Raw genomic sequence first — 230686 nt, 5'->3', positions numbered from 1 at the left:
GGATGGGGGCATGAGAAGACCGTCAGCGCGCCGAGCGGTGAGGTGGCCCTGGTGCAATACAGGGCCGAACCGCGCCCGCACCTGGACCTCTTCCTTCACTGCCAAGTGCCCATCCTCCCCGTCCCGGCGGGTCCCACGGCGGTACGCCATGACCACTGACACGCTCGGCTCCCCACCGTGCGCACCGCAGTGCGACGTTCCCTCCCTGCCCCATGTCCTGGTCGGCGCGCTGATGCGCCTCTACCGCACGCGCGCCGGACTGAGCGGTCAGCAGGCCGCGGACATCATCGGTGCATCGTCCAGCAGGATCGGCGCGCTGGAGCAGGCCAGAGCTCCGATATCGGCCACGACCGCGGCCGCCCTGCTGGGCGCCTCCGGAGCACCCGACCGCGAGGTGCAGGAGGCACGTGGCCTCCTGACGCATCCGGGCCATCAGCACCGCCTGGACGGTTTCGCTCCGTCGGAGGCATGGGTGGAGGCGCTGCAGGCCAGCGCCCGGTACGCCCTCGTGTACAGCGCCGGTCCGCTCCCGGCGTCTCTTCTTCCTCTGTCGGACCGACCGGCCCTCGCCGCTCCAGGCCGACGTCCGGCGTCCTCACACCGGTGCCGGACGGTCCTACTGCTGCACGAGAGCGTGCTGGAGCGGACGCCCGACGGACTGTCCCGCCTCATCCCTTTGGCCGAGGACGGGGCGATCACCATGCATCTCGTGCCGGAGCCTCTCGCCGAACCTGTCTCGCTGCTCGCTGAGTTCATGTGCACCGCATGGGGCTGGGACGGAAGCAACGCTCAGCGGCTCCGCCGCCAGGTCTATGTCGCCCACGATCTCATCCAGGCGCAGGGCGGCGTACGCAACGGCCCCGCGGCGACAGGCCAGCGCCAACTGATGGAGGAGGCCGTCCGCAGGGCGCTGCCGTCCCCGTGGAGCCTGCGCCAGCTGCGGCAAGCCGCCCACGAACAACAGCAGTCATCCACCGCGGCCTCAGGGAGCCGCGCTGCCCGGCCGGCGGCTCCAGCTCAAGCCTCGATACGGGACCGCCGGGCAAGGAGGTCGGCGTGAACCTCCCCGTGCGCACTGTGTCGGCGGCCCGCCCTCACACCACTACCTGATCCCTACGCCCTGTCCTCATCCCACCTCAGCCGGAAGACACATCGTGATCACCGTGTACGTCCTGAACGAGACTCCCCGCAACGAGGAACTGGCCGAGCAAATCCAACGGATCCTCACGGAGGCGATGCCCGCGGTGGAGAAGGTCACAGGACTGCCCCTGCCGGACAACGGGACGGTCGACCTCGTGGACCCTGAAGGGCTCGGCAGGGCATGGTGCGCCTTCCTGCGCCGCCAGCTCGCACGCGACACCGCAGGGCTCGACCTCTCCGATCGGCAGCAGAGATGGATTGCCGCTATGCCGGAGGGAGCCCGTATGGCAATGCGCAGATTCTGGAAGAGCGAGATATCCACCCTCATCGCGAACAGCGCCGGCCGCCCGTCGACTCTACTCATCCCCGAGGCCTTGGACCTCCAAGGCCTGACCGCACCGGACCAGCTGTGTGAACTGCTGGTCTACGCCCTTGCCCAGCAGGCACAGGTCGCGGCGTGCGATGGGAACCTCGTTCCACCCCCGGCCTGGCCGCAGGTCCGCGCCAGCAGGAACGTCGTTAGCCTCCTCAGCACAGGCCACGCGCAGTGGACGAGCGACCAGGCGACCCCGCTCATACTCGGCAAGCCCGTCACCCGCGACCAGCGACGGAGCCCTCTGAAGGCGGCGCTCCGCGTCCTCGATCTCGGATCGTCCCGGCAGGAGGCCCGCGCCAAAGCCCTTGTTGGACAAGCCATGTCGGCCGTCGGGCCGGACACCTTCAACCGCGTGTGGAGCGTGGCTGGCCTGGTCCCCACTCTCGACGAACTCCGGGATCCCGCGCGCTGGATCAAGCGCCTGCCCGCCTGACCCGACCTCCCGTACTGAACGGCACTTTCGTGACTCCCCTGTTCCGCACCCTCGTACGTCCATCCGCTTCCGCCAGCCCGGCGCAGGCCTGGGAGATCCCCACCCTGCCCGGCGGGGAACCGGGCCGTGAGGCGTACGCCCTGCTGGGCTCGGCCTGGCGCAGCTCTGCAGCCCGGCTCGTCGACACCGGGCGCGGCTTCGACGTCGTACGGGCACCCCGTCCGTACGCCTCCGCGGCCCTGGACCAGCTGCGCGAGCACGGCGCCCGCCGCGGTGCCGTGGCCGCCGAAGGCGACTGCTGGACCTTCTTCGTCCCGCCGGGCTCCAATGACCGCCCCTGGCCGTCGTACGCCGACTACGTCAGCGGTCCTGCTGTGTGGGTGCCGCCTCGAAGCGCACGCAGTGATGATCTCCACTTGCGGTGGATCACCCGCGAGCCGGCCGGACACCTGCTGGCCGATCCACACTGGCTGTCGGCCCTGCTGACCGATCCTCAGTCGGTGTCGGCGCTGCTCGCCGAGGAGTGGTGACCTTGGACGCCGTTAATGAACTCCGCGACGAAGAGATCCACTTCCTCAGCCCGAAGCGAGCCGGTCAGGCCCACCGCGTATACCGGGGCCTGCGAGAGGCGATCACCACTGGCACCATCCCGCCCGGAACGCTCCTCGACTCCTCCAGGGACCTGGAGAGCGGCTACAAGGCGGACCGCCACGTCGTGGCCGCCGCCCTGCGCGGTCTCGCGCGGGAAGGCCTGGTCCACCTTCACCACGTGGGCGCACGTGTCGTCGACGTTCCAATACAGGCGGCCCCCAAGCAGACACCCGAATTCGTTGAACGCGCGATGCGCCAGCGCCTCGCGGCCGGCGTCTACAAGCCCGGGACATTCCTCCCCCGCACCTCGACGATCGCGAAAGAGTTCGGACTTGCCACACCCGCGTGCCGCAGCGCCATCCAGCCGCTGGTCCACGTGGGATACCTCGTCGGCTCAGTGAATCCGAGGGGCACTCTGGTCACACACGACGTCGCCGAAGTCCAGCCCGAGGAACTGCTCACACCGGCCTCCAGCAGAACGCGTTCGATCCCGCACACCCAGCGGTACGCCGCGTTCGGGGAGAGCAAGACCCTCAGCGACTGGACCGGGGACCGCCGCTGCGCAGTCGCCTACGGCGTGCTGCGCAGAAGGCTCGTCGAGAGCGGATGGGATTTCCAGAGAGCTCTCACAACGCCACTGCTCCTGTGACGCACAGACCGGACGCCTCCTCACCAATCCCCGCAGCGCCCCTTTCGAACTCAAGCCCGCAGGCGTCTGCCCGCCCCATGCACTCACGTCAACAGGCAGGACGCCGATGATCCGACCCTCTGGAGGACCCCCTTTGTACAGCGAGATCAACACCTCAGTCCCCAGCTCAGCACGCATCTGGAACTACTGGATGGGAGGCAAGGACAACTACGAAGTCGACCGGGTGGCCGGCGACGAATACAGCAAAGTCGCCCCGCAGGTCGTGACCATGGCCCGCGAGTCCCGCCGGTACCTGATCCGCGCGGTGAGCCGCGTCGCCGGCGAACTCGGCATCCGTCAGTTCCTGGACATCGGCACCGGCTTGCCGACCTACGACAACACCCATGAGGTGGCCCAGCGGAGCGCCCCCGACGCCAAGGTCGTGTACGTCGACAACGACCCGCTCGTCCTCGTCCACGCCAGGGCCCTGCTCTACAGCAAAAACCCCCAGGGCGTCACCGAATACGTCGACGCCGACCTGCACGACCCGGAGAACATCCTCGAAGCGGCCGCCCGGACCCTCGACTTCACCCAGCCCGTCGCGCTGATGCTCATGGGCATCCTCGGCCACATCCGCGACTACGACGAGTCGACGTCGATCGTCCGCCGATTGCAGGACGCCCTGTGCCCCGGCAGCTACTTCATGCACTACGACGGCATCGACACCAGCACTCAGCTCCAGGAAGCCCAGCAGGGATACGACAACACCGGCGCCCTTTCGTACGTACTGCGCAGCCCTGAGCAGATCACCGCCTACTACGAAGGACTCGACGTGCTGGAACCCGGCATCGTCTCCTGCCCGCTGTGGCGGCCCGAGCCCGGCATCCCCGCGCTGCCGACAGACGTGTACGGCGGCGTTGCCCGTAAGCCGTGATGTGCGCCCTCCAGCGGGCCAACACGACTGGCTGCAACAGAAGCTGCCCGGCCTGACCATTTCCGCCGGAATCGCGAACCTGATGACGCGACGTTCCACCGCCCTTGACTACAGGAGTCGATATGCCCGACCGTCCCACGCCGCCGCCTCATCCTGAGACCCCGCTGCCGAAGATCAAGCGCCGCACGCAGCTCACCGGCGAAGAGGCGGTCACGTTCAGCAAGCAGGTCGTTGACGCGTACGCCCGCATGTCCATCCGCGCCATCTGTGAGGAGACCGGGCGGTCTTACGGTGCCATCTACAGAGTGCTCCAGGGCGCCGGTGTCACCTTCCGACCCCGCGGGTACCAGCACCCGCCCGCCCCGGGAAGTCTCCATGGTGAGGAATGAGATCGCCGGGGCCGCGCAGCTGAACGGCGTCGTCGTCCAGGCTGGACAGGTCCACGGCGGCATCCATCACCATGCCGTGGCGCAAGTTCTGCCACTGCCGCGGCAACTGCCCCGTGTTTCACCGAACTTCACCGACCGCGTGGACCCTGCGGGCACGCTGAGCGCGGCGCGCCGCGGCGGCACCACCCTGGCGGTGATCAGCGGGCCCGCGGGGGTGGGCAAGACGGCTCTTGCCACATGCTGGCTTGCCGCCGACGCGGCTGAGGACGAGGCGCAACTGCACGCCGACCTTGGCGGATCCGCCGGGCCGTTGGCGCCGGAGGTCGTGCTGCAGCAGTGGCTGCGCGCGCTCGGACTCGAGAGAACGCCGTCCAGTCTGCGGGAGCTGACCGGGCTGTGGCGCTCGGTCACAGCCCGCCGTGCGGTCGCGGTCCTGCTCGACGACGCAGCAGACGCCGACCAGGTCCGGCCACTGCTGCCCGCCGGCGTCACGAGCACGACCGTCGTGACGATCCGCCGCCTCCTGTGGGACCTGGCCGCCGACGGGGCCGTGCTTCTTCCCCTCGGACCACTCACCCCGCAGGCGGCAATCGAGTTGCTGGCCCGCTTCGCAGGCGAGGGACGGATGTCGGCGGACCCCGAGGCCGCTGCCCTCCTTGCCGAAAGGTGTGCGTACCTGCCCCTGCCGCTGGTCTTGGCCGGCGCCCGCTTGAAGTCCCGGCCCGCGCTCAGCCTTTCGGCGGTCGCCGACTCCCTGATTCACCCCGATCGTGAGGACCCCGCACGGATGGCCATCACCACTGGACTGACCCAGAGTTACGACAGCTTGGAGGCGAACGCCCAGTACCTCTACCGGTCGCTGGGCCTGTTACCGGCTGACCTCGTCGACCCCGATATGGTGGCCGCGGTCTGCCGCCTGGAGTGGGGCGAAGCCGACTGGCTGCTGGAGGTTCTCGCCGACGAACAGTTGCTGGAGCCGTGCGAGTCCGCTGCGGGCCAGCCGGCTCGCTACCGCGTGGGCTCGGCCGTACAGGAACACATGCGTGCCCGCGCCGCCCAGCACGACAGCGCAGACGACCGGGATAGCGTGGTGCGGCGACTGTGCGAATGGATGCTCTCGATCGCCACCCAGGCGCAGCAGCGGCTCACCCCCGCCCAGGGCACCCTCCGCCGCACGCTGTCCCCTCCTGCCGACGCCCCGGCCGTCTTCGACGACGATCCGGGGGCGATGGCCTGGCTGGAGGCGCATGAGCACGACCTCATGGGCGTACTGCAGGCAGCGGTGGCGGCCGGCTTGGACGAGGTTGCCTGGCAACTCGTCGACGCTTTCTGGCCGTGGTTCCTGCGCCAGCATCCCTACGCGTTGTGGGTGAAGGCGCACGAGCTCGGACTCCCCGCGGCCCGCCGCGCCGGCAACGCGGCCGCCGTGCGGCAGATGCTGCTCTCGGGCGCGATCGGCCTGAGCTCGGCCGGACGCCTGACGGACGCTGTCGGCTGGTACACCCAGGCCCTGGACGCCGCCCGGGTGGACGGTGACGTACGAGACGAGGGCCAAGCGCTGCTCGGCCTGGGATCGTGCCACCACAACTCCGGCCGCCCGCAGCAGGCTCGTCCGCTCCTGAACCAGGCCATCACGCAATGGGAGACGTGCGGCTACCCCCGGGGGATCGCGCTGGCGACGATCGTCCTCGGCGAGATCACCCTCGCGGAGGATCCCGGCCAGGCGGTGGATCTGTTCGCCCGGGCGCGGACCATGCTGCTGGCGGCCGAGGACCCCTACGACGCCACCCGCGCGCTCGTCCTGCAGGGCCACGCCCACGTACTCGCCGGCAACGCCGACGGTGGTGTCCGCGAGCTGGAGAGCGCCCTGGCGGCCCTCACCGCCGCCGGGAGCACGCTGTGGCGGGCCCGGGCCTTGGAGTATCTCGGCCAGGCGCACTCCGGCCGGGGCGAGATTGCTGCCGCACGCGAGTGCTACCAGCAGGCCGCGGACCTGTACGGGTCGATCCGGCCGGCGGACGCCGAACGGGTACGGGCCTTGGCGGGTGACCTGTGACTGCGGCCCGCCCTACGGCCGGTGACGGAGCTGCAGCCTCGATGAGGTCTTCCCCTCCGCTCGGCGCGAGTACCTACAACACGATTACGAACGGCACCTTCTACGGACCAACCGTGCAGGCCGGGACCATCCATGGCGGCGTCCACGTCCACGAGGCAGTCCTGGACCCGCTGATTCCGCGCCAGCTGTTCCCGGTGCCTGCCGCCTTCACCGACCGGGAAGACGACCTCGACGTCCTGACCAGTCAGATCGGGGAGGTTCCTGACTACGCCGTCCGTATCGTGGTGATCAACGGGCCCGGTGGCGTCGGGAAGACCAGCCTCGGCAACCGTCTGCTCCACGTGCTGGCTGCCGAGTACACCGGCGGTCAGCTCTACGCCGACCTGCTCGGCTACGCCGCCGAGGGCCCGGCAAGCACCAGCGAGATTCTCTCCCGGTTTCTGCGCTCCCTGCACCCTGGTGCGCAGCCCACCTCTGCCGAAGAACTGGCCGCCTGGTGGCGGTCGGCAACTGCCCGGCCGGGGCAGCGTGTGAGCATCCTGCTCGACAACGCCCGCAGAGCCGCCCAGGTTCAGTCTCTGCTCCCTGGCGGGAGCGGCCACCTCATCGTCGTGACCAGCCGCAGCACTCTGGCTGAACTGGCTCCCGACGGCGCCCTGCTGCATCGGCTGGGCCCCTTCGACCATGACGCCGCGCAGCAGTACCTCACCCGGTGCCTCGGTGACCAGCGCGTAGCCCGTGAGCCTGATGCCGCGGCGCAGATCACCCGCCTCGCTGCCGGCTCCCCTATGGCGATCGCGCTGACCGTGACCCACCTCGCCGCCAACCCGGACCAGCCCCTCGCCGAGCTCGCTTCCGGTGCCGCATCCAGTGCTCCAGCAGATTCTCCGCATCCCTCGCTTACTCACCAGGAGGCGGCCGTGACCCACGCCCTCGATCGTTCGTATTGGTCGCTTCCGCGTAGCACCCCTGCGCCGGCCGTCTACCGCCGCATGGGGTCGTTGTTCGCCCTCGACTTCGATGTGCCGCTGACGGCCGCCGTCTGCAACCTGTCGCGTTCGGAAGCCGAAGCCGCCCTCGATCAGCTGCATGAGCTGAAGCTCATCGAGCTTCGGGGCGAGGTCTCTTCCCGCGGACAGGTCTACCGGTTCCACGACATCACCCGGGACCATGCCCGCGCGCGGGCCACCATGGAGGCCACCTTCGGGGAACCGGAGGAGGTCCTGCAACGGGCCTTGGACTTCTACCTGGCGACCGCGAGCATGGCCGAGCGGATCCTGACACCCACCCATCGGCCCCTGCGCCGGGACTACGTCTACCCGCCCGCCGAACCGATCGAGTTCCCGGATGATGCAACCGCCCTGGCCTGGCTGTACGCCCAACGGGACAACATGCTGCACGCACTGCGTGCCGCGGCCGCCGGCCTGGACAGACCCACCTGGCAGCTGACCCACGCCATCTGGCCCCTGCTCCGCTCGTCCCACGACTACGAGCTGTGGTCCGAGAGCCACGAACTCGGCCTTCAGGCCGCGCGCCGCTGCCAGGACCGTGAGGCCGAAGTCGAAATGCTCAACACCTGGGGCGTCGGACTGCGCGGCGCCGGGAAATTCGAGGAAGCCGCCCAGACATTCACAGCCGTCCTGCAGATCGCCCGCGAGGAGCAGGACCATCGTGCCGAGTCCCAGGCACTCCACGAACTCGGGGCAGTGAACCTGCACGGCGGAGATCCGGCCGAGGCGGAAGCCTTCCTCCTTCAGGCTCGCCAGCAACGCACCAAGCTGGCCCGCACCAGCGAGTCCGAGCCCGACCGGCTCACCTACACGCGGGCCGTAGCGATCACCAACATCTGCCTCGGCCAGGCCCAACTCGAACTCGGCCGTGCCACCAAGGCGATCGAGACACTGACCGCCGCCCGTTCGACCCTGCTCGAGGTCGAGGACTGGTTCGATGCCGCGCGGGCGCTGGCGTGGCTCGCCCGGGCCTACGCCGCCGGAGGTGATCCCGGGAAGGGTGAGGAGTACGGCCGCCTCGCCGTCGCCGAGTGCGACGCATCCGGTTCGGCACGCTGGAGGGCCCATAGCCGGGAACTCCTGGGCCACACCCTCCGAGACAGCCGCCGACCCGACCTGGCCAGAAGCCTCTACGGAGAGGCGATCACGATCTGCTCCGCAGTGAGCCGCCGTGATGAGAGCCGCGTCCGTCAGGCCCTGCAGGACATCTCATGATCTCCTACTCATGGCGACGGCCAGCACCTCGTGGACCGTTGCCCCCGACGGGTGAGCAGCGCCTGTGTACCAACCTGCAGGGCGTACCCGTGGGGGCGAAGCACGACGACGAGGTACGTGTCGTGCTCGCGAACGTCAAGAACGACGGCGGGCCCGAGACGAAACGGGGGGTGCTGCCCGACCGGTGGCGTCTGGCCTTCGAGCTGGAACCGGACATTGTCGCGGTGACCGCGTTCACGTACTCCCAGACCAGGCCCGGTGCGACCTGGGCCGAAAGGAGGGCCGCCAACCGGCGGTTCAAAGCCGGTGCGAGCTGCCTTGCGGCTCTGGGGACATCAGGGAGGACGACATGACTCACCCGGAGGAGCCACGGGAGTCACGGGCCCGGACCGTCGTGCCGCTCCTATACCACCTGCTGGACGCTCCAGAGCTCAACTGCGCTTCGCCGAACAAGTTCCGGGTCCTCTGGCCGATCATGGCCGAAGACGCCGCGAAAAAGTTACAAGAGCCGCGACTCGCCAGGGTCCGGCCCTCCCCGGCTACCTACAAACGGTGGCTGGCCGGCACCCACATCCCCCGCGGAGCCCTGCGCACCATCCTCGAGGCCTATTTCGGCAAGAGGGTCGAGGCCCTCTTCCAGCTCGTCCCCGTACGCGACATCGTCCGCCCCCGCCCGCTGGACCGAAGGACGCGCACCGCGGTACGAACCCTGGACTACACCTGGCCCACGTCCCGGCACGTCCCCGGCGAACCGGACGCTGGAATCTTCGGCAGCTGGGAGCTCGCCGGCGGACGGCACTTCGACGGCACCTCGATCGGCGTGCAGATCTATGAGGCTGAGCCCCGCGGCGACGTCCTGGAGATCAGCTCCGCAGACCTCCCCCACCTGGAGACCTACGTCCGCTCCTCGCGCAGGGGCGTGATTCTGGCCTCCCCCGGTGCCGCCGGCGGGTCCGGGCTGTACGTGATGGACGCCGCGCTCGCCCGCCAGAACCTCTTTGTGGGCCAGGACCCGCGTGTACCGCTCGCCTACCAGCTGGACGACCTGGTCTACGCCATCATCTGGGCGCTGTACGTCATGGACGACGGTCTGCTGGCGGATGACAATCCGCTCTCCGACCGTGCCGAGCAACTTCGGCACTACGTCAGGATCAGTAACTCGGCACCGCCGCGATCCGAGATGCCCGACCTCTCCCCCATCGGCGCCGCGTGGCTGGGCTCCAGTCTCTGCGCCCAATACATCGTCCGGCACCTCGGTGGCCTTCCCGAGGTGCCGGCGTTCTGGACCCGCGAAGCCACCGGGGAGGAATGCGCACCATGGTTGCTATTCAGGCATAAACACGACTACTTGCAGAACGTGGCCGATCGCTTCGCGGGACCAGGAAGCGCGCTCGGTCGCGCGTTTTGCGTCCCAGAGCCCGTCGTTCGATCAAGCGAGATTTATGAGCGAATTCTTCTGTTCCTCACGATTGCCATGATGGAGATGTACGGGGTCAAAGTGTGGCTGTGCACGGAGCAGGAGTACCAAGAGGTCGAGGGGTTCGTCCTGGCACGCGACAAGGCCATCCTGGCGAACTGGGTACGCGAAGCATCCGTCTGGCGTGTCGCCACTACCAGTGTGCGACGGGAGGTGGCTCCCTACCAAGAGGTGATCGGCCACGCGCGGGCCCACAGTCTGGTCGACGGGCCGACGCCGACGGCACGGCTGCAGGCCCTGGCCGACTACCTCGACCTGGACTGGACGTGGTTGACCGGCCGGTGCCAGGGCCTCGCAGAGGAGGGGCTCACCAGCATGCTGCGTCCCCGCAGCCGCCTTCTCACGCTCAAGGCACTCGACCAGACCCTGCGCTTCATCGGCAGGCTGGGCACCCCATATGACGGCCGATAGGCTCAACTCGCCCTGCTCCACCCGCGATCCGAGGAATGTGCGTTGACGAAGCCAGGCTCCCCTCCTCCCACGGTGCTCGTGATCAGCCTCGGCGGCACCATCACGATGACCCCCACCACCGCGGAGGGCGCGGCGCAACCCACGCTGAGCGCGGAGGACCTCCTCGCGGCCGTGCCGCAACTGGCCGACACCGGCATCGTCGTCAAGACTCAGTCGTTCACGACCAAGCCGGGCGCCTCCCTGACGTTCGACGAGATCGAGGAGCTCGCCGGCCAGCTGCGGGCCATGGACGGTCAGAGCACCTTCGACGGCTTCGTCGTGGCCCAGGGGACCGACACTTTGGAGGAGACGGCCTACCTGCTGAGCCTGCTGTACGCGGGCGAGACGCCTCTGATCATCACGGGCGCGATGCGCGCCCCCTACCTGGCCGGAGCGGACGGACCGGCCAACCTGCTCGCCTCTGTCACCGTCGCGGCGAGCCCCCAGGCCCGCGGCCTGGGCGTCCTGGTCGTCTTCAACGACCAGATCTTCGACGCCTCGAAGGTCCGCAAGACCCACAGCACCAGCACGAACGCGTTCACCGCACCCGACACCGGCCCCCTGGGCACCGTGGCCGAAGGCCGCCTGCGGCTCCTTGCGATCCCCGCACACAAGCCCCTCCCGCTCGCCGCTGAGATGACCCGCCCGGCCCGCGTCGGCGTATACCCCGCGTCCCTCGGCGACGACGGCACGCTGCTCGCGCCGCTTCTCGAACAGGTCGACGGCATGGTCATCGCCGCCTTCGGAGTCGGTCACGTGCCCGCGACCTGGGTCCCCATCCTCCAGGAGGCCGCTCAGCGGATCCCGATCGTCCTCGCCTCCCGCACCGGAGGCGGCACCACCCTCACGCACGCGTACGGATTCCCCGGCTCGGAAAAAGACCTGCTGGACCGGGGCCTGATCGGGGCCGGGCACCTCGACCCGTACAAAGCCCGCCATCTGCTGACAGTCCTGCTGCGCAGCGGCGCCCACCGCGACGCGATCCTCGCCACCTTCGCACCCGCCGGGACGACCGCGGAAGGACGTGGCTGATGCGGCACACCGAACTGACGATGGGGCGCACCTTCGCGCTGGCTTTCGATGACGGCGACGACTTCGTCGCGGAACTGACCGGCTTCTGCGCAGAGATGGGAATTCGGCAGGCCATCATCCCGATGTTCCTCGGAGGGTTCCGGGAGGTGAGCCTGGTGGGAACGAACGGCCCGCTGGAGGACCCGGAAGCTCCCGTGTGGGACGAGACGGTCCTGCACACGGTGGAAGCCGTCGGCTCCGCCACGCTCGCCTGGAGCCCGGACAACGACGCCCTCGCCCCGCACATCCATGTCGCAGTCGGACGCAAGGACCAAGCCGCCGCGGGAAGCGTGTCTCATCTGCTGCGGGCGGAGGTGCAGTTCATCCAGGAGATGTTCCTCCAGGAGGTCCTCTCCCCCGGGATGCTGCGGCCGCTGTGCGGACCACACGCTGTCCCGACCCTGACCTTCGCCCCGCACCAGGAAGCCCAGCCCCTGTGACCCCGCCCGGCTCCGCCCCGAGCTCGGCGCGACGACATCCGCGCCGGTTGCGTGGCTCCCGAAGAGGCGGGCCGGTGCCGTTTCGTCGTCATCTCGCCCTTGGGCAGTGAGGAGATCCGTGGCGCCTCGGCTGATGGTCGACGAGCGGGCATTCCCGTCGGCACCCCCGTCTGACCTTGACGACCCTGAAGTGATCGTCGGACACGACTGGGAGGCCTTCGCCGCCGTCTCCCGGATGACCGACCACTGGGCCCGGCAGGGATGGCCCGACGGCGGCCGCGTGTACTACTGGATGCTCACCTTTCCTGATTGCGCCGCTCTGGTCAGCCGGGCACAACAGTGCCAGCATGCACTGGCACATCTGGGCATGGACCCGATCCCGGCCGTCGGCCTGCACGTGACGATGGCACGGATCGGGGATACAGCCCACGTCCCGGCCGCCAGGATCCACCACTTGGTGGCTTTGGCCGAACGCCTGGCCCTCAAGTCCTTTTCCGTACTCGCCCATCCTCTCGCAGGGTCACGGGGGGCGGTCCGCTTCACTCTCACGCCCTGGACGCCTCTGGTGCGTCTCCATGCGGAACTCAGTGCCCTTACCCGCCAGGCCGGCGTGCCCGGAGGCATGCCCACGGCAGCCTTCCGGCCTCATCTGGGAATCCAGTACAGCAACCGCGATCAGCTCGCCGCTCCTGTGATCGAGGGGGTTGCGCAGCTGCGCTGCCTTCCGCCCGTGCCTCTCGACATCACCTCTGTGGACCTTGTCGAGCTCTACCGCACGGACCTTCCCCGGCGCTCCTACCAGTGGGAAGTCCTGAACCGCTTTTTCCTCGGCCGGCCGTACAAGTGATCTTCAGCCCCGGTGGAATGAGCGGTCCCGATGGGTGCGTTGGAGCAGCGGCAGCTGCGGCTTCCGTGAGCATCATGGCGCTCCCCACTCGGGACGCACACGACGTTCCCCAACCCGCCAACGCCGGTCACTCGCCAGCGAACTTCTCCCCCGATGTGATCAGTATGAGCCCTCCAGCGTGCCAGTTTGCTTCAAGATCTGCAGCAGCCGGGCGCCACCACAGTCGGTGAGCAGCACACCGGCCTCTCCAGCAACTCCTGCACAGCGTGATGTTCCACTTGATGCTCTTGACGCTTCCAAGCGCAGCGACCCCGCGGGTTTTGGGCATGGACGACTTCGCGCCGCGAACTGGACTACATGGTCGCCGAGTTGCAGCGCCGAGGCCTGCCAGTCCGAACCACCTGGAACGGGCTCCACGCCGCCACCGACAGCGTCCGCCTCGCCCGGCCCACGCACCCCACCCTCGTCACCGCCGTCCAGCGCTACCACCGCGGATGCACCGTCCCCCCCGAGCGACGCGTGTTCTGCGACTGCGAGCACAGACGCGCCGAGGCGCCCGCATCATCCGCGCCGCCCGACCAGCCGCCTGACCTCCAGCACCCACCAGGAACGAGACCATGAAGACCTGCGACAACACCTCGGTCGGCATCGTCATCACCGATCACCAGGGCCGCTACCTGATGTTCGACCGCGCCACCTTCCCGCCCGGCACGGCACCCGCCGCCGGCCACATCGACGACCACGGGACCGCCGAGGACGCGGGCCGCGCCGAGGTCGAGGAAGAACTCGGCCTCACCGTCACCGGCCTCACCCACGTCACCGGATGCTGGCGGGACAACCCCTGCCGCCGCCTCCCCGGCGCACGCGGCACCGGCCACGACTGGACCATCTACCAGGCCACCGTCACCGGCGACCTCACTCCGAGCGCCCGCGAGACGAAGAACGTCCGCTGGATCACTCCCGACGCCCTACAGGAGTTGGCAGACCGGACGGTCGCCTACGCCCAGGGACGCATCACAGACGCCGAGTTCGAGGCTGCGCCCGGCATCGAGCCGGTGTGGATGCAGTGGCTCGCCAACATCGCCGCAATCCACATCAGCCCCGACGACCTGCTTCGGGTGGACCAGCTCAGCAGATGATCGCCGCCCCGTCCTCGTGACCCATCGCGGCCGCCGCCCCCGCTCTCTGGGCGCGGCGGCCCGGACGAGGTACGAAGCCGCCCAAGGTCAGCGGATCGCGGCCCGGCAGAGCAGCCGGTGTCCGCGCCCTCGGCCGGCCCTGAGTGCCCTGCTGCTACAGCAGGCCGGACAATCGAGTTCGCTGTCCGGGCCTGCGGCTTGCGTGAGTTACGCCGGCCGTCCCTCGTCTTCAGAGGGAATCCCCGTCTTCAGGCGGGGAGGGAATCCGATCCTGAGCCGGGCGGCGCGGAGCGCCGCAGCTGTCGGACGCCGGAGGCGTTGTCAGTGCCGGATCGTATGCTCGGCACGGCTGGTCGAGGTGGCGGAGGAGGGTTGAATGATCAGGGCGTACAAGTTCCTGATGCGGCCCACCGCGGGCCAGCAGGGCATGCTTGTGTCGATGCTGCGGGATCACTGCACCCTCTACAACGCCGCGCTGCAGGAGCGTCGGGATGCCTGGCGACACGCTTCGAGCACGACGGTCCGGTACGGGCAGCAGTCCGGGCAGCTCAAGGACATCCGGGCTTTCGACCCGGACCACGCACGCTGGTCATTCTCCAGCCAGCAGGCGACGCTACGTCGGCTGGACAAGGCGTTCGCTGCGTTCTTCCGCAGGATCAAGGCCGGGGAGATGCCGGGTTATCCGCGGTTTCGGTCGAACAGGCGGTTCGACACCGTGGACTTCCCCAAGGACGGCGACGGCTGCCGCTGGGACTCCACCCCGCACGACCCCCTCACCCGCGTCCGCATCCAGGGCGTAGGAGACGTCAAGGTGCACCAGCACCGTCCGGTGGTCGGCAGACGATCTCGGTGAAGCGCGAAGGGCGGCGCTGGTACGTCATCCTGACCGCCGACCAGACCCAGCCGGAACCCCTTCGCGCCACAGCATCGGTGGTCGGCCTCGATATGGGCATAGCCAACTTCCTCGCCGATTCCAACGGCGGATTCGTGCCCAACCCCCGTCACGGCCGGAAGGCCGCGGCAAAGCTTGAAGCCGCCCAGCAGGCGCTCTCCCGGTGTAAGCGCGGCTCGAAGCGGCGGCGCAAGGTCGTGGAAACGGTGGCCCGCCTGCACCGCAAGGTGCGACGTCAGCGCCTGGACCACGCGCACAAGACCGCCCTGGACATCGTGCGCCAGCACGACTTCATCGCGCACGAAGACCTTAAGATCCGCAATATGAGTCGGGCGCCTGTACCGAAGCCTGACCCCGATCAGCCAGGTGTCTACTTGCCCAACGGGGCGGCCAGCAAGGCCGGTTTGAACCGCTCGCTGGCTGATGCTGGATGGGGGGGTGTTCCTCGCGGTCCTCACCAGCAAGGCTGAAAGCACCGGCCGGACGGTGATCGCGGTGGACCCCCGCAACACCTCCCGGCGGTGCCCCGCATGCGGGCACACCGTCAAGGAGAACCGGCCTACCCAGGAAAAGTTCCACTGCGTCTCGTGCGGCCACACCGCGCACGCCGACACGGTGGGAGCCCTGAACGTTCTACGGGCCGGGCTGGTCCGTCGCGAAGCCGCACCGGCATAGCGAGAAGCCACCCTGTTCACGGGGCGGAGGAGTCACGAGGGTCATGAACTCAGCGAAGAGCGTCACGCAGGGCCTCCTCCAAGACAGGTAGCTGGTCCAGCAGCATCAGATCCGCCTCGTGCCGCGCCCTGCCGTAGGACTCAAGTGCGGCGTCGACGATGTGCGGACGCTTCACTGGTGCGGAGAACGGAAACGTCGAGCAGAGCACGGCTGCACAGCTCACACGGAGCGAGGACACGAGGTCGTTCACGGACGCCTTGGGATTGGCGTCCCGGTAGGCCAGGGTGAGATCGGTGTATCCGGTGAGCCAGCCCTCCACACCGTTGGCCAGCACGCTGCTGGGGTCACAGCCCAGACGCGCGATTTCCCAGGCGAGGTACCAGGGTGTGGGCGGTCGGAAGTCCACGAACGCGGCGACATCGTCGTCCTTCAACAAGACGTTGGGGCCAGACAGGTCGCCGTGCAGGACCTGGACCGTCAGCGGTGGAAGCGAAGCAAGGATGCGCTCGACGCCACCCAAGAGAGCTTGCCGCTCACGCGTCGCCTGCAGCGACCATGCCTCGAACTCCCCAAGCCTGGGCTTGCTCTGGAACGCGAGAATCAGACCCTCATAGCGGTCTCGTGCGGTAGCCACGTCACACACCGCGGCACCAGGTTCCAGGGTGGGTGCGGCGGCGGGGTGAGTGGCGAGTCGGCTGTGGAGGCGGCCCATCGCTGTGCCGACGGCTGCCCACCGTGCACCCCTCAGGCCGCCTTCGGCGGTCGCGGTGTGCGGCACGTACGACCACAGGGACATCGGTAGGCGGTCGTGGGTCTCGATGAGTTCGTGCTCGCGCGTGCGGGTTGCCCGCGCGGTCGCGACACCTCCGTCGGCGGCGTACTCGGACAGTTCGACCGACGCCCGCTCCAGATCCAAGTGTTCTCGAGTGCGGTAGACCTTGGCGAAGTGCCGCTGGCCCGTTTGATCCGCGATCGCGTAATTGTCCGTCGCGGTGCCCTCCGGGATTCGCGCTATCTCTGCCGGGTGCAGCCCGTACGCGAGCACCAGCGTGTCGGCGACCGCCATGATCTGCTCCCCCTCCGCGGTGCGGCCGGGTGTGGAAGGCGCGGCGACAGGCTTGGGGGCGGGCTGGTGAGATGCGGTGGACATGGTCTCCTCGTCGAAGCGCACAGCGAGAGTGGTCAGATGATGAGCGGGCTGTAGGTGGTCGGGTCGATCAGGACGCGGGCATAGGCCGTGGCCGCCAGGTGCTCAGCGGGCCGCGCCGGGTGCAGCGGGGCCGCAAGATTGCCGACGGACAGCGCTCCGTCAATGCGGTCGTCTGATTGAGCCTCCCTCGTTCGGGTTGTGGCAGTACCCGAGCCCGGCCCGGCACCGCCACCAGCTGCCGGCAGGGGACCGGCCGACCAAACCGACACCGCGGCGCCCTGCCGCGTGAATCGACTGATCGAGGCGGTGAAGGCGGTAACCGACACCGGCGTTTCGTGGCGACGGTGACCGGTTCGGTATCGCACAGGCGCGGCGCAGGGCCGACCGGCGGGTGCCGCGGCACCAGGTAGGGATGCTCGTCGCATAAAGTGCGGGCGCACAGGTGTCCACGTCATTCACCAAAAGATGACCTTGGACACCTTCGTCTCGGCAGGCACCCCTCGGGCCGCACCACCAGGAGGAACCAGTGACATCCCCGCAAGTGATCACCCCCGCGGAGAAGCTCGCCGAGGCGAAGAAGCAGCTGAGTTTCCCACGTATTGTTGCGATTTGCGGCTCCACTCGTTTCATGGCCGAGATGGCCGAGGCCGATCTGCGGGAGACCAAAGCCGGAAGGATTGTCGTCAAGCCGGGTTGCGACCTGAAGTCGCCGCACGCACTGTGGTCCGATCCTGTCGAGGCTGAGGCCCTGAAGGTTCGACTCGACGAACTGCACCGGTCGAAGATCCTGCTCGCTGATGAGGTGCTCGTAGTCGGCGACTACATCGGAGACAGCACCCGAGCAGAAATCGCCTACGCCCGGTCGCTGGGCAAGCCCGTCCGTTTCACGCACCCCGAAGTCGACCCCGACGCCTGAGGGCCCACCCCCACACCCTCCGCAGGCACCCTTGGAATAGATCATCCAGCGGGTGGCGTGGTGGTGAAAGCGAGCTCAAGCAGCGGCGGAACGCATCGCGGCCGTGATGGCGGCAGCGAGAGACCGCCGGTGGTTCATCACATAGAAGTGGTCGCCCTCGAACCTTTCGAGGCCGCGGAAGTGCGTGGTGAACGCTCGCCAGGAGAGCAGACGGTCCTCGCCGATCAACCTGTCGCGGCGGCCCCCGAATACCAAGAGCGGAACGGGCAGCGGTTCGGGGTCGCGGGGAGGAGCCCAGGTGTCCAGGAGTTTGAAGTCGTTACGGAACACCGGGGCGAACTTGCGCCAGACGGCGTCGTCGTCGAGGAGCTGCGGTGTGCTGCCGCCGACGCTCCGCAGCCAGCCGCGCAGTTCCTCGTCGGACATCAGGTGAGGGCGGCCGTCAGCGCCGGCCTCACCGCGCGGGGCGCCGTAGGCGGACACACCCAGCCAGTCCGGGACCGGGTCCCCCTCGTGGTGAAGTCGGCGGGTGAGCTGGTAAGCGATGAGTGAGCCCATGCTGTGGCCGAAGAACCCGAAGGGCCGGTCGAGCAAGGGAGCGATAGCGGTGTGGAAGTAGTCGACCAGCCTGTCGCAGTCGTCGATCAGCGGCAATGTCTGCAGCTGGCCTCGGCCGGGCGCCTCCAGGAGGCAGAGTTCCCAGTCCTGGGGGAAGTGCTCCGCCCAGCCCCGGTAGAGCAGGTGTGAGCCGCCGGCGTGGTGGAACAGGAACAGGCGCGCCGCTGGGTTGCTCAGCGGCCTCGGGCGGATGACCGGGCAGGCCGACGTCTCGCCGACGAGCGTCGAGGTGACGACGGCGTGCAGCTCGGCGAGGGTCTTGGCACCGCTGATGACCAGGGTGTTCTCCGGGACGCCGTACGCATTCTCAAGGCGGGTTGAGATCTCGAGCATCAGCAGCGAGTCGATCTCGAGTTCGTCGGTGAAGTGCGCCTCGTCGGTGACCTCCTCGGGTTCGATCTCCAGTGCTCCGGCTACCAGAGCGCGGAGATCCTCGATGTTCACGGACGCAGTGGTCATTGGGTTTCCCCCGGCTCCTACGTGGATGGACGAGTGGTCGGTCAAGGGGTCAGCAGCAGAACGGCTGCCGCGTCGTGGCGAGGGCCTCCAGCTGTGGCGAGCACGTTCCCGGTGGCGTCGCTCTCCAGATGGGCGGCCGCGGCGGCGCACTGTAAGACGCCCAGTGCCCCAGACAGCGGGCCCAGCTGGGATTCCAGGTCGATCCGGCGCGTGGCTGCGAGCAGCTGGCCCGCCCCGGCGCCCGCCTCGTCCACGAGCCACAGTCCGACGGATTTCTCCTCAGTCACGCCGGCGGAGGTCAGCGCCGCGGCGAGGTCCCGGGCCCGGGCGTACCCGGCGATCGTGGCGCGCGGCCGTGTGCCACGGGAAGCGGCTGCGTTCGCTGGTTCGAGGACGATCGCGACCGCCGTGTCGGTGGACTGCTCGCCGAGCAGCTTCGTCGCCACGTCATTGGCTGGTTCGACGCCGACGACGACGGCTGCTTCGGCGCGCCCGGCCACGATGAGGTTTCGGGCCCAGGCGAGGGCGTCCAGACCGCTGGTGACGCCGTTGCAGACGGTGAGGTTGGGGCCGCGCAGCCCGTAGCGGATGGCCACCCAGCCGGCGATGACATTGCTTGATGTCTGTGGCAGGCCCAAGGGGCTGAGGCCCCTGACGCCTTCTCTGGCGATGGTGTCGGTGGCGTCGCAGACGCTGTCCACGTTGCCCAGGTTGGTGCTGACCACGACAGCGGTCGAGTCAGCCGCTCCCCTGAAGGTCGCGTTGGCGTCGGTCAGGCCCGCGTCGTGGAGGGCGGACTCGGCAGCTCGCAGGGCGAGCCGGGACGCGCGGTCCTTGTGGCGCATCTCGCGTCCGCGGAGTCCGGTTGCCGGGTCGAAGCCGCCCTCGCCGGGCAACGGTCCGAGGAGGTCGCCGTACTTCGCGACACCTGGGAGCGTCAGTCCGATGCCCGTGACGACGACCTCCAGGGCGCTCGGGGTACTCATCCGTGCGGTACTCGTCGCACTCATCGGGCTGCCTCCACAATCGCGACGGCGTTGATCCCTCCGAAGCCGAACGCGTCGATCTGCGCGATGGTCAGTTCGCCGGCTGCGGGGGCGCCCTGCACCAGGCCCAGTCCTGCGGCCTCGGAGATCGGGTCGGTGAGGCCCAGGACGGGGGGTACCATCCCTTCCTTCATGGCGAGCACCGCCATCACGAGGCTGAGGAGTCCCGAACCACCCAGGGTGTGGCCGGTCATCGCCTTTATGGCGGTCATCCGCGGACCGGTTCCGGCGCCGTGGAAGATGTGGCGCAGGACGCTCGACTCCGTCGCGTCGTTGCGGGGGGTTCCGCTGCCGTGCAGCATCACCAGGTCGATGTCCTCCGCCCGTACCCCTGCTCGGCTGTAGGCGTCCTGGACCGCGCGTGTGATGCCGTCGGGGTCGGGCGCGGTGGCGTGGTGAGCGTCGCAGTTCATGGACACACCGCGCACCCGGGCGTGCACGGGCCCGTTCCCGGTGTCGACGCGCTGGACGACGACGGCTGCCGCGCCCTCACCCATCAGCATGCCCTTGTGCGTGGCGTCGAAGGGGCGGAGCGCGTCGGGGATGTCGTTCTGCACCCGGTCGAGCGTGCCGAAGCTGCTCTCGGTTGCGGCATCGGTGCCCGCGACGACGACCGTGTCAGCCATTCCGAGCTCGATCATGTCGGTGGCCAAGCCGAGCGCGTACAGCGTGGCTGAGCAGGCGTTGGCGAAGGTGTACGTGGTGGACGCGCCGAAGGTCTCCTTCAGGGCGGTGCCGAAGTGCAGGTCTTCGAGGGCGACTTCCGCGTGGTCACGCCACCACAGCTCGAGGCTGCGCTGCTCGCGCATGGTGGTCCCGACCAGCACGGGTATCTGTGACAGGTCCTCGCCCAGGCCCGCGTCGGCGACTGCCTGACGAACAACGGTGGTGAGCCAGCGGGTGGCGCGGCGCGGGATGTCGCCACCGCCCTCGGGCCGGTCGTCGATCTCGTAGGCGTAGGCCGCCCTGTACTTGTCGGGGTCGAAGGCCTTCAGAGGCGTGCGGCTCTCCTGGCCCGCGCACAGCGCGGCGAATATCGCCCAGGGGCTGGCACCGATGTTGGCGACGGCGGCCATGCCCGTAATGTCCCAGGTCATGGTTGTTCAGCCGCCTTCCTGAGCTTGAAGGCGGCCAGCTTGCCGGTTGAAGTGGTCGGGAGCTCGTCGAGGAACTCCAGACGGGCGGGCCGCTTGTAGGCGGCGAGACCGCTACGGATCGCGGCGATCACCGCGCGCCGCACCACGGCCGTGTCGAATCCCGGCCGGGCCACGAGATAGGCCACGGCCTGCTCCAGGCCATCGGCATCGCGGCTGCCGACCACCACGCAGTCCTGGACCCCTTCAGCGCCGCGGATGACGCTCTCGATCTCACTCGGCACGACCTTGTAACCGCCCAGGTTGAGCAGGTCGTCGGCGCGGCAGAGATGGGTGAATGTGCCGTCCGGCGCACGGCGCACGACGTCGCCGGTGTAGGCACCGCCGTCGGCGAAGGTGACTGCTTCGGCCTCCGGCCGGCCGATGTAGCCGAGGGCGACGGTCGGGCCGGCGATGTGGAGCCGGCCTTCCTCCCCGTCGGCGACGGGCGTGCCGTCCGCAGCGCGGACGGTCGCAGTGATCCCGGGCACCGGGACCCCGAAGGCGCCCGGACGCTCTTTCCCCGGCGGCGTGCCGACGACTATGTAGAGCACCTCGGTGGCGCCGAGACCGTTGAGCAGCTCGGCCTGGAAGGCGGTGCGGATCCGCTCGCTGAGCGATGCCGGCAGATTCTCGCCGGCCGCCACGCACAGCCGCACGGAGTCGGAGGCGAGCGTCGTCTCGGAGGCGTTCAGCAGCGCGGCGTACAGCCGTGGGACGGAGAACAGCACGGTGGGTTGGTGGCGTTGCATCGCGGCGGCGAGTGAGTGGACGTCGACCGTGCCGCGGATGAGCGCAACGCGGGAGCCGGCCGCCAGGGGGCACAGGACGGAACTGCCGAAGCCGTAGCCGAAGGACATCCGGGCGGTGGACAGCACGGTGTCCTCGGGGGTCAGCGCCAGTACGGTGCCGATGCCGTCGGTCATCGCCGCGATCGCTCCCGCTGAGTGCCGGACTCCCTTGGGCATGCCGGTACTTCCGGAGGTGTACTGCACGAGCGCCTCACGCCCCGCACTCCACGCGGCCGGGGGCCCAGCCTCCTGCGGGCGGCGTGCGGGGCCGGGCTCGGACGTGGCCAGAGCGGCGCGGACGTCAGCGCCGGCGCACTGGGTTGTCGTCTCGAACAGCTCCTCCAGGGCGCGTTGCCGCTTGGGAGCTGCGTCGAGGTGCACCATCGCGGCGGCGCAGTTCTCGGCGATGTAGCGGACTTCGTCGTCCGTGAGCATCGGGCTGATCACCACGGGGACGCAGCCGTGCCACCACAGGCCGAGGACGGCGACGACGGTCGCCACGGAATCGTCGGCGACCAGGAGGCCGCGGGCGCCCTCTGGCACGCCTGCCGCCCTGAGGGCGCCCGCGTACCCACGTGCTGCCTCCAGGAGGGCGGCGTAGGTGATCTCCCCAGCCTGGGGGTCGAGGTAGCTGGTCCTTTCACCCCGGCCGGCGGAGACATGACCCGCCACCAGGCGGTCGATCAGGTTGACCCCGCGGAGGCTTGTCGCCCGCTCGCTGAGCACGGACACCGCGGCGTCCAGGCTGGTGAGGGCTGCCGCTTCCTCAGCGGACAGGGCTCCGAACTCGCGCTCGATCGCGGCCACGATCGCAGCCTTTTCCAAGGAGCTGATTCCGAGTTCCTCGTAGAACAGGGCACCAGACTCGATGTCGTCCTTTTCCACTTCAAGGACAGACGCCACGATCTCTCGCAGCCTGTCGCGCACTGTATCGATGAGTTCTGCATCACGCACCGGCGAGGGTCCTTTCCGTATCTTCGTAGCCGAGAAGTGAGATCTTGGTGGACAGAAAGCGAGGATGAGCCGGAGACCTGCTCCCGGCCCTGTGCCGTTCACCGGAACGCCGCTTGATTCCGGTCGGGGATTCAAGAACGGGTGGGATGCCGCAGCCCTCAGCGGGAGTGCTCAGGCTTCCAGGCCGACCTCACAGGGGAACAAGACAGAAACGCCCAGGGGCTCCTCCGTGAAGATGACCCTCTTGGAAAGCGCGGACATGAAGCCGAGCTCGAAGATTGTGCCTTTTCCGACGAGACCGCCGGGGTTGCATACGACAACAACGTCGGCCTGCCTGAACGCATCCATGTGCACGTACTTGTGCCGCCACGTGTCGCGTTCGTTCTTCAGGAGATCCTGGTAGTCGAAGAGGATGAAGTCGGTGCCCGCGGTCTCCGGCTTGATCCTTGTGCTCCGAGGGCTCAGCACTACGGTGCCACTCTCGCGCAGACGGGCAATGGTGTCCTCGATATACCCCAGAGATTGCTGGAAGCTGCCGCAGACAACAGCATTCCGGAACTCCCGCCGGATCAGGCCTTCCAACATGCCGGTCGATCCACTCGCGGACATGCCCTTTTCCAGGTAGAATTGCTCCATCTCAGGCCCGACTACGTTGAAATAGAGGCCGGTGTCGACATAGACGCTGTTGACCAGTGCGGCCGCATCCGGCTGCGGGAGCTGCTGAAAGACCCCGGTGGCGTACAGGCGCGTTGTCTTGTTGTCAACGACCTCGTTGAACTCCGTGAGCCCAGCGCAGAACTCGCCGACTCTTTTCGCCAGCACCTCGTGGCCGCGGCTGTCTTCGAACGCGAGCCGCTCCCTTTTAAGCAGTTTCAACTCGCCGCTCCGGGAGCGGTAAACGCTCACGCATTCCGAGTCGAAGTGGACCAGGACCCTGCCTTCTGCCGCCAATGTACTGCTCTCCTTCTTCTCGTTCCAGCGCGTTGGGAGCCTACGGCCTTCGTCGAATCAGCCGAGAGGTTGGCAAGCGTTCCGGAGGACGCAACGACTAATCGCCTTGTCCGCGGAAGGCTCTGAGGTACTTGTCGGCGAATTCTTCCTCTCTCTCCCGGTTGTATTGAGTGATGAAACGCGGGTGCTCCAACGGCACGATCTTTCGGAAGAAGCGCTGGCCCTCGTTTACCTTCGAGAGGAACTTGAAGTTCTCGCCACTGCCAATGCAGTAGCACACCGAGGTGTCAGTTCCGAATGCCAGCTGGCGTTCCAGGGTGTCCACGAGGAAAGAGTGCAGGAGCTCCAGCAGCTTCTTGTTCTCGTAATAGTTGCAGTTGACCTCTTTCCCCTTGGGGCTCGTTCTCACCAGACCAAGAGGACACACAAAACTCATGACGAAGTCGGCATAGAACTGTTCGCGGCCCCCGTAGCGCCTGATGACGTCGTGCAGAAACCCGGCGGAAGGCCGGCTCACCGCATAGCCGTCGACATCGACTCCCGTTTCGCTTTCGAGGAGCTTGGCATCTTCGAACGGGACCCCGGTCACGGCCGTGCCGCGGCGGGCGGGCGAGCTCCCCAGTACCAGACGACGCGGCTTATCGTCGTCGTAGTACTTGTGGTAGAACGCAGTCGTCACCTCCCGGACACGCTCCTTCTGGGGGCCGCTGAACGGATTGATGACCGTGAATCCGGGAGGCAGCTCAAGCGTCGTTTCCGCAAGTTCCTCGTTGAACTGCAGGATCCGATGGGCAACAGTCGTTCGCCCGTTCATTGCAGAAGTCCTTCCTTCACACTGGTCACTCCGAACAGTCCGGTCGCACCCGTCCGTCTGCGATTCAGCCTTCCCGCGGAACTGATGGGACGTCGCGGACGTGGCCGGCTAGAGGGGGCGGTGGAAGCATTAGGCGGTGACAGCGGACAGGTAAATCTCGGTACTTGTCGGAAACATTCGGACATCTTTAAATCCGGCACAATCGAGCTCCGCGCCAATCAGATTGGCTGTGTCCATCCCGCGATAGATGTCGACGAAGTCAGTGCCGGGGATGATCAGTCCTGGCACGACGCAGCCCCGCTGAGTATACAGAAATCCGTTGGCTACGGAGACGACAATCACCGCGCCGGGCCTCAGTACTCTGTGCGCCTCCGAGGCCGCCGCGGACGTATCGAAGAACGACGAGTTGTACGTTCTCAAGGAGACATACAGATCGAAACCGTTGTCCGGTAAGGCAGACAGGTCTTCGGCGCTGGAGACGACCGTTCTCGACGAGGGAATGCGTTCGCTTATATTCGCAAGGCCACGTTCCGCGATGTCAACGAAGGTGATCTGCGGGCAATCCGAAAACAAAGCTGCTGCTTCGTAGCCGGCTCCGACGCCGACGTTGAGGATGTTGACGGCAGACAGAGACCTTGTGGACGACCTCCTGTAAACCGACTTGAAGTCGTCGGTCCACCTCAAGTTGGCGGCACGAGCGTCGTACGCGTAGTCATAGGTGCCGTACTTCGCGTCAAAGGCTTCGGACAGTGCGTCGTTTACGGCGCGATGAGCCTCTTTGTACTCGATCCCATGCCTCTGGCAGATCAGAGAAGCGAGCGCGACCCTCCCCCTGTTCGCAGTGACATCACTCCGGGAAAGCGCGAACCCCCTCGACCTTAGCCCGGTGGAGACGGCCTCACTAATGCGATGTGTGGAGTAGTGGGGGTTGCACTCGATATTTTGCTCGCTCACTGCGTAGAAGTCTCGGTTCTGCTCGAGGATCTCGCGCTGCAAATCGTCGGGGAAGCGGTGTACATGACCTCGTGCAGTGACGGGATCGTCATCGAGGTAACTCGTCAGCGCGGGGTCTGGCAGACCGATGTAAACCCTGTCGATGCGCACTTCCTTCAAGAGCTCGGCGAGCTCAAACGACCGGTCCACTGACAGGGTGTTGATCGTCAGATATGCGCTGTGTGCGCTGGCTGTTCCGAGTTCTTGCATCCTGCTCCGCAGAGTGCGGTACCAGGATGCGCCGCCTACTTCGCCCTCGAAGGCGGAGCAAATTAACTCGTTGTGTTCAGAAACGAGCGCAACGCCGACCCGCCGACCTGATTGCGGCGCCCTTTGTGCGATGCCAATGGCGTAGTTCATCCAATAGGTACTGTTCGGGCTCATGTGGGCCTCCATTTCTCACCTTGCGCGGCACGCACGGGGGGTGTCGTCGCTCTTCGGGGACGTGGGCAGGCCGGCGCGGTCCGGGGATTCATGGCACGGACGCCGCATCCCTTGAGCGGAGCTGGCCGAGCTCTACCAGCTCGGCTCGCAGGGCCGCGTACGCGGCGTCGACGAATTCGTAGTCCGGTTCGCTCAGTTCGTTCTTGAAGCCCTGGTAGTTCCCGGCCACCTGTTGTGAACTGGTGAATCCGGTCAGAACGATCGAGTCCGGGCAGCGCTTGAGGCAGTAGTGGAGGGCGACCCGGGCGAGGTCTTGCGGGGTGGGTCCGAACCTGTCTCGCAGGGGCTGTAGGCCTCGCTGGACGGCGTCCAGGACCGGCGCGGTGATGCGGGAGCGGACGTCGCCAGGGCCGAAGGCCGCGTCCGGAAGGTATTTGCCGGTGAGCAGTCCCAGGCCCAGAGGCTTGTAGATCATGGTGGCGACGCCGTGGCGACGGGCGAAGCTGAAGATGTCCTCGTCCTCTTCGCTGGCCGCGGCCTCGGGTTCGGGTGGCTGGCTGAGGGGGTTGAAGGGGGTGGTGATGACCTTGGGGTCGAACTGTTGGACAAGGAAAGAGAACCGAGCCGCGCTTACCTGGTTGCGGTCGCCGGAGGTTGCGGTACCTGCCACCAGCCGGTTTGGCGCCCTCATCCCGAGCGCCTTGACCCTGCCGAGGTCACGCAGGGCCTCCAGTGTCTCCCGTGCCTCTGGGAGGTACTGGTCGCGAGGGCCGAAGTCGGTGTGGTGCAGTGTCAGGACGTCCAGCGAATCCACGCCGAGGTTCTCAAGGCTCTGCTCCACTTGTCCGTGCAGGTTCAGGGAGCTGTAGGCGTTGACGCTGGTGCCCCTGAAGGCGCCGACCGTGCTGGTGATGCTGACGCTTTCGCGGGGCACCTGGGCAAGCATGCGGCCCAACAGCCTCTGGGAGTGCCCGAGACCGTAGACGTCCGAGGTGTCGTAGACAGTTGCTCCCTCTTCGCGGGCGCGCAGGAGGGCATCGACCGCGCAGTCGTCGTCCACGGAGGCCCATCCTGCGGGGTGGCCCAGGTTGGTTGCCGGCCCCCCGATGGGCCGGCATCCAACACCGAGAGGGTGCTCGTCCCATCCGGCGACCAGGCGTCGCCGGGGCAAGTGTGAAGCGGTCACGACGGGGCTCGCTCTCATCGCGAAGGACAGGGCGCCGGCTCGGATCGCCGTGGTGCAGCACAGCGACGAGGCAGTGGCCCGGGGAATCTGGAGAGAAGTGGGGCGGAGCACGGCTCTCGTCAGCCCCACTCTCACCGTCACATTTGTCCGAACGGGAAGTCCAGCTGCGCACCGGCTCATATCGGGGGTCATCTCCAAGTAGAGACGACCCGCCTTCAAGCAATTAGCCCGAATATGCCCGGATTTAGGCTGCCTGCCGCGTGGTGGAAGGCGGAACTGAATGACCCTCGATATGAGCCCCCGTGCCTCTGGCCCGACCGATGACGGCAGGGCAGGCTGGTGATTCGACGAGCCGGGGCGTCGCCCCTGTCCCCCATTCCCCCCTAGCCACCGGGGCTTCGGACGTCAGGCACCCCGTGGTGACCGTGGTCTCCGAAGCTCCGGTTTCACTCCCCGAGGAACCTGCACCCGTGACTGCGACTGCGATCGTCGAGGCTGCTCTGTCCCCGTGCTGTGGCATGCACCGCGATGCCGGTTGTCACATGGCGGGTGTCCCGTACGACCGCTGATGATGTGCACCGGCACCACGTAGCCGACGTTGAGGCGGCACAACAAGATGGAGGGCTTCCGCGCGGAGATGGACTACGGCAACTATCCGACGGGCTGCTTCGTGCGTTCCGGCTCGTTGCTCTCCGGACGTGATGCCCAGCGTCCCTTCCTGGGACAGCGGACCCCGCCGACCGTCCTGACCCTGCGCGTGCCCGAGGACGCCGGCGGCGATCCACGTCGCTGTCGCCCACCAGTCGTTCAATTAGCCGCCGACCGGGGAGGACGAGGCTTTCGGCCTCACCTCGCTCGTGCACAAGGTCAAGGCCGACCAAGCGGCCGACGACCTTGGCGAGGCCGTGCAGCAGATCAAGGGCGTGGGCCCCTATACCGCCGCCGTGATCGCCTCGCACGCCTCCCGGGATCCGGCCGCCTTCGGCATCGACGTATGGAACCGCAAGATCCTCGCCCGCCGGCTCCTCGACGCCCACGACGCAGCACCGGAAGCCGTCACCCGACGCCTGAACCAGCTCTTCCCCGGCCGCGCCGGAACCGCAGGCCTGTACTTCGTCGAGCACGAGTATCTCAACGTCCCCGTCGCTCCACTCCTCGACCCGGACGGCATCGACGCCTGGAACGAGGCCTTGGAGCGCCCCGCGCCCTGACTCCTCCGCCCCGGTCAAAGGCAGCACGCGCCCGGCGCCACTGCCTCCCCAGCTATGCCCTCACGACCCCAGGACAAGTCCACGAACGAGTGACACCAAGCGTTCGAGGTCTCCCCGCGCCCGTCGAGCCGCACTGGAGCGCCGACCACCCCTCAATAGAACCTTTGTTCACGATCTGCCCCGGGCCTGCCCGTTACGGGTCCATCCGGGGGCCGTTGTTAGAGCACCAGTACCCCTCATGCGCCCATCTGGAGGACCCCGTGAATCCTGTGCCCGCCCTCGTGAATCCTCCCGCCGTATTCGAACATCTCCAGCCTGCCGTCCCGCACCAGGCGCGGCCCCGACGCCGGGTTGACGCCCTTCGTAGCGCAGCACGACCGGATACGAGGTGGGGGGCATGAGCGACGGCAGTGATGCAGACGGCATCCGCCAGGCCGCGGTGCCCGCCCCGCGCGGTGGAGAACTTCCGCTGCCGCCCGCCGCCGTGCCGGCAGGACCACACGACGGCGACATCACGGACGGCCTGGCGGAGGCGTACTGGTCCGTATACGACGGTGCGGCGTCCCAGGCCACGGTGGGACAGATCCTCGCGCGTCTGCCGCGGATCGTGCGCCAGATCGGCCGACTGGCCTGGCACGCCGACCGGACCGCGACCGTCGCGGTAGCGGTCCTGCAGCTGGCGTCGGCCGCGATGACGGCATTCGGGCTCATGGCCTCGGTGGCGGTGCTGCGAGAACTGTTCGCTGAAGGGCCCACTCCTGACAGGGTTCGCGCGGCCATCCCCCAACTCCTGGTCGTGGTCGGCTTCCTTGCCGCCCGGGCGCTCCTGGAGGCGGGCGTCGCCGTCGCGCAAGCCAGAGTGACCCCGAAGATCCGCACCGCACTGGAGTGCGAGTTCCTCGCCCTGACCGCCCATGTACGGCTGGAAGTCGTCGACGACGCGGACTGGCACGACGAGGCCTACCGGGCCAACGACCGCGGGCTGTTCTACGCGAGGCAGATCGTCGGCCAGGTCGTCTCTCTGGCCGCGGCCCTGCTCGGGCTCCTGGGCACCGCCAGCGTGCTGGGCGTCCTTCACCCCGCCTTGCTGCCGCTGCTTTTGCTTTCCGTGCTGCCGGTCGGCGCGGCCGCCGTACGCACCGCCCGAGCCCGCTTCCACTCCTTCAAGCGGTGGAACACCCTGCAGCGCAGGGTGCGGGTCTTCTCCTGGCTGCTGCTGGAAAGGGACGCCGCCGCCGAGCTCCGCTCGGACACCGCCCAGGGCGCGCTGCTGGAGGAGCACCGCCGGCTGACGACACGGATCGCCGAGGAGGACACCCGCCTGGGCGTGAGCTCGGCCGGACTGACCCTCGCGGGCCGGACCATCGGCGGGATCGGCACCGGCATCACCTACACAGCGCTCGGCGCCATGCTGATCGCGGGCTGGCTGCCCCTGGCCGCCGGCGCGGGCGCGGTCCTCGCCATCCAGGCCGCCCAGTCCTCGCTGACCCGGCTCGTCGACGTCTCCCACCTGGTCTACGAGCACGCCATGTGGGTGGACGACCTGCTGGCCTTCCAGGAACGCTGCCGCGACCTCCAGCCGCGCCGCAGCGGGCTGCCCGCCCCCGAGACGGTGAAGACCATCACGCTGGAGGATGTGTCCTTCACCTATCCGGGCAAGGACACCCCGGCGCTCAACGGCATCTCCATGACGCTGCGTGCCGGTCAGACGGTGGCATTCGTCGGCGTCAACGGCTCCGGTAAGTCCACCTGCGCCCGGCTCCTCGCAGGGCTGTACGAGCCGCAGGACGGGGGCACGGTCTGCTGGGATGGGGTGAACGTGCTGGACATGGACGCCGGGTCGTTGCAGGCCCGGGTGGGCTGCGTGCTCCAGGATCCGGTCCGTTTCCCGTTCAGCGCGCTGGCCAACCTGACGGTCTCCCGGGGCACTCTCACCGAGGCCGATCCGCAGCGTGCGCTGGACGCCGCGCGGGCCTCGGGCGCTGAGCAGGTCATCGCCGGCCTGCCGGGCCGGTGGGAGGCGTTGCTGTCCAAGCGGTTCCGTGGCGGTCAGGAACTGTCCGCCGGCCAATGGGCCAAGGTCGCCGTCGCCCGCGGCCTGTACAAGAGCGCCCCCGTCCTGCTGCTGGACGAACCGACCGCCAGCATGGACCCCCGCGCCGAGCACGCCGTGTACGAGGCAGTACTGCGGGACACACCACGCCCCGATCAGATCACCGTACTGATCTCCCACCGCCTGGCGAGCGTCGTCAGCTGCGACCGCATCTTCGTCTTCGACGGCGGCCGCATCACCGAGACCGGCACCCACCAGGAGCTGATGGACATCGGCGGCGAGTACGCCGCCATGTTCACCCTCCAGGCCGCCGGGTACCGCGCCGAGGCAGGGGAGGCGGCGTGATGCCCGACCACGCGCAGCCCCGTCCCGCGCCGTCCGGCGCCTGGCCGGAGAACTTCACCGGCCACCGTCGGGGTACGAACTGCCCGATGTGCGCGAACGACTTCGCCGCCGACGACATCGGCTGGGGTCTCCTTGTCCGGCGCGGGGAGGTCAGCAACGCCTACCTGTGGCGCAGCGGTCAGGTCCGCGGGTACGCCGTCGTGATCTACACAGGGCGTCATGTAGCCGAGCCCACCGAGCTGGTCGAGGGTGAGGCGGCCGCGTTCTGGCGCGACGTCCTCGCCCTGGGCCGGGCTGTGGAAGCGCTCTACGAACCGCTGAAGATGAACTACCTGCTGCTGGGGAACCAGATCCCGCACGCCCACTGGCACTGCGTTCCGCGACGCGAAGCCGGAACGGACCCGGCTCCGGGTGGGCCGCTGCCCTTCGAGGTGCTCGATCTCGGGCGCCAGGACGAGGAGCAGGTGCAAGCGGATGCCCGAGCACTGCGTCAGCTGCTGGCTGACGCGGACGGCCAGTCGGGGGGGCGGCGATGAGCGGCGCCGAGTCGGACGTGATGGTCGTGGCGGGGATCCTGCCGCTGTTCTACCGGATCACCCCCACTGCGGTCGACGAAGGTCCTGCGGGGACCGCGACCCGCAACTACGTGGCCCAGGACAGCGACGGAGGCCGGTGGTTCGCGAAGGCCTACCCGGTGGGCACCGATCTGGACGCGGAGCGCCAGGCACTGGCGCTCGGCCAGTTCGCGAGGCTCGGCGGCATCCCGGTGCCGGCGGTGCGGCAGACCCTGGACGGTGAACTCATCGCGGCCGCCGGCGGGATGGCGGTGTCGGTCACGGCGTACGTCGAGAATGCACAGACAGCGGAGGGCGGCCTGTCCGGCGACCGATGGGCCGCGGTGGGCGAGACCGTCGGCCGCCTGCACCGGACCCTGACCCGACACCCGGCCGGACCGCCGCGCCGCGTACCCGCCCGGGAGGTCTGCGATGTAAAAGGGGCCCGGCAGCGCCTTGACCGGCTACTTGCCCTGTTCGCCAAGAGGCCGCCCGCCTCGGGGTTTCCTGCCTGGGCACGGGAGACCGCCGCCCGGCGGCTCGACGCGCTGCCTGCCGTGGCCGCCATGGTCAAAGGGCTGCCGACGTCCTTGACGGTGCAGACCGTCCACGGCGACCTGGCCTCGCCCAACCTGCTCCTGCGCGGACAGCAGGTGGCGGCATTGATCGACTTCCGGCCGCCCGGTCACCGCAGCCCCGCCTGGGAGCTCGGGCGGATCGTCCTGGACCCGCGCACCGTTCTGGCAGAGCCGAAATGGCCCACCGGCCTGGCCGAAGCGATCGCCGCCTACCGGTCAGCCAACCCGACGCTGCCGCCCGAAGAACTCCTCGCCGTGCCCCGCCTCGCCGCCGGGTACATGGCCTGCTCGGTGTATCCCCTGTCCGAGGCCGTCGACGCCCCGGCCGCCGTCACCCCCGAACTCGAGGCGTACGGCCGAAACCGGCATGCAGCCATAGCCGAGCTGTGCGAGCGCCTGACGGAAGCCGAGGAGGTGCTCCATGGCCTCCTCCACTGACCCCTTCTCCGGCGCCCGGCCGTCGCTGTGGCGGCACCGCAACTTCCGCCGCTACCTGACCGGGCAGGCAGCCAGCGTGACCGGCAGCTCGATCAGCACCATGGTGATCCCCGTGCTGGCGGTGCTCGAACTGGACGCCACTACCGCCGAGGTCGCCTGGCTGACGTTCCTGGGTCAACTGCCGCCCGCACTGCTGGCCTTGCACGCCGGGGCCCTCGCCGACCGCCACTCCAAGCGGAAGCAGATGATCACCGGCGACCTGGTCAGCGCCGCCGCACTGGCCAGCGTGCCGGTGGCGGCCGCACTGGACCGGCTGTCCCTGCCCCAATTGATGGTGGTCGCGGCGGTGCAGGGCGCGGCGGGCGTGCTGCACGATGCCGCCGCGATCAGTCTCCTGCCCAGCCTGGTCGACCGGTCACTGCTCCAGCGGAGCAACAGCCGCATCGGCGGGCTCTTCGCCATCGCCGCCACCGCGGGCAGCAACCTCGGCGCCGCCCTGACCGCGCTCCTCGGCCCGGCCCGGGCGCTTCTCGGGGACGTCCTGTCCTACCTCGTCAGCGCCTGGTGCACCGCCCGCATCCAGGCCCCCGAAAGCCCCCGGCCAGCAGCGCAAGGCCGTCGGCTGCACACCGAGATCGGTGAGGGCCTGCGCTACGTCCACGGCGACCACCGGCTGCGCACCCTGACCCTAGTCAACGCCACGACGTCGTTCGCCCTGGCGCTCCTCAATACCTTGTGGGCGCTGTACCTGCTCCGGTCTCTCACGATGAGCGCGACCGCCTTCGGCGTGGTCCTGGGACTCGGAGCGCTGGGCGCGGCGGCCGGTGCGCTGGCCGCCCCGTCACTCGCGGCGCGGTACGGGCCCGGGCCGATGATGCTCGCCGCGCTCGCGATCACCCCGCTCACCCAGCTCCCGCTGCTCCTCGCCTCCCCGGGCCTCGCCTGGCAGTTCGCCATCGGCGGTGCCCTGTTCCTGCAACTGGCCTGTGCCGCGGCCGCGGGGACGACCCAGCGCACCATTCGCCAGGTCGTCACCGCCGACGGCATGCAGGCCCGGATGCAGGCCGTGAGTACGTGGCTCACCTCTGGTGCACGGCCGGTGGCCGCGCTCCTCGCCGGCGGGCTCGGCACCTGGATCGGCGTGCGCCCCACCCTGATCGTCGGCACCTGCCTTCTCGTCGTCCCCCTGGTGGTCCTCTACCGGTCTCCGCTACGCAGCCTGCTGGAAATGCCTGGCTCACCCACCGCGGCTCCTCCTCCAGCAGAGCCCCTCACACCCCCGACGCCGCCGGGGCCGAGCGTCCCCAATCCCGCAGTCGCCGTGGATGTGCGGCACGACCACTCTCCGGAAGGCGGCCCGTGAGCGCGAACCCTGATACGGCTCCTGGCCAGGAGCCGTCGTCGGCGGGCCCGCCGCCGGGCGCGCCCCTCCCGCCCAGCACCTACTTCCTGCCCTCCAACGTCCGAGGTGATCACGTGCCGCCCTCCCGCTCTCATATCCGCGCGACCATCGAGGCCTATCTCAGCCGGCATGCCGAGGAACGGGAGGCCCTGGAAGGGCTGCTGGCTGTCCTGGACGGCGCCGAGGAGCCGTCCAGCCGCGCCACGCTGCCCGGTCACGTCACCTGCAGCGCGGTGGTCATCGACCGCGACCGTCGGGTGCTCCACATCGGCCATCGGGTGACAGGGCTGCTCCTCGCTCCAGGCGGCCACGTTGAGGCGGGTGACCGTACGCTCCTGGCCGCCGCCGTGCGGGAAGTGTGCGAAGAGGCCGGGCTCCGCCCCGGCGACCTCTGCCTGACCCCGCAGTTCCTCGGCGAGCCGATCGATGTGGACGTCCACGACATCGACCCCAATCCGGCCAAGGGCGAGCCCGCTCACCAGCACTTCGACGTCCGCTTCGCGTTCTACCTCACAGCCGAGCAACCGCCCGCGCTCGCTCTCCAGGAAGAGGAAGTCGCCGGGGCCCGGTGGCTCCCGTACGCCGACGTGCGGTCCCCCACGCTGCGGGCCAAGCTCCTGGCCGCCGAGGCGGACGGCCTCGATGGGCGCCCGGAGCCCGTCAACGCGAGCGCCCTGATCCACGACGGGGCTGGCCGGTACCTCCTTCATCTTCGGGATGACCGGGAGGGCATCTGGGAGCCCTGGGTGCTGGCCCTCCTCGGTGGCGGCCGCACGAGGGACGATTCCTGCCTTGAGGCGACGCTGCGGCGCGAGCTCGCCGAGGAGGTGCCGGGTCTGGAGCCCACGGAACTGGTGCCGTTCGCCGTGGAGGAGGCAACGAGCGTCGACGGCCTTGCGGTGCCCATCCAGGTCTACGTCGGGCGCTGGAGTGGGGATGCTGCAGCGGTGGAGCTCCGCGAGGGTGTCCTGCTGACGTGGTGCACCGTGGACATGCTCGACCGGCTCCGCCTGAGCCCCGGGCTCGGGGAGCTGATCCTCCGCCACGCGGCCGAGCACCCCGCGGCCGAGGGACCGCCGGATGGTGCCCGTCCGCTACCCGGCGAGGCCCCGGCGGGGACCGAGCTGCACATCGTCGGTGTCCACCTCCTCCTCCGGGACGAACACGGTCGGATCCTCCTCGGTCTGCGCCACCCGGACTCCTCCTTCGCTCCGGACACCTGGCACTTCCTGGCCGGCCACTGCGAGCGGGAAGCCGCGATCGACTGCCTGGTCCGGGAAGCCAAAGAGGAAGCAGGCCTCACCATCGCGCCCCAGGACGTCGACCTCGTCCACATGGTGCACCACGTCGACTCCCCCAACGTCCGGCCCAGGATCGCGCTCGTCTTCCAGGCCCGCTCCTGGACCGGCAACCCAGAGGTCCTGGAGCCCGACCGGTGCGTGGAGTGGCGGTGGTGGAAGCCACAGGACCTTCCGGCCGAGGTCGTGCCGTACACCCGCCGGGCGATCGACGGAATCCTTCGGGGGCGTCCGTACTCCGAGCAGGGCTGGGACGAGCGATGAGCACTCTGAACACCTGTCCCGCCGCCGGCGACCAGGCGCTGGAGCGGACCACTGGCCCGGTCGGCGGAGCCACGCCGACGGACGAGGAAGCGGATCCGGCAGCCGCGCGGGCGGCGATGGTTGCCCGGCTCGAGGAGGAAGGGTCTCTGGGGCCGGGCCCGGTCCGCGACGCCCTCCTCACGCTGCCCCGCGAAGTGCTGATGCCGCAGGCGTACGTACGGCGCAGCGGCCCGGGCGAGGAGCCGCCTCGGTGGGATCTGCTGGACTGGTCGGCGCCGCTGGACCGCCCCGAGCTACTGGGGCTGCTGTACGGCGGGGCCAGTGTGCTCGTCCAGCACGACGGGGAGCCGCTGCTGGACCGGGCGCGCGGGGCGCGGTCGGGGGCGTCGATCACGTCGATGTCGACGGTGATGGGCCTGACCGCCTCGCTGCTGGAGGAGCTGGATCTGCGCCCGGGGCTGCGGGTGCTGGACGTCGGGACGGGCGCGGGGGTGACCGCCGCGGTGGCCTGCCAGGTCTGCGGCGACCAGGAGGTGGTCACCCTCGACCGGGACCGGCACCTCACCGACGCGGCCGCCGCCCGGCTGGCCGACCTCGACCTCCGGCCGCAGGTGGTGTGCGGCTCAGGCGAACAGGGCTTGCGGGGCCGGGAGTTCGACCGGATCTTCTTGTCATACACGGTGGAGCGCGTGCCGACGGCCCTGGTCGAGCAACTCGCTCCTGAGGGCAAACTGCTGGCGCACGTGACCAGCGCGTCCCCGTCGTGGCCCGGCCTCGCCGCCGTCGGGCGCACCGCCGACGGGCGGATCACAGCGGAGCTGCGGGCCGTGGAGTTCGCGCACCGTGCCGGGCACGGCATGGCGCGGATCGGGCTCACGGAGGAGTTCCGGCAGCGCATGGCCACCGAGCCAGGCAGCTGGACCCAGCGGAGCATGCTGGCGCCGCCCGCGGACAGCGACCGCGGTTTCTGGCTGGCGGCCGATCATCTCCTCGGCGGTGGTCTGGTGCGGGACTTCGGCGCTGAGCACCTGGCGATCGGCGCACCCGGCTGCGGATCCTGGATGCGCGCGGAGCCGGTAGGTAACCGGCGCTGGAGCGTCACCGCCACGGGGCCGCGGGACATCTGGAAAGAGATCCAGGACCTCGCCGACCGGTGGCGGGCCGCACGCTCCCCCGACCGCTACCGCCTCTTCTTCGACGCGGACGGCGGGCAGCGCGCCGCGTCCGAGTGCGGACGCCTGTCCTGGCACCTGCCCGTCGCCCGCCCGCTCGATGAGGGAGCCACCTCGTGACCTACCCCGACGGGCCTCTTCCGGGCCTTTCGCCGGAGCAGGAGACCATGTTCGAGGGCGCGGCGTTGACGTACGCCCGCCACCGCCCAGGCCTGCCGGACGCGGCGGTGCGCCTGCTCGCCGACACGCTGCGGGGCCGGCCGTCCCCGGTGCTGCTCGACCTGGGCACCGGAACCGGGCAGGTGCCCTTCGCGCTCCTGTCTGCCGGCGCTGACCTGACGCACATCGAAGCGGTCGACGTCAGCCCGCAGATGCTGCATCAGGCCAGGCAAGCCCTCACCCCCGTGCTCGGCCACTGCACCCTCACCCTGGTCCACGCGGCGGCCGACGCCTACGAGCCGCTCGCGACACTGCCGGGCGAACCGGATTCCGGCCCGGACCTGATCACCTGCTGCCGGTCTTACCACTGGATGGACGGTCCGGCGGTCCTGGAGATGGCCGACCGGGTCGCCACACCGGGTGCCGCAGTGGCGATCATGGGCGACGGGAGCCTGTGGACCCACGAGGCCAACTGGACCCGTGCGCTGCGCGAGTTGATCCAGCTCTACCTGGGCCAGGAGCGCCGGGCGGGCGCCCGCAGTTCCTACGCCGAGCCCCGCCGCTCGTACGAGGAGGATCTCGCCGCCTCAGCGTTCAACGACGTCACCGAACACCTTTTCCCCGTGACCCGCACCTGGGCGCCGCAGGAGGTACTCGGCTACCTGCGCACCACGTCCTTCGCCGCTCCTGAGCTCTTCGCCGAACGCCACCAGGCGTTCGAGGACGAGGCCCTCGCCCTTCTCCACACCCACGCGGTGGACAGGTCTCTGGTCGAGGAAGCGACATTCAGGGTTCTGCTCGCCCGGCGTCCTGGTGGTACGCGGTGAGCGGCGGGCAGCGGCACACCGAGCCGGTGGACGTCCACCTGATACTGCGCCGGGAGACCGCCGACGGGCCACAGGTGCTGCTGTCGCGGCGGGCCGGGCAGGTGTACGCCGCTGGCCTATGGCACCTGCCCTCCGTTCACTAGGCAAGCCACGTGTCGAGTTTGAGCTTGTCGAGTTTCGCACAGGGAGCGTATCCCTTCCGTACGCCTGGCAGCAGGAGGTCGGTGTTCCGTCATGGGCACCTCTGAGGATGTGCCCATGCTGGGCGACGTGTTGCTCGGCATGTAGTCAGCACGTGATCGGCTGCAGAAGGCCAGGCTGGCGGCGGATAGGAGCAATCCCATCGGTGGCTTGGCGCAGTCCCTCACTGCTGCGGCTCTCTGGCCGAGCAGGTCGGTGGCTGGGGCTTACAACCGGGCGAGAGCCGTGCGTACGGGATTGGACGAATCCGGTGAGTTCGGTCCGGCCATCGGCGGATGGGGCGACCCGGCACGGTCACTCGGTGTTGACCTTGCAGTTCACCTTGGTCTTCTGTCTGGGATCGGTTAGGGAAGGATCTTGATTGAGCTGTGCCAGTTCAGCTGGAGTGGCTGCTGGATGGCGATGTGGAGGAATCCCATTGCCTCCAGCTCCTGAGCTCTGCGCAGCGGGCCTACGTCCAACGGGCGCATCGCGCTGGAGCGGACTAGCTCCGCGATCTTGTCTTTGGCGGCGGAGTCGTCGCCGGCGATCAGGACATCGAGCGGGAAGCTGTGGCCCTCGCCTGTCGCCAGCAGGCCGGCGAAGGTGGTGTTGAACGCTTTGACGACCTTCACGTCGGTGCCGACGATCTGCTGGATCTCCTCGGCCGCCGAGCTGTCAGGGGGTGTCACCCGCGCGTCCATGGTGGAGAAGTCGATGGGGTTGCAGATGTCCACGAGAACCTGCCCGGCCAGTGCGGCCGCAGCGGATCTCGCGACCTGCAGTGCCGCGTCGTAGGGCAGCGCGAGCACGGTGACATCGGCTGCCTCCACCGAAGCGGCCCAGTCGCTCTGTCCGTCCGGGAACTGCTGCTTGAGTTCCTCGGTCAGCGCCCGAGCAGGCTCGACGTCGGGGTGGACCAGGCACACGCCATGGCCACCTGCAAGAGCACGGGTGGCGATGGCGCGGCCCATGTTTCCGGGGCCCACAATGTTGATCTCCACTGCTGCTGCCTTCCGGGTCGGCGGAGCGTACGACGCCGTCAGGTCCGGCGGCTTGCCAATGGGCAGCTGGCCTCCGAGCGAAGGGCCGCGTCAGGGTTCAGGACGCTGAGAGGCGCAGATGCATCCCTATCCCGAGGTCCGACGGCTGTGCCTGAAGGCCGGTCACTGTCACCTGGATGGCGGACACGAACGGGGCTGCTGACTGTTCGGACGACTGTGGAACATCCCCGGGCCGTTTGGTCGGCACATCGACTCGCGCCTCGCCGCCGATCGCACCTGCCCGCTTCGCCGGCGGATTCGGCCTAGTGTTTTCTGATGCGGCCATGACATGGCGAAGACGTCGAGTAACCGTCCGTGTGGCCTTCGGGTGGGGAGTGTGGTGAGGATTTAGGGGTAGTTGGGGTGGGCAAGGACGGCGCTTCGGACGTGAGCGGCCTGTATGAAGCTGGCTGAGCAAGACCAGGGTCAGCAGCTGCGTCCAGACTGTCCGATTGCGGTCTCCGCCGCGTTCGAGGGCAGCGAGGAGATCGCCCAGGCCCGTCTCCTGGCCCGGTCTTTCCTGCTGGAATTGCAGGACGAGCACGAGGTGCTGGTGTCCTGCCGGGCGGCGGGCATGATCGAGCTGGCGGTGAGTGAGCTGGTGACCAACGCCCGCAAGTATGCTCCAGGGCCCTCCTTGCTGACGTTCGAGCTCAGCAGGGACGCCGTTGAGATCACCGTGTGGGACACCGAGCCGAAGATGCCCGTGCTCCGGCCGCCGGACCCGACGCGCGTGGGCCAGCACGGGCTGGAGATCGTCCTGGCGGTGTGCCAGAGCTTCGAGGTCCATCGCGAGCCGGTCGTCAAGCGGATCAAGGTGAAGGTTGCTTTGGCCGATGACCCCCTCGGGGACGCAGCCGGCAGTGCGGGGTGATCAGGCTGCCAGGTCCAAGGCGGCAGTCTGCACGTCCGGTCGATCAGCCTCACGGCCGGAGCGAGGATGCTGGTGCGCTCGAAGTCCTCGCGGGCCTGCCGGCCCCGTTCGGCCTGGACATGGTCGATCACAGTCCCTCGCCGGATGCTGACCGCACGCACGCCCTTTGGGGTCTGTCCGACGCACAGCGATGCCGCGCCGCAGTTCCGTCCGCGTCCGAGAGGTCTTGGCGCCGGTCAGAGGCTGTTGTCGGGGCTGCGGACGACCGCCACTGGGCAGTGTGCATGATGCAGCATGGCCTGGCTCACCGATCCGAGCAGCAGTGCGGCAAAACCGCCGCGTCCGCGTGCACCGACCACCAGCAACTGGGCCTTGCGGCTCGCCTCGATCAGCGCCTCCCGCGTCCCACCGTGGACAACCTCGTGCTTCACGCTCACGCCCGGGTACGTCTCCTGGTAGCCGGCGAGCGCCTCGGACAGGAGACGCCCCTCTTGTGCGGCCAGCGCTTCCGGCTCGTTCGCGTACGGCACCGCCTCATCCTGCGGCGCTGGAATCGGTGCGTTCCAGGTGGTCCAGGCGTGCAGAGCAACGATGTCAACCCCGCGTAGCGCCGCCTCGGCCAACGCGAAAGCAATCGCTCCGGCACCAGCCGAGGACCCGTCGACCCCCACCACGATCGGCCCTGTAACCTCGCCCTGTTCGCGGACGACGAGAACCGGGCACCGGCCATGAGCCGCCAGATGTACCGCCGTCGATCCCACCATCAGCCCGACGAAGCTTCCCATACCGCGCGACCCGACAACCACGAGGTCCGCGGCACGCGATTGCGCCTGTAGGACCGTCAGCGGTTCCCCTGGCACCACAGCGCGGGAGATATCCACCTCCGGTGCCACCGACCGGGCGCGCTCCTCCGCCTCGGTCAGCAGGCGTTCCGCCATGTTGCGCAAGCCACCCTCAGGAGGGCCCAGCGGCGACGGGCCCAGTTGCACGTGCATGGCGGGCCAGATGAACGCATGCACCAGCCGCAAGCCTGCGCCGCGCCACCCTGCCTCCCGCGCCGCTGCCTCTACTGCGGCCAAGCCCGAGGCCGAACCGTCCACGCACACCACAACCAGACCGCTCATCACACCTCCCGCTTCCCTACCTTCCAGGTACACTCCGACGACTTCCTGCTGCCAAACGATCAAGAGGCCATCGCATGGGCTGGTCCGCCACCCGGGAGGGGAGGCTGCCCACCGATCACCGGTAGTTGCAGCTCAGCACCGGGCCGTCTGAACCGTTTTGGATGGCACGTTGCGATCGGGGGCGGCCGGCTTCAGGCGGAAGGAGTCCTCGGTTTCCACGGCCAGCGGCTCGGCGTAGGAGCGTGGTCCCGCAACGCTGCGCCCACACTGCGTCAGCGCTCGGTCGCGGAAACAATGGGTGCATGGCTCCTTCGACGAGCGCGGGACTGCCGCCCTCCTGGCACGCTCTGTCTGCCGGTGAAGTGGCCGCCGGGCTCGATGTGGATCCTTCCTCGGGGCTGTCGTCGGCTGAGGCGGCCCGGCGGCTTGCGGAGTATGGGCCGAAGCGGCTCGAGCAGGCTCCGGCAGAGCCCGGATGGCGGGCGTTCCTCCGGCAGTTTCAGGACTTGCTGATCGTCATCCTGCTGGTTGCAGCGGCGGTCAGCCTGGTGGTGTCCCGGGAGTGGGAGACGCCGGTGGCGATTGTCGTCGTGGTATTGCTCAACGCGATGATCGGGTTTGTTCAGGAGTCTCGCGCCGAGGCGGCGCTGGATGCCCTGCGGCAGATGACCGTGACGACCGCCACCGTCCGTCGTGACGGCCGACTGGCACGGCTGAATGCCGAGGAACTCGTGCCCGGAGACGTGGTGGTCCTGGCGCCCGGGGACCGGGTGCCCGCCGACGGCCGGTTGTTCTCGTCGAGCTCGCTGGAGGTGCAGGAATCCGTCCTGACGGGTGAGGCCCTGGCGGTGGCGAAGTCGGCGGATGCCACCGTCGAGGCCGAGGTGCCGCTGACAGACCGGGTGACCGCGGTGTACATGAACACGGCGGTCACCCGCGGTCGCGGGGAGGTGCTGGTCACCGACACCGGTATGGCTGGCGAGACCGGCCGCATCGCCGACATGCTCCAAAAGGCCCAGCCGGGGCCGACACCGCTGCAGCGGCAGATCGACGCCCTCAGCCGCACCCTGGCCTGGGTCTCCGGGGTGGTCATCGTCGCAGTCTTCGTCCTGGGGCTGGTGCGCGGGCAGGATTTCGGTGACCTGTTCGTCAGTGCCGTGTCCTTGGCGGTCGCGGCCATCCCTGAAGGACTGCCTGCCGTCGTGGCCTTCACGCTGGCCATGGGGACGGGACGGATGGCCAAACGAGGCGCGATCGTCAAAAGACTGGCATCGGTGGAGACCCTGGGCAGTACCTCGCAGATCTGCACCGACAAGACCGGCACGCTGACCTTGAATCAGATGACGGCGCGGGAGCTGCTGCTGGCCGGCCGCCGGTTCACGGTCTCGGGGCAGGGCTACTCCTTCGACGGCCGTATCCGCACCACCGACGGCTCGCCGGCGGACGGAGGCGTGGCGGGAGCGGGCCAAGAGCATCGGCGTGGACGTGCCGTCCTCGGCGTCGTGTGTGAGGGCGCTGTAGCGAAGCCGGTGGAGTGTCCAGCCGTCCAGGTCCTCGATGTCTTCGGGTGAGGCGAGCGGGTTGGCCAGCAGCCGGGTGTTCTCCTCGAAGATCTCCTCAGCCCTGCGGTAGGAGAGCCGGGCGCGGCCGGTCTCCGGGCACACGTCGAGCGTCGGCGTCCCTGCCGGGGCCTTGCGGTCAGTGAGGAACAGGGGGCCGCGGGTGCGCCGGGCGATGAGGCGGGGCAGGAGATGGGCGGTGCCGGACTGCCAGTGAATCCACTCCGTCGCCCCGTCTTTGGCGGTGATCTTCCCGCGCTTGTCCTGCAGGTACAGATCTTCCACGTTCAGGCACAGCACCTCGTCGGCCCGCGCGACGGACTCGTAGAGCATCTTCCAGAACGTCTTCTCCCGCAGAGCGACGTCCAGGCGCCACAGGGCGGCGATCTGTGCTGTCTCGTCCGTTATGCGTTTGGCGAGGTCGTCGATCGAGGCGATGTGGATCATGGCTTCGAAACTGGCGGTGAGGGTCTCGTAGTCGCGGGCGAGACGGCGGTGCATCGTGATCCAACCAATACTTCGCTCTACTACCCAGTGTCTCTTTACGACGTCAAATGCGCGCTTATCCTGGTTTCTGCTGACTACTTCGACGTCGATTCCGAGGCGGGCGCCGCGTTCGATGACGACAATTTTGAAGCCGGTGTCGACCCAACTCTTGGAGATGGTTGGGTACTTCTCCTTCGCCTGGTCGAGGAGGCGTATTCCCAGGGCGTTTTCCGAGAGGCTGGCGGCGGTGACGGTCACGGCGAGGATGAGGCCGATGGTGTCGGTGAGGATGCCGCGTTTCCTGCCGACGATCTTCTTGGCGGCGTCGGTTCCCTGGCTGGTCAGGGGTACGTTGGTGGAGGTCTTCACGCTCTGGGTGTCGATCACGGTGGCGGTCGGTTCGGGCTTGCGGCCGTCCTTGATGCGGGCCAGGCCGGTCAGGTCGTAGTTGAGCTGGGCGAGGATTCCCTCGTCGCGCCAACTGCGGACACATTCCGCCCCGGTTGATGCACGAGGGCCACGTCACCGCACCACCGCTGGACTCCGGCGTCCCCCTCGGCCTCGCCGAACTGCCGCCGAACCCACGACCGTGGACTGGTTCGCGTTCCCGGCCGGCTCCACGCTGCTGCTGACCACCGACGGCCTCACCGAGACCCGCGCCCACGACGGCATCTTCTGCCCGCTCGACGAGCGGCTGACGAAGCACCTCGGCCTCTCCCCCGAACTTCCCCGGGCCCTGTACGAAGACGCCCGCGCGTTCGCCGACGCCGACCGCCGGCACGACGACATCGCTGTCCTGACCGTCCGTCGCTCCCCGCGCCACTGAGCTCGGCCGCCGCCAACGCGGTCTACGGTTCCGGTTCGGTGCTCCCGGCCAGGCCGGATAGCATCAGATCTCCGACGTGGCTCCCAGCAGAGGCGACAATCATGGATCCGGCCGCGGTCTCTCCGCCCCCAGCGAGCGTCAACCTGCGCCAGTTGCTGATGGCCCTGGGCGACTCGCTGGTGGAGGTGCAGGCCGCTCCCGCCGGACTGGACGTCGAGATCCAGGGCGTGGCCCTGCTCGATCCCGAGGACCCGCCGACGGCGCAGCCTGGCGAGCTGGTCCTCGTCATCGGGGCCCGTGGCCGGGCCGCCTTTCCCGCGCTGCGGGCCGCCGGGCGCGACGCAGCCGCCGCCGTCGTCGTCAAACTGGACGGTGCCGGTCAGGCCGCCGCCCTCAGCGAAACCGCCGCCGAGGCCGGGGTCGCCCTGCTCTCCCTGCGCAGCGACGCACGCTGGGAGCAGGTCAACGCGCTGGCCCGCGCCGCCCTCGGCGATGCCCCGCTGGGGGACCACGGTGCAGGAGCCGAGGAGGGCGACCTGTTCTCAGTCGCCCAGACGACCGCCGTCCTGACCGGCGGCATCGTCAGCATCGAGGACGCAGCCAACCGCGTGCTGGCCTACTCCCGCTCCACCGACTCCGACGAGATCGACGACCTGCGTCGGCGCTCCATCCTCAGCTGGCAGGGACCGGAGGCCTATCTGGCGAAGCTGCGCGAGTGGGGCGTGTTCCAGCATCTGCACTCCAGCGACAAGGTGATCGGAATCGACAGCCACCCTGAGCTGGGCATCCGGCGCCGGCTGGCGGTGGCCATCCGGTCCGGTGAGCGGCAGCTGGGGACGATCTGGGTGCAGGAGGGCTCGACACCGCTGTCCGAGCACTCGGACCGGGCGCTGCTGGGCGCCGCCCGGGTCGCCGCGCACCACCTGGTGCGCCGCCGCCGGGAACTCTCCGACGACCTGACCCTCACCCGGACCCTGCTCGCCGGACTGCTGGAGGGCAGCACCGGGCCGCAGCCGCTGGCCACCCACCAGGGTCTCGACGCGGCCCGCCCGGCGGCCGTCCTGGGCTTCTCGTACGGGACCGCCGAGGCGGTCACCGCCCCGGAGCTGACCCACACCGAGGTCACCAACCTCATCTCGGTACAGATCGCCGCCCGGCACCGCAGCGCACTGGTCACCCAGCTCGACCCGCGCATCTATGTGCTGCTGCCCCAGCTGCCCCGCAGCATCGACACGGACACGCTGCGCAGCTGGGCCCAGGAGATCACCGACGCCTCGCACCGCCACCTGGGCCTGCCGCTGCGCGGCTCGATCGGCTGCCTGGTGTCCGGACTCGGCCAGGTCCCCGAGTCGCGCCGCGAGGCCGACCGCATCCTCGACGCCATGATGGGCGCCGGGGTCTCCGCCGAGGTCGCGGCGCTGCCGGACATCCAGGCCGAAGTACTGATCAGCGAAATGCTGACGCTGCTCTCCGCCCACCCCGAGATACGGGACTCACGGCTGACCGCGCTGGTCGCGCACGACAGCCGGAACCAGGGCCGACTGGCCGAGTCCCTGCTGGCCTACCTCAACTGCTTCGGTGACGTCCTGGCGGCCGCCACCCAACTCCATGTGCACCGCAACACCCTGCGCTACCGCATTCGCCGGGCCGAGGAACTGACAGGTCTCGATCTGAGCCGCCCCGACCAGCGACTGCTGGCCATGCTCCAGCTGCGGCTGCCGCCCGGCGCCTGAGCCCGACGCATTGGTCGGCCGTACAGCTATCGAGGACGAGTTTGTCCCCGAGAACAAACACGACGCCCCACAGCCCCCCATACGCTGGCGCAAATCTATTTCCGCAAGTGAAACGGCTCACTTCCCACAAGGAAACGGAGCGCAGCGCCGGACGTGCGATGACGACCACGTCATCGGCGCAGCTTCCGGAAATCCGCTCCAGGCCGTGGACGCGTTCGGAAATCGCCAGGACCATGACCGCTGCTCCCCCCCCCCACTCCCCCATGGCCCTCCCAACCACTCAATGGATGTCGACATGACTACACGTCCCCCTGGTTCGGTGGCTCCTGCCACCGCTCCTCCCACCAGTGGTCAGACTCCGGAGCAGGCAGTTCTGCGGCCGGGACTCAAGAACCGCCACCTCTCGATGATCGCCATCGGCGGAGTGATCGGCGCCGGTCTCTTCGTGGGCTCCGCCTCCGGCATCGCCACCGCCGGGCCCGGCATCCTGCTGTCGTACGCGCTGGTCGGCGCGCTGGTCGTGTTCGTGATGCGGATGCTCGGCGAGATGGCCGCGGCGAACCCGACCTCCGGTTCCTTCTCGGCCTACGCGGACCGGGCGCTCGGCCGCTGGGCCGGGTTCTCGATCGGCTGGCTGTACTGGTTCTTCTGGGTCGTCGTACTCGCCGTGGAGGCGACCGCCGGCGCCAAGATTCTCGAAGGGTGGATTCCCGCCGTACCGCAGTGGGGATGGGCGCTGCTCGTGATGGTCGTGCTCACCATCGCGAACCTGGCCTCGGTCGGCTCCTTCGGCGAGTTCGAGTTCTGGTTCGCTGGCATCAAGGTCGTCGCCATCACGGCCTTCATCGTTCTCGGCGGCCTGGCGATCTTCGGTGTGCTGCCTGGCTCGGACCACGCCGCGACGGGTTTCGGCAACCTCACCGGACACGGTGGCTTCCTGCCGAACGGTCCCGGTGCGATCCTCACCGGCATCCTGCTGGTCGTCTTCTCCTTCATGGGCAGCGAGATCGTCACCCTCGCCGCCGGTGAGTCCGCCAACGCGCGACAGGCGGTCGCCAAGGCCACCAGGAGCGTCATCTGGCGGGTCGGCCTCTTCTACGTCGGCTCGATCCTCGTCGTAGTCTCGCTGCTGCCTTGGAACGACCCCTCGATCGCCAAGAAGGGCTCGTACGTGGCGGCCCTCGACACGATCGGCATCCCGCACGCCGGCGAGATCATGAACTTCATCGTGCTGACCGCCGTGCTGTCCTGTCTCAACTCCGGCCTCTACACGGCCTCGCGGATGGCGTTCTCCCTCGGGCAGCGCGGCGACGCCCCGCGCTCCTTCGTGCGGACGAACTCCCGCGGAGTCCCGCAGCCCGCGATCCTGGCCTCGGTGGCCTTCGGTTTCCTCGCGGTCGGCTTCAACTACCTGTGGCCGGACACGGTCTTCCAGTTCCTGCTGAACTCCTCCGGCGCGGTCGCGCTCTTCGTCTGGCTGGTCATCTGCTTCTCGCAACTGCGGATGCGGGGGATCATCCTGCGCGAGAACCCGGAGAAGCTCGTCGTCCGGATGTGGCTCTTCCCCTACCTCACGTGGGCCACGATCGCGATGATCTCCTTCGTCCTCGTCTACATGCTCACCGACGACAGCAAGGGCGGCGGACGGATCCAGGTACTGCTCTCGGTACTCGTCGCCGCGCTGGTGATCGCGGTCTCCCTGGTCCGCGAACGCATCCGCCGCAGCAACACCCAGGACGCCCTCGCGTCCCGGTAACAGCGGCGAACTGTCGCACTGTCACTGTCTTCGGGGCTCCCCGCCGCGGCGGCAGGGAGCCCCGACGCGTCAACCGACCGCAGCCGGACGGGCTTTCACCAGGCCGCTCTGGTACGCGATGACGACGAGCTGGGCGCGGTCGCGGGCGTCGAGTTTGGTCATGGCCCGTTGGATGTGGCTTCGTACGGTCAGCGGGCTCAGGACGAGTTGCCCGGCGATTTCGGCGTTGGACCTGCCGTGCGCGGCCAGGCCATGACCTCGCGCTCGCGGTCGGTCATGGGCCTTGACCGCGTCGGGCAGGGCGAAGAAGTCGTCGGTGTCCGGGGTGGCCAGGAAACGGGTGATGAGGGTCCGGGTGGCGGCCGGGGAGAGGCGAGAGTCGCCGGCCGCGACCGTGCGGATGCTCGACAGCAGGACCTCGGGGGGCACCCCACACGAAAAGGGCCCCGCAGGCTCTCGCCCGACGGGTCGTTCTTCGAGGTCAGCGCTTACGGCCTGACCTGCGATTGACGGCGGCTGCTGCGTCCGGCGGTCCGAGGGGTAGCGTCGTGGCTGATCATTGTTACGGAGGAGGGGGTTTCGAGGTATGAGCGGGATACCGCTCCTGAGGTTCCCCCGAGATGCGGAGTGTGTTGACAGAGGGTCAGACAGGACGGCCCTCGTTCCGATGGTGAAGAAGACCCAGCACAATCACCAGGCCGCACGGCTCCCCGGCGACATCCAACTCTGGCTCGCCGACAGCGGGTACGCTTCCGCCGCGTCCTTCGAGGCCCTTGCCGACCTCCCGCTACTGGTCTCGGTCACCAGCGATGCCGACCAGGCAGGCTTTCCCGCGAAACGCCAGCAGGCCCCTGCCGGCCAGCAGGACATGGCGGCCCGCCTCGCCACCCCGACAGGACAGGCCCAGTATCGTCAACGCAGTGCCCTGGTCGAGCCGGGATTCGCCCAGATCTTCCAGCGCTTCGGACGACACCTCAACTACCGCAGCCGCCAGGCGGTGGACGCCGAGATCAAGCTCCTCGGCACGGTGCACAACCTCAACAAGCTCATCAATCACTCGCCCAAGAATCACTCTTGACTTTCACCGGGCAGGAGCCGTGCGACAGCCTCGCGGTCTTGGGGCGGATGTGCCTAAAGTCCCGGCGGACGCGGGCGGGAGTGAGTCTGTCTGATGGGACGGGCCTTTCCCATGGACGACGCAGGTCGGCTGCCAGCGGGCGGGCGAGCCGTAGTTGGGTGTAGGCGGCGAGGATCAGCCAGGTCCAGCGGTCCGCCGCTTCTGGGGTGCGGATCTTCGGGCAGGTCCAGCCGAGGGTCTGCTTGAACAGGCGGAAGGTGTGCTCGATATCGAAGCGCCGCAGGTATGCCTGCCAGAGGCGTTCGGTGTCTGCGGGGGTTGTGCCGGTGCCTGACCACCACAGCCAGACCGCTTCGGTGTTGCTCCACTGGGCAGGTGGTCGATGTCCAGGCGGATCACTGTTCCTTCGATGATGGGGAGGGTGGCGTCGGCTGCGGCCCAGGAGGAGCGGTGGGTCAGCTTGGGGTGGAGCCGGTTCCAGGAGCGTGCGGTGGCGGTGCCGTAGAGGCCGGTGTCGGTGATGGTTTCGGTGTCCGGAGTGCCCCAGGTGTCGGGCTGGCCGAAGACGAACTCGCCTCCGTGCCGGGGCGGTCGGCCCATGGTGTGTGGCTGGCGGGGCGGGACGGTCCTGCGCAGGACTCGGTCCGATCGCATCCGGGCCAGGACCTGCACGGGCAGGTCGCCCAGGAGGAATGCCAGGCGAGGCGCGTCGTATCCGGCGTCCGCAAGCACGACGATGTCCGGGTCGCCCGCCTGCCACTGCCCCGCCGTGATCAATCGCTCCAGCAGATCACGCAGCTGCCGGGCGGTGACGGTGGCGGAGTCGTCCCCGGGTTCCAGGCGGAGTGCGTCCAGGGGCGCGGTCCAGGAGCTGCGGCCCGGCTCGAGCGCGCAGATGATCGAGTAGGGCCAGCCGGGGACGGGGATGTGCTGGTCCTTGCCTCGGCCGTAGGTGTGGCACAGGATCCGCTATGGTGAGGTGTGGGCGTCGGGCCGCAGCCAGCAGGTGATGTCGATGGCCAGGACGAGTCGGCCTTCGGCGGCCCGTGGCAGTGGCACCGTGGCCAGGGCCCGCCGCAGCCGGTCGGTATCGACTCGGCCACGGGCGACAGCGGCGTAGAGCCCGCCATGACCGCGGCGGTGCTCGCCCACCAGGGACAGCTCGGCCAGCGACCTCACCGGGCCGTCACCGCACAACACTGCATCAGCCAGCTCGAACAGCGCGTCCGAACGGGCGGCGAGACAGGAGTAGAACTCGCCCCGGATTCCTAATGGTTTTTGTCAAGCCGCCAAAGCGATTGGCGGCTCCGGCTGGTAGCACCGCCCGTCGCGCAGAAGGGCCCAGAGACACCTCACGGAGCTAAGTCGTCAAGCAGCTTCGAGAAGTTGTGTGGGGAAGGCGAGGTTCTCGTCGAACAGGATGTGCTTCTGGAGGCAGTGGTAGAGCTGGCCGATCATCTTGTTGAAGAGGTTTCTCTGAGCGGCGGCGTGCCAGTCCCCGGCCTCGCGGCGGCGGTCGTAGTGGGCCTTTGCGCCCGGTGAGTGGGTCAGTGAGGCGAAGGCCCACAGGTAGCCGGCGTGGTTGAGCCGGTCGTTCTTCACCCAGCGTCTGGTGATGCTGGATTTCTTGCCGGACGCTCTGGTGATGGGGGACGCACCGGCGTAGGCCTTCATACCGCGGGCAGTGGCGAAGCGGGCGTGGTCGTCTCCGATCTCAGCGAGGATCCGGGCGCCGAGCTGGGTGCCGAGCCCGGGGAGGCTCAGGATGATCTCGGCGTCCGGATGCTGAGGGAAAACCTCTTCAACCGCCTCGGCGAGCTGGTCGGCGGCCGTGCAGGCGGCTTCGAGTTGCCGCAGCAGAGCGAGCATCTGCTTGCCGAGCGCGTCCTCGACCAGTGGCGGCTGGTGCGCGTATTCGGCCCGCAGGACCTCGCGGATGCGCTCGGCATCGGCATCGATCCGGCGCTGGCGGCCGGCGCGCTTGAGCGCCGAGCGCAGTTGCGCAAGCGACAGCCGGGCCGCCCGCGAGGGCGTGGGGTCGAGCTCCAGCAGGACGCGGGTCTCGGGGCGGCAGAGACCGTTCTGCCAATGCAGGTAGGCGTCGAGAGCGGCGGGGAAGTACTCGCGCAGGAGCGAGCGGAGCTGGTTGGCGAGCTGCTGCCGGTTCCAAACGGCGTCCTGCTGGGCGCGGGCGAGGACGGCGATGGCGCGGGCGAGATCGCTGTCCTGGGGCAACGGCCGGTGGGCGTGCATATCGGTGCGGAGGATGTTCGCCAGGACGAGGGCGTCGCCAGGGTCGGATTTCTTCCGTGTGACCGCGTGGCGGTCGCGGTAGCGTGCGGCGGCCATCGGGTTGATGGCGTAGACCTGGCGCTTCCCGGTGCGCAGGACCGCGACGAGCAGACCGCGGGAGGTCTCGATGGCGACCGGGATCGGGGTGTCCTCGGTGTCGCCGTGATCGGCGAGCAGATCCAGCAGGATCTTGTAGCCGGTCGCGTCATCTGTGATGTGGCGCTTGGCCAGGAGCGTGCCGTCGTCGTCGACCAGGGCGACGTCGTGCGTCTTCTCGGCCCAGTCGATGCCGCAGTAGATCAACTTTCCCTCCTCGAAGTGCGGGTGTGTGCGCTGGTCACGAGCGCATGCGGGGCCACGCAGCGACCTAATTCCAGGCCTCGATCAAGGAACGGGCCGACACCTCACAAGCCGTTCGTGGCACCAGCTCACCGCACGGGCCCCGGTCTGTTCCCAGAGCTCGGACGGCTCGGGGAATGCAAGAGATCACCGTGCGGCGGGCTCGCACCACCAGCTCCAACGAGTGATCAAGCGAACGGTGTTGACGCCGCTGGTGGCCGCGAAGGCGCCGAACGCCGCCGATCTTGGCGGAGACATCATGGCCGGGCTGAAAGAAGGCGTGCGTCCGGAGCCCACACAACCGCCAGCAGCGTCAGTGCTGGGTGGGTGGCGGCCACGAGAGCACCGAATGGCGCCGCTCTCTGGGAAGGCATCTTGGCCGTGACGTTGAGAGGTATCCACCGGCACTCACGAGGCCACCACTCGCCAGCTGGGTTGCGCAGCCGTGCTCATCGCAGACCTGCGGCCCGGAGCAGTGCAGGCGTCACAACCCGTTCGAACCACCTCACCGACCGGCGAGGGCCGGTGAGCTCGTTACACGGGAATTAGGACGTTGACACGGCGGCGGGCGAGGGCGAGCACCGCTTGGGTGTGACGCTTGCCTTCGGCGCGCTTGCGATCGTAAAAGCGCCGTGAATCCTCGCAGTAGCGGATGCTGAACAACGCCGAGGTGTAGAAGACCCGCTGGAGGCGGCGGTTGTATCGCTGGGGACGCCGCAGATTCCCACTGATCTTGCCCGAGTCGCGGGGGACGGGCGCGACACCACCGAAGCCGGCAAGGCAGTCAGGGGTGCCGAAGACAGCCATATCGCCACCGGTGGCAGCTAGGAACTCTGCGTCGAGGATGACACCCAGCCCGGGCATGCTGGTGATCACTTCGAAGGTGTGATGGTCGAGAAACCGCGCCTCGATGAGCTTGTCCACTTCGTCGATCTGCTGGTTGAGGACCATCACCTCCTTCGCCAGCGTGTGCACCAGCTGAGCGGTCAGTTCCTCCCCGGCAAGACTTGTGTGCTGGCGCTCGGCGGCCTGGACAGCGGTCCCGGCGAGCCGGTCAGCGCGGATGACCTTGCGGTTGCGTAGCCACGCTTCCAGCCGCTTGGCGCCGATTCGGCGCAGGGCTGCCGGAGTCTGATAGCCCGTCAGCAAGGTCAGCGGGCCTGTGTTAGCAAGGTCCAGGGCCCGCTCCAGGCCGGGGAAGATGCTGGTGATCTGGGCACGGAGCCGATTGACGGTGCGGGTGCGGTCAGCGACCAGGTCCGTGCGGCGGTTGGTGAGGATCCTGAGGTCGGTGACGGTCTCGTCGCTGACACGTAAGGGGTGCAGATCACGGCGGATGCGGACCTGGTCGGCGATGACGGCGGCGTCCTTGGCGTCGGTCTTTCCCTCGCCGCGGTAGCCCTCGGAGGCACGGTGAATGGCCCGGCCGGAGATGTAACACACCGGCTGACCGTGGTTGATCAGGATCGCGATGGCCAAAGCGGCTCCGCCGTCGGCCAGGTCGATACCCCAGATCACCTCGTCGCCCAGGGCCAGGACATCGTTGAGGAGTTCGAGCAGTTCGGGTTCGTCGTTGGTGACGCGTCGCGACAGCAGCCGACGGCCGCCCTCGTCGATTGCGACGCAGTGGTGGTGAGTCTTGCCGGCATCGATGCCGGCCCAGATTGCGGCCATGTGGTGCCTCCGTGCGGTGTGCTGCTGGTGCCTCCCGACGGACGACCTCGCTGTCGATTCCCTACGGAGCGATCATTCGCAATTCCTAATTGGCAGCCGAGTCGTCGTGGGGCGTCCGGCGGCCAGTCCGGGCAAGCCACAAGCGGCAGAAGCGTGAAAGCCACACCCGACGCCCCTGGGCGGGTCAACCATACGAAGAGCTCACCGCGTCCCGCAGAACAACGTAGGGAAGCGTGACAGTTCCGCCAACGCCTCCTGCCGGGCATTGCGATGCAGCAGACTCATTCTCACGGCCTTCGTGCTGAACGTGTGTCTTCCTTTGTCGGAGCCATGTTCAGACGAAGGCCGCTTCCGCGTACGGCAGTTACCGGACCGAGTGATCAAGTCCGACGCACCATTCGACGCCGGACGTTAAAGATCAAGCTAGCCGGACCCGGGTCATCTGACAGTGCCAACCCGTCCCGTACGTTGTCGGGGCTGCTCTCACCGTTGCGCGCGTTTCCGCACTTCGGCTGCCCCAGCTTCACCGGTCAGCTGCGACTGACCGGCGGTGAGGTCCTTTCACCCTCACTCGATTTCAGTGAGGTCGACCCGGAGCGCGGTACTGGTCTCACGACCAGCCCGTTTCTCCGGGTCGCCTCCCGAACCCGGCGTGCACCGCTAAGCGCACCGGGCTCTCCACAAGTCCCGTGGGTTTGTGTTCACTTCATGCTGTGCTCGGCCAAGGCGTCGGGATACGTGTTCCCCGGTAGTAGTAGCGCTTGGCGCTCACCCGTGCCGGGTCGAACAGCTCCGTCCCGCCCTCGGCGGGCCATATGCCGTAGCGTCGGCGTAGTGCCTTCCAGGGAACACGCCGGTGCTTGCGCTCCTGCCATCTGACGATCTCCTTCCAGAGGTAGGCCCTCAGATAGCTGAAAGTCGCGTTCGAGCATCCGTACTTGACGTACGCGGTCCATCCCCGCAGCATCCGGTTGAGCTGACGCAGCAGGTCTTGGAGCGGCAGGTTCGTGCTCCGCCGGCAGACCGTCTTCACCTTGGCCATGATGGTCACCAGGGCCTTCTTGGCCGGATAGACGTAGACGTATCGTTTGCCGGTGCCTCGCTTCCGGTGACGCTGGATGCGCCATCCGAGGAAGGCAAGACCCTCGTCGATATGGGTGATCAGGGTCTTCTCCGGCGACAGGCGCAGGCCCATCGTGGACAGGACCCCGGCGAGTTCTTCCCGCAGGGCTTCGGCGTGCGCTTTGGTGCCCGAGACGAGCAGGCACCAGTCGTCCGCATACCGCACGAGGCGGTAGTTGGGCAGACCTTGACGGCGCCGCTTGGCCCTCCCATAAGGGCTGGCTCCTGGCCCGCCCGGCCCCTGGGCGATGTACTCGTCCAGAACCGAGAGAGCCACATTGCTCAGCAACGGGGAAAGAATCGACCCCTGCGGAGTTCCGGCGTCGGTATCCACCAGCGTGCCGTCCTCATCGAGGACGCCTGCCTTCAGAAACGCCTTCACCAGGGTCAGGACACGTTTATCTCCGATGCGTCCCCGCACCCGGTCCATAAGCGCGGAGTGCGAGATCTCGTCGAAGCAGGCTTTGATATCACCCTCAACCACCCACTCATACGAGCGGGATGCGAAATGGTGCACCTCAGCCACCGCATCATGAGCCCGGCGATTCGGACGGAACCCGTAGGAACACGGGCGGAAATCCGCCTCGAAAATCGGCTCCAACACCAGCTTCAAGGACGCCTGAGCCACCCGGTCGCGGATGGTCGCGATCCCTAGATAGCGGACCTTGCCGCCAGCCTTGGGAATCGCGCGCCGCCGCGCCGGGAGGGGCCGGAAGGTGCGAGCCTTGAGGTCCTCTCGCAGTTCCGCAAGGAACCCCTCCAGCCCACGCACGGACTCGATGTAGTAGGCGGTCTCGCCGTCCACTCCCGCCGTGCGCGCGCCCTTGTTGTTCCGCACCCGATCCCAGGCGACCAGCAGGAAGCCCGGGTCGGTGACGAGGTTGTACAGATCATCGAACCTGCGATGAGGATCATCACTGGCCCAACGGTGCAGCTTGGTCTGGATCTCCAGTACCCGGCGTTCCGCCTTGGACAAGACGTACTCCAGCTCGTCGGTATTCACCAACGGCCTCCCGGCATTCCAGCATCCGTACTGCCGACTTGCTGGCCCCCTTCGCCATGCACGGGCCTCTCGCCCGCTCGGACTACTACGGGGCCTCCGCCCCATCCCGCACCTTCGACAGACGACGCATCTATCCCAAGAACCCAGATGGCTACCGGGCCAAGGGAGCGATGCGGGATGGTTCCCGTGTTCACGGTGAATCGATCGATCAGTCCGGCATCCAGCTTTGCCCCGGCAGCATCGCCACGGTTACGCCGCAGGCTTTCACCGTGGCCTCCCCACCGACACGCCAAGTCGGCTACGGAGTCAGCCCGCCCAACGAGCGGACTGTGCACTGCAACCCGGCCCATATCCACCAGATTTGAGCCGGTGCCACGCTTACGGAGCTTTACCACTGATTCCTCTCGTATGCCCTCTGATCTCGCTCGCCGGACCCGGCCCGTCTGGCAGTTCCAGGCCGTCCCGGCTTTGTCAGCGCTGCTTCCCGCCCTTCCCGGCGTCTCCCGGGTCGGACTGCGCTCAGCTCCCACCAGCCTGCTGCGACAGGCTGGCGAGGAGGTCTTGCACCTCCTTCGATTCACCGCGCCTCACGGCGCACTGGCGCCTCGTGGCGCACCGCGGGATGTCGCACATACGGTCGGGGCCGCCGTGCGTGTCACAGGGGCTACGACCCCTGTGTGGTCCGGCGACCTCGGGATGTCACCGGCCCCTCGAGCTCCGGAGCGTCGCCGTACCCACAGTGGATCTGCCCATTCCCATGATCATCCGGACCTCCAATCCGCCCGGTCCCGGAGCCAGTTGCTCGCCAAGTTGGTGAGCGCGTGCACCGGCGCGTCGCCAGGCGGCCAGGGACTGTGCCTGCGAAGCGAAAGCAGAGCGATGTCTTTCGAAACTCGTTAAAGGGCCACTTCTATTTCGAGCATTGACCGCGCGACTTCCGCCGACGTATGTTTCGGGCCAAGCCATCCACTGGAAACACGGAGGTTACGTGTTGGCCCTTTCGTCGCATGAACGCGAAATGGAAATCCTCCGTCTACTCGACAGCGAATCCCGGGTAGCGGTGGCGGATCTCAGCGTGCGATTCGGAACGTCGCCCGTCACGACCCGCAAGGACCTGGAGTCGCTGGAACGGCGTCGACTGCTGCGCCGGGTCCGCGGGGGCGCGATCGGATACGAGGGATCCGACGAGGGCGCCTTTGAGCTGCGGCTTCGGCATCGCGCTGAGACCAAGCGGGCAATAGCCCGTGCGGCTGCCGGTCTGGTGCACGACGGCGACGCGATCGCGCTGGACTGCAGCACCACGTGCTACTTCCTGGCGGAGATTCTGCGCGAACGGCAAGGACTGGTGGTGGTCACCAACGGTCTGCGCGCGGCCGAAGTGCTGAGCGATTCCGCGACGGTGATTCTCACCGGTGGGACGTTGCGGCGCTCGTCCTGGTCCCTCATCGGGGATTTCACCGATTCCCTGTCCCGGGGCGGTCCACTGCTGCACGGGTTCTTCGGAGTACGGTCGGTGTCCCCCGTGCACGGGCTGCTGGAGCTGAGCGCGGAGGAGGCAGCAGCCAAGCGAAAGCTCGCCGCGGCCTGCCGTGATGTCTACGCGCTCTTCGACTCTTCGAAGATCAGCACGTTCGCGCTGCATGCCTTCGCACGGGCGGACCGCGTCACCGGCCTGTTCACCGACAGCCAGGTGAACGACGAGACGGTCGCCGCGTGGGACGGAACCGGTGTCACGACGCACCGGATCGCGCCGTCCGCCGAGGAGCAGCCATGAGCGCTGTCAAGCATGTCGCCGCAGTGGATCTGGGTGCGGAGAGCGGCCGCGTGATCCTCGGGCACTTCGACGGGAACCGGCTGGAGAGCGAGGAGGTGCACCGTTTCGCCAACGGCGCACGGCAGACCGACGGCGCACTGCGGTGGGACGTCGCGCGGATCTGGTCCGGGATCCGGACCGGCCTGAACATGGCGGCGGCCCGCGTCGACCGGTTGGCCTCGGTGGGTGTGGACGCCTGGGGCCTGGACTATGCGCTGCTGGACCAGCAGGGTGCCCTCGTCGACGATCCCGTCAGCCACCGGGATCTGCGCGTCGAGGGAGCACTCGATCAGGCGGTGCGTACCGTCGGGGCGGAGCGGCTCTACGATGCCACGGGCACCCAGCTGATGGACGTCAACACCGTCTACCAGTTGCTGGCCGAACGACGCACTCCGCGGGGCCGGGTCCGGCAGGACGGCGCCGCGACGCTGCTGATGATCCCTGACCTCTTCCACTACCTGCTCTCCGGTACCGCGGTCGTGGAACACACCGTGGCGACCACCAGCGGCGCGTACGACATCCGGAGCAGGCGCTGGGCGACGGGCCTGCTGGACGAGCTGGGGATTCCGACAGCGTCCTTGCCGGAGATCGTCGACCCGGGTACGGACCTCGGCCCGCTTCTGCCAGGGCTGATCGGCTCACCCGCGCTGGCCGGGACCCGGGTGATCACTCCGGCCGGCCACGACACCGCCAGTGCCGTGGTCGGTGCCGGGCTGGTCGACGCGTCAGCGGCATATATCTCCTCCGGTACCTGGTCGCTGGTGGGGGTCGAGACCCGCCAACCAGTCCTTGGCGCGGCGGCGCGCACGGCGAATCTGAGCAACGAGGGCGGGGTGGAGGGAACGGTCCGTCTCCTGCGCAACGTGATGGGCATGTGGATCCTCCAGGAGTGCCGTCGCCAGTGGGCCAGGGAGGGGAACGAGCTGGCGTACGGTGACTTGGTCACCCTCGCCTCGCAGGCCCCGCCGGAGCGGTCCGTCATCGACCCGGACGACCCCGTCTTCGCCGGTCCCGGTGACATGCCGGAGCGGATCCGCTCGTACTGCCGTGAGCACGGCGAGCCCGTCCCGGACAGTGTCGGTGAGGTCACCCGGTGTGTGCTGGAGAGTCTGGCCCTGCGCTACGGGAAGGTTCTGGGCGATCTCGCCGCCGCGACCGGCCGCCCGGCGCCGCTGGTGCAGGTGATCGGCGGCGGGTCCAGGAACCAGCTGCTCAATGAGATGACCGCACGGGCCGCCGGAATTCCCGTGCACGCGGGCCCGGTGGAGGCGGCCTCTGACGGGAACATCCTGGTCCAACTCGCGGCACTCGGTGAGTTGAACGGCCTGGACCAGATGCGCGAGGTGTCCCGGCGTAGCAACCGAACCGTCGTTCACCTGCCCTGACACCAGGGCCAGTGATCACTGGCACCGGCCCTGCCCACCCCCTGACCGGTCGTCTCCGCTTCTCGTGCCCCGGCAGGCGCGCTCGCGGCGTCGGCGGAGAACCCGGGCGGCTGCCCTACGAGGGCTTCCGGCCGCCCTGCGATCACGGACACCGACCGCCGCTTCCTGATGTGCGGATTCCGCCGGAAGCGGCACCAGCTTCCCTCCCGGGGCACTGGCCCAGACCTGTAAGGCGTGCGGCCCTGTTCGGCCGGCGCCGTCGAGAACAGGGGTTCCGATCCCCTGGCGGCCGGCCGACCGTATCGGTCCATCCCACAGAGACGGCCTCGCCCCTGGCGAGGCCTGAACGGAGCAGCAATGAGATATTCCCGGCGCTGGATGAGCACGGTCATCGCCACCGCCTCGGCGGGGGCGCTGGTTCTCACCGGTTGCAGCAAGAAGGACGAGAACACCTCGGGGGCCTCCACGGCTTCCTCGGGCGCGGTGAAGGTCGCGTTCGTCCCCAAGGTGCAGGGCATCCCGTACTTCGAGGCGATGAACACGGGCGGCAAGGCGGCGGCCAAGAAGCTGGGGATCCAGTGGATCTACCAGGGCGCCACCACCGGCGACGCGGCGGCCCAGGCGGACATCGTCAAGTCGCTGATCCAGCAGAAGGTCGATGTGATCGCGGTCGCGCCCAATGACCCCGATTCGCTGGCGCCTGTACTCAAGCTGGCGAAGCAGGCAGGTATCAAGGTGATGACGACCGACACCGACGCCCCCAACTCGGCCCGCCAGGTCTTCGTCAACCAGGCCACCGCGGAGGGTATCGGCCGGGCGCTCACCGACCAGATCGCCAAGGCGACGGGTGGTGAGGGCGAGTACGCGATCGTCTCCTGCGGTCAGACCGCGGCCAATCTGAACTCGTGGATCGCGGAGCAGAAGTCGTACACCGCCAGCAAGTATCCCAAGTTGAAGATCGCCGACATCGTCTACGCGGGTGAGGACCAGGCGCAGGCGGTCACCATGGCGAAGAGCCTGATGAGCGCCCATCCGAATCTCAAGGGTCTGGTCGGTGAGTGCACCACTTCGGCACCGGGCGTGGCGCAGGCGGTGAAGGAGGCCGGGAAGATCGGCAAGGTCTTCACGGTCGGCGTGGGGACGCCGACCAGCATGAAGCCTTTCCTGAACGACGGCTCGTCCAGCGCGTCCGTGCTGTGGGATGTCCAGAACCTCGGCTATCTCACGGCCTGGGCGGGGGCCCAGCTCGCGGCGGACAAGTCCTTCCAGGTATCGAACAAGGTCAACGCCTCGATGCCGGCCGTGACCTACACCGCCGACCAGAAGATGCTGCTCCTCGGTGAGCCCCTGATCATCACCAAGGCGAACGCTGGCGAGTTCGACTACTGACCGCCAGGTCGGGCGGACCGTCGTACGGCCAGCCCGACCGACCGAGGGAGAGTACACGTGACGACCACCACACCCGTCGCCCCGGCGGGCGAGGGCCTGCGCCTGAGTGGTATCCGCAAGGCGTATGGAGGGGTTCAGGCGCTGCGTGGCGTCGAGTTCACCGTCGACAGCGGCGAGATCCACGCCTTGGTCGGCGAGAACGGCGCCGGCAAGTCCACCCTGATCAAGATCATCTCTGGTGCGGAGAGCCCGGATACGGGCACGGTGCTGCTCGGTTCCACCGTGCTCGTCCACGGCAGCACCGGTGACGCCCTGGACGCCGGGATCGCCACCGTCTACCAGGATCCCCGGCTCTTCGGTGAACTCACCGTTACCGAGAACGTCTTCATCGGGCGTGAGCTGCGCCGTCGGGGCAGGGTCGACTGGGCACGGCAACGACAGCGGGTCGCCGAGGTGTTCACGCGGCTCGGTGTCGATCCGCAACTGGCCGATGTACGCGTCGCCGACCTCGCGGTGGCCGAGCAGCAACTCGTTTCCATAGCCAAGGCGTTCGCCCGCGACGCCCGCATCCTCATCCTGGACGAGCCGTCGGCCATTCTGACCGATCGTGAGATCAACCGGCTCTTCACCGCGCTGCGCGGACTGCGTGAGCACGGCGTCGGCGTGATCTATATCAGCCATCGGCTCGACGAGATCGCCCGTATCGCCGATCGGGTGACCGTGCTGCGCGACGGTCAGGTGGTGGCCACCCGTTCCACACAGGACACCACGGTGCGCCAGATCGCTGAACTAATGGTCGGCAGGCCGTTGTCCGAGACGGCTGTCACCCGTCCGCGGCCCGGGGACGGGCATGTCCTGGAGGTCCGTGGGCTGAGCCGGTCCGGACGTTTCGAGAACGTGGACCTCGACGTACGGCCGAGGGAGATCGTGGCCCTGTACGGCCTTGTGGGTTCCGGCACCGACGCCGTGGCACACGCGCTGTCCGGCCTCGACCCGGCGGCCCGCGGCAGTGTCCGAATCGACGGTGAGCCGGTCGCCACCGGCATCCCGGAAGCTGCCGCGCGGGCGGGGCTGGCCCTGCTGCCGGCCAACCGGCAGGTGCAGGGCGTCTTCGCCGACAAGAGCATCGCCTTCAACATCTCGGTCGGGCATCTGCGCAGGCTCAGCCGTGCTTTCTGGTTCGACCGCGGAGCGGAGGCATCCCTGGCCGCCGACTTCATGAAACGCCTGGCCGTCAAGGCGCCCACGGCGAAGACCCCGATCGGCCGGCTGTCCGGCGGCAATCAGCAGAAAGTCGTCCTGGCTCGCCAGTTGGCCGGAGAACCACGCGTCCTGGTACTGGAGGAGCCGACCCAGGGCGTGGACATCGGCGCCAAGGCGGAGATTCACCAACTGGTGTTCGATCTCGCCGACGCAGGCAACGCGGTCCTCCTGGTCTCCACCGACCTGCCCGAGGTGCTCCAGCTGGCCGACCGGCTCCTGGTGCTCCGGGGCGGAGGGGTGGTCGGCGAATTCGGCCGCGGCGCGAGTCAGGCGGATGTCCTGGCAACGGCCGCGGGTGAGAAATCCCAGGAACGGGCCGCAGCGGGGACCACCCGGCAGTCCACTGACAACCAACAGGAAGGAGAGGAGGTGGAACGGTCATGACGACAGCGATCGCTCCCCGCGCACCGAGACGTCCGGTTGCCCGCCCCGTCGAGGGCCAGGAGATCGTCCTCGCCGTGGTGCTCGGCACGCTCTGGGCGTTTCTCGCGCTCACCACCGACACGTTTCTGACCGCGGGCAATCTGCAGAGCGTTCTGTTCGCGGTGGCACCCGTCGCTGTCATCGGCGTCGGTATGACAGCGGTGATGGTCACCGCGGGAATCGATGTATCGGTGGGCAGCGGCGTCGCCGTCGTCGCCGTGATCGCCGCCCGACTGGTGCGTGACCAGGGGGTGCCGGGGTATGCGGCGATGCTCGTCGCCGTTCTCGCCGGAGTGCTGCTGGGCGCCGTCAACGGATCACTGGTGGCCTACGGGCGCGTGCATCCGATCGTGGTCACCTTCGGCACCCTCTATGTCTTCCGCTTCGTCGCGCTGCAACTGTTCGGATCAGCCAACGTGGACAACGTCCCGGGCACCTTCGGACTCCTCGGTGGCGGCAGGGAAGGCCTGTTTCTCGGCGTCCCCGTGGCCTGGTGGCTGACGGTGGTCATCGGCGCCGTCGTCTGGTTCCACATGCGCCACCGGGTCACCGGGCGACACTGGTACGCGGTCGGCGGGGACGCGTCCGCCGCGCGGCTCGCGGGCATCAAGGTCACCCGGCGCCAGATCGGCGCCTACGTCCTTACTGGTGCGCTGGTGGGTGTGGCCGCCTGCCTCATGGTCGGCAGCGGCGGCACCGTCCAGCGCAACATCGGAAGCGGTCTGGAACTCCAGGTCATCGCCGCAGTGGTGATCGGCGGCACCAGTGTCCTGGGCGGGCGCGGCTCGGTGCTCGGCACCCTGCTCGGGGCCATCCTGGTGGGCACCGTGTCCAGCGCGGTCACGCTCCTCGGCTGGCCGTCACAACTGGCGAACCTGTTCGTCGGCGTGTTCATCATCATCGCGGTGGGTGCGGACCTGCTGCGCGAGCGCCGGAGGAGTGCACTGTGAGCCGGCGGACCGAGCAATTCCAGGAGACCCGGAGTACGACCGAGGGAACGCCGGAGCCCCGGCAACAGCCCCCCTCGGACACTCGAACGGGGCCGGCACAGGCCGGCCCGGTCGCGCGGGCCGTGCACTTTCTGCTGACCGAGCGGGTGGCGTTGCTGGGGGTTCTGCTCATCGTTCTCCTCATTTGGATGAAGACGCTGGACTTCGGCGGCTATCTGATCGCCCCGTACGACAGCACCTATCTGGGAGCCAACCTCGACTCGATGGTGCCGGTCTGCCTGCTGGCCCTGGCTGAGCTGGTGGTCATGGTCGCCGGCCGGGGCGGCATCGACCTGTCTGTCGGCGGCATCGTCAGCCTGGCCGGCATGGCCTTCGGCTACCTCTATGGAATCTGGCACTGGCCGCTGCTGCCCGCACTGGCTGTCACCGTACTGCTGGGCGGGCTGCTCGGAGCGCTCAACGGTTTCCTCATCGCCTACCTGAGGTTTCCCGCGCTCATCGCGACCCTCGCCGCCGGCTATGCCTTCGGTTCCATCGCGCTGAGCCTGCACAACAGCGACCCCATCTCCACGGAACGCATCCAGAACCTTTCCAGCATTACCCATTCCAGCACCGTGCCGGGGCTGGAATCGGTGATTCCGCCCTTCCCCGCCCAGGTCCTCACCTTTATGCTGCCCACCGCTGTCGTGCTGTGGCTGCTGATCAACCTGACCACATTCGGCCGGCGCCTCTACGGCGTGGGCACCAACGAGACAGCGGCGCACTTCGCGGGAGTCTCGGTCCGCCGACTGCGGTTTCGGGCGTATGCCACCTCCGGGCTCCTCTCCGGACTGGTGGCTGTCCTCACCGTGGCCCAGTTCGCCTCGGCACGACCCGACGCGGGCTCCGCGGGAAACGGCATGGCCCTGCCCGCGATCACCATCGCCGTGCTCGGCGGCGTCGCCGTATCCGGCGGAATCGGCCGCGTCGGCGGGGTGGTCCTCGCAGCTCTGCTGGTCACCTGGCTCAACACCGGAATCCTGCTGATGTTCAACACCTCCGAGGGCGGCGAGTACCAGATGCTCGCCCTCGGCGCGGTCCTTCTGCTGTCCGCTCTACTCAACAGCCTAACCATGCGCAGTTACGGGAGCCTGAGATGAATGTCCTGAGCGACCCCGCTCTTGTCCCCGAGAGCCTCGTCGCCCTGACCCGGCGGCTCGGCGATCCGATCGCCGACCTCGCGATCCTCGCCGAGGGCAACACCTCGACGGTGCTCCCCGACGGCCGGTTCGTGGTGAAGGCCAGCGGATCCCGGATGGACCGCGCCTCCACCGACGATTTTGTCGTCGTGGAACCCGAACCGTTGCTGAAACTGATGGAGCGCCCGCGCGCGAGCCAGGACGAACTCTCCGCTCTGCTGTCGGCCTCGCCGGCCGGCCGGCCGGGCCCTGCCCGTTCGGCGTCGATCGAGACCCTGGTGCACCTCGCGGCCATCGCCGCCGGCGGGGCGGCCTGGGTGGGCCACACCCATCCGACCGCCGTGGTCGGCATGCTGTCCACCGAGGAGGCGGAGGAGTTGTTCTCCGCTCCGCTCTTCCCCGATGAGGCCGTCGTCCTGGGCCGCCCGGCCTGGGTCCCCTACCTGCCGCCCGGTCTGCACCTGGGCAGGGCGGCTCTGGCCTCCATCCGCCGGCACATCGATACCCACGGGGCCCCGCCCCGCCTGGTACTCCTGGGCAATCACGGCATTGTCGCCCTTGGCCGCACCGCCGAGGAGGTTGAGGCGATCACCGCCATGTGCGTCAAGGCCGCCCGGGTGCGGCGGATCGCCCTGGGGTCCGGCTCGTTGGCCACTCTTGCGGTGGAATCCGCCTACGCCCTTGCCGCCCGACCCGACGAGGACCTACGTCGTCGGCTGCTGAGAGGAGCCGGCCAGTGAGCCTGCCCACACGCATCGAGGCCGTCTTCTTCGACATCGGCGGCCCCGTCTACGATGACGCGAACTTCGCCACGGCCGTGCTCACCGCATTGGATGAGATCCGCGCGGAACGCGGCGAGGGACCGGCGGACCGGGACCGCTTCACCACCCTCTACGACGAGACGCGGGCCCGTCAGGGCGGTTCGCTGCGAGGCGCGCTCAGCGAGGAGTTCCTCGACGGGCGGCACGAACGGGCCCTGCTGCACGAACGCACCCGCCGGCACTGGATACAACACCCGGGAACGCTGTACGCCGATGTCCTCCCGTGCCTGCGCGCACTGCACGGCCGGGTGCGTACCGGAGTCATCGCCAACCAGGAGGCCGGTGTCGTCGACGCCCTCACCCGCGACGGTGTCACCCATCTGATCGACGTATGGGGGGTCTCGGCACTGGTCGGCAAGGAGAAGCCGGATCCGGAACTCTTCCACTGGGCGCTGGACAAGGCCGGGGTCGCGGCCGGGCAGGCCGTGCACGTCGGCAACCGGCTCGACACCGATGTCCGCCCCGCCCGGTCCGTCGGCCTGGGCACCGTCTGGGTGCTGCGCGGGGAGGCGCCACCGCACCCGACGCCGGAACAGCTCGCCGAACCCGACCTGGCCGTGGACGACCTGACCGGACTGGCACAGGTGCTCCTGTCCGGCGGAGCCTCATGACGGCGGTGACCATCGGCGTCGACATCGCCACAGCGGATGTACGGGCCGTCGCCGTCACCGGCGAAGGCCGCGTACTCGCCGTTGCGAGCGCGCCGCTGCCACCACCTACCCACCCCCGCACCGGATGGAGCGAACAGGATGCCGTGTACGCCGCGGTGTCCTTCGACGTCCTTGCCGAGCTCACCGCTCAGCTGGGCCCCCGCCCGGTCGCCGGTGTCTGCGTCACCTCCACCTCGGGCACCGTCGTCCCGTGCGACGAGCACGGCAACCGGGCCGGACCCGCCGTGATGTACGATGACCAGCGCACCCGGACCGGGCCGGAGGCCGCCCCCGCCCTGCCGGACGCGCTGGCCCGAGTCGCCTGGCTCCAGCGGTACACCCCGGCCCCGCGCTATCTGCATGTCGCCGACACCGTGACCGCCGCGCTCGCCGGACGGCTGCTCCCGACCGACACCAGCCACGCCCTCAAGACCGGCGCGGACCCGGTTACCCTGACCTGGCCACAGGCGCTGCTCGACTCCGCCGAAGTCTCCTCGTCCCAACTGCCACCGCTGGAAAGGCCCGGGCGGATCGTCGGGACGGTCGACAAGAGGGCCGCGGAGCGCACCGGGCTGCCGAGCGGCACTCCACTGGTACTGGGGATGACGGATGGCTGCACCGGACAGATCGCCGCCGGAGCGGTCCGTCCGGGCCAGGGCGTGGGTGTACTTGGCACGACTTTGGTGATCAAGGCCGTCTCCCGGCGGCAGATCATGGACCCGTACGGCGCCTTCTACAGCCATCGCGCGCCGGACGGGCTGTGGTGGCCCGGCGGTGCCAGCAACGTCGGAGCCGGCGCGCTCCAGACGCGCTACCCAGCGCGTGACCTGCCTGCTCTCGACGAGGCGGCCTGGCTGCACGGCCCGGCCCGGCACCTGCGCTACCCCCTGACCCGCACCGGTGAGCGCTTCCCCTTCCGGGTCCCCGACGCCACCGGCTTCACCCTCGGCACTTCAGAAGGGGAGACCGACATCTTCCGCTCGTTCCTGGAGGGGACGGCGTTCACCGAAAGGCTGGGGCTGGAGGTGCTCGCGGCAGCCGGGGCGGCCATCTCCGGACCGTTGCGTGCCGTTGGCGGCGGCAGCCGCAGCACAGCGTGGCTCCGTATCCGGGCCACGGTCCTCGACCGTCCGCTGGAAGTCCCCGCCGAGCCGTCGAGCGGATTCGGGGCGGCGGTGCTCGCCGCCGCGGGAACCCTGTACGACGACATCGGGGAGGCCGTTGGCCACATGGTCCGCACGGCCGTGACCGCTGAACCCGATCCCGCCCAACTTTCCGTACTTCAGGAGGGATACCGGCAGTTCACCGGGGAACTGCAACGACGCGGCTGGCTCGCCTCGCCCCTACCCTCGATCGTGCGACCACGCCGCAGGTAATGACAGCGGCGGGCGATCGCTTGGCGTCGTCGGCGCCAGTGCGACCAGCTCATCGCATGGTGTCTGCCTCTACGTCCGCGCGGGTGTGGGGGCCGGGGCCGACAAGCTGCCAGGAGTCGCCGAACCTCTGCCACTTGTGAGCTCGATGGCCTCGGCTGCCTCACCGGTTCCGCCCGTTACCGTTTTCATGGCCTCGCGCCTTCGCCGACGACCCGGCACGCCCACCGCTTCGGCTGGGACACCGCCGTCGCGGCGACGGCGGACGTGTACACGGCGGCCCTGTGGGACCGCCCCCCGGCCAGGTGACCGGCAGCGCTTCCGCAGGCCGGTCAGGCCGACGGGCCCGGCGTAGCTGATGCGGGGAAGCCGCTCATATTGAGACTTAAAACTTTCCATCACGAACCCGGTTGGAGGAGCCGTGAAGTCGGTGCGTGCGGCGGTGCAAGCGGCGGATCCGGTCACCAAGGCCGGTCTGGCGGCGTGCTTGGGTAGGGGTCCGCAGGTCACCATAACGGCCGTGGAGGAGGCCGAGGCCGTGGTGGTCGCGGTCAGCTCGGTCGACGCCTCGGCGCTGGATCTGCTGCGGGCTCTGCCCGCACGGGCGCAGGCCCGTTTCGTGCTAGTTGCGGACGGCGGCTGGTACGTCGACCCGGCCGCTATGGCAGAGCATCGGGTGCGGGCGGTGCTGTGGCGAGCCGAGACGGATGGCACAGCGCTGGTACAGACGGTGCGCGCCGTGGCGGTCGGGCAGGTGTATCTGCCCCCAGTAATCCAGGGCCGACTGCTGGATCAGCTCGAATACGTCCAGCGCGAGGTCCTCAGCCCTAAGGGTCTGACCGCCTCCGGGCTCAGTTGCCGGGAGATCGACGTCCTGCGTCTGGTCTCGGAGGGAATGACCCTGTCCGAGATCGCCGTCGAGCTGAGCTACTCCCAGCGCACCATCAAGAACATCGTGTCCGGCGTCATGATCCGCCTCGGCTTGCGTAACCGGGTGCAGGCGGTGTCGTACGCCATCCGTGCCGGGCTCATATGATTGGCGGCCTCGGCTGCGCCACCGCCGCAGGGCTTGCGCAAGTTCCCGGGATCGCCCAACTGGCGTGAGGGTGTCGCTGGTTGGGGTGGATGACAGAGCGGACACGGGATCCGTGATCATTCAGTTGTCTAAGAAGCTGTTGCTCTATCGATCTTGGTGGGCGTGAGTTCGAGGTCGTCGACTCGGTCGGGTGATCTCGTGGCCGACAGGGCATGAAAGCGGGGCCTCCCGCACAGCTCGTGGGTGTCGAATCCAACCGAGCAACAGGAGGCCCCTGGTGCTGCAGTCTTCCGTGCCGGCGTCGATGTCGTCCAACTCGGCGTCTCTGTCGTGTGATTGTCTCGCTCACCGGTTCGGGAACGCTGGGGACCGGCCGTACAGGCGACCGAAGTATCCGTCGGACATGAGCGACGCGGAGTGGGCCGTCGTACGTGACGCGATGCCGGTTCCCGGCTGGCTCGAGGGCCGCGGCGGGCAACCGGAGAGCTATTGCCACCGGCAGATGGTCGACGCGGTGCGCTACCTGGTCGCGGGCGGCATCACCTGGCGGGCGATGCCCGCGGACTTCCCCGCGTGGGACCGCGTCTACGCCTTCTTCCGGCGCTGGCGGGACAAGGGGCTGACCGCAGAGTTCCACGACCGGCTGCGCGACCGGGTCCGCCAGGCCGCGGGCCGGGATCCGGAGCCGACGGCGGGCGTCATCGACGCGCAGTCGGTGAAGGCAGCCGCATCGGTACCGGCCGTGACCAGGGGATTCGACGGCGGGAAGAAGGTCAACGCCCGCAAGCGGCACATCGTGGTGGACACCCTCGGACTGCTGCTGGCCGTGATGGTGACCGCGGCCTCGGTCACCGACCGGGACGCGGGACGGACACTCCTGGCCCGGCTGCGTGAACGGCACTGGCGCGTCACGCGGGTGTGGGCCGACGGCGGCTACACCGGGCGCCTGGTCGACCTCGCCCGCGACGCCTGGCGGATCGCACTGACCGTGGTCAGACGCAGCGACTACACCAGCGGTTTCACCGTGCTGCCGAAGAGATGGCTGGTGGAGCGCACGTTCGCCTGGCTCATGCACTCACGCTGGCTGGCCCGCGACTACGAGACGCGCACCGACACCTCGGAGGCAGTGATCAAGTGGGCGATGAGCACAGTCATGAGCCGCCGCCTCGCCCGACGGGCACGTTGAACAGCCCCGGACGTTCCTCCGCCAGCCAGCCCCGTGCGGCCAGCCGCTTGGCTTTCGACCGCACCCCTTCCACTTTCGCCGGGACCGGCTCCAGTCCGAGCGCGGCCGCGAGCTGGCGACAGTCCATCGCCTCCCCGCGCGTTCCATTCCCGCCGGCCAAAACGTCCATGATCCGCCGGTAGTCCGACGCGAGAACCGCCGGGGCGAGCCCTTCCTCCCAGCGCGGCACCACTGAGCCGGGCACCGCCTGCCTGACCTGAACCGGCCGTTCGCCAGCCACCACGACCGGCGCCACGTCCTCGCCTCCGCGCGGCTCCGCCAGAACCTCACCCACCGTCTCACGGGCGATCACGAACCGCTCCCACACCGCCTCCGCTTCCCGCAGCTCGGCCTGGAGAGCCTCCACCCGCTGCCGAGCGACGCGTTCACGCTCCTCCAGCAACCCCATCACCGACGGCATCCCGGCACCTCCACTGAAGAGACGACACGACACTCCGTCCCTCCCGCCGAAACACCACCCCTACACCTGACCAGCGGGAACACACCCGTCACTCTCGGAAAGACAACGGCTTCTAAGCCAAATGATCAAGAGGGTTCCGTGTCCGCTGTCTCATCTTCCCCGATCCCTGCCGCGTTGGCCAAGTTGGGTCCGCTCCATCCGGATGACATGTCTGACCTGCGGTTCTGTGCTGTGGGGCTCGTAAAGTCATCGCCGCAGGTTAGGACGGTAGAGCGGTCCCGGCTGGGGCCATGTCCGCCGTGATCCTCTCGATGCTGTACAAGGTAGCCCTCAAGCTGCTGTCCGTCCCCGCGGTGCTGCTTCGCCGCGACACCTCGAAGGACGACGAGCTGCTACGGCGTCAGATCGCCAGCCCGGTCCGCTACGAGCCCGCCGACCGGTTCTGGCTGGCCGCACTGTCCAGCCTGATACCCCGGCGCCGCTGGCGCGAGGTCTTCGCGGTCACTCCCGGTACCCTGCTGGCCTGGCACCGCAGGTTCATCGCCGCACAGTGGGACTACAGCGCCCGACGCGGCCGCACCGGACGCCCGCCCACCAGGGCAGCGCTCAAAAAGCTGATCCTGCAGCTCGCTCGAGAGAACGCGGGGTGGGGACACAGGCGGATCCAGGGCGAACTGGCCCGACTCGGGCACGCCATCGTAGCCTCCACGGTATGGGAGATCCTCCACGCAGCGGGCATCGATCCAGCCCCGCGCTGTACCGGGCCAACCTGGCGGGAGTTCCTCACCAACCAGGCCCAGGGCATCATCGCCGTCGACTTCTTCCACCTCGACACTGTCCTCGGACGACGCCGACTCTACGCGCTGGCGTTCCTCGAACACGGCGCCCGACGCCTGTACATCGCCGGCGTCACCTCAAACCCAACCCGTGAGTGGACGGTGCAGCAAGCGCGGAACCTTGCCGCAGGCCTCGGCGCGCGCATGGAGTCCCTGCACTTCCTGCTGCGTGACCGCGACGGCAAGTACGGCCAGTCCTTCGACGCCGCCTTCGAGGCCGAGGAGATGGAGATCCTCATGAGTGCGCCGCGAACACCTCGGATGAACGCCCACTGCGAGCGGGTGATCGGCAGCATCCGGCGCGAGTAAGCATTCAGAAGGTCGGTCGTGCGTCCGTCTCCTGACGATGTGACAGGTGCGGGGTGGGTGCGGCAGGATCCGTGGTCATGTCGTCCGCTCTGGAGTCTGCGTCGCGCGAGGATCTCCTCACGTTGATCGGACTGCTCCAGCGGCAGGTGGCGGCCGCAGAGGCGCGGGCCGAAGCGGCAGAGGCGCGGGCGGCCGAACTCGCGGTGGCCAACGAGTGGTTGACCGCTCGGGTGGCGGAGCTGGAGCGGCGTCTTGGCCGGAACTCGGGCAACTCCTCGATGCCGCCCTCCTCGGACGTCTTCGGGCGGCCGGAGAAGAAGCCGCAGCCCAAGAGCGGACGCAAGCGAGGCCGTCAGCCCGGCACCGACGGGTCGGGTCTGGCCATGACCGACAAGCCCGATGCCACCGAAGACCATGTCCCGGCGGCCTGTACCGGCTGCGGAAGCACACCGGATCAGGGCGACAGCGTCGGCTTCGAGCGGCGCCAGGTCCGGGACATCCCCCTGTCCACGGTAAAGATCACCGAGCACCGGGCGCACCGCTGCCGGTGCACCTGCGGCACGGTCACCGCCCAGCCGATGCCCGGGCAGATCGCCGGGTCCCCGTCCTCCTACGGACCGAACCTGCGCGCGCTCGCCGTCTATCTGCTGGTGTTCCAGCACATTCCCGTCGAGCGGACCGCGCAGCTGATCAAGGATGTGACCGGGGCGGAGGTCTCCACCGGCTGGGTGGCCTCCCTGCCGGGCGAGGCCGCCGGCCTGGTCGGCGATTCCCTGAACTTGATCCGGGCCCTGCTCATCCTGGGCCACGTCCTGCACGCGGACGAGACCACCACCCGCATCGGCTCCGTGCGGCGCTGGCTGCACGTGGCCTGCACCGACCTCCTCACCCTGCTCCATCTCGCTCCGCGCTCGCGCGCGGGAGCCGACACGGGCGGCGTGCTGTCGCACTACCGGGGCGTCCTGGTCCACGACTCGCTTTCGCTGTATTCGGGCTACCCGCACTGCACCCATCAGCTGTGCGGCGCCCATCTGATCCGTGAACTGACCTCCGCCGAAGAGGACTTCCCCCACCAGAAGTGGCACCAGCAGATCCGGTGGGCCCTGGCCGGACTGAACACCCAGGCCCTGCGTGTACGCGCCGGTGAGATCGGCGAGATCACCCCCGAGGCCCTGCTGCTGCACCTGGATGCCTTCCACCAGGGCATCACCGTCGGACTCTCCGAGCACCCCAGAGCGCCGGGCCGCAAACAGTCCCCGGCCCGCAACCTGCTCGAACGCCTGCGGGACCAGGCCCACTCGATCCTGCGGTTCGCGGACGACCCCTTGCATGTGCCCTTCACCAACAACTACGGGGAGAGGGCGCTTCGGCCGGTCAAGACCCAGCTGAACGCGAGACCTGCAGCATCCGACACAGCCGCTTGACGCCGAAGGCGCCACGGTGATCGTCGACGAACTGGAAGCGGCTGCTCACCAGCTGGTCTCGGCCGCAAAATACTTCGCGGCCCTGCGCAGGATCTCCCGTTCGAGCTCGAGTTCCTTCACCCGCGCCCGCAGCTGCCGGTTCTCCTTCTCCATCGCGATGGCCTCGACCGCTCCGGGCCGTTCGGCCGCCTCGGCGTCCCGCACTCAAATCCGCAGTGTCTCGTGGTTGATGCCCACGTCCTTGGCCACCGAGGCGTACGTCCCACCCGGACTGGCGTGGTACAGCGCGACGGCATCGGCCCGAAACTCAGGCGAGTACTTCGACGTCCCCAACCGGAACTCCTGTCCTATGGATCCTCACGATCCAATGATCAGGGTGTCCACGATCAAGGGGCAACGCCCGTCAAGGCCCAGCCACCTGTGAGCTCGGTCTTCTGTACGCAGACGCCGGTTGTTGGCGGTCATGCCCCGGGGGGACATCTAGTCTGCCCATCCGGCCCATCAGTGGACTGATTGCTCACAAGATCGTCTTGGGCGCCGTATGGTTTTGTTCGTCGGTCGCCCCCAGGCTCATCCCCCCCGTCCGGGAGGCGGCCGGTCGGCCTCCCCGGGATCTCACCCCCGACCCTGGGAGGCCGACTTCCCCGGAGGCCAGGCGTCTCTCGCCAACTGCCCAGTCAGAGGTTGCGGCACGAATCTGTTGGTGCGGAAGCCGGAGGGGCCACCGAACCGCGCTGACCGAGGTGAGTGACATGGAGAGGGGAATCGAGTGGCTGTCCGCTGCTGCCGACGACCCTGAGACGTGCCGCGCGACGTGGGCCGACAATCCGCGCCGACTCTACCTGCTGCCGACAGGGCGCCTCTTCGACGTGGTGATGATCAGTTGGCGTATCGGCCTGGAGACCTTCGATCAACTGGCGCGTCGAGCGGCGCCGATCGGTCCCGTCATGATGGATCACGAATCGCAACGAGTGGGCTTCTTCCTCGACACATGCGGGGGCAAACAATTCGCAGCAGCCCTTTCCCGGGAAACCGACACACCGCCGCCCTACGAGTACCTCGGCGAGAACTCCCTCGTTGTCGTGCCAGGTCCTGTTCCTATGTCCGGAGACCGGTACCAGTGGCTCCGGGCGCCCATGCTCCTGCTGGAGGCGCATCCGGTGTGCGTGGCAGCGCTCGCAGCGGTCTTCGTTGCCGCCGCCGACCTGATCGCTCGTGCTGATAGTTACGGCGAGCAGTACAGCGCTCCAGCGATAGTGCGGAGCAGGTTATGAAGGCGCAGCGCTCGATGCACGGTGGACAGTAGGAGCGCGAAGATGCTGCCCCGGTGGTCGTTGTGGGGCAGCGGCGGATGCCACGCGGCCTGAGGCGCCACGGCAGCTCTGCCGGGGCTTACAGATTGCAGCGACGCGGCGGAGGACTTCCCGCACCTACGAGTTGTGTGAACGCCTTCGGGTACGGACCCATCGAACTCGCCGCATTTCGACGGAGATTGCCGAGCCCTTCCTGGCAGCCGCGGCCAGACCGGGGCACCGGCCTCGCCGAGTCGATCGGGCCACGGCTCGGAGTGCTCGGTGGCAAGGTCGTGATGGCCGCGCCAATGTGAGGCTACCCGCATTGAGCTCACCAACCCCCTCCATGGAGGTCACAGGGCCGCGTACGGCCTTGACGCAGGATCCCCGGTGCGACGAGTGGCGTGACGAGAGCCGCGACCAGGAGCGCGGCCCGAGGTCGCATTGGTCAGGAACACATGTCCACATAAGCAAGGGAGCAAGCAGTGAATCGACCGCCGTTCTCCGCAGACAGTGCCCTGTCAGCACGGCAGCAACTGGGCATGTCGCACCAGCAGGTGGCCCAGCAGATGGCCGTGCTCCGATCTCCCGTTTCTACCGAATGGATAATAGCCTGGGAGAGCGGTGCCTACCGTCCCACCGAAACGGAACTTTTCGTGCTGGCGGATGTGCTGTGGTGCCGGGCCACCGAACTGATGGGCATCGAGGAGCCTCGTACTCTGGCAGAGTATCGGCTCGCCCGACAGATCAGCGTGCAGAGGCTGGCCCAATCCATCGGAATGGATTCCTCTGAATACGTTCAAGCTGAGAGGCAGAACCAGTGGCCGGGGAACCGGCACCAAACGCTGGGCCTTCTGCGTGTGTTGAACATCTCCTTCCGCCAGTTGACGGAGGCCACGAGTCCTCCTTCGCGGCGCGGAAGCTGAGATGGAATCGCATCGGGCCGGGGAGGTCAGCCGCACCGCAGGGCGGTGTCAAAGTCTGACTGGTCGCGTGTCAGTACTGGTCAGCGGAATCCGAGGGGGGGGATCCAGGCTCAGTTCGCTGGGTGCGTCACCTCCGGCTGGCCGATGGCCGTGGCCTTCGACGAACACGTACAGGCCGTCCCCGCGTGACAGCGGGGCCAGGGCCTGGTTCAGGGCGGCCAGCAGCAGTCCCGGTACGGAGGCGCCCTCGCGCTGGGCGGCGTCGAGGAGCAAGGTGGTGGCGTGGCTGGACAGTTGGACGGTGTGGTGGTCGAGCTTGCCGTACGGGACCCGCTCGCTGCCGCCGTCACACAGGCGCGGCGTGGGGGCGCTCGCCAGTTCCTTCCAGTAGGCGGCCTCGTCCGCCTGGGGCGGGCGGGCCACGAGGTCGCCGGTGATGCCCGGCGCGACGGGTAGCACTCCGGGGCCGCGGCTGTAGGCGGCGCTGAGGTCTCGAGCCAGGACCTCCCAGGAGACCGCGTCCGCGATCAGATGGTGGGCTACCAGCTGCAGCCAGCGGCGCCCGCGCGCGGGGTCGGTGAACAGCACGGCCCGCCACAGCGGCCCGTGAACGAGGTCGAAGCCATGGTGGGAGCGGTTGAGTATCTCGGTGTCGGGGCTGGTGGCGCCCGGTTGCACGAGGTGTTCCTCCAGTTCGACCGGTCCGTCGACTCCTGCAGGACGGCGCTCCAAGTGCCGTCGGGGCGGCGGGTGAACCGGGTCCGGAAGGCGTCGTGGCGGGCCGCCACCGCGTCCAGCACGTTCTGCAGATCTGCCGGCCGCTTCGGCGCGTCGTCAGGGAGGGGAAAGAGGCGGGCCTGGTTGAAGTGGGTCGGTTCGGCGATCCCGCGGCAGCGACCAGTCGGGTGCGTGAACTCTCGCGCGGCGGGCGGCTCAAGAACGACCGGATCGACGCTGCAGCAGCGGCCACCGCGGCCTACCTGCACGGCGACGGACGCGACGTCGAGCCCGAGGACCATGCGACGGCCCTGGCCCTGTTGGATGAGCGACGCGTGAATCTTGCTCAGGCCCGCGTCCGTACCGTCAACCAGCTGCACGCACTGCTGCGAGACCTGTTGCCTGGCGGCGCTCCGGCCCAGCTGTCCGCGGACCCGGCCACCTCCTTGCTGCGGACCGTCCGTCCCGCCGGAGACGTCGAACAGGTCCGCAAGGACATCGCCCGGGACCTGATCGCCGAGATCCGCCTGCTGGACAAGAAGCTCCTGGACAACTCCACGCAGATGCAGGGCCTCGTCGAGGCGGCGGACAGCACGTTGATGGACACACCTGGCATCGGGCCGGTCATGGCCGCTCGGCTGATCGCCCGCACCGGACACGCGACCCGTTTCCCCACCTCGGCGGCGTTCGCGAACTACGCAGGCGCGGCACCGGTGGAAATCGCCAGCGCGGACAAGTCCCGCCACCGGCTCTCCCGCTCCGGCGACCGGCAGCTCAATTCAGTGCTCCACACCATCGCAGTCGTGCAGATACGCATGCCCAATTCACCCGGACACGCCTATTACCAGCGGAAACTCGCTGAGGGGAAGAGCTTGAAAGAGGAGAAGCGGTGCCTGAAACGACGCCTGGCCGATCACGTGTGGCGCATCATGATCGCCGACGAACGCAGAGCCAAGTCCCTTCTCATCCAAGAGGCTTGACAAGACCCAGACCGGGTTTGATGGAGACATCGGCCTGCTGTGGTCCCCGTCCTCCGGTGAACCTCTTACGGCCCAAACGGCGTCCAAGCCGCAGCGACCGCAGGCGCGCCGGTGGCGCCAAGGGCCAGGGCGCGAGCGGGGCAAAGACGGCCGACGACCGCGTCACCGCCCAGGACCGGCCTGCTCGCGAACTGAGCGACGGCCACCAGAGCGACGCCGCAGCGCGCCAGCGCCGCCGCGGTCACCGGCACACGGGCGCGTTCCCCGCCGTCTGCGATCTTCACCGCGACGGCCCGCCCGTCGCCGAGGGCGGCGACCTGCACGCCTTCGGAGCCGTCCTTGGTCAGCAACCCCGGCACGGCACGCATCAGTGACGCGACATCGCGGCCGGATCCGGAGGCCATCTCGGGGTGCCCGCACATCGCGTCAGCCACGCGCGCCTCAGCAGTGCCCGGCGCGGCCGTAGCGATTCGGGCGGCGGCGCGGGCCAGGCCGTGCAAGGAAATCGAGAACAGCGGTGCACCGCAGCCGTCGGCCGTCACCTGGGCGATGCGCTGGCCGGTCAGTTCCTCCACCCTCTCGGCCACAGCCCGCTGCAGCGGATGCGCGGCGTCGAGATAGTCCTCCAGCGGCCAGCCACGCAGTCGCGCTGTCAGCAACATAGCTGCGTGCATGCCAGAGCAGTGCTGCGCTATCCGGGAAGGCAGGCGCGCCTGCCGGATCCAACTCTCCCGTACGACCGGGTCGTACGGCATGTCCGTCCTGTTGCGCAGCGCGTCCTCGTCCAGACCGGCCAGGTCCAGGATGCGCCGAGTCGCGGCCAGGTGCCGCTCCTCGCCCGAGTGGCTGCCGGCGGCCAGCGCAAGCAGCTCTCCCTCCAGCGGCAGGCCGGCACGCACCAGGGCCACCGCCTGCAGGGGCTTGAGTGCCGATCGCGGACAGAAGGCCGCCTCGATGTCACCGATCTGCAGCTCTACGCGCCCGTCGGCCGCCAGCACGACGACGGAGCCGTAATGAATGCCCTCGATCATGTCACCGCGGACTAGGTGAGCCACCGGTGCGTGAAGGGGCTCTCGAACCACTGGGGCCTCGGCAGGCGAACCACCCTGCCTCGCCGCAGGGCTTGATCAAGTTCCGTAGCTGTCCGAATCGTTGGTGATGCCCAGGATGGGGAGTGCTCGTTGGGGCTCGTCGCGGATCGCCCGGGTGGTCTTGGCGATGTTGTCGGCTCCGAGGGTTTTCAGCACGCCGATGGCGAGGTTGCGAAGGGTCGCCATGGCCCGTGGTGCGGTCCCGGTGTGGACGGTGGAGGTGTCCTCGGCGAAGGTGACATCCCTGATGTGGTGCGAGGAGTTCTCCACTCCCCAGTGCCCGCGAATCGCGGCGGCCAGGTCGGCGGGCCCGGCTTGATGGGCGTCGAGGCTGGTGACGGCGTAGACACTCTCACGGGTCTCACGCCGGCCGGTCTGCTGGCGGCGGCGATGGACGCGGATGGCGAGGCGGGCGTGGGGAAAGGCGATTCCGCCGAGTCCGTCGGCGATCCCGCAGGTCTTGATCGAGCGCGACTCGTGGCGTCCATGTCCGGTCCCGGAGGCGGTGTGCTGGAGTGCGATGGACTGCCAGGGCAGGGCGGCGAGTTGGGTGTAGGCGGTGGGCTGGTTGGTCTTGATCACGGCGATGTAGTGGGCCTTCTTGGTCTCGACCAGCCAGGAGATGTTTGCCTTGACCGAGTGCAGGGCGTCGAAGGTGACGACGGTGCCGGTCAGGTCCAGGGGTGCCAGCAGCGGACGGAAGTGTGTGGTTTCGTTCGTCTTCGCGCCAACCTCCACCTGGGCGAGGGCCACGACGGTGCCGTGAGTGACCGCGGAGAGCAGGTGCCGGCGCGTCGCGGTGAGACGGGCTGATCCCTTGAGTGCTTTGCCGTCGACAGCGATCGCGCGGGGCCGCCCGGACGCGGAGGGCGACGGCGCCTGGGCGGGTTCGGTGGCGGCGCGGTGCCGGTCGGCCAGGTAGGCGCCCACCGCCCGGTCCAGGGCGTCACCGTCAACAGCCCCCAGCACACGGCCGATCGTGGCCGGTGACGGAGCGCGCCGCCATCTCAGCAGGTGGCGGCGGATCCCGATCACTGTCAGGAGCGCGTTTGAAGCACGCTGGCCCCACTCGGCGAGTTCATCGATGCTCCTCGCTCCCGAGACGACCGCGCAGGCACACACCAGCAGGACCGCTGTCAGCGAGTACCACCGGCCCCGCCGGGAGCGCGGGTCGGGCACCGAGTCGAAGTAGGGGCGCAGGTCGGCGATCCGGCCGGTGTCCAGCGGACCCAGTTTCACCAGCACGGCAGGAATGGGAGAGGATGCAGCAGCAGGCACGGGCCACCTCGTGATCATCTGGCTTAGACACCACAATGATCACGAAGCCCGTGCCTGCTCTGCTATGCGCCCCAACCGGTCACAACCCGACCAGCCGCACGACCCCGGAACTTGCAACCGCCCTGCGTGAGAGCGGCACGCCGGGTGCGGGAAGCGGCTCCGGGGAAACGGCTCGATCGAAAGACGAGACCGCGCCCCGGGCCGACTTCACCACCGGATGTTCTGTCACATCACCGCGAACTGGCGGGGGCGGCCGCTGACCAGCTACCAGGTCGTCCTCGAGACCATCGCCGCCACAACCACCAAGACCGGCCTGACCATCACGGCCGAACTGGACACAGGCAGCTACGACCTCGGCATCAGCGTGACACCCGCCGAGTTTCACGCTCTTGCGATCACACCCAATGCCTTCCACGGTGACTGGAACTACACACTGTCTCCCGTTCCACCGCGAGCGCCAGACGCGCCGGCAACGACATGCCGGGCCGACCCGGCCCTGACCGCGATGCTCACCGATCCGGCCCTGACCGGCATGTCACGAATCGCCTTCGAGTATTTGGTGGCGGTCTCGGAGCCTTTCTGGGACGCCTTGGCCGAGGCGGCATTCCAGCGACGCTTCCACCGCCCGCGCAGCTACCGTCACCCACAGACCAGCAGCGTGGACCACACCCACCGGCTCCTGGCAGCCATCCTGCGCCGCCGCAGAGTGGTGACCATGACGTTCCTGGGCGCAACTACTGGGCGTCAACCGCACCAACCTGTCCATCCAGTACCAGGACGCAAAACGGCTCCTGGACCTGCACAGAATCCTCGTCACGCCGATACCCGGATCGCCCGCCCGCACGTTGGAACAGCTACACGCCCGAACAACCCCCGCGGAAACCCGTCGCTGACAGTTATTGAAATACGGGCCCCCGGCCGCACCGAAAACTGCCAGATCGGCGTGTTCGCCGCCTACGCCACCACACGCGGACGCGCCCTGGTGGACCGGGAGTTGTATCTGCCCAAGTCCTGGACCGACGACCGCGACCGCTGCCGCGCCGCCCACATCCCCGACGAGCGGGCCTTCGCCACGAAACCCGACCTGGCCAAGGCCATGGTGCTGCGGGCGATAGCCTCGCCGCTGCCGATCGCCTGGGTGACCGCAGATGCGGCCTACGGCCAGGAGTGGCGGCTGCGCCGCATGCTGGAGGAGACCGGTCTGGGATATGTGCTCGCGGTCCCCAGGTCCCAGCAGGTGCCGCACTTCGGACGCATCGATCACCTCTTCTCCCAGGCCCCCGACGAAGCGTGGGAGCAACGTTCGTGCGGTGACGGCGCAAAGGGCCCGCGCGTCTACCACTGGGCCGCCCTGGAGATCACATCCATCGAGGACTTCGACGGCGAGATGCCGATCCACCAGCGGTGGGCACTGGCACGCCGCAGCATCAGCAAGCCCGAAGAGATCGCCTACTACCTCGCCCACGCACCGCTCGGCACCACGGTCGAGCACCTCGTACGCGTCGCCGGGATGCGCTGGGCCATCGAGGAAGCCTTCCAGGCCGCGAAGAACGAGTGCGGCCTCGACCAGTACGAAGTCCGCCGCTACACCGGCTGGATGCGCCACATCACCCTGGCCATGCTGGCGCACGCCTTCCTGGCCGTCATGGCCGCCGACGCCGCGGCAAAAGGGGCAGCAGAAACGGTTCCTGCCTCGCGCCCCTCACCGTGGCAGAAGTTCGGCGGCTCCTGGCAACTGTCCACTCACCCCTCGCCGTTCACCAACACCTCACCAGTGCACGCGCCCTGAGTGGGCGGTTCGTGAGTTGATGTCCGTTCCGGACTTGGTTACTGCTTCTTGCTGAAGGTGCCGGGCTCGGCCTCAGTGAGGATTCCTAGTGTGACCAGGCGTTTCATCTTGGCTCGGGTGCGTTCGATGTGTTTCGGCAAGAGCTCGAGGTCAAGGGTCTGGCAGATGTCGCGGGCCCTCAGTGGGCCGGTGGTGTCGTTGAAGACGGCGAGGATGCGCGGGTAGTCCGGGTGCTCGGGCAGCTCCAGGCTCTCTGACCGGTCGGGGCTCTGGACCGGGATTCGGTCGGCGAGGCCGGTGATGGTCGTGCGGGTGATGGCGAGGTGTTCCAGACGCAGTTCGGCCTCTCGGAGCTGGGTCTGAAGGGTGTCGATCTGGGTGCGGAGATCGCCGGCCAGGGCCCGGGCTGCATCTTCCTGAAGGTCGAGCGCCTGAAGGAGGGGGCTGAGGTTCACGCGCCGGCCACCTGCGGATCGCGCCAGGTGAGCGTGCTCGCGTCGGTGAGCCGACGGGCCATGACGTGGGTCATGGCCCAGTAGACGCGTGAGGTGGAGGAGGCCGGGCGGTGTTCGTAGTCGCGGACCAGGCGCCGGTGCAGTATCAGGGTCCCGAACGTCTGCTCCACCCGCCACCGTTTCGGCTGCGGAACGAATCCCCGCTCCTCAGGGTTGCGCCGGACGATCTCGACGTCGATGCCGAGGGCGGCCCCGTGCGTGACGACCTGGTTCTTGAAGCCCTGGTCGACCAGGGCCTTGCTGACCGAACCGCCGGCCGCGACGGCGACCTGGTCGAGCAGAGCGATGCCAGCGGCGTTGTCGTGGACACTCGCGGCCACCACGGTGACGGCGATGACCAGGCCAAGGACGTCCACGGCCAGTCCCCGCTTGCGGCCAGGCATCCGTTTCGCGGCGTCTTTGCCCGTCGTGACCGCGGGGACCCCGGTGGCCGCCCGGACACTCTGGGTGTCCAGGATCACCAGGGTCGGGTCCTCTAATCGCCGGTTCCTCTCCCTCACCTGACAGCGCAGGAGTTCATGGATCTGCTGGTCGGTGCCGTCGTCCCGCCAGGCGGCGAAGTAGTAGTACGTCGCGCTCTTCGGCGGCAGGTCGTTCGGCAACAGGGCCCACTGACAGCCGGTCCGGGACTGGTAGAGGATCGAGTTCACGATCTCCCGCAGCGGATAGCGGCCCTGGTGGCCGCTCACGGAACGGTGCCGGTTCTTCCAGGCCGTGAGTACCGGCTCGATCAACGCCCACTGCTCGTCGGACAAGTCGCTCTGATACGGCTTGCGTTCACTCATCCCACCGATCCCAGCAGGCCACCGGCACCGGACCGGAACGTTCCGGCTTCGCTCACACCATCAGGCGACACCAGAACCACTCATAGACTCACGAACCGCCCACTGAGACGGTCACACTGGCGCAGACGACGCCAAGCCGTCGCCCAACGCTGTCACTATCAGCGGCGGCTGCACACGATCGAGGGGCGGCCCGGAAAAGAGAACACGGGTCGTCAACCGGCCCATTACACTCACCCAAACCGCCCCTGAGCAGGGAAAACGTCAAAGTGCTGCTGGAGTACTAAGCGCGTCGCCACCATGCCCCCGAGCAAGGGCGGCAGATGTTGCCACGCGGTGAAGACCGCCCTGTCATCGGCTGGCGCAATCACACGCTGCTTAGAATGGCAACCCTGCCACCGTCGACCGGCAACACCACACCCTGCACGAAACTGGCGGCGTCACTGGCCAGATATGCCACGGCGTCAGCGATCTCCTGTGACGACGCGACCCGGCCTGCAGGGGCGGCTGCCGCCAGCTGATCGAGTGCCGGGCCCAGCGGCGCCGTTCCCTCGGTACGAGTAGGTCCGGGGGCGACGGCGTTGACCCGCACGCCGTAGGGCCCGAACTCAGCGGTCCATGCCTTCGTCAGCAGCTCCAGCGCCGCCTTGCTCGCACCGTAAAGCGCCATGCCGGCCATACCGATCTCCGCGACCATTGTCGACACGTTGACGATGGCCCCTCCACCGTGTTCGGCCATCTTCGGCGCCAGCTCGGCTACCAGGAAGTACGGCACCTTCAGGTTGAGACCGAGCACTGCATCGAAATCGCTTTCCTCGGTATTTGCGGTCGGCCCGAGCGGGAAAACGCCAGCGTTGTTGACGAGCACATCCACGTGGCCACGACCCAATTCACAGGCACAGGTGGCCAATGCACGCGCACTGCTCGCATCGCACAGTTCGCCCGCCACAAAGTCGGCCTTGCCGCCAGCAGCGGCGATCTTGGCGACGACGTCGCTCCCCCGCTCCGCATCACGTCCGGACAGCACAACGTAAGCACCGCCAGCGGCGAGGGTCATTGCGGTGGCACGCCCGATACCACTGGTGGCTCCAGTGACGAGCGCAGTGCGTCCTGACAGGTCGATGCTCATCGTTCCTCCAGACCAGTCGGTAGCCGCGTGCAACTACTCGTCACTCGCCGAGCTCCGGCAGTACACGGTTGGCGAAGAGTTCCAGGCTCGACCAACCTATGTCTGGGTCGAGGCCGCCGATCAACGGGTGCAGCGGCAGTCCTTGCTCCGGGAGTAGCGACATCGCGAGTTCGACACACTCGGCTGGCGTGACCACGAGGTACATACCAGTCTTGCGAACGTCGGCTATCGTGTCGAGAGTTTGATGTGCATATAGACTGGCTCCTGGTGTCGAGGCCGAGTACTTTCGGTATTCGTTCATGTCATGTAGCACACTCGGGCCGATCCGTGTCCACTCTCGTTCTGGATCTTCGGCGACGAATATCGCCTGAATCGTTGGTGGCGGAATGAATCCTGCTCGTCGACCGGCCTGATCGCACAGTGTCAGGTAGATCTGTTGCAGCCGTGGGGCGCTGACAGCCGGCCAGTAGCCATCCCCCAGAACCGCCGCGCGTCGGGCCGACGCCAAGGAACTGCCGCCGAGAATCATTTTCGGCGGACGCTGCACGGGCAGTGGAGTGATCTGCCCCGTTCGGCCCTGATATGTGACGGTGTCGCCGGTCAGGAGGCGCCGAATTACCGCGATCTTGTCCTCAAAAATAGAGCCTCGCTTGTCAAATTCGACGCCGAACATGGCGAATTCGCGACGCAGGTAACCTGCGACCAAAAGTACTTCCGTGCGCCCGCCCGATATCAGGTCGAGGACAGCAAGATCCTCCGCTACCGCGAACGGATCTCGAAGGGTCGGCACCAAGCATGGCAGGATTGTCGCTCGGGAGGTGCACGCCGCCGTCGCCGCACTCATCGTGAGCGGGGATGGCAGATAGCCATCGGAAGTGCCATGATGCTCGGGAATGAACACGGTGGGACGGCCGTGCCGGTCCGCCCAGGCGATTTGCTCCAGCGCGGCCGCGTACTGTGCGGCGCGAGATCGTCCTCCTAGGTCGGGCATTCGCATGTCGTATCGGATCGACCATCTGACGATTTGAACCACCTCCGAACTCCTCAGCCCACCCAGCTGCCTCGAACGCTGCACGGTTCACCACAACGCTCTGAGACCCTGAGCTGACTCCCAACAACAAAAGACCTGACCATCCCTCAGCCTGGACAGTATTCCGGGTGGTCCGGTCACGGAATCCCTGGTCAGGACCCCGGAGGGTATGCCCCTGGCGGTCACCGGCCTCCTCGGCGGGATCGCCTGCGGCAGCGCGGTGCGCGGGTGGATGGCGGAGCAGCGTCGGCAACGGCGGGATTCGGGGCTTCTTGCTTGTATCGGTACAAGGGATCCCGCGACTGGACCGCGGCGATGCACGCGCGCGGCCTCAAGGCGTCGGCAGGGGCAGCTATAGGCAGAGGAAGGGAAAGCGTCATAGATCCAAACCTTTGTCGGAGGGGCGTGTCGGGCCCGCGTACCTGCAGGCATCCAAGCGCCACGCAGGTTCGATCAGTAGGCAAGCATGTCGGTTGGTTTCGGTGCAGCAAATGGGGGAGAATACCCAAACCGCTACGCATTCACCTCCGGCTCCGCGTCCCGCGGGCCGTACGTGAAGAACACCACGGCCACTGCGCACGGGTGTTGAGCGACGCTGAAGGTGTGCGCCAAGGCGACGCTGTGGTTGTCGATGGGACGGGATGAAACGACCCCGGCGGCCGTCAGGCCGCCGGGGTCGTCGTGAACACGGTGTCGGCTTCATGCACGCGGTGTCGCTTGGCGTCTCGGCGATCGGGGGCGGCTGGAGAAACCTGTTGGGGAGGGCATCTCTCCTGGCTCTGGTGGTCGGGGATCATGTTGGTCATGAGCGAGCGTGAGGGTAGGGGGGTGGACCGCACTCCGCACCTCCACCTCGTGCACACCATGTCGTCGCGCACGAAGCAAGATCAGACTGCCCACCAAGATCAACACTCATGCCCACCGCGAGTGTCGCCAACCACCACCTTCGTGCTCATACAGAGAGTCGTCCAACACACGGGGCGGGGCAGCGGGGGGCGCTGTCACGTTGTTGGGTGTGTGGGTGTCTGACGGTGCGTCGGGGTGTGGTGGGCCGGGTTCCGGCCGGGTGCTCAGGGCGTGGTGGGCTGGACGGCGGCGCCAGTGACCTGGTCCCAGATCGCGAAGCGGACGGTCATCTCGGCTCGATAGTCGACGGCGGTCATCAGATGGCGGCGGGGCCGGAAGTGGGGTGAGATGCCGCTGAACGCGGACAGGAACCGCTGGGCTGCGCCGACGGAGCGGAAGCCCTTCATCGCGCGTTCGCGTTGCCTCGTTGGCTGGTGGCTGTTCTCGGCCCGGTTGTTCAGGCCCTTGTGAGAGCGGTGCTCCACGGAGGGCATGACCTCGCGGTGGGCCGCGCCGTAGGAGCGGAGCTTGTCGGTGACGATCACCCGCGGCACAGCACCGGTCTTCTTCAGGAGCCTGCGGAAGAAGCGCCTGGCCGCGGCCTTGTCCCGGCGGTTCTGCACGAGGATGTCCAGCACCGTCCCGTCCTGGTCGACGGCCCGCCACAGGTACCACTGTTCGCCGTTGATCCTGACGAAGACCTCGCCCAGGTGCCACTTGTCCCCGGGCCCAGGTTGCCGGTGGCGCAGCGCGTTGGCATAGGCCTGCCCGAACTTCAGACACCACCGCCGCACCGTCTCGTAGGAGACGACCACTCCGCGCTCGAGCATGAGCTCCTCGACCTCGCGGAAACTGAGGGGGAAGCGGTGGTACAGCCACACCGCGTGGGAGATGATCTCGACCGGGTACCGGTGCCCCCTGTACGACGGCGGTGCGCTCTCCACGGACGGCCCCTCCAGCATGATCAACCCGAAGATCATCCCACGCCATCAACCAACGTGACAGTGCCACCAGGACAGCTACGGAACTTGATCAAGCCCTGCGCCCGGCGTCCAGGGCCTTTGCGGCCTCGCAGGACTTCGGCGGGCCTGCGCAGGTGGTGCTGGCCGCAGCGGGCAAACGCTCCCGCCGCCCTGTTCGCAGCCGGATACGGAGAAGTAGGTGCCGTTGTAGGTAGTTTCCGGGTCCCCTTCTCGACGCCCGAAGGATCTGATATTTGCACCACTGGTTTTCGGTGGAGATCGAAGGTTCAACCATGTTTGTACACCAGCCGCCGTGTCCGTCGCGGGACGCGCCCAACCACGCCATGGCCCGCGTTGTGGCCCTGCACCTCGAGCAGGGACTGTCATGACTCCCACCGCACCCCCCGGCCGTCCCGCCGCACCCGCCCCGCTGAACCGCCTGCTGCGGCTGCGGACCAAAGCAGCCGCGCTGGCCGCTCTGCGCCTGGCCAGCCGCCGGAGCGGACCCGCCCGCGAGACGGTCTCCTGGCCACTCGAGCGCGCCACGCGGGCTGGCGCCCGGGCCAGGGAGCTGACCCGCGACCAGCTCGCCGTATGGCACCTGCACGAGCACACCGACACCGCCGAACTCCTGGTCAGCGAGCTGGTCACGAACGCACTCACGCACACCCAAGGCCCGATCCGCCTGAGCATCTCCCGCACTGCCGGGCACCGCACGCTGCGCTGCGCCGTCGCCGACGCCTGCCCCACCCGGCCGCGGCAACGCCGCGCCAGACGCACACGGGCCGCGGCAGGTACGTGACCCGGCGCCGGACCGTTCAGGTCCAGACCGGCCGCGTCCAGGACCAGAGCGGGCCCGTCGAGGAGGACGGGTCGACTGAGGCCGCATAGCCTCCGTCCACTGTGGAAGTGCCCGCCGTGAATGCGTGGCACCCGGAATGCGTGTCACGCGGTCCTACGGACCGAGTGACGCGCGGGTGCCACGCCGGACGCACCAGCTGATCGCGGTCATATCCCGATACAAGCCCTGGGAAAGGAAACCCATATGGCCTTGAACGACCTGGAACAGGTTCTCACCCTGGCCACCGAATGGTGCGCGGCACGACAATGCGCCAACGGCGGGTGGGTCAGTATCCCCGATCCGCGTGTCACCGAAACGGCTTTGGGTTGCCTGGCCTTGAAACGAACAGCTGACGTAGCGTCCCGACAGGCCAGACGCTGGCTGCGCGGTGCTGTCGTGCAACGCCATCACCCGGCTGCCGAAGCATTCGAGACCGCCCTGCGGTCCCTCGCCCTTGACGAACACTGTGTGCTGGACCTCAGGTCGCCCGAATTCGCCGGCACGGTCGTTTCCGCGAGGGCAAGGCTGATCCAGGTGCTGGCGTTGTGGAAAGGCCGTTCAGTCCTCGGCGGCCTCGATCCCGTCGAGCTGCGGGAGACGATCCGGCGCGGGTGCGACGCCAGTGGTGATACCCGGCTCAAGCCGTGGAGCAAGGCGGAACTGTTCGCAGCCATGACGTTGGTCGAGGCGTACGCCGCCAACTGGGGCACCGCAGGTGAGGCGGCCGGTGAACTCCAGAAGCACCAAAGCCCCGACGGGTCGTTCTACGGCAACCCGATCAGTACGGCTCTGGCCTTCCTGGCGCTGGACGCCGTCGCACCGAGGACGAGTCAGTGGTCCGACGCTCGTAGGTGGCTGATCGGCAATCAGCGCTCGGACGGCACCTGGCGGTTCTGTTCCAGCGACGTCTGGGACACCACCCTGATGATGCGGGCTTTCAACGGCGTGCCCCTGTTCGACCGGGAGTGCCGACCAAGAGCGATCGAGTTCCTCTGCCGCACCCAGAACGATGACGGTGGCTGGCCGTTCTCCGCCCATCTCGAGTCCGACAACGACAGTTCGAGCGCGGCCCTGATCGCGCTCGCCGGGCGTCACCTGCATACGGACCGCGTCAGACGCGCGATTTCGTACTTCGCCGACCGCCAAACCGCTGACGGTCTCTGGCGAACCTGGCAGTTCAGCGAGGATCCCGCGGTGCCGGATGTCGTCGCCCACGTCATCTCCGCGTTGAGCCGCCACGCCGGCGAGCACTCCATCCCCCTCGACCGTGCCCGCGCATGGCTTGCCGAGACACGTGGGCCGACCGGCCGCCGGGCCGCCGGGTGGTATCGAGGCTTTCCTTATGCGACATCGGAACTGGTCGAGGCGCTCGAGCACCAGCCTGCGGCGGTAAGCGCCGCGAACGAGCTCGCCTCGACCCAGAACCCGGACGGTGGCTGGTCTCCCGAACCCGGTGAAGAAAGCTGCGCGAGTGCGACCGGACTCGCGTTGACGGCGCTGTACCGCGCGGAGGTCAGCGACTGCGACCGGTGGCTGGCCGGCACGGATTACCTGGTGCGGACACAACGCGCGGACGGCACCTGGCCGGGACAGCCGGAGATGTACGGCCCGCGGCCCTTGTTGACACATTTCCAAACCCAGACCCACGCCTTCGTGACGATGGGTGTGCGTGCCGCACAGGCCCATCATCGCGCGTTGCTGGGACGTACAGCATGAGGATTCCGTTGCTCGGGCACAGTGTGGACCTGGCCCGTGACCCGCTGGGCTTCACGCGATCGCTGCGCGACCGGGGGGAGGTCACGACGATCTTCATTGGTCCCCGGCCGGTGCTGGTGGTCACCAGCGTGGACCTGATCCGCGCCGTGCTGGTGACCGAAGCACGGAAATTCGACAAGGGCGCGATGTTCGACGAGCTGCGGACCCACCTGGGGAACGGCCTGGTGACCTCGGCCGGGAGTTTCCATCGCAGGCAGCGGCGCTTGGCGCAGCCCGCGTTCCACTGGGATCGCATCAGCGGCTACGCCGACGTCATGACCGCCAGAACGGTGGATTCGCTGGCTTCTTGGTCGCCGGGAAAACCGGTCGAACTTACCGCGCACCTCAACCGCCTGACGCTCGACGTACTGCTGGATGTCTTGTTCGGCTCGGACCGGAACGCGATGCTCGACAAGTCGATCACCGCTTGGCTCTCGATACGCCAGAAGGCGACAAAACGCGCTCTGTCTCCCGTGGCGGCATGGGTCGACCGACTGCGGCTGCGGCGCGAGAGCGGCAGACCCGCGGCGGGACAGGACGAGAAAGCGGTGCTGTGCGCGACACTCGCCGAGCTGATCGAACGACGGCGAGCGGGTGGTGACGACGATGATCTCCTGTCCATGCTGCTGTCAGCGAACAACGATGACGGCAGTGAACGGATGAGCAACGCCGAGGTATGCGACGAACTGCTGACGATGTTCGTCGCCGGTACCGGCACGATGAGCGCCACGCTGGCCTGGACCTGGCACGAGCTCTCGCGGCATCCCGAGATCGAAAAGCACCTGCACCGCGAAGTCGACACCGTGCTCATGGGCCGGGCGGCCACGATCTCGGACCTGCCGGAACTGTCCTACACCAGACGCGTCGCCCAGGAGGTCCTGCGCCTGCACCCGGTGTGGTTGTTGATGCGGCGTGCGCTGGAGCCTGTGGCCATCGGTGAGATCCGGCTCGATCCCGGCGACGATGTCTATTTCAGCCCGCACGCGTTGCACCGGGACCCGGCACTATACCCGGCTCCGGAGCGGTTCGACCCGGACCGCTGGCTGCCGGAGCGGAGCGGTGACCTGCCGCGGTTCGCCTACATCCCGTTCGGCGCGGGCAATCGTCTGTGCATCGGCGAAGGGTGGGCCTGGACCGAGTTGGTCATCGTCATCGCGACCATCGCGGCGCGATGGCGGCTGGTGCCCGAACCCGGCTTCCGCCCCAAAACCCGGGTGGGCACGGTGGAACGACCACATCGGCTGCCGATGATTCCCGAAGCACGGGGGCTCCCACGTGACTGAGGAGGCAACGATGAACGGCAAAGTCGCCGTGATCACCGGGGGTGCCTCGGGCATCGGAGCGGCCTGTGCCCGTCGACTGGCCTCGGCCGGCTGCCTGGTCGTGATCGCCGACCTCGACGAGCGCGCGGGGAACCACATCGCGGATGAACTCGGGCCCGCGGGCCGGGCGTGGCCGGTGGACGTCGGCGACCCGGATCAGGTGCACAACCTCGTTCACGGGGTGGTGGGCGAGTTCGGCCGGCTCGACATCGCCGTCACCTGCGCTGGCATTTCGGGCCCGCTCATCCCGCTGGGTGAGTACCCGCTGGCCGACTACGAAGCGGTCGTGCGCACAAATCTCGGCGGCACGTTCTACTTGTTGCGGGCCGCGTTGCCTGTGATGAGCGCGGTTGGCCGGGGCGTGGTGGTTACCGTGGGATCGGTCGCCGGGCACACGTCGATGCGGAACCACTCGGCGTACGTGGCGGCCAAACACGGCGTCATCGGCCTCACGAAGGCGGCGGCCCGCGAGTACGCCGCCGCTGGGGTCCGGGTGGTGTCGGTCTCGCCGGGCATCGTCGAGAGCCCCATGACCGACGCCCTGCCGCCGGGGAAACTCGAAAGCGCGTTGACTTCGGTACCGGCACATCGGCGCGGACGGCCGGAGGAGGTCGCCGACCTGGTGGCGTTCCTCGTGTCCGACCGAGCGGGATACATCACCGGAAGCGATCATCCGGTCGACGGCGGGTACCTCACGAGATGAGCGAGCTCACCAGGCTCCGGTGCAACACCAGATGGTGTTGGCAGAACTCCGTTACTGTCCAAGAAGGAGAAGGTAAATAGTGAACAGCTTCGAAGCCAAAACGCAGTTCGCCGCGCTTCGCAACAAGGGAAACCGTCCGCGTCGAGGAGATCCTGGGAGACTGGAAGGGATCCGACTTCGGTATGGAGCACTACGCGGTCGCCATGCTCGCCGAACTACGCTGGTACGGCAAGAAGTTCACTTCGGCCGACGATGTCGAGCCGGTGATCTGCTACGACGAGAACGGGGAACTCTTCGCCAACAACGAAGCGGTCAAGGGCGCGGCAAGCCTGTGGATGGTGGAGTTCGGGGCGAGGTGACAGCCGCCATGGTGTACGACGGCCTGCCACTCGTCGACCATTTCAAGAAAGTCGGCGACGGCACGTTGCTCGCGATCATGAACGGCAAGGTCTCCCTCGACAACGGCAGGCACTACTACTTCATCCTGGATCGGGTCTGACATCGTGGAAATCCAAGCAGTTGCGCTGGGCGAGATCGACAAGCCCTGTCGATTGGAGTCGGTGCGGCCGTCCGCGCCGGGCCCCGGTGAAGTGCTGATGCGCATCGAGACGGCGGGCAGTGCGCAGTGGACACCACCGGCGGACCGAAACCGAATGCAGAGGTGTCATGACTGAACTGCTCCCGCTCTTCCCCTTTCCTACTCCGGCCGAGCAGGCCACCGATCCCGACGGTGTCCGCCTGCTCGGCCAGGCGCCGATGGCACGCGCCCGACTCGCCGACGGCGCGGTGGTGTGGCTGGCTCTCAGCTACCGAGCCGTACGGCAGGTCATGTCCGACGCGGCCTTCAGCCGGGCTGCCGCGCTGAGGCCTGGTGCGCCCAAACCGATGGCCTTGTTCCGCGACCCCAAGTCGGTCATCAACATGGATCCGCCGGAACTCACCGCTATCCGGCGCCGCATGGCCCGGGGTTTCAGCACCCAGGCGGTGAATCGGCTTGAACCGGCCATCAACGAGACGGTGGCGAAGCTGCTGGACACCATGGCCGAGCACGGCCCGCCGGCAGATGTAATGCGATGGCTCGCCGAGCCGCTCCCGATCCTGGTAATCTGCGATCTGCTAGGTTTGCCGTACGTGGCTCGCGATCAAATCCAGACCTGGACGCGCCGGATTCTGTCCTTGACTTTGCCGTCCAGTGAGTCGTTCTCCGCGCTCCACGAACTCGACGCCTATCTCACGGACATTGTGCGGGACAAGCGGGCCGATCCCGGCGATGACCTCATCTCCTGCCTGGTGACCGACGATGGGCAGGACCCGGCACTGGACGAATCGACGCTGGTCAAGAACATTCGCATCATCCTGATCGCCGGTCACGACACCACCATCAACCAGCTCGGCAACTCCCTGGTGGAGTTGTTCAGGCATCCCGAACAACTCGCACTGCTCAAACAATGCCCGGACCTGATTCCCAACGCGGTCGAAGAGCTGCTGCGCTATTCGAAACTGGCGCGGCTAAGCCCCCCTTTCGTCGCGCTCCACGACACGTATGTCGACGGTTCGCTGGTACGAGAAGGGGAAGCGGTGGTGGCACTCCCCCATATCGCGAATCGCGATGAACAACTCTTCAGGCAGGCTGATCGGCTCGACGTCACCCGCCACAACGCGGCGCAGCATCTGGGTTTCGCGCACGGCCCGCACTTCTGCCCCGGCTCCGGACTGGCCAAGCTCGAACAGCGCATCGCCCTCCGGGCACTATTGAGCCGCTTTCCCGGCCTCGGCCTCGCCGTAGATCCAGGAGAGCTCGTCTGGCGGGACGGCATGTCCATGCGTTCTGTCGAGTCACTTCCGGTGACATGGTAGTGAACGGGTCACCTCACCTGGTTCCCCAGCGCACCAGAACAATCACCATGGCCGGCGTGCGGACAACCCTTACCTGGTTCGATCCGCACCGCCTGGCGGACGTGGGGCGGGTCGACGTCGCCGGGGTGGTGCCGTTCGCCCCGGATGGCAGGATCGTAGCCGCTCGACTGGTTCGCGGAGTGGAGTTCCCCGCCGGACACGTCGAGGACTACGACTCCGGCCCGGAGCAAACCGCCCGCCGCGAAGCCTGGGAGGAGACCGGCATACGCCTTGGTTCCCTCGCCGTCGTTCAGTTGTTGCGTGCGGACCATGACCACCGCACGCGGCGCACCATCTGGGCTGTGTTCTATACGGGGTTGGTCCAAGAGATGCCGACGTTCACCCCTCGGCACGAGTCGTTCGACCGAGTGCTCGTCCATGGTTGGGAATATGTGGCACGGTACGGCTCGGGGCCTGCTTCAGAACGCTTCCGGCTCCTCGCGAATGCTCGAGTCGCACTGCCTGACGGTGCTGAGGCCGATCGTGTCCGAGGCCTCGTTCGACTGTCACGCCCGGCTCTGACCACCGGATAACAGATCAATGCCCCATCAGCGCGATCCATGTCGAGAAGGGCTTCAACGATGTCCACCTCAACCACCGTCGAACCTCGCACAGCGAAGCAGTTGCTCGCCTGGGCTCACGCCTCCGTAGAGCCGGAACTGCGACGAACAGTCGACTCCCTGGCCGCGACGATCCGGCATCTGGTGGGGCAGCACCAGGGCTGGTGGGACGCGACCGGTACCCCGACCCCGGCCGCAGGGCGAGGCAAGTTTCTGCGTCCAGCCGTTGTGCTGTTGTCCTGCCAGGCCGCCGGCGGTGACCCTGAGCTGGCGATTCCGGCGGCCGTCGCCGTCGAACTGCTCCACAGTGGCAGCCTGCTCCACGACGACGTCATCGATCGGGACGACACCCGCCACGGCAGGCCTACATTGTGGACGACCTTGGGCCCGTCGGCCGCCATCCTGACCGGAACATCGATGTTCTACCTGGCCCTGCAGACCCTCCGATCGGCTGGAGAACCGCTGGCGACGCGGGGAGTGGATCTCCTTCTGGGAGCCCTTCAGACAGGGCTCGACGGCGGATACACCGAGACAGTCCTCGACAGTGCGAGCAACACCACGGTAGAACACGTGATCGAGGTCAGCGCGGCGAAGACCGGAGCCCTGCTCTCTGTATCCTGCGCCCTGGGCGCGATGGCGGCCGGCGCGGATCCTCGGCGGGTAGAGCGCTATTACGCGTTCGGACGACGCCTGGGAATCGTGTTCCAGAACACCGACGATCTGCTCGGCATCTGGGGCGACCCCGCCGTCACCGGCAAGCCGGCGGGATCCGACCTGCGCAATCGCCGCAGGACGCTGCCAGTGACGGCCGCACTTACCTCGGATCATCCCGCCGGACGTGAGCTCGCCGTCCTGTACCAGAAGGAGCTCGACGAGGCTGCCGCAGACAAAGCGACCGTGCTCGTAGAAGCCGCAGGAGGTCGTGCCCTCACCGAAGAGGAGACAAGGCGCCAGGTACAGGCGGCGCTCGGCGACCTCGATGCCGCCGAGGCCGCAACAAAACCGTGCGGGGACTTGGCTACTCTGCTGGACTTCGCTGTTCTTCGCGACCATTGATTGTGGACGCCGGCCGTCAGGGCTTGACCCGTGACTTTCCCGACCAGGTCAGCCCCCCCCCGTTATGTTCTTCGCGGTTCCGCAATGAAGATCTGCCATCCTGATTTCCGCTGGTCAGCAGGGCTGGTGTGAGGTCTCCGCGGGGTTCTCGTGCTGGTCGGGTGAGAGATCGTTAGCACGTGATCGTCCGTCACGGGCGGCCTCTGGGATTCCCGGGGCCGGGGTAGCGGGCCGCTGCATAGCCTCCTGGTGGGAGGTGTGTATGACGGATGTGCTGACATGGACGGTCCAGCAACGGCTTGAGCTGGAAGGACGGGCTGAGCTGCTCCGCAAGGAACTGTCCGGGATCGAGTCGCAGTTGGCCCGGCTGGAAGCAGCCGAGGTGGTGTTCGGGCAGTGGGCCGAGGCGACCGATGGTGGACGCCGGTCGTCGGGCATCGTGGAGCCGGAGCCGGAGCCGGAGCCGGAGCCGGAGCCGGAGCCGGAGCCGGAGCCGGAGCCGGAGCGTGTCGTGGCGGGGCCGGGTGCGGGCGGGATGCGTCTGGTGCCGGACCGGTCCGAGGGGATGGGGGTGGAGTCCCTGACCTCGGAGTACCGGAGGATCATGGAGATCGTGACCGGGGCGGACGGTCCGGTGATGGCCAAGGACGTCGCTGGGATGCTGGGCCGGGAGCTCACGCCGGGCAAGATCGAGCCGGTCCGGGGCCAGCTGCGCAAACTTGCTGACCGGGGCTGGATCTCGCGGACCGGAGCCGGCCGCTATCTGCCGCGCTGAGCGGCAGGGACGACGGCGGACCAGCCGATTCCCGCCGTAACGCGAGGGCCCCCGGCGGGTGTTGGTGAATCTGTGACGAAAAACCAGCCCGCCGAGGGCGCTCAGCATGCTGTCTACCAGGTTCGGCTTCCGGTGTCGAAGCGGACCCTCGATCTCGTCGGCGGCCTGATACGCCAGGAACGCAATCGGCTGAACACCCGCTGGCGCAAGGTCAGTTCCGGGACCCAGGCGGTCATCGTGCTCGCCGTGCTCCGTCACGACCAGCGTCTTGCCGACATGGCCGGCGGCAACGCGGTCTCCGCCTCCACAGTGCGCCGCTGGGTGATGGAAGTGATCCGGCTGCTGTCCGCCCGTGCACCGCGCCTGGACCGCGCGCTGAAGAAGATCGCCCGTGCCGGCGGGGTCGTGGTCCTGCTGGACGGCACCCTCATCCGCACTCGGCGCCGCGCCGGGAAGGACAACCGGAAGAACTACAGCGGCAAACACAAGTCCCATGGCCTGCTGTTTCTCGCGCTGACCGACGAGCAAGGCAACGTGATCTGGATCTCGGCGGCGAAGCCGGGCCGGTCCAGCGCGATCACCACCGCCCGCCACAATAAGATCACCGGACACCTGCGCGAGGCCGGTCTCGGAGCCCTGGCCGATCTCGGATTCGTCGGCCTGGACGACGACCCCGACGACCACCCGGTGATCGTCACCGGCCGCAAGGCCACCCGCAACCACCAGCTCACCGACGCGGAGAGAGAAGCGAACCGCCTGCTCAACCGCGAACGCGCCGCCGTCGAGCACGGCTTCGCGAACCTGAAATCGTGGCGCTGCCTCACCAAGGTCCGCATGAACACCCGTCACGCGACCACCCTTCTGCGAGCCCTCCTCGTCCTGGCGAACACCGAGGTCCAGCGGTGACGGACGATCTCGCCCCGATGATCACCCCGCCCACCAGCACGAGCACCCCGACCGTGACTCACACAAGAGCCCTGACCAGGCAATTCAGGATGAAATGATCTCAGTGGGGCACTGTCACGTTGGCTGACCGGTGGGATGATCTTCTGGTTGATCAGCCTGGGAAGGGTCGTCCGTGGGGAGCGCGTCGTTGTCGTACAAGGGGCACCGGTACCCGGTCGAGGTCATCTCCCACTGTGTGTGGCTGTACCACCGCTTCCCGCTCAGCTTCCGCGAGGTCGAGGAGCTCATGCTCGAGCGCGGCGTGACCGTCTCCTACGAGACGATCCGCCGCTGGTGCGCCAAGTTCGGGCAGGCCTACGCAGGCGCGCTGCGCCGCCGGCAGCCCCGGCCCGGTGACAAGTGGCACCTGGACGAGGTCTTCATCAAGATCAACGGGCGGTTGCAGTACCTGTGGCGGGCCGTCGACCAAAACGGCAACGTCCTGGACATCCTGGTGCAGAACCGGCGGGACAAGGCCGCGGCCAGGCGTTTCTTCCGCAGGCTGATGAAGAGGACGGGTGCGGTGCCGCGGGTGGTCGTCACCGACAAGCTCCGCTCCTACGGCGCTGCCCACCGCGAGGTCATGCCCTGCGTCGAGCACCGCCAGTCGAAGTACCTGAACAACCGGGCCGAGAACAGCCACCAGCCGACCCGGCAGCGTGGACGGGCGATGAAGGGCTTCCGCTCCGTGGGCGGGGCCCAGCGGTTCCTGTCCGCGTTCAGCGGTATCTCGCCCCACTTCGGCCCCGCCGCCATCTGATGCCCGCCCACGACTGCCGAGCCGAGATGACCGTCCGCTTCGCCATCTGGGAGCACATCACCGGCGTCGCCGGCCTTGCCACCGCGGCCTGAGCACAGGCCCGGCTCCCAAGCCCACCCTGCCCCGACGCGCCGGCAGGCAGTCACAGCCAACAACGTGACAACGCCCCTAACTGGGCTTTCGTTGCTTCGAGGGTGGGGCCGAGCAGCGGTGATCCGTGCCGGTCGGCGCCTGCGGAGACGATCCCCGGAGGGACCCGGGCCGCGTCTGAGGCCACCGATCGCTTCAGTCCCCGTTTTCCCCGGTCGACCGGGGAAAACCCCGCGGGACCCGGACGGGAGTCAGCCGCCCGGATGGGCCGATCGTCAGGCGCTTGCGACACTCGTCCTGATCGACCTGGCCGCCGCACCTTCTGCGACGTCGGGCGTTGTCGCGGCCGGTGGGAATGGACGGCGTACCGTTGGGGTCAGCGGATGAGTCACGAGGCCATAATGCGAATGTACAGCCGCGGTCGGCTGGGGCGCGAGTCTGGCCACCACACGCTGAAGGCGGTGAAGATCTCCGTAGGAGATGAGCACCAATGGCGCGACGCAGAGCCAGAAACCGGGTGCCGGGGTCGTCCGAGAACGTCCTCGACGAGGCGCTCAGCGCACAGGTCACCATCGACGAACACGGCATCGTGACAGCGTGGAACGCTGGGGCCGAGAAGTTGCTCGGGTACTCGCCCACGCAGATGGTGGGACGCCCAGCGGCCGGCCTGCTGGCCGAGGAGATCGATGAGGAGGAGCTGCGGTCCCTCGCGCAGCTGCCCCGGTGGAACGGGAGGATCGCTCTCCGGCACCCCGACCGCCACCGCTTGGAGGTCAGGGTCCTGGCGCACAAACGGGCGCCCGACGGCGGGCGGCCCGGAGAGTGGTACATGGTCTCCGCGCTGACGGGGCTGCGGCCTGAGCCCGAGGACGACGCTCTCGTGAGCCAGCACCACGAGCAGGCCGCGGCGGGTTGCGCCATGGGGGTGTTCGACACCGGGCTGCGCCTGCTCCGGTCCAACGAGGCCATGCGGCGTTCCCTTGCCCTCAGCGAGGACGACATGCGCGGGCTGCGGCCTTCGGAGGGCATGGACCATCCGGAGGTGCACAAGCTGGAGCGGGTCATGCTGCGGGCGCTGGAGACCGGTGAGCCACAGGTCGCGGTGCTCTACGTGCCGGCCCCTGGCGAGAGCCGCGTGCACGCCTGGGCGAACTTCGTCACCCCACTGAAGCAAGCGGACGGCCGTGTTCAGGGCATAGGTATGGCCTACCACGACATAACTGAGCACTACTGGGCCCGTAAGCGGCTCATGCTGCTCGCGGAGGCCAGTACGCGGATCGGCAGCACACTGGACGTGACGCGGACGGCTCAGGAACTGGCGGACCTGGCCATCCCCGAATTCGCCGACTTCGTCAGCGTCGATCTGCTCCTTTCCCTCGACGACGCACAGGAGCCGCCCCCGGGCACGCCGGACGGCCCGGTCTCACTGCGGCGCGCCGCCCACCGGTCGGTGAACCCGGGAACCCCCGAGGCGGTCGTCGCCCCGGGCGAGGTGGACAGCTATCCGGAGGGTTCCCCGCCGATCGAGAGTCTCAGGTCGGGACGTGCTCTGCTGTACCACGCGACCGACCCCGCGATCACCGAATGGACGGCCCACGATCGGAGCCGGGCCGCCGCGGTCCGCGACTTCGGCATGCACTCGGCGATGACCGTACCCCTGACCGCCCGCGGCGCCACCCTGGGCGTCGTGGTCTTCACCCGCCACCGGCATCCGGAGGTGTTCCGTGAGGACGACCTGGTGCTGGCCGAGGAACTGGCCGCCAGGGCGGCGGTCTGCATCGACAACGCCCGGCGCTACACGCGCGAACGCGCCACCGCGGTCACCCTGCAGCACAGCCTGCTGCCCCAGGCACTGCCGGCGCAGGCCGCAGTGGAGGTCGAGTCCCGCTACCTGCCGGCCGGTGCCCGAGCCGGGGTCGGCGGGGACTGGTTCGACGTCATCCCGCTGTCCGGCGCCAGGGTCGCGCTCGTCGTCGGCGATGTCGTCGGCCACGGCATCCACGCCTCCGCCACCATGGGGCGGCTGCGCACCGCTGTGCTCACCCTCGCCGACATCGACCTGCCCCCCGACGAACTGCTCACCCACCTCGACGACCTCGTCGCCCGCCTGTCCGCCCAACAGGACGACGCCCCGCCGCCGGGCCCCGGAGCCGAGAGCACCGGAGACGTCGGCGCGACCTGCCTGTACGCCGTGTACGACCCGACGTCCCGGCACTGCACGATCGCCTTGGCCGGGCACCCGGCACCCGCCTTGGTCACCCCCGACGGCACCGCGAAACTGCTCGATCTCCCCGTCGGCCCCCCGCTGGGACTGGGCGGGCTCCCCTTCGAGGCGACCGACATCGAACTGCCCGAGGGCAGCCTCCTCGCCCTCTACACCGACGGGCTGCTCGAATCCCGCGAACGGGACATCGACGCCAGCCTGTCCCTGTTGTGCCAAACCCTCGCCCAAACGCCCGCCCGGCTGGACGACCTGTGCGACGCCGTACTGGCCGCCCTGCTGCTCGCCCGTCCCTCCGACGACATCGCCCTGCTCCTCGCCCGCACCAAAGTGCTGGACACCAACAGGGTCGCCACCTGGGAAATACCCGCCGACCCGGCCGCCGTCGCCCAGGCCCGAAAGGACGCCAGTGCCCAACTGTCGGCCTGGGGACTGGAGGACGCCGACTTCGTCACCGAACTGGTCGTCAGCGAACTCGTCACCAACGCCATCCGATACGCAGAACCCCCCGTACAACTGCGTCTGATCCACGACCGAAACCTCATTTGCGAAGTCTCCGACGCCAGTGGTACCGCCCCCCACATGCGCCGCGCCCACACCTACGACGAAGGCGGCCGTGGCCTGCTCCTGGTCGCCCAGCTCACAGCCGCCTGGGGCACCCGCCAGACCACCGAGGGCAAAACCATCTGGGCGGAACAGACCCTCCCGGTCAGCCCTTTGGCCGACTTCACCGTGCTTGATACCGAATGACGGTGCAGGGTGCCACCGTATGGCCCCTGCCGAAGGCAGCCTCACCGAGTGCGCTGCCAGGCCGACCCTGTGCTCCGGGAGTGTCTAATCATCGGATCTGCTGATCAAGGAGAGACGCCAAGTGAGAGAGACGACGATCGAGCACGAGTCCGTCGAGGAGCCGGCCGGTGGTGCGATGCCGTCGGCCGCGTCGGACGAACAGCTCGTCGCGATGCTGGTCGACCGGGCCCGCAGCGAGGGCCTGCAGCTGACCGGCGAAGGTGGGTTGTTGCAGCAGCTGACGAAGCGCGCCTGAAGATCGCCACCTGGATCACAGCGTTCTACAACTCCCGGCGCAGGCACAGCGCGGCGGACGGGCTACCGCCGGAAGAGTTCGAACGGATCATCATCGAAGCACGCGAGCGGCACAGTCAGGAAGATCGGGCCGCATAACCAAAGCCTCTACGTTTCCAGGGGATTGACAACCCCAACTTCCCCTGCAATCACGGGCTCCACGCTACGAGGGGATGGTCAGATGTCCTTCGTGGACCAGTCGGGATCCCCCACCCGGACACCCTAGCGATCATGCCAGTCGGCCAGCGAACCGGCCGCACCCTGCTGAATAGCTACGGATCTGGAGCGCCTCCTTGGCGTTGCAGGCGTGCAGTATCTCGAAGCCATGTCGTGATAGGAGTGCGGAGAGGGGACGAGCCACGTGAATGTCATCCTCGACAAGAAGCAGTCTCATGTGGGGCCTTTCGGTTCTCCAAATAATCCACATGGATCCTCGAGGGCCGTCAAGGGGGGGTGCGGATCACCGGACGCATTCCGTCCGATGAATAGCTCAATTTTTCCTCAAATTGGCGACGCTGAGTGCGTGGTGTACTACTGTTCTCCATACCGAGGAAGACGAAGCGGCCAGCCGACGGGAACGCCAACAGGCATGTCGGCCGCTTGCACGGACCGATCAAGCGAGGTGTCGCCTTCGATCGGCGGCCGATCTTCGAACGCAGGTCATGGCCTTTTGGCGAGCGGATCCACGGCACGCAAGACCAGACCTCGAGGATCCCACACCCGCAGCGACCGGGCTAAAGAGTTCCTTCGCCTGGTCAATATGCCATCAGTCGCTGATTTCTTTCTTTTTATAGAATCCAAAGGTGCTGTTGCCCGTGAAATCCCGGAAGCTAGATCCGCTCGCTGCATCCGAAGATGCAATTCGCCATTCGGTCGAACAAATACCTTGGGTGCGCAGGTCCTCGGCGAGGCCAGGGCTTGATCAAGTTCCGTAGCTGTCCGAATCGTTGGTGATGCCCAGGATGGGGAGTGCTCGTTGGGGCTCGTCGCGGATCGCCCGGGTGGTCTTGGCGATGTTGTCGGCTCCGAGGGTTTTCAGCACGCCGATGGCGAGGTTGCGAAGGGTCGCCATGGCCCGTGGTGCGGTCCCGGTGTGGACGGTGGAGGTGTCCTCGGCGAAGGTGACATCCCTGATGTGGTGCGAGGAGTTCTCCACTCCCCAGTGCCCGCGAATCGCGGCGGCCAGGTCGGCGGGCCCGGCTTGATGGGCGTCGAGGCTGGTGACGGCGTAGACACTCTCACGGGTCTCACGCCGGCCGGTCTGCTGGCGGCGGCGATGGACGCGGATGGCGAGGCGGGCGTGGGGAAAGGCGATTCCGCCGAGTCCGTCGGCGATCCCGCAGGTCTTGATCGAGCGCGACTCGTGGCGTCCATGTCCGGTCCCGGAGGCGGTGTGCTGGAGTGCGATGGACTGCCAGGGCAGGGCGGCGAGTTGGGTGTAGGCGGTGGGCTGGTTGGTCTTGATCACGGCGATGTAGTGGGCCTTCTTGGTCTCGACCAGCCAGGAGATGTTTGCCTTGACCGAGTGCAGGGCGTCGAAGGTGACGACGGTGCCGGTCAGGTCCAGGGGTGCCAGCAGCGGACGGAAGTGTGTGGTTTCGTTCGTCTTCGCGCCAACCTCCACCTGGGCGAGGGCCACGACGGTGCCGTGAGTGACCGCGGAGAGCAGGTGCCGGCGCGTCGCGGTGAGACGGGCTGATCCCTTGAGTGCTTTGCCGTCGACAGCGATCGCGCGGGGCCGCCCGGACGCGGAGGGCGACGGCGCCTGGGCGGGTTCGGTGGCGGCGCGGTGCCGGTCGGCCAGGTAGGCGCCCACCGCCCGGTCCAGGGCGTCACCGTCAACAGCCCCCAGCACACGGCCGATCGTGGCCGGTGACGGAGCGCGCCGCCATCTCAGCAGGTGGCGGCGGATCCCGATCACTGTCAGGAGCGCGTTTGAAGCACGCTGGCCCCACTCGGCGAGTTCATCGATGCTCCTCGCTCCCGAGACGACCGCGCAGGCACACACCAGCAGGACCGCTGTCAGCGAGTACCACCGGCCCCGCCGGGAGCGCGGGTCGGGCACCGAGTCGAAGTAGGGGCGCAGGTCGGCGATCCGGCCGGTGTCCAGCGGACCCAGTTTCACCAGCACGGCAGGAATGGGAGAGGATGCAGCAGCAGGCACGGGCCACCTCGTGATCATCTGGCTTAGACACCACAATGATCACGAAGCCCGTGCCTGCTCTGCTATGCGCCCCAACCGGTCACAACCCGACCAGCCGCACGACCCCGGAACTTGCAACCGCCCTGGGCATTCCAGCGTCCTTACTGCTGACTTGCTGGCCCCCTTCGCCATGCACGGACCTCTCGTCCGCTCGGACTACTACGGGGCCTCCGCCCCATCCCGCGCCTTCGACAGACGACGCATCTATCCCAAGAACCCGGATGGATTCCGATCCCGGGGAGCGATGCGGGATGGTTCCCGTGTTCACGGTGAATCGATCGATCAGTCCGGCGCCCAGCTTTGCCCCGGCAGCATCGCCACGGTTACGCCGCAGGCTTTCGCCGTGGCCTCCCCACCGACACGCCAAGTCGGCTACGGAGTCAGCCCGCCCAACGAGCAGACTGTGCGCTACAACCCGGCCCATATCCACCAGATTTGAGCCGGTGCCACGCTTACGGAGCTTTACCACTGGTTCCTCTCGTACGCCCTCTGATCTCGCTCGCCGGACCCGGCCCGTCTGGTAGTTCCGGGCAGTCCCGGCTTTGTCAGCGCTGCTTCCCGCCCTCCCCGGCGTCTCCCGGGTCGGACTGCGCTCAGCTCCCACCAGGCTGCTGCGACAGCCTGGCGAGGAGGTCTTGCACCTCCTTCGATTCACCGCGCCTCACGGCGCACTGGCGCCTCGTGGCGCACCTCTATCTTGTTCCACTTCGACGTCCCCGGCGGTAGGTGACAGACCGTGATCTCCAGGCCGCTCTCTCGTGCGAAGGTGGCAAGGTTGCTTTTCCAGGTCCAGCGGCGGGGGTCGTTGGAGCCTCCGGAGTCGGCGGTGATCAGGAGCCGACTGGCATTCGGATGGTCCGCCCGTCCGCAGTGCTGCCACCAGCGGCGGATGGACTCCACCGCGAACTGGGCGGTGTCGTGGTCGGTGCCGACGTTGACCCATCCGCTGTTGTTGGCAATGTCGTAGATCCCGTAGGGGATCGCCATGGGCTGGTCGTTGGTGGTGAACGTGTGGCAGTCCACCTTGATCGCGTCTTTGCCCGGGCGCCAGGTGCGACCGGGCCGGTCCCGGTTGCCGAGCCATTCCTTGGCCTTGGTGTCGACGCTGATCACCGGCTGGGCGTCGTTGAGGAACGCGGCGGCGGTGGCATTCAAGTGGGAGAACTGGGCATCGCGGTCCGGATGACTGATGCCCTCCGTCGTCTTCGCGGTTCCCTGCAGGCTGTAGCCCAGAGTGTGCAGCAGGTGTCCGACGGTTGAAGCGCTGACCGGGTGGCCCTGTGTGGTGAGGGTCGAGGCCAGGGCCCGTAACGACAGCGTGGTCCACCGCAACGGGGAGACGGGGTCGCCTCGGGTGTGCGGCTCGATCAGCGACTCCAGCGCGGGCAGCAGACCAGGGTCGGTGTCTGTCAGCCGCTTGCGGCCCGCACCTGGAGCCCGGACCCGCAGGGTCGGTGAGGAGCAACCGGCCAACTCGGCCATGCCTCGCGCGATGGTTGCAGTGCTGGTGCCGGAGGCGGCGGCGACCCGGACGATCCCGCCGCGGCCGAGGGCCGTCGCCTCACTGGCCAGGTACAACCAACGGCGGCGCTCATCGAAGTGCGGCAGGATCTGATTGAACTTGGCCCGCAGAGCACGAGCGGCAACGCGGCCTGACAGACACGGGGTCATACCTCAGACTCCCACCAACACCCCTCTGCCGAACACTTATTGAAATACGGGCCCCGGGCAAGGTCACCAACTGCCAGGTCGGGGTGTCGCTGCATCTGGCCCGGGATCATGCCTCGGCCGCGGTGAACTGGCGGCTGTTTATGCCCGCGTCCTGGGATCCCGCCTCCCCGGAGGCGGATGCGGACAAGGTCGCCCGCCGCACGCGCTGCGGCATTCCCGCAGAAGTGGGGCATGTGGAGAAGTGGCAGCTGGCCCTGGACATGATCGACGAGAGCAGGTCGTGGGGCGTCGACGTTCCCCTGGTCGTCGCGGACGCCGGATACGGCGATGCCGCCGCCTTCCGCCACGGCCTGGAAGAACGCAACCTGCCCTACGCGGTGGGCATTTCCTCCCGCCACACCGCTCAACCGGCCGGCGCCCGGCCCGTCCAGCCCGCCTACGCGGGCAGCGGCCGGCCACCGAGAATGCAGTATCCCGAGCCTGCGCAGACCGTGAAAGACCTGGTCATCGCGGCAGGGCGGGCGGCTGCGAGGACGGTGTCCTGGCGGGAAGGCTCCCGGCCGGGCAAGTTGGTCAGCGGCTTCAAACGCATGCACTCGCGGTTCGTGGCCCTGCGCATCCGCCCGGCCGGACGCGCAGTCCGTCAGACCAACGATGGTCCTGAACTGCCCGAACGCTGGCTGCTGGCCGAGTGGCCCGCCACCGAACCCGAACCGGTGCAGTTCTGGCTGGCGAACCTGCCCTCCGGCATGCCCCTGGCCACTTTGGTGCGGCTGGCCAAGCTGCGCTGGCGCATCGAACACGACTACCGCGAGATGAAACAGGCCCTGGGACTGGCCCACTTCGAAGGCCGCACCTGGGGCGGCTGGCACCACCACGTCACCCTCGTCTCCGCCGCCCACGCCTTCTGCACCCTGCAACGACTGGCACGAGACCCAAAAGACGCCGCGCAGGTCTGAGCCTCTACCAGGTCGTCCGCGAACTGCAGACACTCCTCGCCATCTGGACCGGCGCCTGCCCCACCTGCCACCGCAACATACCCACACCACTACGAACCTGACCAAGCCCTACTAGGTTGTCTGCGGTAACGGGAACCTGAGAGGCATACGGGCCGGTGACAGTGACCTGGTCGCCGTCAGCGGATGGCTCAACCTCGACCGTGTCATAGATCCCGACGGCCATGAATACTGTGTCGAGTTCGTGGTACCTATCGGAACGCCGACCAAGCACCGAGAGCCTCAAGTTGATCTTTGCCGGAGTGCGGACGATAACGGTCATGACCAACCCTTGAATGTCTTCGCGGTTTCCAGCGCCCGGGCCCGTGCCCAGGTCTCCGCTTCCAGGACGTCCGGCACCGTGAGGGAGGTTCCCTTGGCGGGGGCTCCGTCTTCCGTGACGACTACCGTGACGGTATCCATGATTCCGTTGAACGGCAGCCTTCCGGCGAGGAACGCCTCCACGCACTCCTCGTTCGCCGCGTTGAAGACGGCGGGCGCGGTGCCGCCGAGTTCGCCGACGTGACGGGCCAGGCCCACGGACGGGAACGCCTCGGTGTCGAGCGGGAAGAACTCCCAGCTGGACGCCTTGCTCCAGTCGAAGGCGGGGGCCGCGTCCGGGACCCGCTCGGGCCAGCCGATGCCGACGGCGATCGGGCCGCGCATGTCGGGCGGGGTGGCCTGGGCGAGGGTGGAGCCGTCCGTGAACTCGACCATCGAGTGGACGTACGACTGGGGTGGACGACGACCTCGATGCGATCGAAGGGGATGTCGTAGAGGAGGTGCGCCTCGATGACCTCCAGGCCCTTGTTCACGAGGGTCGCGCTGTTGACCGTGATCACCGGGCCCATGGCCCAGGTGGGGTGGGCGAGCGCGTCCTCGCGGGTGACGTGGGCGACCTCTTCGCGCGTCCGGCCGCGGAAGGGGCCGCCGGAGGCGGTGACGACCAGCTTGCGGACGTCGGCGCGGGTGCCGGCGGCGAGTGCCTGGAAGAGGGCGGCGTGCTCGGAGTCAACCGGGATGATCTGGCCGGGCTTGGCCAGCGCCTTGACCAGGGGGCCGCCGACGATCAGCGACTCCTTGTTGGCGAGGGCGAGGGTGCGGCCGGCTTCGAGGGCGGCGAGGGTCGGCGCGAGGCCGATGGAGCCGGTGATGCCGTTGAGGATGGTGTGGCACGGCGACGCGGCCAGCCGCGTGGCGGCGTCCGGGCCGGCCAGGATCTCGGGCAGGTCAGCCTCGGAGCCGTAGAGCCCCGTCAGCGCCTCGCGCAGTTCGGGCACGACGTCCTCGCGGGCGACGGCGACCGTGGCGACCTTCAGCCGGTGCGCCTGCTCGGCGAGCAGCCCGACCCGGCCGCGGGAGGCGGCGAGGGCCGTGACCCGGAAGCGGTCGGGGTTGCGCAGGACCAGGTCGATGGCCTGGGTGCCGATGGACCCGGTGGAGCCGAGGACGACGATGTCCCGGCGGCCTTCGACCGGTGCGAAGAAGATGTCGGGTCGGCGAGAGGAGAGGGGCGGTCGCTCATGGGCTAGACCTGGTGATTCTGTGACCAAGGGGTGGTCGCGCTCGATTCGGCCACGGGCGGTGGGGATCCGTGAGGGGAACCAAGTCCGTCGAAAAACTCGGCGTTCGTCCTCTCGTAGCTCCCCGCAGTCCATGCATTCATCAAGATGGATGTAGAGCCACCGTCTTTCCTAGATGCAGCCGACGGGACATTCGTCGATGCATGCCTTGTCTTTGATGTCGGCGCAGGGCATCGCGATGATGTAGGCCATTATTTGCTTCTCACGGGGTTTCGCTGATGGTCCAGGTGTCGTTGCCCGCGAGCAGCTGCCCGAGGTCACCCTTGCCGTGCTGCTCGATCGCCGTGTCCAGCTGATCGGCCATCAGCGTGTCGTACACCGGTCGCCGTACCGACCGGAACACCCCGATGGGCGTCTGGTGCAGTGTGTCCGGGTCGGCCAGCCGGGAGAGGGCGAACGCGGTCGTCGGGGAGGCGCTGTGCGCGTCGTGCACCAGGATCCGCGCCTCGTTCTCGGGGGTGACCGTGACGACCTTCAGATCGCCGGTGGCCGGCTCCCGTACCACTCCCTTGTCCTGGCCGGCGCCGAAGCGGATCGGCTGCCCGTGCTCCAGGCGGATGACGGCTTCCTTGGCCTGGTCCTTGTCCTTGAGGACCTCGAAGGCGCCGTCGTTGAAGATGTTGCAGTTCTGGTAGATCTCGACGAGCGCCGCGCCGTTGTGCTCGGAGGCCTGGCGGAGCACCTCGGTGAGGTGCTTGCGGTCGGAGTCGACCGTACGGGCCACGAACGAGGCCTCCGCGCCGAGCGCCAGCGACACCGGGTTGAAGGGGGCGTCGAGGGAGCCCATCGGGGTCGACTTGGTGATCTTGCCGACCTCGGAGGTGGGGCTGTACTGGCCCTTGGTGAGGCCGTAGATCCGGTTGTTGAAGAGCAGGATCTTCAGGTTGACGTTGCGGCGCAGGGCGTGGATGAGGTGGTTGCCGCCGATGGACAGCGCGTCGCCGTCGCCCGTGACCACCCAGACCGACAGGTCGCGCCGCGAGGTGGCGAGACCGGTGGCGATGGCCGGGGCGCGGCCGTGGATGGAGTGCATCCCGTAGGTGTTCATGTAGTACGGGAAGCGGGAGGAACAGCCGATGCCGGAGACGAAGACGATGTTCTCCTTCGCCAGTCCGAGCTCGGGCATGAAGCCCTGCACGGCGGCGAGGACCGCGTAGTCACCGCAGCCCGGGCACCAGCGGACCTCCTGGTCGGACTTGAAGTCCTTCATGGACTGCGCGGCCTCGGCCTTCGGCACCAGGTGCAGCAGGTTCTCAGGCATCGATGGCCTCCTTGAGGGCGGCGGCGAGCTGCTCGGCCTTGAACGGCATGCCGTTGACCTGGGTGTGGCTGCGGGCGTCGACGAGGTACTTCGCCCGGACGAGGGTGGCGAGCTGGCCGAGGTTCATCTCGGGGATCACGACCTTCTCGTACCGCTTCAGCACCTCTCCGAGGTTCTTCGGGAAGGGGTTGATGTGGCGCAGATGGGCCTGGGCGATGTGGCCGTTCTCCCTGCGGATACGGCGGACGGCCGCCGTGATCGGCCCGTAGGTGGAGCCCCAGCCGAGGACGAGGGTCCTCGCGCCGTCCGGGTCGTCGACCTCGACGTCCGGGACCTCGATGCCGTCGATCTTGGCCTGGCGGGTGCGGACCATGAACTCGTGGTTCGCCGGGTCGTACGAGATGTTGCCGGTGCCGTCCTGCTTCTCGATGCCGCCGATGCGGTGCTCCAGGCGGGGGGTGCCGGGCACGGCCCAGGGGCGGGCGAGGGTCTGCGGGTCGCGCTTGTACGGCCAGAAGACCTCGGTGCCGTCGGCGAGCTCGTGGTTCGGCCCGGTCGCGAAGGGCGTCTTCAGGTCGGGAAGCTCGTCGACCTCGGGGATGCGCCAGGGTTCGGAGCCGTTGGCCAGGTAGCCGTCGGAGAGCAGGAAGACCGGCGTGCGGTACGTGAGCGCGATGCGGGCGGCGTCGAGCGCCGCGTCAAAGCAGTCGGCGGGCGTCCTCGGGGCCACGACCGGCACCGGCGCCTCGCCGTTGCGGCCGTACATGGCCTGGAGGAGGTCGGCCTGCTCGGTCTTGGTGGGCAGACCGGTCGACGGACCGCCGCGCTGGATGTCGACGATCAGCAGCGGCAGCTCGAGCGAGACGGCGAGGCCGATGGTCTCGGACTTCAGCGCCACACCGGGGCCGCTCGTCGTCGTCACGGCGAGCGAGCCGCCGAAGGCCGCGCCGAGCGCGGCACCGATGCCGGCGATCTCGTCCTCCGCCTGGAACGTCCGCACGCCGAAGTTCTTGTGTCTGCTGAGCTCGTGCAGGATGTCCGAGGCCGGAGTGATCGGGTACGAGCCGAGGTAGGGCGGCAGGTCCGCCTGGCGGCCGGCGGCGATCAGGCCGTACGACAGTGCCAGGTTCCCCGAGATGTTCCGGTACGTGCCGGTGGGGAACGCCTTCGTGGCCGGGGCGACCTCGTAGGAGACGGCGAAGTCCTCCGTCGTCTCCCCGAAGTTCCAGCCGGCCCGGAACGCGGCCACGTTCGCCTCGGCGATCTGCGGCTTCTTGGCGAACTTCTGGCGCAGGAAGGTCTCGGTGCCCTCGGTCGGGCGGTGGTACATCCAGGAGAGCAGTCCGAGCGCGAACATGTTCTTGCTCCGCTCGGCCTCCTTCCTCGACAGGCCGAACTCCTTCAGGGCCTCGATCGTCAGCGTCGTGAGCGGTACCGGGTGGACCCGGTAGCCGTCGAGCGAGCCGTCCTCCAGGGGCGAGGTCGCGTAGCCGACCTTGGCCATGGCGCGCTTGGCGAACTCGTCGGTGTTGACGATGATCTCGCCGCCGCGCGGCACGTCGCCGATGTTGGCCTTGAGGGCGGCGGGGTTCATCGCGACCAGCACGTTCGGGGCGTCGCCCGGGGTCAGGATGTCGTGGTCGGCGAAGTGCAGCTGGAACGAGGAGACGCCCGGCAGCGTGCCGGCGGGTGCCCGGATCTCGGCCGGGAAGTTCGGCAGCGTCGAGAGGTCGTTCCCGAAGGAGGCCGTCTCGGAGGTGAACCGGTCACCCGTCAGCTGCATTCCGTCACCGGAGTCACCCGCGAACCGGATGATCACCCGGTCCAGGCGATGAACAGGCTTGGCAGACGGCGATTCGCCGGGACGGTGCCTTGGAACGGGAATTTCTATGGGGGGGCTGCCCGTACGCGGCAATGAGGAAGTCGGTGAATGAGGAGGGGTATGCATGGCTCTCCTGGCCTCAGCGGCCAACGGCCGGGGCGGGACTGCAAGGGACGGCTGTGGCGCTGCATATCGGAATCTGTGGGCAGAGCGTCGGAGTGAGCCCGGTGGTGGCGGCAGCTGCTTGGCGGGCGATGCCGTCGGCGGTGAGACCGACCTCGACCAGGATCTCCTCCCGCTTGGCATGCCCGAGGAACTCCTGCGGGATTCCGAGGGTCTGCAGAGGCACGTCAACTCCAGCGTCTCGCAGAGCTTGGGCGATGGCGGTGCCGATGCCACCGACTCGGCAGTTGTCTTCAACGGTGATGACGGCGCGGTGCCGGGCAGCCAGGCTGGGCAGGACCGGGTCGACCGGCTTGACCCAGCGCGGGTCGACGACAGTGGAGGTGATGCCCTGAGCGTCGAGCAGGTCGGCTCCCTCCAAACAGTTCAGCGCCATCGTCCCTGCTGAGACGATCAGCACGTCCGCTGAGTCATCTGCGCGGCCGCGTAGCACGTCCATTCCTCCCACCCGCCCGACGGCTGGGACTGCGGGACCCACGGCACCCTTGGCGTAGCGGACGACGGTTGGAGCATCGGTGACTTCAAGGGCTTCACTCAGCTGAAGGCGCAGTTGGTCCGCGTCCCGTGGCGCAGCTATCCGCAGCCTGGGCACGACTTGAAGGATTGACATGTCCCACATTCCGTTGTGGGAGGCGCCGTCGGTGCCGGTAATTCCGGCCCGGTCAAGTACGAAGGTCACACCACACTGGTGCAGGGCGACGTCCATCAGGACTTGGTCGAAAGCACGGTTAAGGAAGGTCGCGTAAAGGGCGACAACGGGATGCAAGCCGCCGGTGGCGAGGCCGGCAGCGCAGACGACGGCGTGCTGTTCAGCGATGCCGACGTCAAAGATGCGGTCAGGGTAGGCCTTGGCGAAAGGTGCGAGACCGACCGGATGCAGCATGGCGGCAGTGACCGCTACGATGTCCTTTCGCTTGCGGCCGTGGGCGACCATCTCTTCGCCGAAAACGGTCGTCCACTCCATTCCGGGGGCACTCACCGGCAGGCCGGTTTCGGGGTGGATGACACCGACGGCGTGAAAGCGATCCTCATCATTTTGCAGGGCGGCCTCGTAGCCACGCCCTTTTTCGGTGATGCAGTGCACGATCACTGGACCACCGACGCAGCGTGCTTCTCTAAACGCCGACTCCAGCGCCGCCAGGTCGTGACCATCAACGGGACCGATGTACCTAACGCCGAGAGCATCGAACATGCCCATTGGAGCGCCGATGGGGTCGATGCCTTCCGTGGCATTGCGTGGGGAAGGGGACTCGGCAGGAATCCGCTTGGAGCCGTTCGAGGTACGCAGAGTGGCCAGATGCCTGGCGAAGCCGCCGACGGTAGGGGAGTAGGAGCGCCCGTTGTCGTTGAGGACGATGACAACGGGCAGGTCTCTTTCGTCGGCGATGTTGTTGAGTGCTTCCCAGGCCATGCCACCGGTGAGCGCGCCGTCGCCAATGACGGCGACAACCGGACGGCTTTTTCCTTGCACCCTGTTGGCCCTGGCCAGACCGTCGGCGTAGCCGAGAACGGTGGAGGCGTGTGAGTTTTCGATCACATCGTGTTCCGACTCTGCACGGGACGGATAGCCGGAGAGGCCGCCCTTCATCTTCAGGCGCGAGAAGTCATGGCGACCGGTAAGTAGCTTGTGAACGTAAGCTTGGTGCCCGGTGTCGAACAGGATGCGCTCACGCGGGGAGTCGAAAGTCCGGTGCAGGGCGATGGTGAGCTCAACGATCCCAAGGTTTGGACCGAGATGGCCGCCCGTCTTTGAAACTTCTTCGACCAGGAAGGAGCGAATCTCTTCAGCCAGTTCCGTGAGTTGTTCTGCGGTCAAGGAGGCGAGGTCGCGCGGGTGACGGATCTGGCCGAGCAGGGGGCGCCGTGAGGTGCTGGTACGGGCCAGCGGAGTGCAGTCAAGCGCCGGCAAGGAGGCACCCTCACCGGTACGCGTGTTGGGTATGGTCACGTTCTGTCACCTCTCGCGCTCAACGGCGAATTCGGCAAGGGTTACGAAGTGTTCGCGCACCTCGTCGGGCATGGAGACCTCACCGAGACTGTCCAGGGCCTTCTCGTGCTGGCGGCGAGCCTCGTGCTGAGTCCAGGTGCGACCGCCGGCGGCCTCTATGAGTTCGGCGCGCTGAGCGAGTTCCTGCTCGGCCTCATTCCCGGTGTGGGCACTGGCGAGGAGTTCGGCGAGCTGGCGGGAGGCTGTGCCGCCCTCAGTGAGGGCGGCACATACGGGCAACGACTTCTTGTTTCTGCGAAGATCACTCCATCGGGGCTTGCCGGTCGACTTCGGATCGCCCCAAATACCCATCAGGTCGTCAATTGCTTGGAACGCGAGCCCCAGGTGATGGCCGTACCGCTCCAACGAATCTGCCGTGGCATCGTCGGCGCTGGCCAGTACGGCACCGATGGCCGTGGCACAGCCCAGCAGCGCACCGGTCTTGGCGCCCTCCATGTCCAGGCAGTCTTGGACACTGATCTGGGCACGGCGTTCGAAGGCGAGGTCGCGGGCCTGGCCGTCGATCAGCCTGCGGCTGGCCGTGGTGAGCCGACGCACCGCACGTGCCTGGTCGCAGAGCTGGGTATCGTGAATTGATCCATTCAGGAGGACATCGGAGGCGAGTGCCAGGAGGGCGTCACCGGTCAGGATGGCCAGAGTGGGACTGAATACCGTCCATGCAGTGGCACGGTGGCGCCGAAGTTCGTCGCCGTCCATGAAGTCGTCGTGCAGCAGCGAAAAGTTGTGCACCAGCTCGACAGCCACGCCGCCGAGAACCCCGGCTTCGCGTTTGCCGCCTATGGCTTGGGCGGATAGCAACGCCAGCGCGGGCCGCAGCATCTTGCCACCACCTGTGGTTGGCCTGCCACGCCGGTCGGACCATCCGAAGTGGTAGGCCGCCACCATGTCCAACGGGGAGGCCAGGCGGCTCACGGCCTTCCGCAGTTCAGGCACGCACAGGTCGCGCGAGTGCTCCATAAGCGCGGGCGCGGACGTCCGGAAGCGGGAAGATGCGCTGGCAGGGTTCTGTGTCATGGCCGTCCTACAAATACTGTTGGTGAAGAGAAGACTGGTTCGCCTGGTGCAGAGCGATCCGGCTCAGTGCCGCTGTCCTTCTCCATCTGTTCGGCGATCTTCATGGCCTCTTCGATGAGGGTCTCGACGATCTTCGACTCGGGCACGGTCTTGATGACCTCGCCCTTGACGAAGATCTGGCCCTTGCCGTTGCCCGAGGCGACGCCGAGGTCGGCCTCGCGGGCCTCGCCGGGGCCGTTGACGACGCAGCCCATGACGGCGACGCGCAGCGGGACGGTCATGCCGTCGAGACCGGCGGTGACCTCCTCGGCGAGCTTGTAGACGTCGACCTGGGCCCGGCCGCAGGACGGGCAGGAGACGATCTCCAGGCGCCGCTGGCGCAGGTTCAGCGACTCCAGGATCTGGATGCCGACCTTGATCTCCTCGGCCGGCGGCGCGGAGAGCGAGACGCGGATGGTGTCGCCGATGCCCTGGGAGAGCAGCGCGCCGAAGGCGACGGCGGACTTGATGGTGCCCTGGAAGGCGGGGCCCGCCTCGGTGACGCCGAGGTGCAGCGGGTAGTCGCACTGGGCGGCGAGCTGGCGGTAGGCCTCGACCATGACGACCGGGTCGTTGTGCTTGACCGAGATCTTGATGTCGCGGAAGTCGTGCTCCTCGAAGAGGGACGCCTCCCAGAGGGCGGACTCGACGAGCGCCTCGGGGGTGGCCCTGCCGTACTTCTTCAGGAGGCGGGCGTCGAGCGAGCCGGCGTTGACGCCGATCCGGATCGGGGTGCCCGCGTCCTTCGCGGCCTTGGCGATCTCCTTGACCTTGTCGTCGAACTGCTTGATGTTGCCCGGGTTGACGCGGACCGCGGCGCAGCCGGCGTCGATCGCGGCGAAGACGTACTTGGGCTGGAAGTGGATGTCGGCGATCACGGGGATCGAGGACTTCCGGGCGATGGTGGCCAGCGCGTCGGCGTCGTCCTGGGTGGGGCAGGCCACCCGGACGATCTGGCAGCCGGAGGCGGTCAGCTCGGCGATCTGCTGGAGGGTGGCGCCGATGTCGGAGGTGCGGGTCGTCGTCATGGACTGCACCGAGACGGGTGCGTCGCCGCCCACCGCGACCGATCCGACCTGGATCTGACGGCTCTTGCGCCGCTCAGCGAGCTTCGTCGGAACGGACGGCATACCGAGAGAAATCGCGGTCATGTCTTCACCCCTCCACCATCTGAATCAGGCGCATCGCTGGGATCACCGAAGACCGGATCAAGGTGAGCGGAGGCCGCTGGATTCCTCAGATCACGCCGCAGCTCCTTAGGCAGGGAGAACTTCACAGTCTCGGCAGCGACGGTCACAGACTCGACGTCGGTGTAGCCACGTGCTCCGAGGTATTCCAGCACCTCATTGATCAACAGTTCAGGTACGGACGCCCCACTAGTGAGCCCTACCGTCGTAACATTCACAAGCCAGGACGCATCGATCTCATCCACCGAGTCGATCAAGTAAGCTGCCTCGGCGCCACTTTCGCGGGCCACTTCTACGAGGCGCACAGAGTTCGAGGAATTGGGGGAGCCCACAACGAGAAGAAGCTCGCAATTGGGTGCAATTTCCCTCACTGCAGACTGACGATTCTGGGTGGCGTAGCAAATATCATCACTCGGTGGCGATTCAAGCAGTGGAAACCTACTCCTGATGGCGTCGACGGTCTCTTCTACTTCGTCAACAGACAGGGTTGTCTGCGACAGCCAGACAAGTCGCGAAGGGTCCCGCACCTGGATATTTTCGGCTTGGCTTGAGTCCTCCACGACCTGGATGTGATGGGGAGCTTCCCCGACAGTTCCGATCACTTCTTCATGATCGCGGTGGCCGATCAGTACAATGTCGTATCCGTCGTCGGCAAAACGGACAGCTTCCTTGTGAACCTTAGTCACCAACGGGCAGGTCGCGTCGATAGTGGAAAGTCGCTTGCCATCAGCTTCTTGCCGGACAGCAGGTGATACCCCATGAGCCGAGAAGATGACGATCTCACCGTCCGGGACTTCGTCTGTTTCCTCCACGAAAATCGCGCCTTTGCGTTGCAAGGACCGAACGACATGAGCATTGTGAACTATCTCGTGGCGTACATACACGGGAGGCCCATATTGCTCAAGGGCGCGCTCGACTGTGGCTACAGCACGGTCTACGCCCGCACACCACCCACGGGGGCTGGCAAGAAGCACTTTCCCGTTTATGGGGGCGCTAAGCGCACTTGAGTCTTGGCCATTCGCTTCAATCGGCATGGACCAACCTTTCATCGGCGAGGACACGGCGGACGGTCACTTAACGACCAAAAGATATTGACTACGCAACTTCAAAGAAAGGGGACGCAAGGCAGACTCAGGGGCGTTTGTCGATGCGCAGGAAGAGGCGTTCTGGTGTGAGATTTGCAGCCAGCCGCCGAGGCTTTATCGCCGTTCCGGGCGAAACAAGGGAAACCTCCCAGCGTCGCACAATTGCGATCAGTACGTGCAGGATCTCGTACACAGCGAATCGGTCACCGATACACTTTCGTCCGCCACCGGAGAAAGGAGTGAATCCAGGCCGCGAGGACAGCGGAAGTTGCCCTGACCAGCGCTCGGGAGAAAAAATCTCGGGACTCTCAAATGTTCGAGGGTCATGCTGAAGCTGATAGGAGCTGAAGAAAAAATCAGTTCCTGCTTGGAAGGAATTGCTCCCCAGCATAATCGTACTCACCGACGTTCTACTGGACATCCAGATCGCCGGGTACATGCGAAGCGTCTCGCTGACAAAGTTCAAAGTAGCAGGAAGCTCCTTGCGATATGCAGATATAGAGAGCCTATCGCTCGGTAGCGCATCCACTTCGCTTCGGATCTGATCAACAAGATTGGGGTTCGCAGCAAGCCTGTAGAGCGCCCAGGAAAGAGTGCTAGCCGACGTCTCTGTTCCAGCCACAAGAAGAGTTATGATCTGATCCCTGAGTTCCGCCCGCCGGTGTTCGCGGGCTCTCCTGTTGCGGGGAGCGGACGCGGTCGTGCCGGGGCGCGCAGGTCGAACCAGACGGTCTTGCCGGCCGCGGTGCGCTGGGTTCCCCAGCGGGCGGAGAGCTGGTCGAGCAGGTGCAGTCCGCGTCCGTGTTCCTCGTCGGTGTGGGCGCGGCGTTGCCGCGGCCGGGTGGGGCAGGCGTCGGCGACGGCGCAGCGCAGCGTGCGGTGCCCGGCAGTGCGGGAGATGCTCAGGCGGATCGGGCCTTGGGTGTGCGTGAGTGCGTTCGTGACCAGCTCGCTGACCAGGAGTTCGGCGGTGTCGGTGTGCTCGTGCAGGTGCCATACGGCGAGCTGGTCGCGGGTCAGCTCCCTGGCCCGGGCGCCAGCCCGCGTGGCGCGCTCGAGTGGCCAGGAGACCGTCTCGCGGGCGGGTCCGCTCCGGCGGCTGGCCAGGCGCAGAGCGGCCAGCGCGGCTGCTTTGGTCCGCAGCCGCAGCAGGCGGTTCAGCGGGGCGGGTGCGGCGGGACGGCCGGGGGGTGCGGTGGGAGTCATGACAGTCCCTGCTCGAGGTGCAGGGCCACAACGCGGGCCATGGCGTGGTTGGGCGCGTCCCGCGACGGACACGGCGGCTGGTGTACAAACATGGTTGAACCTTCGATCTCCACCGAAAACCAGTGGTGCAAATATCAGATCCTTCGGGCGTCGAGAAGGGGACCCGGAAACTACCTACAACGGCACCTACTTCTCCGTATCCGGCTGCGAACAGGGCGGCGGGAGCGTTTGCCCGCTGCGGCCAGCACCACCTGCGCAGGCCCGCCGAAGTCCTGCGAGGCCGCAAAGGCCCTGGACGCCGGGCGGCGCCGGGCCGATGACGTCGCCGATCTTGATGCCTGGCCTGGTGCCGGGCCCGTGGGATAGGCTTCGGTCATGACCAGCGGCTCTCGGACTGTGGGGATGCTGCCGAATGAACTGACGAGCTTCGTCGGTCGGCGGCGTGAGGCGTCCCAGGCCAAGGACCTGCTGTCGTGTGGCCGGCTGGTCACGCTGACGGGTCCGGGCGGGATCGGCAAGACGCGGCTGGCGCTCAGGGTCGCCGCGCAGGTACGCCGCGCCTTCTCGGGCGGGGTGTGGCTGGTGGAGTTGGCCCAGCTCACGGACGGCACGCTGCTGGGCCAGACGGTCGTGGACGCGCTGGGGCTGCGCGAGCACTCGCCCCGTCCGCCGCTGGAGATCCTGCGCGACCACCTGGCGGGCCGGCAGGTGCTGCTGGTCCTGGACAACTGCGAGCACCTAATCGATCCGTGCAGCGCGCTGGTCGGCGCGCTGCTGGAAGCCAGCCCAGGTTTGAAGGTCGTGGCCACGAGCCGTCAGGGGCTGGGGGTACGGGGCGAAACCACCCTGCCCGTGCCACCCCTGTCACTGCCCGGCCCCAAGGACCCGCCGCAGGGGTGCGAGGCGGTGAGCCTGTTCACCCAGCGCGCGGAGTCAGTGCGTCCGGATTTCGTGCTGACCGCGGACAAGATCCAGGTGATCGGCGAGATCTGCCACCGGCTGGACGGGATTCCCCTGGCCATCGAATTGGCGGCGGCGCGAGCAAGGGCGATGTCGGCCCAGGAGATCCTGCATCGGCTCGATGACCGGCTCGGGCTGCTGACCAGCGGATACCGAACCGCCGCACGCCGGCAGCAGACTCTGCGCGCCACGATCGACTGGAGCTTTGACCTGTGCTCCGAGCAGGAGCGGCAAATGTGGACGCGCCTGTCTGTCTTCCGCGACGGCTTCGACCTGGAGGCGGCCGAGGAGGTGTGCTCCGGCGATGGTATCGGGGGCCCGGAGATCCTCGACTTGGTGACCGGGCTGGTGGACAAGTCGATCTTGCCTTGCGAGGAACGGGGCACGAGTACGCGCTACCGGCTGTTTGAGACGCTGCGCCTGTACGGGAGGGAGAAGCTGGCCGACGGGGGCCAGGAGCACCTCTGGCGGGGCCGGCACCTCGACTGGTTCCGGCGCTTGGTGTGGGAAGGTGAGAACGACTGGTCCGACGCCCGCCAACAGCCGTGGGTGGCGCGGCTGGAGGCCGACCATGCGAATGTCCGCGCCGCCCTGGAATACAGCCTGAACGACTCCGGTCACAGCAGGACGGCGCTGGCGATGGCCGGCGCACTGTGCCTGTACTGGAACTTCGCCGGCGCCCTCACCGAAGGCAGGAGCTGGCTCGGCCGGGCTCTCGCGCAGGACACCCAGGACAGCCCCGAGCGGGCCAAAGCGCTGTGGGTCGCCGGCTGGTTCACCAACCAGCAGGAGGACACCGCTCAGGCCGTTGCCCTGCTGGCGGAAGGAAGAGCCCTTGCCGAGCGGCTCGGCGATCAGTCCGCCCTGGCCCGGACTCTCATGTGGACCGCCGTGTGCACCATGAGCCAAGGCGACCTGCCCGGCGGCATCGCCGTGGCCACCGAGGCACTGCAGCGCCATCGAGCACTCGGCGACCGCGTCGGCACCGCACTTTCGCTAGTAGTGCTCGCCCGGGCAGCCTCTCTGTTCGGCGACCCGCGATCCGTCGAACTCGGGGAAGAGGCGATCGCTCTGTGGGAGGACGTCGGCAACACCTGGGGGAGGGCCTACCCCCTGTGGATCGTCGGCCTCGAGATGCTCCGCCAGGGAAACCTACCCCGCGCCACTGCGCTGCTGCAGGAATGCCTCCGCCTCGGGCGCGCCTTCAACGATCGGCTCAGCTGCGGCTTCAGCCTCGAGGCGCTGGCCTGGATCGCGGGCGAGGAAGGCCGGCACGAGCGGGCGGCCCGGCTGCTCGGTGCGGCGCGACTCCACTGGAATGTCCTGGAGACCTCTCCGCTTTTCTTGGCGCCCCGGGAGCTCGCCGCCCGCGACCGGTGCGTGGAGCGGGCTCGCCAGGCACTGGGGCAGGCCGCGTTCCAGGCGGCCGTCACAATCGGCGAGGACTTCTCCTGGGAGGATGCCTACGTCTATGCCCTGGGCGAGAAAGCGCCGACCCGAGCCCCGGCCAGGATCAGGACCGGGCCTGCGGCGGGCGGGGCGCTCACACCGACGCGCCGGGAGCGCGAGGTAGCGGCCCTGATCGCGCAGGGCCTGAGCAACAAGGAGATCGCCGCCAAACTGGTGATCTCCCGACGGACCGCCGAAGGCCACGTCGAGCACATCCTCACCAAGCTCGGCTTCACCTCCCGCGCCCAGATCGCCACCTGGGCCACCCAGCAACCCGAATGACCCGCCCGTACGGCAGTCCTGCCCGGTGAGCATCCCCGACAATGCGGCGTCCGGGAGGCCGTTACATGATCGTTGGTCCTGCTGAAGAACACCTCCGAGGGCACTGTCACGTTGGTTGATGGCGTGGGATGATCTTCGGGTTGATCATGCTGGAGGGGCCGTCCGTGGAGAGCGCACCGCCGTCGTACAGGGGGCACCGGTACCCGGTCGAGATCATCTCCCATGCGGTGTGGCTGTACCACCGCTTCCCCCTCAGGTTCAACAACGGAGGGAACCGTCCGTGGCGGTGGCGGAGCCAGGGCCGCCGATCATATGTGCCCGGCACGGATGGCATACGACACCGCCTGCACCCGGTTACGCAAGCCGAAGCGGATCATGACGGCGGACACGATGTTCTTGATGGTGCGCTCGGAGTAGCTCAGCTTGACGGCGATCTCGGACAGGGTCATTCCTTCCGAGAGCAGACGCAGGACGTCGATCTCCCGGCAGCTGAGCCCGGAGGCGGTCAACCCCTTGGGACTGAGGACCTCACGATGGACGTATTCGATCTGATCCAGCAGCCGACCCTGGATGAGCGGGGGCAGACACGCCTGCCCGACCGCCACGGCGCGCACCGCGTGCACCAGCGACGCGCATTCCGCCTCGGCTCGCCACAGCACCGCCCGCACCCGATGCTCTGCCACAACGGCCGGGTCGACGTACCAGCCGCCGTCGGCAACCAGCACGAAACGGGCCTCCGCCGGTGCGGGCAGACCACGTAGCAGGCCCAGCTCCGAGGCGCCGACCGAGCTGACCGCGACCACCACGGCCTCGGCCTCCTCCATGGCCGTCACGGTGACCTGCGGACCTCTCCCCAAGCACGCCGCCAGACCGGCCTTGGTGAGCGGATCCACCGCTTGCACCGCCGCACGCACCGACTTCACGGTTCCTCCAACGAGTATCGCAATGCAAGATCTCAATTTGAGCGGCTCACCCTCATCAGTTCGCGGGCAGCCGGCGGTAAGCGTTCTTCTCAGGCATCGGCCACTCCTCAGCCCACCCAGCTGCCGCGGCGATGCACGCGCGCGGCCTCAAGGCGTCGGCAGGGGCAGCTATAGGCAGAGGAAGGGAAAGCGTCATAGATCCAAACCTTTGTCGGAGGGGCGTGTCGGGCCCGCGTACCTGCAGGCATCCAAGCGCCACGCAGGTTCGATCAGTAGGCAAGCATGTCGGTTGGTTTCGGTGCAGCAAATGGGGGAGAATACCCAAACCGCTACGCATTCACCTCCGGCTCCGCGTCCCGCGGGCCGTACGTGAAGAACACCACGGCCACTGCGCACGGGTGTTGAGCGACGCTGAAGGTGTGCGCCAAGGCGACGCTGTGGTTGTCGATGGGACGGGATGAAACGACCCCGGCGGCCGTCAGGCCGCCGGGGTCGTCGTGAACACGGTGTCGGCTTCATGCACGCGGTGTCGCTTGGCGTCTCGGCGATCGGGGGCGGCTGGAGAAACCTGTTGGGGAGGGCATCTCTCCTGGCTCTGGTGGTCGGGGATCATGTTGGTCATGAGCGAGCGTGAGGGTAGGGGGGTGGACCGCACTCCGCACCTCCACCTCGTGCACACCATGTCGTCGCGCACGAAGCAAGATCAGACTGCCCACCAAGATCAACACTCATGCCCACCGCGAGTGTCGCCAACCACCACCTTCGTGCTCATACAGAGAGTCGTCCAACACACGGGGCGGGGCAGCGGGGGGCGCTGTCACGTTGTTGGGTGTGTGGGTGTCTGACGGTGCGTCGGGGTGTGGTGGGCCGGGTTCCGGCCGGGTGCTCAGGGCGTGGTGGGCTGGACGGCGGCGCCAGTGACCTGGTCCCAGATCGCGAAGCGGACGGTCATCTCGGCTCGATAGTCGACGGCGGTCATCAGATGGCGGCGGGGCCGGAAGTGGGGTGAGATGCCGCTGAACGCGGACAGGAACCGCTGGGCTGCGCCGACGGAGCGGAAGCCCTTCATCGCGCGTTCGCGTTGCCTCGTTGGCTGGTGGCTGTTCTCGGCCCGGTTGTTCAGGCCCTTGTGAGAGCGGTGCTCCACGGAGGGCATGACCTCGCGGTGGGCCGCGCCGTAGGAGCGGAGCTTGTCGGTGACGATCACCCGCGGCACAGCACCGGTCTTCTTCAGGAGCCTGCGGAAGAAGCGCCTGGCCGCGGCCTTGTCCCGGCGGTTCTGCACGAGGATGTCCAGCACCGTCCCGTCCTGGTCGACGGCCCGCCACAGGTACCACTGTTCGCCGTTGATCCTGACGAAGACCTCGCCCAGGTGCCACTTGTCCCCGGGCCCAGGTTGCCGGTGGCGCAGCGCGTTGGCATAGGCCTGCCCGAACTTCAGACACCACCGCCGCACCGTCTCGTAGGAGACGACCACTCCGCGCTCGAGCATGAGCTCCTCGACCTCGCGGAAACTGAGGGGGAAGCGGTGGTACAGCCACACCGCGTGGGAGATGATCTCGACCGGGTACCGGTGCCCCCTGTACGACGGCGGTGCGCTCTCCACGGACGGCCCCTCCAGCATGATCAACCCGAAGATCATCCCACGCCATCAACCAACGTGACAGTGCCACCTGATGCCCCGGTACCAGGCGACTGTTGATGCGCGCAGCCTCGCCGTGTTGTCCGGCCTGCACTTCGCGCCGACATCACGCACGCCTACGTCAATCCCAGCCCTGCCGTGCATCTACTACGTCGCCGCACTCAACATGCGACCCGCGCCGCCGGCCGGCCAAGCACACATGAAACCGCCGGGCCCAACTCGAGCGTGGCTACGGCATCGGGGCGACGAGCCGATAGCCCACGCCGCGCACGGTCTCGATGAGGGCGGGGATTCCCAGCTTGGTGCGCAGGGAGGCTACATGAACCTCCAGGGTGCGACCCGTGCCCTGCCAACTGCTCTGCCACACCTCGCTGATGATCTGATCCCGGCGGAAGGCAACACCCGGCCTCTGCGTGAGCAGTACGAGCAGCTCGAACTCCTTGAGGGTCAGCTCCACGGCTGACCCGCCGACGGTCACCCGGCGGGCGGGCAAGTCGATGTGCACGGGCCCGAACCGTAGATCGCTCCTGCCACGCCCCGCTCCCACAAGGGGCACGGTGCGTCGGCTCACGGCATGGATACGGGCGAGCAGTTCCCCGACGCTGTACGGCTTCACCACGTAGTCGTCGGCTCCGAGGTTGAGACCGCGTATTCGGGACGGTACGTCGGAGCGCGCCGTCACGATGATCAACGGAGTACCGGTCCGCTTGCGGATCTTGCCGCACACCTCGTAGCCGTCCTGGTCGGGCAGTCCGAGGTCGAGCAGGATGACACTGAAGGGAAGTGCGTCGTCCGCCAGCAGGCTCTGGAGCGCCTCCCTGCCGTTGCAGGCATGCACTATTTCGAAGCCGTGCCGCGACAGTAGCGCCAAGAGGGCACCAGCCACGTGAATGTCGTCCTCGACGAGAAGCAGTCTCATGCCGACTCCTTTCGGTCCACTAAAGAATCCACACGGATCCCCTGGGGCCGCGTCAAGGGGAAAGAAGGTCACGGACGTATTCCGTTTGACGATTAGCTCAAGTTCCCCTCAGATGTAGTGACGCGAAGCACGTGGCGTACTACTGTCCTCCACACCGAGGACGAAAAAGAGCAGTAGGCCGACGGGAGCACCAACCAGCACGTTGCCGCCTGCGCGCGATCGATTGAGTGGGACATCACAGTCGACAGCCGGCCGTCCTTCGACACTCACACCACGGTCTTTCGGTGAGTGACCTGAGGGCGCAGCGTCCCCCCTTCTTTCCGCAGAACCCAAGGGGTGTTTTTCCCATGAAATCCCGGAAACCAGAGCCGCTCACACTCACCACATCCGAAGATGTAATTCGCCATCCGGCGGAACAGATGCTTCGGGTGTTCACGTCATCAGCGAAGCGGGATGGCTCTCCTGCCGAGGCACCAGTAGTTCGAGAGCCCCTTCATGCGCCGGTGGCCCACCTGTTCCGCGGTGATGTGATCGAGAGCAGCCATTACGGCTCAGTCGTCGTGCTGGCGGCCGACGGGCGGGTGGAGCTGCAAATCGGCGACATCGAGGCGGCCTTCTGTCCCCGTTCGGCGCTCAACCCCGTCCAGGCGACGGCCCTGGTGCGGGCCGGCCTGCCACTGGAGGGAGAGCTGCTTGCGCTGGCTGCGGCCACCCACTCCGGCGAGGAGCAGCATCTCGCCGGCACCCGGCGCATCCTGGATCTGGCCGGGCTGGGTGAGGACGCGCTGCGCAACCTCCCGGACCTGCCCTACGACCCGGTCGTACGGGAGAGTTGGATCCGGCAAGGGCGCCTGCCCTCCCGGATCGCGCAGCACTGCTCCGGCAAGCACGCAGCCATGTTGCTGACAGCGCGACTGCGTGGCTGGCCGCTGGAGGACTATCTCGACGCCGCGCATCCGCTGCAGCGGGCTGTGGCCGAGAGGGTGGAGGAACTGACCGGCCAGCGCATCGCCCAGGTGACGGCCGACGGCTGCGGTGCACCGCTGTTCTCGATTTCCTTGCACGGCCTGGCCCGCGCCGCCGCCCGAATCGCTACGGCCGCGCCGGGCACTGCTGAGGCGCGCGTGGCCGACGCGATGCGCGAGCACCCCGAGATGGCCTCCGGTTCGGGCCGCGATGTCGCGTCACTGATGCGTGCCGTGCCGGGGCTGCTGACCAAGGACGGCTTCGAAGGCGTGCAGGTCGCCGCCCTTGACGACGGACGGGCCATAGCGGTGAAGATCGCGGACGGCGCCGGATAGCGGTGAAGCGCGTGAAGATCGCGGACGGCGCCGGCCGCGCGCGCGTGCCGGTGACCACGGCGGCGCTGACGCGCTGCGGCGTCGTTCCGGCAGCCGTCGCCGAGTTCGCCAGCATGCCCGTCCTGGGAGGTGACGCGGTCGTCGGCCATCTGCGGCCCGCTCGTGCCCTGGCCGCTGACGGCCGCCCGCGCACGTAGTCCCGCATCCGGCGGCGGGGTTCGACACGGCCGAAGTGGTGCCCGATGGTGGTGAAGAGGTGGTCCCAGGTCTCGGCTGCCTGTTCGGACCTCCGCCCACTCCGCGTCCGTCATGTCCGACGGATACCGGCGCACCCGGTCCGGATGATCAGCCGCGTTGCCGTACACGTGCGCGAGGCAATCGCACGACACAGCGGGCGAGTTGAAGCGGGCGGGCTCGGGCGCGTACCACTGCGGCAACAGGGTCTCCTGGATCTCGGTTGGCTTCGCAACCCCGAGCTACCAAGAGGCCCTAATCCGTTGCTAAGAACGCTCCCAAGGGGCAGTTGTTCTTGGGGATGTTCGAGTGCCGGGCTGTGACATCTAGGGCGTGTCTCTTCGATCAGTTAGCTCGTTGTTCTGGTCATGATGAGTCGGGGGGATCTGACGGACGGTGAGTGGGCCGTGCTGGAGCCTCTGCTGCCGGTCAGCAACAACCGGTGGGGCCGGTGGCGGGATCACCGGCAGGTGATCAACGGGATCATTCACCGGCTGAGCACGGGCGTACAGTGGCGCGAGCTGCCCGAACGCTTCGGCCCGTGGAAGACCGTCCACAAGCGGCACGCGCTGTGGTCGGCCGACGGAACCTGGGAGATGCTCCTGCGGCACGTCCAAGCCGCCGCCGACGCCGAGGGCGACATCGACTGGAACATCAACGTCGATTCCACGGTCGCCCGTGCTCATCAGCACGCAGCGGGCGCGCCCAAGGATCCACCGCCGTTGCTGCCGGGCTCTTCAAAAGGGGCTCCGCGAAGATCGGTTCAGCATCTGTCGGCGGTGGTGAGCCTGCGCGACCTGCTGGAGGCGGCGGTGCGGCAGGCGAAGCACTCGGCCGTTCCCGCGGCGGGCTGACCTGCAAAATCCACATTGCCGCGGAAGGGCCGCTGCCGCCCACTGGCTTTGCTCGTCACGCCAGGCCAGCGGGCGGACTGCACCCAGTTCGAGCCGGTCATGGACAAGATCCGCGTTCCCCGCATGGGACTCGGCCGGCCTCGTCGCACGCCGGACAGCGTGAGTGCCGACAAGGCATACAGCAACCGTAAGATCCGCGCCTACCTCCGCAAGCGAGGCATCCGGCATGTGATCCCGGAGAAGAAGGACCACAAGGCCGCACGTCTGCGCCGGGGTTCACGCGGCGGACGGCCCCCGGGCTTCGACAAGGCCCGGTACAAGGAGCGCAACACGGTGGAGCGGGCCATCGGGAAGTTGAAGCAGTTCAGAGCCGTCGCCACCCGTTACGACTGTGAGGATGGTGGGGTGCCGCCTTGGGTGGTGGTCTGGCCCGCGATACGACTGGCCCTGGTGCCTTGCGTTTGATCTGCCGGCTGCTGCCTGAGGCGGTGCGTGCTGTCACCGAAACGGTGGGCGTGTCCCGATAGGGGCCTTCGCGACAGGCACCGTCACAGTCCTGACCGCCACACCGTTCCGGCGTCAGCCACCGGCGTTTCCCGAGGCGATCAGGAGACAGGCGACCATGCCCAGCATGACTCAACAGAGCCATCCACGTCACGACACAACTGATCAGCACGAACAGGTCCTGCTCGGAGTCGACACGCACAAAGATGTCCACGTGGCTGCGGTCATCACTAGCACCGGTTTTCTGCTGGACACGCGAAGCTTCCCCACGACCCGGGAGGGCTATCGCCAACTGCTGTCCTGGGCACGTGCTTTCGGGCTGTTACGGCAGGCCGGAGTAGAGTGCACCGGCTCCTACGGAGCCGCCCTCACCCGCTATCTGCACCAAGAAGGCATCACGGTCACCGAGGTCAACCAGCCCGACAAGGCCGCCCGACGCCGACACGGCAAGTCCGACTCCATCGATGCGGCAGCCGCCGCCCGGGCAGTCCTCTCCGGCCGAGCCACAGCCACCGCCAAGACGACCGACGGCCCGGTGGAGACAATCCGGCTGTTCAAGATGGCCAAGACCTCCGCGGTCAAGTCCCGGTCCATGGCCATCAACCAGCTCAAGGCCGTGCTCGTGGCGGCAGAGCCGGCCTTGCGTGAGTCACTGGCCGGGCTGAGCAACCCCAAACTCATCCGCCGGTGTTCGCAGCTGCGGCCCGCGCCCGGCACGGGGCCGCAGGCGGCATCCCGCCACACGCTCCGGCTCCTGGCCAAGCGAATCCTGCATCTCACCGAGGAGATCAACGACCTCACGGCACGGATCAGCACAGCGATCGATGCCTGCGCACCCAAGCTCCTGGAGCTCTACGGTGTCGGTCCGGACACGGCAGCAGCCTTGCTGACCGCGGCCGGCGACAACCCCGACCGCCTGGCGAGCGAGGCCTCATTCGCCGCCCTCTGCGGTGCCAGCCCCGTGGAAGCATCGTCTGGAAAGACCCAGCGCCGCCGACTCAACCGCGGCGGCGACCGCCAGGCCAATTCAGCGCTCTACACCATCGTCATCGCCCGTTTGCGATGGGACACCCGCACCCGTTCTTACGTGGAACGACGAGTCAGCGAGGGCAAGACACGACGCGAAGCCATCCGATGCCTCAAACGCTACGTGGCCCGCGAGATCTACCAAGCCCTGCTCACAGCCAGAAAGCAAGCCCCGGCACCAGTCCCCGCCGGTTGACATCCATAGGGGCATCAAGCGCGACTATGTCTACCTCGCCACGGCCACCGCGGCAGCCCTCATCATCTGGCTTCGCACGTGATCGCCCGGACAAGTCCTAGTGTCCTGCGCCAGTAGTTGATCGTTAGTAGTGGTATGACTTCTGCTGCTGGTGCGTCAGCTCCCCGTCGAGGCCCGAAGCTGGAACCGTTGCTGCTGTCTGCTGAGGAACGGGCGGAGTTGGAGCGGTGGACGCGTCGGGCGACATCGGCCCAGGCCCTGGCCTTGCGGGCGCGGATTGTGCTGGCGTGTGCGGGGTCTGAAGTGCCGCCGATCGTCGCGGTTGCCCGGGAGCTTCGGGTGACTGCGGACACCGTGCGCAAGTGGCGGCGTCGCTTCCTCGCCGAGCGGCTGGACGGTCTGGCCGATGAGCCAAGGCCGGGCCGGCCTCCCACCATCAGCGTGGATCAGGTGGAGGCGGTAGTGGTCACCACGCTGGAACAGGTGCCGAAGAACGCCACCCACTGGTCTCGGAAATCGATGGCCGAGCACAGTGGTCTGTCGAAATCGACCGTGGGCCGGATCTGGCGGCAGTTCCAGCTCAAGCCGCATCTCGCGGACACCTTCAAACTCTCCACCGACCCGCTGTTCGTGGAGAAGGTCTACGACGTCGTCGGCCTGTACTTCAACCCGCCGGAGGGCGCGGTGGTGCTCTCGGTGAACGAGAAGTCGCAGATCCAGGCTCTGGACCGGTCCCAGCCGGTGCTGCCGATAATGCCGGGCATGCCCGAGCGGCGCACCCACGACTACGTCCGCAACGGCCTGACCACCTTGTTCGCCGCGTTCGACGTCGCCACCGGCGAAGTCATCACCGCCCTGCACCGCCGGCACCGGGCCGCGGAGTTCAAGAAGTTCCTGATCCGGATCGACAAGGAGGTGCCCGCTCACTTGCAGGTGCACCTGATCGTGGACAACTACGGCACCCACAAGACACCCGCGATCAAGATGTGGCTGGCCAAACACCCCAGGTTCGAGCTCCACTTCACCCCGACCGGCAGCTCGTGGATCAACCAGGTCGAGCGGTGGTTCGGCTACCTGGCCCACCAGATGATCCGCCGCGGCGCACACAAGAACATCCAGGCCCTGGAAGCCGACATCCGAGCCTGGGTCAAAGAGTGGAACAAAAACCCCAAGCCGTTCATCTGGACCAAGACAGCCGAGGAGATCCTCGACTCCCTCGCCCGCTTCTGTCGACGGATCTCTGGCGCAGGACACTAGTAGTGCTTCGTTAGGTTGTGGGCTGTCTGCGGCTGCTCCGAGGGCGGGGCAGGAGGCGTCCGCAGGTGGTGCAGGTACCGGTCCAGCACCTCAGCAGGTCCTGAAGAACGTCGAGGACCTGGTAGAGAGTTAGGCCGGTGTGCGGACTTTTGGGTCGAGCCGCCGGAGGGTGAGGAATGCCTGAGCGGCGGTGACGAGGGTGACGTGGTGGTGCCAGCCGCGCCAGGTGCGGCCCTCGAAGTGGTCCAGTCCCAGGCCGTGCTTGAGCTCGCGGTAATCGTGCTCGATCCGCCAGCGCATCTTCGCCCACCGCACCAGGTCAGCGACCGGAGTGGTGGCGGGCAGGTTCGATATCCAGTAGTTCGTCGGAGTGTCCTGGCCGTCCGGCCATTCGACCAGGAGGGTCTGGACGGGCAGGACGCCGTCCCAACGGTTGCGGCCGCCGCCCGCCTCCTGAGCTGCGGCCAGGGACTGCTTGCCGGCGGGCCGCACTGTCAGCACCGCGAACCGCGAAGTCATCGCGCCTTTGCTGCCCTGCCTCCAGGTCACCTTGGTGAACCGCTCCGCACCCGCCTGCGCTGCGAGGACGCAGACGGCTCGCGGTGGGGTGCGGTAGCGGGGAAGGGTGGGCGGTCCGAGCCCGCCATAAGCAGGTTGGTGCGGCTCAACATCCTCCGGGTGGGCAACTTCCTTCCCGTTCAAGGCCAGGACATAGGACAGCCCTCGTTCCTGGAGACCGAGCCGGAATGGGGTGCTGACGCCGTAGCCGGCGTCGGCGACCAGGACCTGCGCCTTCAACTGCCACTCGGCGAGTGTGTCCAGCAGGCCGAGCGCCAGACGCCACTTCTCCTGCTGCACCACGTCGTCGGGGACCCCCGCCCTGCGGCAACGGTCCGGCTCGTCCGTCCACTCACGCGGCAGATACAACTGCCACTGCAGTGGGCACGAGGCGGTGTCGGTGGCGGCATGGACACTGACCGCGACCTGGCAGTTCGCCCGTTTCCCGACCGCTCCGCAGTACTGGCGGGCCACCCCCACCGACGCCTTGCCGCACTTGGGAAACGACACGTCGTCGATCACCCACACCTCAGGAGTGATCACCTCGGACAGCCGCTCGGCGATCCGCTGCCTGACCGGCAGCGGATCCCACGGCGACTGGTTCACGAACTGCTGCAGGGCCTGCATGTTCCCGTCCGGCAGCCGCTCGGACATCGGCTGGACCGACTTGCGCCGGCCATCCAGCATCAGGCCCCGCAGATAACACTCGCCCCACCGCCGCTGATCCCGCCGCGGCACCGAGGCGAACACATCGGCAACGAACCCCGATAACTCACCCCGGAGTCGTTCCACTTCCCCCAGCCTCATGCCAAGAAGATGCCCAACACCAGGCGAGATCACCCGACGTAACGCAGCACTACTAGTGAGGTGGAGGCACACCGCAGGGCGGTTGATGCCTGGGATTAGGTCGCTCGCGTGGCCCGCATGCGCTCGTGACCAGCGCAAACACCTGCACATCAGGGAGGGAAACCTTGATCTACTGCGGAATCGACTGGGCAGAACGCACCCACGACGTCGCCCTGGTCAACGACACCGGCACGCTGGTGGCGAAGCGACACATCACTGACGACGCGGCTGGCTACAAGCTGCTGCTGGAACTGCTCGACGAGCACGGAGACACCAAGGAGAACCCGATCCCGGTGGCAATCGAGACCTCCCGCGGCCTGCTGGTCGCGGTGCTGCGGACCGGGAAGCGGAAGGTATACGCGATCAACCCGATGGCGGCTGCCCGCTACCGCGACCGGCACAGCGTCTCGCGCAAGAAGTCCGACCCCGGCGACGCCCTCGTCCTGGCGAACATCCTCCGCACCGACATGCACGCCCACCGGCCCCTGCCAGGCGACAGCGACCTCGGCCGCGCGATCGCCGTCCTGGCCCACGCTCAGCAGGACGCTTGTGGAACCGGCAGCAGATCGCCAACCAGCTCCGTTCCCTGCTGTTCGAGTACTACCCGGCTGCCCTGGACGCCTTCGCCACCTGGACCAATGGCCTGTGCCGCCCTGAGGCCCGCGAACTCCTCACGGCAGCTGTAGTTCTGGCATCTGTACTGATCAGCGCCTTGCAGAGCCGGGTGCGGACATGAGTACGGCCACCGCGATCACGAACGTTTGTGACGACGTATCAGGACGCGGTGGCCGTGGAAGCCACGATAGTCGAGCAGGCGTGGAGTGAGACGTTCGGAACGGCCATGAGGGCGGTCGCGGGCTGCTTCGCGCGGTGTGAAGCGCGGGCGACTGCGGCGGAGTTGGTCGCGGGGCTGCTGCTGGAGGTGGACACGCGCAACTGTTGGACGCTCGGGCCGGCGCTGGGGCATCCGGGCCCTCACCGGCTGCAGCATCTGCTGTCAGGTTCCCGGTTCGACCACGAACGCGCCCGGGCGGAGATCGCCCGCCTGGTTGCCGATGAACTCGCCGGGCAGGACGTGGTGCTGGTGGTGGACGAGACGGGCGACGCGAAGTCCTCCACTGACTGCGTGGGGGCTGGACGGCAGTACTCGGGTGCGATCGGCGGTGTCGGTCTGTGTCAGGTGGCGGTGCACCTGGCGGCGGTCACGGCGACAGTGAAGGTGATCATCGACCGGGTCCTGTATCTCCCGGCGGACTGGGCCGCGGACGAGGAACGCCGCGAGGTGACCGGGATGCCGGAGGAGATCGCCTTCGCGACGAAACCGCAGCAGGCGCTGGCCATGGTCACCGACGCGCTCGCCACGGGGATCGAGGCCCGCTGGTTCGCAGGCGACGAGGTGTACTGCGGGCGCAAACTACGCCGGGGTATCCGGTCGTTGGGGATCGGTTACACGGTTGGCATCGCCGCTTCCTACCAGATCACCGACGGAGCAGGCCGCCGGCGGGAGGCCCGCAAACTGATGAACAAGGTGGGGCCCGCACAGTGGATGCGCCGGCAGACCGGACACGGCACCAAGGGCACCCGTGAGTACGACTGGGCCTGGCTCGACGTCCGCCCCGACGATGCTCCCGACGAGAACGGAGCGGGGACGAGCGTTCTGGTCGCGCGCCGGCACCGCTACACCGGCGAGGTGTCCTACTTCCGCTGCTGGGCTCCCGGCAACGTTTCGCTCGGCACGCTCGTGGAAGTGATCTCCCGCAGGTGGGGGATCGAGGAGACCTTCCAACTCGCCAAGGGCTTCACCGGACTCGACCAGGGTCAAGTGACCTGCTGGAACTCCTGGATGCGCTGGTCACTGTTCTCCCTGATCGCCGCCGCTGTCCTCGCCCTTACGGCTGCCGCCGTCCACGAGGCCACCGAGGAGCGGCCTGAGCTCGTCCCACTGACCTGTCCCGAACTCATCCGTCTCCTGCGCGCCCTCACACTGCCCGCACCAGTCCGTGACCGCGATCACGTCCTGCACTGGACCGCCTGGCGCCGCCGCCACCAAGCCGTTGCGACAGCCTGCCATCAGCAACGACACCGCCGTCACGACCAGCCGTGATCAAGAACTACAGCTGCCGTGACTGACCAGCAGGTCGACCCAAGCCTTGACGCTCGACGGGATGGTGTAGTTATACATCGGCACGCCGAGCACGATCGTGCCGGCGTCGAGCTCATCGTCCGTCTGACCGTGGTCGCGGCTGGGGTCCAGAAGGTACTCGCGCACGGGATGGGTGAGGTGGGGATGGGCTGGGCAGCCAAGTCGCGGTGGACGTAGCCGGCATCAGGGTGGTTTTGCCGCCACTGGGCCGCGAAGTACGAGGTCAGCTGGCGCGACGTGGAACCCTCATCACGGATGCTCGCATCGATGTGAAGACATCAAAGACCCCTGAGGTTTGCCAGGCAGTTCGTAAAGACCGCAGATGGTCCGCGAACATTAGGGGGAATTCCTTTCACCGCCTCTCTGGTGTTCCCCGTGCGTACGGCAGAAGGCATCTCGCCGGGCCCAGAGGTGTCCCGGCTACCGACGTATATGCCGTTTCCCGGTGCGGCAACGGGGCATTCTGCGTCCACTGCCGCATGATCTCCCAGTGCGGGTGTTGTGGATCCTACCGTTGATGATCTCGCGGTCCTTGACGCGGGATGCCTCGCCACAGCCGGCGGTATCAGTGAGGCTGGTAATCCCCGCTCCGAATGAGGGAGTTTATCTCGACGAACACGCCGCCGTTATCCACGGCCACCGCCAGGTGATCCTAGTGGTTGAACTGGAACCAGTTGAGGTTGGCGAGGTCGGCTCCACCGCCTCCGCTGGCCACGACATACAGCTTGTGCACGCCGGTGGCCGACCCAGTGACACTCGCCGTACGGCTCGTCCAGGACTGCCAGCCGCCGGTGTTACTGAGGGACACGGTGGCCAGTAGAGGGCCCGTTGGGCTGTCGAGGTGGTACTGGAGTGACCCGCTAACCGAGGAGTTGGAGGCGATCCTGGTGACCACACTGGTGGGCGAGGTGGTACCGAAGTCCACGTCGTAGTAACCGATGTAATCGTTCGCAGCGATCCAGCCGACGTCCTGGCCGCACCCGGAGTCGGTGCAGTGCTCAAGCCCGGTGCCGCTCTGGTCGTCGTAGTAGGCCGCGCCGATGACGTCGTACGGGTTCTGGGTCGACGGGAAACTGTCACCCGCGCCATAGGGGAACAACGGTGTCTTGCCGTCCCCGGTGTTGATGGGCTGCTGGCTTGCGCTCTGCATCCAGGTCACCGGCAGCTTGCCCGTGGGGTTGTAGTCGCCGAAGAGCACGTCCGCGACCCCGGCGCCCTCGGTTCCCGGGAGCCACGCCGCGACGAGGGCGTCCCAGCTGGGCAGTTCGCTCGCGATGTCCAGCGGCCGCCCCGAGACCGTGACCACGATCACCGGTACCCCCGCGGCCTTCAGGGTGGCAAGGGTGGACAGGTCCTCGGCGTCCAGACTCATCGAGCCCGGCCGATCGCCCTTGAACTCCGCGTACGGGGTCTCTCCCACAACGGCGACAGCGGCTTTGTAGCTGCCGTCGATACCGGTTCCGTAGCGGTTATAGGTGACCGTGGTGGACGAGGACACCGTACTCCGGATGCCCTGCAGGATCGTCGTGCCCGGGGTTGTGTTGCCGCTCTGGCCCTGCCAGTCGATGGTCCAGCCGCCGCTCTGGTTGCCGATGTCATCGGCGTTCTTGCCGGCGACGAAGATCTTGCTCGCGGTCTTGGGCAGCGGCAGTATGCCCCACTTGTTCTTGAGCAGGACCTGGGACTTCTTCACCGCCTCGCGAGCGATCAGCCGGTGAGCGGCGCTGCCCACGGTGCCGGTGTACGAGCGGTCGGTGTAGGGCCGCTCGAACAGGCCGAGCTCGAACTTTTTGGTGAGGATACGGCGGTTGGCGTCGTCGATGCGGGACATCGGCACGTGGCCGAGCTGGACCTCGCTCTTGAGCATGGAGATGAACGATTTCCACGCGTCGGGCACCATGATCATGTCGAGGCCGGCGTTGATGGAGGTGCTGACCTCCGCCGCTGTGAAGCCGACCTGCCCGTCGATCTGGTCAATGGCGTTCCAGTCCGAGACGACCACGCCCGAAAAGCCCAGTTCACCCTTGAGTACATCGGTGATCAGGTAGCGGTTGGCGTGCATCTTCAGGCCGTTCCAGCTGCTGTACGAGACCATGACCGAGCCGACGTGCCTGGCGACCGCCTCTCGGAACGGGGGGAGGTGTATGGCCCGCAGATCCGCCTCGCTCAGCTCGGTATTGCCCTCGTCCACGCCGCCGGTGGTCCCGCCGTCGCCGATGTAGTGCTTGGCGGTGGCCATGACCGAGCCGGAGTCGGAGAGCTTGGAGCCCTGCAGGCCGGTGATCTCCGTGGCCATCGAGCTGGCGATGTCGGGGGTCTCGCCGTACGACTCGTACGTCCTTCCCCAGCGGTCGTTGCGCACGACGCACAGACAGGGGGCGAAGTCCCAGTCGATCCCGGTACCGGAGACCTCTTCAGCGGTCGCCCGGCCGATGCGCTGCACCAGGCCGGGATCGCGGGCGGCGCCGAGGCCAATGTTGTGCGGGAAGATCGTCGCTCCGTACACGTTGTTGTGTCCGTGCACCGCGTCTATGCCATACATCAGGGGAATGTTGAGCGGGGTGGCCAGTGCCGCGCCCTGGAACGAGTCGTACATATCGGCCCAGGCTGTCGCTGTGTTGGGCGCTGGCGCCGAGCCTCCACCGGACAAGAGCGAGCCAAGGCGGTAGTCGGTGATGTCCGAGTTGGTGACTGATTTGCGCTCGGCCTGGGTCATTTGACCGATCTTCTCGTCGAGCGACATCCGGCTGAGCAGGTCCTCGACTCGGACAGACACCGGCTGGCTCGGGTCCTTGTACGGCAGCGCCGCAGCCGCAGCCGGGCCGTTGGTCAGAACAGGGATCAGAAGCAGCAACGACGCGGCCACCAACCTGCCGCGCCACTGAGCGACACGGGGCAATTGCATTCGCATCTCCTAGGGTGAACTGCTTGGAAAAAGTGGCTGAGAGAACGGGGATCGATCGGTGAGTCTGGCGGCCCCGGCTGGGACCGCTGGATCGATCACCGTCTATGCGAGGAACCGTGGGAGGCGTTGGACAAGGTGGCGGGTGTGAAGCTCATTGCGGGGATACGGGCGGTTCGGCGCAGCCGGGGCTCCGAGAAGGAACCGATCCTGCAGATCGTGGGCGAGCTCAGCGAACCCGAGCAGCGAGGGCTGCTGCGGAGTATTCGCCACCGCGTGCGTCGGGGAAGAAGCCCACTTGTTTCGATCCGTGGTCCATCATGACGGGACCGATCGGCGCCTCTCGGCGCACCAGTTGATCGAAGGCCTCCAGGCCCATGCGACAAGTGATCATTACGAAGAGGCGCCTTGTCGGCAGCAGGTAGGGCCGGCGCGGATCGCCCGCGTCGCACGGCACATCTCGGGGTCATCGGCAGCAGCGGTCAGCCACTCGACGCCCCTTCTGGTCATCCGCTCCATGTCACCCACCTCGGTCGGCGCGGTTCGGTGGCCCCTCCGGCCTCCGCACGAACAGACTCGCGCCGCAACCCCTGACCGAACAGACGCCGAGAGACGCCTAGGGACGACGGCAAAAGTGCTGTTACGTCATGCTCGGTCCACAGGCGGGGCCACTCGGCACCCGCCGCCGCTCGGCATGTTGATCGCGGGACCTTCCCCTTGGCTTCTCCGGGGAAGTCGGCCTCCCCGGGTCATAAGGTGGGACCCGGGGCGGCCCGAACGGCCGCCCCGGGACCGGGGGGGGGGAGGGTTACCTGGGGCGGCCGAACGACCACACCGTACGACGCCCACCAGGGCCTTGTGAGCAATCCGTCCACTGGAGGGGTCGAATGGGAAGCGGATCGGCCCTTCCGGACACGAACAGCCGTCCCTGGGAGCCCAGATCAAGCCCCTGCTTGAGGACCGTCCTCACTCCAAGGTCCTGACCTAATGAGCTCGGTTGGAGCCGGAGAAGCCTCGTCCTGCCCCAGGTCGATGAACCCTGAACTCGAAGTGGCTCGATGGTTCTGACTCCGGTCGAGGGCGAGAGGGACGAGAGCAAGAGGTGGGCGCCCCCTGGTTCTCACTGGCGCAGTAGGCGGTGACGCGGGAGGCCGGGTAGTGGCACAACAGGATGCCCAGCCCCCAGGTCGTGCACGCCGCAGCTGTTGGAGATCACGTGCAGATCGTCCCTGCCTGCGGCGTGCAGGGCCTGCATCAGGGACATCGGGGTGCCGCACAGGACGAAGCCGCATGCGGCAAGTGTTCATCCAGGACAAAGCGGCGACGACCCAGGAGAGGCTCGGGCGGGCGAGGTGTTCGGCTATCCAATGGCTGGTCCCGACCAAGGTGTTCAGGTCGACTCCGATGTGGATGCCGAGTCCGTTCAGAATCCGCACCAGGTCTTCCGTGGCGAGGTTGCCGGTGGCGCTGCGGGCGTACGGGCGCCGATGCCTCCAGCGGAGCTGCCGAATTCGGTGATGCCCGCAGTCAGTGTTGCCTGGACGTTGGCGAGGGCTGTCCATAGGTATCGCGGAAGTGCAGGGCGATCTGCTCGAAGGCGATGCCCATACCTCGTTCCATGTCCAGGAGTTCGAGAACATGACCGGGCGTGCCGGTGCCGATGGTGTCGCCCAGGGACAGGGACGTGCAGCCCGCCTCAGGGAGGCTGTAGGCGACTGAGACGCCCCTGGGAGGGCTCCCCATCGCCCTCCCAGGGATCACCGAAGCACATCGTACGTAGCCGCGTTCCGGCAGTTCCGCGTTTCGGGCCCGCGGTACGACGGGCTTGAACATCGCTGGTATCCTGCGCCACTAATTCGTCGTCAGTTCTTGGGGCCCCAGCACTGCTGACTCGCCACGCCGAGGCAGGCAATGGAGCAGGCCAGCAGCGTGCACTACGAGCTGACCACGGTGGTTCGGCGCGGAGGCGGAGCAGACGCTGTAGCGCGGACCCTGGGCACGGCGCTGGAGTGGCCAGTCGTCATCATCAACGAAAACTGCACCGCGGTGGAAGGACAGCCGGTCCGGGTCGAGGCCGGCTTCGCGAGCGGTGTGGTGCATGACGTCCCAGAGCGGGTGGTGGACGAGGACGAAGCCGTAGATTTCCTGCTCAACACCGTCGGGGTGTTGCGAGCGGAGGACGGGGCGGGGTCCGCCCTGATGGGCCTTGATCTCGTCCAGGGTGTCGATCTCCCACGGCTGGTGGTAGAGGCTCGCCAGCTCGGTGGCGAGCCTCTCGCCCGGGTCGCAGATGGTAGTGACGAGCCGGTAGACCGTGTCGTCTTCCTCGCGGCCGAGGGTGTACTCGATGAGGCGGCCCCGGGCCGGGGCACGGCGGTCGCGGTCGCCGGTGGCCGCGATCTCGGACAGTGGGAGCCGTCATCGAAGGCCTCGAGGACCGGGAGCACGTTGTCCTTGCGGACGCGCCACAACAGGTCCGCGCCCGTGCCGGAGGCGGCCTGCCACGGCTCGAAGCCGGCGATGCCGCGATCAGCCACCAGCCAAGCCGCCAGCAGCATCCCAGCCTCGAGCCGGTCCAGCAGGTGGGAAATCACCTGCTGTTCGTGAACCGAGTTCCGCCGGGCGAACTCAACGAGTTCGGTGCGACGCCGCGCACTCATTATTGCTTCTGTCGTTTGGGGGTCACGGAACGGATCGGCCGGGGTCAGCCGGCGCTCCACTTCTGGTTGTCCCGGCCATTGCAGTCCCACAACTGCAAGCGGGTGCCGTTGCCGGTCTGCTGGTTCTTCACGTCGACGCACTTGTTCGCCTGCGGGTTGACCAGGTCATGCGCGGAGTTCAGCCGGAACTGCTGGGCGGGATTATGACTGCAGGTGGCCAGCTGGATCACCGCACCGTTGCCGGTGCCGCCCCAGGCGACGTCCATGCACAGCCCCAGCGCGCGCACCGTCCCGTCACTCATGAAGCGCCAGGTCTGCTGCGCGAATCCGTTGCAGTCCCAGATCTGCAGCGGCGTGCCATCGCCCCCGGCATCCCTGACATCGATGCAACGGCCCGAGGCATGGCTCCAGATGGACACATCCGCGACCTCCGAGGAGCTACCGGACGATGTCGTTCTGGTGGTGGCGGACGAGGTCTTGTTCGACGTCGGCCGGGCGGTCGGCCGCGTCCCGGAAGCCGACGACGTCGGCCGGGCGGTCGACGTCTTCCCGGATGCCGACGAGTGCGCTCCTGGGTCCCCGGCGCCGTGTGATGCGGCGGATTGCCTGGCCGGATGAGTCGTCCCGGGTTTGCCGCCATCGGTCGGCGACGCCGATCCGATGGCACCATAGACGCTTCCGTCCCCCGGGGAGCCCAGCACCGTACCGGGCGTCGCACCGGCCGGAGACGCATGAGCGTCCTCACCGTCACCACCCACCAGGAACGGTACGGTCATCAACAGTGTCCCCACGATGGCCGCCCCGGCCAGCAGGCTCTTGTGCGGCCTCCCCGACGGGGCAGCCGACGCAGCCTCGGCCGTACCCTCAGGCGCCTCTTCCGCCTCCTCCTCATCAGCAGCCGTGACGCTCTCCGCGTCCGCCTCCCCCGGTTCAGAGGTGGTGGCGGTGGCTCCTGCCACGTCCGCCTCCCGCGCCCCTGTGGCGAGCGGGGATGCGGGCTCCGGCTCGGGAACCGGCGATGCCGCGCCCCCGGCGGCCGACGGAGCCTGAGCCGTTCCGCCGACAGCAGTGGCCGCTTCCACCTCCGGTGAACCCACGGCCTGTCCCGTGCGGGGCACCATCGTGCCCGCTTCCGGTGTCACGGCCTCGGGAGGTGCCTGCCGAGGGCCCTGAGCCTCTGATGAACTCATTGTGTCCTTTCCAACGGTCAATAGGGTGGGCTGAAGTGGTGTCACGAGCGCCCGACGGTGGGCCCAGGACGGCTCTGGGGGTGTGACACAGGGCCGGGCCGCCGCCTGTGGGGCGGCGAAGGTTCACAGCGGGCGGTTCACGTGTGGCTCGCCTGCCCGGCACGCGGCGCCTACGGGACGTGACTACTCGGGCAGCAACCCGCCCTCCTCCTCTCCGGTCAGCCGGGCCAAACTCTCCCGCACCTTTACCGGGAAGAGCTCCGGATGCCTGTCCAGCACGTCCAGCACACTCGCACGGTCCTCGCGACGGAGCGTATCGCGCAGAGGCAGTTCGGTGTCGGGTGCCAGAACCCACGTAGCCGCGGCCGACGGTGAGTACGGCAGGCCTTGCACGTGCTCGCGCCCCACACGAGTGTCCAGCACGGCGGGGGAGTCGAGCAGCTGTTCGAGTTTCTCGTGTCGGTCCGGCCCGGCCGAGGCGCCCTCTGCCGGGGATCGCCGGGGAACGTCCCCCGGAGCCCGGGACGGCAAGAATACATCCGCGATGTCACGCCAATGGGCCGCCCCGTCGCCGGGGTCTGTAGCTGTGTCGCCGCCGTCCAACTCGTCCCCGGTGACGCCGGAATCGACCACAGTCGTCGGATCTGTCTCGGCCGGTTCCCCGGCCTGGGTGCCTTCCGCAACAGCAGGCGGGGCATGGTCGGCCGGCCCCGGCGCGTTGGCGGCAGATGCCGGGGTCGCCTGGTCGAGCGTGCTCTCCTCCTCCGGCCGAACCTCGATGACCTGAGTGTCTGTTCGCAACGGGGGCAGGGTTTCGGCGTCTGTGGGCGACGTGCCCGGGCCGTCGTCGTCGGCCACCGGCTCGGCCAGCAGGTATTCCCTACCCCTGCGGTACAGGACCAGTTCCGGCCTCAAAGATCCCTCGCCGGGAGCGCGGTTGCTGCTGGAGGTGCCGTCCTCACCCACCACGGTCACGTTCACGCCGTAGGAGGCCACCTGCGCGACGGCCGTCCGCTCGGTCGCCTCATTCCAGCCGCGGTCGGTGAACAACTGATCGCCGAGGGCCTTTTCCTGCTGCTCGGTGAGCTCCAAATCCTGCGCGAGCCCACCATCCGCCCGCCGACGACGCACGGACTCGATCGTCTCCTCGGAGAGCCCGGCACGGGCGAGTTCCTCGTCCGTGAACGGTGTCCCGCGGTCCAGCCAGACTCCTTCGGCAAGCGCACGCGTGAGGAGGGCTCGCTCGGTGACGCCCTGCGGCCTCAGCCCTGTGAAGACCGCCGACCAGAAGCCGTTGCCGGCCTCTTGCGGCTCACGGATGGTGTGGGCGGTGCCGTCCGGGCCGATCAGTCTCGTCTTGTCGCCGACGCGGGTGGTGCCCCAGCCGCCCGTACCGGCTGCCCACGGCGCCACGGCATACGCGGGCCGTTGCGCCCGGTTCTGAGGCGTGCCGGACACGGCGGCGTCCGCCTCCCGGCCGGCCTCCGGGGTCCGGGGCGGTGCCTCGGGCAGAGCAGGCTGCCGCCGGGCATCGCCCGAAGGCAGGGCCGGCCGGTAGTGCCGGTCACTCAGATACAGCACAACGTGCGGCAATTGCTCCTGGCCGGGGTCCCCGGCCTCGGAGAGCGGGGGCCGGAAGTCCTGGAACCGCCCGTCCGCGCCGACCACGGTGACCCATGCGCCGAAGTGCCGGGCGGCCAGCGCGGGCAACAGGTCGGCGGCGCCGTGATCCCAATGCGTCTTATCGGCGGCGTCACCCCCCCGCAGCAACTGCTCGCGCGCGAGACCGGCACGCTGCCTTTCGGGAAGCTTCACGTGCAGCGGTATGTGACCGGACTCCGCGAACTCGCGGCGCTCGGACCTGCTCAAGCCCATCGTGGCGGGCTTCAGCCCGCTGAGCCTGACGGTGTTCTCGGAGGTCACCCCGCCGGCCTGCAGCTCCTCAACCCCGAACTCGTCCCCGGTGTCGGGCGAGGTGAAGTCCAGCAGGCCGGCGTTCTCCGGATCGCTCAGCTCGTCGGCGAGCAGTCGGCGCAGACCCCCGACCATCTCCTGCCGGTCCGTCACGTCCACCCGCTGCGCAAGCAGGCCGGGGTCGACATGATGCAGCCCTTCGGCAAGGGCATGGAAGAAGCCGTCCCCGTCCTCGGGAACCTCGTACAGCGTGTACGACTGGTCGCCCTCCGGCGAGACGAGCAGCCCGGGATCGCCGGCCACGCCGTCCCGCACCTCGTAAACGAGGTGCCCGGCCTTCACCTCGCCGTCCGCCACGGTGAACTCCACGGCAAGCGGTTCGGGCAGGCCCGCGCGCAACTCCGGCTCACCGGGCCGGTGCGCCTCGGCGGGCAGCCGGTGCCAGCGAGTGAGCCGGTCGGCCGCCGCCCGCACCCGATGGAACTCGCCGGCCGCGGCCTCGGCCCGGTCGAGCAGAGGCTGCAGGACCGTGCTCTTCAGCTCCGGAGCCTCCTCCGGGAGTTCGGCCACCTCACGGCGCTTCTTCCAGTAGGCGTCGTCCGCGGCAACCCAGGCATTGCCCGCCTTGCTGACATCAGCCCACGCGTCCGCGACCCGGGGCGGGAAGTTCCCGTCGTCGACAAGGCCCCACTCCCGGGCCACGTCCTCGCTCACGAGCGCGATGAGCACGGTGTCCGCGTGAGCACCCTGTGGAAGGGGCCTGACGCGGCCGAACGCCATCCATCGCTCCACCTCGGCGACACCGAGCCAGCCGGTCGGGATGGCGAACAGGAAGGTGCGACCGCTTCGCTCGGTGCCTGTCGCGCCACTCCGCGCGGCCGAGACGGCATGCTCGTCGGCCTCGCCGGAGGCGGGTCCTGTCCCGGAGACGGCCGGGACGGCCGAGACGGCCTGGCCGGCGGAGACAACCGGCTGCAGCGTGGTCGTGACGCCCTGGCTCGCGGCGTACGAGAGCGCGGCGCCGGTGCTGGTGGCGTCCCCTTCGTCGGCGAACATGCTGCTGTCGGGGAACACCGTCAGCAGGGTGGCCCGGGAGAAGTCCGGCTTGGAGTGGATCCGGTAGTGACCGTGGGCCCAGTTCGTGGACGTGTCGTCGTTCAGTCCCACCACGCGGTAGCCGTCCGCGGCCGCGCTCTCCGCGTAGAAGGCGGCCAGCGCCGCGTCGCTGATCCCCTCGTCCAGGGCGAGTGCCGACACCGTGCCGGGCCGGGTGAGCGCCGTGCGACGCGCATCGCCCAGCGCCGCGTCCAGAGCGAGTCCGGTCAGCTCGTGCGCGACGCCGTTCACACGGCTGACAGGCATGCCGTACGCCATGGCGAGGGCCAGGTCGCCGGCCTCCCTGAGGTTCTCCAGACCGATGACGCGGCGTACCTGGAAGCCCTGGGCCGGGGGCTCGAAGGGCGCCTGGGTGCCGTCGGGCCGCGCGGTGGAACGCCAGCGGTCGACGGCCTCCTGGGTGACGTCCCCCGGCGCTCGCAGCCTGACCGACCGCGCCGGGGTGTCCGGCGTGGGCGTGCCGAGCGGGTCACCCCCTGCGGCGGGGCGGGCGTCGGGGACCGTCAGACTCAGCGGTACCTGCTCCCGCAGGGAGCCGACCGAGCCCTCCGTCGTGGCGGTCTCGCCGTTTCCGAGGTCGAGCGTGAGCCGCAGCTTGTAGCCGGTGAGAAATTCGGCGTGCGGCTCGGTTGTGGAGAAGGACTGCTCCTTCTGGCGCGTGCGGGACCGGCTGGAGGACATGCGATCCGCATGGCCGACCCCTCCGCTCAGGCCGGCCCGTACAGCCGTGACGTCACCCGGGCTCGGCGTCGCGACGGAGGAGAGGGTTCCCGTACTCTGCGTGATGCCCCAGTTGACCCCACGGGAGGTTGCCGCTGATGTTGCCTCCGTCTCGCTCATGGTGGCGACCCGGACGTCCCACACGGTGAGTCCGTGGTCGAGGCGGTCGAACATCGGCTTGCCGGCGATGAGTTCCAGCCGCAGAGAGCCGTACCGGCTGCCGATACGGATGCCATGCCAGCTTCGGTTGCCCACACGGGTACGGGTGACGGCGCCGGTGGACGTCATCTGCTCGCGCAGGGCCCCCAGCGCTCGCGGAGAGATCATGTCACGCAGCCGTTCACGCCCCGTCTCGTCGACGCCCCAGTCCCGCAACTGCCGGTCGAAGGCGGCCAGCACCTTGCCGGCGTCCAGCGTGTTGGCGGCATACGAGCCGAACGGACGGTCATGCAGCCAGTTCGGCTGCGTCCACGGCCTGTCGGTGTAACGCGGAACCTCGCCCAGCCCGTCCTGGACGAGGCCGAGCTCATGCACGGCCTTCTCCGGCAGGTGGCCCAGCCAGTCCCCGGTGAACGTCAGCCTCTTGCCGGCCCAGCTGTTCCGGTAGAGCGGGCTCAGCAGCGGGCCGAGGGCGCCGACCGGACGCAGTGCGCCGGCGAGTTCGTGCTGGGTGTTGCCTGTGATCAGGACGTGGTGGCCGGCGGCGCTGCGGCCGACCTCGAGGGTCACCTTGCGCGACACGGCAGTGGTCGAGGCGCGGGAGCCGCCCCGGCTGTAAGAGAGGCCGTAGAAGGTGCTGAGCACGGTTCCGTCCGGCCCCGTCAGCGTGTGCGCGGCGGTGACCCCCAGGGCCCAGGAACGGGACCGGGTCGTGCTCACCGACGCCGACGTCTGCAGATCCATGGCGTGCGATTCATCGGTCGCGATCGTGTCAGGCTTGGACACGACGAGTGGACCGACGAGCCGCATCCGGTGCACCACCGTGGCCTCTATGTCCCGCAACCCGCCCTGGGCTCTCAACAGAAGCCGGGAGCCCGCGGGGACGGACGCCTGGTCGAAGCCGGCGGCGAGGTAGTGCGGCTGGAAGTGCCGCACCAGGGCGTCGTGCGGCAGGGCCCCGGTCCTGGTGAAGCGCCAGGATTCGCCGGACAGCTCCGCCATCAGATCCTCGGCGGCGCGGACCAGTTCCGGGTGCGCGCCGACGCTGAACGTCTGGTAGGGGTGGTCGCCGAACCTGCCCTGCCAGAGGTCCTCGTCGCCGGACACCTCCTGTCCGTGGCTCTCGGGCACCGTCAGCGCATCGTCCGGGGCGTAGGGCTCGCCGGTCACCAGGGCGCGTGCTCGGGCCGGTTCCAGTGGTTCCACGTCGGACACGGGGCGGCCCGAGAGGTCCGCCTGCGGATCGGTGGCGGGGGTGTGCTCGTCCGGCACGGACAGCAGGACCCGGCCGCGCAGGGACTCGGAGGCGATGCCCCCCTCTTCGTGGAGGAAGGACGGACCGCCGAGCACGCCCAGCGAGGAGGCCCGCACGGCGCGGCGGTAGCGCGAGAACCCGTCGATCCGCGCGGTGAGTTCCAGTGCGTAGCTGTACAGGTGGGACGGTTTGGAACTCATGGCCATCGGTTCGTGCGAGACGGTCGAGCCGTGGTCCCCTCCGCGCTCCACTGCGCGCTCGTACCAGGGGACGGCCGAGACGGTGACCGCATGCCGGGACGACTCCGCCAGGTTGACCCGTACGCTCGTGTCGGTCCCCACGCCTCCGGCGCGTGTCACCCCGTACGAGCCGTCGAGGCGTGTCGTGCCGGGCGCGCTGACCCTCACGGTGAAGTCGTTCTGGGTGCCCTCGTAGCGGCGTCCGGTCAGCTGACCGCTGATGTGCAGCGACAGATGGGGGCGCAGCAGAGCGCTCGGCCTGGTCATCAGGTCGAGCCTGATCCCGGTCGTGGTGAGCGCCTCCAGGCTGCCGGCCATGCCGTGGTGGGACAGCACATTCATGACCGCCAGGGTGTTCTGCAACGCCAGGTTGTAGTGCTGCGCGTCCCGCCAGCGGCCGGAGCTCCCCGGGGCGCCGAAGTCCTCCAGCGGGGCGAGCAGGTCCGGATAGAGGGAGGCGGCATCGCGGATCACCGTGTCCGTGACGACCTCGAGCCAGCCGCGCCAGCCGTCCCGCACCAGGTCGCCGTTGTCGTAGGTGAAGGCCTCGGGCCTGCTCATGCCCAGCACCGCAGGGCGGTCGACCGTAAGGTACGGCGGCGCGAAGGGTTCGTTGCCGTTCCTCGTGCGCAGGGTCGTGCCGTCGGGCCAGCCCGCGAGGCGGCGCGCCTCCGTGTGCAGCATCCGGTCGAGACTCCAGGTCTCGAAGCGGATGGGCTCGGGGGAACCCGCCCAGCGCACCGTCACCGTCTTGGAGACCCGGTACAACGCCGTCGGCACGTCCTTGTATTTGCCTCCGATCTTACGTGTCCCCGAGGCTCCGAAGACGGTGCCCTGTGTGGCGGCACGGCTCAGGCTGCCGCCGATACCGGTCACGAGCGGGCCCCAGGCCGGGCTGTCCAGGCCGAAGTACCCCCCGACGCGCGCACTGAGTCCTCTGCTGGACGTCCTGGACACGGCACGTTCGTTCGTGACGGTCTGCTGGATGTAGTGCTTCAGCTCGACAGCACTGCTCTCGCTGAGCAACCGGGCCTCGCCGGGCACGACCCTCTCCACGACGATCGCTCCCAGCGGCGACCCGTCGTCCGCCGACAACAGCCCCGTGGTGACAGCGCCTCGGGCGAGCCGGTCCGCCACACGGTGGAAGGTGTCCGCGCTGAAGAACCCGGTGATCTGGTCATACGCCGGACTGCCCGGAGCGGCCCCCACCTCGGCCAGAAGCCTGTCCCGCAGGTCCTTGACGGGCCCGTACCCCTCGGTGTGCACCAGCCGGTAGTCGGACTGCGGCCCCAGCTCGATCCTGCTCGGCGCCGACCGGCGGCCCGGACCCGGTTCGCCGGATGCCGTCTCACTGTCCGGGAGCCGCACCGCCAGCCCGTGCCGCACCGCGAAGCCGAACATGTCCTCGTCCGGGGCGCTGCTGCTCTGCCCGCCGACGGCACTTTCGAGCGGCGTCGGACGTACGACAGAGACCTCGTACCACACGTCGTCCAGGTGGAGGTGTGCCCCTTCCGTGGAGCGTCGCTCGTTCTTGACGGCGGTCTGGTCCCGCATGACGTACCGCTGCGAGCGGGTGACTCCCGCCGTCCCGCCTACGCGCGCCGACACGCCCGCCGCCGGTGGTCCGACGTTCACGCCGAGCGACAGTTGCGTCCCGCTGGACACCGCCTTGGTGGCGCCTGTGGTGACGCTGCTCGCCGCGTTCGCCTGCAGCACGGGCGGATCGTCCTGAACGTCGGTGAACCGCTCCGAGGTCCCGTAGGGCCGGGTAGTCACCCTGAGTACCTGGTCCCGGTCGTGGCCGAAGGCGGGGGATTCGTACCCGTCGCCGTGGAAGACCTGCGGGGTGGTGCCGAGCGCGCCCCGCAGGTGCTCCAGCGCCGTGGGCAGGCCAGGGGCGCTGCCCTGGTCCTCGCCCAGCCGCTCACCGATCTCCCGTACGACCATGTCGGCCCCTCGCAGGGTCACCTGGCTGAAGCCGTAACTGCGTCCCTGGGTCTCGCCGGCGGCGTATCCGGTGGTCAGGTAGTCCGGCATCCGGCTTCCATCGGAGTACACCACGGGCCCCTCGGCCGGCGACGGCGACGTCATGGAAAGGTCGATGCGCGGCGGCCGGTTCGCGTTGAGCTCCGACTCGATCGGGCCGATCACACTTCGCTGCTCGCCGCCCTGGCCGCGCGGGGTGCTACTGGTCTCGGCCGTCTGGCCCCGGGCCCCCTCGGCAGCCCCTTCCTGTTCACCGGGTTCCGACCCGTCTGCAAGTCGGTGAGGGCGCAGTTCCCTCTCCCCGGAGTCCTGGGCACGCTCAGCGGAGGTGGCGTCCGGGGCGTCCTCGTCGGCCCCTGAATCCGACCCCGTCGGCCAGTCCGCGCTCACGACGGGCAGCACGTCCGGGTTGGCCGGTTCTCCGGCCTCCTCGTTACCCTCCATGGAGTCCAGGGAGTCCAGGGAGTCCATGGAGTCCAGGGAGTCAAGGGAGTCCCTGGCGGGGTTCCCCGCGAGCGCCATGTCAGGTGACGCACCGTGGTCGGACCCTGCCGCCGGCCGCACACCGGGCGGTGTCGGACCGGCGGCCCCTTCCTCTGTCTGGTGTTCCGCTGGCTGTGCCGAGTCGGTCGAACCGTCCAGCGGGCCGGGTTCGTCCTCGAACCGCGCGCCGGGGTCCGCCGGGTCGGGTTCGCGCAGCGTGGTGGGCCGGCTGAAGGGGTCTGCCAGGTCGAGAAGTTCGAGGGCCCGCTGCAGGGCCACCCCATCGGTACCGGCGGGCGGCCGCCATGCGTCGGCCGTCAGCGCCGCGCTGTCCAGCAGATCCCCAGCAAGGCTGTGCAGCGCCCGCGCCCTGGGCATCACGGCCATGATGTTGTCCATCAGCGCGCCCAGGTCACCGGCGGTGAATGAGTGGTGCGCTTCCTCGGCACTCGCGGCACGGGCCAACGACAGACGGACCAGTGCTGCGTCCGCCCGCGGTCCGCGCGCGGAGCGGCCGTATTCTTCGGACACCATTGTCTCCAAGTCGCTCCAGTCCTCGTTCACCTCGTTGTCGTCGGTGCCGGGCGGGACGACCAGGTGGATGCGTTTGACGAAGTCGAGACCCCGCTGCCCGTTCTTGAACAGCACGTGCCGGACAGCGAAAGCCGGAACCTGTCCCTCACGGGTGGCCGACGGCGAGCCGGCCGCCTCGCCGACCGGCTCGACGGCGGGCCAGGTGTTGTACGGCTGCATCTGCGTGGGCCGGTATACGACATGATGGCCGTCCCGGACCAGGCCCTCCACACGGATCCACTCGACATAGCCGACCCAGTGGTAGGTGCCGCGGTCGTCCTCCTTCCGGACCGTATTCGCGGCGATGCCCCCGTCGTGCGCCGACTCAAGGGCCGCATCGCCGATCCAGTGGTAGGTGCCGCGGTCGTCCACCTTCCGGACCCTGTTCGCGGCGATAGCCTCAACGTGCGCCGACTCAACGGCGTCCAGCAGGTAGTCCGGAGTCCACTCCTTGGGAAACATGACGTGGTGGTCCCCGTCTTGGTGCAGATGCCACCTGAGCGGATCGACCGTCTCGTCGTCTCTGGGGCGCAGCGCGGGGTCAAGAAACCAGACGCCGGCCTCGTACGTACCGTTGTCATGCTCCCGGACAGTGGAGATCGACAGGCCGTAGAAAAACAAAGACTGCTGTTCCGCCCGATCCACCTTGGGCTCGTGGTATGCGCCGCTGCGGGTGCGGCGGTCGCCGTACCGGACCACGTCCTCGACCCGGCGGCCGAAGACCGGGCGGGTGTCCGACCCGACTGCCGGTGGCGGGGGTGCCGCGTGGGCGGGGCCGGGCTTGTCGGGCTGATCGTCGGAGGGACGGAAGAAGCGCACGCGCGGCGGGCCGATGGTGAATTCCCCTGTGATACGTACTCCGTCGTACTCGCCGGTCCAGACATAGACGCCAGGCCTGCCCTCGACGGGGAGGACACGGTCTTCCCGCAGGGCATGCAGGTAGGCCTGTTCAGCGGCGTAGACGGCGTGGTCCTCATCCCAGTGGGCGGGGAACATCATCTGACCGCGCTGCGGCTGCCTCTGCGGAACGTGCAGGTCGCCCGCGACGGTCCGCGAGCGGTCCGCGAGTTCCGGCCGCACCCGGAGCCCCGGGTACTCGGCGCGATAGGTCCCGTTGGGGTTGGCCGTCCCCTCCAGCGCGACCGGCCGCGGACGCCACGACATGCCCTTGGGCGGCAGATGACCGCCGCCCCCGGCGCGAGGCTCGCCATACAACACGGCCACCCGGGTATCGAAGGAGAAGTGGACGCGAGTCGGCAGCCCGTCCGCCCGGGGCCGCAGTCCGTCGGCGGTGGAGAACACCACCTGACCTTCGGACCGCAGACGGGCCGTCCTCAGGGCAGCCTCGATGGCCGAACCGATCTGCTTCAGATGACGGGGGGCAATCCGCATCCTGGTCAAGCCCGCGCCCTCGACCACGTGGTCATTGTCCGCGCCATCGTGGTCATCGTCCACGAGCGGACGTCCCCTGCCGTCCACGTTGTAACCGGCCATCAGGGACTCGTCCGGATACACCGTGCGGTCGCCGTACTTCGTGTTCTCGCGGTACTCGTCCTCCAGGCCCAGCAGGTGCCCCACCTCGTGGGCCAGTACGTCGGACTCAGTGCGGAGCGCCCAGTTGCGGTGGTTCTCCCGCTCGAACTCGGCGTGCACCGTGACGGTGTGATGAGCGTCCTCGGCGCTGACGAACTCCAGGTCGACGCGGAACAGGTCCCCGTTGGGAAGGCGGTAGCCGCCGTTGTACCGCTGCTCGACACCCTCCTGAGCCCGCCGAGCCACCTCGCCCAACTGGTCCTCGGTGACGGGCGCGCCGTCTGCTCGGTCGAGGAATATGCGGACTACCGCGCGGGTCCCGAAGTCCCCCGCCGGCAACCGGTACCGCCGCGCCTCGAAACGCCTGAGATCGAGCCTGCCCCCAATGCTCCCGACCCACCCTTGCGTGCGGTCCGGCTCCACAACGGCGCGAGCGATCTCGACCGCGTCACCGAGCCACCCCGGGGCCCCGTCCCGCCGTCGCATGTGATCCCGCAGCTCGACGCGAGCGTTCTCGAGCGCGTCGACATCATCGTCGCCCAGCTCACTCCACTCGGACTCACCCGAATCATCCGAAGTCCACGACGCCCCATCAGAATCCGACCCGTCGATCTCGACCGCGTCACCGAGCCCCCCCGGGGCCCCGTCCCACCGTCGCATGTGATCCCGCACCTCGGCGCGAGCGTTCTCGAGCGCGTCGACATCATCGTCGCCCAGCTCACTCCACTCGGACTCACCCGAATCATCCGAAGTCCACGACGCCCCATCAGAATCCGACCCGTCGATCTCGACCGCGTCACCGAGCCCCCCCGGGGCCCCGTCCCACCGTCGCATGTGATCCCGCACCTCGGCGCGAGCGTTCTCGAGCGCGTCGACATCATCGTCGCCCAGCTCACTCCACTCGGACTCACCCGAATCATCCGAAGTCCACGACGCCCCATCAGAATCCGACCCGTCGATCTCGACCGCGTCACCGAGCCCCCCCGGGGCCCCGTCCCACCGTCGCATGTGATCCCGCACCTCGGCGCGAGCGTTCTCGAGCGCGTCGACATCATCGTCGCCCAGCTCACTCCACTCGGACTCACCCGAATCCGACCCGTCGAACTCCGCCCACGGCGCGTCGAACTCGGACCTGCCCTGCGCCGGGACGGCCTCCGCCGTCGAGCCCGCGCGCTCCTCCGCGTCGGGGTCCGCCGGTTCCAGCGACTCGGTGGCCGGGGTGGTGCGACCGGCTGCGGGCAAGGCGTCCTCGGCAGCCGGCATCCGGCCGGTATCGGCTCCTTCGGCTCCGGTGCGCCCCAGGGAAATGTTGCCGACAGCCGCTTGCTCACCAGCATCGCTCAGGTCACTCGAAACGGACGCACGTCCGTCGACACCGGCCATCTCGTTCCGACCCCAGGACGAGTCAATCGACAACGAGGGCCGGAACGACTCATCCGACTCCGCCTCGAACAACGACTCCCGCGACTCGGTTCTCGACCGCCCCCCGGGGACGGTCCAGCCGGACGACGACTCCGACTCATCCCGGTCGCCCTCGGAACCCGCCTCGGACACGCCGGACGCATCGGACCGCTGCGGGAACTGCAGCGCAGTACCGGCTCTTCCGAAGAAATCGTCGCTCAGCTCACTCGAAATGGACTCACGCGGATCATTCCAAGGCCTCGCCGACACACCCGAATCCGACCGGTCGAACTCGCTCTCTTCGGCCCGTCCGTCGACGTTCCCCACAGGGGCGCCCGACGAGGAGTTCGACGCCTGGCCATAGACCAGGCCCCGCAGAGAGTAGACCAGGCGCCGCAGAGAGTCCTGAACCCTCCCCAAGAAAAGACCGAACCAAGAAAGGCCCCTCCCACCCATCGAACGGGCCATCTCCCAGATGGCACGGACGGAGCCCATGAAACGCTCGACCAAGGAAGGCGCCGGCTCTTCCACAACTGCAACCGGCTCCCCACCGGCCATCTCGTTCATCTCGTTCCGACCCCAGGACGAGTCAATCGACAACGAGGGCCGGAACGACTCATCGGAACCTGGGCGGCTAAACCCATCCTCATCGGCCAGTTCCCCGCGGTAGTCCTGGCCGGCCCGCTCCTCGATCACTTCGGCGCCCGCGTCTGCCGTACCCACCGTGGACGACTGTGTCGACGGCCGCTCACCAACCTCAGGGGCGGACCCGGCGCCCTCCTCGGACGCCGCGTGATCCTGCTCCTCGGACTGTCCCGAAGAGCGCTCGGTCACCTCACCGGGCCGAGCAGACCCATCGCTGGTGGCACCGGCGGACGAGGCGACGGGGGAAACCACTTCGGCCGACGCCGACCGGGATGCGTCAGCCGCGGCGCCGGCGCCGTAGAACGCCGTATCCGGCCCCTCAATATCACCGGATTCAGACCCATCACTCAACCGCAACGAGAAGTCCGAACCGCGAAGGTCGCTCCGATCCGACTCCGCCTCGAACAACGACTCCCACGACGACCGCCCCCCGGGGACGGTCCAGCCGGACGACAACCCCCACTCATCCGAGTCGCCCTCGGAACCTTCCTCGGACAGGCCGGACGCGTCGGCCCCCCGCTCACCCGCCAGTTCCCCGCTGTGGCCCTGGCCGGACCGCACCATCTGCCCGTCCGCTGGGGACACCGTCGGCTCAGTGGCCGCAGGGGACTGCGGCCCGCCCTGCGCCGGTACGGCCTCCGCCGTCGAGCCCATGCGTTCCGGCCCGGACCGGGCATCGCCGACGGCCACCGGGTCATCGACCGCAGGCACCGCATTCGGCCCGTCCGACTCCCCAGCCGGCGTGTCGTCACCCTCCGGCTCGGCCTGGTCGGCGTGATCCTGCGCAGGCCGACCGCGGTAGTCCGCCTGGGACGCTCCATCGGCCCCGGGCTGGTCCGCGATCCGCCGATCGGTATCCGGCTGCCCCAACCCCAGCAGCACCTGCTCAGCGACCACGCCGAGGCCACCGGTCCCCGCTGCTCGGGGGGTGGTGCGGTTCTGGGGCGCCGTAGCCGACTCGCCGTCCGCGGGCGCCTGTGCCGCGTGGTCCACCGGGGGAGCGTCAGATCCGGTTGCTGCCTCCTCGCCCAGGGGAACCGACGCGACGGGCACGTCCCCACCCTCGGTACCGTCCCACCCGGACCCGGCCGGCGGAGCCACCGACGCGACCGCCTCGGAAGACACAGAAGCGGGTCGGTCGTCCTGCCGCTCCGCCGCGGCATCGGCCGGCCGGCCGGCAGCGCCCGGATTGTCCCGCGACTGGAGCTGCCCCGGATACCAGTCGACCGTGCGGGTCACCCGATTCCAATACCCGGTACGGTCCTTGAGACTGTCATAGACACTACGGAAGGCCTGCGGATCAATGGAGCCGGTGAAAGTGATCTCTGATTCGTCGTAAGTGTTCCTCCACGTCGCGGGGAGATGTGAGCCCGCCTTCTGCTTCGCGATGGTGTAATCGAGGTGTAGGCCCCTGGGCTCGAAGTTCAGCCTGGGGTGGATTTCCCAGCGGTATCGCTTGTTGCGGAACCACAGATCGAAATTGTCGGTGGTTCCGATGAACTGGGTACGTGCCGAAGTGGTCATTGCCCAGAACCACAGCTCGGTGCGGCTGTCGGGATCCGGGGCGCGAACGCCGTTCGTGAAGACCTCTTCCGGGTCAGCGTCACCGAACCGCCACACCCGCTCTCGTTCGACAAGCACCAGGAAGGGGCGATCCTCCTCGTGCACCATCTCGTGCACTGTGCGGTGTCCCGCCGCGGGCGCCACGTCGAACACCCGCTGGTTGTGGCCGGGCTGCCCGTCCGCACCGGCGGACATCTCGTCCTCCGGTGCGCTGCTTGCAGTACTGACCAAAGGCATCGGCCCGACCGTTCCCGATGACGCCTCGTCGTCCGCGGGTGCCTGTGACGCGTCGGATGCCGTGGGTGCGTCAGCTCCATCCGCTTCTTCGGACTCCTCACCGGCTCTCTCGCGAGCGAGGTCCGCAGCGGCGTCCCCGGTCCCTGGACCGGCGGCCGGCGCCTCGGCTTCGGAGTCGCCCAGGCGAACCGACTCACCCGGCACGTGTCCGCCCTCGGTACCGTCCCACCCGGACCGGGCCTCCGGGGCCGCCGACGCGACCGCCTCGGAAGACACAGAAGCGGGTCGGTCGTCCTGCCGCTCCGCCGCGGCATCGGCCGGCCGGCCGGCAGCGCCCGGATTGTCCCGCGACTGGAGCTGCCCCGGATACCAGTCGACCGTGCGGGTCACCCGATTCCAATACCCGGTACGGTCCTTGAGACTGTCATAGACACTACGGAAGGCCTGCGGATCAATGGAGCCGGTGAAAGTGATCTCTGATACGTCGTGAGCGCTCCTCCACGTCGCGCGGAGATGATGATGTGAGCTCGCCTTCTGTATCAGGATGACCTTATTGAGGTTTACGCCCCTGGGCTCGGAGTTCAGCCAGGAGTGGATCTCCCAGCGGTATCGCTTATCGCGGAACCGGCTGAAATCGCGGGTGGTTGCGATGAACTGGGTACGTGCCGGATTGTTGCTTGCCCAGTACCACAGCTCGGTGCGGCTGTCGGGATCCGGGGCGCGAACGCCGTTCGTGAAGACCTCTTCCGGGTCAGCGTCACCGAACAGCCACACCCGCTCTCCTGCGACAAGCGCCCGTTCCAGGAAGGGGCGATCCGTCTCGTGCACCATCTCGTCCACCGGGGGGTAGCCCACCGGGGGCTCCTTTGCGGGCCGTGGCTGCTGGACGGCCGCAGTCTCGCCCTCCTGGGGCGCCACGGCCGGGGGGAACCGCCTCGGCAGGGAACGGCCGACGCCCGGCGACCGGCGCTCGTCGGCCGCCGGCTCGATCCGGGTGGAGACGTTGTCCTGCCCCGTGGCGTCGGACTCGGACCCGGCGCCCTCCTCGGATCCGGTGTCCTGGGCAGGCGACGCACCACGCACGGAAGCGGCGCGTCCCGCTTCCTCCGGCTCCGCCACATGCTGGCGTTCAATGTTGTAGTCCACCGCGGGTGCCAGATCCCCGGCGTCTTCCTCGGATTCCTGGTCCTCCACCGTGGAGCCGGTTTCCATGGGATCCCGCACCAGGTGCGCGCCCTCGGCAGGGTGCACCATCTGCTCGTCCACGGGGGGCGGCGCGTCAGCAGCATCCTGCCCGGGGGCCGTCGCGCCGTCCCCGGCTTCGGAGGCGGGCGCCGTCTGCGCGACCCAGTCCAGCCCATGCGCGAACTCATCGATCTGGACCAGCTCATCCGGCGATCGCCGCCGCTTGCCGAGAACCCCGGCGGCGCCACCGGCAGTGCCGGACACCGACCTCGGCCCCCCGGCTCCCCCGGCTCCCTCGGCTCCCTCGGCCGCGGGCTCCCGGTCCACCGCCCCGTCCTCCGTCCCCGAAGGCGACAAGCCCGACCAGCCCCACCCGTTCGCCCACTCCTCCTCGGCCGTGCCGGACCGCTCGCTGGGCGACACCGCCCGGGAATCCGGGCTGGAAGGCAGCCCGAACTCCGCTGCCGAGAGGTTCACCTCGTGCTCGCCGAACTCCTGCTCGCCGGACCGCTCGCCGTCCGCATCATCCCGCCGCTGTTTCTTGGCCGGAGGCTGTCCGTCCGTTTCCTCCTCGCCCGCCGAAGCCTCGTCGAACAGCCCGTCCAGTCCCACGGACCGGGCGAAGTCCGCTGCCCCGAGCAACCCGTCCCAGTCTCCGTCCCCGGCCTCGCCCTGCGCCTGTCCCGCGAGTTCCGCGCTGTGGTCCATGGCCGGGTCCACATCGGCGGCGCGTGACTCGTCGCCGAACAAACCCGCCTTACGAACATACTCACCGGGCGCCACACCGCCGAGGTAGGGAGTGAGGACAACGGCGATCTGCCGGAGATGGTCGGACGTCAGGACGACGAGCCCCTCCTCACCCTCGGCGACCCGATCGGGATCGTCCATCACACTGGACTCACCCTCACCGAGCACCTGCTCGGCCCGCCCACCCGGAGTGAGCAGCACCCGCGCGTCGGCCACGTCGTCCCGCACACCGAAGCCATGGAGGAGTTCGTGAACGTAGACGACGGGACCCACACCGGTGTACCAGTTCCTCTGCCGCATCTGGCCCTGGTCCGGCGAGCCGCCATGGAGCTGCACCACGGTGTCCGCCTGCTCGGGGGAGTCGACCCACTCCACCCCCAGCCGCAGCAGCGGATCGGGCCGTCGCGGGCCGGTGACCTCGTCGTGCTGCAGGACGGGAAGCCGGGGTTCACGGCCGTTGACCACTTCCTCCAACCCCCGCGACACCTCACCTTGCAACGCCGTGACCTGCTCCGCGCCCACGCCCTCCAGCGCCACCACATGCACCCGCCGCGTCAGCCGGATCGTGTCCTGCCCCAGCGTCTCCCCACGATGCCAGGCCCACGCATACCCGACCCCGATCCGCTCCCCCGAAGCGTCAGGCCGCCGCACCTCCCATGGTGCGTCGAACTCGACGAGCTCACCGTCGAAAACCCGCTCCACCTTACGCATCCCAGGACCGACCGGGGCGAACTCGAACGCCTGCGACCCCACACCACCGGCACCGAACGGACTCCACCGCTCACTCCTCACCTCCCCCGCGGCAAACGGCACACCCGCCGCGTGATCCTGCTCCTCGGACTGCCCCCAAGAACGCTCGGTCACCTCACCGGGCCGAGCAGACCCATCACCCAACGGCAACGAGAAGTCCGAACCGTGAAGGTCGCTTTGATCATCCGGCTCCGCGGGCAGATCCGCCGGGTGCAGCACGGCCCCGCCCACGGACTCCACACCGGCGCCACTCACCCCCGCGTCCTGGCCGCGGACACCCTCGTCCCGCCCAGACCCGGGCTCTGCCTGGCCACCGCCGAACGCCGGCCCCCTCAAGCCATCGACGGCACCGGCGGCCAAAGCGGCCCCATCCACGCCGGACCGCTCAGCCTGCGACACCGCCAGCTCCACGCCGGAGTCTTCGACCCAGTCCGGCCCATGCGCGAACTCATCGATCTGGTCCAGCTCATCCGGCGATCGCCGCCGCTTGCCGAGAACCCCGGCGGCGCCACCGGCAGTGCCGGACACCGACCTCGGCCCCCCGGCTCCCCCGGCTCCCCCGGCTCCCTCGGCTCCCTCGGCTCCCTCGGCTCCCGCCGGGGCTTCCCCGCGCGCCTCGACCAACAACTTCCCGAACTCCTCGTCGATCCTGGCGGCATGCTCGTCATCCCACAGGCGAGTGCCTCGCAGCCAGCGGGACACCGTCGACTTGAAAACCTTGAGCTTCTCGGCCGCCCGCTCTTGCCCCAGCGCACGCGTCAGGGCTTTCAGCTGGTTCAGGGTCTTCTGGTACTTCTCGAGCTTGTCGGAGCCGATCACTTCGTCGGCCACAGCGCGGATCCGGCTGATCTGTTCCGGGTTCGGGGTCCCGCCCTTTACCCCGCCCCTTATCCAGCCACGCACCAACGCCTCATCGACGCGCTCCCATCCGGCGCTGAGACTCGCGGCCACGGCCCCGTACCCTGGGCGAGCGCCCAGCTCGCGCTGCATGAGCTTCAGGAGGATCTTGTAAGACAGGCTCTCGCTGGCCCGGCCCGCGGCAGCGTCATCCAGTCCGGACCGCACCATGCCACCCGGTCCGGACCGCACCGTGCCACCCGGACCCACCGGCGCACGGTTCTCCGGCCGCGCCCGCCACTCCGCGAGGAGCGCCTCGGGGTCGAACCCAGCAGGCCGCCCCTTCGCCTCCTCCACCAGCGCGTACAGCCCGTTGATCCGGCGGGCGTACTCGGATCCGACAACAGACCCCCTCCTCCAGATCAACATCGTCGACTGGCTGGCCCCGAGTGCCCGGGCCACGGCTTTGTCGGACTTCAGCTGCAGATCCTCCCGGAGGGAGGCCAGGCGCTCCCGCAGGCGCTCCTGCTCCGCGGGCAGCTCCGCCGGGTGCGGCACGGGCCCGCCCCCGGACTCCACACCGGCGTCGACAAACCGGGTGCCGTCGGCGGCCGCCACGGGCCTCGCCGGGCCATCCCCGTCCAACGCGCCGTCCGATTCGCTGAGAGACGGCCCGGCGAACCGATTCTCCGGCAACTGCTGCTCAGCCGGCGCTCCGTCGCGGGGCGGCGAAGCCGCGGGCTCCCGGTCCACCGCCCCGGCCCCGTCCACGGCGGACCGCTCAGCCGGCGACCCCGCCCGCTCCACGCCGGAGTCCCACCCGGACTCCACCTCGGCCAAGTCCAGCCCACGCGCGAACTCGCCGATCGGGTCCGGCTCATCCGGCTCCGCGGGCAGCTCCGCCGGGTGCGGCACGGCCCCGCCCACGGACTCCACACCGGCGCCACTCACCCCCGCGTCCTGGCCGCGGACACCCTCGTCCCGCCCAGACCCGGGCTCTGCCTGGCCACCGCCGAACGCCGGCCCCCTCAAGCCATCGACGGCACCGGCGGCCAAAGCGGCCCCATCCACACCGGACCGCTCAGCCGGCGACACCGCCCGCTCCGCGCCGAAGTCCCACCCGGACTCCACCTCGGCCAACTCCAGCCCACGCACGAACTCATCGATCTGGTCCAGCTCATCCGGCGATCGCCGCCGCTTGCCGAGAACCCCGGCGGCGCCACCGGCAGTGCCGGACACCGACCTCGGCCCCCCGGCTCCCCCGGCTCCCCCGGCTCCCGCCGGGGCTTCCCCGCGCGCCTCGACCGGCAACCGCCCGAACTCCGCGTCGATCCTGGCGGCAAGCTCCCCATCCACCAGGTGAGTGCCTCGCAGCAAGCGGGACACCGTATGCGGGAGGACCTCGAGCAGCGTGGCCGCCCGCGCGTGCGTCCCATGCGCACGCGTCAGGGCTTCCAGCTGGGTCCGGGTCTTCTGGTACTTCTCGAGCTTGTCGGAGCCGACCACTTCGACGGCCACAACGCGGATCCGGCTGATCTGTTCCGCGTTCGGGGCCCCGCCCTTTACCCCGCCCCTTATCCAGCCACGCACCAACGCCGCATCGACGCGCTCCCATCCGGCGCTGAGCTTTCGGGCCACGGCCCCGTACCCGCCGCCCAGCTCGCGCTGTATGAGCTTCAGGAGGATCTTGGGGGCAGCGTCATCCGGTCCGGACCGCGCCGTGCCACCCGCGCCCACCGGCACACGGTTCTCCGGCCGCGCCTGCCACGCCGCGAGAAGCGCCTTGGGGTCGAACCCAGGCCGCCCCTTCGCCTCCTCCACCAGCGCGTACAGCTCGTTGATCCGGCGGGCGTACTCGGATCCGACAACAGACCCCGGCCTCTTCCAGGTCGACGCCGTCGAATAGCTGGCGCCGAGTGCCTCGCCCACGGCATAGTCGGGCTCCAGCCCCAGATCCTCCTTCAGGGACTTCAGGCGCTCCCGCAGGCGCTTCTGCTCCGCCGGCCCGCTAACCGCGCGGGGCTCGGCGTCGCGGTGCTCGGCGACCGCGGCAGGGATCAGCATGTGCGGGACGTCGAGGTCAGGCCTCGCCGGCTCCGCCTCGCTGGCAGGCTCCGGCAGCAGCTCCGCCAGGTTCGGCACGGCCCCGTCCCCGGACTCCACACCGGCGTCGACAAACCGGGTGCCGTCGGCGGCGGGATCGGCCGCCACGGGCCTCGCCAGGCCATCCCCGTCCAACGCGCCGTCCGATTCGCTGAGAAACGGCCCGGCGAACCGATTCTCCGGCAACTGCTGCTCAGCCGACGCTCCGTCGCGGGACGGCAAAGCCGCGGGCTCCCGCTCCACCGCCCCGGCCCCGTCCACGCCGGACCGCTCAGCCTGCGACCCCGCCAGCTCCACGCCGGAGTCTTCGACCCCGTCCAGCCCACGCGCGAACTCGCCGATCTGGTCCGGCAGCAGATCCGCCAGGTTCGGCACGGCCCCGTCCACGGACTCCACACCGGCGCCACTCACCCCCGCGTCCTGGCCGCGGACACCCTCGTCCCGCCCAGACCCGGGCTCTGCCTGGCCACCGCCGAACGCCGGCCCCCTCAAGCCATCGACGGCACCGGCGGCCAAAGCGGCCCCATCCACGGCGGACCACTCAGCCGGCGACCCCGCCCGCTCCGCGCCGAAGTCCCACCCGGACTCCTCCTCGGCCGTGCCGGACCGCTCGCTGGGCGACACCGCCCGGGAATCCGGGCTGGAAGGCAGCCCGAACTCCGCTGCCCAGGGGTCCACCTCGTGCTCGCCGAACTCCTGCTCGCCGGACCGCTCGCTGGGCGACACCGCCCGGGAATCCGGGCTGGAAGGCAGCCCGAACTCCGCTGCCGAGAGGTTCACCTCGTGCTCGCCGAACTCCTGCTCGCCGGACCGCTCGCCGTCCGCATCGTCCCGCCGCTGTTTCTTGGCCGGAGGCTGTCCGTCCGTTTCCTCCTCGCCCGCCGAAGCCTCGTCGAGCATCCCGTCCAGTCCCACGGACTGGGCGAAGTCCGCTGCCTCGTGCCACCCGTCCCCGGCTCCGTCCCCGGCCTCGTCCTGCGCCTGTCCCGCGGGTTCCGCGCGGTGGTCCATGGCCGGGTCCACATCGGCGGCGCGTGACTCGTCGCCGAACAAACCCGCCTTACGAAGATACTCACCGGGCGCCACACGGCCGAGGTAGGGAGTGAGGACAGCGGCGATCTGCCGGAGATGGTCGGACGTCAGGACGATCCGCTTACCCGCGGCCTTACGGGGATCGGCCATCGCACTGTACTCATCCGGGCCGAGCTCCTGCTCGGCCCGGGTGACCGGAGTGAGCAGCACCCGATCGTCGGACTCGTCGTCCAGCGGACCGTAGCCATGGAAGAGTTCGTGGACGGCGCCGGCAGGACCCGCACCGATGTACCAGTTCCGCTGCCGCATCTGGCCCTGGTCCGGCGAGCCGCCATGGAGCTGCACCACGGTGTCCGCCTGCTCGGGGGAGTCGACCCACTCCACCCTCAGCCGCAGCAGCGGATCGGGCCGTCGCGGGCCGGTGACCTCGTCGTGCTGCAGGACGGGAAGCCGGGGTTCACGGCCGTTGACCACTTCCTCCAACCCCCGCGACACCCCATCTTGGTACGCCGTGACCTGCTCCGCGCCCACGCCCTCCAGCGCCACCAGATGCACCCGCCGCGTCAGCCGGATCGTGTCCTGCCCCAGCGTCTCCCCACGATGCCAGGCCCACGCATACCCGACCTGGTCCCGCTCCCCCGAAGCGGCAGGCTGCCGCACCCCAGGCCGCCCCCCCTCACCCCCGGTGAAGGTGAACTCGAACGCCTCCGGACCCCCACGACCAGAACCGAACGGACTCCACCGCTCACTCCTCACCTCCCCCGCGGCAAACGGCACACCCGCCGCGTGATCCTGCTCCGCGGACTGCCCCCAAGAGCGCTCGGTCACCTCACCGGACCGAGCAGACCCATCACCCAACGGCAACGAGAAGTCCGAACCGTGAAGGCCGCTTTGATCCGGCTCCCCCTCGGACGACGACGCCCACGACCCGGTTCCCGACAGCCCCCCGGCGACGGACAGGCCGGACGACAACTCCGACTCATCCCAGTCGCCCTCGGAACCCTCCCCGGACACGCCGGACACGCCGGACGCATCGGACCGCTGCGGGAACTGCTGCACGGAGTCCGCCTCACCGGACTCCAGGCCGACGGTATCCCTTACCCCACCGCCCTGCTCGCCACTGGTGGTGCCCGTGGTCGCGCTGTCGGACACGGTGGAGATCCGGCCGGGGGAGACAGACGACTGATTCCCGGTCCGGCCAGAAGCGGAGGCCGGGGCGGCCGACTGGCCGGAAGCGGGGCCGGGCTGGTCCACAGTTCGGGCAGGAGCGGAAGCCGGGGTGACCGCCTGCGACGTAGACGCAGGGGAAGGAGTGACGCCCTGGAGCGAAACCGCCGCCAGGGACTCGTTCACCGTCCGCACCGGCTCCGCCGGCCGCTGAGCCGCTGCCCGCTCACCCGTCTCCGCGGCCGACCCCGGAGCCGTTCCGGAACGTGGTGCGACAGCGGGACCGGGCTGCGCCTCGACCGGGACCCGGCTCGAGGAAGCTGACGACTGGTTCGCCGTGGCCCCGGGTTCCGAGACCGAGCCGACTGCCTGCACCGGAACCGCCACGGACTGGTCCGCCACCGCCTCGGCAGAAACCGCCACGGACTGGTCCGCCACCGCCTCGGCAGAAACCGCCACGGACTGGTCCGCCACCGCCTCGGCAGAAACCGCCACGGACTGGTCCGCCACCGCCTCGGCAGAAACCGCCACGGACTGGTCCGCCACCGCCTCGGCAGAAACCGCCACGGACTGGTCCGCCGTGTCAGCGAGGGCAGGGTTCGGGTCGGCCGACCTGGCCGTGACCGCCGTGGCCCCGTCCACCGTCCGCACCGGCTCCGCCGGCCGCCCGACCGCGGCCACCTGGTCCATCTCCGCAGGCTCCTCATGACCCGCCATCGGATCATCAGAGGTGGTCCGCACGGGCCGCCACGTGGCGTCGGAAGCGGCCGTGCCGGCCGATCCCGAGGCAGCTGTACCAGAACGCGGTGCGACAGCCGGGGCGGACTCGACGGCCGTGGAGGGAAGAACACCGGCGGTCGGGACCACGCCACCGTCCTCGCCCCCGACCCCACCCGCACCACCCGCAGCAACACCGCCACTCACGTCCACGGCTCCCACCACAGGCGCGGCAACACCGCCGACGGTGACCTCACTGCGATCGGCAGCGGGACGGACCTGCCCGCTGCCGGCGTCCGGCACACCGCTCGCCATACTCACCACAGACCCCGGCACAGGTGCCACCGCCATGGGCCCGTCAGAGACAGAATCCACACCGCTCACGTCCGACGAGACGTCACCGGCACCCGGAACCGCCGCTCCCGGGGCGGTACCCTGCGCAACAGCCCTCTGCGCATCGGGCCGACTCACCGCAGGAGCCGGGAAAGCATCGCCGGCGATCTGGTGCTCCAGGGCTTCGCCCTGCGGGACTCCCGCTTCAGAACGCCCCCCGTCCGAGGCGCTCACGGCGGCGGTCCGCGTGAGCGAGACCGGTTCGGTCCCGCCGTCGCTGCCGCCGGCATCGTCGGCACCACTCATGGTGCCACCAGGCGTGCCGCGGCTGTCTTGTTCCTCCGCGACGTCCGGGCCCGGCACGGTGTTCATCACACCCTCTGTGACGGGCGGGGTCTTGACCACGAAATTGCTGTTGATCCACGTACCCGACGCCACCGCACCCGAGTGCAGCCCATGCGAGCTCACACCGCTGAGGGACGCGCCGGTGAACGTCGACCAGGAAGTGGACCACCCACCATAGAAAAGCCCATTTCCCACGAACTCCGCCAACGCCTCCGAACCGCCCTCGGCAAGAGAACTGCTCGCCACTCCCGGATGCGCATGCGCATGCGCATGCCCCTCCAACCCCACACCATCCCCACCACCAGGCAACCGTTTGACACCGGCCGCCTCCGTCCTGGCAACGGTCTTCGCAACAACATCACCGGCGAAATCCTTCACCGGCGCCCCGCGCTTGAAAGCCTTCTTCGCCGCGTCAGTGGCGCCCTGCAACAAACCAGCCAGAGGGTGGTGGACAGCCCCCATGATCCCGCCGATCAGCCCGTCCTGCGCGATCTGCTTCCAGTCGAAACCCTTCGGACTCAACGCGCCAGACGTGAAAGCGATCATGCCCAGACGCACCGCGAACGTCTCGAAAGCCTCCTCGAACGCCTCACTCACCGCCGGCAGCGCATGCCGCTGAAGCGCAGCCATAATCACCAAGATCGCAGCACGACTACGGGCCCTGGCCACAGCCGCCCGACCCAAAGCCGCCCCACCACTGAACATGGACAACGCAAAGGCAACAGCCAGCTCGATCAGAAGCCGGATCACCTCAGCAATGATCTGCCACTTGGACTCCAGGATCTGATACGAAGCCCTCACCCGGTCATCGGCAATTCCGTCCAGATCCGCCGAGAACTTCCTCAGGTAACCAGTCCCCCCGCCGTCCACGAACGTACCCATCGCACGGACATAATCCTGCCCGACCTGAGCCGGCAACGACCTCGCAGCACCCGCAACAGACTGCTCGATGAGATCGGACAACTCATCCAGATTCCTCGCCAACCGCCGGTACGACACATGACTGGCACCAGCCAGATCCTCATTCGCCTGCAACAAACGCTCACCAATGAGAACGAAAAGCATGTTGTTCACCAACGGAGAGGCCTGGATCGCCATAAAAAAGTCACCTCTCCGTACTGAATAGTACCGACGACACCATCGTCCTGCGCCTGATGAATCACACGAAGAGGGGCTCACTTGGGTAGTTCCCTCGCGATGCCGAGTGGTCGTCCGAGACCATGACCACGATCACCGACACACCCCAACCCTCCGGGGTGGCGAGGGTGGACACTTCCTCGCCGGCGAGGAAGTCGAGCCGCACGGATCGGCCTTGTACACCGCTTAGGCGATCTTTTCCGCCACGGCGACAGCGGCATCATAACTGGCGTCGACGCCGCTCCGATAGTGGCGATCGGCCAAGCCCGGTGGAAAGTGACAGACCATTACTGATGGCCCGTCACGGACGACGAACACGAGGAACGTAAGGAGGCGCAACGGGCGATGCAGGCAAGAAAGCGCCGGTGTTCACCACGCGTCGGCTCATCGCCGCATGTCCGGTCGAAAAGCACATTGGGGCGAGCAGGATGTTGCCCACCATCGCGGCCATACTGCCGCGATGACGAGAAAAGGCGACTCGCCACGTGTGCGCTCGGCTTCCCGCGCTGGAGGGCCATGCCGCGCTCGGTAGCGTGACTCATCCCACCTCCTCCTGCGGTGCGTCAAACAGGTCTAAAAGCCAAGGCTGGCAACAATGTGCGCTCCGTCATGGGCATCCGGATAGCGGACGCCCGCGGTCATGCCCGAAAGGGACCAACAGCTTTCCCTTCCGGCCCTTGCTACCGCACGGCGCACCAAGACCCAGCGGGCGCCCCATGATTGTGCGGGTACGCCGCCCCGGGTCCGCTTCCCGTCTCGGGGAGGCACAGAGGAAGGCCCGCGATCAGCATGCCGAGAGGCCCGTGGGCTTCAGTCACACAACACCGTGACGGGAAGCTGGAGTTGCCCGAGCTCCTTCCAGAACCAGGGGCAGGACGTCGGTCTTCCGGCAGCTGAGTACAGAAGCGGTCGGATCCCTGGGGACCAGGACTTCCGGTTGACGGAAGCATCGTCCTCGTAGTCCACCCCATTGCGCCCTATCGCCCAGGCAATACCGAATGACCGGCATCAGGCGCCGGAGCAGATCGGTGGCCTGCGACAGTCCCGGTCGGCCCGGCTCACGGATCGGCTCACCGATGTGCTCGTCCACAATCTCCAGCAGCTTCTGCGGACGATGCACCCGATGCGCCCTCGCGTCCGTTTCGCCCTCGACCGGAGCGACCAGGACGCCGGCGTCGACCGACGCGTACCCCGTGAGCGGACATCCGCGTGGGAAAACGCCTTGGCGATCAGGGACCGCTGGTCCTCACAGAAAGCCTCGCCACCGAAGAGGAAGAGGTGAACGGACGGCGGCGATTCCCCGCGGGCGACCAAGTGTGCCGCGAGGCGGCTGAGGGGGGCGGAGTGGAGGTCGCGTCAGTGAACCGTTTCCATCCTGTCCTGCAGGGGTGAAGGTGCAGGTCAGCGGTGTGGGGTGACGAGACGAGGCTCCTGGTCGTTGCGGTGGTGTTCTCTACGCACCACTCATCGGGGCCTGTCCCTGAGGGGTATGGAGCTGCTGTCGCTGGAGTGTGTTCAAGGGCGTTCTGGTGAGCGGGAGTGGGTGTGGGTGGCTTTTGTCGGGTAGCGCGTCTCGGCTGTGGGGCTGGTTCTTGGTGGGGAACTGACGTTCTCGCCTCGAATGCGTGACCTTGGCGGGTGATGCTCGTTTCCCATGGCGACGGGTTCTTCGGGCGGGGTCGGGAGGGGTGGCGGGGTGGGGGAGCTGAGGAGTATCGCGCCGCCGTTCGTCGCGTCCGGTCCGTCCGGTGTCGCCGTCCGGACCCGCCTCAAGGACCTGACGCCGGGCGATGAGAAGGTGTTGCGTCTGGTGGGAGCGCATCTGGGGTCGCTGGCCTCGAAGGATGTCAAGGCCTGCTGTCGGGATGGTCTGGAGCATTGCGGTGAGGCGTGGGCGGTGCGTAAGCGGGAGTTGACGCCGTTGTCGTCGTCGCGGTGGGCGGGGTCGATCACCAAAGCTACGCATGACCAGTGGGCGCTGGCCCGCCGTGGCCAGCTGGCGCACATCCAGAACCTGGAAGCCGGTATTCGCACCGTCGAGGGCCGGTTGTCCCTGCCGGCCAGGCAGAAGGGGAGCAAGAAGGCGCCGGGGGGTTACCGGTCCCAGCGGGAGTGGCATGCGAAGTCGAGGCGGCTGCGAGTGCTGGAGGACCGGCTGACGGCAGCGCGGGCCGACCGAGAGGCCGGACTCGTCCACGTCGTGCGCGGCGGCAAGCGGCTGGCCCGTGCCCGGCACCATCTGGAGGCGGCCCAGCTCACGGAGTCCGCGTGGCGTGGGCGGTGGGAGGCGGAGCGCTGGTTCTGTCAGGCGGACGGGGAGTCAGGCAAGCGCTACGGCAACGAGACGATCCGCATCAGCCCCGACGGCGAGGTGAGCATCAAACTCCCCGCACCGCTCACGCATCTGGCGAACGCCCCGCACAGCCGCTACACCCTCGCGTCCAGGGTCACGTTCGCGCACCGGGGCGGCGAGTGGGCGGACCGTGTCGCGGCCAACAGGGCGATCGCCTACCGCATCCACTACGACACCGGCCGGGACCGCTGGTATGTGACGGCCTCCTGGCAGATCCCGCCCTCCCCCGCGCTCCCCATCGAGGCCGCGCTCGCCCACGGCGTGATCGGCGTCGACATGAACGCCGACCACCTCGCCGCCTGGCACCTCGACACCCACGGCAACCCCACCGGCAGCCCGCGCCGCTTCTCCTACGACCTGAGCGGCACCGCCGAGCATCGGGACGCCCAGGTCCGCCACGCCCTCACCCGCCTCCTGTGGGCCCAAACGTGCGGCGTCAAGGCGATCGCGGTCGAGGACCTGGACTTCGCCGCCGAGAAGACCCGGGAGAAACACGGGCGCAAAAAGCGCTTCCGGCAGCTGATCTCCGGCATGCCCACCGGCAAACTCCGCGCCCGGCTGTCCTCGATGGCCGACGCCACGGGTATCGCGGTCATCGCCGTCGACCCGGCCTACACCAGCCGATGGGGCGCCCAGCACTGGCAGAAACCCCTGACCAGCACGACTCGCACAACCACTCGCCATGATGCTGCTGCCGTGGCGATCGGAAGGCGCGCCCAGGGACACCCGATCCGGCGACGGACGACACCGCCCCCACACGACCGGAGTGATCGTGCGGGGCATCGGACCGTCCAGGCCGGACCAGGCATCCCTGGGCGTGAGGGAACCCGCCCCCGCATCCCCGGACCACGGACACGATCCGTCGGCGCCGGACGCGGAGTGAACGCGGGCAACCAGAACGCCCAACACCGTCCGGGGCGTTCGGCCGAGCATGAGACCTGGCAACAGGACTCACTCCCGCTCAGTCTTTAGGAACGGTGGACACCTCTGAGCCCGGCGCCGGTGGGGGCCGGGGAGGAGGGATCTCTTATGTGAAGGTCTACTCGCCCGAGTTCAAGGCGGACGCCGTCGCGCTGTACCTGTCGGATCCGGGCCACACCTTCGAGGGCATCGGCATGGACCTGGGCATCAGCCGGGAGACGCTGCGCAACTGGGTGCGGGCCGAGCGGGCCCGCCGTGGTGAGAGCGGCACGACGAGCACGAACACGGAGGGTGTCCCGGTGAGCGAGGCCACGAAGCAGGAGCTGGAGGCCGGGATGGCGGCCCTGCGCGCGGAGCTGAAGACCGTGCGCAAGGAGAACCAGAAACTGGCCACCGAACGGGGAGCTGCTTGTAGCCGAGCGCGATGCCCTCGGCGGACAGGTCCGGGTCGGAGCATCGCAGCAGGTACTTGCCGTCGAGGTTCTCCTCGGTCCTGATCCTCGCGGTGTCGATGCGGAGCTTGCCGGACGGGGTGGCGCGGAGGTAGCGGTTGAGGCCGGGCTTGTCGGCGATCTTGTCGCGGAGTTCGCCACGTTTGAAGTCGCTGAGCTTGTCGGTGTCTTCGATCAGGGTCGTGAGCTGGGAGACGAGCTGTTCGCGTATGTGCTGGTCACGGGTGGCGGCTTCGGGGTTGTGGCAGATCACGAACCGGCGCGGATCAGGCTGGGTTCAACCCACTGACCTGCACCTTCAACCCGGTAGGGACTCCAGAACCCCCGAATTACGCGGAACGCAGGTCAAACGCGAGACGCTCCGCGGCGCCCGCCGCTTCGACGGGGCCCGAGCCTGCCGCCTGGCCGTCTTCCGCTGGACCACCCGCTACAACACCCGTCGACGACACTCCGCGAACGGACAGCAGGCCCCGATCGCCTACGAACAGCAGTCAGCTACCCTGACAATCGCCGCATAACGACACGAACAGGTGTCCACCCCTCGGGGACAAGGCCCATCGTCCGAAAAGCCTCGCTTGGTCCCGTATCGCGCCACGATCGATGTCCCTTATGAGCTGGTTGAGCATGTGTCCTGGCTCATCTATGCCCGAAGGTGTGAACGTCGCTCGCTATGGCGCAAGTTGGGTTGCTTCAAGCAGGCCCTGCTGGCGCTGGTACACCTGCGCAAGAACGAGACGCTGCCCCAGGTCGCGGCGGGGTTCGCTGTCTCCACCGCGACCGCGTAGCGGTACGTGCACGAAACTCTTGAGGTCCTGGCCCCCTGGGCGCCCGGCTTGCACGAGGCCCGGCTTGGGCGAAGGGGACTTCGTCATCGTCGACGGCACGCTCATCCCCATCGACCGCATCGCCGCGGACGAGCCGTACTACTCCCAGAAACACAAGCAGCACGGCATGAACATCCAGGTCATCGCACGTCCGGACGGCACACCCTGTGGTTCTCCCGCGCAATGCCGGGCCGCACACACGACCTGACCGCAGCCCACGCGCACGGCATCGTCCAAGCCTGCCTCACGAGACAGATTCTCATGCTGGCAGACCGCGTCTACCAAGGCGCCGGCGCCACCGTCCGCACCCCGCACTACCACCACCGCGAACAACCCGCCCACTACCAACAGTTCAACCGCGACCACGCCCGTCTCCGCGCCCCCGGCGAACGCGCTTTCGCCCAACTGAAGACCTGGCGGTTGCTACAGCGAGCACGCTGTTCCATCCGCCGCATCGGCACAGCAGTTCAAGCCGTCCACACCCTGATGACCTGCACATATTCAGGATGAAAACGGTTCAGCCAGAGGAATTCCTGCCAAACTCGACGAGTTCGGGCGTCCAGTTGTGCGCTTGTTGGCGGCGCCCAACGTGCAGGGGTCGGCTCGCTGCGCAGTCGGCCGGGCCGGCCGCTGGACGTCACGGCCGCAGGGGTACAGGCAATGCGTTGCCCGGCCATGGAGGACCGGTCAGCCGGTGCTCCACTTCTGGATGTCCTGGCCATTGCAGTCCCACAACTGCAAGCGGGTGCCGTTACCGGTCTTCCGGTCCTTCACGTCGACGCACTTGTTCGCCTGCGGGTTGACCAGGTCATGCGCGGAGTTCAGCCGGAACTGCTGGGCGGGATTATGACTGCAGGTGGCCAGCTGGACCACCGCACCGTCGCTGGTACTGCCCCAGGCGACGTCCATGCACAGCCCCAGCGCGCGCACCGTCCCGTCACTCATGAAGCGCCAGCTCTGCTGCGCGAATCCGTTGCAGTCCCAGATCTGCAGCGGCGTACCATCGCCCCCGGCATCCCTGACATCGATGCAACGGCCCGAGGCATAGCTCCAGATGGACACGCCCGCGGCCGCCGAGGAACTACCGGACGACGTCGCTCCGGTGACGGCGGACAAGGCCCTGCCCGGCGTCGGCCGGGGGGCGACATCGTCCCGGAAGCCGACGGTGTCGGCCGGGGGGGGCGACATCGTCCCGGAAGCCGACGAGTGCGCTCCCGGGCCCCCGGCACCGTGTGATGCCGCGGAATGCCCGACCGGATGAGTCGTCCTGGGACTGCCACCATCGGTCGGCGACGCCGATCCGATGGCACCATAGACGCTTCCGTCCCCCGGGGAGCCCAGCACCGTGCCAGGCGTCGCACCGACCGGACCCGCATGAACATCCTCACCGTCACCACCCACCAGGAACGGCACGGTCATCAACAGTGTCCCCACGATGGCCGCCCCGGCCAGCAGGCTCTTGTGCGGCCTCCCCGACGGGGCAGCCGACGCAGCCTCGGCCGTACCCTCAGGCGCCTCTTCCGCCTCCTCCTCATCAGCAGCCGTGACGCTCTCCGCGTCCGCCTCCCCCGGTTCAGAGGTGGTGGCGGTGGCTCCTGCCACGTCCGCCTCCCACACCCCTATGGAGAGCGGGGATGCGGGCTCCGGCTCGGGAACCGGCGATGCCGCGCCCCCGGCGGCCGACGGAGCCTGAGCCGTTCCGCCGACAGCAGTGGCCGCTTCCACCTCCGGTGAACCCACGGCCTGACCTGTACGGGGCACCACCGTGCCCACTTCCGGCGCCACCGCCTGGGGAAGTGCCTGCCGAGAGCCCTGAGCCTCCGATGAACTCATGATGTCCTTTCCAACGGTCAAAAGATGATGCGCTGAAGTGGTGTCACAGCCGCCCGGCAGCGGACACGGACGCGCCACGATTGGCCGCGCCCCCAGCACCGCGACACACACGGGAGACGACTACCCGGGCAGCAGACCGCCCCCCTCCTGGCCGGACAGCCGGGCCCACTCCTCCCGCACCTCCACCGGGAAGAGCTCCGAACCCCTGCGCAGCAGCTCCGCAAGATCCTCGCGACGGAGCGTATCGCGCAGAGGAAGCCGCTCGTCGGGCGCCAGAAGCCAAGTAGCCGCGGCCGCCGCTGAATACGGCAGCCGTCCCACCTGCTCGCGCCCCACACGAGTGTCAAGCACCGCCGCAGAGTCGAGCAGTTCGTCGAGTGTCCGGGACGGCACCGTACCATCCGCGATGTCACGCCGATGCCCCGTCCCCTCCCTCGGACCTGACACTGCCTCACCACCGCCCGACTCGCCCCCGGCGCCGCCGGAATCGACCCCATGCGCCGCATCCGCCCCGGCCAACTCCCCAGCCGGAGTACCTTCCGCAACAGCAGACGGCACATAACCGACCCACCCCGGCCCATTGGCGACAGATACCGGCGCCGACTGCTCGAACGTGCTCTCCCCCTCCGGCCCGACCGGTGACACCGCGGCCGTCTCGGACGCGGACCCAATGCCCTCCAGGTACGCGCGCTCGGCAGGGCGCACATGGACAGAGCCCACAAAACGCTCGACCAAGGAAGGCGCCGGCTCATCCACGGCTACAGCCGGCTCCGAACCGGCCGTCTCGTCCACCGGGGGGTAGCCCACCGGGGGCTCCTCTGCGGGCCGTGGCTGCTGGACGGCCGCAGTCTCGCCCTCCTGGGGCGCCACGGCCGGGGAGAACCGCCTCGACGGGGAACGGCCGACGCCCGGCGACCGGCGCTCGTCGGCCGCCGACTCGATCCGGGAGGAGACGTTGTCCTGCCCCGTGGCGTCGGACTCGGACCCGGCGCCCTCCTCGGATCCGGTGTCCCGCGCAGGCGACGCACCACGCTCGGGGGCGGCGCGTCCCGCTTCCTCCGGCTCCACCGCAGGCCGGCGTTCAATGTCGTAGTCCACCGCGGGTGCCAGATCCACGGCGTCTTCCTCGGATTCCCGGTCCTCCACCATGGAGCCGGTTTCCATGGGATCCCGCACCAGGTGCGCGTCCTCGGCAGGGTCCACCACCTGCTCGTCCACGGGGGGCGGCGGCGGCTCAGCGGCCGCGGGGGCTTGTGGCCCGCCCCGCGCAGGCACTGCCTCCGCCGTCGAGCCCGCGCGCTCCGCCCCGGATCGGGCATCGCCGACGGCCACCCGGTAATCGACAGCAGGCGCCGTATCCGGGTCGGCCCACTCCACGGTCGGTGTGTCGTCGCCCTCCGGCGCGACCTGGGTGGCGTGATCCTGCGCAGGCCGACCGCGGTAGTCGGTCTGGGTCGCTGCTTCGGGCCCGGACTCCTCCCCGCCATGGAACGTCCACCACGCGTCGTAGGCCTCCTGGTCCCGGTCCGCGGACTCAGCGGATGCGGACTCCGAGCTTGCCGAGAGCAGGTGCTGGTGGACATGGTCGACCTCGGCAGGTTCCGCGTCGCTGGACGGTTCCGGCGATCCGCTGGATCCTTCCGGGGACCCCCGCAACACACCCATGGAGAACTCGTGCTGCTCGGCGACCACGCCGAGGCCGCCGGTCCCCGCTGCTCGGGGGGTGGTGCGGTTCTGGGGCGCCGTAGCCGACTCGCCGTCCGCGGGCGCCCCATCCGTGGTCGCCTGTGGCGACTGCTCGTTGAGGCCGGGGGTCGGTCGCTGTGCGGCGTCGACGTCACCCTGCGCGGTCCGGGCGTCGGTCTCCTCCCCATCGGCCGACCCGGTCACCAACCGCCCACCAGACCGCTCCTGCTCCGGCTCACCTGGCCTAGGAGTGCGGCTCGGGCCCGGCCCACGCAGGAAGTTCCGGGCAGACTCCACAAAGCGATCGAGCCAGTACCGGGCCGCTGAGGACCACGAACCGAACGTCTCAACGATCCTCGCCCAGGTAGCCCCGGCAACCTCCATAAAGCGTTCCCACAAGGAAGGGGTATTCCACGTGCCGGAATCCGTCGGGTCGGGTTCGCGGAGCGTGGTGGGCCGGCTGAACGGGTCTGCCAGGTCGAGGGCGTGGTCGATGGCCGCCCGCCCCTTCGCCGGGTCGGTGCCGCCGGGCGGCAGCCAGTCGTCGGCGGTCGGCGCCGCCCCGTCCGGCAGCTGGGCAAAGTGCTGGGCAAAGCCCTTGAGCTCGTCGGCGTCCGGCCGCACGCCCAGGCGCTGCGGCAGGCCGTCCCGGATCTCTTCGATGCTCTCCGGTCCGACCTTGACCAGGCGGTGCGCCGTCTGGGGATTCTCGACGCGGACCAACGAGACGCGGACCGGCGGTGCCCCGTCCGCACGCGCGATGCCGCCGTAGGCGCTGGCCACCTCCGCCTGCATGCGTGTCCAGAAGGCATCCAGGTCGGGGTCGGTACCGGGCTCGGTGGCCAGGTGGATCCGGGCCGTGAGGTCAAGGCCCCACTGTCCGTTGGGGAACAGCACGCGCTGGACATCGAAACCGAAGTCCCCCCCTTCGCGGAAGTTCTGCCCCTCGCGGGCGAACGTTACCGGCACGACAGGCGTCTCGCCGATCCACTTCGCCTGGGGCCATCGGAGGTGGGGCTGCACCTGCGTGGGCCGGTACACGACGTGCTGGCCGTCCCGGACCAGGCCCTCGATGCGGATCCCCCTGGCCTCGCCGACCCAGTGATAGGTGCGGTCGTCGACCCGGCGATAGGTGCGGTCGTCCAACGTACCCGCGGCGTGCGCCTCGTCCACGAGGTCCAGCACCTCGGCGGATTTGTACTTGACGGGGAACATGGTGTGCTCGGACCCGTCTCGGTGCAGACGCCAGCGGGTCCAGCCTTCTGCCCGCTCGTCCCGGAAGGGCACCGCCGGGTCGAGGAAGTAGACGGGGGCCTGGTAGGTGCCGTTGTCGTGCATCTTGCCGCGCCCGATCCGCAGGCCGTGGTTCCTCTGCTGGCCCTCCTTGGGCGCGTGGTAGGCGCCGTCCCGGGTGCGGCGGACACCGTACCTGGCCACGTCCTCGACCCGCCGGTCGAAGCCCGGGACCAACACCAGCGCGCTGACCGAACCGTCCGGCTCAGTGGTGACGGCCCGTCTGGTCGACGGATTGATCTCCGTGCTGCTCCCGTCGTCCGGGAACCTCACGGTGAATGTCCCATCCGCGTTCCGGATCGTGCTACTGCCGTCGGGATTGGTCACCATCTGACCCGGGTTGAGCTTCGCGCTGCGCGTCCTCCCGCCCGGGAACCTCCTCGTCACCGTCCCGTCGGACCCGACGGTCTGACTGATCCCGTCGGGGAACGTCATGGCCAGCAACCTGCCAGGGTTCACGGTCACCGTGCCGCCACTGGGCGTGCGGAGCGAGGGCGCCCGGCGGGCCGGTGGGCCCAACAACACCGCGCTGCGCTGACGGTTCGGCTGATAGGTACGGGCCAGCCTGGTCGACGGATCGATATGCGTGAGGCTCCCGTTCCGGAACCTCACATTGAATGTCCCATCCGCGTTCCGGATCGTCGTACTGCGGTCCGCATTGGCTATCTTCTTACCCGGGGCGAGAAAGTGACTGACCGTCATCCCGTCCGGAGACGTCGTCACCACCATCCCGCCGGGAGAGAAGATCCGGCTGCTCCCGTCGGGGAACGTCATGGTCAGCGACCTGTCAGGGTTCAAGGTGATCGTGCCGCGAGTAGGCGTGCGGAGGAAGTTCTCCCAGCGTTGCGGTGGGACCAACAACAGCTCGCTGGGCGGACGGTTCGGCTGAATGATGCTGACCAGCCAGGTCGACGGATCGATCTCCGTGCTGCCCCGGTCGTCCGGGAACCTCATGGTGAATGTCCCATCCGGGTTCAGGATCGTCGTACTGCCGTCCAGATAGGCCACCTCCGTACCCGGGCTGACACTGCGCTTTGTCCCGTCCGGGAATGTCACCGTCCCGTCGGACCCGAAGGTCTGACTGCTCCCGTGGAACGTCGTGGTCAGCGACCTGCCAGGGTTCAAGGTCACCGTGCTGCCAGTGGGCGCGCGGAGCGAGCTCTCCCGGCGGGCCGGTAGGGGCAGCGGCGCGTAGTCGGGGGCTTTCAGGCCGGACTGGTCGTCGGAAGGCCGGAATCCCGTGATCGAGCCGTAGGGGCTCAGCTCCCCTGTAAACCGCACCCCGGCGTACACGCCCTCCCAGGTGAAGTAGCCGGGCTTCCCCATGACCGGGAGGACCTTGCCGTTGCGCAGGGCATCCAGGTACGCCTGCTCACCGTTGTAGACGGCGTCGTCCTCGTCCCAGTGGTCGGGGAGCATCATCTGAATCTGATCCCGCCTCCAGGGCACCGCCAGGTCGCCCGCGACCTGTCGCACCCGGTCGCCCAGCGCCGGCCGCGGGGTCAGGCCGTCGGCCGCGACGTACTCGGCGGGGTACGTCCCGTTGGCGTTGTTCGGCCCCCGCCGTTCCGGCCGCAGGCGATCCGACATCCCCCGGGGCGCCAGGTGCCCACCGACCCCCCTGCGGGGATCCCCGTGCAGCGCGGCCTCCCGGACGTCCAGGGGGATGTGGGGGCGGGTCGGCAGCCCATCCGCTCGGGGCTGGAGCGTTTCATCGGTGGAGAAGACCGGCTCGCCGTCGACCCGGAGGCGGGCGGTGCCCAGGGCGCCCTCGGTGTCCGCTCCGATCCGGCGCAGATGGCGGGGCTTGAGCCGCCACTGGCCCGGGACTTGGTCCGGGTCGTAGCTGGGATGGTCGCCGTCCACATCCGGGCGCCCCCTACCGTCCACGCGTCCGGGGCCGTCCATCAAAGAAGCGTCCAGATAGACCGCGCGCAAGCCGAAGTCCTCGCCGTCGCGGTACTCGTCATCCAGACCCAACAGGTGCCCCACCTCATGGGCAATCACTTCGGGCTCAAGGACGAGGCGGAGCGACCAGTTCTTGTGGTTCTCCCGCTTGAACTTGGCGTGCAGATTGACGACGTGGTGGCGAGGGGCTTTGGGATCCGACACGAATTCCAGGTCGACCCGGAGCAGGTCCCCGTTGGGAAGCCGGTAGCCACGGTTGTACCACTTGTGGACAGCCTCCTGGGCGCGCTCCTTCAGCTGATCCACCTCATCCGAGGTGATGGGATAGTCGTCTTCGGGATCCTTGACGTCGAGGAATATGCGGACCACCGCGCGGGTCTCGAACTCGCCGTTCTGCAACCGGTACCGCTGCGCCTCGAAGCGCCTGATCAACAGCGGGTCGTAGTAGGCCGCCCTGTAATCCGCCCAAGCCTTCAAGCCCTTCCGGACCGCCTCCTCCGGCTCCATCCCCAGCGGCTTCTTCAGCGGCTTCACCTCGCCGATCAGGGCCACGTCGGCGTCGCTGCCGCTGTAGTGGGTGGTGTTGTAGAAGAACTCGATCCCCGGGGCGCCCTGCGGTCCGACCGTCTCCACCAGCCGCGCGGACCCCTGGCCGCCCGCCCCGCCGGTGCGCAGCACGTTCACCTGCCGTCCGAAGGCGTGGGCCATCAGCGGCAGGAAGATCTCTCCCTGGTCGCTGGCCCACATGGTGTTCCAGTTCCGCACCGCGTGCCGAACGGTCGCGAACTCCTGGTCGTCCAGCGGCGCCGTGCTCTGCGGGTACTCGGTCGCCAGCACATCACGCAGCCCTTCGGGCGAGAGCGTGTCGAGCGCGGGCAGCCCGCCGCGTGCCTGGAGGTAGTCGAACTGCTCCCGGGGACTGAGGGCGTCGTCGGACAGGACGAACACGCTGCCTGTGGCGTCGGCCCCGCTCCGCACCGGGACCTCGGCCTCCGCGACACCCCGGGCCTCCCGCGGAGTCATCCCCGGGCCGATGAGCTCCTGGGTGCGGGCCTGGATGTAGCCGGTGCGCAGATCCGCCGGGTTGATGAGCCGCGGCGCCTCCGCCATGAGCTGATCGCGGTCCATGGTCTCCAGGCGCCCCCGGTAGTCCTGGACCACGCTCCGCCGGAACTGGCCGACGACCTGCGGGGGCAGGTAGCCCCGGTAGTTCGCGACCGTGTTCCGCACGGCCTCGATGGTGGCATCCGCCGCGCTCCGTTCGGGGACACGGCCACGCGAGACCAGCTCCGCCCGCTTGTCCAGCTCCCGCCGGACCGCGGTCGGGTCGCCCAGCCACGCGTGCGTGGTGGAAGCGTCGCCGTCCTGCCGTGAGAGCGTGTCGAGGACCTGCTGCGGGTCACTCGCCACCAGCGAGTAGATCAGGCAGTAGCCATCGGCCGGAACCCTGAGCAGCCGGCCCCGCGGCGCGCCCGGGCTCGATCGCTGCGCGCCCAAGTCCGAGCCGAACGACAACGAGGGCCGGAACGACTCATCGAAACCTCGGCGGCTGGACCCATCCGACTCCGCCTCGAACGACGACTCCGACTCATCCGAGTCGCCTGGCCCCCAGGCGACGGATGAGCCGGACGACGACTCCGACTCATCCGAGTCGCCCTCGAAACCTTCCTCGGACACGCCGGACGCGCCGGACCGCTGCGGGGACTGCTGCTCGGAGTCCGCCTCATCGAACCGCCGCACCCGCTCTCCTGTGACAAGCGCCTGTGCCAGGAAGGGGCCATCCGTCTCGTGCACCATCTCGTCCACCCGGGGGTGGCCCACCGGGGGCTCCTCTACGGGCCGTGGCTGCTGGACGCCCGCAGTCTCGCCCTCTTGGGGCACCACGGACGGGGAGAACCCCCTCTGCAGGGAACGGCCGACGCCCGGCGACCGGCGCCTCACCCCTTGCGCGGCTCCCTCGGCTCCCGCCGGGGCTTCCCCGCGCGCCTCGACCGGCAACCGCAGCCCGGCCGCCGCGTCGATCCTCCTGGCAAGCACCGGATCCACCAGGAGAATGCCTCGCATCCAGCTGGACACCGTCGACTGGCCGACCTTGAGCTCGTCGGCCGCCCGCGCCTGCGACCCCGGCGCACGCGTCAGGGCGACCAGCTGCCTCAGGGTCTTCTGGTAAGCCTCGAGCTTGCGGGGGTGGATCACTTCGACGGCCACAGCGCGGATCCGGCTGATCTGTTCCCGGCCCGGGGTCACCCCCTTCTTTACCCCGCGCTTTACCCCGACCTTTGTCCAGCCCTTCACCAACGCCTCATCGACGGGCTTCTCTCTGGTGCTGAGCCTCTCGGCCACGGCCCCGTACCCGGGCTCGCCCAGCTCGTCCTTCATGAGCTGCAGGAGGACCTGGGGGGGCAGGCTCTCGCTGGCCCGGCCCGCGGCAGCGTCATCCGGTCCGGGCCGCACCGTGCCATGCCCGCCCACCAGCGCACGGTTCTCCGGCCGCGCCTGCCACTCCGCGAGGAGCACCTTGGGGTCAAACCCAGGCCGCCCCTTCGCCTCCTCCACCACCGCGTACAGCTCGTTGATCCGGCGGGCGTACTCGGGTCCGACAGCCCTCCTCTTCCAGACCGACGCCCTCGACGAGCTGGCCCTGAGTGCCCGGGCCACGGCACGGTCGGACTCCAGCCGCAGACCCTTCTTCAGGGAGGCCAGGCGCTCCCGCAGGAGCTCCTGCTCCTCGCCGAAGTCCCGCCCGGACTCCACCTCGTCCAAGTCCAGCCCAGTCTCGCTGGCCCGGCCCGCGGCAGCGTCATCCGGTCCGGACCGCAGCATGCCACGCGCGCCCACCGGCGCACGGTTCTCCGGCCGCGCCTGCCACTCCGCGAGGAGCACCTTGGGGACGAACCCAAACCGCGCCTTCGCCTCCTCCACCACCGCGTGCAGCTCGTTGATCCGGCGGGCGTACTCGGATCCGATGGCAGCCCTCCTCTTCCAGGTCGACGCCCTCGACGGGCCTGCCCTGAGTGCCCGGGCCATGGCATTGCCGGACTTCAGCCGCAGATCCTTCTGCAGGGAGGCCAGGCGCTCCCGCAGGCGCTTCTGCTCCGCCGGCCCGCCAACCGCGCGGGGCTCGGCGTCGCGGTGCTCGGCGACCGCGGCACGGATGAGCTCGTGCAGGACGTCGAGGTCCGGCTCATCCGGCTCCGGCAGCAGGTCCGCCAGGCTCGGCAGGTTCGGCACGGCCCCGTCCCCGGACTCCACACCGGCGTCGACAATCCGGGTGCCGTCGGCGGCGGGATCGGCCGCCACGGGCCGCCGGGAGCCCGCGGCTTCGCCGCCCCGCGCCGGCCCGCCAACCGCGCGGGGCCCGGCGTCGAGGTCCGGCTCATCCGGCTCCGCCTCGCTGGCAGGCTCCGGCAGCAGCTCCGCCAGGTTCGGCACGGGCCCGTCCCCGGACTCCACACCGGCGTCGACAATCCGGGTGCCGTCGGCGGCGGGATCGGCCGCCACCGGCCTCGCCAGGCCATCCCCGTCCAACGCGCCGTCCGATCCGCTGAGAAACAGCCCGGCGAACCAATTCTCCGGCAACTGCTGCTCAGCCGACGCTCCGTCGCGGGGCGGCAAAGCCGCGGGCTCCCGACCCACCGCCCCGGCCCCATCCACGCCGGACCACTCAGCCGGCGACCCCACCCGCTCCACGCCGGAGTCTTCGACCCCGCCCAGCCCACGCGCGAACTCATCGCTCTGGCCCGGCAGCAGATCCGCCAGGTTCGGCACGGGCCCGCCCCCGGACTCCACACCCGTGCCACTCACCCCCGCGTCCTGGCCCCGGCCACCGTCATCCCGCCCAGATCCGGGCTCTGCCTGGCCACCGCCGAACGCCGACCCCCTCAAACCATCGACGGCACCGGCGGCCACAGCGGCCCCACCCACGCCGGACCACTCAGCCTGCGACCCCGCCCGGGGATCCGGGCCGGAGTCCCACCCGAACTCCGCTGCCGAAAGGTCCACCTCGTGGTCGCCGAACTCCTGCCCGCCGGACCGCTCGCCGTCCGCATCGTCCCGCCGCTGTTTCTTGGCCGGCCGCTGTCCGTCCGCTTCCTCCTCGCCCGCCGGAGCCTCGCCGACCACCCCGACCGGTCCCACGGACCGGGCGAAGTCCGCTGCCCCGAGCAACCCGCCCCAGTCTCCGTCCCAGGCCTCGACCTGCGCCTGTCCCGCGAGTTCCGCGCGGTGGTCCATGGCCGGGTCCACATCGGCCGCGCGTGACTCGTCGCCGATCAGGGCCGCGTCGGCGTCGCTGCCGCTGTAGTGGGTGGTGTTGTAGAAGAACTCGATCCCCGGGGCGCCCTGCGGTCCGACCGTCTCCACCAGCCGCGCGGACCCCTGGCCGCCCGCCCCGCCGGTGCGCAGCACGTTCACCTGCCGTCCGAAGGCGTGGGCCATCAGCGGCAGGAAGATCTCTCCCTGGTCGCTGGCCCACATGGTGTTCCAGTTCCGCACCGCGTGCCGAACGGTCGCGAACTCCTGGTCGTCCAGCGGCGCCGTGCTCTGCGGGTACTCGGTCGCCAGCACATCACGCAGCCCTTCGGGCGAGAGCGTGTCGAGCGCGGGCAGCCCGCCGCGTGCCTGGAGGTAGTCGAACTGCTCCCGGGGACTGAGGGCGTCGTCGGACAGGACGAACACGCTGCCTGTGGCGTCGGCCCCGCTCCGCACCGGGACCTCGGCCTCCGCGACACCCCGGGCCTCCTGCGGAGTCATCCCCGTGCCGATGAGCTCCTGGGTGCGGGCCTGGATGTAGCCGGTGCGCAGATCCGCCGGGTTGATCGCCTCCGGGTGGGTGAGGCGGTCGACGCCGAGCCGCTGCGCGTCCGCCATGAGCTGATCGCGGTCCATGCTCTCCAGGCGCCCCCGGTAGTCCTGGACCACGCTCCGCCGGAACTGGCCGACGACCTGCGGGGGCAGGTAGCCCCGGCTGCCGGTCAGGTAGTTCGCGACCGTGTTCCGCACGGCCTCGATGGTGGCATCCGCCGCGCTCCGTTCGGGGACACGGCCACGCGAGACCAACTGCGCCCTGTTGTCCAGCTCCCGCCGGACCGCGGTCGGATCGCTCAGCCACGCGTGCGTGGTGGAAGCATCGCCGTCCTGCCGTGAGAGCGTGTCGAGGACCTGCTGCGGGTCACTCGCCACCAGCGAGTAGATCAGGCAGTAGCCATCGGCCGGAACCCTGAGCAGCCGGCCCCGCGGCATGCCCGGGCTCGATCGCTGCGCGCCGTCAACGTCACCCCGCACGCTCCAGCCGCCGGCCCCCTCCCCATCGGCGGCAGTCGGAACCTGGCTGGAGTCCCTGCCGGAGACCGACTCGAGCAAGAAGTCCAACTCGCCCGGGTGGACCCCTCCTTCACGGGGATCCTCGATGGGTTCCAGAGTGGACTCCGACTCGAACGACACCTGCCTGGGCGCCGTGTCGTGGTTCACCGCAGGCGCCACGCCGGACACGGGTGGCACGACCGGTGGCTCGGAGTGTCCCGGGTCGGCGTCCTGGCGCCGCGCCTGCGTTTGGCCGTCCGACCCCAGGTCGCCCGGCCCGGACGGCCGGTCGTGCCCGGTCTCCTCAGCGGTGGGTCGTGGCGTGGCCCTGGACACACCCTCCATGTCCACATCCGTCGACCGCTCGCCGTCCGCATCGTCCCGCCGCTGTTTCTTGGCCGGAGGCTGTCCGTCCGTTTCCTCCTCGCCCGCCGAAGCCTCGTCGAACAGCCCGTCCAGTCCCACGGACCGGGCGAAGTCCGCTGCCTCGTGCCACCCGTCCCCGGCTCCGTCCCCGGCCTCGTCCTGCGCCTGTCCCGCGGGTTCCGCGCGGTGGTCCATGGCCGGGTCCACATCGGCGGCGCGTGACTCGTCGCCGAACAAACCCGCCTTACGAAGATACTCACCGGGCGCCACACGGCCGAGGTAGGGAGTGAGGACAGCGGCGATCTGCCGGAGATGGTCGGACGTCAGGACGATCCGCTTACCCGCGGCCTTACGGGGATCGGCCATCGCACTGTACTCATCCGGGCCGAGCTCCTGCTCGGCCCGGGTGACCGGAGTGAGCAGCACCCGATCGTCGGACTCGTCGTCCAGCGGACCGTAGCCATGGAAGAGTTCGTGGACGGCGCCGGCAGGACCCGCACCGATGTACCAGTTCCGCTGCCGCATCTGGCCCTGGTCCGGCGAGCCGCCATGGAGCTGCACCACGGTGTCCGCCTGCTCGGGGGAGTCGACCCACTCCACCCTCAGCCGCAGCAGCGGATCGGGCCGTCGCGGGCCGGTGACCTCGTCGTGCTGCAGGACGGGAAGCCGGGGTTCACGGCCGTTGACCACTTCCTCCAACCCCCGCGACACCCCATCTTGGTACGCCGTGACCTGCTCCGCGCCCACGCCCTCCAGCGCCACCACATGCACCCGCCGCGTCAGCCGGATCGTGTCCTGCCCCAGCGTCTCCCCACGATGCCAGGCCCACGCATACCCGACCCCGATCCGCTCCCCCGAAGCGTCAGGCCGCCGCACCTCCCATGGTGCGTCGAACTCGACGAGCTCACCGTCGAAAACCCGCTCCACCTTACGCATCCCAGGACCGACCGGGGCGAACTCGAACGCCTGCGACCCCACACCACCGGCACCGAACGGACTCCACCGCTCACTCCTCACCTCCCCCGCGGCAAACGGCACACCCGCCGCGTGATCCTGCTCCTCGGACTGCCCCCAAGAACGCTCGGTCACCTCACCGGGCCGAGCAGACCCATCACCCAACGGCAACGAGAAGTCCGAACCGTGAAGGTCGCTTTGATCATCCGGCTCCGCGGGCAGATCCGCCGGGTGCAGCACGGCCCCGTCCACGGACTCCACACCGGCGCCACTCACCCCAGCGTCCTGGCCGCGGACACCGTCGTCCCGCCCAGACCCGGGCTCTGCCTGGCCACCGCCGAACGCCGGCCCCCTCAAGCCATCGACGGCACCGGCGGCCAAAGCGGCCCCCTCCACGCCGGACCGCTCAGCCTGCGACACCGCCAGCTCCACGCCGGAGTCTTCGACCCAGTCCGGCCCATGCGCGAACTCATCGATCTGGTCCGGCTCATCCGGCGATCGCCGCCGCTTGCCGAGAACCCCGGCGGCGCCACCGGCAGTGCCGGACACCGACCTCGGCCCCCCGGCTCCCCCGGCTCCCTCGGCTCCCGCCGGGGCTTCCCCGCGCGCCTCGACCAACAACTTCCCGAACTCCTCGTCGATCCTGGCGGCATGCTCCTCATCCCACAGGCGAGTGCCTCGCAGCCACTTGGACACCGTCGTCTGGGTAACGCCGAGCTTCTCGGCCACCCGCGCGTGCGACCCCAGCGCACGCGTCAGGGCTTCCAGCTGGGTCAGGGTCTTCTGGTACTTCTCGAGCGTGTCGGAGCCGATCACTTCGTCGGCCACAGCGCGGATCCGGCTGATCTGTTCCGCGTTCGGGGTCCCGCCCTTTACCCCGCCCCTTATCCAGCCACGCACCAACGCCGCATCGACGGACTCCCATCCGGCGTCGAGCCTCGCGGCCACGGCCACGTACCCGCCGCCGCCCAGCTCGCGCTGCATAAGCTTCAGGAGGATCTTGTAAGACAGGCTCTCGCTGGCCCGGCCCGCGGCAGCGTCATCCAGTCCGGACCGCACCATGCCACCCGGGCCCACCGGCGCACGGTTCTCCGGCCGCGCCCGCCACTCCTCGAGGAGCACCTTGGGGTCGAACCCAGGCCGCCCCTTCCCAGCAGGCCGCCCCTTCGCCTCCTCCACCAGCGCGTACAGCCCGTTGATCCGGCGGGCGTACTCGGATCCGACAACAGACCCCCTCTTCCAGGCCCACGCCGTCGACCGGCTGGCCCCGAATGCCCGGGCCACGGCACGGACGGACTTCAGCTGCAGATCCTTCTGCAGGGAGGCCAGGCGCTCCCGCAGGCGCTTCTGCTCCGCGGGCAGCTCCGCCGGGTGCGGCACGGCCCCGTCCACGGCGGACCGCTCAGCCGGCGACCCCGCCCGCTCCACGCCGGAGTCCCACCCGGACTCCACCTCGGCCAAGTCCAGCCCACGCGCGAACTCGCCGATCGGGTCCGGCTCATCCGGCTCCGCGGGCAGCTCCGCCGGGTGCGGCACGGCCCCGTCCACGGACTCCACACCGGCGCCACTCACCCCCGCGTCCTGGCCGCGGACACCCTCGTCCCGCCCAGACCCGGGCTCTGCCTGGCCACCGCCGAACGCCGGCCCCCTCAAGCCATCGACGGCACCGGCGGCCAAAGCGGCCCCATCCACGCCGGACCGCTCAGCCTGCGACACCGCCAGCTCCACGCCGGAGTCTTCGACCCAGTCCGGCCCATGCGCGAACTCATCGATCTGGTCCAGCTCATCCGGCGATCGCCGCCGCTTGCCGAGAACCCCGGCGGCGCCACCGGCAGTGCCGGACACCGACCTCGGCCCCCCGGCTCCCCCGGCTCCCTCGGCTCCCGCCGGGGCTTCCCCGCGCGCCTCGACCAACAACTTCCCGAACTCCTCGTCGATCCTGGCGGCATGCTCCTCATCCCACAGGCGAGTGCCTCGCAGCCAGTTGGACACCGTCGTCTGGGTAACGTGGAGCTTCTCGGCCACCCGCGCGTACTTCCCCAGCGCACGCGTCAGGGCTTCCAGCTGGGTCAGGGTCTTCTGGTACTTCTCGAGCGTGTCGGAGCCGATCACTTCGTCGGCCACAGCGCGGATCCGGCTGATCTGTTCCGCGTTCGGGGTCCCGCCCTTTACCCCGCCCCTTATCCAGCCACGCACCAACGCCGCATCGACGGACTCCCATCCGGCGTCGAGCCTCGCGGCCACGGCCACGTACCCGCCGCCGCCCAGCTCGCGCTGCATAAGCTTCAGGAGGATCTTGTAAGACAGGCTCTCGCTGGCCCGGCCCGCGGCAGCGTCATCCAGTCCGGACCGCACCATGCCACCCGGTCCGGACCGCACCGTGCCACCCGCGCCCACCGGCGCACGGTTCTCCGGCCGCGCCCGCCACTCCGCGAGGAGCACCTTGGGGTCGAACTCAGGCCGCCCCTTCGCCTCCTCCACCAGCGCGTACAGCCCGTTGATCCGGCGGGCGTACTCGGATCCGACAACAGACCCCCTCTTCCAGGCCCACGCCGTCGACCGGCTGGCCCCGAATGCCCGGGCCACGGCACGGACGGACTTCAGCTGCAGATCCTTCTGCAGGGAGGCCAGGCGCTCCCGCAGGCGCTCCTGCCCCGCCGGCAGCTCCGCCGGGTGCGGCACGGGCCCGCCCCCGGACTCCACACCGGCGTCGACAAACCGGGTGCCGTCGGCGGCGGGATCGGCCGCCACGGGCCTCGCCAGGCCATCCCCGTCCAACGCGCCGTCCGATTCGCTGAGAAACGGCCCGGCGAACCGATTCTCCGGCAACTGCTGCTCAGCCGACGCTCCGTCGCGGGACGGCAAAGCCGCGGGCTCCCGCTCCACCGCCCCGGCCCCGTCCACGCCGGACCGCTCAGCCTGCGACCCCGCCAGCTCCACGCCGGAGTCTTCGACCCCGTCCAGCCCACGCGCGAACTCGCCGATCTGGTCCGGCAGCAGATCCGCCAGGTTCGGCACGGCCCCGTCCACGGACTCCACACCGGCGCCACTCACCCCCGCGTCCTGGCCGCGGACACCCTCGTCCCGCCCAGACCCGGGCTCTGCCTGGCCACCTCCGAACGCCGGCCCCCTCAAGCCATCGACGGCACCGGCGGCCAAAGCGGCCCCATCCACGGCGGACCACTCAGCCGGCGACCCCGCCCGCTCCGCGCCGAAGTCCCACCCGGACTCCACCTCGGCCCAGTCCGGCTCATGCGCGAACTCATCGATCTGGTCCAGCTCATCCGGCGATCGCCGCCGCTTGCCGAGAACCCCGGCGGCGCCACCGGCAGTGCCGGACACCGACCTCGGCCCCCCGGCTCCCTCGGCTCCCTCGGCCGCGGGCTCCCGGTCCACCGCCCCGTCCTCCGTCCCCGAAGGCGACAAGCCCGACCAGCCCCACCCGTTCGCCCACTCCTCCTCGGCCGTGCCGGACCGCTCGCTGGGCGACACCGCCCGGGGATCCGGGCCGGAAGGCAGCCCGAACTCCGCTGCCCAAGGGTCCACCTCGTGCTCGCCGAACTCCTGCTCGCCGGACCGCTCGCCGTCCGCATCGTGCGGGGACTGCTGCACGGAGTCCGCCTCATCGAACCGCCGCACCCGCTCTCCTGTGACAAGCGCCTGTTCCGGGAAGGGGCTATCCGTCTCGTGCACCATCTCGTCCACCGGGGGGTAGCCCACTGGGGGCTCCTCTGCGGGCCGTGGCTGCTGGACGGCCGCAGTCTCGCCCTCCTGGGGCGCCACGGCCGGGGAGACACGCCTCGACGGGGAACGGCCGACGCCCGGCGACCGGCGCTCGTCGGCCGCCGACTCGATCCGGGAGGAGACGTTGTCCTGCCCCGTGGCGTCGGAGGGACGGAACCGCGCGCCGGAGCCCGCCGGGTCGGGTTCGCTCAGCGTGCTAAACCCGTCGAAGGGGTCCGCCAGGTCGAGAAGGCCGAGGTCCCGCTGCAGGGCCTTTTCCTCGGTATCCGCCGGGTCGGGTTCGCGCAGCGTGCTAAACCCGTCGAAGGGGTCCGCCAGGTCGAGAAGGCCGAGGGCCCGCTGCAGGGCCTTTTCCTCGGTACCGGCGGTCGGCCGCCATGCGTCGGCCGCCGGCGCCGTCTCGTCCAGCAGAACTTCGGCGAGGCTATGCAGCTCCGAGAGATTCGGGAGCACGTCGTCCATGGCTCCCAGCAAGTCCAGGTCACCGACCGGGAATGAGTGGTGGGCTTCCTCGGGACTCGCGGCACGCACCAACGACAGACGGACCAGCGCTCCGTCCCTCCGCGATCCCCGCGCGGATTGGCCGTATGCGTCGGTCAGCCCCGGCAGTCGGCTCCAGAACTCGTTGAGCTCGTTGTTGTCGGTGCCGGGCGGAACGACCAGGTGGATCCGCTTCGTGAAGTCCAGGCCCTGCTGCCCGTTGTCGAACAGCACGTGCCGGACAGCGAAAGGCAAGACCCATTCCCCGCGGGTGACCGCCTCGCCGACCGGCTCATGGCCGGGCCAGCTGCTGTACGGCTGCATCTGCGTGGGCCGGTAGGCGACATGATGGCCGTCCCGCACCAGGCCCTCCATACGGACCATATCGGCATCGCCGACCCAGTGGTAGGTGCCGCGGTCGTCCACCGCCCGGACCGTATTCGCGGCGATGCCCCCGTCGTGCGCCGACTCAACGGCCGCATCGCCGATCCAGTGGTAGGCGCCGGGGTCGTCCACCGCCCGGAGCGTGTCCGCGGCGATGGCCGCGTCGTGCGCCGACTCAACGGCGGACAGCACCTGTTGCGGATCCCACTCTTTGGGGAACATGACGTGGTGGCGCCCGTCTTGGTGCAGATGCCAATTGCGCGGGTCACTCCCCTCGCGGCTTCCCGGGCGCAGCGCGGGGTCGAGAAAGAAGACGCTGGCCTCCCACGTCTTGTTGTGATTCGTCCAGACACGCTCGATCATCAGGCCGTAGGAAATCTCCTGTGTCGCCCGATCCACCTTGGGCTCGTGGTATGCGCCGCTGCGGGCGCGGGGGTCGCCGTACCGGGCCACGTCCTCGACCCGCTGGCCAAAGACCGGGCCGATGTCCGGCCCGACTACCTGCGGCGGGGCCGCGTGGGCGGGGCCGGGCGTGTCGGGCTGGTCGTCGGAGGGACGGAATCCGGTGAACGTGCTGCTGTCTCCCGCCCACAGACCGAGTATCTCGCGGTCGCCGTCGTCGGCGCGGTCCCGGAAGAAGCCCGCGTGCGGCGGGCCGATGGCGAGTTCCCCCGTGATACGCACTCCGTCGTACTCACCGGTCCAGACATAGACGCCAGGCCTGCCCTCGACGGGGAGGACGTTGCCTTCCCGCAGGGCATGCAGGTAGGCCTGTTCAGCGGCGTAGACGGCGTGGTCCTCATCCCAGTGGGCGGGGAACATCATCTGACCGCGCTGCGGCTGCCTCTGCGGAACGTGCAGGTCGCCCGCGACGGTCCGCGAGCGGTCCGCGAGTTCCGGCCGCACCCGGAGCCCCGGGTACTCGGCGCGATAGGTCCCGTTGGGGTTGGCCGTCCCCTCCAGCGCGACCGGCCGCGGACGCCACGTCATGCCCTTGGGCGGCAGATGACCGCCGCCCCCGGCGCGAGGCTCGCCATACAACACGGCCGACCGGGTCTCCAGGGAGAAGTGGGCGCGAGTCGGCAGCCCGTCCACCCGGGGCCGCAGTGTGTCGGCGGTGGAGAACACCACCTGACCTCTGGACCGCAGAAGGGCCGTCCCCAGGGCAGCCTCGATGGCCGAACCGATCTGGCGCAGATGACGGGGGGCAATCCGCCTCCGGTGCAAGCCCGCGCCAACGACCAGGTGGTTCGCGTCCAGGATCGGGCGTCCCCTGTCGTCCACTTCGAAACCGGCCATCAGGGACTCGTCCTCATACACCGTGCGGTCGCCGTACCACGTGTTCTCGCGGTACTCGTCCGTCAGGCCCAGCAGGTGTCCCACCTCGTGGGCCAGGACATAGTCGTCTTCGGTGACCGGCCAGTTCTTGTGGTTCGCCCGGTCGTACTCGGCGTGCACCGTGACGGTGTGATGAGCGTCCTGGGCGCGGGTGACGAACTGCAGGTCGACGCGGAACAGGTCCCCGCTGGGAAGGCGGTGGCCGCCGTTGTACCGCTGTTGGACACCCTCCTGGGCCCGCCGAGCCACCTCGCCCAACTGGTCCTCGGTGACGGGCGCGCCGTCTACTCGGTCGAGGAATATGCGGACTACCGCGCGGGTTTCGAAGTCCCCCGCCGCAAGCCGGTACCGCCGCGTCTCGAAGCGCCTGATATGGAGCGAGCCCCCCCAGCGCCCGACCCACCGTCCCGTGCTGTCCGGCCGCACCTCGCTGCCCTGGAGTTGCCCCTCAGCCCATTCGATGCTTTGAGTGTCCGGGTTCCAGACCCCCGTACGATCTTCGACCTGGTCGTAGACGCTGAGGACGGCCTCCGGGGCGATGGAGCCGAGGAAGACCACCTCTTGTTCCTCGGGCCGGGGGTGGGCCCACGTGTCCGGGATGAGGCCGGCCTGCTGCTGCCTGCGGAGCGTGGCTCCGACATCGACACCGACGGATTCGGCGTTCCAGGCCGGATCGATCTCGTAGCGGTAGCGATCGGCGCCGCGGGGATTCCGGGTGGTCGAGACGAAAGGCGCGGATCCGCCCCCCTCCACCCAGCCCAGCAGATCCACCCAGTCCAGCAGACGGGGGGCCACGTCGGCGCCACCGGACTGGAATCCGTTCCAAAAGACCAGCTCCGGAATCTCCGACTCGCCGGAGAAACGGAACAGCCGTTCGCCGACGATGCCGGCTACCACATAGGAGCGATCGTCCGGGTCAAGGAGGGAAAGATCCATGGAGGTCGGAGAGTGGCGATCCCCCGCCAGCCAGACGACGCGCCCGCGCGTCGGATCCCAGAAACCCGTACGATCTCCGACCTGGTCGTAGACGCTGCGGACGGCCTCCGGGGCGATGGAGCCGAGGAAGACCACCTCTTGTTCCTCGGGCCGGGGGTGGGCCCACGTGTCCGGGATGAGGCCGGCCTGCTGCTGCCTGCGGAGCGTGGCTCCGACATCGACACCGACGGATTCGGCGTTCCAGGCCGGATCGATCTCGTAGCGGTAGCGATCGGCGCCGCGGGGATTCCGGGTGGTCGAGACGAAAGGCGCGGATCCGCCCCCCTCCACCCAGCCCAGCAGATCCACCCAGTCCAGCAGACGGGGGGCCACGTCGGCGCCACCGGACTGGAATCCGTTCCAAAAGACCAGCTCCGGAATCTCCGACTCGCCGGAGAAACGGAACAGCCGTTCGCCGACGATGCCGGCTACCACATAGGAGCGATCGTCCGGGTCAAGGAGGGAAAGATCCATGCGGGTCGGAGAGTGGCGAACCCCCGGCAGCCAGTCGACGTGCTCGCCGGACCGCTCGCCGTCCGCATCGTCCCGCCGCTGTTTCTTGGCCGGAGGCTGTCCGTCCGTTTCCTCCTCGCCCGCCGAAGCCTCGTCGAACAGCCCGTCCAGTCCCACGGACCGGGCGAAGTCCGCTGCCCCGAGCAACCCGCCCCAGTCTCCGTCCCCGGCCTCGTCCTGCGCCTGTCCCGCGGGTTCCGCGCTGTGGTCCATGGCCGGGTCCACATCGGCGGCGCGTGACTCGTCGCCGAACAAACCCGCCTTACGAAGATACTCACCGGGCGCCACACGGCCGAGGTAGGGAGTGAGGACAGCGGCGATCTGCCGGAGATGGTCGGACGTCAGGACGATCCGCTTACCCGCGGCCTTACGGGGATCGGCCATCGCACTGTACTCATCCGGGCCGAGCTCCTGCTCGGCCCGGGTGACCGGAGTGAGCAGCACCCGATCGTCGGACTCGTCGTCCAGCGGACCGTAGCCATGGAAGAGTTCGTGGACGGCGCCGGCAGGACCCGCACCGATGTACCAGTTCCGCTGCCGCATCTGGCCCTGGTCCGGCGAGCCGCCATGGAGCTGCACCACGGTGTCCGCCTGCTCGGGGGAGTCGACCCACTCCACCCCCAGCCGCAGCAGCGGATCGGGCAGTCTCGGGCCGGTGACCTCGTCGTGCTGCAGGACGGGAAGCCGGGGTTCACGGCCGTTGACCACCTCCTCCAACCCCCGCGACACCTCACCTTGCAACGCCGTGACCTGCTCCGCGCCCACGCCCTCCAGCGCCACCACATGCACCCGCCGCGTCAGCCGGATCGTGTCCTGCCCCAGCGTCTCCCCACGATGCCAGGCCCACGCATACCCGACCCCGATCCGCTCCCCCGAAGCGTCAGGCCGCCGCACCTCCCACGGTGCGTCGAACTCGACGAGCTCACCGTCGAAAACCCGCTCCACCTTACGCATCCCAGGACCGACCGGGGCGAACTCAAACGCCTGCGACCCCACACCACCGGCACCGAACGGACTCCACCGCTCACTCCTCACCTCCCCCGCAGCAAACAGCAACCGCCCGAACTCCGCGTCGATCCTGTCGGCAAGCTTCCCATCCACCAGGTGAGTGCCTCGCAGCCAGGAGTACACCGCCCGCCCGCTGACGCCGAGCAGCGTGGCCACCCGCGCGTGCTTCCCCAGCTCACGCGTCAGGGCATTCAGCTGGGTCAGGGTCTTCTGGTAAGCCTCGAGCTTGTCGGACCCGACCACTTCGACGGCCACAGCGCGGATCCGGCTGATCTGTTCTAGGTCCGGGGTCACCCCCTCCTCTACCTCGTCCTTTACCTTGACCTTTGTCCAGCCACCCACCAACGCCGCATCGAAGCGCTCCCCTCCGGCACTGAGCCTCGCGGCCACGTCCCCGTACCCGTAACCGCCCAGCTTGCGATGCAGGAGCTTCAGGAGGATCTTGTAGGACAGGATCTCGCTGGCCCGGCCCGCGGCAGCGTCATCCGGTCCGGACCGCACCGTGCCACCCGGGCCCACCGGCGCGCCCGCGGCAGTGTCATCCGATCCGGACCGCACCGTGCCACCCGGGCCCACCGACGCACGGTTCTCCGGCCGCACCTTCCACTCCCTGAGGTGCGCCTTGAGGTGCGCCTTGAGGTCGAGCCCAGACAGCCCCTTCTCCTTCGCCTTCGCCACCAGCGCGTGCATCTCGTTGATCCGGCGGGTGTACTCGGGGTTGATAGCAATTTCCTTATTCTTCCAGAACCACACCCTCCCCCTGTTGGCCCCGAGGGCCTGGGACATGGCACTGTCGGACAACCCCAGATCCTTCTGCAGGGAGGCCAGGCGCTCCCGCAGGCGCTTCTGCTCCGCCGGCCCGCTAACCGCGCGGGGCTCGGCGTCGCGGTGCTCGGCGACCGCGGCACGGATCAGCATGTGCGGGACGTCGAGGTCAGGCCTCGCCGGCTCCGCCTCGCTGGCAGGCTCCGGCAGCAGCTCCGCCAGGTTCGGCACGGCCCCGTCCCCGGACTCCACACCGGCGTCGACAAACCGGGTGCCGTCGGCGGCGGGATCGGCCGCCACGGGCCTCGCCAGGCCATCCCCGTCCAACGCGCCGTCCGATTCGCTGAGAAACGGCCCGTCGAACCGATTCTCCGACAACTGCTGCTCAGCCAACGCTCCGTCGCGGGACGGCAAAGCCGCGGGCTCCCGCTCCACCGCCCCGGCCCCATCCACGCCGGACCGCTCAGCCGGCGACCCCGCCCGCTCCACGCCGGAGTCTTCGACCCACTCCAGCCCATGCGCGACCTCATCGATCTGGTCCGGCTCATCCGGCGATCGCCGCCGCTTGCCGAGAACCCCCGCGGCGCCGCCGGCAGCGCCGGACACCGACCTCGGCCCCCCGGCTCCCCCGGCTCCCCCGGCTCCCTCGGCTCCCGCCGGGGCTTCCCCGCGCGCCTCGACCGGCAACCGCCGCCCGAACTCCGCGTCGATCCTGGCGGCAAGCTCTTCATCCACCAGGTAATAGCCTCGCAGCAAGCGGGACACCTTCAGCTTGGGGAAGTCGAGCAGCTTGTCCGCCTCCGCGTCCGACCCCAGCGCATGCGACAGGTCTTCCAGCTGCCTCAGGGTCTTCTGGTAATCCTCGAGCTTGTCGGAGCCGACCTCTTCGATGGCCACTTCGCGGATCCGGTCGATCCATTCCAGGTCCGGGGTCACCCTGACCTTTACCCTGACCTTTGCCCTGACCCCTGCCCAGTCACGCACCACCGCCGCATCGACGCGCTTCCCTCCGGCGCTGAGCTTCGCGGCCACGGGATCGTACCCGCGACCGCCCAGCGTGCGCTGCAGGAGCCTCAGAAGGATCTTGTAGGACGGGATCTCGCTGGCCCGGTCCGCGGCAGCGTCATCCGGTCCGGACCACAGCATGCCACGACCGCCCACCCGCGCACGGTTCTCCGGCCGCGCCTGCCACGCCGCGAGGAACGCCTTGCGGTCGAACCCAGGCAGCCCCTTCTCCTTCGCCTTCGCCACCAGCGCGTGCATCCCGTTGATCCGGCTGGCGAACACGTCTCCGATAACAATCTTCTTATTCTTCCAGGCCCACACCCTCTCCCTGTTGGCCCCGAGGGCCTGGGACATGGCACTGTCGGACAACCCCAGATCCTTCTGCAGGGAGGCCAGGCGCTCCCGCAGGCCCTTCTGCTCCGCCGGCCCGCTAACCGCGCGGGACTCGGCGTCGCGGTGCTCGGCGCCCGCGGCACTATTCAGCAAGTGCGGGACGTCGAGGTCAGGCCTCGCCGGCTCCGCCTCGCTGGCAGGCTCCGGCAGCAACTCCGCCAGGTTCGGCAGGGCCCCGTCCCCGGACTCCACACCGGCGCCACTCACCCCCGCGTCCTGGCCGCGGACACCGTCATCCCACCCAGATCCGGGCTCTGCCCGGCCACCACCGAACTCCGGCCCCCTCAAGCCATCGACGGCACCGGCGGCCAAAGCAGCCCCATCCACGCCGGACCACTCAGCCTGCGACCCCTCCCGCTCCACGCCGGAGTCCCACCCGGACTCCACCTCGGCCAAGTCCAGCCCACGCACGAACTCGCCGATCTGGTCCGGCTCATCCAGCGATCGCAGCCGCTTGCCGAGAACCCCGGCGGCGCCACCGGCAGCGCCGGACACCGACCTCGGCCCCCCGGCTCCCTCGGCCGCGGGCTCCCGGTCCACCGCCCCGTCCTCCGTCCCCGAAGGCGACAAGCCCGACCAGCCCCACCCGTTCGCCCACTCCTCCTCGGCCATGCCGGACCGCTCGCTGGGCGACACCGCCCGGGAATCCGGGCTGGAAGGCAGCCCGAACTCCGCTGCCCAGGGGTCCACCTCGTGCTCGCCGAACTCCTGCTCGCCGGACCGCTCGCTGGGCGACACCGCCCGGGAATCCGGGCTGGAAGGCAGCCCGAACTCCGCTGCCGAGAGGTTCACCTCGTGCTCGCCGAACTCCTGCTCGCCGGACCGCTCGCCGTCCGCATCGTCCCGCCGCTGTTTCTTGGCCGGAGGCTGTCCGTCCGTTTCCTCCTCGCCCGCCGAAGCCTCGTCGAGCATCCCGTCCAGTCCCACGGACTGGGCGAAGTCCGCTGCCTCGTGCCACCCGTCCCCGGCTCCGTCCCCGGCCTCGTCCTGCGCCTGTCCCGCGGGTTCCGCGCGGTGGTCCATGGCCGGGTCCACATCGGCGGCGCGTGACTCGTCGCCGAACAAACCCGCCTTACGAAGATACTCACCGGGCGCCACACGGCCGAGGTAGGGAGTGAGGACAGCGGCGATCTGCCGGAGATGGTCGGACGTCAGGACGATCCGCTTACCCGCGGCCTTACGGGGATCGGCCATCGCACTGTACTCATCCGGGCCGAGCTCCTGCTCGGCCCGGGTGACCGGAGTGAGCAGCACCCGATCGTCGGACTCGTCGTCCAGCGGACCGTAGCCATGGAAGAGTTCGTGGACGGCGCCGGCAGGACCCGCACCGATGTACCAGTTCCGCTGCCGCATCTGGCCCTGGTCCGGCGAGCCGCCATGGAGCTGCACCACGGTGTCCGCCTGCTCGGGGGAGTCGACCCACTCCACCCTCAGCCGCAGCAGCGGATCGGGCCGTCGCGGGCCGGTGACCTCGTCGTGCTGCAGGACGGGAAGCCGGGGTTCACGGCCGTTGACCACTTCCTCCAACCCCCGCGACACCCCATCTTGGTACGCCGTGACCTGCTCCGCGCCCACGCCCTCCAGCGCCACCACATGCACCCGCCGCGTCAGCCGGATCGTGTCCTGCCCCAGCGTCTCCCCACGATGCCAGGCCCACGCATACCCGACCTGGTCCCGCTCCCCCGAAGCGGCAGGCTGCCGCACCTCCCACGGTGCGTCGAACTCGACGCGCTCACCGTCGAAAACCCGCTCCACCTTACGCATCCCAGGACCGGCCGGGGTGAACTCGAACGCCTGCGACCCCACACCACCGGCACCGAACGGACTCCACCGCTCACTCCTCACCTCCCCCGCAGCAAACGGCACACCCGGCAACCGCCCACCCGCACTCCCCGGGCCCCCAGGCACCACCGCAGAATCCACCGCAGAATCCACGGCAGATTCCACAACCGCGGGCGCGACCGCAGCGGCCTCGCCCCGGACCGACCGACCGGAAGAATCAGCAGGCACGGCAGTGCCACCACCGGCCCCCGAACCATCGAGCCGCGCCCCAGGCCGGCCCCCACCAGCGACACCCACGGGCCCCGCCCCGCCCGTGGACTGCTCCACCGCACCCACAAAGCCAGAAACCGCCTCCGCGGACGTCACAAAAGCCGCCGGGGCCCCCGCCACCGTCCCCGCAGGACCCTCCGCCGACTCACCGACAACGACACCATCACCGTCGTACGCACGGCCCTCACCCACAGCCGGATCCCCAGAAGCGGTCCCCACCAGCCCTGACACGGACGCGGGACCAACCGCGGGCGCAGCCTGCGAAACGACCGCACCAGAGCGCGGCACCTCAGCCCGGACCACACCGGCACCAGACACCGCAGCCCCCGCAACAGGCCCGGCAGCCGTTACCGGAAGACCCCCAGCAGCCGGAACCCCCACCACACCCGCGGCAACACCGTCACCCGCGCCCTCAGCCCCCACCACACCAGGGCCCGCACCCTCAACAACGCCCTCACCCCGCCCGGCAACAGCACGCGCCTGCCCACTACCGGCATCCGCCACACCACTCGCCGAACCCACACCAGCCACACCCGACAAACCCTCACCGCTACCAGAACGCGATGCCGCCCCCTCAACAGGCCCCATAACAGCCCCCCGCACACCGGGCCCGCCCACCACAGGAACCGGGAAAGCAGCACCAGCGATCCGCTGCTCCAAAACTTCGCCCGGACCAACTCCCGCTTCAGAACGCCCCATGCCCGAAACACCCACGGACACAGTCCCCGTCAGCGACTCCGAACCGGCCCCACCATCACCAACCCCGCCATCGTGGACACCACCCACGAAACCACCAGCCGCACCACGGCCGTCCTGCCCCTCCGCGAACTCCGGACCCACCCCGGTGTTCATCACACCATCCATGACAGGCGGGGTCTTGACCACGAAATTGCTGTTGATCCACGTACCCGACGCCACCGCACCCGAGTGCAGCCCATGCGAGCTCACACCGCTGAGGGACGCGCCGGTGAACGTCGACCAGGAAGTGGACCACCCACCATAGAAAAGCCCATTTCCCACGAACTCCGCCAACGCCTCCGAACCGCCCTCGGCAAGAGAACTGCTCGCCACTCCCGGATGCGCATGCGCATGCGCATGCCCCTCCAACCCCACACCATCCCCACCACCAGGCAACCGTTTGACACCGGCCGCCTCCGTCCTGGCAACGGTCTTCGCAACAACATCACCGGCGAAATCCTTCACCGGCGCCCCGCGCTTGAAAGCCTTCTTCGCCGCGTCAGTGGCGCCCTGCAACAAACCAGCCAGAGGGTGGTGGACAGCCCCCATGATCCCGCCGATCAGCCCGTCCTGCGCGATCTGCTTCCAGTCGAAACCCTTCGGACTCAACGCGCCAGACGTGAAAGCGATCATGCCCAGACGCACCGCGAACGTCTCGAAAGCCTCCTCGAACGCCTCACTCACCGCCGGCAGCGCATGCCGCTGAAGCGCAGCCATAATCACCAAGATCGCAGCACGACTACGGGCCCTTGCCACAGCCGCCCGACCCAAAGCCGCCCCACCACTGAACATGGACAACGCAAAGGCAACAGCCAACTCGATCAGAAGCCGGATCACCTCAGCAATGATCTGCCACTTGGACTCCAGGATCTGATACGAAGCCCTCACCCGGTCATCGGCAATTCCGTCCAGATCCGCCGAGAACTTCCTCAGGTAACCAGTCCCCCCGCCGTCCACGAACGTACCCATCGCACGGACATAATCCTGCCCGACCTGAGCCGGCAACGACCTCGCAGCACCCGCAACAGACTGCTCGATGAGATCGGACAACTCATCCAGATTCCTCGCCAACCGCCGGTACGACACATGACTGGCACCAGCCAGATCCTCATTCGCCTGCAACAAACGCTCACCAATGAGAACGAAAAGCATGTTGTTCACCAACGGAGAGGCCTTGATCGCCATAAAAAAGTCACTTCTTCGTATTCATTTCGCGGGTTTTCAAATTTTGTGGTGGCTGAGGCGGCGGGGAGCTCGCACGAGTGGTTGCACAACGTGACCGCAGGTGCTGGTTCTCGCGGTTGTGGAAGCCGAACGCATTACGCCCTCCGAGCTTGATCACGCCGTTGTTCCCTGCACCGGCGGCGCTGGTGACGTCAGGAGTGAGGCACACCTCGGTGCCGTTCCCGCCACTGGTCACGGTCTCGGCGAGGGTGCCGAGTCCGGGCAGGTGGGCGCGGTCGGTGACGTGAGCGTGCAAGCGGTGGTGGGTGACGGAGATCGCGGAGCGGTCTGGATGAGTGCGAGTGTGCGTGACAGCGAGGTGGAGCAGGTCACGCAGCGGTTCCTTGGCCCGCCAGCCGGTTCAGATCTGCCATCCGTAAGTCCCGTCTGCGTCAACTCGTCTTTCGCCAGGGTGTATTGGCCGTGGGTGAGGTCATCCTCGTTGCGGCGCAGCAGCTCGCAGACGGTACAGACGACGGCGCCCCCTGCGTGCGCTTCACGGCCGGGGCATCCGCCCCGGCCGCCCTCACGCTGAGTGGCTCAATCCGACTCCGACGACCACCCAGCGTGTTCAGCGGCGATGTCCCGTATCGCCGGAGGCAGCGCCGGCCTGACGAATCGCATCGAGGTTCCCTGCCTGCGTGCGCGTGATGTTGTCCGCATTCGCGACAGTGCCGTTGGTGATACCGGCGACCGCGTCCGCCACCGCCGCCGTGACAGTCGTCACCCCACTGTCCTGCTTAGCCACATCCTTCTTAACCGACCGGGCGTAACTGTCGTTCTGTCCCTCCCAGCCGACCGTTTCGCTCACGCCGGCGCGGAAGTCATCCAGCATCTGACGCGCTGCCTTCTCGATCTGGTTGAGGACGGCCGCCGCTCCGCGGACCTCGTCCGCGTTCGCGATGTAGGTGTTGCCATCAGACATCGTGCTCGTCCTCCGTGTCCTCGCCGATCTCGTCGCGCAGCCGGTTCCTGGTGTGGCGGCCGGCCACGGCCTGCGGCTCCTCCTGGACGGAGGGCCCGAAAATCGCAGCCCAGTCGATGTCCACCCCGGTCAGTTCGGGCGCCGTGGCGCTCGGCTGGGTGAAGGGCTGGAACGTCTCCATCACGTGCCGGGACATCTGTGTCCGGGCCCTTTCCGCCGCCTCCAGCACACTGCCGGCGAGTTCGCCCGCCGACATGTTCCGGTATTTGCCTTCCAGGAACCTCAGTGCTGTCAACTCCCCCTGATGTCCCACCGTGACCTCCACCGCCCGGTCCCTGGAGCGCACGGTGAACGAGGCGTCGCGCAGTTCCGTCTCGGCCTTCGCGACTGCTTCCTGGGTGGCTTCGAGTTCGGCCATGGCTTGGGCCAGCCTTTCCTCGATCGACGCTGACGGCGCCACCGGCTCCTGAGCCGCGTCGTCGCCGCTGCCCTTTCCCTTGTTCATCGTCCGATCACCGCCGGAGCGCCTCCTTCATCCGTGCCCCACACGTCCTCTTCCTCCTGTGTCCAGTTGGCCCGTTCGCGGGCGCCCGATTCGGTGGCCTGGCCGCCTTGACCATGAGGAGTGCCCGTCGCACTGTAAGGAGATGACGTGGTGACGGGCCGTCCGGCCCGGGTGAAGACCACGTCCTCTTCCTCGTCGGCCCCCGCGGCACGCGACCGCGACTTCGACCTGCGCAGGCTGGCGCCGTCGCTGTCGCTCAGCACATTGCGGACGCGTTCGTTGTTCGATCCCTGGCCTCCGCCCATGCCACCCATGCCACCCATGCCGCCCATTGCACCCATGCCCCCCATGCCACCCATCGCCATGGGGTTCAACGGCACTCCGCCGCCGGCCGCATTCGCCGTGGAGGCGGTCGAGCCGCTGGTGGGTGCGCCAAGCACGCCTCCGGTGTACGGGGTGCTGTCGTACTCCTCGAAGGAGCTGCCGCCGGCGCTCTTCAGGCCACTGTTGTCCGAGGACAGGACTGAGGCTGCAGACCCGCCGGAGGTGTGGGCTGGAACGCTGGAGAGATCGGACAGGCTGACGGTGGACCTGCCGCCGGCAGGCAGTGACGCGCTACCGACGGTGCTGCTGCCGCCGGGTGTGCCGTTGAGGTGCGTGGTGGTGACCGAGCCGTCCGGCTGAGTGGTGGTGACCGCACCACCGGAACCTATGGTCTGCACGGTCCCGTCCGGGAACTTCGTGGTCACCGAACCATCCGGGTTCAACAACGACGTACTACCGTCCGCATTCGTCACCGCCATACCCGGATCGACGGTACTGCTGCTCGTCACCCCGCCCGGCGACGTCGTCGTGACCGCACCGGTGACCGGATCCACCGTCTGCGTCGACCCGTCAGCGAAGTGCGTCGCCAGCGACCCACCAGGGTTCAACGACGTCGTACCGCCACTCGGCGTGGTGAGCGAACCCACCGACGGATTCAGCTGCGACGAGACGACCGAGCCATCCGGCTGAGTGGTGGCGACCGCACCACCGGAACCTATGGTCTGCACGGTCCCGTCCGGGAACTTCGTGGTCACCGAACCATCCGGGTTCAACAACGACGTACTACCGTCCGCATTCGTCACCGCCATACCCGGATCGACGGTACTGCTGCTCGTCACCCCGCCCGGCGACGTCGTCGTGACCGCACCGGTGACCGGATCCACCGTCTGCGTCGACCCGTCAGCGAAGTGCGTCGCCAGCGACCCACCAGGGTTCAACGACGTCGTACCGCCACTCGGCGTGGTGAGCGAACCCACCGACGGATTCAGCTGCGACGAGACGACCGAGCCATCCGGCTGAGTGGTGGCGACCGCACCACCGGAACCTATGGTCTGCACGGTCCCGTCCGGGAACTTCGTGGTCACCGAACCATCCGGGTTCAACAACGACGTACTACCGTCCGCATTCGTCACCGCCATACCCGGATCGACGGTACTGCTGCTCGTCACCCCGCCCGGCGACGTCGTCGTGACCGCACCGGTGACCGGATCCACCGTCTGCGTCGACCCGTCAGCGAAGTGCGTCGCCAGCGACCCACCAGGGTTCAACGACGTCGTACCGCCACTCGGCGTGGTGAGCGAACCCACCGACGGATTCAGCTGCGACGAGACGACCGAGCCATCCGGCTGAGTGGTGGCGACCGCCCCACCGGAACCTATGGTCTGCACGGTCCCGTCCGGGAACGTCGTGGTCACCGAACCATCCGGGTTCAACAACGACGTACTACCGTCCGCATTCGTCACCGCCATACCCGGATCGACGGTACTGCTCTTCGTCCTGCCGTCCCGGGATGTGGTGGTCAGTTTCCCGGTGGCCGGGTTGAGGAGGCTGAAGCCGCCATCGGGAAAAGTGGTGGCCAGCGACCCATCAGGGTTCAACGTGGTCGTACCGCCGCTCGGCGTGGTCAGCGAACTCACCGACGGGTTCAGCTGCGACGAAATGACCGAACCATCCGGCTGAGTAGTGGTGCCCGCCCCACCGGAACCTGTGGTCTGGACGGTCCCGTTCGGGAACGTCGTGGTCACCGAACCGTCCGGGTTCAACAACGACGTACTACCGTCCGCATTCGTCACTGCCGACCCCGGATCGACAGTGCCGCTACTCATCACCCCGCCCGGCGTGGTCAGCGAACTCACCGACGGGTTCAGCTGCGACGAAGTGACCGAACCATCCGGCTGAGTAGTGGTGCCCGCCCCACCGGAACCTGTGGTCTGGACGGCTCCGGTGTCGGCGTTGAGGTTCTGGAGGTCTCCTCCCAGCCCGGCGCCAGCGCTGTTCAGACCGCTGTTCAGACCGCTGTTCAGACCGCTGTTCAGAGCGGTCATGCCGTCACTCATGCCGGCCATGCCGTCGTTGATGCCGTTGCTCATGCCGGCCATGCCGTCGTTGATGTTGTTGTTCAGATCGGTCATGCCGTCGTTGATGTTGTTGTTCAGGTCAGTGAGTGCCTTGCCGAGGCTCTCGGTGGTGCCGTCGACAGCCCCCGACTGCGCCAGAGGGCTGGTGTCACTGGTCGTCAGTGGCTGGGCCAGGATCTCGGACTCCGCAAGCCAATGATTGTTGAGCTCGCGCAGCGCCTTCCTGGCACCCGGGTCTGCCGTGTCGGCGGTGTGAGCCGCCCACCGCTTGACCGCTTCGTCGGCGATCTTCGTCCAGCTGTCAGGATTCGAGAGGTCCCCGTAGCTGGGATGGGTCTGCAGGAAGGCGCCAGTGGTGGTGTACTTGGTGCTAGCTGGTTCCCAGGTCGTCTCGCGCCCAGCAGTGATCATTGTAGCCAAGACCTCATGCTTGTTGACCTGCGTGATGTTGTTCTGGAACAACCACTGTTGCAGTTCGTCCAGCACGTCCACCAACCACCGGTGCGGGATGTGCTTGGCCCCCTCGGCCCAACTGTCCCACGTTCCCCGCAGGCTGTCGGCGGTGTAGTACAGCCACTGCTGGCCAGCCGCCAACGCACTGCCGAACCTGGAACTGGGCGTGTAACCGTCGACCGTGGAACCTCCGGCCCTGTAGCCCCTGCCACCGAGCTGGTGCACATAGCCTTCGTAGTTCTTGTGCAACTGGAGAATCAGCGACCTGAACACCTCGGCCGCCTGCCCCTTCCACGCGGCCTGCTCCTCGCCCAGGGACTCCTCCCACTGACCCAACGTGCTGGAACGGTCTTCGAAGAACTTCTTCGCCCGGTCGAACGCCTGGGCCATCCGCTCGAACGACTTGAGATCGACGACGTCCGTCGTCGCCACACTCAGTCCGTTGGTTACGGGGAAGTCGCTGGTGGTGTGCTCCGCGAGCAACGTGTCGAGGGCTGCCCTACTTCCCGCGATGTACTGCGCGATCGTGCTGGTCTCGGACGCCCAGGGCCCGGTGGAACCGGTAAGACCGTCCTTGGGCATCCCATCGAAATGGATCTTCGTCCGCACCATCTTCACGCCGTCGTGCTGGCCGTCCCCGCCGGAGGTGTAGAACACGAGGTCGTAGTCATCGCCCTCGATGGCCCCCATGCCCATCTCTTTGAGATTTACCGGCTGCATCTTCATGTGCTCGAAATCGACATGGAAGAGCTGGTTCTTCGTCGGATCGAAAAGCGTGTCCCTGCTGGGCACGGGATATCCGGTGAACTGTTTTACCGCCAGGGCCCAGAGGTCGGTTTCAGTCACAGCGGTGCGCTCCGCGGGGTAGGGAGGGGGATGGGGGGGGCATACGCCGGGCTAGGGCGTGGAACTGCCCGATCCGGCTGTCGACCTGCGAGACATGGCTACGGAACACCGAAGGCCCCAGCCTCGCCCCGCGGGCGCCACCGGCCGCGCCACGGTCAGGTCCTGACGGGTACTTCGTGATGCCGGTCGGAGCGGACTCCAGGGCATGCATGCCGTTACGGGTCGCCTGTGCGCCAGACCCCTGTCCATCGCCTGACACAGAGCTGCTCCTTGTTCGGCGGTCACTCGGAGGATCGGCAGAAGGCTAGGGCCCGATCGTGGTGAAAGCGCTCACGGTTGAGGAACTTCTGAGCTATCGGCCCTCGAACTCTGCCCCTTCGTACACCGCGCCACGCCTCCTGCCCCCGTCACCCGGCGGCCGGCGACGCAGACCCGGTCAGGTTCCCGGGGCCCTCCCCGCGGGCGACGGGGGACCGGCCCGACCCTCCGGAGGTGTTTCCGCAGGCCGGAGGCGTGATCGTGGCGCTGCCACCGCCCTCGGCCACTCCGGGGTCCAGGTCCGGTCCCGACGGCAGCATGGACAGCAACGGCGAGGGCAGCGCCGCCACATCCGAGTCCGCGTACCCGTGGTGTCACGAAGTCGTGGCGGTACCCGAAACAGCACTGGCACCAGCACCAGCACCCGAAACAGCACCGGCACCGGCACCAGCACTCGAAGCACTGTCGAGGTTCGAAAAGACGTCGAGGAGTTCCTGTGCTTTGATGCCGGCCAAGCTCTCCTGCTGCGTCTTCAACAGGGTCTTGATGGTCTCCCTCAGGTCACTGTCGATGTTCTTGAACAGAGACTGCTGCGCGGAGAAAAACTCGTCGATCCCCTTCGCTGCGCTGGTGACCGCATCGATCAGGGCCTTGCCCTGTGGCTCGGCGTCCGTGTTCAGGCCACCGATGACCAGGAACTTGTTGCGGCCCACCTCGTCATCGCTACTGTCATAGCCCGCGACGGCACTGTGGACGGATTTGACGTCGGAGTCGTCCTCACGAATGCGCTTCAGAGCGTCGATGAAGTCGGCCACGTCGTTGTCGACGAAGGTCTGCAGGCCGTTGGCGTCGAGGTGGGTCAGATCTGCCACCGTTTATCTCCTGAATCTGCCGTGCGCCGTAGGGCGCTTACCGGACGACACATGGCGGAACGAAGGGCCCGGTCCGCCGCTCAGCGGCCGATCGTGACCTCGGACCACATCTGGGACAGCGAGTTCTCGCTGTACTTGTAGTTGCCGGAGATCTCCGTCAGCAGCACAGCGAGCGTCTGTTGTTCGCCTCCCGACGGAGCTTCATGGCTTCGGGCTCCTGGTCGTCGAGGCGCATCAGATCTGCCACCACTTGTCTGGTGGTCCGTTGGGCGCCGTCCGGCGGTCTACCGGACGGCGCACAACGGAGCGAAGGGCCCGGTCCGCCGCTCAGCGGCCGATCGTGACCTCGGACCACATCTGGGACAGCGAGTTCTCGCTGTACTTGTAGTTGCCGGAGATGTCCGTCAGCAGGACGGCGTGGGAGGTGAGCAGCTGCTCCATGTTGTGGACCGCCTGGTCCCAGGCGGTCTGCTTCTGCCGGTAGACGTCGGCGTCGGAGCCGTACCAGGTCTTCTTCAGCTCACCGAGTTCCGCCTCCAGGTTCGACAGGGTGGTGGCGATCGCCTTGGTCTGGCTGACCATGTCGTCGGCGCCGTTCTGCATGCTGGAGTAGGCAACGAAGATGTTGCCGTCGGTAAGGTCACTCATCACAGGTCTCGTCTCGGTCGTCGGATACGGGAGGGAAGTGGGGCCGTGCTTCGCAGGTCATCGGTCAGGAACGAGTCAACTGAAGATCGTTGGCTGATCTCGGCCGCGTCGGCTCAGTCGCGTCGGATCGCACGGTGGCGACCGGTCGTGGCCGGTTGATCTTCACGATCGAGTGACCTGCGAAGTACGAGGCCAGGCGGGATCAGGCCCCGGCGAGCGTCTGGAAGGCCGCGTCCGAGGCGCCGGAGGCCTGGGTGATGGCATCGCCCGCGGCCGTCTGCGTCTGCTGGTGCTCAATGAGGCTCTGGTTGAGCTTCTCAATCATGTCCTGCAGGTTGCGCTGAATGACACCGCACTGCTCGTCCCACTTGACGAGCAGCTGTCCGAACTGGCCGCCATCGCTGCCCTGGTAGCCCCGGGCGACATCGCCGCGGGTACTGTCCACGTCCTGACGGGACTTCGTGATGCCGGTCAGAGCGGACTCCAGCGCATGGATACCGTTCCGGGTCGCCTGTGCGCTTGACCGCTGTCCATCGCCTGCCATAGTCCTGCTCCTTGGTTGGTGGGGTACCCGGCGGGCGCTTGACCACCGTCGCCTGGTCGGTGGGTCGCCCGGCGGACGCTGACCCACTGTCGTCGCCAGCCGTCGTGCCACTGCGTGGCCAGTGGGTCGCTCGGAGGATCGACAGAATGCTAGGGCCCAGTCGACTTGAAAGCGCCCACGGTTGAGGAACTTCTGAGCTATCGGCCCCTCGAACTCTGCCCCTTCGTACACAGCGCCACGCCACGCCTCCTGCCCCCGTCACCCGGCAGCCGGCGACGCAGACCCAGTCAGGTTCCCGGGGCCCTCCCCGCGGGCGACGGGGACCGGCCCGACCCTCCGGAGGTGTTTCCGCAAGCCGGAGGCGTGATCGTGGCGCTGCCACCGCCCGCGGCCACTCCGGGGTCCAGGTCCGGTCCCGACGGCAGCATGGACAGCAACGGCGAGGGCAGTGCCACCACGTCCGAGTCCGCGTACCCCAATGCCTTCAGCGCGTCGCTGGAAGACACCCGGTACTTCACGCCGTCCTCGGCCACGAAGTACGTCGTGTCGCCCAGCGTCGTACCGCCGGCACCCAGCGCCCGCACCAGCGCGCCGCGGCCCGGCCGGACCACGACGGCGTCCACCGGCAGGCACGCCGCCGCGGATTCCCCGGGCTCCACCTGGGTCACCGGGGCCAGGGCACCGCGTGGCACCAGTACGGTGCTGATGCGGACCAGCCCGTTCACGGACTCCACACGGGCACAGGCCGCCTGATCGTCAGGCACGGAGGCCGCCCGGGGTGGGGAGTCCGGCAGGCCGCCCAAGGAGACGGACCGGCTCTGGTCCCCGGATGCCAGGTGCTCCCCGAGGACGTCGGCACTCAACTGCTCGGCCTCGGGCGAGTGGCCGCCGTAGGCCTTCTCGCGAGTGGAGGGATCACCAAGGACGAGGGCTGCTCCGACGGCCGTGAGCGGCACCAGGCCATCCTTCCGCAGCAGGTAGTACTTCGGTGCGGAGCCAAGCACCCGCACCACGTACACCCGGCCCACCGTGCCGCGAGCGCCGCCCAGCGACGGCCCGGCGGTGCCCCGGCCCGGCATGGAGGGCGGAGCAAGGGCAGCACCGGGGGCCAGGGCGTTCAGGAACGCGGCGGACACCGGGCGCGGTGTCACGGAGTCATAGCCGAGGGAGACGGCCGCGCCGGAGGCCTTGTCGAGCCGGAGGCGGCTGCCCCGCCAGACGAGGTACGTCGCCTTGTCCGGGCCGGTCACGACGAGCGCCTGGTCCTCGGCCACCGCCCGGCCGTCCACGGGGGCCCCGGCGACGAGTGTGGTGACCGCGGTCCCCGCGGAGCCGAGGCTGGAGCAGACGCGCCAGGCACCGCCGTCCAGGTCCTTCGCCGCCGGAACGGAGTCCGGGGCCCCTGGTATACCGACCGGGGCGCCGACAGGCGTGCCGCGCAGGGACGCGGTGCGCACAGCGGTGGTCGTCAGCTTCTTCCCGCCGATCAACAGGGCGGAGGCGTAGTTGCGCACCGGCCTGAGGCGGCCGTCGATGTACAGGTAGCGGCCTCCGGTGTCCCTGTTGACGATCAGGGTGTCCGAGGTTCGCCACGAGGTGTTGCCTCCGGGCGAGATGAGCCCGTACACCGCCGCGCCCGCCGAGATGATCACCGCGACGACGACGCCGATGACCGCGCCCCGGGTGGTACGGGCCAGCGGGCTCTCCGGGGCGTCGGGGTCGGCGAGCAGCATGCCGGAGGTGAGCCTGCCCATGACGAAGGCATGGGCCTGGACCTGGTCACGCTTGGACTGCATGGGATTGTGTTCCCTTCCCGTTCTCTGTGCAGGTCAGCCGGTCAGCCGTTGGTCGCCGTCAACCGTTGATCGCCCGGAGGGCGCCGAAGACGCCGAGCACCCACAGCATCAGAGGCAGCAGGCCGATCGCCAGCAGCGAGTGCAGCAGTTCGGCTGCGCGGCCCCAGTACGGCAGCACCCGTCGGCCGGGCACCGTCCAAGAGGCAATGGCCAGCGCGGCGGCCAGCGCCAGCAGTCCGGCGACGAGCGCCGGACGGTCGGCAGGGGACAGCCGGGCCGCGGTGCCGACGGCCAGCAGGGTCGCTCCCCACAAACCCGGGACCACGAGGGCCAGGCGCTGCCACACGTTGACCATGCCGCGTCCGTGCAGCAGCAGGAGCAGCGACAGCGTGCCCGCGGTCAGCGCCTCCTGAAGGCCAGGCAGTCGCACGAGGGCCACCAGGCAGCCGGCGCAGATGGCTCCGGTCGCCGCGTACAGGGCCGTCATCCAACTGCCGGCCAGTTCGGTCCGGGTCGCGACGTCGCTGCCGCTGTACGGGTCGATGCCCTCCTGCAACTGCTGGGGGCTGCTGGGCAACGGGGGCATCCGCATTCCGGCGAGCTTGAAGGACAGGGCCGGTACGAAGCCGCCGAGAACGACGGCCATGGCGGCCACCGCGGCGCCAGCTCCATCCACCCGCACATCGAAGACGCTCATCAGGGCTCCGTCGGCGGCGGCAGCGATCGCGACCGTCGCGGTGGCGACAAACAGCGGGGTGTACACGGCCGCCGCGGCCACCGCCAGCGCGGCTCCTCCGGCGGCTGCCGCGCCCGCGGCCAGCAGCCGGGCGCCGAGGACGTGATGAGCGTCGGGGCCGGAGATCGCGCCGCCGGGTAGCAGCCAGCCGGCCAACGCCATGCAGGGCACGGCGAGGAAGCCCAGAGTCGCGCCGGCTGCCGCGTCCCCCACGGCCCTGCTGGCCGAGGCGGCCCCGGCCAGCAGCAGCAGTCCGGCGACTGCGGCCATCACCGCGCGGGCGAGGACGGGGCCTCCCGGCCAGGCCAGCACCCCCAAGGCGGTCAGCACGCAGACCGCCACGGCGCCGCGGAGCAGCCGACTGCCGGCCTGCGGACTCCAGCCGTGCAGCCGGTCGCGTGTGACGTTGGCGATTCCGTCGACGAGGTCGTCGAGCCGTATCTCGGGCAGCGCGTCGGCGTGCGGGCGCAGGTAGAGCACCTCGCCGTCCTTCAGGTCGAGCGACTCCAGCGTATCTTCGTCGTCCAAGGGGCTCTGGCCCAGGCGTTGGAGCACCCAGCCGCCGTGGTCCAGGCCGTTCTCCTCCAGCTCCTCGCCGGAGTAGCGCAGCAGGGTGGGCAGGAGGTCGGCGACCGGAACGTCGGCAGGTACTGCCAGATCAATGGCCTTGGCAGGGGCACGGACGGTGAGGTGGCACAGGGCAGCCACCGAGTTGTCTGTCATTGGAGAGGCCACGCTTCCCGAGAATTTCAGCGACGAGCTTGGTTTGGGAGTTGAACGGATGCAGACTACTGACACCCCTGAGAGTTCGTGAACGCCCCGGGGGACTTCCCGCTTCTTGGCCCGGCTCGTGAGTCGTGTGCCACCGTTAGGAGCCCGTCTCTTGAGTGTCGTCCTATTCCGCCGCCCTGCCCGCAGACGCGGTCCAGAATTGCCGGAGGGCGAATTGGCCCTCCAGGAACCACCTACCCTGCCGGAAACGGTGCCGGACAATTCGGCGGTGTGGACCTATCTGCCGATGGGATTGATGTCCGTCTCCATGATGCTGGCGTTCATCCGGCCCGGCGGGAGCGGGGGTGCGCTGACCTACGTGGCGATGGGTACGATGGTCCTCGCGACGGCTGTCATGATTGTCGGCCAGGTAATGCGCAAGAGCGGCGAGCGCAAGCAGCGCCTGCGCGGCGAGCGCCGGGACTATCTGCGCTACCTGTCACAGACCCGCCGGAAGGTCCACCGGACCGTCGTCGAGCAGCATCTGGCCCTCGCCTGGCGCCATCCCGCACCAGGGACGCTGCGTTCGATGGTGCGGACGACACGGTTGTGGGAGCGGCGCCCCAAGGACGACGACTTCGCCGAGGTGCGGGTGGCCGTCGGGGACCAGCAGCTGGCGATGCAGTTGTCCCCGGTGTCCGCCAAGCCCGTGGAGGACCTGGACCCCATGTGCGCGCACGCGCTGCGCCGGTTCATGCGGGCCTACAGCACGGTGCCCGATCAGCCGATCGCGCTGTACCTTCGGTCCTGGGCCCGGGTGCTGTTGCGCGGCGACGAGGCGACGGTCCGCGGTCTGGTGCGGGCCGCTCTGTGCCAACTGACGGTGTTCCACGCCCCGGAGGACCTGTGGATCGCGCTGTGCGTGAGCGACGAACGCCGGGCCGAGTGGGACTGGGTCAAGTGGCTGCCGCACAACCTGCACCCGCACGAGCAGGACGGCGCCGGGCCCTCCCGTATGGTGGCTTCCGACCTCAACGGCCTTCTGGACCTGCTCGGCGCGGAGTTCACCGAGCGGCCGGAGTTCGACCCCGCCGCCGTGCCCGGCCGTGAGGAACCGTTCACCGTGGTCGTGGTGGACGGGGGTCAGGTTCCGTCCGGGCACCGGCTCGACGGCGCGGGCTTCCGCAACGTGGTCGTGCTCGATCTGTCGGAGGCCCTGCGGTGGCGTCCGGGACGCACCACGCTGCGGCTGGACGTACGGCCGGACGCTGTGCGGCTGGTGCGCACAGACCGCAGCCGCAAGGAACAGTCGACCCTGCTGGGCTGCCCCGACCCGATCGGCCTGGCCGGCGCTGGGGCGCTGGCCAGGATGCTCGCGCCGTACCGGATGAGTCTGACCGCCGATGCCATCGAGCCGCTGTCCACGGACGTGCGGTTGACGACCCTGCTGGGCATCTCCGACCTGTACAGTCACGTACCGGACACGCTGTGGCGGCGCAGCGCGGGCACGGCCCGGTTGCGGGTTCCGGTCGCGGTGGGCGCCGACGGGGCCCCGGTCGAGCTGGACATCAAGGAGGCGGCGCAGGGCGGCATGGGCCCGCACGGCATGCTGATCGGCGCGACCGGCTCGGGCAAGAGCGAGTTGCTCCGCACCCTGGTGGTGGCCCTCGCGCTGACCAACTCCTCCGAGACGCTGAACTTCGTCCTGGTGGACTTCAAGGGCGGGGCGACGTTCCTCGGCCTGGACGGGCTGCCGCACGTCTCCGCGGTGATCACCAACCTGGCGGACGAGGCGGCCCTGGTGGAGCGGATGCGGGACGCCCTCCACGGGGAGCTGATACGGCGTCAGGAGTTGCTGAGGGCGGCCGGCAACTACTCCTCCGCGCTCGAGTACGAGAAGGCGCGTGCCGCGGGAACACCACTGGCGCCCCTGCCGAGCCTGTTCATCGTGGTCGACGAGTTCAGCGAACTGCTGGCCGCGCACCGGGATTTCATGGAGCTGTTCGTGATGATCGGCCGACTCGGCCGGTCCCTGGGTGTGCACCTGCTGCTGGCCTCGCAACGCCTGGACGAGGGGCGCATGCACCAGCTGGAGAGCCATCTGTCGTACCGCATCGGCCTGCGCACCTTCTCGGCCATGGAGAGCCGCGGGGTGCTGGGGGTTCCGGACGCCTACCAGCTGCCTTCGCAGCCGGGGGCCGGTTTCCTGAAGAGTGGTGTGGAGGAGCTCACCCGGTTCCGGGCGGCGTACGTGTCGGGGGCGTACCGGTCGCGCCGGGGAGCGGTGGTCCAGGCGCGGGTCGCCAGCCAGGTGGTGCCGTGGACGGCGGACTACGTGGTGCCACGCGCACCGGCCCAGCAGCCCGAACCCGAGCCGGAGGCGGAAGAGGAGGAGAACGCGGCCTCTTTGCTGTCGGTGGCCGTGGAGCGCCTGCGTGACGCCGGGCCGTCGGCCCTTCAGGTGTGGCTGCCGCCTCTCGACCTGCCGCCCACCCTCGACGGGTTGCTGCCCGGCCTGACCGAGGACCCGCAGCGGGGGCTGGTCTCCGCCGGCTGGCCGGGACTCGGCCAATTGAAGGTGCCGGTCGGTGTGGTGGACAAACCGTTCGAGCAGCGCCGCGACCCGTTGATGGTGGACCTCTCCGGCAGCGGCGGCCACGTGGCGGTCGCAGGCGGCTCGCAGAGCGGCAAGTCGACGGTGCTGCGCACCTTGATCACCGCTCTCGCGCTCACTCACACCCCCCGCGAGGTGCAGTTCTACTGCCTGGACCTGGGCGGCGGAACGCTGGCCTCACTGGCCGGGCTGCCCCACGTCGGAGGCGTGGCGAACCGGCTCGACAGCGAGCGGATCAACCGTACGGTGGCTGAGGTGAACACCCTGCTCAACCAGCGTGAGCAGTTGTTCCTGGCCCACAACATCGACTCGATGGCGACCTACCGCAAGCGCCGCGCGGCTGGCGAGTTCGTAGACGAGCCCCACGGTGACGTGTTCCTGGTCGTGGACGGGTGGGCCACGCTGCGTCAGGACTTCGACGCGCTGATCCCCACTATCAACCAGATCGCGGCCCGGGGCCTGAACTTCGGTATCCACTTGGTCGTTGCCACGGCGCGCTGGATGGAGCTGTCCAGCCAGGTGCGCGACCAGGTGGCCACCCGGCTGGAGCTGCGGCTGGGCGACGCCATGGACTCGGTGGTCGACATCCGCAAGGCGAAAACCGTACCGCACAGTCCGGGCCGCGGTCTGACGACGGACGGCAAATTCCACTTCCTGGCGGCGCTGCCGCGCATCGACGGCCGGGAGAACGCCGATGACCTCACCGAGGGGGTGGCCGGGCTGGTGGAGAGGATCGCCGGGTGCTGGTCCGGTCCTTCCGCGCCCTCCGTACGGACGCTGCCGCACCGGTTGCCCGTCTCGGAGCTGCCGGAACCGGAGCTGGCGGACGGGCTGCGGATGGCGCTGGGTCTCGATGAGGAGACCCTGTCGCCGGTGTGGCACGACTTCAGCCGTACACCTCACCTGATCGGCGTCGGCGACACGGAGAGCGGCAAGACCAATCTGCTGCGGATGGTCGCCTCGGCGGTCACCGCCCGCTACAGCCCCAGTGAGGCCCGCATCCTGGTGGTGGACTACCGCCGGACACTGGTCGAGGCGATACCGGAGGAGTACCGGATCGGGCACGCGGTGGCGCTCGACGCCCTGCGGGACTTGGTGAGCGGCTCGGCCCGCGCCATCAAAACCAGGGTACCCGGGCCGGACATCGCTCCGTCCCGGATGCGCCTCGCCGACTGGTGGACGGGGCCCAGGCTGTTCGTGCTCGTCGACGACTACGACATGGTCGGCGGCGGCCTCACTGTCAGCCACCCCTTCGAACTATTCTTCGAACATCTCGCCCTGGGGCACGAGGTGGGGCTGCACATCGTGGTGACGCGGTCCGCGACCGGTGCCGGGCGGGGCCTGAACGACCAGTTGCTCAGGCGCCTGGACGAGGTCAACACGCCGGGGCTTCTGATGTCCTGCCCACCCTCGGAGGGATACGTGTTCGGCAACACCAAGCCGCGCAACCTGCCGCCCGGCCGGGCACAGTACATCGCCCGCCGCAAGGCGGTCCTCATGCAGACCGCGCTGATGGGCGAGCCGGGCGGGGAGGGGCAGGGCGTGCAATGAGACCCTGTCCATAGAGCAGTGGCCTGACGGGAAACCCCGTTGCCCGACTGTGGTGGTGCATCGCCTCCCGTCCCGGACAAGCGGCGATGCACCGTTCCCGGCCGCTCCATCGGCGGCCGAGGCGATCGCCAGGGCCAACCCGCATCCGTCGGCCCGAGACGCGTCGCATCGCGGGTGCTCACCTCACGTCCACGCCACGACCAGAACCCGTTCACCGAGTGGCACTCCCACTACGGTGGCCGCGGCGTCCTCAGCCACTGGCATGTGGAGAAGAAGTCCCTCTACCGGGCGTCGCCCGGCGATCCGTACGCCTTCCCGCAGCTCGCCCCTGCCACTTACCCGGCCGATCCGCTGGGAGCTCATTGCCGATCAGTACGACCAGATGATTAAGTACGCCACCGCGGCCGGATCCGGAACGCGTCCACCGAGGCGATCATGCGCCGCTTCACCTGCAACGTTCCCGCCCGACCCATGCGGCGATGCTGGAGGTCGGCCGTGCGTAGAAGACCATCTTCATGGCCCGCTACCTGCGGCTGCGCGACCTCCATCGGGAGATCGAGGAGGGCCTGAACGTCATGGAGTCCTCGGGACAGTTTGGTGAGCTCGGCCTGGAGGTGTCCGCCATGGTGGGCGGCGGCCAGGCGGTCGACCCACTCGGAGGCGGTGGCGAACGCGACCCGGTGGCCGGCCTGGCAGGCGCGGACCGCGAGCCCGATCGCCAGGTGTGTCTTCCCGGTCCCCGGAGTTATCAACGGGGCTTGAGTCCCTCTCTTCTATGTCTGCAACGACCGTCACCGCGGGCGTTCTGTGTCGTTGATGCATTGCTGTCAACGGGAGCTCTTCAACGAGACGGAACGGCATCAGTGGCACACAGCTTGGCGGTCCAGCCTTCGAGTGGGCAGCGGACGTGGACTGTGATCGATGAGAAGTACCGGACGGTTGCGCCGGTCGAGGACTGGCTGGAGGCCCACCGTCCGTGCTGGTCGCCGAACACGGTCCGCGGCTATGCGACCTCGCTTGCTCAGTGGTGGACGTTCCTGGAACAGCGTGACGAGACGGCGAAGTGGGGCGATCTCGGGGTGCCGGCGGTGGCCGGGTTCCTGTCCTGGCTGCGTAACGGCCGCACCGTTGAGCACGCCCTGGTCGAGCCCGAACAAGCGCCCGCGCCGGAGACGTTGGAGGCGAGGCTGGCCGCGTTGATCTCCTTCTACCGCTGGCAGGAGGCGGTCTTCTCGGTGCCGGTCGCGGGTCGTCTGATGCGCGGGGCACCACGCCGGGCCCCAGCCCGCGGACTGCTCGCGCACCTGGACGCCCGCACCGCGCCGGGCCCGTCCTCGCTGGTGAGGGTCCGCCGCCAGCGGCATCGTGGGCGGCCGCCTCTGCTGTTGCCGACCAGGGCATCCTGGACGGCTGCGCGATGCCGGAGACCTCGCTCGGCGAGTGGACCGGGAACCTCCGCGACCGGTTGCTGTTCGCCCTGCTCGCGGAGACCGGGATGAGGCTGGGCGAGGCCTTGGGCCTGCGGATCGGTGACTTCGTCATGGGCCGCGGCAGCACCCCCTATATCGAGATCGTCCCGCGAGAGGACAACGAGAACGGGGCGAGGGTGAAGATGATGCGCCCCCGCCGGGTCTATGTCGGCACCGACCTGGAGAAGCTGTTCGCCGACTACCTGACCCATCTCGCCTGCCGTGCCGCCGAGTTGGGTGAGGAGATTGGTACGCACTCGCCGCTGCTGGTGAACCTGACCCGGCCGCCCCTGCTGGCCGCACTGCGGGAAGGAACGGTGCGGGACAAGACCGCCGCCCTCCGCAAGAAGAAGATCGGCCCCGACTCGTGGACGCCGCACTGGTTCCGCCACAGCCACGCGACCGCGCTGTTGCTGGCCGGAACGCCGGAGTGGGTGGTCTCGCGCCGCCTTGGGCACGCACACGTCCAGACCACGATCGACCTCTATGGGTCCGGGAGGACGAGGCCCTGCGGGCCGCGGCGAACTGGAAGTCATACATCTCCTCCTGGCAGGTGACCGATGGCCGGTGAACATCGGCATCTGCACAAGGTCGGTGACCAGGACCCGTTCTGGCAGCTGTGGTTGAAACTGCCCGAGCCCTGGAAGGAGCCGGTCATCGGCGACGGCATCGAGGACTGGGAAAGGATCACCGAGAACGGCGACCGACGCATCGACCTGCGGGACCTGCCCGACCTGATCTCCGCCGAACTGGCCTGGATGGCGCACTGGCAGGCTCAGGACGGGACCCGCTCGGCGGTGCTGGGCACCAACCAGTTCGCCAACATCCTTCGCCGGGCTCTTCGCGAGAACCACGCTTTCCCGTCCTCGATCCGCACGATGGACTGGGAGACGGCCGGCGCTCTGCAGCGGTGGTTCTATGCCACCCGCTGGGGCCGGCTCCCGCCGCACGGCAGCATCGCCCGGCTGCGGGTGATCTTCCGATTCTCGCGCCTGGCCCTGCTCGCCCGATGCTCTGGCGAGCCGTGGTGGACGCTGGACGAGTGGCAGCCCCGATGCGACCCGCGCATCCCGCTGGCGGAGCACGAACCCCAGGCCCACTACGGCTGTTCACCCTCCAAGATCAGCCACGAGTGGCTGCGGGAGGCCGTGAAATGGTGGCTCGGCACCCAGCTGGAAGCAGGTGTCCTGCGCTGGTCCACGGTGAGCCAGGAGAGAATGCGCTGCCTGGTCCGCTTCGACCGGTGGCTGTCGACCTTCGCCGATCCGCTGGACGTCCTGGGCGATCCCGCCCACGCGGTCCAGACGGCCGCCGCCTTCCGCCGCTGGGATGCCGACCCCGCCAACCGCCTCCTGCGCGAGAACGAGCAACGGCATGCCCAGCGTCCCGTTGCCGCCCGTCAGCTCAACGATGACCTGCGGGCCGTCGCCGAGCTGTTCGCGTTCGTCGCGGCCAATCCCGCCGAGGCCCGCCAGGTCCTCGGCGCCCACCCGTGGTCGAGGGCCACGGACGCGCACGCGGCCGGGTGGTTCCGTCAGGTCTCCCGCATTCCGCACCAGCGGGACCTCAACGACGAGCACTACGTCGACGACCACGCGCTCGCCCAGATTCCCGCGGCCCTGCCCTTGCTCAGGCTTGTCCGCGACGAGCACATGCTGGTCACTCGGGGCGACGGACAGCAGACGACGGCTCGCGGTTTCGACGACCCACAGGCCATGCGCATGATCCTGCTGCAGATCCTCACCGGTCGGCGGGCCAGCGAGATTCGCACCTGCCTGTTCGACTGCCTCTCCCCGGTCCGCGACCGGGCCCTCGACGCGGTCGAGGACGAGGAGATCACCCGGTTCCACTACGCACAGAGCAAGATCGATATCGCGCCGGACAACATCCTCGTCGATCTCGAGGTCGTCGCGGTCATCGAGGAACAGCGGAAGTGGGTCCGTGACCACTTCCCCGGCGTCACCCCGCGTCACCTGTTCATACAGAGGACCGGCAACCGCCAGGGCGACAAGCCCTACCCGTCGGGCACCTACAGCTGGATGCTCCGCGAGTTCAGCAAGATCGTGAAGATCACCGACAGCAAGGGCAAGGCCGTCGGCCTGAGTCACACCCACCGCTTCCGTCACACCAAGCTGACCCGGCTCGCCGAACTCAGCCTGCCCGTCCATGTGTTGATGCGCTATGCCGGGCACGCCACCCCGTCGATGTCGATGCACTACGTCGCGGCCCGCCAGGAACACGCCGAGCAGGCGTTCCTGGCCACCGCCAAACTCAGAGCGGACGGCACCCACGTCGTCTTCTCCCGCAACGACCACGACAGCCTCCACCTGTTCAACCGCGCCGACCGGTTCCTGCCCCATGGCTGGTGCATGCTGCCGCCGATGCAGTCCTGCGACAAAGGAAACGCCTGCCTTACCTGCTCAGTCTTCGTGACCGACTCATCCCACGAGGCGGCGCTGAAACGGCAGTTGACCGAGACCACCGCACTGATCGACCGCTCCACCACCGCCTTCCAGGAACGACACGGCCGCCCGATGCCCGAGGACAACGTCTGGCTCCTGCAACGGCGAGCCGAGCACGCCGCCCTCGACAAGCTGCTGGACACCATCGGCTCGCAGCCTGGCCGGGCGGTCCAGGGCGCCGGCTGCGGCATCGCCCCCGCCGGCCCCGTCCCGATCAGTCTCGATCTCGACCGTCACCGAAGGACTCGGCCATGACCGACGCCCGCACCAAACGCACCCAGACCCTCACCGCCGCCGCGAAGGCGAAGTCGCAAGCCAAGACGAAGGCCGCCGAGCAGGCGATCCGCGCGCTCATCAAGCGCGGCGAGCCGATCACCTTCCAGGGCGTTCAGCGCGAGGCCGACGTCTCGCATGCCTTCCTCTATAACCACCCCGACCTGCGAGGACGCATTGAACGCCTGCGGTCCCAAGCCCGCCCGGTTCCTGCACCGGCCGCCCCCGCCGACGCGGAAAGCACCCTCGTTCTCGCTCTGACAAGCCAGATCACGCGCCTGAAGAAGCAACACCGAGAAGAAGTACAGGCCCTGCGGGACGCGCTGGAGCAGGCCCACGGCGAGAACCTCGACCTACGACGCGAACTCGCCCGCCGCGGCCTGCCACAGGCGGCCATCGCCGAAACGAAGTAGCGGCCGGTCACCACCATGGCGCAGGATCAACCTCGTGGAGACAGTGGTGCAGTGGGTCCGCACGTCATGGACCAAACAATCCCGCGGCGGGCTCGAAGCCGCGCGTCGGAACGCGACCCCGACGGCCTTTCCGCTGCCGCTCGGCTCCCCGCCCTTCATGCACGAGGTCCGGATGCACGAAGCCGAAGACTTCCAGCCCCGGTCTGTGACGCACGACAGCATGCCCGACTCCAGCACGGACGCCGGCGTGCTCTTGCGGGAAGCCGACGGACTGCTGCGCGTTCAGTTGGTCGCGACGCCATTCGGCATGCCGCGCAGATGGCGGCGTCCCCCGGCCGTTCGCCTCGCCCGCGGAGAATGGCTCCGCTGGCAGATCAACTACCGCTTTACCGGCTCACACGGCGGCGAATGGACCTACCGTCTCGACACGCTCAACATCGTCCATGGCTCGGCACGGACCGACCTCTTCCTCGGTGTCCCCACCCGCCACGTCAATGAACTTGCCAGCCTGCGCTGACGCCACCGTGCAGCAATCTCATCAACGTTCTGAAGTGCAAGAACGCCACATCAAAAGCTGAAACCGTTGATAACTGCAGGTCCCAGAAAAACGGCGTTCTCCTTCGCGGCGATGAAGTCCAACGTGCCCAGATGCGCGAGCTGTTGGCGCGTTATGCCGCACAGATGGGTGACGTCGAGTTCCTCGATCGTCTTGATCGCCGGGAAGCGGGCGGTGCGGATGCGGGCCTCGCCGCCGTGGGACTCGCGGGCGGAGACCTCCCGCTGGAGACAGGCGACGAGGAACTCGGTGTGTGTCCAGGTCTCCTTCAGGGCGCGTTCGGCCAGGCGTTCCGCGGCGTCCAGGAGGGCCGGGGCCTTCATCGCCCGGGCCAGGAAGGACAGGTCAGCGGTGGTCTGGCGGCCGGTGCGGGTCCCCGCCGGAGCGGCGGTCTTGGTCGTGGTGGGCATCAGGAGACTCCTCAGGCTCGTCGTCTTGGCCGCCGCCCTCGATGAGGGTGAACATGCGGTCGTAGGAGTCGAGTTGGCGTTGTTCGACCTCGACTAGGTCGGCCGCGGCGGCGGTGTTCTGCCGACGGGACAGGGCCTGGGAGGCTTGGCGGTGGCGGTAGTCGCCGCGCAGGATGGCGGCGGCGCGGGCGTGGACCGGGTCGGTGATGGTCTGCTGCTTGGCCCAGCAGCGTGGATGGCGGGCGACCTCGGCCCCGCCGGGGGCAAGGGTCACGATGACCTCGTCGGTGTCGGTGCGGACCTGGACTTTCTTGCCGATGGCCAGGGGGTGCACGGAGTAGTCACAGGTGTCGACGCGGATGTAGTGGTCGCGGCCGATGCGGGTGGCGAAACGCCACCAGCGCGGCGGGTCGACCGGCGGCAGCGTCAGGACCCGTCGCCGACAGTTTCGCCCCGGCGGCGAACCCCCGGCTCCTTGTCCTGCTCCGCAGGAGCTTCGTTTCTTCCCCCGGCTTCCGGGGGAGGAAACGAAGGAGTACCTGATGAATCGCGTGGACGATCGGCACGAGGCAAGGATCCCAAACCCACCGAGGCCGCCGGAAGTTGAGTGTCTCGGGGCCATTGGCCCTGAAGCTCTGCCTCCCTCGTACGCTGCACCGGGCGTGGGCGCCTCGGGATTGGCGCACCGGGCGGAAGGCTCCCAGCGGTTGTGTGAAGCTGGTCGATTCGCTCACGGGACTGGTGCTATCTCCCGTCAGCCCGCCGTCGATCCTTTGCCCCCGGCCGGGCGCCATCGGCGGGCGCGGCCCTTCGGGGCGGCGACGGCGGCCCAGGTGATCACCAGGATAAGACCGATGCCCAGCCCCGTCAGTACCAGCGCGCGTCGCGTCGCGCGGGTACCGGCCTCGTCTGTCTCCAGACGCACGAGCCGGGGAGCTTCAGCCTGCGCCGACCGGCTGGGGTAGGCCCCCGGCACAGAGGTGAGCGCGCCGTACGGGTCGAGCCGGGGGATGTCCGCGGGATATGCGGTCGTGATGAGCCTTCGGGCCGTCTCGGCTGCGGATAGCCCGGGATTGGCGGACCGGACCAGGGCTGCTGTCGCGGCGGCGTAACCGGCGGCGAAAGACGGTCCGGAACCGATGAAGTGGCCTCGGCCGCTGGGACCGATACCGAGCACGCCATCACCCGGTGCGGCAAGGTCGGTATGCCGAGGCGTGTACGCGGCCTGCGGGCGCCGGCCCTGCACGTCGACGTCGACCACGGACAGGACCCCGGGTTCGGCCGCCGGCCAGTAGTCCTGGGGCGGAGGGGCGGAGGAGGTGCCGTCGCGGGGTGCGTCGGGCACCGCGGCGGCCACGATCAGGGCGCCGTGGCGGGCGGCGTAGGAGACCGCGTCGTGGAGCGTGGAGGAACTCCGCGTCAGAGCCGGGGACACTTCGATGACCTGGGCCCCGGCGTCCACGGCCGCCCGGATTCCGTTCGCGACCGTGTTGTCGGTCGCTGTCCCTCTCTGGTCCGTGCCCCGCACGGCCACGATGTGCGCTTGCCCGGCCGCTCCGGAAAAGCCGACGCCGTCCACGGGGGCTGCGGCGATCAGCCCGGCCACGAATGTTCCGTGACCCACGCAGTCCTCGTCGGCCCCGCCCACCGCGGTGACGCGGCCCGTCAGGGCGGGGGCCTTGATCGAGACCCCGGTGTCGACGACGGCCACCGTCACGCCGGCGCCGGTACTGAACTGTCGTGTCCTGGTCAGCTGCAGACTCTGTTGCTCCCAGGGCATCGCCTTCACCACCGTGGCGGAGCCGCCGGTGCAGGCGGCCGAAGCTGCCAGCTGGGACGGCATCACGGGCAGTCGTACGGCGTCAGTGGACGCCACACCGGCCTCGGCTGCCGGCGCGATCACGCCGGTGGACGCGGAAAGGAGGGTAGCAACAGCCAGCAACGCGTAGCGGAGCCTGGGGCGGCGCATGTTGTCCATCCTGGGAACAAGAAGGGGCATGTGGTGGCTGCGTCGACACCGGTTACCGGGTCGGAGCGGAAGGACGGGCCGTTGTGGGGTTCGGATCACATGGGCACCACCTTCGTCTGCACGACATCCTTGGGAAGCAACAGGCGCAAGTCCTCCATCCCTGGGGCAGTCATCGCGCTCAGCCGGCCGGCCTGTCGCGTCATCATCCCTTCCAAGACCTTCCGGGCGAGCCTGGCGTTGCCGAAGGACCGGTCACGCGGAAGCGACTCGAAGTGCGAGCGCAGCACCTGGCCCGTGCCCGGCCCGCACTCGTAGCCGGCGGTGGCCGCGTGCTGGCGCACAATGGTCACCAGTTCGTCGGAGGTGTAGTCGGCGAACTCCAGCCGCCGGGAGAAGCGCGAGGAAAGGCCCGGGTTGGAGGACATGAAGCGCTCCATCTCCTCCGTGTAGCCGGCAACGATGACGACCACCTCGTCCCGGTGGTCCTCCATGAGCTTCAGCAGGGTGTCCACCGCCTCCTGCCCGAAGTCCGCCCCGGAACCCGACCCGGTGGGGGTGAGGGTGTAGGCCTCGTCGATGAACAGCACGCCGCCCAGGGCCCGTTCGAAGACTTCGCGGGTGAGCTGCGCCGTGTGACCTACGTACCGGCCAACCATGTCGGCACGGGACACCTCGACCAACTGCCCCCGCGGCAGCACGCCCAGCGAGACCAGCAGCTCGCCGTAGAGCCGCGCCACCGTGGTCTTTCCGGTGCCGGGCGGGCCGGTGAAGACCAGGTGGTGGCTGATGCTCGGCGCGGGCAGTCCCACCGCCTCCCGCTGGCGGGTGACGGACAGCAGGTTGACGAGGTCGGTGACGTCGCGCTTGACGGCCGCCAGGCCCACCAGGTCGCCCAAGCGAGCCAACGGGTCACCCTCGAGGTGCCCATTGGCCTCGTCGGCGACCGCGCGAACCGCGGCCTCTCCGATATCCTCGGGAAGCAGCAGCTGAAGGTGCTGGTCGGTTATTTCCGTGAGAATGGCCAGCCGGGACGCCTGGCGGTCCACCATCTGCTCGAACACCTGGCGGGCGGCGCGGCCGTTGCCGAAAGTCGCGTCCTTCGGTACGCGCTCGAAGTGTGCGGCGAGTGCCTTCCTGGTGATGTCGTTGAGCTCGTACTGGTGCCCAACGCACATGGTCTCGACGATCGCCACCAGTTCGGGTACCGCGTAGTTCTCAAATTCCACAGTCCGGGAGAAACGCGATGCCAGACCGGGGTTGGACGCCAGGAACGCCTCCATCTCGGCGGAGTAGCCCGCGGCAACGACGACGACGTCGTCGCGGTGGTCCTCCATGAGCTTGAGGAGTGTGTCGACGGCTTCCCTGCCGAAGTCGGCTCCGGAACCACGGCCGTCGGAGAGCAGGGTGTACGCCTCATCGATGAAAAGCACACCCCCGAGAGCCCGGTTGAAGGCCTCGGTGGCCTTGATGGCGGTGCCGCCGATGACCTGCGCCACCAGATCGGCCCGCGAGACCTCGACCAGGTGCCCCGAACGCAGTGCGCCGAGTTCGGCCAGGATCGCCCCCGTAGAGCCGGGCCACGGTGGTCTTGCCGGTACCGGGAGGACCCGCGAACACCAGATGGCGGCCCATCGGCGGGGCGGTCATGCCGAGCTTGGCGCGGTGCTGGGCCAGACGGGTGAGGTTGACCAGCGTACGCACCTGCTCCTTGACGTTGTCCAGGCCGATCAGGGCGTCGAGGGCGGCCAGCGGTCCATCCGTCCGAGTGAGCTGTGCGTTCTCGTCGGCCGCGCCGTTCCCGGCGGGACCGCCGGAGCCCCAGGCGTCCGGCTTTCCGTTGGCGGTGCTGGTCAGTCCGTCCACGGCGAGCCGCTCACCAGGCCGGGCCTGGACGAGCCCTCTGCCGCCGTTGTCCCGGACGGTACAGTTCACCACGGAGACCGGATCGGTGGACTCGATGCGAAGACCGTCGCCCGTGCTGCCGCTGATCTCACAGGAGTTGAACGAGCCGCGTCCGCCGTCGGCGAGCAGGACGCCGTGCCCGCTGCTGTCGGCCACCCGCAACCGGGTGGCGGTCATCTCGCCGCCACCCTCGATGGTGACACCAGACTCCTCAGCCCCCCTGATCTCCAGATCCCGCACCGTCATGATGCCGTCGGCGCCGATCGACAAGCCGTTCTCGGAGGGCGCGAGGACCGCTCCGCCCCCGATGTAGACGTTGCCGTCGTTCTCGACCCTGATGCCGCAGCGACCGGCCCGCTCGACGATGCAGTCCTCCAACCGGCCCCGGCCGTCCTTCACGATCTCCACGCCGTGGCCGCGCGGCGCGTTGATGCGGGCACGCCTGACGAGCGGGTTGGCGCCCGTGCGGATGGAAACGCCGGTTCCCAGGACGTCGGTGACATCGAGCCGGTCCAGTTCGGCGGCCGACTCCTCCTCTAGTAGCACGGCGATCGTCGCGCAGTCCCTGACGGTCAGGCCGACCAGGACGGGGGAGGCGTGTCCGCTCACCCGGACAGCGGGAGCCTCCGCCGTGTCCAGCCAGCAGTCTTCGTAGGTGCCCCGGGAGCGGTCTGTGACCAGGAGTCCGTGACTCTTGGTGCGTGCCGTACGGCAACGGCGGACCACTGGGTCACTTCCCCCGCTGACCACGATACCGACGCCGGTGGTACCGGTGACGCGCACGTCCTCGAGTGTTGTCCTGGCCTGGCTGGCGAGTTGAACTCCCGTACTGGTGTCGTGCACCACGGTGCGCAGCACCTGGATGGTGCTGTGGCCTTCCAGGGCGACGGCGGGCTTGTCGGTCGAGGAGATGTCGCACTCCTCTACCGACCCCTGAGCCTCCCCATTGGCCAGTACGCCGTTGCCGCGGGCGTCGCGGACCGTGCAGCCTCTCAGTGCTATCCGGCCGCGTTCGCCTATGACCACTCCGGAGGTGCCGAGGTGTTCGATGGTGCAAGACTCGACGGAACTCTCCACCGCGGAGGTGACCACGACTCCGGCGCCGCCCGGATTGCTGATCCGGCAGTCCCGCAGGGCCAGCGAGCCGCCGACCCGAGCCAGCAGCGCCGTCCAGGCTGAGCCGGTGATCTCGCAGCCGTGCATGGCCAACTGTCCGCGCGGCACGTGGATCACCGGCGCTTCCTCGTCGCGCCCGCGGAACACCAGGTCGGTGAGCATGACCGCTTCGGCCTTGAGCACCAGCGCGCTGCCACGCCGCGGTGCTATCTGCACGCTGCCGCGTGACTGTTCCGCCACTATGGTGACCGGGAAGCTGATGGTCAGGCTCTCCGCGTACGTGCCGGGTGCCACACTGACGACAGCGCCGCTGCGCGCCCTGGCCAGAGCCTCACTGATCGTCCGAAAGCCGTCCGGCCGCTCCGGGCTGACCGTAAGTATCTGGCGTGACACGCGCTTTCCTCCTTCGTGTGGCTTCGTAAAGCCACGAGCCCTCGAGTGCCTTGACAGCACCATCATGCCGGGCACTGGCCTGCTCAGCTGCCCCGGTCCGGCCCAAACGACCCGCTCTTGAGATTCATAAGAGCTATGTGGTTGTTCATCGTGGCCGGCTCCCTACCGATCACACCGGAACAGGATGCCATTTCACGAGCGCTCCGCGCTCTGGGTGCGTTGGCGCATCGAGCTCATACACAAGGTAGCTAGGGGGCTCCCCGATCAGCACTGGCGTCGGCGTTTTCAGCGCCAGTCCGGTCTGCCGAGCACGCGACCCGTCCCGGCGCGGAATCCACTGAGGATGTTGTGCCGGTACTGCGCGGATGCTGTCATGCAGAGCGCCGATGACGTTCGTCGCGAGACGTGAGTGTCGGTTCTGGCTCTACGCTCGGTGTCACTCGGCACCCCGGTGTACTGAAGTCCGGGTCTCGTGGCCCGATAACCAACACCTTGGACTCACGGGACTAATGCCAGCGTGCTCGGACGATCACCTCATGCCGGGCTTTTCACCCACTCGATGAGCCGGACCCACCGTCGCGACGACCTGCCGTATTGGGCTGGCGCCGATTCCGATCGAGTCGTCGCCTCCGCTGTTCGCACGCGCTCGCCTCCCGCAGGCTCACACATGCACCGCTGAGCGGTCGGCACATCCATGAGCACCTGTTCCACATGCCTCCCGCAGCCCTCGTAGGTCAACTTTCGGCATGACCGGCAGACAGCACGTTGGCACATGATTATCTCCCCTGGTTCTTCGTTTGATATCGCGACATTAACGCTATTGCCCCAATAACTTGAGAATTTACAGCGTCTCCACCGGATCGGCCGCCGTGCCCCCGGCGGCCGGTCCGGTGGTAGCCGTTGGGAACCACCGCTCGCCGGCCGCCACAGGTCTTGAGCAGTGCTCCACGGCTCGTGTTCGTAGGGGTGATCGGTCACAGCCCGCAGGAGCCGCGGTCGAGGTGGAAGTACCGGGCGTTGGCCCAGCGGCACAACCGGATACCGACGATGACGCCGGCGATGGTGATCAGGGCGGGCAGGTATCCGCTGGCGACCTGGATTATCGGGATGGCCGGGCACCCGCCTGAGAGCGCCCAGCCCGTACCGAACAACACCGCGCCGGGGATCACGCCGGCGTGGATGCGCCCCGGGGTGCGGCGGACCCGCAGCAGAGCGAACGCGCACACGATGATCACCACAGCACCCGCGAAGGAGAGGAACATGCGCAGGTCCTGGAATGTGAACATGCGGTTCAGCTCGGCGTAGTCGCCGAAGCCGATGTTGGTGACGGTGTAACCGAAGGCCAGTCCGGTGATGATGTTGGCCAGCAGAATCGCGCCCCGGGTGCGCATCAGATCACCTTCCACAGGAGGAACGACACCGCGACGGCGGTGCCGAAGAACACGGCGGTCGCGACGATGCTGACCGGGCTCAGCCGGCCGCAGCCGCTGAGTCCGTGGCCGGAGCTGCACCCACCGGCCAGCCGAGTGCCGAAGCCGACCAGCACACCTCCCAGGAACAGCACAACGATCATGGTGGTCGAGTCGGCGGTGACCAGGTTCCGAAAAACCGGGCCCATATCGTAGCGGAGGTGGAACCGCCCGGAGGTGACCGCGGCGATGAGCCCCCCGAGGAAGATCGACATCAGCAGGGCGGCCTCAGTGACCAGCGGGGCCGGGCGCAGGCTCGTGGCTGCCGGGCGCTCACTCACTGCCGATTCGGCCTCTGCTTCGAGTGGCTGCGAGTTCCCGTACGGAATCTGCTGCGGCACGGTGGACGCGCCGGTGCCGGTGCCGGTGCCGAAGTGCTCCGCTGTGGCCGCGGCAAGCGCCTCGGCGAGAGCCCGATCGTCGGTGAACTCCTCGTCCATCCGCTCCAGCCGGCGTTCGCGACGCCAGTGCAGCACGCGATCCCACGCTGCCGACACCCCGAGAGACCGGTCACCGATGAGCGTGTGGTTGATGGTGACCAGAGCGAGCCCGACAGCGCCCGCCCACCAAGGCCAGTAGGTACTCATGCGGGTCCTCTCATCCAGTCGGCGAAGCGAGCCCACCAGCCGCGCTTCGAGCTGGGCGCTTTCCGTGTGTGTCGAGCGAGGCCGTCCGAGGGGCGGGCAGCCTGCGGGGGCGGTGACGGCTGGTGATGCCAGACATCTGCTGGCTCCTCGAACTGGGCCGTGGCCCGTGGTGTCGCGATTCCAGGCGCTGGCTGTGACTGCTCATGTGTCCGGGCCGCGGCCTGCTGGGGCCACGACGCGGTCTGCTGTGCCCCCGGAGCGGGCCGTGGCGGCGGGGGTTGCCGGGGGCCCGGCGCCGCGATCGCGGCGCCGGATCGGTCCGTCTTGGCCGGGGTTTCGAGGTGTCTCGCGCGGGCTCCGTTGGGCAGCAGGCTGATCGGCACGCGCTCGCCGGTGAGTGACATCCTGTAGCGCGCACAGCCGAGCCATCGATCTGCGCTGTCGCAGTAGTATTCACGCCAACCTCGCAAGCTCGCCCTAAGTAGTGGGAAAAGTGGGCACTCTTCGGCGTGCGGGCAACTCACGTTGCTCCCTCCTGACTGGCGCTCCACCCGTTCGGGGAGAGCGGTTGTCGTTCTTGGTTCCTGCCCTTGCTGTGCCCGGCCGGCGGTCTGAAGGGCAATGCGGTGACGGGCACTGTCACGTAGTCGGGTACGTGGTGGTCTGAGGTGTGTCGGGTATGGCGGCCCGGGTTCCGAGCCTGTGTTCAAGCCGTGGTGTGTCGGCTGACAGCATCTGCGGCCTGGCCCCAGATGGCGAAGCGGACGGTCCTCTCGGCACGGTGGTCGAGCGTGGTCATCAGGTGCCGACGGGCCCCGAAGTGGGGTGAATTGCCGCTGGGCGCGGACAGGAAACGTTGCGCTCCGCAGACGCTCGCAAGCCCTTCATCGCGCATTCTCGTGGGCTGGTGGGAGTTCTCCGCCCGGTTGTTCGGCCCCTTGTGGGATCGGTGCTCCATCGAGGGCGCGCCTTCGGGATGGGCGGCACCGCAGGAGTGGAGCGTGTCGGTGACGACCAGCCGCGGCACCGCACGTGTCTTTTCCACCAGCCTGGGGAAGAACCGTCTGGCCGCGGCCTTGTCCCGGCAGGCCTGCACGAGGATGTCCAGGACGCTGTCCTCCTGGTCGACGGCCCGCCACAGGTATTTCAGCTTCCTGTTGATCCTGATGAACACCTCGTCCGAATCCCACTTGTCACCAAGCCAGGACGCCGGCGGCGCAGCCCGTCGGCATAGGCCTGACCCAACTTGCGGCATCACCGCAGGACGGTCTCGCAGGAGATGATGACGCCCCACTGGAGCATCAGCTCCTCGACCTCGTGGCAGGACAGCGGGAAGCGGAAGTACCGCCGCAAACAGGCGAGATCACCTCGACCGGGTACCGGTCTCCTTGTACGACAGCGACGTGCCCTCCACTGAGGATCCCCCTCACCATGCCCTCAACCTGAAGATCATCTCATCCTGCCAACCAACGTGACGGCACCCTGCATTGGTCACACCGATGCCATCTCTGGACGCGCTCATGGTACGAGGCCCACCGGGTACACGCATGCGATGCTGCACTTAAGTGCACTTAGGGACTTCCCCATTGCCTTTTCGTACTGAACCGCCCGGCACCGGCACCACCGCCAGCCTCGGCGCCCAGATCAAAGTCGGCACCAGCTGGACCATCTACAACACCGTCGCAGGCACCGGCGATCTGACCGGCGACGGCAAGCCGGACGTACTCGGTGGACAGCATCGCACCACAAGCCGTGCACATCCGGGATACTCCCGACGACAGCAGCGCCTCACGGACCATCAGCACCGGCGTCAGGCCCAGCCCAGCATTCCCCCCGCGAGGCCCGTGCCATAGCCCCCGGCCCGCCTCACCCTCAAGCCGGAACGGTCACGAACCCCGTTTAGGCGGACTGGAGACAACCACATGAGAACCCACTGAGCGACTCTGTCGGGAATCTTGAGGGACGGGCGTCACTTCCCTTGGCGCCACCACAGTGGCCGGGGTAAGTCGCGTGCGTCGAGGTACTGCTGGAATGCTGTGGGAGGGCGGGGCCGGTACGAGCCGTCGGCGGGTTCTTGGAGGATCAGCCGCTCGACGTTGATCGCGAGTGCGGTCAGGACGTGCTGGACGTGGGTCTTGGCCAGGCCGCGGTAGCGGCACCGGCGTCCGCGGTGGCCGTGCGCGAACTCCTCGATGGTGCCCTCGGCCCCCGAGCGTCGCCCGTAGAGTCGGCGCCAGTCCGCGTCCTGCTGGTCGGCGCGGTTCTTGGTTTGGAGTTCGTGCAGGCGGCGGGTGGGAAAGTACAGGCTGCGAAACGGGCCTGGAGTGCACTTGGCCCGCTCGGGGCAGCGGCCGCACTGGCGGGCGTCGAACCGGACTGTGACCTTGGTCGGCTCGGCCACCAGCAGGTCCTGCCAGTTGCCGCTGACCTGCCCGTTGGGGCAGGTTACCTCGCGCTGGTCGAAGTCGATGATGAAGTTCTCCCGGCCGAATCCGTCGTTGGCCCGGTGCTGCGGGGTGGTGCTGGGCGGAAGCGGACCGATCAGAGTGACGCGGTGCAGGCGGGCGGCGGCGTCCATGCCGGCCACGGAGGTGTAGCCGCCGTCGACCAGGTGCCGGTCCGGCAGCAGGCGCAGCCGCCTGAGGCGGGCGTGGATGCCGGGCAGCGCCTGGCTGTCCGCGCTGGAGACGGCGGTGGCCACGTCGGTGATGACGTTGATCCGCTTGTCGTCGCAGGTCTCGGTCACGTGCACGAGGTAGCCGGTCCAGCGGGTGTCGCCGCGGCGCGTCCAGCGTGCCTCGGTCTCATACGGCGACTCGATCTGAATCCGGGAGGGCGGCCGGCCGTCGCGCTTCGTGCGCGGCCTGAACCGCCCCTTGGCATCCACCAGGAAGTGCTGCACCAGGATCGTTCGGAGCACCTTCGCCTGCGCCGGAGCGCCGCCGGGGAACCGGGCGTCAAGGCGTTGCAGCAGTTCGCGGGCGTCGTTGCCCACCTGCTCCAGACGGGCGACGGGGTGGCTGGGCTGGGAGCACAGGCGAACCGGCCGGCCGTAGCGTTGGGCCCATTCGGCGGTGACCAGCTCATCCAGCGCCTCTGGCGCGTCGCGGGCCACCTCTTCCAGCACGGCGCGGACCGCCTCGGTCACCAGCTCCAGGCGGGTCAACTCCCGTGCGGCGGACAGGACGTGTGGGGAGTCGGTGCGCTGCGTGACGCGCCCCTTGAGCAGGCCGGCTTGTCGGATCCGGGTGAGTGCGAGGCCCAGTAGCCGGTCGGCGCGGTCGCCTTCGGCGAGCCGGTCGCGGAAGTCGGACATGACGCTGTGGTGGAAGCCGGGATCGTCCAGGTCCAGTCCGAGGGCGTGTGAAGTAGGCCGCCGACGAGGTGCCCCTGGCTGGGGTCCTTTTCCGACGGCCCCTTCCCGAACCGGGCGTGCGGCTTGTCACCGCACCCGGCTCTCCAGTGCCGTTCTTCGTGAGCTGTTGCCCGTAGGACGTCCGGCGTGGATGTCCTCGTGGCAACGACGGCAGACGACCAGGGTCTTGCGACGGCGCGCGGCCATCGTCCTGGCCCATGTCGAACGCTTGGGCCTCCCCTTGACGTTCAGGTCCTTCAGGTGCCGGATGTGGTGCACTTCCACATCCGTCCGCGAACCGCAGAGTTCGCAGACATCGGCGAGGAGCCGTTGCAGCAGCTCCGTCCGATCACCGTTCCAGACCCTTCTAGGCTGGTCGTCGAGACGGGTGACCTTGGCCCTTCCCTTCAGTGAGATCCCACCCCACTCGGCTACCAACGGCGGGCGGCCGTCGCCGCGTTCGACGGTGACCCGCAGCCCCTTGCGGGGGCCGAGGTCGGTTTGGAGTACGGCGCGGTAGCGTCGATAGACCTTGGGGACGGTGGTGCGGTGTTTCTGCGCCAGCGTCTTGGTCAGCGACATCTCCATGGCGTACTTCAGTCGTCGGAAGCGGTGGCGGTTGAAGGCCAGTTGGTAGTACTCCGTGATGCCACGGAACTCGGCCTGGTACTGGGCGATGATCGAAAAGTCGCTGTCGACCATGCGTCCGGCAATCCTGGCCGGTCGGCCGTGGTGGAGGTAAGGCCTGCACTTGGCGTGGACGACGTCGGCCGGCACCTTCAGCCCGATCTGCCCGTTGATGCTGCGGCGACCGCGCCGGTCGTGCTTGCTGTCGTTGTCCAGGACCACGATCTCGTAGCCCAGGAACCGGGCGACCTGCGTCCGCCCGTGGGGGCCTCCCCCAAGGCCGGGAAGTTAGCGTTTTCGCAGGTCCTGCAAGCCCGTTGGGCGTTCGAGGAGAAAACACAACGGAGCTCGTTGGTACAGGCAGTCGACCAAGACAGCTTGTACGTGAGGAGCTCCGTTGCGGGTTCATTTTGCCCTGCCGTCCGCGATGATGGCCATCACCCGTTCGGTGACCGTGGCGGCGGGTCGGTTCGCGCCTGGCCATCTGGGAGAGCTGACCGCTGTGGTGCCGTTCGAGCTGGTGGATGCGGTGCTGGCGGAGACGCGGACGGTGCAACGGCGGCTGCGTGATCTGCCGTCCCGAGTCGGGATGTACTTCCTGCTCGCGATGTGCCTGTTCCCCGAGGTCGGATACCGGCTGGTGTGGGACAAGCTCACCGGCGGCCTGGCCGGGATGCCGGTGGCCTCGCCGAGTGCGAAGGCCCTGCGGGACCTGCGCCGAAGGCTGGGGGCTGCGCCGGTGCAGGCCCTGTTTGAGGTGCTCGCCGGGCCCCTGGCCCACCCGACGACGCCAGGGGTGCGCTTCAGCTCCTATCGGACGGTGTCTTTCGATGGCTGCAGTTCGCTGCGGGTACCCGATTCACCTCGTAACCGGGCCTGGCTCGGGCGGACGGCCCATCACGGCTATCCCACGCTGGAGCTGATGACGCTCGTCGAGACCGGGACAAGAGCGTTGATCGGCGCGGTGTTCGGCCCTACCGACGAGGGTGAGACTGCCTATGCCCGCCGGCTGTTGCACCTGCTCGGGCCGGACATGCTGGTGCTGTGGGACAAGGGCTTCGACGCCAACGACTTCCTACGCCGGCACCCGGCCAGGACGCTGATCGGCCTCTACCAGGAACGCTGGGGTGCGACACGAAGTCGCACGAGATTGAGTGAATTACCTGATCGGAGGATCGACTTGATGTCGACAGCGTAGTTCCGGGCCAGTGCTCAAGGCCCGTCCCCACTTCGACATGCGTCGCTGGCAACGGCGGGGTGTGGAGCTTGAAGGAGAAGCCCAAGGGCTCCCGTTCCATCCGGGGGCCACAGGCAAGGGAAAGACCGGACGGGTGAACGCGAGTGAACCCCTGATGATGCTTCGTGATCGTGGGCCCCGCCGATGGACTGCTCCAGCGGGGTGCAGGACTGGCCGCTGAGAAGCGGCAGGCGCCGGCTGAAGACCCAACGTCAGCCGGGAGAGCATCGCCGTCCCGGAGTTTAGAGGGCACCCACCCCGGTCGTATCTCACTCGTGTGGAACGTGGAAACCCCGTTGGGGTCCGGACGCGCAAGCGTCCGGTCAGCCGACCGCAAGGAAGGCCCAACTCCCCAGCGGGCACAGGATGACCCAAGAAGCCAACGCCGGTGGCCGAAAGGCAGCGGGAAACCGGGGCAGATGGCCAGCACCTCCGCTGGCCGCCTCGCATAACCGGCCGGATAAGGGCACTGCCCGGACCCGCAAGGGTGCTGACGTGGGTCAGGTGGGCCTGTGAGGACTCGATGATCGGACGAGTTCAAGGCCTATGCCGTGGCCCTGTACGAGTCCACACCCGGGGCGACCTACAAGAGCATCGCCGCTGACCTGGGCGTCAACCGGGCGACCCTGCGGGTGCTGCGGGACCGCGAACGCCGTGGCGTCACCGCCGCGGCGGCGAAGCCGGGCACCCCGCCTCGGGAGGCGGTGCCGTCCGCTGATCCGCACGAGCGGTTGCGGCAGCTGGAGGCCCGGGTGGCCGAGCTCGAGGCGAGTGAGCGCAAGCTCGCCACCGAGCGGGACATCCTCCGCAAGGCGGCCAAGTATTTCGCCGGAGAGACGAACTGGTGAGGAGCCGCTTCCAGTTCATTGACGACCACCGGGACACCTACGAGGTGAAGCGGCTCTGCCAGGTCCTGGACGTGAACCGGTCCAGCTACTACACGTGGCTCGCCGGCGCTGAGGCCCGGGCCACCCGGCAGCGGGAGGACCGGGTCCTGGCCGAGGAGATCCGCGAGGTCCACGGCGAGTCCGGCGGCGCCTACGGCTCCCCGCAAGTAACCGCCGAGCTCCGCGAGAAGGGGCGGCGGGTCAACGAGGAGCGGGTCGCCCGGATCATGCGGACGTTCCCTAAGAATGTTGGCGGTCCGGGAGGACCGGGTGTGGCTGATGCGGAGTTGCCGTTGATGGCTCAAGGAGAATGGCCGCCCGGTCCTCCGGGACGCTCCGACCACTGATTGAGAACTGCGGTCATCGCTGGTTAGGGACCTGTCGGCGGAGTGTTCTTCGGACCATGAAGTACTGGTCACGAGAGACACGGAGCGACGAGCTTGAGCACGGCTCACGAGCGGATATGGGTCGGCATCGACGCCGGCAAAGGGCATCACTGGGCGGTCGCAGTCGACAGCGACGGCGAGACGCTGTTCTCGACGAAGGTCATCAACGACGAGGCCCAGATCATCACTCTCATCGACACGGCGCGGGACCGGGCAGGCGAGGTGCGATGGGCCGTGGACATCTCCGGTCGCGCGTCCACGCTGCTGCTGGCGTTGCTGGTCGCCCGCGGCCAGCAGGTCGTCTACGTGCCCGGCCGGACGGTCAACCGCATGTCCGGCGCCTACCAGGGTGAGGGCAAGACCGACGCCCGCGACGCCCGCGTCATTGCCGACCAGGCCCGCATGCGTCCCCGGGACTTCCAGCACCTGGACACGCCCCCAGAACTGGTCACCACACTCCAGGTGCTCTCCAACTACCGGGCCGACCTGATCGCCGACCGGGTTCGCCTGATCAACCGGCTCCGCGACCTGCTGGTCGGCATCTGCCCAGCGCTGGAACGGGCCTTCGACTACTCCGCGGCCAAGGGCCCGGTCGTCATGCTGACCGAGTACCAGACCCCAGCTGCCCTGCGCCGCATCGGGGCCAAGCGGCTTACGGCCTGGCTGGAACGCCGCAAAGTTCGCGGCGCCGCCGCCGTTGCCGCCAAGGCGGTGGAAGCGGCTCAGTCCCAGATGACCGCCCTGCCGGGCGAGAAGCGGGCCGCCAAGCTGGTCCGCGACCTCGCCCACCAGCTCCTGGCCATGGATGAGCGGATCAAGGACAACGACCGGGAGATCCGCGAGACCTTCCGCACCGACGACCGCGCCGAGATCATCGAGTCCATGCCAGGCATGGGGCCGATCCTGGGAGCCGAGTTCGTCGCCATCGTCGGCGACCTGGGCGGCTACAAGGACGCCGGCCGCCTCGCCTCCCATGCGGGCCTGGCACCGGTCGCCCGAGACTCCGGCCGCCGCACCGGCAACTACCACCGGCCCAAGCGCTACAACCGGCGTCTGCGGCACATCTTCTACCTGTCGGCACAGACCGCGATGATGCGGCCCGGTCCGTCGCGGGACTACTACCTCAAGAAACGATCCGAGGGCCTGCTGCACACCCAGGCTCTGCTCTCGCTCGCCCGCCGCCGCGTCGACGTCCTGTGGGCAATGCTGCGTGACAAGAGGCTCTTCACCCCCGCTCCGCCAGTCACGCAGGCGGCTTGACACGGTCATTGAGATTCTCCATCACCGGCATCCGCCTGCGCAGACGCGTGCGCACCACCGTCCCGGACCCGGCAGCCTCAGCGGTTCCGGACCTGTTCCAGCGGGAACTTCACCGCCACCGAGCAGGGGCGCAAACACATGGGTGACATCACGTATCTCCCGCTCGCAGAGAATTCCCGGCGCAGGACACTAGCTATGCCGAACGGCGGTTGAACTACCGCACGCCGAACGGAAGTTGACCCATCACTGGGCAACAACATGCGCGACTCCGGTCACAACTCTTGACGAGTCGTTCACACGGATGAAGCATGCATCGGCAAGAGAGCGCTCCCCGCACCTTCCATCGTTCACTTCCTGAACTAGGAGAGTCGCCCCATGCCCCCTTCCCCCACAGATGCCTCGGACTCCGGCCGCTCCCCACTGGCCCGGCGGTCCGTTCTCGGAGCGATGGCCGCGGCGGCGGCCGCGCCCGGTCTGCTCGGCCTGTCCTCACCGGCTTCCGCCGCACCCGTCAAGAAGCCGCTGGCCCTTCCCGGCGGCGGCGATCTCGGCCCGAACGTCATCGTCTTCGACCCCTCGACCTCGGGGATCCAGGCCAAACTGGACGAGGTGTTCAGACAGCAGGAGTCGGCCCAGTTCGGCACGGGCCGTTACCAATTCCTCTTCAGGCCGGGCACGTACAACGGGCTCAATGCCCAACTCGGCTTCTACACCTCGATCTCGGGCCTCGGCCTGTCCCCGGACGACACGACGATCAATGGCGATGTGACCGTCGACGCGGGCTGGTTCGGCGGCAACGCCACCCAGAACTTCTGGCGTTCGGCGGAGAACCTCGCACTCAGCCCGGCCAACGGCACCAACCGCTGGGCGGTCGCCCAGGCCGCCCCCTTCCGCCGGATACACGTCAAGGGCGGCCTCAATCTCTCGCCCAACGGATACGGCTGGGCCAGTGGCGGCTACATCGCCGACAGCCGCATCGACGGCACGGTCGGGCCCTACTCGCAGCAGCAGTGGTACACCCGCGACAGCTCGGTTGGCGGCTGGCTCAACGCCGTCTGGAACATGGTGTTCTCCGGCGTCGAGGGCGCCCCCGCGCAGTCCTTCCCGAACCCGCCGTACACCACGCTCGAGACCACGCCGATCTCCCGGGAGAAGCCGTTCCTCTACCTGAGCGGCAGCGAGTACCGCGTCTTCCTGCCGGAGAAGCGCACCAACGCCCGCGGCACGACCTGGGGCAGCGGTACTCCTCGCGGTACGTCGCTGGCGTTGACGCAGTTCTACGTGGCCAAGCCGGGCGTCACCGCCGCCACCCTCAACGCCGCACTCACTCAGGGCCTTCACCTGCTCCTGACGCCGGGGATCTACCACCTCGACCAGCCGATCCAGGTCAACCGCGCCGGGACCGTGGTCCTCGGCCTCGGTTACGCCACCCTGATCCCGGACAACGGCATCACCGCGCTCAGAACGGCCGACGTGGACGGCGTCCGGCTGGCCGGATTCCTGATCGACGCCGGTCCCGTCAACTCCTCCACCCTGCTGGAGGTCGGCCCCTCCGGGGCCTCGGCGAACCACTCCGCCAACCCGACCACCGTCCAGGACGTCTTCATCCGCATCGGCGGCGCGGGCCCCGGCAAGGCCACCACCAGCATCGTGATCAACAGCCGCCATACGATCATCGACCACACCTGGGTCTGGCGCGCCGACCACGGCACCGGCGTCGGCTGGGAGACCAACCGGGCCGACTACGGCATCCGCGTCAACGGCGACGACGTCCTGGCGACGGGTCTGTTCGTCGAGCACTTCAACAAGTACGACGTCCAGTGGTACGGCCAGCGCGGCCGCACCGTCTTCTTCCAGAACGAGAAGGCGTACGACG

The 230686-nt window shown here is 68.5% G+C and carries 140 protein-coding genes and 28 pseudogenes (2 of these 168 running past the window's edge); 92 read left to right on the top strand and 76 right to left on the bottom strand.

The features are described from left to right. The 16 genes and pseudogenes from QF027_RS41080 to QF027_RS41005 all read left to right on the top strand — a co-directional run. Positions 1-159, top strand: partial view of a hypothetical protein gene (locus tag QF027_RS41080; RefSeq protein WP_307080513.1) — the 3' end only. The gene continues 444 nt to the left of window position 1, outside the view; the window shows 159 of its 603 coding nt (coding positions 445-603); its start codon lies off the left edge, out of view; it ends in the stop codon at positions 157-159. Further along, positions 149-1060 carry a helix-turn-helix domain-containing protein gene (locus tag QF027_RS41075; protein WP_307080512.1) on the top strand — a complete coding sequence of 304 codons (912 nt, stop codon included), beginning with the start codon at positions 149-151 and terminating at the stop codon, positions 1058-1060. The genes QF027_RS41080 and QF027_RS41075 overlap by 11 nt, the downstream gene beginning before the upstream one ends. Positions 1061-1163: 103 nt before the next feature. Further along, positions 1164-1949 carry a zinc-dependent metalloprotease gene (locus QF027_RS41070; protein ID WP_307080511.1) on the top strand — a complete coding sequence of 262 codons (786 nt, stop codon included), beginning with the start codon at positions 1164-1166 and terminating at the stop codon, positions 1947-1949. A 29-nt stretch (positions 1950-1978) separates the two neighbouring features. Beyond that, complete coding sequence (locus QF027_RS41065; protein ID WP_307080510.1) at positions 1979-2479, top strand: hypothetical protein; 501 nt, start codon at positions 1979-1981, stop codon at positions 2477-2479. 2 nt (positions 2480-2481) lie between these two features. Beyond that, entirely contained in the window at positions 2482-3189 is a 708-nt protein-coding gene (locus QF027_RS41060) for a GntR family transcriptional regulator (protein WP_307080509.1), read from the top strand. Between the two features lie 106 nt (positions 3190-3295). Then, entirely contained in the window at positions 3296-4102 is an 807-nt protein-coding gene (locus QF027_RS41055) for an SAM-dependent methyltransferase (RefSeq protein ID WP_307080508.1), read from the top strand. Positions 4103-4224: 122 nt separating this feature from the next. Further along, on the top strand, positions 4225-4491 hold the full coding sequence (locus QF027_RS41050) for a helix-turn-helix domain-containing protein (RefSeq protein ID WP_307080507.1): 267 nt from the start codon (positions 4225-4227) through the stop codon (positions 4489-4491). Then, on the top strand, positions 4478-6547 hold the full coding sequence (locus QF027_RS41045; RefSeq protein ID WP_307080506.1) for a tetratricopeptide repeat protein: 2070 nt from the start codon (positions 4478-4480) through the stop codon (positions 6545-6547). Before QF027_RS41050 ends, QF027_RS41045 begins: the two co-directional genes overlap by 14 nt. Before the next feature lie 41 nt (positions 6548-6588). Continuing rightward, positions 6589-8772, top strand: a complete 2184-nt coding sequence (locus tag QF027_RS41040) for a tetratricopeptide repeat protein (RefSeq protein WP_307080505.1) — start codon at positions 6589-6591, stop codon at positions 8770-8772. Between the two features lie 89 nt (positions 8773-8861). Continuing rightward, entirely contained in the window at positions 8862-9125 is a 264-nt protein-coding gene (locus QF027_RS41035; protein ID WP_307080504.1) for a hypothetical protein, read from the top strand. Between the two features lie 122 nt (positions 9126-9247). Beyond that, on the top strand, positions 9248-10660 hold the full coding sequence (locus tag QF027_RS41030) for a transcriptional regulator, XRE family protein (RefSeq protein ID WP_307080503.1): 1413 nt from the start codon (positions 9248-9250) through the stop codon (positions 10658-10660). A 42-nt stretch (positions 10661-10702) separates the two neighbouring features. Then, the gene (locus QF027_RS41025; RefSeq protein WP_307080502.1) at positions 10703-11731 is read left to right on the top strand and encodes an asparaginase; all 1029 of its coding nucleotides are present in this window, start codon (positions 10703-10705) and stop codon (positions 11729-11731) included. Then, positions 11731-12210, top strand: coding sequence for a PPC domain-containing DNA-binding protein (locus QF027_RS41020; RefSeq protein WP_307080501.1), 480 nt, complete (start codon positions 11731-11733; stop codon positions 12208-12210). The genes QF027_RS41025 and QF027_RS41020 overlap by 1 nt, the downstream gene beginning before the upstream one ends. A 133-nt stretch (positions 12211-12343) precedes the next feature. Beyond that, on the top strand, positions 12344-13057 hold the full coding sequence (locus QF027_RS41015) for a 2'-5' RNA ligase family protein (protein WP_307080500.1): 714 nt from the start codon (positions 12344-12346) through the stop codon (positions 13055-13057). Positions 13058-13674: 617 nt separating this feature from the next. Then, positions 13675-14196, top strand: coding sequence for an NUDIX hydrolase (locus QF027_RS41010; RefSeq protein ID WP_307080499.1), 522 nt, complete (start codon positions 13675-13677; stop codon positions 14194-14196). A gap of 376 nt (positions 14197-14572) precedes the next feature. Next, a pseudogene (locus QF027_RS41005) lies at positions 14573-15763 on the top strand (RNA-guided endonuclease InsQ/TnpB family protein). Between the two features lie 49 nt (positions 15764-15812). Here QF027_RS41005 and QF027_RS41000 read toward each other — a convergent pair. Further along, positions 15813-16934 (bottom strand): phosphotransferase enzyme family protein, encoded by a 1122-nt coding sequence (locus tag QF027_RS41000; RefSeq protein WP_307080498.1) that lies wholly within the window; start codon positions 16932-16934, stop codon positions 15813-15815. Positions 16935-17439: 505 nt separating this feature from the next. Here QF027_RS41000 and QF027_RS40995 point away from each other — a divergent pair. Beyond that, on the top strand, positions 17440-17829 hold the full coding sequence (locus QF027_RS40995) for a hypothetical protein (protein WP_307080497.1): 390 nt from the start codon (positions 17440-17442) through the stop codon (positions 17827-17829). Positions 17830-17904: 75 nt separating this feature from the next. On the opposite strand, the gene QF027_RS40990 is transcribed toward QF027_RS40995, so the two are convergent. The 8 genes from QF027_RS40990 to QF027_RS40955 all read right to left on the bottom strand — a co-directional run bounded on the left by QF027_RS40990 (position 17905) and on the right by QF027_RS40955 (position 27032). Further along, positions 17905-18906, bottom strand: coding sequence for a thioesterase domain-containing protein (locus tag QF027_RS40990; protein WP_307080496.1), 1002 nt, complete (start codon positions 18904-18906; stop codon positions 17905-17907). A 41-nt stretch (positions 18907-18947) separates the two neighbouring features. Continuing rightward, the gene (locus QF027_RS40985; RefSeq protein ID WP_307080495.1) at positions 18948-19892 is read right to left on the bottom strand and encodes a beta-ketoacyl synthase N-terminal-like domain-containing protein; all 945 of its coding nucleotides are present in this window, start codon (positions 19890-19892) and stop codon (positions 18948-18950) included. Positions 19893-19912: 20 nt separating this feature from the next. Then, complete coding sequence (locus tag QF027_RS40980) at positions 19913-21049, bottom strand: beta-ketoacyl synthase N-terminal-like domain-containing protein (RefSeq protein WP_307080494.1); 1137 nt, start codon at positions 21047-21049, stop codon at positions 19913-19915. Further along, positions 21046-22830, bottom strand: coding sequence for an AMP-binding protein (locus QF027_RS40975; protein WP_307080493.1), 1785 nt, complete (start codon positions 22828-22830; stop codon positions 21046-21048). Before QF027_RS40975 ends, QF027_RS40980 begins: the two co-directional genes overlap by 4 nt. 171 nt (positions 22831-23001) lie before the next feature. Continuing rightward, positions 23002-23781 (bottom strand): hypothetical protein, encoded by a 780-nt coding sequence (locus QF027_RS40970; protein WP_307080492.1) that lies wholly within the window; start codon positions 23779-23781, stop codon positions 23002-23004. Positions 23782-23878: 97 nt separating this feature from the next. Continuing rightward, positions 23879-24595 carry a uracil-DNA glycosylase family protein gene (locus tag QF027_RS40965; protein ID WP_307080491.1) on the bottom strand — a complete coding sequence of 239 codons (717 nt, stop codon included), beginning with the start codon at positions 24593-24595 and terminating at the stop codon, positions 23879-23881. Between the two features lie 129 nt (positions 24596-24724). Next, positions 24725-25972, bottom strand: a complete 1248-nt coding sequence (locus tag QF027_RS40960; protein ID WP_307080490.1) for a class I SAM-dependent methyltransferase — start codon at positions 25970-25972, stop codon at positions 24725-24727. A gap of 88 nt (positions 25973-26060) precedes the next feature. Continuing rightward, positions 26061-27032, bottom strand: coding sequence for an aldo/keto reductase (locus QF027_RS40955; RefSeq protein ID WP_307080489.1), 972 nt, complete (start codon positions 27030-27032; stop codon positions 26061-26063). 983 nt (positions 27033-28015) lie between these two features. On the opposite strand from QF027_RS40955, the gene QF027_RS40950 reads away from it, so the two are divergent. The 9 genes and pseudogenes from QF027_RS40950 to QF027_RS49835 form a co-directional block, all read left to right on the top strand. After that, positions 28016-28369, top strand: coding sequence for a hypothetical protein (locus QF027_RS40950; protein WP_307080488.1), 354 nt, complete (start codon positions 28016-28018; stop codon positions 28367-28369). A 397-nt stretch (positions 28370-28766) separates the two neighbouring features. After that, a complete protein-coding gene (locus tag QF027_RS40945) occupies positions 28767-30767 on the top strand; it encodes an ATP-binding cassette domain-containing protein (RefSeq protein ID WP_307080487.1) in 2001 nt (666 codons plus the stop codon). After that, entirely contained in the window at positions 30767-31303 is a 537-nt protein-coding gene (locus QF027_RS40940) for an HIT family protein (RefSeq protein ID WP_307080486.1), read from the top strand. Before QF027_RS40945 ends, QF027_RS40940 begins: the two co-directional genes overlap by 1 nt. Continuing rightward, positions 31300-32337 carry a phosphotransferase enzyme family protein gene (locus tag QF027_RS40935; RefSeq protein WP_307080485.1) on the top strand — a complete coding sequence of 346 codons (1038 nt, stop codon included), beginning with the start codon at positions 31300-31302 and terminating at the stop codon, positions 32335-32337. The genes QF027_RS40940 and QF027_RS40935 overlap by 4 nt, the downstream gene beginning before the upstream one ends. After that, complete coding sequence (locus tag QF027_RS40930) at positions 32321-33700, top strand: MFS transporter (protein WP_307080484.1); 1380 nt, start codon at positions 32321-32323, stop codon at positions 33698-33700. Before QF027_RS40935 ends, QF027_RS40930 begins: the two co-directional genes overlap by 17 nt. Before the next feature lie 113 nt (positions 33701-33813). Continuing rightward, a complete protein-coding gene (locus QF027_RS40925) occupies positions 33814-35301 on the top strand; it encodes an NUDIX domain-containing protein (protein ID WP_373432520.1) in 1488 nt (495 codons plus the stop codon). Continuing rightward, positions 35298-36593: a protein-L-isoaspartate O-methyltransferase family protein gene (locus QF027_RS40920; protein WP_307080482.1), complete on the top strand. Its 1296-nt coding sequence runs from the start codon at positions 35298-35300 to the stop codon at positions 36591-36593. The genes QF027_RS40925 and QF027_RS40920 overlap by 4 nt, the downstream gene beginning before the upstream one ends. Further along, positions 36590-37459, top strand: coding sequence for a class I SAM-dependent methyltransferase (locus QF027_RS40915; protein WP_307080481.1), 870 nt, complete (start codon positions 36590-36592; stop codon positions 37457-37459). Before QF027_RS40920 ends, QF027_RS40915 begins: the two co-directional genes overlap by 4 nt. Then, positions 37456-37599: pseudogene (locus QF027_RS49835) on the top strand (phosphotransferase); the annotation flags it as partial. The gene QF027_RS40915 and the pseudogene QF027_RS49835, both read left to right, overlap by 4 nt. A gap of 405 nt (positions 37600-38004) precedes the next feature. Here QF027_RS49835 and QF027_RS40910 read toward each other — a convergent pair. Further along, positions 38005-38643 (bottom strand): NADPH-dependent F420 reductase, encoded by a 639-nt coding sequence (locus tag QF027_RS40910; RefSeq protein ID WP_307080480.1) that lies wholly within the window; start codon positions 38641-38643, stop codon positions 38005-38007. Positions 38644-39082: 439 nt separating this feature from the next. Here QF027_RS40910 and QF027_RS40905 point away from each other — a divergent pair, with 439 nt between their 5' ends. Next, the gene (locus QF027_RS40905; protein ID WP_307080479.1) at positions 39083-39556 is read left to right on the top strand and encodes an ATP-binding protein; all 474 of its coding nucleotides are present in this window, start codon (positions 39083-39085) and stop codon (positions 39554-39556) included. Positions 39557-39792: 236 nt separating this feature from the next. Here QF027_RS40905 and QF027_RS40900 read toward each other — a convergent pair whose 3' ends face one another. Then, complete coding sequence (locus QF027_RS40900; protein ID WP_307080478.1) at positions 39793-40680, bottom strand: universal stress protein; 888 nt, start codon at positions 40678-40680, stop codon at positions 39793-39795. A 302-nt stretch (positions 40681-40982) separates the two neighbouring features. Here QF027_RS40900 and QF027_RS40895 point away from each other — a divergent pair, with 302 nt between their 5' ends. Further along, positions 40983-42251, top strand: coding sequence for a cation-translocating P-type ATPase (locus tag QF027_RS40895; protein ID WP_307080477.1), 1269 nt, complete (start codon positions 40983-40985; stop codon positions 42249-42251). Between the two features lie 381 nt (positions 42252-42632). On the opposite strand, the pseudogene QF027_RS40890 reads toward QF027_RS40895, so the two are convergent. Then, positions 42633-43208: pseudogene (locus QF027_RS40890) on the bottom strand (transposase); the annotation flags it as partial. Between QF027_RS40890 and QF027_RS40885 the strand changes: the two are divergent. The 3 genes and pseudogenes from QF027_RS40885 to QF027_RS40875 all read left to right on the top strand — a co-directional run. Continuing rightward, positions 43205-43551: pseudogene (locus QF027_RS40885) on the top strand (SpoIIE family protein phosphatase); the annotation flags it as partial. The pseudogenes QF027_RS40890 and QF027_RS40885 overlap by 4 nt on opposite strands. Before the next feature lie 101 nt (positions 43552-43652). Next, positions 43653-45284 carry a PucR family transcriptional regulator gene (locus tag QF027_RS40880; RefSeq protein WP_307080476.1) on the top strand — a complete coding sequence of 544 codons (1632 nt, stop codon included), beginning with the start codon at positions 43653-43655 and terminating at the stop codon, positions 45282-45284. Positions 45285-45579: 295 nt separating this feature from the next. Beyond that, a complete protein-coding gene (locus QF027_RS40875) occupies positions 45580-47040 on the top strand; it encodes an amino acid permease (RefSeq protein ID WP_307080475.1) in 1461 nt (486 codons plus the stop codon). A gap of 69 nt (positions 47041-47109) precedes the next feature. Here the strand turns inward: QF027_RS40875 and QF027_RS40870 are convergent. Next, a pseudogene (locus tag QF027_RS40870) lies at positions 47110-47469 on the bottom strand (response regulator transcription factor); the annotation flags it as partial. A gap of 157 nt (positions 47470-47626) precedes the next feature. Between QF027_RS40870 and QF027_RS40865 the strand changes: the two are divergent. Next, the gene (locus QF027_RS40865) at positions 47627-48118 is read left to right on the top strand and encodes a transposase (protein ID WP_373432468.1); all 492 of its coding nucleotides are present in this window, start codon (positions 47627-47629) and stop codon (positions 48116-48118) included. A 1-nt stretch (position 48119) separates the two neighbouring features. Here the strand turns inward: QF027_RS40865 and QF027_RS40860 are convergent. The 4 genes and pseudogenes from QF027_RS40860 to ltrA all read right to left on the bottom strand — a co-directional run. Further along, a pseudogene (locus QF027_RS40860) lies at positions 48120-49384 on the bottom strand (NF041680 family putative transposase); the annotation flags it as partial. 102 nt (positions 49385-49486) lie between these two features. Continuing rightward, the gene (locus tag QF027_RS40855; protein WP_307080473.1) at positions 49487-50713 is read right to left on the bottom strand and encodes an IS110 family transposase; all 1227 of its coding nucleotides are present in this window, start codon (positions 50711-50713) and stop codon (positions 49487-49489) included. A gap of 570 nt (positions 50714-51283) precedes the next feature. After that, on the bottom strand, positions 51284-52423 hold the full coding sequence (locus tag QF027_RS40850) for an IS110 family transposase (protein WP_307080472.1): 1140 nt from the start codon (positions 52421-52423) through the stop codon (positions 51284-51286). A 706-nt stretch (positions 52424-53129) separates the two neighbouring features. Further along, entirely contained in the window at positions 53130-54548 is a 1419-nt protein-coding gene (gene ltrA, locus QF027_RS40845) for a group II intron reverse transcriptase/maturase (RefSeq protein WP_307080471.1), read from the bottom strand. A gap of 38 nt (positions 54549-54586) precedes the next feature. Here ltrA and QF027_RS40840 point away from each other — a divergent pair, with 38 nt between their 5' ends. The 12 genes from QF027_RS40840 (at position 54587) to QF027_RS40785 (ending at position 68015) form a co-directional block, all read left to right on the top strand. Continuing rightward, positions 54587-54913 carry a hypothetical protein gene (locus QF027_RS40840; protein WP_307080470.1) on the top strand — a complete coding sequence of 109 codons (327 nt, stop codon included), beginning with the start codon at positions 54587-54589 and terminating at the stop codon, positions 54911-54913. Positions 54914-55566: 653 nt separating this feature from the next. Further along, on the top strand, positions 55567-56322 hold the full coding sequence (locus tag QF027_RS40835; protein WP_307080469.1) for a DeoR/GlpR family DNA-binding transcription regulator: 756 nt from the start codon (positions 55567-55569) through the stop codon (positions 56320-56322). Beyond that, positions 56319-57746 carry a rhamnulokinase gene (locus QF027_RS40830; protein WP_307080468.1) on the top strand — a complete coding sequence of 476 codons (1428 nt, stop codon included), beginning with the start codon at positions 56319-56321 and terminating at the stop codon, positions 57744-57746. The genes QF027_RS40835 and QF027_RS40830 overlap by 4 nt, the downstream gene beginning before the upstream one ends. A 357-nt stretch (positions 57747-58103) precedes the next feature. Then, a complete protein-coding gene (locus QF027_RS40825) occupies positions 58104-59135 on the top strand; it encodes an autoinducer 2 ABC transporter substrate-binding protein (RefSeq protein ID WP_307080467.1) in 1032 nt (343 codons plus the stop codon). Between the two features lie 57 nt (positions 59136-59192). Continuing rightward, on the top strand, positions 59193-60782 hold the full coding sequence (locus QF027_RS40820; RefSeq protein ID WP_307080466.1) for a sugar ABC transporter ATP-binding protein: 1590 nt from the start codon (positions 59193-59195) through the stop codon (positions 60780-60782). Beyond that, positions 60779-61771, top strand: a complete 993-nt coding sequence (locus QF027_RS40815; protein WP_307080465.1) for an ABC transporter permease — start codon at positions 60779-60781, stop codon at positions 61769-61771. The genes QF027_RS40820 and QF027_RS40815 overlap by 4 nt, the downstream gene beginning before the upstream one ends. After that, positions 61768-62910 (top strand): ABC transporter permease, encoded by a 1143-nt coding sequence (locus QF027_RS40810; RefSeq protein ID WP_307080464.1) that lies wholly within the window; start codon positions 61768-61770, stop codon positions 62908-62910. The genes QF027_RS40815 and QF027_RS40810 overlap by 4 nt, the downstream gene beginning before the upstream one ends. Then, complete coding sequence (locus QF027_RS40805) at positions 62907-63689, top strand: class II aldolase/adducin family protein (protein WP_307080463.1); 783 nt, start codon at positions 62907-62909, stop codon at positions 63687-63689. Before QF027_RS40810 ends, QF027_RS40805 begins: the two co-directional genes overlap by 4 nt. Beyond that, positions 63686-64381: an HAD family hydrolase gene (locus QF027_RS40800; RefSeq protein ID WP_307080462.1), complete on the top strand. Its 696-nt coding sequence runs from the start codon at positions 63686-63688 to the stop codon at positions 64379-64381. The genes QF027_RS40805 and QF027_RS40800 overlap by 4 nt, the downstream gene beginning before the upstream one ends. Continuing rightward, positions 64378-65796 carry an FGGY-family carbohydrate kinase gene (locus QF027_RS40795; protein WP_307080461.1) on the top strand — a complete coding sequence of 473 codons (1419 nt, stop codon included), beginning with the start codon at positions 64378-64380 and terminating at the stop codon, positions 65794-65796. The genes QF027_RS40800 and QF027_RS40795 overlap by 4 nt, the downstream gene beginning before the upstream one ends. A gap of 517 nt (positions 65797-66313) precedes the next feature. After that, positions 66314-66829, top strand: a complete 516-nt coding sequence (locus QF027_RS40790) for a helix-turn-helix transcriptional regulator (RefSeq protein WP_307080460.1) — start codon at positions 66314-66316, stop codon at positions 66827-66829. A 403-nt stretch (positions 66830-67232) separates the two neighbouring features. Beyond that, entirely contained in the window at positions 67233-68015 is a 783-nt protein-coding gene (locus QF027_RS40785; RefSeq protein ID WP_307080459.1) for an IS5 family transposase, read from the top strand. Here QF027_RS40785 and QF027_RS40780 read toward each other — a convergent pair. Continuing rightward, entirely contained in the window at positions 67981-68475 is a 495-nt protein-coding gene (locus tag QF027_RS40780) for a hypothetical protein (protein WP_307080458.1), read from the bottom strand. The genes QF027_RS40785 and QF027_RS40780 overlap by 35 nt on opposite strands. 299 nt (positions 68476-68774) lie before the next feature. On the opposite strand from QF027_RS40780, the pseudogene QF027_RS40775 reads away from it, so the two are divergent. Together QF027_RS40775 and tnpC are read left to right on the top strand one after the other, a co-directional pair. Further along, a pseudogene (locus tag QF027_RS40775) lies at positions 68775-69617 on the top strand (integrase core domain-containing protein); the annotation flags it as partial. An 80-nt stretch (positions 69618-69697) separates the two neighbouring features. After that, a complete protein-coding gene (gene tnpC / locus QF027_RS40770; protein WP_307080457.1) occupies positions 69698-71044 on the top strand; it encodes an IS66 family transposase in 1347 nt (448 codons plus the stop codon). A 45-nt stretch (positions 71045-71089) separates the two neighbouring features. Here the strand turns inward: tnpC and QF027_RS40765 are convergent, their stop codons facing one another. Continuing rightward, positions 71090-71248, bottom strand: a complete 159-nt coding sequence (locus tag QF027_RS40765; protein WP_307080456.1) for a hypothetical protein — start codon at positions 71246-71248, stop codon at positions 71090-71092. Further along, complete coding sequence (locus tag QF027_RS40760; protein WP_307080455.1) at positions 71249-71377, bottom strand: transposase; 129 nt, start codon at positions 71375-71377, stop codon at positions 71249-71251. Between the two features lie 419 nt (positions 71378-71796). Here QF027_RS40760 and QF027_RS40755 point away from each other — a divergent pair, with 419 nt between their 5' ends. Next, entirely contained in the window at positions 71797-72318 is a 522-nt protein-coding gene (locus tag QF027_RS40755) for a bifunctional DNA primase/polymerase (protein ID WP_307080454.1), read from the top strand. A gap of 503 nt (positions 72319-72821) precedes the next feature. Further along, positions 72822-73262, top strand: coding sequence for a helix-turn-helix domain-containing protein (locus QF027_RS40750; RefSeq protein ID WP_307080453.1), 441 nt, complete (start codon positions 72822-72824; stop codon positions 73260-73262). Positions 73263-73310: 48 nt separating this feature from the next. Here the strand turns inward: QF027_RS40750 and QF027_RS40745 are convergent, their stop codons facing one another. Continuing rightward, positions 73311-73940, bottom strand: a complete 630-nt coding sequence (locus QF027_RS40745; protein ID WP_307080452.1) for a condensation domain-containing protein — start codon at positions 73938-73940, stop codon at positions 73311-73313. Between the two features lie 95 nt (positions 73941-74035). Here QF027_RS40745 and QF027_RS40740 point away from each other — a divergent pair, with 95 nt between their 5' ends. Beyond that, complete coding sequence (locus QF027_RS40740; protein ID WP_307080451.1) at positions 74036-74959, top strand: transposase; 924 nt, start codon at positions 74036-74038, stop codon at positions 74957-74959. Positions 74960-75024: 65 nt separating this feature from the next. Here the strand turns inward: QF027_RS40740 and QF027_RS40735 are convergent, their stop codons facing one another. Together QF027_RS40735 and QF027_RS40730 are read right to left on the bottom strand one after the other, a co-directional pair. Beyond that, positions 75025-76041: an asparaginase gene (locus QF027_RS40735; protein WP_307080450.1), complete on the bottom strand. Its 1017-nt coding sequence runs from the start codon at positions 76039-76041 to the stop codon at positions 75025-75027. 45 nt (positions 76042-76086) lie between these two features. After that, on the bottom strand, positions 76087-77295 hold the full coding sequence (locus tag QF027_RS40730) for an ISAs1 family transposase (RefSeq protein WP_307080433.1): 1209 nt from the start codon (positions 77293-77295) through the stop codon (positions 76087-76089). Between the two features lie 235 nt (positions 77296-77530). On the opposite strand from QF027_RS40730, the pseudogene QF027_RS40725 reads away from it, so the two are divergent. Further along, positions 77531-78241, top strand: a pseudogene (locus QF027_RS40725) (ISAzo13-like element transposase-related protein); the annotation flags it as partial. 3 nt (positions 78242-78244) lie between these two features. Next, positions 78245-79117: pseudogene (locus tag QF027_RS40720) on the top strand (IS701 family transposase); the annotation flags it as partial. A gap of 38 nt (positions 79118-79155) precedes the next feature. Here the strand turns inward: QF027_RS40720 and QF027_RS40715 are convergent. From QF027_RS40715 to QF027_RS40695, 5 genes are all read right to left on the bottom strand, one after another. After that, positions 79156-79572 carry a hypothetical protein gene (locus QF027_RS40715; protein WP_307080449.1) on the bottom strand — a complete coding sequence of 139 codons (417 nt, stop codon included), beginning with the start codon at positions 79570-79572 and terminating at the stop codon, positions 79156-79158. Continuing rightward, positions 79569-80417 carry an IS5 family transposase gene (locus QF027_RS40710; protein ID WP_307080448.1) on the bottom strand — a complete coding sequence of 283 codons (849 nt, stop codon included), beginning with the start codon at positions 80415-80417 and terminating at the stop codon, positions 79569-79571. The genes QF027_RS40715 and QF027_RS40710 overlap by 4 nt, the downstream gene beginning before the upstream one ends. Before the next feature lie 364 nt (positions 80418-80781). Next, a complete protein-coding gene (locus QF027_RS40705; RefSeq protein ID WP_307080447.1) occupies positions 80782-81543 on the bottom strand; it encodes an SDR family NAD(P)-dependent oxidoreductase in 762 nt (253 codons plus the stop codon). Positions 81544-81583: 40 nt separating this feature from the next. Then, complete coding sequence (locus QF027_RS40700; protein ID WP_307080446.1) at positions 81584-82576, bottom strand: LLM class flavin-dependent oxidoreductase; 993 nt, start codon at positions 82574-82576, stop codon at positions 81584-81586. A 1067-nt stretch (positions 82577-83643) separates the two neighbouring features. Then, the gene (locus QF027_RS40695; RefSeq protein WP_307082674.1) at positions 83644-84381 is read right to left on the bottom strand and encodes an IS6 family transposase; all 738 of its coding nucleotides are present in this window, start codon (positions 84379-84381) and stop codon (positions 83644-83646) included. Positions 84382-84674: 293 nt separating this feature from the next. Here QF027_RS40695 and QF027_RS40690 point away from each other — a divergent pair, with 293 nt between their 5' ends. The 13 genes and pseudogenes from QF027_RS40690 to QF027_RS40630 all read left to right on the top strand — a co-directional run. Continuing rightward, the gene (locus tag QF027_RS40690) at positions 84675-84770 is read left to right on the top strand and encodes a DUF5999 family protein (protein ID WP_307080417.1); all 96 of its coding nucleotides are present in this window, start codon (positions 84675-84677) and stop codon (positions 84768-84770) included. After that, positions 84767-85183 carry a hypothetical protein gene (locus tag QF027_RS40685; RefSeq protein ID WP_307080445.1) on the top strand — a complete coding sequence of 139 codons (417 nt, stop codon included), beginning with the start codon at positions 84767-84769 and terminating at the stop codon, positions 85181-85183. Before QF027_RS40690 ends, QF027_RS40685 begins: the two co-directional genes overlap by 4 nt. A 243-nt stretch (positions 85184-85426) precedes the next feature. Further along, the gene (locus QF027_RS40680) at positions 85427-86938 is read left to right on the top strand and encodes a prenyltransferase/squalene oxidase repeat-containing protein (RefSeq protein ID WP_307080444.1); all 1512 of its coding nucleotides are present in this window, start codon (positions 85427-85429) and stop codon (positions 86936-86938) included. Then, a complete protein-coding gene (locus QF027_RS40675; protein ID WP_307080443.1) occupies positions 86935-88260 on the top strand; it encodes a cytochrome P450 in 1326 nt (441 codons plus the stop codon). The genes QF027_RS40680 and QF027_RS40675 overlap by 4 nt, the downstream gene beginning before the upstream one ends. A 10-nt stretch (positions 88261-88270) precedes the next feature. Further along, positions 88271-89002, top strand: coding sequence for an SDR family NAD(P)-dependent oxidoreductase (locus QF027_RS40670; RefSeq protein WP_307080442.1), 732 nt, complete (start codon positions 88271-88273; stop codon positions 89000-89002). A 128-nt stretch (positions 89003-89130) separates the two neighbouring features. Further along, positions 89131-89361 (top strand): annotated as a pseudogene (locus QF027_RS40665) (GXWXG domain-containing protein); the annotation flags it as partial. Between the two features lie 8 nt (positions 89362-89369). Beyond that, positions 89370-89501 (top strand): DUF4334 domain-containing protein, encoded by a 132-nt coding sequence (locus QF027_RS40660; protein WP_307080441.1) that lies wholly within the window; start codon positions 89370-89372, stop codon positions 89499-89501. A gap of 167 nt (positions 89502-89668) precedes the next feature. Next, complete coding sequence (locus QF027_RS40655; protein ID WP_307080440.1) at positions 89669-90859, top strand: cytochrome P450; 1191 nt, start codon at positions 89669-89671, stop codon at positions 90857-90859. 56 nt (positions 90860-90915) lie between these two features. Then, the gene (locus QF027_RS40650; RefSeq protein ID WP_307080439.1) at positions 90916-91431 is read left to right on the top strand and encodes an NUDIX hydrolase; all 516 of its coding nucleotides are present in this window, start codon (positions 90916-90918) and stop codon (positions 91429-91431) included. Positions 91432-91521: 90 nt separating this feature from the next. Continuing rightward, entirely contained in the window at positions 91522-92514 is a 993-nt protein-coding gene (locus tag QF027_RS40645; RefSeq protein ID WP_307080438.1) for a polyprenyl synthetase family protein, read from the top strand. Positions 92515-92776: 262 nt separating this feature from the next. Next, the gene (locus QF027_RS40640) at positions 92777-93289 is read left to right on the top strand and encodes a hypothetical protein (RefSeq protein WP_307080437.1); all 513 of its coding nucleotides are present in this window, start codon (positions 92777-92779) and stop codon (positions 93287-93289) included. 132 nt (positions 93290-93421) lie between these two features. Next, on the top strand, positions 93422-94195 hold the full coding sequence (locus QF027_RS40635; protein WP_307080436.1) for a transposase family protein: 774 nt from the start codon (positions 93422-93424) through the stop codon (positions 94193-94195). A gap of 208 nt (positions 94196-94403) precedes the next feature. Further along, positions 94404-94982, top strand: a pseudogene (locus tag QF027_RS40630) (IS6 family transposase); the annotation flags it as partial. Between the two features lie 199 nt (positions 94983-95181). Here the strand turns inward: QF027_RS40630 and QF027_RS40625 are convergent. Then, a pseudogene (locus QF027_RS40625) lies at positions 95182-95319 on the bottom strand (IS5/IS1182 family transposase); the annotation flags it as partial. A gap of 255 nt (positions 95320-95574) precedes the next feature. Between QF027_RS40625 and QF027_RS40620 the strand changes: the two are divergent. Continuing rightward, positions 95575-98055, top strand: a complete 2481-nt coding sequence (locus QF027_RS40620) for a SpoIIE family protein phosphatase (RefSeq protein ID WP_307080435.1) — start codon at positions 95575-95577, stop codon at positions 98053-98055. Between the two features lie 121 nt (positions 98056-98176). Then, a pseudogene (locus QF027_RS40615) lies at positions 98177-98344 on the top strand (IS256 family transposase); the annotation flags it as partial. A gap of 324 nt (positions 98345-98668) precedes the next feature. On the opposite strand, the pseudogene QF027_RS50055 reads toward QF027_RS40615, so the two are convergent. The 3 genes and pseudogenes from QF027_RS50055 to QF027_RS40600 all read right to left on the bottom strand — a co-directional run. Next, positions 98669-98782, bottom strand: a pseudogene (locus tag QF027_RS50055) (DNA-binding response regulator); the annotation flags it as partial. A 528-nt stretch (positions 98783-99310) separates the two neighbouring features. After that, the gene (locus tag QF027_RS40605) at positions 99311-100519 is read right to left on the bottom strand and encodes an ISAs1 family transposase (protein WP_307080433.1); all 1209 of its coding nucleotides are present in this window, start codon (positions 100517-100519) and stop codon (positions 99311-99313) included. A 756-nt stretch (positions 100520-101275) separates the two neighbouring features. Next, positions 101276-102262 (bottom strand): annotated as a pseudogene (locus QF027_RS40600) (ISAzo13 family transposase); the annotation flags it as partial. Positions 102263-102315: 53 nt separating this feature from the next. Between QF027_RS40600 and QF027_RS40595 the strand changes: the two are divergent. Next, a pseudogene (locus QF027_RS40595) lies at positions 102316-103221 on the top strand (IS701 family transposase); the annotation flags it as partial. 315 nt (positions 103222-103536) lie between these two features. On the opposite strand, the pseudogene dxr reads toward QF027_RS40595, so the two are convergent. The 11 genes and pseudogenes from dxr to QF027_RS40540 all read right to left on the bottom strand — a co-directional run bounded on the left by dxr (position 103537) and on the right by QF027_RS40540 (position 114737). Next, a pseudogene (gene dxr, locus QF027_RS40590) lies at positions 103537-104782 on the bottom strand (1-deoxy-D-xylulose-5-phosphate reductoisomerase). A gap of 172 nt (positions 104783-104954) precedes the next feature. Next, positions 104955-105032, bottom strand: a pseudogene (locus QF027_RS49830) (ferredoxin); the annotation flags it as partial. 10 nt (positions 105033-105042) lie between these two features. Then, positions 105043-106101, bottom strand: a complete 1059-nt coding sequence (locus tag QF027_RS40580) for a 2-oxoacid:ferredoxin oxidoreductase subunit beta (protein WP_307080430.1) — start codon at positions 106099-106101, stop codon at positions 105043-105045. Continuing rightward, a complete protein-coding gene (locus QF027_RS40575; RefSeq protein WP_307080428.1) occupies positions 106094-108049 on the bottom strand; it encodes a 2-oxoacid:acceptor oxidoreductase subunit alpha in 1956 nt (651 codons plus the stop codon). The genes QF027_RS40580 and QF027_RS40575 overlap by 8 nt, the downstream gene beginning before the upstream one ends. Positions 108050-108062: 13 nt before the next feature. Continuing rightward, positions 108063-109991: a 1-deoxy-D-xylulose-5-phosphate synthase gene (gene dxs / locus QF027_RS40570; RefSeq protein WP_307082676.1), complete on the bottom strand. Its 1929-nt coding sequence runs from the start codon at positions 109989-109991 to the stop codon at positions 108063-108065. Positions 109992-110060: 69 nt separating this feature from the next. After that, positions 110061-111128 (bottom strand): polyprenyl synthetase family protein, encoded by a 1068-nt coding sequence (locus tag QF027_RS40565; protein WP_307080426.1) that lies wholly within the window; start codon positions 111126-111128, stop codon positions 110061-110063. Next, entirely contained in the window at positions 111125-112318 is a 1194-nt protein-coding gene (ispG, locus tag QF027_RS40560) for a flavodoxin-dependent (E)-4-hydroxy-3-methylbut-2-enyl-diphosphate synthase (RefSeq protein WP_307080424.1), read from the bottom strand. Before ispG ends, QF027_RS40565 begins: the two co-directional genes overlap by 4 nt. Then, complete coding sequence (locus QF027_RS40555) at positions 112315-113388, bottom strand: 4-hydroxy-3-methylbut-2-enyl diphosphate reductase (RefSeq protein WP_307080422.1); 1074 nt, start codon at positions 113386-113388, stop codon at positions 112315-112317. Before QF027_RS40555 ends, ispG begins: the two co-directional genes overlap by 4 nt. A 97-nt stretch (positions 113389-113485) precedes the next feature. Next, positions 113486-114061, bottom strand: a complete 576-nt coding sequence (locus tag QF027_RS40550; RefSeq protein ID WP_307080421.1) for a cytochrome P450 — start codon at positions 114059-114061, stop codon at positions 113486-113488. Positions 114062-114069: 8 nt separating this feature from the next. Further along, positions 114070-114645: an ATP-binding protein gene (locus QF027_RS40545; RefSeq protein ID WP_307080419.1), complete on the bottom strand. Its 576-nt coding sequence runs from the start codon at positions 114643-114645 to the stop codon at positions 114070-114072. Further along, complete coding sequence (locus tag QF027_RS40540) at positions 114642-114737, bottom strand: DUF5999 family protein (protein WP_307080417.1); 96 nt, start codon at positions 114735-114737, stop codon at positions 114642-114644. The genes QF027_RS40545 and QF027_RS40540 overlap by 4 nt, the downstream gene beginning before the upstream one ends. 283 nt (positions 114738-115020) lie before the next feature. Here QF027_RS40540 and QF027_RS40535 point away from each other — a divergent pair, with 283 nt between their 5' ends. Both QF027_RS40535 and QF027_RS40530 read left to right on the top strand, forming a co-directional pair. Then, positions 115021-117336, top strand: a complete 2316-nt coding sequence (locus QF027_RS40535) for an ATP-binding protein (RefSeq protein WP_307080415.1) — start codon at positions 115021-115023, stop codon at positions 117334-117336. A 164-nt stretch (positions 117337-117500) separates the two neighbouring features. Beyond that, a pseudogene (locus tag QF027_RS40530) lies at positions 117501-117602 on the top strand (IS6 family transposase); the annotation flags it as partial. Positions 117603-117644: 42 nt separating this feature from the next. Here the strand turns inward: QF027_RS40530 and QF027_RS40525 are convergent. The 3 genes from QF027_RS40525 to QF027_RS40515 form a co-directional block, all read right to left on the bottom strand. Then, a complete protein-coding gene (locus QF027_RS40525) occupies positions 117645-118160 on the bottom strand; it encodes a helix-turn-helix transcriptional regulator (RefSeq protein WP_307080413.1) in 516 nt (171 codons plus the stop codon). A gap of 985 nt (positions 118161-119145) precedes the next feature. Next, complete coding sequence (locus QF027_RS40520; protein ID WP_307082674.1) at positions 119146-119883, bottom strand: IS6 family transposase; 738 nt, start codon at positions 119881-119883, stop codon at positions 119146-119148. Between the two features lie 247 nt (positions 119884-120130). Beyond that, complete coding sequence (locus QF027_RS40515) at positions 120131-120820, bottom strand: response regulator transcription factor (RefSeq protein ID WP_307080412.1); 690 nt, start codon at positions 120818-120820, stop codon at positions 120131-120133. 419 nt (positions 120821-121239) lie between these two features. Here QF027_RS40515 and QF027_RS40510 point away from each other — a divergent pair. The 4 genes and pseudogenes from QF027_RS40510 to QF027_RS40495 all read left to right on the top strand — a co-directional run bounded on the left by QF027_RS40510 (position 121240) and on the right by QF027_RS40495 (position 126192). Next, positions 121240-122318, top strand: a pseudogene (locus QF027_RS40510) (asparaginase). A 408-nt stretch (positions 122319-122726) separates the two neighbouring features. Beyond that, positions 122727-123674: pseudogene (locus tag QF027_RS40505) on the top strand (IS5 family transposase). Between the two features lie 157 nt (positions 123675-123831). Further along, positions 123832-124935 (top strand): IS110 family transposase, encoded by a 1104-nt coding sequence (locus QF027_RS40500; RefSeq protein WP_444876104.1) that lies wholly within the window; start codon positions 123832-123834, stop codon positions 124933-124935. A gap of 135 nt (positions 124936-125070) precedes the next feature. Beyond that, positions 125071-126192, top strand: coding sequence for an IS630 family transposase (locus QF027_RS40495; RefSeq protein WP_307080410.1), 1122 nt, complete (start codon positions 125071-125073; stop codon positions 126190-126192). 129 nt (positions 126193-126321) lie between these two features. Here QF027_RS40495 and QF027_RS40490 read toward each other — a convergent pair whose 3' ends face one another. Continuing rightward, positions 126322-127557, bottom strand: coding sequence for an IS701 family transposase (locus QF027_RS40490; RefSeq protein WP_307080408.1), 1236 nt, complete (start codon positions 127555-127557; stop codon positions 126322-126324). A 164-nt stretch (positions 127558-127721) separates the two neighbouring features. Here QF027_RS40490 and QF027_RS40485 point away from each other — a divergent pair. After that, positions 127722-128278: pseudogene (locus tag QF027_RS40485) on the top strand (IS110 family transposase); the annotation flags it as partial. An 81-nt stretch (positions 128279-128359) separates the two neighbouring features. Next, entirely contained in the window at positions 128360-129700 is a 1341-nt protein-coding gene (locus QF027_RS40480; protein WP_444876103.1) for an IS701 family transposase, read from the top strand. Here the strand turns inward: QF027_RS40480 and QF027_RS40475 are convergent, their stop codons facing one another. The 4 genes and pseudogenes from QF027_RS40475 to QF027_RS40465 all read right to left on the bottom strand — a co-directional run bounded on the left by QF027_RS40475 (position 129701) and on the right by QF027_RS40465 (position 134384). Then, the gene (locus QF027_RS40475) at positions 129701-129865 is read right to left on the bottom strand and encodes an NAD(P)H-dependent oxidoreductase (protein WP_307080405.1); all 165 of its coding nucleotides are present in this window, start codon (positions 129863-129865) and stop codon (positions 129701-129703) included. Between the two features lie 526 nt (positions 129866-130391). Then, entirely contained in the window at positions 130392-132644 is a 2253-nt protein-coding gene (locus QF027_RS40470; RefSeq protein WP_307080403.1) for a glycoside hydrolase family 3 N-terminal domain-containing protein, read from the bottom strand. Between the two features lie 1117 nt (positions 132645-133761). Further along, positions 133762-133929 (bottom strand): annotated as a pseudogene (locus QF027_RS49825) (hypothetical protein); the annotation flags it as partial. Between the two features lie 239 nt (positions 133930-134168). After that, on the bottom strand, positions 134169-134384 hold the full coding sequence (locus tag QF027_RS40465; protein ID WP_307080401.1) for a hypothetical protein: 216 nt from the start codon (positions 134382-134384) through the stop codon (positions 134169-134171). Between the two features lie 186 nt (positions 134385-134570). Here QF027_RS40465 and QF027_RS40460 point away from each other — a divergent pair, with 186 nt between their 5' ends. Next, on the top strand, positions 134571-135248 hold the full coding sequence (locus QF027_RS40460; protein WP_307080400.1) for a hypothetical protein: 678 nt from the start codon (positions 134571-134573) through the stop codon (positions 135246-135248). 97 nt (positions 135249-135345) lie between these two features. On the opposite strand, the gene QF027_RS40455 is transcribed toward QF027_RS40460, so the two are convergent. Together QF027_RS40455 and QF027_RS40450 are read right to left on the bottom strand one after the other, a co-directional pair. Beyond that, entirely contained in the window at positions 135346-136260 is a 915-nt protein-coding gene (locus QF027_RS40455) for an RICIN domain-containing protein (protein WP_307080398.1), read from the bottom strand. Positions 136261-136674: 414 nt separating this feature from the next. Continuing rightward, positions 136675-157629 (bottom strand): EndoU domain-containing protein, encoded by a 20955-nt coding sequence (locus QF027_RS40450; RefSeq protein WP_307080396.1) that lies wholly within the window; start codon positions 157627-157629, stop codon positions 136675-136677. A gap of 844 nt (positions 157630-158473) precedes the next feature. On the opposite strand from QF027_RS40450, the gene QF027_RS40445 reads away from it, so the two are divergent. After that, on the top strand, positions 158474-158845 hold the full coding sequence (locus tag QF027_RS40445) for a hypothetical protein (RefSeq protein ID WP_307080394.1): 372 nt from the start codon (positions 158474-158476) through the stop codon (positions 158843-158845). A 944-nt stretch (positions 158846-159789) separates the two neighbouring features. Next, complete coding sequence (locus QF027_RS40440; protein ID WP_307080393.1) at positions 159790-160653, top strand: hypothetical protein; 864 nt, start codon at positions 159790-159792, stop codon at positions 160651-160653. A 37-nt stretch (positions 160654-160690) separates the two neighbouring features. On the opposite strand, the gene QF027_RS40435 is transcribed toward QF027_RS40440, so the two are convergent. Next, positions 160691-160834: a hypothetical protein gene (locus QF027_RS40435; protein WP_307080391.1), complete on the bottom strand. Its 144-nt coding sequence runs from the start codon at positions 160832-160834 to the stop codon at positions 160691-160693. 1530 nt (positions 160835-162364) lie between these two features. Between QF027_RS40435 and QF027_RS40430 the strand changes: the two genes are divergently transcribed. Both QF027_RS40430 and QF027_RS40425 read left to right on the top strand, forming a co-directional pair. Further along, on the top strand, positions 162365-163993 hold the full coding sequence (locus QF027_RS40430; RefSeq protein ID WP_307080389.1) for a transposase: 1629 nt from the start codon (positions 162365-162367) through the stop codon (positions 163991-163993). A 59-nt stretch (positions 163994-164052) separates the two neighbouring features. Continuing rightward, positions 164053-164439 carry a transposase gene (locus QF027_RS40425; protein WP_373432466.1) on the top strand — a complete coding sequence of 129 codons (387 nt, stop codon included), beginning with the start codon at positions 164053-164055 and terminating at the stop codon, positions 164437-164439. Here QF027_RS40425 and QF027_RS50050 read toward each other — a convergent pair. Then, a pseudogene (locus tag QF027_RS50050) lies at positions 164345-164653 on the bottom strand (IS1634 family transposase); the annotation flags it as partial. The gene QF027_RS40425 and the pseudogene QF027_RS50050 sit on opposite strands and share 95 nt — an antisense overlap. A gap of 271 nt (positions 164654-164924) precedes the next feature. Here QF027_RS50050 and QF027_RS40415 point away from each other — a divergent pair. Beyond that, a pseudogene (locus QF027_RS40415) lies at positions 164925-165728 on the top strand (transposase family protein). A 177-nt stretch (positions 165729-165905) separates the two neighbouring features. Here the strand turns inward: QF027_RS40415 and QF027_RS40410 are convergent. From QF027_RS40410 to eccD, 11 genes are all read right to left on the bottom strand, one after another. Continuing rightward, positions 165906-166820, bottom strand: a complete 915-nt coding sequence (locus tag QF027_RS40410; RefSeq protein WP_307080388.1) for an RICIN domain-containing protein — start codon at positions 166818-166820, stop codon at positions 165906-165908. A 351-nt stretch (positions 166821-167171) separates the two neighbouring features. After that, positions 167172-193139, bottom strand: a complete 25968-nt coding sequence (locus tag QF027_RS40405) for an EndoU domain-containing protein (protein WP_307080386.1) — start codon at positions 193137-193139, stop codon at positions 167172-167174. A gap of 7 nt (positions 193140-193146) precedes the next feature. Continuing rightward, a complete protein-coding gene (locus tag QF027_RS40400) occupies positions 193147-193434 on the bottom strand; it encodes a hypothetical protein (RefSeq protein WP_307080384.1) in 288 nt (95 codons plus the stop codon). A gap of 315 nt (positions 193435-193749) precedes the next feature. Further along, positions 193750-194103 carry a hypothetical protein gene (locus QF027_RS40395; protein ID WP_307080382.1) on the bottom strand — a complete coding sequence of 118 codons (354 nt, stop codon included), beginning with the start codon at positions 194101-194103 and terminating at the stop codon, positions 193750-193752. Continuing rightward, positions 194096-194608, bottom strand: coding sequence for a YbaB/EbfC family nucleoid-associated protein (locus QF027_RS40390; protein WP_307080380.1), 513 nt, complete (start codon positions 194606-194608; stop codon positions 194096-194098). The genes QF027_RS40395 and QF027_RS40390 overlap by 8 nt, the downstream gene beginning before the upstream one ends. Further along, positions 194605-198309, bottom strand: a complete 3705-nt coding sequence (locus QF027_RS40385) for an AAWKG family protein (protein WP_307080379.1) — start codon at positions 198307-198309, stop codon at positions 194605-194607. The genes QF027_RS40390 and QF027_RS40385 overlap by 4 nt, the downstream gene beginning before the upstream one ends. A gap of 632 nt (positions 198310-198941) precedes the next feature. Next, on the bottom strand, positions 198942-199439 hold the full coding sequence (locus QF027_RS40380) for a type VII secretion system-associated protein (protein WP_307080377.1): 498 nt from the start codon (positions 199437-199439) through the stop codon (positions 198942-198944). A 327-nt stretch (positions 199440-199766) separates the two neighbouring features. Continuing rightward, positions 199767-200087 carry a WXG100 family type VII secretion target gene (locus QF027_RS40375; protein WP_373432465.1) on the bottom strand — a complete coding sequence of 107 codons (321 nt, stop codon included), beginning with the start codon at positions 200085-200087 and terminating at the stop codon, positions 199767-199769. A 202-nt stretch (positions 200088-200289) separates the two neighbouring features. Then, complete coding sequence (locus tag QF027_RS40370) at positions 200290-200631, bottom strand: hypothetical protein (protein ID WP_307080373.1); 342 nt, start codon at positions 200629-200631, stop codon at positions 200290-200292. A 287-nt stretch (positions 200632-200918) separates the two neighbouring features. Next, complete coding sequence (gene eccB / locus QF027_RS40365) at positions 200919-202427, bottom strand: type VII secretion protein EccB (RefSeq protein ID WP_307080371.1); 1509 nt, start codon at positions 202425-202427, stop codon at positions 200919-200921. A gap of 58 nt (positions 202428-202485) precedes the next feature. Continuing rightward, positions 202486-203886, bottom strand: coding sequence for a type VII secretion integral membrane protein EccD (eccD, locus tag QF027_RS40360; RefSeq protein WP_307080369.1), 1401 nt, complete (start codon positions 203884-203886; stop codon positions 202486-202488). Positions 203887-204046: 160 nt separating this feature from the next. On the opposite strand from eccD, the gene eccCa reads away from it, so the two are divergent. After that, positions 204047-208039 carry a type VII secretion protein EccCa gene (gene eccCa, locus QF027_RS40355; protein ID WP_307080367.1) on the top strand — a complete coding sequence of 1331 codons (3993 nt, stop codon included), beginning with the start codon at positions 204047-204049 and terminating at the stop codon, positions 208037-208039. Positions 208040-208425: 386 nt separating this feature from the next. On the opposite strand, the gene QF027_RS40350 is transcribed toward eccCa, so the two are convergent. Then, positions 208426-208791: an ATP-binding protein gene (locus tag QF027_RS40350; RefSeq protein WP_307080366.1), complete on the bottom strand. Its 366-nt coding sequence runs from the start codon at positions 208789-208791 to the stop codon at positions 208426-208428. Positions 208792-208953: 162 nt separating this feature from the next. Between QF027_RS40350 and QF027_RS40345 the strand changes: the two genes are divergently transcribed. From QF027_RS40345 to QF027_RS40325, 5 genes are read left to right on the top strand one after another with little or no spacing between them, the layout of a single operon-like run. Then, entirely contained in the window at positions 208954-209538 is a 585-nt protein-coding gene (locus QF027_RS40345) for a site-specific integrase (RefSeq protein WP_307080363.1), read from the top strand. Next, complete coding sequence (locus QF027_RS40340) at positions 209457-210065, top strand: tyrosine-type recombinase/integrase (protein ID WP_307080362.1); 609 nt, start codon at positions 209457-209459, stop codon at positions 210063-210065. Before QF027_RS40345 ends, QF027_RS40340 begins: the two co-directional genes overlap by 82 nt. Positions 210066-210068: 3 nt before the next feature. Further along, entirely contained in the window at positions 210069-212225 is a 2157-nt protein-coding gene (locus QF027_RS40335) for a tyrosine-type recombinase/integrase (RefSeq protein ID WP_307080361.1), read from the top strand. Further along, positions 212222-212656: a DUF6262 family protein gene (locus QF027_RS40330; RefSeq protein WP_307080359.1), complete on the top strand. Its 435-nt coding sequence runs from the start codon at positions 212222-212224 to the stop codon at positions 212654-212656. Before QF027_RS40335 ends, QF027_RS40330 begins: the two co-directional genes overlap by 4 nt. Before the next feature lie 34 nt (positions 212657-212690). Then, positions 212691-213173, top strand: coding sequence for a hypothetical protein (locus QF027_RS40325; protein WP_307080357.1), 483 nt, complete (start codon positions 212691-212693; stop codon positions 213171-213173). A gap of 50 nt (positions 213174-213223) precedes the next feature. On the opposite strand, the gene QF027_RS40320 is transcribed toward QF027_RS40325, so the two are convergent. From QF027_RS40320 to QF027_RS40280, 9 genes and pseudogenes are all read right to left on the bottom strand, one after another. Further along, positions 213224-213622 (bottom strand): ATP-binding protein, encoded by a 399-nt coding sequence (locus QF027_RS40320; RefSeq protein WP_307080355.1) that lies wholly within the window; start codon positions 213620-213622, stop codon positions 213224-213226. Continuing rightward, entirely contained in the window at positions 213558-214244 is a 687-nt protein-coding gene (locus QF027_RS49820; protein WP_373432464.1) for a Mu transposase domain-containing protein, read from the bottom strand. The genes QF027_RS40320 and QF027_RS49820 overlap by 65 nt, the downstream gene beginning before the upstream one ends. Before the next feature lie 132 nt (positions 214245-214376). After that, positions 214377-215591, bottom strand: coding sequence for a S8 family serine peptidase (locus QF027_RS40310; protein WP_307080351.1), 1215 nt, complete (start codon positions 215589-215591; stop codon positions 214377-214379). Positions 215592-215686: 95 nt separating this feature from the next. Further along, positions 215687-219002: pseudogene (locus QF027_RS40305) on the bottom strand (right-handed parallel beta-helix repeat-containing protein). A 974-nt stretch (positions 219003-219976) separates the two neighbouring features. Further along, on the bottom strand, positions 219977-220393 hold the full coding sequence (locus tag QF027_RS40300) for a YeeE/YedE thiosulfate transporter family protein (RefSeq protein ID WP_307080349.1): 417 nt from the start codon (positions 220391-220393) through the stop codon (positions 219977-219979). Then, entirely contained in the window at positions 220393-221058 is a 666-nt protein-coding gene (locus QF027_RS40295) for a YeeE/YedE family protein (RefSeq protein WP_307082670.1), read from the bottom strand. Before QF027_RS40295 ends, QF027_RS40300 begins: the two co-directional genes overlap by 1 nt. A gap of 706 nt (positions 221059-221764) precedes the next feature. Continuing rightward, positions 221765-222491, bottom strand: a pseudogene (locus tag QF027_RS40290) (IS6 family transposase). Positions 222492-223027: 536 nt separating this feature from the next. Further along, positions 223028-224374, bottom strand: a complete 1347-nt coding sequence (locus tag QF027_RS40285) for a transposase (protein ID WP_307080347.1) — start codon at positions 224372-224374, stop codon at positions 223028-223030. 126 nt (positions 224375-224500) lie between these two features. After that, complete coding sequence (locus QF027_RS40280) at positions 224501-225262, bottom strand: HNH endonuclease (RefSeq protein WP_307080345.1); 762 nt, start codon at positions 225260-225262, stop codon at positions 224501-224503. A gap of 175 nt (positions 225263-225437) precedes the next feature. Here QF027_RS40280 and QF027_RS40275 point away from each other — a divergent pair, with 175 nt between their 5' ends. The 5 genes and pseudogenes from QF027_RS40275 to QF027_RS40255 form a co-directional block, all read left to right on the top strand. After that, positions 225438-226238 (top strand): transposase domain-containing protein, encoded by an 801-nt coding sequence (locus tag QF027_RS40275; RefSeq protein ID WP_373432463.1) that lies wholly within the window; start codon positions 225438-225440, stop codon positions 226236-226238. Positions 226239-226816: 578 nt separating this feature from the next. Continuing rightward, a pseudogene (locus QF027_RS40270) lies at positions 226817-227125 on the top strand (transposase); the annotation flags it as partial. Then, positions 227122-227511, top strand: coding sequence for an IS3 family transposase (locus tag QF027_RS40265; RefSeq protein ID WP_307080343.1), 390 nt, complete (start codon positions 227122-227124; stop codon positions 227509-227511). The pseudogene QF027_RS40270 and the gene QF027_RS40265, both read left to right, overlap by 4 nt. A 93-nt stretch (positions 227512-227604) precedes the next feature. Beyond that, the gene (locus QF027_RS40260) at positions 227605-228810 is read left to right on the top strand and encodes an IS110 family transposase (RefSeq protein ID WP_307080341.1); all 1206 of its coding nucleotides are present in this window, start codon (positions 227605-227607) and stop codon (positions 228808-228810) included. A gap of 375 nt (positions 228811-229185) precedes the next feature. Further along, a protein-coding gene (locus tag QF027_RS40255) for a coagulation factor 5/8 type domain-containing protein (RefSeq protein ID WP_307080339.1) crosses the window boundary here: on the top strand, positions 229186-230686 show its 5' portion. Its footprint extends 299 nt past the window's final position; only the first 1501 of its 1800 coding nucleotides appear in the window; its start codon is at positions 229186-229188; its stop codon lies off the right edge, out of view.

Source organism: Streptomyces canus, assembly GCF_030816965.1.
Lineage (GTDB): Bacteria > Actinomycetota > Actinomycetes > Streptomycetales > Streptomycetaceae > Streptomyces > Streptomyces canus_E.
The sequence above is the reverse complement of the archived record's forward strand: the minus strand, read 5'-3'. Positions and strand labels throughout refer to the sequence as shown.

Excerpts from the sequence above, each read along its gene's own strand:
- QF027_RS41075 (WP_307080512.1), top strand. The coding sequence starts at position 149 with ATGACCACTGACACGCTCGGCTCCCCACCGTGCGCACCGCAGTGCGAC.
- QF027_RS41055 (WP_307080508.1), top strand. The coding sequence starts at position 3,296 with ATGATCCGACCCTCTGGAGGACCCCCTTTGTACAGCGAGATCAACACC.
- QF027_RS41050 (WP_307080507.1), top strand. The coding sequence starts at position 4,225 with ATGCCCGACCGTCCCACGCCGCCGCCTCATCCTGAGACCCCGCTGCCG.
- QF027_RS41045 (WP_307080506.1), top strand. The coding sequence starts at position 4,478 with ATGGTGAGGAATGAGATCGCCGGGGCCGCGCAGCTGAACGGCGTCGTC.
- QF027_RS41040 (WP_307080505.1), top strand. The coding sequence starts at position 6,589 with ATGAGGTCTTCCCCTCCGCTCGGCGCGAGTACCTACAACACGATTACG.
- QF027_RS41030 (WP_307080503.1), top strand. The coding sequence starts at position 9,248 with ATGGCCGAAGACGCCGCGAAAAAGTTACAAGAGCCGCGACTCGCCAGG.
- QF027_RS41020 (WP_307080501.1), top strand. The coding sequence starts at position 11,731 with ATGCGGCACACCGAACTGACGATGGGGCGCACCTTCGCGCTGGCTTTC.
- QF027_RS41015 (WP_307080500.1), top strand. The coding sequence starts at position 12,344 with ATGGTCGACGAGCGGGCATTCCCGTCGGCACCCCCGTCTGACCTTGAC.
- QF027_RS41010 (WP_307080499.1), top strand. The coding sequence starts at position 13,675 with ATGAAGACCTGCGACAACACCTCGGTCGGCATCGTCATCACCGATCAC.
- QF027_RS40990 (WP_307080496.1), bottom strand. The coding sequence starts at position 18,906 with ATGACCACTGCGTCCGTGAACATCGAGGATCTCCGCGCTCTGGTAGCC.
- QF027_RS40985 (WP_307080495.1), bottom strand. The coding sequence starts at position 19,892 with ATGAGTACCCCGAGCGCCCTGGAGGTCGTCGTCACGGGCATCGGACTG.
- QF027_RS40980 (WP_307080494.1), bottom strand. The coding sequence starts at position 21,049 with ATGACCTGGGACATTACGGGCATGGCCGCCGTCGCCAACATCGGTGCC.
- QF027_RS40965 (WP_307080491.1), bottom strand. The coding sequence starts at position 24,595 with ATGAACGGGCGAACGACTGTTGCCCATCGGATCCTGCAGTTCAACGAG.
- QF027_RS40960 (WP_307080490.1), bottom strand. The coding sequence starts at position 25,972 with ATGAGCCCGAACAGTACCTATTGGATGAACTACGCCATTGGCATCGCA.
- QF027_RS40945 (WP_307080487.1), top strand. The coding sequence starts at position 28,767 with ATGAGCGACGGCAGTGATGCAGACGGCATCCGCCAGGCCGCGGTGCCC.
- QF027_RS40940 (WP_307080486.1), top strand. The coding sequence starts at position 30,767 with ATGCCCGACCACGCGCAGCCCCGTCCCGCGCCGTCCGGCGCCTGGCCG.
- QF027_RS40935 (WP_307080485.1), top strand. The coding sequence starts at position 31,300 with ATGAGCGGCGCCGAGTCGGACGTGATGGTCGTGGCGGGGATCCTGCCG.
- QF027_RS40930 (WP_307080484.1), top strand. The coding sequence starts at position 32,321 with ATGGCCTCCTCCACTGACCCCTTCTCCGGCGCCCGGCCGTCGCTGTGG.
- QF027_RS40920 (WP_307080482.1), top strand. The coding sequence starts at position 35,298 with ATGAGCACTCTGAACACCTGTCCCGCCGCCGGCGACCAGGCGCTGGAG.
- QF027_RS40905 (WP_307080479.1), top strand. The coding sequence starts at position 39,083 with ATGAAGCTGGCTGAGCAAGACCAGGGTCAGCAGCTGCGTCCAGACTGT.
- QF027_RS40900 (WP_307080478.1), bottom strand. The coding sequence starts at position 40,680 with ATGAGCGGTCTGGTTGTGGTGTGCGTGGACGGTTCGGCCTCGGGCTTG.
- QF027_RS40895 (WP_307080477.1), top strand. The coding sequence starts at position 40,983 with ATGGCTCCTTCGACGAGCGCGGGACTGCCGCCCTCCTGGCACGCTCTG.
- QF027_RS40880 (WP_307080476.1), top strand. The coding sequence starts at position 43,653 with ATGGATCCGGCCGCGGTCTCTCCGCCCCCAGCGAGCGTCAACCTGCGC.
- QF027_RS40875 (WP_307080475.1), top strand. The coding sequence starts at position 45,580 with ATGACTACACGTCCCCCTGGTTCGGTGGCTCCTGCCACCGCTCCTCCC.
- QF027_RS40865 (WP_373432468.1), top strand. The coding sequence starts at position 47,627 with ATGAGCGGGATACCGCTCCTGAGGTTCCCCCGAGATGCGGAGTGTGTT.
- QF027_RS40850 (WP_307080472.1), bottom strand. The coding sequence starts at position 52,423 with ATGGCCGCAATCTGGGCCGGCATCGATGCCGGCAAGACTCACCACCAC.
- QF027_RS40835 (WP_307080469.1), top strand. The coding sequence starts at position 55,567 with ATGGAAATCCTCCGTCTACTCGACAGCGAATCCCGGGTAGCGGTGGCG.
- QF027_RS40830 (WP_307080468.1), top strand. The coding sequence starts at position 56,319 with ATGAGCGCTGTCAAGCATGTCGCCGCAGTGGATCTGGGTGCGGAGAGC.
- QF027_RS40825 (WP_307080467.1), top strand. The coding sequence starts at position 58,104 with ATGAGATATTCCCGGCGCTGGATGAGCACGGTCATCGCCACCGCCTCG.
- QF027_RS40815 (WP_307080465.1), top strand. The coding sequence starts at position 60,779 with ATGACGACAGCGATCGCTCCCCGCGCACCGAGACGTCCGGTTGCCCGC.
- QF027_RS40805 (WP_307080463.1), top strand. The coding sequence starts at position 62,907 with ATGAATGTCCTGAGCGACCCCGCTCTTGTCCCCGAGAGCCTCGTCGCC.
- QF027_RS40795 (WP_307080461.1), top strand. The coding sequence starts at position 64,378 with ATGACGGCGGTGACCATCGGCGTCGACATCGCCACAGCGGATGTACGG.
- QF027_RS40785 (WP_307080459.1), top strand. The coding sequence starts at position 67,233 with ATGAGCGACGCGGAGTGGGCCGTCGTACGTGACGCGATGCCGGTTCCC.
- QF027_RS40780 (WP_307080458.1), bottom strand. The coding sequence starts at position 68,475 with ATGCCGTCGGTGATGGGGTTGCTGGAGGAGCGTGAACGCGTCGCTCGG.
- tnpC (WP_307080457.1), top strand. The coding sequence starts at position 69,698 with ATGTCGTCCGCTCTGGAGTCTGCGTCGCGCGAGGATCTCCTCACGTTG.
- QF027_RS40755 (WP_307080454.1), top strand. The coding sequence starts at position 71,797 with ATGGAGAGGGGAATCGAGTGGCTGTCCGCTGCTGCCGACGACCCTGAG.
- QF027_RS40710 (WP_307080448.1), bottom strand. The coding sequence starts at position 80,417 with ATGAGTGAACGCAAGCCGTATCAGAGCGACTTGTCCGACGAGCAGTGG.
- QF027_RS40705 (WP_307080447.1), bottom strand. The coding sequence starts at position 81,543 with ATGAGCATCGACCTGTCAGGACGCACTGCGCTCGTCACTGGAGCCACC.
- QF027_RS40695 (WP_307082674.1), bottom strand. The coding sequence starts at position 84,381 with ATGCTGGAGGGGCCGTCCGTGGAGAGCGCACCGCCGTCGTACAGGGGG.
- QF027_RS40690 (WP_307080417.1), top strand. The coding sequence starts at position 84,675 with ATGTTTGTACACCAGCCGCCGTGTCCGTCGCGGGACGCGCCCAACCAC.
- QF027_RS40685 (WP_307080445.1), top strand. The coding sequence starts at position 84,767 with ATGACTCCCACCGCACCCCCCGGCCGTCCCGCCGCACCCGCCCCGCTG.
- QF027_RS40680 (WP_307080444.1), top strand. The coding sequence starts at position 85,427 with ATGGCCTTGAACGACCTGGAACAGGTTCTCACCCTGGCCACCGAATGG.
- QF027_RS40675 (WP_307080443.1), top strand. The coding sequence starts at position 86,935 with ATGAGGATTCCGTTGCTCGGGCACAGTGTGGACCTGGCCCGTGACCCG.
- QF027_RS40670 (WP_307080442.1), top strand. The coding sequence starts at position 88,271 with ATGAACGGCAAAGTCGCCGTGATCACCGGGGGTGCCTCGGGCATCGGA.
- QF027_RS40660 (WP_307080441.1), top strand. The coding sequence starts at position 89,370 with ATGGTGTACGACGGCCTGCCACTCGTCGACCATTTCAAGAAAGTCGGC.
- QF027_RS40655 (WP_307080440.1), top strand. The coding sequence starts at position 89,669 with ATGACTGAACTGCTCCCGCTCTTCCCCTTTCCTACTCCGGCCGAGCAG.
- QF027_RS40640 (WP_307080437.1), top strand. The coding sequence starts at position 92,777 with ATGACGGATGTGCTGACATGGACGGTCCAGCAACGGCTTGAGCTGGAA.
- QF027_RS40620 (WP_307080435.1), top strand. The coding sequence starts at position 95,575 with ATGGCGCGACGCAGAGCCAGAAACCGGGTGCCGGGGTCGTCCGAGAAC.
- QF027_RS40580 (WP_307080430.1), bottom strand. The coding sequence starts at position 106,101 with ATGCCTGAGAACCTGCTGCACCTGGTGCCGAAGGCCGAGGCCGCGCAG.
- QF027_RS40575 (WP_307080428.1), bottom strand. The coding sequence starts at position 108,049 with ATGCATACCCCTCCTCATTCACCGACTTCCTCATTGCCGCGTACGGGC.
- QF027_RS40565 (WP_307080426.1), bottom strand. The coding sequence starts at position 111,128 with ATGACACAGAACCCTGCCAGCGCATCTTCCCGCTTCCGGACGTCCGCG.
- ispG (WP_307080424.1), bottom strand. The coding sequence starts at position 112,318 with ATGACCGCGATTTCTCTCGGTATGCCGTCCGTTCCGACGAAGCTCGCT.
- QF027_RS40555 (WP_307080422.1), bottom strand. The coding sequence starts at position 113,388 with ATGCCGATTGAAGCGAATGGCCAAGACTCAAGTGCGCTTAGCGCCCCC.
- QF027_RS40545 (WP_307080419.1), bottom strand. The coding sequence starts at position 114,645 with ATGACTCCCACCGCACCCCCCGGCCGTCCCGCCGCACCCGCCCCGCTG.
- QF027_RS40540 (WP_307080417.1), bottom strand. The coding sequence starts at position 114,737 with ATGTTTGTACACCAGCCGCCGTGTCCGTCGCGGGACGCGCCCAACCAC.
- QF027_RS40535 (WP_307080415.1), top strand. The coding sequence starts at position 115,021 with ATGACCAGCGGCTCTCGGACTGTGGGGATGCTGCCGAATGAACTGACG.
- QF027_RS40525 (WP_307080413.1), bottom strand. The coding sequence starts at position 118,160 with ATGGAGGAGGCCGAGGCCGTGGTGGTCGCGGTCAGCTCGGTCGGCGCC.
- QF027_RS40520 (WP_307082674.1), bottom strand. The coding sequence starts at position 119,883 with ATGCTGGAGGGGCCGTCCGTGGAGAGCGCACCGCCGTCGTACAGGGGG.
- QF027_RS40515 (WP_307080412.1), bottom strand. The coding sequence starts at position 120,820 with ATGAGACTGCTTCTCGTCGAGGACGACATTCACGTGGCTGGTGCCCTC.
- QF027_RS40500 (WP_444876104.1), top strand. The coding sequence starts at position 123,832 with ATGCCCAGCATGACTCAACAGAGCCATCCACGTCACGACACAACTGAT.
- QF027_RS40495 (WP_307080410.1), top strand. The coding sequence starts at position 125,071 with ATGACTTCTGCTGCTGGTGCGTCAGCTCCCCGTCGAGGCCCGAAGCTG.
- QF027_RS40490 (WP_307080408.1), bottom strand. The coding sequence starts at position 127,557 with ATGAGGCTGGGGGAAGTGGAACGACTCCGGGGTGAGTTATCGGGGTTC.
- QF027_RS40470 (WP_307080403.1), bottom strand. The coding sequence starts at position 132,644 with ATGCAATTGCCCCGTGTCGCTCAGTGGCGCGGCAGGTTGGTGGCCGCG.
- QF027_RS40465 (WP_307080401.1), bottom strand. The coding sequence starts at position 134,384 with ATGGGGAGCCCTCCCAGGGGCGTCTCAGTCGCCTACAGCCTCCCTGAG.
- QF027_RS40440 (WP_307080393.1), top strand. The coding sequence starts at position 159,790 with ATGCGCATGCGCATGCCCCTCCAACCCCACACCATCCCCACCACCAGG.
- QF027_RS40405 (WP_307080386.1), bottom strand. The coding sequence starts at position 193,139 with ATGGCGATCAAGGCCTCTCCGTTGGTGAACAACATGCTTTTCGTTCTC.
- QF027_RS40395 (WP_307080382.1), bottom strand. The coding sequence starts at position 194,103 with ATGTCTGATGGCAACACCTACATCGCGAACGCGGACGAGGTCCGCGGA.
- QF027_RS40390 (WP_307080380.1), bottom strand. The coding sequence starts at position 194,608 with ATGAACAAGGGAAAGGGCAGCGGCGACGACGCGGCTCAGGAGCCGGTG.
- QF027_RS40375 (WP_373432465.1), bottom strand. The coding sequence starts at position 200,087 with ATGAGTGACCTTACCGACGGCAACATCTTCGTTGCCTACTCCAGCATG.
- QF027_RS40370 (WP_307080373.1), bottom strand. The coding sequence starts at position 200,631 with ATGGCAGGCGATGGACAGCGGTCAAGCGCACAGGCGACCCGGAACGGT.
- eccB (WP_307080371.1), bottom strand. The coding sequence starts at position 202,427 with ATGCAGTCCAAGCGTGACCAGGTCCAGGCCCATGCCTTCGTCATGGGC.
- eccD (WP_307080369.1), bottom strand. The coding sequence starts at position 203,886 with ATGACAGACAACTCGGTGGCTGCCCTGTGCCACCTCACCGTCCGTGCC.
- QF027_RS40340 (WP_307080362.1), top strand. The coding sequence starts at position 209,457 with ATGCCGGAGACCTCGCTCGGCGAGTGGACCGGGAACCTCCGCGACCGG.
- QF027_RS40335 (WP_307080361.1), top strand. The coding sequence starts at position 210,069 with ATGGCCGGTGAACATCGGCATCTGCACAAGGTCGGTGACCAGGACCCG.
- QF027_RS40330 (WP_307080359.1), top strand. The coding sequence starts at position 212,222 with ATGACCGACGCCCGCACCAAACGCACCCAGACCCTCACCGCCGCCGCG.
- QF027_RS40320 (WP_307080355.1), bottom strand. The coding sequence starts at position 213,622 with ATGCCCACCACGACCAAGACCGCCGCTCCGGCGGGGACCCGCACCGGC.
- QF027_RS49820 (WP_373432464.1), bottom strand. The coding sequence starts at position 214,244 with ATGGCCCCGAGACACTCAACTTCCGGCGGCCTCGGTGGGTTTGGGATC.
- QF027_RS40310 (WP_307080351.1), bottom strand. The coding sequence starts at position 215,591 with ATGCGCCGCCCCAGGCTCCGCTACGCGTTGCTGGCTGTTGCTACCCTC.
- QF027_RS40300 (WP_307080349.1), bottom strand. The coding sequence starts at position 220,393 with ATGCGCACCCGGGGCGCGATTCTGCTGGCCAACATCATCACCGGACTG.
- QF027_RS40295 (WP_307082670.1), bottom strand. The coding sequence starts at position 221,058 with ATGAGTACCTACTGGCCTTGGTGGGCGGGCGCTGTCGGGCTCGCTCTG.
- QF027_RS40285 (WP_307080347.1), bottom strand. The coding sequence starts at position 224,374 with ATGTCCGACTTCCGCGACCGGCTCGCCGAAGGCGACCGCGCCGACCGG.